Genomic DNA, 227,564 nt, shown 5'->3' with positions numbered 1-227,564 from the left:
TTGCAGCCGGAATGGCGGACATTTCACGCCAGGCGTAAGCGACCGCCTCCAATCCACGGTCTTGCGCATGTGGGCCACCGGCCTGAAACGACATCATGAAGGCCTGACCGGTGGTATGCATCACCGCATGAGCCATCTCGAAACTGTGCTTGTTAAGCCGTGCCAGAATCTCCAACGACACCCCCACCCAGGCTTCCGGCCCGGCCTGGCGCCAGTTCTCCAGCGCAGCGCTCGAAGCGGCAATCAGGGTATCAACCTCAAAACGCGGGTAGCGGATGTTGAGTGCGCCGCTGTAGGGCGAACGTTCGCTACCAACAAGCCCGCTGGCAGGCGGCTGGCCGGGAAAGTCGAATGTGCTGCCAAGCAGGGCCTCGAACCTTGTCCTGCCTTCATCGGCGGCGGCCTCCCCATAAATTTTCGGGCTCGGTGTCTCTGGATATGGTGTCCAGTACCCACGTTCACGAATGGCGTTCAGGGCTTGCTGCAAAGTAGCTTCATGTCGTTCAAATAGCGGATTTGCCATCGCTTCATTCCTTTCAATACAAAGGCCGAGTGGAGTCTTTCGAACCCGATCAGGGGCTGGTTTTCGCGGAACACGGTCGTGGAAACCCTGTGCTGAAAAATTTCCTTGACCTGGATCAGTCTAATATTGATTTACCGGTCGGTCAATGATATGTTGAGTCAGCATCAGGCACAGCTACTGCGCTGTGTTTGGTGTGAAAAATTATTAAAAACAAAGGCTTGTCTGCCAGGTGGCCACTTTGGGCTTAGCGGGCAGCTAACTGTATGGAGAACCGCATGCCCCGCCCCTATCAGCACATTCGCCTCGATATCGAGGCCGGCGTTGCCACCCTGACACTCTCTCGGCCCGATTGCTTGAATAGCTTTAATGTCGACATGCACGGTGAAGTGGCCGAGGCACTGGAGCAGCTCAGCCAGGACGAGGCGGTACGTGTGCTGGTGCTGACCGGTAGCGGACGAGGCTTTTGCGCCGGGCAGGATTTATCCGACCGGGCGGTAGCTCCTTCCGATACGCCGTGCGATCTGGGAGAGTCGATTGAACGCTATTACGCCCCGCTGGTGTGCCGCTTGCGTAGCATGCCCAAGCCGGTGATTGCCGCGGTCAATGGGGTGGCCGCCGGGGCAGGTGCCAACATCGCGTTGGCCTGCGACATTGTCATCGCTGCACGATCGGCCAGCTTTATCCAGGCATTCAGCAAGATCGGCCTGATGCCGGATGCTGGCGGCAGCTATTTCCTGCCCCGCTTGCTGGGTAATGCACGCGCCATGGGGCTGGCGCTGCTGGCGGACAAGTTGCCAGCCGAGCAGGCCGCGGCATGGGGGCTGATCTGGCGATGCGTAGACGATGCCGATTTTGCCGCCGAAGTGGCAAGCACCGCCCGCCAGTTGGCTGCGGGGCCGACGCTGGCGTATGCACGCATCAAGCAGGCCATGCATGCTGCCGAGCGCAATACGCTGGAGCAGCAGCTCGAACTGGAGCGCACTTTCCAGCAAGAACTTGGCTACAGCGCCGATTATGGCGAGGGTGTGGCGGCCTTCATGGCCAAGCGCACAGCGCAATTTGTGGGGAAATGAGATGGCACTGACAAGCAAGGATCGCATCGGCGTAGTGGGCGCCGGTGCCATGGGCCGGGGGATTGCCGCCGTCGCAGCCAGGGCAGGCCATCAGGTTTACCTGTTCGATATGGATGCTGCCTCCGCCTTGGCGGCACCAGCCTTGATCCGTGCCGAATGGCAGGTGCTGGTGGATCGTGGCAAATGGACCGCCGCGGAGCAGGATGTCGCCTGTGCGCGCCTGCATCCGGTATCCACGCTGGCAGAACTGGCTGATGCCGCACTGGTGATCGAGGCCATTGTCGAACTGGCTGAGCCGAAACAAGCCCTGTTCCGGGCGCTGGAAGCGGTGTTGTCCGAGTCGGCCATTCTTGCCTCCAACACCTCATCGATTTCAATTACCACGCTGGCGCGTGGCCTGGTTCATCCTGAGCGGCTCGTGGGCCTGCACTTTTTCAACCCCGCCACCAAGATGAAGCTGGTCGAGGTGATCAGCGGCTTGGGAACCGATCCGGCGGTGGTCGACCTCCTGTGCGACACAGTCCGCGCCTGGGGCAAGCTGGCGGTGCGGGCGCAGTCGACGCCGGGTTTCATTGTCAATCGCGTGGCTCGTCCTTACTACGCTGAGGCGCTGCGGACTCTGGCCGAAGCGGCGGCCCAGCCCGAGGTGATCGACACCTTGCTGCGCAGGGCAGGGGGATTTCCGATGGGGCCATTCGAATTGATGGACCTGATCGGCAACGACGTCAATTTCGCTGTCACCAGCTCGGTGTTTGCCGCCATGTACCACGACGGTCGCTTTCAACCTTCGCTGCAACAGCAGGAGCGCGTTGCCGCCGGGTGGATGGGACGTAAGACGGGGCGGGGTTTCTACGATTATCGCGACCAGGCAGCCCGGTCTGAGCCGCCAGCACTGGCGCGCCAAGCCGCGCCCGACAAAGTGCGGGTGGTCGGCGATCTTGGCATTGCCGAGCCGCTGCTGCATCGATTGCAGCAGGCCGGGCTAGTGGTTGAGCGGCAAGCGGCGCAAGGCATGGGCTACCTGGCCTTGGCCGGGGACCTGCGACTGGCATTGACTGATGGCCGGACTGCGACGGTGCGCGCCGCGGAAACCGGACATGCGAACTGGGTGCTGTTTGATCTGGCCCTGGACTACATAAGTACAAGCCACTTGGCCTTATGCGTTGCAGATCAGGCAGCCGCCGGTGCATTGGAGCACGCTGCCGGGCTGCTGCAGGTGGCAGGCATCACGATTTTGCCCATCGATGACATCGCCGGGATGGTGGTGATGCGCACGATGGCGATGCTGGCCAACGAGGCGGCGGATGCCGTGCTGTTTGGCATCGCCAGCGCGGCAGATGTCGACTTGGCGATGCGCTACGGCACCAATTATCCGGTGGGTCCTCTGGCGTGGGCCGATGGTTTTGGTGCTGCCCGCCTGGTCCAGGTGCTTGAAGCACTGCACCGCCATTATGGCGAGAGCCGCTACCGCATTTCCCCCTTGATTCGTCGTCGCGCGGCGGCGGGAAGAGGCTTCCATGGCGCATAGCCGTCAGCCCTGTTGCGCGCGAAACATGCCGCTGCCTGCATGCTGCCTTAGCGGTGGCCCGGCTGGTATGGCATTACTGTTCATTCCTGGCTTGGAGCATGCGTTGTGGTGATGTGTGGCCGCTCCTGCCGGATCGGCGCGATGGAAGCAAAAACTGAACGGGGAGACCCGATTCACACCAGAGGAGAAACAGCATGGTGAGCAAAGTAGCCCAGGCCCACGAACTGGAGCCGATAGAAACCGCCAGCCGCGATGAATTGAGTGCCTTGCAGCTGCAACGGCTCAGATGGTCGCTCAAGCACACTTACGACAATGTGGCACCATTTCGTGCCAAATGTGCAGCAATTGGCGTGCATCCGGAAGATGTAAAGTCGCTGGAGGATCTGAAACTGTTTCCGTTTACCACCAAGTCTGACTTGCGCGAACACTACCCGTTTGGTTTGTTTGCAACTCCGCGCAAGGATGTCGTGCGTATCCACGCGTCCAGCGGCACTACCGGACGCCCCACCGTGGTTGGCTATACCCAGAACGATATCAATACCTGGGCGACTGTCGTGGCGCGTTCGGTGTACGCCGCAGGGGGGCGCAAGGGTGACATCGTGCATATCGCCTACGGTTACGGGCTGTTTACCGGTGGCATGGGCGCACATTATGGTGCGGAGCGTCTGGGTTGTACCGTGGTGCCGATGTCCGGTGGCCAAACCGAAAAGCAGGTGCAACTGATCCGTGATTTTCAGCCCGACATCATCATGGTGACGCCATCCTATATGCTGAACATTCTCGACGAGATGGAGCGGCAGGGTCTTGATGCGGCCAAATCTTCGCTCAAGGTGGGGATTTTCGGTGCAGAACCCTGGACCAGGCAGATGCGCCTTGAAATCGAAAAGCGCGCCGGTATTGATGCGGTGGACATTTATGGCTTGTCCGAAGTGATGGGACCGGGAGTGGCCAGCGAGTGCATCGAAAGTAAGGATGGGCCGGTTATCTGGGAAGACCACTTCTATCCGGAAATCATTGATCCGGTTACGGGGGAGGTGTTGCCGGATGGCGAGGAGGGTGAGCTGGTGCTGACCTCCTTGAGCAAAGAAGCGTTTCCGGTGATTCGCTACCGCACGCGTGACCTGACCCGTCTGTTGCCACCCACGTCGCGTTCCATGCGGCGTATCGACAAGATTGTCGGTCGCTCTGACGACATGCTGATCATCCGCGGCGTGAACGTGTTTCCAACCCAGATCGAAGAATTGATCCTGCGGCTTGATTCGCTGACCCCGCATTTTTATTTGGAAGTGGATAAAGATGGCCATCTGGACGTGTTGACCGTTTTTGTTGAACGCGACCCGGCGAGCTATGCCTCTGATGCAGCCAAAATGCGCATGGCCAAGGAATTGCAGCAGATGATCAAGAGCAATGTCGGGGTCAGTACCCTGGTAGAGGTGGTTGAGCCGATGACGATCATGCGCTCGGTAGGCAAGGTGCGGCGTGTGATCGACAAGCGTCCGCACTAAGTGGGCTGGATGCAGGTTCATACCGTCCTTTTTTTTCTTGCTTTTTAATTTACCGACCGGTAAGTTAATTAAATTCGCCAGCAATCCACCGCACCTGGCCGCTGCGCCAGCAAAGCGCAGGCAGCTTGTGGCGAATGCTGAAACGACTACTTTCCTCACCAACTCATCGACAAGGAGTTGTGCAGATGTACACACAAGCTTTGGACTTGCCCGGCGCACAAGCGACCGGCAATGCAGTGACAGACGCGCCGTGTGCCGGCTTCGACGAGAAGCTGGCGGCCGATATCAAGATCGAGCCATCAGACCCGATGCCCGATGCCTATCGCAAGACGCTGATCCGGCAGATTTCCCAACATGCCCATTCGGAGATTGTCGGCATGCTGCCGGAAGGAAACTGGATCACCCGTGCGCCAACGTTAAAGCGCAAGGCCATTCTGTTGGCCAAGGTGCAGGACGAAGGGGGGCATGGCCTGTATCTGTATGCCGCAGCCGAAACGCTGGGCGTCAGCCGCGACACCATGGTGGCTGCCTTGCTGGACGGCAGTGCCAAGTATTCGAGCATCTTCAACTACCCGACGCTGTCCTGGGCTGATATCGGTGTCATCGGCTGGCTGGTGGATGGAGCCGCCATTACCAACCAGGTACCGCTGTGTCGCTGCTCTTACGGCCCTTATGCCCGTGCGATGGTCAGGGTGTGCAAAGAGGAAAGCTTCCACCAGCGCCAAGGCTATGACCTGTTGGTGGCCATGATGAAAGGCAGCCCGGCGCAGCGCGCGATGGTGCAGGAGGCGGTGGACCGCTGGTGGTGGCCGGTACTGATGATGTTTGGCCCGCACGACCAGGATTCGGTACACAACGGCACCAGCATGAAGTGGGGTATCAAGCGCTTCTCCAATGACGATCTGCGGCAGAAATTCGTCGATGCCACTGTTCCGCAGGCCGAGGTGCTCGGTGTAACGCTGCCCGACCCAGACCTGAAGTGGAACGCTGAGCGTGGCCATTACGATTTCGGTGCCATCGACTGGGAAGAATTCTGGCAGGTGGTCAAGGGCAATGGCCCTTGCAACCGCGAACGCATGGCGGCCCGCATCAAGGCGCACGAAGACGGTGCTTGGGTACGTGAAGCCGCCCGTGTGCATGCCGAGAAAAAAATCGCCAGGCCGACTCACTAATCCGGAGGACTCCACGATGACAGAATTGCACGAGCAATGGCCGCGGTACGAGGTTTTCATCAAAAGCCGTAACGGCCTTGAGCACAAGCATTCCAGCAGCCTGCACGCCACCGACGGCCAGCATGCGCTGCTGTTGGCGCGCGATGTCTACACCCGGCGTCAGGAAGGCAACAGCCTGTGGGTGGTGGCTGCCAGTGATGTCAGTCAGAACGGCGCGGCGCCTGTTGCTGGCACGAGCGAGACCCCGCGGCAGTTTGAAGTTTTCTTGCGGCTGAAACCAGGGCTGGATCACAAGCACATTGGCAGTGTCGACGCCTGTGATGCTGCGGCAGCGCTACGCAGTGCAGAAACAGCCTTTGGACAATATCCGGCAGGCAGTCTGTGGGTGCTGCCTTCCGCATCCGTGCTGACCAGCGAGGCCGAGTGGAGTGAGCCGTTTTTCGACGCAATGGCCGACAAAACCTACCGCTTGCCCACCTTCTACCAGCTTCCCGCCGCCGTCAACAATATGTAAGGAGCCCAGCCATGGCTGAAATTGATAACAAAGACCTGATCGAATATCTGCTGCGCCTGGGCGACTCCACACTGGTACTGGGCCAGCGGCTGTCCGAATGGTGCGGCCATGCACCAGCGATCGAAGAAGACATCGCACTGACCAATACCGCGCTCGACCTGATCGGCCAGGCGCGTCAGTTATTGAGCTATGCCGGAGAGCTGGAAGGCAGTGGCCGTGACGAGGATGCACTTGCCTTCCTGCGCGACGAGCTGGAATTCCACAATCTGACGCTGACCGAGCTGGATGGCGGCGATTTTGGCCGCACGGTGCTGCGCGTGCTGTTGTTTGCCGCCTATCAGGTGGTGTTGTGGCAGGCATTGCAGCGCTCCACCGATGCCCGCCTGGCCGCCATCGCCGAAAAGAGCCTCAAGGAAAGCCGCTATCACCTGCGTTATGGTGCCGATTGGGTAGTGCGACTGGGTGATGGAACCGAGGAGTCGCACCGCCGCATGCAGGCGGCACTGGAATACTTGTGGTCCTTCACCGCAGAGCTGTTTGACCGGGACGAGGTGGAAGCACGGCTGGCAGGCGTGGTCCCAGCGTCAGATAGCTTGCGCAGCGCCTGGGAAGGCATTGTGCTGCCGGTGCTGGCCGAAGCAACGCTGCCAGTGCCGATAGCGGCAGGCTGCCTGAGCCGTGGCAAGTATGGCATCCACAGCGAGGCGCTGGGCCCGCTATTGGCGCAGATGCAGTTTTTGCAGCGCGCCTATCCCGGCGGCAACTGGTAAAGGGGGGGCGTGATGCTAACCATCGCCCAAGCCTGGGCCGTGCTGCACCAGGTACCCGACCCGGAAATACCCGTGCTGTCCTTATGCGATTTAGGCATCGTGCGCGATATCCGCCGCCATGGGGCAGATCTGCAGGTGACGCTCACGCCCACTTACTCCGGCTGTCCTGCCACCGAAGTGATTGAGGCTTCGGTGCGCGATGCGCTGACGGCTGCCGGGGCCGGCCCCCTGCGGCTGAGTACGCAGCTCAGCCCGGCCTGGACCACCGACTGGATCAGTGAGGAGGGGCGGCGCAAATTGCGCGAGTACGGTATTGCGCCGCCGGAGCATCGGGCGGAAACGTCCGAGGACGGCTGGCAGATTCTGCACTTCACGCCATTGCACCCGGCCTGCCCGCGCTGCGGCAGCAAGCATAGCGAGCGCCTGAGCCAGTTTGGCGCGACCGCCTGCAAGGCGCTGTACCGCTGCCAGGACTGCCGCGAACCATTCGAGTACTTCAAACCCATTTAAGCCTAAGTCTTCCGCCAGGGAATCTACGGAGCAAGGACCCCACCATGAGTACGAATTTTCATTTGCTGCGCATCGCCGAAGTGCGCCAAGAGAGCGAAGAGGCGATATCGCTCCGCTTTGAAGTTCCCCCCGCGCTGGCCGACACCTACCGCTTTATCCAGGGCCAGCATCTCACCTTGCGCGCCAATATCGGCGGTGCTGACGTACGCCGCTCCTATTCGATCTGCAGCGGCATTGGCGATGGCGAACTGCGTATTGCCATCAAGCAAGTGGCAAACGGAATCTTCTCCACCTATGCCAACAAGGAACTGCGTGCGGGGCAGCGCATCGAGGTATTGCCACCGGATGGCCGTTTTTTTGTACCGCTGGCCGCAGGCAATAAAAAACATTACCTGGCGATCGTGGCCGGCAGTGGCATCACGCCGCTGTTGTCCATCATCAAGACCACGCTGGCAGTAGAACCGGACAGCCGCTTCACCTTGCTGTACGGCAACCAGCGGCGCGGCACCATTCTGTTTGCCGACACCCTGGCGGCATTGAAAGCCCGCTTCATGGACCGCTTCGCCGTCTATCACTTCCTCTCGCGTGAGGCGCAGGAACTGGAACTGTTTAATGGTCGGCTGGACGCTGCGCGCCTGCAGCGGATATTCGACACCCTGCTGCCGCTCTCCAACATCTCCGACGCCTTTGTGTGCGGCCCCAACGAGATGATCGATGACGCCATCGGCGCTCTGCAGCAGGCTGGCTTGCCGCACGCGCATATCCATACCGAGCGCTTTTGCGTACCGCAGGGGGCCGATACACCGCGCACGGCGCGGGACGATGAAGCGGCACAAGCCACCGTGACGGTAATCATGGACGGCCTGGCCCGCGAGGTGGGATTGTCGGCAGGACAAAGCATTCTGGATGCCGCCGTCAGCGCAGGGATCGATCTACCCTATTCGTGTAAAGGTGGGGTATGCTGCACCTGCCGTGCCAAGGTCCTCGCTGGCCAAGTGCGCATGGATAAGAATTTCGCCCTCGAACCGGCAGAAGTCGAGCAGGGCTTTGCACTCACCTGTCAGGCGCATCCGCTTACCGAAAACGTTGTGGTCAGTTTTGACGAACGTTGACGTGTCGTACTCCGAATGAAGGAGGCCGTTTTCGCATAAGCCGAGTCTGACGCACCACGAATCAAGCAGACCCCCGGATATGGCAAGAACAAAATCCCCCAATTTCGAAGTACAGCGCAGCACCATACTGGAGAACGCCGCGCAGTTGTTTGCGCAGAAAAGTTTCCCCAGTGCATCGATAGCCCAACTGGCTGAATTATGTGGCATGTCGAAGCCGCTGCTGTATCACTACTATCGGGATAAGTTGCATCTCTTGTTTGATATTGCCGACACCTACCTTGACCGCCTGGTGGCCATTGAGGATGAGGTTGCCGGACAAGGGCTGGATACCGAAGCGCACCTGACCGAGCTTATCGTCCGTTTCATGGAAGAATATGCCACGTCGCGCCACTACCATATCGTGTTGGTGCAGGACGTGAAATTCCTGGAGGACGAGGCATACCGCAAGGTGGCCGAGAAGCAACGCCAGGTGGTGGATGGGTTTGCCAGGCTGATTGCCAGCTTGCGGCCGGAGTTGACGGCGGTGCAGATCAAGCCGGTGGCCATGACGCTGTTCGGCATGATGAACTGGACCTTTACCTGGTTTCGTGCCGACGGACCGATAGATAGAGCAGCAATGGCGGAGATCGTCAGTCAGATGTTCCTGCATGGTGTGTATAGCCCCGGCTTGCCGCATATACCCCCCAGGCAGGAGGAGACTCCGCATGAGCAAGTACACCTACCTGAAAACGGCGCAGCATGAACGCGTTGCGCATATCGAAATCCACCGTCCCGCCCAGCGCAATGCGCTGAATGAAGAACTGGTGCAGGAGCTGGAGGCGGCCTTGATGGCCGCAGACCAGGACCCAGGCACCAGTGTGATTGTCCTGTCTGGCAACGAAAAGGCTTTTGCCGCCGGTGCCGACATCGGTCGCATGGCCGAATGGGACTTCCATGATGTGTTTCTCTCCGACTATGTCACCCGGCACTGGGAAAGTGCGCGCACCCTGCGCAAGCCGCTGATCGCCGCGATTTGCGGTTACGCGATTGGTGGCGGCTGCGAACTGGCGATGATGTGTGATGTCGTCGTGGCCGGTGTCTCGGCCAAGTTCGGCCAGCCCGAAGTCAAGATCGGGACTTTGCCCGGCATGGGCGGCACCCAGCGCCTGCCCCGCGCCATCGGCAAGGCCAAGGCGATGGAATGGTGTTTGAGTGGCAATTTCTATAGTGCCGCCGAAGCCGAAAAAGCCGGCCTGGTATCCCGTGTGGTGGCCGACGACGCCGTTCTCGACACCGCTTTCGAACTGGCACAGCAGATGGCCGGCTACTCGCTGCCGGTGCTGATGATGATCAAGGAGTCGCTGGGCCGGGCTTTCGAATCCAGCTTGTCCGAAGGGCTGCTGTTCGAGCGGCGGGTCTTTCACGCCAGTTTCGCGCTGCAAGACCAAAAAGAAGGCATGAACGCCTTTGTCGAAAGACGTCCGCCCGCTTTCCATCACCGCTAATCCCAGCCACGCCTTCGAGACAACATCATGACCCACGCTTATATTTGCGATGGCATTCGCACCCCTTTTGGCCGCTATGGCGGCGCACTGTCCTCCATTCGTACAGATGACCTGGCGGCCATCCCGCTTCGTGCGCTGTGTGAGCGCCACCCTGCGCTTGACTGGAGCCTGGTGGACGAGCTGATTTATGGCTGCGCCAATCAAGCCGGAGAAGACAACCGCAATATTGCGCGCATGGCAGGCCTGCTGGCCGGCCTGCCCGTCTCGGTGCCCGGCACGACCATCAACCGGCTGTGCGGTTCCGGCATGGACGCCATTGGCCTGGCCGCGCGCAGCATTGTGGCGGGCGAGGCCGACTTGATCATCGCGGGTGGCGTGGAGAGCATGTCGCGCGCGCCCTTCGTGTTGGGCAAGGCGGACAAGCCGTTTGCGCGCAGCGCCAAGGTGGAAGACACAACCATAGGCTGGCGCTTTATCAACCCGATAATGAAGCAACAGTACGGGGTCGATTCCATGCCCGAGACTGCCGAGAACGTCGCTACTGATTTCCGGGTGAATCGCTGCGATCAGGATGCCTTTGCGCTACGCAGCCAGCAGCGCTACGCCGCCGCCCTGGCCAAGGGTTTTTTCACGGACGAAATTGTGCCGGTAGCGGTGCCGCGCCCGAAGGGCGAAGCACTGTTCATCCAGCATGACGAACATCCGCGCCCGGATACCACCCTGGCCATGCTGGCCAGGTTGAACGGTGTGGTGCGCGCTGACGGCACGGTGACGGCGGGCAATGCCTCCGGTGTGAATGATGGTGCCGTGGCCTTGTTGATTGCCAGCCAGGCGGCGGTGGCACGTCATGCGCTTACCCCGCGCGCCAGAATACTGGGCATGGCGAGCGCGGGAGTGGAGCCGCGCATTATGGGCATCGGCCCGGCACCGGCCAGCCAGAAACTGCTCCAGCGCCTGGGCCTGCGCATTCAGGACATGGACGTGATTGAACTGAACGAGGCCTTTGCCGCGCAGGGTTTGGCGGTGCTCCGTACATTGGGCCTGGCGGACGATGCCGCGCAGGTGAACCCGAATGGCGGGGCCATTGCCTTGGGGCATCCGCTTGGCGCTTCCGGCGCAAGGCTGGTGCTGACCGCGCTACGGCAACTGGAAGCCACCGGCGGTCGGCTGGCGCTATGCACCATGTGTATCGGCGTCGGCCAGGGCATCGCCATGGTGATTGAGCGCATATAAAGGAGGCGACCATGACCGAACCATTACTGCTGGACTACCCGGAGCAGGGCATTGCCCGTTTGCGTCTGCACCGCCCCGAGGCACGTAATGCGCTGAATATGGCGCTACGCCAGGCACTGGCGGATGCGCTCAGACACTTGTCCGACAGCCCGGAGATACGCGTCATCGTGCTGACCGGCAACGAACAGGCTTTTGCTGCCGGGGCGGATCTCAAGGAACTGGCCGATATCGGCAGCATCGCGCTGATGCAGCGCCAGGTACACAAGCTATGGCAAGCGGTGGCCGATTGCCCGAAACCGATTATCGCTGCCGTGTCTGGCTATGCCCTGGGCGGCGGCTGCGAATTGGCGATGCATGCCGACATTATCGTGGCGGGGGAGTCGGCACAATTTGCGCAACCGGAAATCAAGGTAGGCATCATGCCTGGAGCCGGCGGGACGCAACGCCTGCTGCGTGCTGTTGGCAAGGCGCAGGCCATGCGGATGCTGCTGACCGGTTGCATGGTTGGCGCGCAACAAGCATTGACGATGGGCTTGATCAGCGAAGTGGTCGCCGATGAGGCGGTTGAGCACCGCGCCATCGAGCTGGCACGCAGCATTGCAGCCATGCCACCGCTGGCAGTGCAACAGATCAAGGAAGTGGTTTTGGCCGGAGCCGACGCGCCATTGGCAACGGCCTTGATGCTGGAGCGCAAAGCCTACCAGATGTTGTTTTCCTCGGAAGACCAGAAGGAAGGCATGCAGGCCTTCTTTGACAAGCGAAGGCCGCAATACCTGGGGCGCTAGCCTGTGGTGGTGGGCGCGCCCGGCTTGCGGAAACACCCGGCAGTCTGGCGCAGCGGCAGCCTTGCCATGTTGACATCGCATCTGTGACCGGCGGCGGAAGGCCGCGCGGCTGCTTTGCCCGCCTGGCGGCTGTCGAACGGGGGGACTGGCAAGCCTGAGATGGACAAACGCCGAAACGGTGTCGCAACACTGTTTCGGCGTTGACCGGACTTCAGTGGTTTTGATCCAGGTGCTAGCTCAGCTCCTTCAGCAGCTCCTTCACCCGCACCACGCGCAGGCCCACTTCTTCTATTTTTGACTCCACCCGCAGCTTGTCCTGCCCGGCCAGTTTGTAGTTCTTCTTGCTCTGGATCAGCTGGATGATTTTCATCGGGTCGATCGGCGGGTTCTTGATGAACTGCAACTGGATGGCCACTTCGCTGGCATCCAGCTTGGCCACGCCCAGCGGCTTGGCCAGCAGGCGCAGGCGGTGGCTTTCAATCAGCGTTTTCACCGTTTGCGGTGGCAGGCCGAAGCGGTCGATCAGCTCCTCATGAATGGCGTCGATGTCCTGCTCGGTGTCGCAGGTGGCCAGGCGCTTGTACAGCACCAGCCGTTCATGCACGTCCGGGCAGTAGGCATCCGGCAGCAGCGCCGGGCTGTGCAGATTGATTTCGGTGGTGACACCCAGCGGTGCGTCCAGGTCCGGCTCGCGGCCTTTTTTCAGGTCGCGCACCGCTTGTTTGAGCATCTCGGTAAACAGCGAAAAGCCCACTTCCTGCATTTCGCCCGACTGGCCTTCACCCAGTACCTCACCCGCGCCACGGATTTCCATATCGTGCATCGCCAGATAGAAACCGGCCCCCAGCTCGCCGGACAACTGGATGGCTTCCAGCCGCTTGCCGGCGTCCTTGGTCATGCCGTCCGGGGTCAGCAGATAGGCATAGGCCTGGTGATGGCTGCGGCCCACCCGGCCGCGCAACTGGTGCAGTTGGGCCAGGCCGAACTTGTCGGCGCGGTTGATCAGGATGGTGTTGGCATTGGGAATGTCGATGCCGGTTTCGATGATGGTGGAGCACAACAGCACATTGAAGCGCTGCTGCAGGAAGTCGCGCATTACTTGTTCCAGCTCACGTTCGCGCAACTGGCCGTGGGCTACGCCGATGCGGGCTTCCGGCACCAGTTCGGCCAGTTTCTCGCGCATGTTCTCGATGGTGTCCACCTCGTTGTGCAGGAAGAACACCTGACCGCCACGCTTGAGTTCGCGCAGGATGGCCTCGCGGATCACGCCATTGCTGGCCGGGCTGATGAAGGTTTTCACTGCCAGGCGGCGGTTGGGCGCAGTGGCGATGACGGAGAAGTCGCGCAGTCCTTCCAGCGCCATGGACAGCGTGCGCGGAATCGGCGTGGCGGTGAGGGTGAGCACGTCCACATTGGCGCGCAGGCGCTTGAGCTGTTCCTTCTGGCGCACGCCAAAGCGGTGCTCTTCATCGATGATCACCAGCCCCAGGTTCTTGAACTGCACGTCCGGCTGCACCAGCTTGTGGGTGCCGATGACGATGTCCACCGTGCCCTCGGCCAGGCCCGCCAGCGCGGCCTTGCTTTCCTTGGCGCTGCGAAAGCGCGACAGCTCGGCAATCTTCACCGGCCAGTCGTTGAAGCGGTCGGAGAAGTTCTGGAAATGCTGCTCGGCCAGCAGGGTGGTGGGCACCAGCAGCGCCACCTGCTTGCCGCCCATCACCGCGACAAAAGCGGCGCGCAGCGCCACTTCGGTCTTGCCGAAGCCCACGTCGCCACATACCAGACGGTCCATCGGCTTGCCGCTGCACATGTCGTGGATGACGGCTTCGATGGCATTGGCCTGGTCTATGGTTTCCTCAAAGCCGAAACCGGCGGCAAAGGCATCGTAATCGTGGTGCGACAGGGTGAAGCTGTGGCCTTCGCGCGCGGCGCGCTGGGCGTAGAGGTTAAGCAGCTCGGCGGCGGTGTCGCGTGCTTTTTCGGCAGCTTTCTTCTTGGCTTTTTCCCAGGCCGGGTTACCCAGCTTGTGCAGCGGGGCCTGCTCGGACGGGCCACCGGCATAGCGCGAAATCAGGTGCAACTGGCTGACCGGCACGTAGAGCGTGGCGTTGTCGGCGTACTCCAGCTGCATCAGCTCGGTTTCGCCTTCGCCCAGGTCCATCGACACCAGGCCGATATAGCGGCCGATGCCGTGCTGTTCGTGCACCACCGGGTCGCCGGATTTCACCTCGGCCAGATCGCGCAGCATGGAGTCCGAGCTCATCTTCACATGGCGGCGGCGGGTGTGGCTGCGCGCGATGTGCTGGTACAGCTCGCTCTCGGTGATGATGGACAGCGGTGGTTGTTGCTGGGCAAAGCCGGAATACAGCGGGGCCACCACTAGCGCCAGCGGCATATTGCCGGTGGCAAACTCCTGCCAGTTGTCGATCAGCTGCGGCTTGATGCCGTGTTCCTGCAGGAACTGCACCATGGTTTCGCGCCGGCCCAGGCTTTCTGCGGTCAGCAGCACGCGCTGGCCGCTGTGTTGCAGATAATGCGCCAGCTTGTGCAAGGGGTTGTCGGCGCGGCGCTCCACCGCCAGATCGGGCAGGGCCAGGCTGGTGGCATCCGCTTCGCCAGCAGCCGGGATTTCAATGCGCGAATAAGGCTTGATGCGGCCAAGGAATTCGTCCTGACGCAAGAACACATCGGCAGGCGGTAGTACCGGGCGTTCCGGGTCGCCCTGTGCCATGTGGTAGCGGTTCTGCACGTCTTTCCAGAAGGTGTCGGCGGCAGCGGCCACGTCGCGGTGCAGCACCACCAGCGCCGCTTCCCCCACGTAGTCGAACAGGGTGGCGGTTTCGTCGAAGAACAGCGGCAGGTAGTACTCGATGCCGGCGGGGAACAGATTGGCCGATACGTCCTTGTAAATGCGGCTCTTGGACGGATCGCCTTCCATGCGTTCGCGGTAGTGCTGGCGGAAGGCGGTGACACCGCTTTCATCCGCCGGATATTCGCGCGCCGGCAGCATGCGGATTTCCGGCACCGGGTACAGCGTGCGCTGGCTGTCCGGGTCGAAGGTGCGCAGGCTGTCGATTTCCTTGTCGAACAGGTCGATGCGGTAGGGCAGGGGGCTGCCCATGGGGAACAGGTCCACCAGACCGCCACGAATGGAAAACTCGCCCGGTGCCATCACCTGGGTGACGTGGCTGTAGCCTGCCATCACCATGTCGGCGCGCAGTTGTTCCACATCCAGTTGCTGTTTGCCTTGCAGCAGGAAGGTGCGGCCCAGCAGGTAGCTGACCGGCGCGAGCCGCGTCATGGCGGTGCTGACCGGGGCGATGACCACCTGGCATTCGCCGCGATGGATCTGCCAGAGCGTGGCCAGCCGCTCACTCACCAACTCGCCGTGCGGGGAGAAATGGTCGTAGGGCAGCGTCTCCCAGTCGGGCAGCAAGGCGGCCTTGATGTCGGGGGCAAACCATGGCAGTTCGGCCTTCAGCCGCTGTGCGGCCTGGGCATCGGCAGTCAGGACCAGCAAGGTGTGGCCTGCCTGGGCCAGGCCTGCCAGTACGGCAGCATCCAGGCCATCGGGCAGGGCGGGGCAGCGGGTCTTTTGACCGGCCGGCGCAATGCGGGGCAGTGTGTCCAACATTCTTCTTCACATTCGTGGATCTGCGGGTATTATACCAGCGGGCAATTCATGCCAAAGGTGTGTTTGCCATCCATTTACAAGAGGCCACAAGGCCCGAGACTCGCCATCGATCTGCACCCCATACCAATCAATACTGTCCGGCTGGCGCCGGGCATGGTCAGAACGTGGCTGCAAAGGACTGGGAGAGTGAAAACTAAGGGGCTGTTTGCCGGCGCAATGGCATTTTTGCTGTTTGCTGCCAGCTTGTTGTTGTGGCCCAGGCAGGCGCTGGGTGAAATCCCGCTGTACGGTTTCCTGCCGCATGGCTTGTTTGCCGCTTGGCTGCTGTGGCGTGGTATCGGCGCGGTGTGGTACTGGCCCTTGGCGGCCTTGCTGTTGGGCAGCCAGTGGTTGTCCTGGCCATGGGCCGCGGCGCTGAGCCTGTCCTTGCTCTTGCTGCTGCCGGGTGCCCGCCTGGTGCATGCGCAGCCGCCGCTGGCTGATGGCTCGGCCATTTCCCTGCTGTTGCTGAATCTGCTGGAAGTCTGCGGCTTTCTTGCCGTGCCTCCGGTGGCTCTGCTGGGTTTGTTCTGTTTCTGGCAGGGCAGTTTGACCACGGTATTGCCGTGGATGGCGCTGGCCGCGGCCTGCTGCATGTTGGCCATGACCTGCTGGCTGCCCTTATTGCGCATGCCGGTTCTGCCGGATCGCCGCCGTCTGCTGGAGCTGCTGGTGATCCTGCTGGTGATGCTGGCGGTGTGGTCATCGATGGTCAGCAATGCACACAGTCTGCCCTTTCCCCGTCCGGTACTGTTTTTCCCGCTGATGATCTGGGCGGCTTTCCGTGGCCGTTTGTTGGGTGCCTGCCTGTCCGGCTCGCTGCTGTGCCTGCTGCTTTCGCTGCCGGGCTTCTTGCCCGGACTCTATCGGTATGCCGGCAGCACCGAGCTGATGACGGAAACGGCCTTGTGCCTGACTTTCATTGTGGCCTCCCTGCTGGTGGCCACGCTCAGCGATATTCACCGCCGCAAGGAAGATGAGCTGAACGAGTTCCGTTCGCGGGTGGAGTCGCTGGTCAACAACAGCCCCAATATGATGTCGCTCAAGGGGCTGGATGGGCGTTTCCTGCTGGCCAACCGCGCTTACAGCCGCATGCTGGGGGTGACTGAATACGCCATGGTGGGGCGTACGCTGACTGATTATTTTGCCCCGGAGGACGCACGGCGCATCCAGCAGCAGGATGAGGTGGTGCTCAACTGTCTGGAGCCGCGCCAGTTTGAGGAAAGCTTCAGCGTTGGCGACGCCACCTTCACCATGCTGGTAAGCAAGTTTCCGCTGTTTGACAGCCAGGGTCGTCCGGCCGGGGTGGGCAGTGTGGACACCGACATCACCCGCACCCGTGAAGAGCAGAAGGCCAAGAAGGAAGCCGAAGAGAAATACTGGGCGCTGGTGGAGCAGACCCTGGTGGGCATTTACATTCTGCAGGACGAACGGCTGGTGTACGTCAATCCCAAGCTGGCCGACATCGTCGGCTACCAGCCGGAGGACATGCAGGACATGCCGCTGGAAAGCCTGCTGCCGCCCAGCGAGGCCAGCCGCATCCGGCTGCAGATCAAACGCCGCCTGCGCGACAACATCCAGGTGATGCATTACACCACCCGCGCCATCAGCCGCGATGGCCATCTGGTGAATCTGGAAGTCCACAGCCGGCTGGTGGAGTACGATGGCAAGCCGGCGCTGATTGGCGTGGTGGTGGATATTTCCGACCGTATTGCCGCCGATACCAATCTGAAGCTGGCGGGCAAGGTGTTCGAAAACTCGGCAGAGGGCATCCTGATTCTGGACGCCGACACCCGCATCATCGCCGTCAACCATGCCTTTACCCGCATCACCGGTTATGAAGAGGCCGAGGCGCTGGGCAAGCTGTCGCGCATCTTCAGTGAAAATGACGACGCCGTCAGCCAGCAAATGCTGGCAGCACTGGCGCAGCACGGCCATTGGCAGGGCGAAATGCGCGACCGGCGCAAGAATGGCGACTGGTATCCGGCCGAGCTGTCCATTTCACTGGTGCGCGATGACGGTGGCTTCCTCAGCAACTATGTGGCGGTTTTTTCCGACATCACCGTGCGCAAGCAGGCCGAAGAGCGCCTGCAGTTTCTGGCCAATCACGACCCGCTCACCCGCCTGCCCAACCGCAGCAGCCTGATCAGCCGGCTGGAACAGGCCATTGTCGACATGAGCGGCGAGCCGACCCCGCTGGCGGTGATGTTTATCGACCTGGACCGTTTCAAGCTGATCAACGACTCCTTCGGCCATCAGTCCGGTGATGAACTGCTGCGCGAAATTGCCATTCGCCTGTCCAACTCGGTGGGCGAGCGCGGCCTGCTGGCGCGGCAAGGTGGCGACGAATTCACCCTGCTGCTGACCGAATTTGCCGATCAGGCCGAACTGGCGGCGCTGGCCGAGGACATCCTCACCGTGCTGGGCCGTGGCCTGCGGCTGGAGGAACACGAAGTGTTTGTCACCGGCAGCATCGGCATCAGCGTGTTCCCCAATGACGGCACTGATGCACGCAGCCTGCTGAAAAACGCCGATGTCGCCATGTACCGCGCCAAGGACGCCGGCAAGAACACCTACCAGTTCTTTGACGCCGAGATGAACACCCAGACCTTCGAGCGCCTGCTGCTGGAAAACGGCATGCGCCAGGCGCTGGAGCGGGGCGAGTTTGAACTGCACTACCAGCCGCAACTCAATGCCGCCAGCCGCGACATGTCCGGGGTGGAAGTGCTGATTCGCTGGCGTCACCCGCAACTGGGGCTGATTCCGCCGCTGCGCTTTATTCCGCTGGCCGAAGAAACCGGCCTGATCAAGCCGATTGGCGACTGGGTGCTGCAGGAAGCCTGCCGCCAGATCAAGGCCTGGGACGATGCCGGGCTGCATGTGCCACGGGTTGCCGTCAACCTGTCGGCGCGCCAGTTCGAGCAGACCACGCTGGTGGAAAACGTGGCGCGCGCCTTGCAAACCACCGGGCTGGACGCCAGCCGGCTGGAGCTGGAAATCACCGAAAGCATGATCATGCAAAACCCGGTGGAAACCGTACATCAGCTAGGCGAACTCAAGGCGCTGGGGGTGTGGCTGTCGATTGACGACTTTGGCACCGGCTATTCCTCGTTGTCCCACCTCAAGCGTTTTCCGCTGGATACGCTGAAAATCGACCGCTCCTTTGTCGATGGTCTGCCAGATGACGAAGACAGCGTGGCGATTGCCGAGGCCATCCTGGCCATGGCCAGGAAGCTCAAGTTCAGCGTGGTGGCCGAAGGGGTGGAAAATGCCGCCCAAGCAGACTTCCTGGAGCTGAAAGGCTGTAGCCTGCTGCAGGGCTATCACTTTGGCAAACCGGTGCCGGCGACGGAGTTTCCGCAGTTGGCCGAGCAACTGGCCCGCTCGGCGCGGCTGGCGGTGCTGGCCGACGGGCAGGGCGGGCTGTAAACGGCCAGCGCTTGCGGTTTGGCAGCAAGACCATGGCTTTGCCGTTACAATAGCGCCCATTCCCGTTTACAAGGCTTCAAGCGCATGAGCAACAAGCGACTCATTCACGGCTTTCATGCCATCAACGCCCGCTTGTGGCAGAACCCGAAAAGCCTGATCGAAATCTGGCTGGCCGGCGGCCGCCATGATGAGCGTGCCAAGGCCGTGCTGGACAAGGCCGCTGAAGAAAGCATCAAGCTGCACATTGTCGACAAGGCCAGGCTGGACAGCATGAGCGGCAATGCCCGCCATCAGGGCGTGGTGGCGATGATTGACGCCAGCCGCAACCATGTCGATCTGGACGACGTGCTGGAAAACCTCAGCGAGCCACCGCTGCTGCTGATTCTGGACGGCGTGACCGACCCGCATAACCTGGGTGCCTGCCTGCGCGTGGCCGACGCCATGGGCGCGCATGCGGTGATTGCCCCCAAGGACCGCTCGGCCGGGCTGAACGCCACCGTATCCAAAGTGGCCTGCGGTGCCGCAGAAGTCATCCCCTACATCACCGTCACCAATCTGGCACGCACCCTGCGTGACCTGAAAGACGCCGGGGTGTGGATTGCCGGCACCACCATGGAAGCCGATACCGACCTGTTCCATGTGGATGCCGCTGGCCCGCTGGCCTGGGTGATGGGCTCGGAAGGTGAGGGCATGCGCCGCCTGACGCGCGAACACTGCGATGTGCTGGTGTCCATTCCGATGTGTGGCACGGTGGAAAGCCTCAATGTGTCGGTGTCCTCCGGCATGGTGTTGGCCGAAAGCCGCCGCCAGCGTGTGCTGGCCGCCGAAAAGGCCCGCTGAACCCACGACACCCCACCTCGAAACCCCATGCCATGGCATGGGGTTTCTGTTTATTGGCCCCCTCGCGCTTGCTGCAATGAAAGTGTGAGGGGGAGAGATGGCAAGGCTGCGGAATCAGGTAGTGAGTTGGAGGGCCGTGCTTTGCCGCGTCCGGTGCAATCGCACCAAATGGCTTTGTCAGCCGCCTGCCCATGCCACGGCATGTCGTTTTTTTGATGCAGGACAGTTTTTTGTCATCGCGTGGATCACTTGCGGAACCTGACTGGCTATACTCTGCTCTACTGGTTTTATACCCTTGGGGGGTATTTAAGGTGGGTGATGCGTTCGCCGGATCATGCCTGCCACGCTGAAGCCCCCACCGACGGAGTCAAGACATGGACAGAAGACATTTCCTGCAATGGAGCAGTGCGCTGGCGCTGATGCCGGTGCTGGCACGCAAGAGCCTGGCAGATGGCATGGCCGACATGCCGGGCATGGATCATGCCGCAATGGGACATGGCACCGCCAGCAATGTGGCCCTGCCGGCTGCCGACAGCCTCGGCCTGCCGCGCGGCTTGCCCCTGCCTGCGCTGTCCATGCTGGCCAATCAGGGGGGTAGCGGCCAGTTTGTCGGCCAGTTGCAGGCCGCGCCGGTCAGCCTGCCGCTGTTGCCGGGCAAGCCTGCCACCACCTTCTGGGCGTATAACGGCCAGATTCCCGGCCCGGCCATCGTGGCCTGGGAAGGGGACGAAGTGAACATTGCTTTTGCCAATAAGCTGCAGCAGCCCAGCACCATTCACTGGCATGGCATGCCGGTGCCAGCCGAGCAGGATGGTAATCCGCACAACCCGGTACTGCCGGGGCAGCAGCAGGCCTACCGCTTCCGTTTGCCGCCGGGCAGCGCAGCCAGCTACTGGTATCACCCGCATCCACATGGCCATACCGCGCAGCAGGCTTATATGGGGCTGGCCGGGGTATTCGTGGTGAAAAGCCGCCACGACCCGCTGGCCCATCTGCCGGAGCAGTGGCTGGTGCTGTCCGACCTGAAGCTGGATGCCCATGGCCAGATTGCGGATAGCAGCGCTGCCGACCGGCATGATGGCCGCGAAGGCCAGTTCGTGCTGGTGAATGGCGGCTGGCAGCCGGTCATTGCGCTGGCGGAGGGCGAACGGCAGCGCTGGCGCATCTGGAATGCCAGCAGCGCGCGCATCATGAAACTGGCCTTGCCCGCGCACGAGGTACAACTGGTGGGCACCGATGGCGGGCTGATTGGCGCGCCGCGTCACATTGATACCTTGTTGCTGTCGCCCGGCGAGCGGGCGGAAATTGTCGTGACCGGACGCTTTGCTACAGGCCAGCCCTCCGCCCTGCAGGCACTGCCCTACAACCGTGGCAAGGCGATGAGCCCGGAACAGGCCGCAACCCTCACCCTTGCCACCATCCGCCAGGCAGGCAGCAAGGCCACCGCCACGCTGCCGGACAAACTGCGCGATATCACTGCGCTGGGCGAGCCTGCGGTAAAGCGGGTGGTTAACTTCAGCGAGAACATGGCCAACCCGGCGGCGATGTTCCTGATCAACGGCAAGAAATTCGACATGAACCGGGTGGATTTCAGCGGCAAGGTCGGCCAGATCGAAGAATGGGATATCGTCAGTCAGGCGCACATGGACCACCCCTTCCACATCCACGGCACCCAGTTCCAGGTGATTGCCCGCACCGATGACGGTGTGTGGCAAACCGAGCCCTTCCTGGCCTGGCGTGATGTGGTGAATATTCCGGCGGGCGAGACTGTGCGGCTGCGCTTTGTGCAGAGCATGCCCGGCCTGCGCATGTTCCACTGCCATATCCTGGAGCACGAAGATGCCGGCATGATGGCCATGCTGGATGTCCGGCCATAAAGCAGCCAGGCACAACAGCGCAGGGCTGCCGGTGTTACACTGGCAGCCCTGTTTTCAATCCAGAACGCGGAGTCTGCATGAGCCTTGCCCCCAAAAACGACGACTGCTGCCATGGGCAGCCGGAATCCAGTGGCAAGAGCGTGACCCAGCCCAATAAGGCGGCCCTGCTCAAGCGGCTGGCCCGTATCGAGGGCCAGGTGCGCGGCATCAGCGGCATGGTGGAGTCCGACCGTTACTGCGTGGACGTGCTGACCCAGGTGGCGGCGGTCAAGTCGGCACTGGACGCCGTGGCCATGCAGTTGCTGGAAAACCACATGAAGGGTTGTGTCAGCCGCGCATTGCAACAAGGCGACGCTACCGGCATGGTGACTGAGTTGATCGATGTGGTGAGAAAGGTGCGTTAACGCATCTTGACCGGAAATTTCATGGCGGTCAGTCATGTCCGCATCTGGCTGTGGAATACTCTGTTTTCCCACCCGGTCAGGAGACGCCTTGTCATGAAAATCCTACTGCCTGCACTGGCAGGCCTGCTGCTTTCCTCGCTGCTGCAGGCCGATCCCTTGCCATTCGAACAGTTCATGCATCTGCACCGCGACATGTCCGCCAGCGAGCTGCAGCAGATTGCCGGCAAGCCTGATTATGTGCGCAAGGACCCCTCCGGCAATGGCGATACCGAGCTGTACTGGCTGGGCGACATCGATCTGCCCTATACCACGGTGATCACCCTGCACCAGGGGCAGATCAGCCAGATTCAGCGCAGCAAACGCCTGTAGCTGTTGTTTTTGGCCGCAGCCACGGCAAAAACAACCGCGGTTTTCCCCGATATCGTTTGCCCCGGCCTGATTAAGTGCGTAGAATGCTGCGGTTTCACTACCTTGCTTTTTGCAACCGCATGGCAAAAAGCTAAATAGCCATAAGGAGTTAACATGCGTCATTACGAAATCGTGTTCATCGTCCATCCGGACCAGAGCGAACAGGTTCCGGCCATGATCGAGCGCTACAAGGGCATGGTTCTGGCCGCTGAAGGCAAGATCCACCGTCTGGAAGACTGGGGCCGTCGTCAACTGGCTTACCCGATCCAGAAGCTGCACAAAGCCCACTACGTTCTGATGAACGTTGAGTGCCAGTCCGAAACCCTGGCCGAGATCGAGCACGCCTTCAAGTTCAACGACGCTGTTCTGCGTCACCTGACCATCAAACTGGACCGCGCCATTACCGAAGCGTCCCCGATGATGAAGGACGAAAAGGCTAAGAACCTGCTGGATTCCCAGCAGCCGGCAGCCGAGGCCGAAGCTGCTGCCTGATAGGCAGGAGTGAAGGACTTGCAGAACCGTCTGGTATTGACCGCGACGGTCGAACGCGAAGAAGACCTGCGTTACACCCCTGCCGGTATTCCGGTAGTGCAAATGTGGGTCCGGCATCAGTCAAGACAGACTGCCGGCGGGTTCGAACGGGATGTGGCCTGCGAAATCCAGGCCGTGCTGATTGGAGAAGACGCCCGGCGTTATGCCGGCAAACTGGCAGGAAACACGGTAACGCTTACCGGCTTTCTGTCCCAGCGCAGTCTGAAAAATCCGCGGTTGGTACTCAATATCGAATATGTTGAATTTGTAAAAGGTTAGTCAAAATGGCTCGTCAACTCTTCAAGCGCAAGAAGTTCTGCCGCTTCACGGCAGAAGGCATCAAGGAAATCGACTACAAATCCGTTGATCTCCTGAAAGACTTCATCGCCGAAAACGGCAAAATCATCCCGGCTCGCATTACCGGTACCAAGGCTCGCTACCAGCGTCAGCTGACCACTGCTATCAAGCGTGCTCGCTTCCTGGCTTTCCTGCCTTACACCGATCAACACTAAGCCGGGAAAGGACTTAAGATGCAAATCATTCTGCTCGAAAAAGTTGCCAACCTGGGTCAACTGGGTGACGTGGTCAAGGTTAAGAACGGCTACGCCCGTAACTTCCTGATCCCGCAAGGCAAAGCCAAGCGCGCTACCGAAGTCAACCTGAAAGAGTTCGAAGCTCGTCGCGCCGAACTGGAAGCCAAGCAAGCTGAAATCCTGGCCGATGCCAAGGTTCGTGCTGAAAAGCTGGTTGACGCTGTTATCACCATCGCGCAAAAAGCCGGTGTTGATGGCCGTCTGTTCGGTTCCGTGACCAATGTGGACGTGGCTGAAGCCGTGACCGCATTCGGCGTGGAAATCAAGCGTTTCGAAGTTCGCCTGCCGAACGGCCCGTTCAAGGCCATCGGTGAGTACGACATCGAAATCGCCCTGCACCACGACGTGGTTGCTCCGATCAAGGTTGTTGTGGTCGGTCAAGCCTGATTCCCTGATCCGGAATTGTGCTGCACGAAAAAAGCCCGCTGTTGCGGGCTTTTTTCATGTCTTGCGCTTGCGCGCCGGTTTCCCTGCATTCTCCTGCCTTATTCCTGGCGCAGACTTTACCGGCATGGCCTTACTCCTTTCATGCGGCTGTTTCAGTCCTTTCCCATCAATCTGTCTGGCTAATTCAAATAAGCTCCCTGCTGATCTTTCCAACAGCGCTGCCCGGTACTGCAGGCTGACCCTGTCATTCCTGCCTCTGTTGCAACGGCAGTCATCTGTCCAGATACAAGGAGTATTGCCGCATGCCCTTTGCCGCATCTCGTTGTCGTGCTTTCAGCCGCTGGCTGTCCGAAACACTGGCGGCGGAGGAGCCTGTTGCCCCCACGCCGCTACGGCAGGATATTCGTGCCGATGTCTGCATTGTCGGTGGTGGTTTCACCGGCCTGTGGAGTGCCATCCGCATCAAGGAGGCCAGCCCGGATAGCGAGGTGGTGATTGTCGAGGCACGCCTGTGCGGCAGTGGTGCCAGCGGTCGCAATGGCGGCTTTGTGCTCAGTCTGTGGGCCAAATATCAATCGCTGGCCAAGATGTGCGGTGAGGCCGAAGCCCTGCGGCTGTGCCAGCTATCATCGCAGGCCATCATCGAGTTGCAGTCCTTTTGCCAGCAACACGACATCGATGCCCAATTGCGGCTGGATGGCTGGCTGTGGTCTGCCACCACTACCGCCCAACTGGGCAGTTGGGACAGTACCGTCAAGCAGCTGGAACTGCTCGGCCAATCGCCCTTTGCGCGGTTGACGCCAGGGCTGGCGGCACAGTGCAGCGGTTCCCGCCTGCATCTGGATGGCGTGTTCGAGTCGGTTGCGGCCACGGTTCAGCCGGCCAGCCTGGCGCGTGGTTTGTTACGTCATGCCCGCAAGCTAGGGGTTAAGGTGTATGAGGCATCCCCGATGCAGACACTGGAAAATGGCCAGCCGGCCCGGGTACGTTGTGCGCAGGGCAGTGTCAGCGCAGGCAAAGTCATCCTTGCCATGAATGCCTGGGCGGCGCGCTTTGCCGACATCCGCAAGGCATTCGTGGTGGTGTCCAGCGATGTGGTGATGACGCGTCCCTTGCCTGGCTTGCTGGAGGAAATTGGCTGGCGCAATGGAATGAGCATTTCTGATAGCCGCATGCTGGTGCATTACTACCGCACCACGCCGGATGGTTGCATCGTATTTGGCAAAGGCGGTGGCAGCGAACAACTGGTGTACGGGGCTAAGCTGGCCGACAAGCTGGACGGGCCATCAAATATTGCCGCCACGGTGGCCGCCCATTTGCGCCGTGCCTATCCTGGCGTGCAGGCAGCGGACATCACCAGCAACTGGACCGGCCCCATCGACCGTACCCGTAACGGCCTGCCGCATTTTGGCAGCCTCCCTGGCCAGCCTCATATCCTGTATGCCATCGGCTATTCGGGAAACGGGGTTGGGCCTTCCATGCTCGGTGGCAGGATTCTGGCCGCCTTGGCATTGCAACTGGACAACGAATGGTCGCGCTGCGGCCTGGTACATGGCCTGCAGCGTGATTTTCCGCCCGAACCCTTGCGCTATCTCGGTGGCCGTCTGGTCCGTCATGCGGTGGGGCAGGTTGATCTGGCTGCCGATGAAAACCGTCAGCCACCCTGGCTGATGCAGCAGTTGAGCAAGCTGGCTCCTTCCGGTCTGTCGCCAACCAAGACCGGCACTGCCGATCCCCGCTAGTCCCATCTGGAGAACGGCATGTCCTGCTTGTCCGATCTGAAACAGCTCCGCCAGGTGCTGACTCCCGTTGACGACGTCCTGTATGACGGCCAGCTACAGACACGGGAGGAGGCTTTTTACCCCGATGCCACCGTGCAGGGGGATGTTGCCGCAGCCAAGCCACGGCGGGAGCCAGCGCAATACCACAGTTTGCCGCCAAGTCGCACCTCACCACCGGCACAAGTCAGCCCACATCGTTTGCCGCTTGGCCGACTCCTGCTGTGCGGCAATCCCGCCATTGGCGGGCGGGTTTTTACTGATGATTTTTCATTGTTCAAGCGCCAGGACTGTTGGCGCAGCGCGAGCAAGCGCGACTCGCATCCGCAGTGAAAGCGATGGCCATCCGTGCCGCTGCGCCGGTTGGCTGCTCCAGCCTTGTTGTCCAATTTCCGGAGTACTCCAATGCATTCAAGCGAACTTGCGCCTGCAGTACCGCCTCATGAAGATTCCGGCCTGTTGGCCCAGCCCATCAGCAGGCTGGAAACCATAGGCATCATTTTTGGCACCAATATCGGGGCTGGCGTGCTGGGCATGGCCTTTGCCGCACGCAAGACCGGCTATGTCCCGCTATTGCTGTGTCTGGCGCTAACCTGCGTGCTGTGTACCATCACCATGCTCTACCTGACCGAGGTGGCGCTGCGTACCCGTGGCAACCGCCAGCTCAGCGGCCTGGCCAGCCGTTATCTGGGCGGGGTGGGCGGCTGGCTGTTGTTTCTGGCGGTGGCCGCCAACAGCTTTGGGGCGCTGACCGCCTATATGGCAGGCAGCGGCAGCATCCTGCTGGATTTGCTGGGTGACTATGGCATGAGCAAGGAGCTGGGCAGCATTTTGTTCATCGTGCCGTCGGTGGCCGTGCTGTATCTGGGCTTGAAGGTGCTGGGCGCAGGCAACAAGCTGATCAGCATCAGCATGATTGTCATCATCCTGGCGCTGATTCTGGCGTCCATCGCCAGTCAGGATGCGCGGCTGAGCAATCTGTGGCTCAGTCACTGGCAGTATGTGGTGCCGGTATTCAATCTGGCGGTATTTGTGTTTGGTGCCCAGTTTCTGGTGCCGGAATTGGTACGCGGCAATCTGACAGCGCCGCGCAAGCTGCCCGGTCTCATCATGGCCGGCATGGCCTTGACCTTTGTCTTTGTCGCGCTGATTCCGGCTTCGGTGATCGCCCTGGTGGGCAGCGACAACCTGACCCAGGTGGCCACGCTAAGCTGGGGCAGGGCGCTGGGGCAATGGGCCTATTACACCGCCAACATCTTCGCCTTGCTGGCCATGCTGACTTCCTACTGGGGGCTGGGTGGTTGCCTGTTCACCAATATCTTCGATCACTTCCGCCTGGGGAGCGAAACCCAGAAGTCAAAACGGCTGCTGGTACTGGTGGTGGTGGCTCTGCCGCCCTTTTTGCTGGCGTATTCGGGTATTGCCAGCTTCGTCAATGCGCTGTACTTCGCCGGCACATTTGGTGGCGTGCTGATGGGCATTATTCCGGTTTTGCTGTTGAATGCGGCACGGCGTCGGGGCGATGTCAGCAGCCCGTTTGTCTGCGGCTGGTATGCCCACCGCAGTGTGCAGTGGCTGATTGTCGCCACTTTTTTCCTCAGCGGCGTGTATGCGGTGGTATCGCTGTTTGGCGTGCTGCCGGAGAGCTGGTAGCACGGTGTGAAGCCTGTGCTTGCCGGGGGAGGCAAACCTTGACCGACCTGGCGCAGGGCCGGTCGGTCAAGCGGGCAGGCTGGCGGCTTAGTCGCTTGCCAGCACAATGCGGGCGCGCAGGCCGGGGGCGCCGTCTTCGGCAATGGCCAGCAGGCGGTCGATATTCGGATGTTTGCCCGGATGCAGGCGCGCATCGGCAGTATGTTCCGCGTACAACTGCAAGCCTTCCAGCGCTGCTGCGCGGTTGATATGGCTGTGTTTCTTGATGAGGGCGTGGTAAACCCGTACCGAACCGGCGGTGCCTGGTTTGTTTTCCAGACGGGTGAGGGTTTCGCCGGCGGCATCCAGCAGCACGATGGCGGCAATGCCATCGGTGGCGGGCAAGGTTTCCAGAATATCCTTGAAAGTGGTTGTCATGCGGTGGGTTTCCTGCTTGGGACAAGGTGTTGTCGGGATCTGTTGCTGATGCTAGCACAAGAGCAGGCGGGACCGGAGCAGGGGCGTCGGCTTGCGCCATTCTGGTCGATTCATGCCCTGAATTGGTGCGTGCATATTGTCTGTCCGGTAGGCGGGCTTGCATTAGCCGGTAATAAAAATTGACATATTCAATATTATCAAAGGCTTGTCATTGCTGGCACACCATTTGCTATATGTGATGCAGTAGCTGGCGACGGGTGATTGCTCCCTCCTTCTTGCAATCACCGTCCTGCGCCAGTCTGCAAAGGAGAAAACAGAGCGGCATAGCCGCCACCGGAACAGAGTTGGCCAAAGCAAATGCTTTGGCCAACTTTTTCCATTCTGATCGTGATGTTCCCGCATGCTGATCAAGTGGATGATGCAAACCACGGCGCAATCCACCACGACAGGACACTCAGAATATGACGACTGTCTTGAGTGTCACCACCCAGGCATCTGGGGTTTCCTTAAGTCCCGCAGGTTTTCTCCAGTACTGGATACCCGGTTGCAGTTGCAGCCAGGGCCGCAGTTGGGCGCGATAGAAAAACTCACTGTTCATCGCATAGCCGGGTATCGGTGCATAAGCGGCATCGGCATAGTCGCTGATACCGCTCTGGGTATTCAGATACTGCTGCTGTCGCTGGTAGTTGCTGCTGTAGTGCATCCAGGCCGTGCCAATGCCCATCATGTCCTGCGGCCGGCTGTCCAGCAGTCCACGGTAGCGTAACGAGGCGGAGGTAATCAGCGGGATGGGATTACTTCTTTTGTCACCCAGGCCAAGGCTCCAGGAAAAACTCAGCCCGCGTTGTTTATCACCATGATGACGGGTCAGTTGCTGATTCAGCCCGGCATACCAATAGCCGGTGTGGCGATACTGCTCGGGCTGTGTCGCATGGCCTTGGAAGAGGGCGTTTTGCCTGGCATTGGTGTAGAGCCATCCCAGGTTGTAGATGCCGGGCAAGCCGTTTACCGAGTTGGTTTTCCATTCCAGTTCCAGCGGGAACAAAACGCCTTTGCTGCCTTGGGTGCTGACGCTCCAGGCATGACTGCGGGAAGGGGCCTCTGGGTTTTGCTCCAGTAGCCCGGTTTTCACTGTCCATTCCGGGGTGATCTTGTATTGGAAAGTACTGCCCCAGTAATGTGAATTCCAGTTATACCAAGTCCGGGCGGCGGCAGCTTTACCGCCACACAGGTTGAGCAATTGGAAATCACAGGGAATGGATTGATCAAAATCCTGCACCTTGTTCATCAGTCCCAGCCGCCATTGCAAACGCTGATCCAGAAAGCTGCGACTGAACGTCAGCCAGCCCAGACGTGTGATGGATTGTCCGCCCCAGCTCTCCTGTGCAAGGTCGCCGCCGGTGACACGATTATCCTGTAGACGCATTGCGGTCAGATTATTGTCATGATTGCGATTGACAATGTTTCCTTCTATTTTGGCGTCCGGTATACCGGTTGCGGCGGACAAGTCTTGGGTGAACATGAACCAGAACTGGTCTATGTAAGCGCTGTGGCGGTCGGAATTGAATCCCCCTTCTATATTGCGGGCGAGTTGGCTTAGCCAGGCGCTGTTAAAGGTGAAGCCATGCTGTGCCAGTGTTGAGCGCAAGCCGTGCATATCGCCCAGTACACCGTTGTCCGTGTTTTCCATGCCCAGCACATAGCCATCCCAGCTTTCTGCCGGTGCGGCATGTGACAAGGCAGGCAATCCCGCGCATGCCAGCAGGCTAAGCAGGATTGCTGGTGTCGGCCATGGGCTGGGTTGGCGTTCCTGCATCAATAGCGCAGTTGCTGTCGTCATTGGGTGGCCTCCTTTGACGTGGGCGGCGCAATGCTGTCTGCCGGCAACGATGTGTCGGCTGGAAGCTGTCCCGCCTTTAGATAGCGCAAATCATTGATGTCCAGCAATTGATATTGGCCGTTGTGCAAACGCAGGCGAGTGATGCTGGCATTTTCTAGCCTTGTCGTTGCCACGGTCTGGCCGGGCAGCAGCAGGTCGAGCAGGGCATTGATGCTAAGTCCGTGCGATACCAGCAGTACTTTGCCACCGCCCTGTTGGCGAGTGTGGCTGATCAGCTGTTCCATGCCGCTGTGCAGGCGTTGCTGGATGGCGGCATAGTTTTCTGCGGGCCAGGTATCGGCACGAGCTTGTTGCCGCGCTTGGTCCAGTATGGCAACGGTATCGGCAAAGTCCTTGGGGGTGACCTTGGTCAGCCATTGCGCCAGGCTCATCTTGTGTTGGTCGGCGATGTCCTGCCACAGTGTTTGGTTGGCTAGGGTTTCATAGCTGCCGAAATTGAACTCTCTGAAGCGCCAGTCGGTGCGTACCGGCAACTGGGCTTGGCCATTGTGTGCCAATAGCAGGCGGGCTGTTTGCAGGGCCCGGCCACTGTCGCTACTGTAAGCTGCATTGAAAAGAATGCCTTGCTTGGCCAGGCCACGCCCCAGGCTGATGGCCTGGCGTTGACCTTGCGGTGTCAGGACGGCATCGCTCCAGCCTTGTACCCGATCGCTGGCATTCAGCATGGTTCTTCCGTGGCGTGCAATATAGATTTCAATATCGGCGGTGGGGTCAGCAGACATGGCATCAGTGACAAAAAAAAGGGCAAGCAGGCTTAAGCGGGCAGGGAGGCGGCGCATGGTGGCTCCTGTTCTGAAGTGGGTTGCTGGATGGCACTCACAGTAGCGGCAGCAAGTAGTCGATCTGGAAACCGCTGCCGATTTTAGGTTTGTTGATCTGCTGGCCGCTGGCTACATCTGCCTGTCCATTGCGTGTGCGTTTCCAGCTCTGGCCGTAATCAACCATCAGGAGCAGTCTCAGGTTCTTCAGCTGCGGCGGTTTGTGCTCGATGAAACCGAGTACGTCCCAGTGCCGCAACGGCACCTGCTGATAACGCATGCCCGTGCCGTGATAGGCGGCCATGCCAATGTGGGTGCTGGTTTGTGGGCGATAGCCAAGGGCGGCGAACAGCATGGTTTCACGATCATGCATGTAATCGAAAATGCCGTTGTATGCCGGGCTGGCAAAGCGACCTACTGCGTTACGGGCCAGATTGAAATAAAAGAAGCCCAGATCGGATGGGTTTTGCGGTTTGGCCCAGGTATGGCTGCCGCCCCCGCTTAGGGTGAATGGCCCCAGTTCGCGGCTTGCTTTGAATCCAAAGTGATACGCGTCGCGGCTGAAGTCTTGTCTTTCCCACCAGCTCAGGCCGCGATTGTGATAAAAAAACGCTTCCAGACGCAGTCCGGATGGCTGGGCCTGCCAGGAGGTTTCCAGCCCCTGGCGGAACAGATAGCGGTCAGCTTCACCGGCAAAATACAATAGAGAGTTGTTTTTTGCGCTTTCCCATTTCACCTGGCCGCTGACAATATGGTTTAGTTGGTGACGACCATCGCGGCTGTAAAACCGCCGTTTCTCAGGCTCGTGCCGGTCTGAGGTGCGATCCACCACGGCCAGCAGCCCACTCCACTTTCCGGCTTCACCATCCAGGCGCAGGCCTTGGTAGCTCTTTTGTGCGGCACGGCTGTCGCGTGCATGAATCACGCCAACGTTATACATATGCTGCCAGCCAACTTGCGCACTGAGGCCGGGCTGTTGGTAGCGCAGATAGGCTTGGCCAAGTTTGCTGAAGCTGCCCAGGTCCCGCGGCAGCATATTGTCGGTGTAGCCATTTTCCGTACGGGTGCGCAGATTAATGACTGATTCATAGGACATGCCCAAGCCGAGTCGGTCCTGCCAGTAGCCACTCCGATAATCCAGGCTAAGCCCTTGCACCCAGGTGCTGTAATGATGTGGCAGGAGATCCGGGTCCCATTCACTGGCATTGCCGCTGCGGTAGAGATTGCGCAGCGACAGATCCAGCCGGCTTCCGCCCAGCAGTCCAGTGTTTTCTGTGATCAAGGCTTGGGTGGGCTCTGCCAATGCTGGTGGTCCGTTGCACAGTGTCAGCAGCATGGTCAGGGCGAGGGGGCCTGCCGGCTTATATTGCCATGGTGTTTTCATGGGCGGGACTCCCCGGCTTGCAGGCTGGCGCCCTGGCTGGCAATCACATCGCGATACCAGAAGAAGCTTTTCTTGCGCAGGCGCTTAAGGCTGCCCTGGCCATCATCATCCCGATCAACATAAATGAAGCCATAGCGCTTGGACATTTGCGCTTTTGAGGCGCTGACCAGGTCAATGGGTCCCCAACTGGTATAGCCCATCACCTCCACACCATCTTGCAGGGCTTGCGCCACCTGCAGCAGGTGATCATTCAGATAGCGGATCCGGTAATCATCCTGAATGGACCCATCCTCGGCCACCACATCACGTGCGCCAAGGCCGTTTTCCACAATGAATAGCGGTTTGCGGTAGCGGTCGTATAACAGGTTCAGCAGATAGCGCAGGCCTTGCGGATCAATCTGCCAGCCCCATTCCGAACTGGGCAAATGGGGGTTGGGTACGATGTCCAGAATATTGCTGCGCAAGCGCTGCTGTAGTGCCGGGTCCGCGGTGGCGCAGCCAGACATGTAGTAGCTGAAGCTGATGAAATCCACCGTATGTTGCAGATCCGCCAGATCTTGCTGGCTGATCTCCAGCTGAATCTGTTGCTCACGGAAAAACCGCTCCATATACGCCGGATAACTGCCATGTGCCTGGACATCGCCAAAAAACAGCCATTGCCGGTTTTGTCGCAGCGTTTCCAGCATATCGTCCGGATGGCAGCTAAGCGGATAAACAATGCCGCCCAGCAGCATATTGCCGATTTGCGCATCTGGCAGCATGGCATGGCAATCACGTACGGCGCGGGCGCTGGCAACCAGTTGATGATGAATGGCCTGATAAATGGCTTGCGCAGAGCTGTCTGCCGCCATGCCCACCCCGGTAAACGGCGCATGCAGCGACATATTGATTTCGTTGAAGGTCAGCCAGTATTTCACCCGATGGCCAAAGCGCTTGAACACGGTGTTGGCATAGCGGCCAAAAAAGGTAATCAGGCGGCGATCCTGCCAGCCACCATAACGCTGTACCAGCCCCAGCGGCATTTCATAGTGGGACAGCGTGATAACCGGCTCGATGCCGTGGCTGGCCATTGCATCAAACAGGGCGTCATAGAAAGCCAAGCCTGCTTCATTGGCTTCTGTTTCATCCCCTTTAGGAAAAATCCGGCTCCAGGCAATCGAGGTGCGCAAGCAGCGAAAGCCCATTTCGGCCATCAGGGCGAGGTCTTCCGGGTAGCGGTGGTAAAAGTCGATGGCAACATCCTTGATATTGAAGTCGCCGTCCTTGCGCGGGGTGATGGGGCCAAAAATGCCCTGGGGCTGCACATCCGAGGTGGACAAGCCCTTGCCACCCTCCCGGTAGGCACCTTCAACCTGATTGGCGGCAATAGCACCACCCCAAAGGAAATTGTCGGGAAAACGTTGCATGCTGTACTCCTTAAGCTTGGGTTGGGAGAGGCTCGGTGTGAAGCAGAAACAAGGGGTCGCCGGTTTGAACCTGGCCGGCTTGCAATAGCTGGATGCTGGCATTGTCTGCACCCTGGCACAGGGTAAGCAGCACGGTAGGGTCATACCCGGCCGCCTGAATGGCTTCTCGATCAATGTGCATCAGTAGCTGGCCAGCGGTGACGTGCTGCCCCGGCGCAATCTGTGGATGAAAATGCTGCCCTTTCAAGTGAACGGTATTGATGCCGACATGAATCAGTATTTCCACGCCGTGCTCCGTACGCAGGGTGAGCGCATGTCCGGTGGGCTGTACGCCGCTGACGACGCCTGCACACGGTGCATACAGACTGGCCGTGCTGGGATAAATGGCAATGCCAGCGCCCAGCGCACCGGATGCGAAGGCCGTATCGTGAATGCTGGAGAGCTGGCGGATATTGCCGCTAATGGGCGAGAGAATAGTGTGCTGTTCTGTTTGGACGGGATGGCGCGGACTGGTTTGTGCCGTGGCAGGCAGGCCAAAGAAAAAGGTGGCCAGCAAGGCAAACAGGCAAGCAATGCCCGTCCCGATGAAGGTACCCCACACGCTGGCATCCACCCCGCTTGGCGGAATGATCTGCGCAAAGGTAAACACGCTGACCAAGCCCATCGAGTACACCTTGCTTTGCACATAGCCAACCACCATGCCGCCCAGCGCCCCGCCGATACAGGCAAACTGGAAGGGGCGTTTGGCAGGCAGGTTGATGCCGTAGATGGCCGGTTCGGTAATGCCGAATAAACCAGCCGTCGCGGCAGAGGCGGCCAGCGAGCGTTGCTTGCTGTCGCGACTACGCAGCATGACACCCAGTACCGAGCCCACTTGGCCCATGACCGCCGGCAAGAGCAGCGGCAGCATGCTGTCGTAGCCCAACACGCTGAGGTTGTTGAGCATCAGCGGGATGAAGCCCCAGTGCAGGCCAAAAATGACGAATACCTGCCATAAGCTCCCCATGACGGCACCTGCCAGCACCGGGAACAAGGCATACAGCCATTGATAGCCAGCCGCCAGTCCATGGCTGGCCTGCGTGGCCAGCGGGCCGATCAGCAAAAAGGTCAAGGGAACCGTGATGGCGAGGCAGAGCAATGGCGTTGCCAGATTGCGGATGGCGGCAGGGATGCGTGCTTGTACCCGTTTCTCCAGCAGGCAACTAAACCAGGCCGCGAAAATGACCGGCATCACTGAAGAGCCATAATCCAGCAAGGTAAGTGGCAAACCAAAGAAATCCAGCGACGCGCCAATACTGCCGCTGGCAAACAGGCTGCGGATGGTCGGGTGCAGCAAGGCAGCCCCGATGGCCATGGTGGTGAAGGGCGAACCGCCGAATTTCTGCCCCGCGGTATAGGCCAGGACAATAGGCAGGAAAAAGAAGAGCGCGTCGCTGGCAGCATATAAAACGTAATAGCTGCCGCTGTCCGCCGCCAGCCAATGGCTGGCCAGTGCCAGCGCCAACAAGCCCTTCAGAATACCGGATGCTGCCATGACGCCAAGAAATGGGGTGAAAATGCCGGACACGACGTCAATAAAGCGGCTGAACAGTGTTTCGCTGATGCCGCTGGCGCTATCCACCGGCTGGCTTGTGGTTTGGCGCAGTTTTTCGATAGCAGAAAAAACTTTACTGACATCATTGCCAATCACTACCTGATATTGCCCACCGCTTTCCACTACCATCAGCACCCCAGGTGTTTGTTTCAACGTGGCAGTTTGTGCCAGGGCGCTGTTTTTTAATTTGAAGCGCAAGCGCGTGGCACAGTGAACCAGGCTTTCTATATTGTCCTTGCCACCTATTTTGTCCAAGATGGTATTGGCCAATTCCTCCATTTTTTATTCCTTGTGTGATTAAATTAAAAAAAACCTGAAGTCAGCTTTCCTGGCGGAGAGCGATTTCAGGTTTTGCTCGCAATTGCGATAACAATCCTATCAAGAGTAAGCGCTTGAATTATTCAACCATCTTGGTTTCATTTTGCTGCAGATTAATTTAATAAAGGTGGTGCGGTATTGTGGTGTTGAATATGGCTGTTATTTGGCTTGCCTGTCATGCAGCCGATTGATATGCAAGCCAAGGTACATGATTTCTGCATCGCTTAATTTGGGGTGTTTGTGGGCTTCGATATGCTTGCTAATTACCATGGCGCAGTTCCATGCCTGTGGGTAACAATTTTGCACCATTTCCTGTAATGCCATATCTCCCGTTGGCAGGCTTTGTTTGCTGAGCAGTCGTTGAGCGAGAAATTTAAGATGAGTGACAAAGCGATGGAAGGCCAGTGTGTTTTCATCCAGTCTGATATGCATTTTTAAGCGCACAATTTGCAGTATTTCCTGCATGAGCAGGCTGATCTGATTGGTGATTTGCATGTTTCCAGTCAGCTGCGCATTAGCCAGATGCAGTGCAATGAAACCAGCTTCATCAATGGGTAGTTGGCAATCCAGCTCCTGTGCGATCAGTTTCAATGACTCCAAGCCTATATCATATTCACAGGGATATAGTTGCTGAATATCCCACAGCATGAGATTGCTGATGGCTATCCCTTGGCGACGGCGTTCGATGGCAAAATGGAAATGATCAACTAGAGTCAGGTAGATACGGTCATGCAAGGACGGAAGTTTTAGTCGTGCCAGGCAAATCACATGATCACTGGCGGTGATGATCTCTGTTGGAATACGTTGTAATAGTTCGCTGAGTAGTGCTTGCAAGCCTGGCTCTTGCAATGAGAATATTTTTTCAACGCAAGCTTTGTCCAGAAAGTCTCCAGGACGCTTTTGAAAACCCAGTCCGCATCCCATGACAACTTGTTCTTGCTGTTGTGCATTACGGACAATGACTGCATTGTTATTCAGTATCTTGTAGATACGCATTGGTGCGGCTCCAAAAACAAAAACCTGATCCACAACTGAAATCGTGGATCAGGTTTTGCCTGCTATTGCAGTGACAAGCCTGGAAGGTGCTACCGGATGAATGGTTTTAAAACTGCAGATCCAGCAAAACCTGCGTTCTGGAAATTATCTGTGCAAGAGATAAGGACTGACAAGCTGCCCTTTGGGTCTGGCAATCTGCTTAATCCTGCTGCTTGTCCTGGTCATGAATGGTTTATGGCTGCACACCCGTCAGATATTTCTTGCTCATGGCCTTGAATAGTTCGCTGCCAGCCGCGCCCAGCATTTCAAACAGCACCATTTCCCGACTCACCAATACCGCGCCCGCTGCCTGCATGCGCTGCAAGCCCAATTGCTTGTCACTGTCGCGCCGGCTGGCCACCGCATCGGCCACCACGAATACCTGCTTGCCCTGTGCCAGCAGTTGCAGCACGGTTTGCAATACGCAGACATGGGTTTCCATGCCGCAGACAATCACCTGTTTGCGCGCCAGCAGGCTGTCGGGCAGGCAGTCGGCGGCCACGCAGGAAAAATGTAGCTTCTCCACCACGGTGGCTTGGGGGGCCTGTGCCAGCAAGCTGGCTTCGGTATGGCCCAGGCCGCGTGGATATTGTTCGGAAAACACGATGGGCAGGCCGGTGTCGTGTGCCACACCCACCAGCCACAGGCTGGCAGCCAGCATGGCGTCGGCATGATCCACCGCCGGTAACAGCTTGTCCTGGATATCCACCACCAGCAGGGTGGCCTGATCAATCTGCATCAGCATATTGCTGTCCCTTTCTGTGTTTTTCATCGGTAATCCTTCTGGCTGACAGGGTAATCCCTTGATGGGCAGAAAAGCCAGATGTGGCACTATGCCGCTTCAACATTCTTGGGACCGTCTGCCTGCCATTGCAGTTCTGCAAGCAGGCAACGTGCGCAACCTGGCGTGGCAAGCCGACACAGAGCAGCTGCCCGCGCCGCGGAGAGAGTTCATGCTGCAAGGTGCTTACCGGCTGTTTCATCAAGCCATTGTCGACGTCATTGACGCCAAACGTGTATTTACCGACCCGCTGTCCACCCTGGCCTACGGGACGGATGCGTCCTGTTACCGGTTGGTGCCGAAAATCGTCATCCAGACACATACCGAGGCCGAAGTGCAGGCGGTGCTGGCACAGGCTGCGGCATTGAAATTGCCGGTCACCTTCCGGGCTGCGGGGACCTCTCTATCCGGCCAGGCGGTGAGCGATTCCATTCTGGTGGTGGCCAATCATGGCTGGAAAGACTTGCAGGTGCTGGATGAAGGGCGTGCCATCCGCCTGCAACCGGGGGTGATCGGTGCGGCGGCCAATGCTGCACTGTTGCCGTTTGGCCGCAAGATTGGACCGGACCCGGCCACCATCAACTCGGCAATGATAGGTGGCATTGTCAGCAACAACTCCAGCGGCATGTGCTGTGGTACGGCGCAAAACACTTACCAGACCATCAAGAGCCTGCGGCTGGTGCTGGCTGACGGCACGGTGCTGGATACCGGCGATGCCGCCAGCGTGGCGGCTTTCCGCCAGTCCCATGCCGGCCTGCTGACCGGACTGGCGGCTCTGGCCGCACGTATCCGTGCCGATGGCGAGCTGGAAGCGCGTATCCGCCGCAAGTACAAGATGAAGAACACCACCGGCTACAGCCTGAATGCGCTGGTGGATTTTGCCGATCCGCTGGACATGCTGCTGCACCTGATCGTGGGCAGCGAAGGCACGCTGGCCTTTGTGTCGGAAGCCACCTACCACACGGTGGAAGAGCTGCCCAACAAGGCATCGGCGCTGGTGCTGTACCCCACCATCAAGGACGCCTGCGATGCCATCCAGTTGCTGGCCCAGCACAAGGACGTGGTGTCCTCGGCCGAGTTGCTGGACCGCGCCAGCCTGCGCTCGGTGGAAAACAAGGCCGGGGTGCCGGCCGAACTGAAGACGCTGGGCGACGAGGCTGCCGCCATCCTGATTGAAACCCGTGCCCGTGATGCCGTGGCACTGGCTGCGCAGATCGACGCCATCTGCGCTTATATCGCGGCCATTCCCAATCTGTCCGGCATCCGCTTTACCGATGTGGCCGAGGAATACACCCGCTTGTGGAATATCCGCAAGGGCATGTTCCCCAGTGTGGGCGCCATGCGGGCGGCGGAAACCACCGTCATCATCGAAGACGTGGTATTCCCCATCGAACATCTGGCCGAAGGCACGCTCAAGCTGCAGGCCTTGTTCCGCCAGTACCATTACGACGAAGCCATCATCTTCGGCCATGCGCTGGAGGGGAATTTGCACTTCGTGTTCACGCCCAATTTCTCCGGCGATGCCGAAATCAAGCGCTACGAAGCCTTTATCGAGGATGTGTGCAAACTGGTGGCGGTGGAATACGAAGGTGCGGTCAAGGCCGAGCATGGCACCGGCCGCAATATGGCACCGTTTGTCGAGATGGAGTGGGGCGCGGCTGCCTACCGCATCATGCAGGAGCTCAAAGCCCTGTTCGACCCGGATGGCATCCTGAACCCGGATGTGATCATCACCCACGACAAGCTGCTGCATATCCGCAACCTGAAGCCGATTCCCACCGCCAATACGCTGATCGACAAGTGCATCGAGTGCGGCTTCTGCGAGGTGATGTGCCCCAGCCGCGCCATCACCCTGACACCGCGCCAGCGCATTGTCGCCAACCGCGAAATGGCTGCGCTTGAGCAAAGCGGCAAGGACCCGTCGCGGCTGGATGCATTGCGTGAGAGTTACCAGTTTGCCGGGGATGAAACCTGTACCACCTGTGGCTTGTGCGAATCCGCCTGCCCGGTAGGCATCAACACCGGCGCGCTCACCAGCCAGTTGCGGCAGCAGAATCTGAGCGATACCGGCAGGGCGCTGGCCAATACCCTGGCCAGCCACTACGGCACCGCCACTGCGGGTGCGCGCCTTGGCTTGCGTGCGCTGCAAACCGTGCAAAGCGTGGCCGGCAATGCCGCTACCGGGGTGCTGATGCGCAGCCTGCGCCGGGTAGTGGGGCGACGTATTCCCTACTGGACGCCATACTTCCCGCGCGCTGCCAGCAAGCTGCGGCTGGATGGCGGCAAACCGGGCGAACGCAAGGTGGTGTACCTGCCATCCTGCCTGACACGCACTTTTGCCCCGGCCAAGGCGCAGCCGGATCAACGGCCGCTGAACGAGGTGGTGGCCTCGGTGCTGGGCAAGGCCGGTTATCAGATTCTTTACCCGCAGCAGATGGATGGCCTGTGCTGTGGTACGCCGTTCAAGTCCAAGGGGGCAGTGGATGCCGCCGCCAGCAAGCTGTCCGAACTGGAAGTGGCCTTGCTGCAGGCCAGCGACAATGGCCGCTGGCCGGTGATTGTGGACAATGGCGTGTGTACCGCCAGCATGCTGGAAGGGCTGCAGGACAAGCGTCTGCACGTGTATGACGTCACCCGCTTCGTACACGAGGTGGCTGCCGAATATCTGGCTTTCACCCCGCAGTCAGAAAGCGTGGCCTTGCACGTGGTGTGCTCCATGCGCAAGACCGGCCAGCCCGCCATGCTCAATGCCCTGGCCAAACGCTGCGCCAGTAAGGTGGTCGAGCCGCAAGGCATTACCTGCTGCGGCTTTGCCGGTGACAAGGGCTTCAGTCATCCGGAACTCAACAGCAGTGCGCTCACCGGCCTCAAGGCACAGGTGAAGGACTGCGGCAGCGGCTTCTCCAATAGCGTTACTTGTGAGATTGGCCTGTCGGCCAACTCCGGCATCCCTTATCAAAGCCTGATGTATCTGGTGGACAAGGCCTGCCGCAGTCGCTGAACCCTGTGCGCATGACGATCAATCGCCCCGTTTCCATCATGGAACGGGGCTTTTGTTTGATCAGCTGGCTTGTAACACCCTGCTGCTGTTTGTCATGATGGCAGATTGACTGTCTGTAACTGGCTGTAAGGGAGCAATCGCGCATGAGTTTTCATATCCGCCGCATCGAGCCGGAAGACGCCGCCGCCATGGCGCGGCTGCAATCCGCCCCCGGCGTGGTACGCCATACCTCGCAGCAGCCCTATCAGTCGGCCGCCGACTGGCAGCACAAGCTGCAACAGCTATCCCCATCCTGTCACTGGCTGGTGGCTTGTGATGCTGCCGACGAAGTGATTGCCAGCGCCGGGCTCACCATCCTGCCGCAGGCGCGTTGCCGCCATGTGGCCGACCTGTTCCTGCTGGTCCGTGACGAATGGCAAGGCAAGGGCGTGGGGCGCGCACTGATGCAAGCCTTGCTGGAGCTGTCCGACAACTGGCTGGGGCTGATCCGGCTGCAACTGATGGCCCAGCAGGACAACCAGCGCGCCATTGCGCTGTACGAGCGCTTTGGCTTTCAGCATGAAGGCGTGGTGCGGCAGGACATCCTGCAAGACGGGCGCTATGTGGACAGCGTGGTGATGGCACGGCTGCACTGGCCGGCAGGAGGGCAGGCATGAGCCAGTTTCGCATTCGCAAACCCGGTCCGGCAGATGCCGCGGCACTGCGCGCGCTGATGAGCGATCCGCTCTGTTACGGCAATACCCTGCAGCTTCCTTATCCATCCATGCAGCTATGGCAACAGCGGCTGGCAGGTAACGACCCGCTGCACCATGCGCTATTGCTGGAAACAGCCGAAGGGCAGGTGCTTGCCCATGGTTCACTGTGGCGGGAATGTGCGCCCAGACTGGCGCACGGTGCCAGCCTGGGCATGGCGGTGCAGCGCGAATGGCAGGGACAGGGCGTGGGTTCTGCCTTGCTGCAGGCCATGCTGGACCTGGCCGATAACTGGCTGGGCCTGCACCGGGTGGAACTGATGGTATTTAGCGATAATGCCGCTGCGCTGGGCTTGTATCGCAAATACGGTTTTGTCGAAGAAGCCTGTTTGCGCGCGTATGCCTTGCGCAATGGACGCTATGAAGATGTATTGAAAATGGCAAGACTGCGCCCCTTACCGATGCATGGCGCGGTCTAGACGCAGGACAAAAAAATAACGCCATCGCAAGATGGCGTTTTCAATTACACAACAAAGGAGTTTGCTGTCTGCCCCTGACGGCAGTGGCTTGCTGATGCACGGCAAGCCCTGAAGAAACTTCAACAGAGTGTCAACATTATCCAATCTGCCCGGCAAGCTGTCGTTCATGATCCGGACATCAAGCGGTAATATTGCGACCTGTCTGATTTATATAAAGAAAAAGCGCGGATAGCCCGCGCTTTTGTCTTTCTCAGGCAGTCGTGTCCGATCGCCTTGATCAAGTACTTAGATGTCCTGCCCTTCGACAATGCCGTCATGGCTGGCCGAGGATTTGGGCAGAATCAGGTTCAGCGCCATGGCCAGAATCGAGCACAGGCCCACGCCGGCCAGTTCCAGACCGCCCAGTTTCAGTGTCAGGCCACCGATACCGGCAGTCAGCACTACCGAGATGATCACCAGATTGCGCGGCTGCATCAGGTCTACCTTGGCTTCAATCAGCGTTTTCAGGCCGATGGAAGCGATGGTGCCGAACAGCAGCACCATGATGCCGCCCATTACCGGCATCGGGATGGATTGCAGCAGGGCATTGAACTTGCCGAAGAACGCCATGCAGATGGCAAACACGGCAGCCCAGGTCATGGTCACCGGGTTGAAGTTGCGGGTAATCATCACGGCGCCGGTCACTTCGGCGTAGGTAGTCACCGGCGGGCCGCCGATCAGGCCGGCCACGCACACGCCCAGGCCATCACCCATCAGGGTGCGATGCAGGCCCGGTGTCTTGGTGAAGTCCTTGCCGGTCACGCCGCCAATGGCCATCACGCCGCCGATGTGTTCGATGGACGGGGCAATGGCGACCGGCAGCATGAATAGCGCGGCAGACCAGTTGACCTCGGGGCTGTGGAAGACCGGCGCGGCAAACCACGGTGCATTGGCCAGCTTGGCAAAATCCACCACGCCCATGAAGGCGGCGGCGATATAGCCCACGGTGACGCCAGCCAGAATCGGCACCAGCTTGAACATGCCACGGGCGTAGATGGACACGATGACGGTAGTGGCCAGCGAAATGGCGGCCAGCAGCATGGAGGTTTCATACGGCATGATCTGCTTGCCGCCAGCCTGGCCCATGGCCATGCCGGATGCGGCGGTGGCTACCGACAGACCGATGATCATGATGACCGGGCCAATCACCACCGGCGGCAGCAGCTTGTTCACCAGCTCCATGCCGCGCCAGCGCACGATGGCGGCAAACACGAAGTACATGAAACCGGCGGCAAACAGGCCGAACATGGTGGCACCCTGACCCCAGGTATGCATGGAGTAGATGATGGGGCCGATAAAGGCAAAGGAACTGCCCAGGAAAATGGGCACCTGACGACCGGTACACAGTTGGAACAGCAAGGTGCCGATGCCGGCGCCAAGCAAGGCCATGGCCGGGTTGAGGCCGGTCAGCAGCGGAACCAGAACCAGTGCGCCAAAAGCGACGAACAGGATCTGGGCGCCGGAGATGGCCACCTTCACGTGTTGGAACATAGTCGAATTCCCTGTTTTGTTAAAAGCTGATTTTTAAAATTGTTATGGGCCTGACGCTGACTCAGACCGTGCAATACATGATGGCCTGGGCAATGATGTTGTTCTGCTCCCGTGCCAGCACGCTTTGTTGCCTGAAGTCCCGCACCATGGCCTGTACCCGTGAGTAGGTATCAAAGTTGGGCAAGGGACGATAAGCAATGTCCACGCCCAGCCGCGCCGCCACCTTCTTGATGGTGGTGGGCTTGATGCACACATGCACATCGGGCTGGCTGTAGGCCAGAAAGCAGGTCACCACCGGCCACTTGGCCGGATTGGCATTGCCATCGTTGCGGCACAACTGCAGTACCTCGACAAAGTCGGCAAAGCTGTCCGGGCCAAACTGGTGCAGCAGGCGATACAAGGCCTGGGCAAACGGCAGGTGTACATCGCGAAAGCCCAGGTAATTGCGAAAAGCCATCTTCTCGAAGGTGCTCACCGTGGTGCTGCGGCCAATGATCTGGCGGCAGGTTTCGCTGATGGCGGCAAGATTGCCGTTATCCAGCGCCTGCTGCATGGTCGCGGCGGCCAGTCCCTGGCGGCACAGCGTGATGACGCTGTCCACGCTGCGGTGCTTTCTGGCCAGTGCCTGCCATGCCGCGTCCTGCAAACCATCGGGAAAGCGCAGCAAAAAATCCTGATCAATCGCCTGATGCGGACTCAACACGGTAAGCCTTCCTTGTGCATGGTGCAGGGGCTGCATGGCCTGCAAAAAACGCCGCTACTTCGGCTGAAGTTGAGCGGCGTGTTGCTGGCATGGGCAGGAGTCAAATGTGCTTGGTGCCGAAAATCTTGTCACCGGCATCACCCAGACCCGGAATGATGTAGCCGTTTTCATTCAGATGGCTGTCCAGCGAGGCGGCATACAGCTGCACGTCCGGATGGGCATCGTTGACCACCTTTACGCCTTCCGGCGCGGCAACCATCACCACGGCCTTGATCTGCTTGCAGCCTTTGCGTTTGAGCAGTTCGATGGTGGCCACCATGGAGCCGCCGGTTGCCAGCATCGGGTCGATGATGATGGCAATGCGCTCGTCCAGGCTGTCGACGAATTTTTCGAAGTAGGACACCGGCTCCAGCGTTTCTTCGTTGCGGGCCAGGCCCACCACGCTGATCTTGGCCGAAGGAACCAGGTCAAGCACTCCGTCCAGCATGCCGATGCCGGCGCGCAGGATGGGGACGACAGTGACTTTCTTGCCCTTGATTTGTTGCACGTCGATCTTGCCGCACCAGCCATCGATGGTGGTGGCTTCCAGTTCGAAGTCGCGGGTGGCTTCATAAGCCAGCAGGCGTGCCAGTTCCTGGGTGAGCTGGCGGAATTTCATGGTGCTGATGTCGCCTTCGCGCAGCAGACCCAGTTTATGTTGCACCAGCGGATGGTTGACTACGTGGATATTCATTTTCTTGTTCCCAACCTTGCGAAAAAGCTGCCGATGCCGGTCTTGTGGACCGCAATGGCAGCTTGTTTCGGATATGCGAAACCGGCCTTGTTGCCGCGGCCGGTCTGTGAATGAGGTATGGGGCGGTATTCTACCGCTTTTCCCACTGGGAAATCCACGGAATTAACCCTGTGGCGGGCAATGGCGCCGAGCAGATATAGCCTTGTACCGCCTCGCAGCCCAGCTCGCTCAGTACCGACAGATCAGCGGCATCTTCCACCCCCATGCCAATGGTTTGCAGGCCCTCGGCTTTGCCCAGTGCCAGCGCCTCGTCAAGAATGGCACGCAGGTGTTGGTTGTCGCCGGCACCATGTACAAAGGCACGGTCGATTTTCAGGCCACTGAAATGGCTGGCCTTCAGCTTGTCGGTCAGCCCCACGCCAATGCCAAACTCATCCACCAGCACGCCAAAGCCAGCCTGGCGCAAGGTGGCCAGTTGCATATCCGCCACTGACCAGTGCTGACGCAGGGTATTTTCCGAAAACTCCAGCGCCAAACTAGCCGGATCAAGGCCAGCTATCCGCACTTTCTGGCTCAGGTGGCCAGCCAGTTGTGGGTCTGCCAGCAACTGGGCGGACAGGTTGATCGACACTTTCAGGTCAAAGCCCTGATCCAGCCAGTCGCGACAGGCGTACAGCGTCTTTTCCAGAATCAGTTCGGTCAGCTCGCGAATCATGCCGCGTTCTTCCATCACCGGCACAAAGGTAATCGGCGAGAGCACGCCCATTGCAGGATGACGCCAGCGTGCCAGCGCCTCGGCCCCGATCACGCGGCGGGTCTGGATATTGACGATAGGCTGGAAATACGGCACCAACTGGTCATTGACCAGGGCCTTCCAGATTTCATCAATCGGCATGGCGGTACCGTTGTCCGCAGTCAGCGGCACGGCGGGATGATCCGGGGGAGCGAAAAAGCCTTCGGTCTGGGAGGAGGTCATGTCGTCTTTGTAATCCGCAAAAGAAAGGGCTGCATGCCGCAGTCTGATCTGGTAACGGTCAATTGTAAGACAGCAGATTACAGGTGGATATGCTGATATCGCGCCTGGTCATAAAAAAACCCGGCCAGGCCGGGTTTTGCATGCGCAGTGCCAAGCGTTTGCTTACAGGCCTTCCAGTACCTGTTGCAGTTCGCCGGACTGGTACATCTCGTACATGATGTCCGAACCGCCAATGAACTCACCCTTCACGTACAGCTGCGGAATGGTGGGCCAGTTGGAGAATTCCTTGATGCCCTGGCGGATTTCCGGGTCTTGCAGCACGTCGACGGTCTTGATGGTTTCCACGCCACAGGCTTTCAGAATTTGCACTGCGCGCGAAGAAAAGCCGCACTGCGGAAACTGGGCCGAACCTTTCATGAACAGCACAACCGGATTTTCAGTAACGGTCTGCTTGATGATTTCCTGGGTATCCATGAGGAATTCCTTGCTGTGAACGGGCCAGCGGCGGGCTGGCCCTTAAATACTTGACTGAATCGATAGGTTATTGTACGTAAGCCGGTTGCGCCGGTCAATTTGCCTGATTGCGTGCGCGCAACTGGCGCAGGAATATTTCTGCCTGGCCATCATACAAGGCATGCCGGTTCATGAAGCGCGACACATTGGTGGCCACCAGGGCGGTGGCCATCAACGGGATGATCATGGTGGAGGAGGAGGAAGTCATTTCCATCACGATGACAAAACCGGTCATCGGTGCGCGCGTCATGCCGGAGAAAAACGCCACCATGCCCAGCAGCACCATGGCCGCCTGGGGCAAAAACGGCAGCAGCAGCGACATGTTCAGGCCAAAGCCCGCCCCCACGGCCAGCGAGGGGGCAAACATGCCGCCCGGCGCGCCGCTGATATAGGTGATGATCAGCGACAGCAGCTTCAGAATGCCGTATTCCTGCATGCTGCTACCGCCACCTTCAATGATTTCCTTGGCACGGAAATAGCCGGTGCCAAAGGTGATGCCGTCGCTGGCGATGCCGATGACGGCCAGCAGCAAGCCACAGGCAATGGCAAACAGGATGGGGTAATGGCTGCGCCAGTCATGCAGCGGGCCGGGCAGGCGGCTGGCCAGGGCCAGAATGGCGCGCGAAGTCAGCCCGCCGATGATGCCGCCGACGATGCCGCATACCGGAATGGCCATCCAGCCCGAGCGCAACTCCAGCGCGACCGACACCACGCCGAAGTAGTTGTAATCGCCCAGTACGGCAATGGCGGTGATACCGGCCAGGATGACCGACAGCAAGATGGTGGAGCTGGCGCGCTGGTCGAAGGTGCGGCCCATTTCCTCGATGGCAAACACAATGCCGGCCAGCGGGGTGTTGAATGCCGCCGCCACCCCGGCGGCGGCACCGGCCAGGATAAAGCTGCGCGCCACGCCTTCATGGCGCAAGGCGGCTTCGCGATTGAGCGAATACTTGATGGCGGCCCCCACCTGCACGATGGGGCCTTCATAGCCCATGGTGGAACCACAGCCCACGCCGATCAGCGTCAATACCATCTTGCCCACGGCAGCGCGCATGGTCAGGATGCGCGCACGCAGCGCATGCATGCCTGGCTGCATGGCAATGATGGTTTGCGGAATGCCGCCACCACCGGCACCTTCAAAGAAAGTACGCAGCAGCCAGACGGACAAACCCAGACCGGCCGGGGTGATCAGCAGCGCCCACAAGGGCGATTGGTCGTAGATCTGGTAGAACAGCTCGTGCGACAGATGGCTGCCATTGGCAAAAACGGCGGCCACCAGGCCGATGAGGATGGCGGCAATCCAGATGGGGGCCCGGCGTCGCCATAGCGCCACGGACAGATACAGATATCTCAGGCGGCGGCTGGCGCGCAGGCCGTGCTGGCCCAGGCGCCGGGCGACTCTGGAGTCGGACATGGGGGTGGGAACTCCATCGGTTTATCAAGAGAGTAGCAGCGCCGAAACGCAAATCATTCTGGATTGAACAGTATTTTCGATTCTGCTAATACTCTAATGATAAGGTCAATCCGCTTTTCTGACCAGAACCGCGGCAAAGAAACCGTCAGAATTATGCAAATGTGGTTTCAGTTCCAGATAATCGCCAATCTGCAGCGGGATTTTCTGCTCGGCCAGCGCGGCATCCATCGGCAGCAGGCTGAAGTCCGGATGCGCGGCCAGGAAGGCTTCCACGATGTCGCGGTTTTCCTGCGGCAACAGGCTGCAGGTGGCATACACCAGACGGCCGCCCACTTTGACCAGACGGGCTGCCGAGGCCAGGATGGCGGTTTGCTTGACGTTCAGCTCGGCCACGCTTTCCGGGCTCTGGCGGAATTTCAGGTCCGGGTTACGGCGCAGGGTACCAAGGCCGGAGCAGGGGGCATCCACCAGCACGCGATCCGCCTTGCCGGCCAGACGCTTCACCTTGCTGTCGTTCTCGTGTGCCAGCAGTTGCGGATGCACATTGGACAGACCGGAGCGGGCCAGGCGTGGCTTGAGGTTGGAGAGGCGCTTTTCCGACACGTCAAACGCGTACAGGCGGCCACTGGAGGCCATTTGCGCGCCCAGCAGCAGGGTCTTGCCACCGGCACCGGCACAGAAGTCCACCACCATTTCACCACGGCGTGCGCCGGTAATCAGGCCCAAGAGCTGGCTGCCTTCATCCTGCACTTCGATGGCACCGGACTTGAACAGCTCGTACTTGCTCAGCGAGGGCTTGCCTTGCAGGCGGATGCCGAGTGGGGAGTACGGAGTGGGTTCGCACGGCATGCCGTCGGCGCGCAGGCGGTCGATGACTTCGTCGCGCTTCATTTTCAGGGTGTTGACGCGCAGGTCGAGTGGGGCCGGTTCCATCAGTCCCAGGCCCAGTGCCAGCACGTCTTGCGGGTCTTTTTCTGCCAGACGTTCGATCACCCATTCCGGCAGTTCGGCCGCCACGGACAGGCTGTCTTCCAGCGTCTTGCCCTTGATGCCACCCAGCCATTCACGTTCGCCAGCGCTGGTGCAGTCGGCCATTTCCTTGATATTGAGCTTTTGCAGACGCATCAGCGCCACCATGGCCAGGCGGCGCGGTGTGGCTTTTTCCGGGGCGATGAGGGCGCGGAACTGGATCAGGCGGCGCAGGCAGCCAAAAGCGGTTTCGGCAATCAGGTGACGGTCGTTGGAACCCAGCTTCACGTTTTCGCGGAAGTAGGCGGACAGCACGGCATCGGCCGGGCGGTCGAAGCGGGTCATCTGGCTGATGACGGTTTCGATATGTTTCAGTTGGCTATGGCTGATATTCATTAACGGTTATTCCGGGTCATGGGGCGCGCGGGCAGGCGCCATTGCTCGGTGCCGTCGATATTGATCAGCACGGCGCGCAGTTCCACCCGCTTGCTTTTGTCGATGCGCGAGATGCGCACCGGCAGGTTGGAGAAATCCGGAGCCAGCCAGAATTCGGTGATGTCATCCTCGCCCTTGGCGCGGAACACAATCACCCGGATCTTGCCGGAGCCGGTGTCGTAATCGGTTTCGCCACTGGGGGTCATCGGATAGTCGTAGACCTTTTTCCCGGTGGTGATCTGTAGCGGGGCAGTGCCAAGCTGGCCGCCCTTCAGGCCCAACTGGAAAGCCAGGCTGAATACATCCTGCGCCCCGCTGCGCAAGGCGACTTCCTTGTCGCCCTGGTCGCCAAAATGCAGCATGCCGGCAGACCAGTCAAAGCGGGCGGACTCCTTGGCTTCCTGGCCTACCCAGGCTTGCAGGCTATCCGGTTGCAGGCCTTGTTTGCCCAGTTGACCTTGCGAGAGGTAGCGCCTGTTTCCGCCCACCAGCGGATTGAAGCGGATTTCCAGCGTGTAGCGGTGGCCATCCTGTTGCCAATCCAGACCGCCGCTGCCCACCATCGCACCATTATAGAAGGTCTGGTAGCCAAGTTTGGCCCGTGCCGGGAAGCGGTGCAGTGCACTGGCCGGGGTCAGATAACCGGCCGGCCTGTCGTTATTGCTGGCTGCTGCTGCGCTGGCTTCTGCTGCCTTGGCGTGCTTTTCCGGCTTTGATGCCGGCTGTTCTGCCTCCGGCATGCTGGCCTCGGCACGCTTGCTGTTTTCTGTGGCCGGCTGGCTGGCATCCGCCAGGTCGGCTGGATGCTCCGCCGCTTTGTCCGCTACGGTGTCTGCCTTGGCCTGCGCGCCTGAAGCATCGCGTTTGGGCTTATGCTTTCTGGCTGCCGGATGATGTGCGACCGCGCCACCAGCCGGGCCGACAGGCAGCAGCCGGGCGGTGGGTACCGCGGGTGGCGCCGGGGTATCCAGCGCCAGTGCCTGCATCTTGACGTCAATCTTGCGCAGCGCCTGATCCGGCGGCAGTTCGATGACGGCATCGGGCAGCAGGCCCGAACCCAGCATGGCCAGATGCACCAGTACCGAGAGCAGCAAGGCAAGGGCAAAGACCCGCAGCGACGTCTTCATGCTGATGGCGGTATTACGGCGCCGGGGCCATCAGGCTGCCGGCTGGCTGTGCCGGCGAGGCCACTTTGCCCGCGACAATATGTAGTTCATCGGCGACAAAGCGGCGCACGGCATCGGGATAGAGCTGGTGTTCCAGCTGCAATACCCGCGCAGCCACGCTGTCCGGGGTGTCATCCGGCAACAGGCTGACCACGCCCTGCGACACGATGGGGCCGTGATCCAGTTCGGCCGTGACAAAGTGTACGGTGCAGCCAGCCACCTTGCAGCCCATTTCCAGCGCCCGCGCATGGGTGTGCAGGCCGGGGAAGGCCGGCAGCAGCGAGGGATGGATGTTGAGCATGCGGCCTTCGTAGCGGCGGGTGAAGTCGGCAGTCAGGATGCGCATGAAACCGGCCAGCACCACCAACTGCGGCTGGAAGCCATCAATCAGTTGGGCCAGCGCGGCATCAAAGTCCTCGCGGCTGGCATAGGCCTTGTGGTCTAGCACGGCAGTGGCAATGCCACGCTCGGCAGCCCAGGCCAGGCCAGCGGCATCGGGGCGATTGGAGATCACCGCGGCAATACGCGCGCCGGGGATATTGGCGTCGACAATGGCCTGCATATTGGAGCCGCGGCCGGAAATCAGGATGACGATATTCTTCATGGGGCAACATGTCTGCGGCAGCCACAATGCCTGCCGGTAAAAAACAAGCGCCGCCAGCAGTGCTAGCGGCGCCGTTTGGTGTCACTGCCGGACTCAGGAAATCTGGGTCTGGTGTTCGTCACCATTGCGGGCGCGCACACTGCCCAGGCGGTGTACGGTTTCGCCTTCCTGCTGCAGCAGGGCGGTGGCGGCGGCCACGTGCTCTTCGGCCACAATCACTACCATGCCGATGCCACAGTTGAAAGTGCGGTACATTTCCTGGCTGTCCACATTGCCTTCCTTTTGCAGCCACTGGAACAGCTTGGGCAGCTCCCAGCTATTGGCATCCAGTTGGGCGACAACATTGTCCGGCAGTACGCGCGGGGTGTTTTCGGTGATGCCGCCACCGGTGATGTGGGCCATGCCTTTTACCGGCAGGGTCTGCATCAGCTTGAGCAGCGGTTTCACGTAGATGCGGGTCGGTGCAATCACGGCGTCGCGCAGGCTCTTGTCGCCATCAAAGGCGGCGTCCAGATCCGGCTGGGCGCGGTCGATGATCTTGCGAACCAGGCTGTAACCATTGGAATGCACACCATTGGAACCCAGGCCCAGGACAACATCGCCCGGCACGATGGTGCGGCCGGTAATCACCTGGCTTTTTTCCACCACGCCGACGGCAAAGCCGGCCAGATCGTATTCACCCACCGGGTACATGCCCGGCATTTCGGCGGTTTCGCCGCCGATCAATGCACAACCGGCCTGTTCGCAACCGGCGGCAATGCCTTTGATCACGTCGGTGGCTTGCGGTACATCCAGCTTGCCGCAGGCGAAATAATCCAGGAAGAACAGCGGCTCGGCGCCCTGTACCAGGATGTCGTTCACGCTCATGGCGACCAGATCGATGCCGACAGTGTCGTGGCGATTCCAGTCAAAGGCGAGTTTCAGCTTGGTGCCCACGCCATCGGTGCCGGAAACCAGGACGGGCTCTTTGTACTTTTTGGAAATTTCCACCAGTGCGCCGAAACCGCCGATACCGCCGAGAACTTCCGGGCGCATGGTGCGCTTGGCATAGGGCTTGATGTTTTCGACGAGCGCGTCGCCGGCGTCGATATCCACGCCTGCATCACGGTAACTGAGGGACTGGGTGCTCAAGGTAAACTCGCTTTCTGCTAACTTGAAGTATTTTCACGTCAAGCTTTCGCTGATGCGAAAGCACTGTATTTTAACTGAATTTCCTCGGGAAAGCTGCGCTTAGTTTGCAATGTGTTGTCCGGATGTGTGCCGGGCAGGGTGCTGGACAGGTGCTTGGCGGGGTACACCTGCACGGCAGGCCGGTGCAAGCTGGCGATTTTATACAACAACAAGCACTAAACTAATGCCATGCAGCGGTTTCGCCAAGCGGGCATCTCAGCGTAAAATTGCAGTCTGACTTCAATCGGCCCACACGACATTACTCTTGGACCAGCTAGTACTAGACCTGACCCCCACGCCGCTGCCGGCTTTCGACAATTTCCTGGCCCAGCGCAACCGCGAGGTGATTACCGCCCTCACGGCGGAGGATGGCGAGCGTTTCATCTATCTGTGGGGCGAGCCTGGCAGTGGCAAGACCCATCTGCTGCAAGCCTGGATTGCCCACGCCGAGCGGCTGGGGCGTGCTTCCATTTATCTGGATGGCCAGAAGGAGCATTTGCCGGATTTCGCCCGCGAAGCCAGCTTTATTGCGGTAGACCATGTCGACGACCTGGCACCGGACGACCAGATTACCCTGTTCTCCTTTTATAACTCCCTGAAGGAGAGCGGCGAGGGCCGCCTGCTGATGGCCGGGCGCAAGCCGCCGATGGCCGCCGCCGTGCGTGACGACCTGCGTACCCGCCTGGGCTGGGGACTGGTGCTGGAAGTCAAGGCCCTGTCCGACGACGACAAGCTGGCCGCGCTGCGTACCCACGCCGCCAACCGCCAACTGGCCATTGCCGACGATGTGTTCCGTTACCTGCTTACCCACTGGCGGCGCGACCTGTCCAGCCTGATCGGCATGCTGGACATGCTGGACCGCTATTCGCTGGCGCTGCGCCGCCCCATCACCGTGCCGCTGGTGAAAAACGTTTTGCAAACCGCGAGTTCTTCCGACACATGACCCAAGCACGCAATCTGGCCCTGTTTGACCTGGACAACACCCTGCTGATCGGTGACTCCGATTTCGAATGGCCGCGCTTTCTGATCAAGCGCGGCATTGTCGATCAGGCTTACTACGACCACCGCAACAATCATTTCTACGAACAGTACAAGGCCGGCACGCTGAATATCGGCGAATACCTGGAATTTGCGCTGGAGCCGCTCACCCGCTACGACAACGCCGAGCTGGCCGCCCTGCATGCCGCTTACATGGATGAGCACATCCTCCCCATCATTCCGCAAGCCGCGCGAGACCTGCTCAACCTGCACCGCCAGCAGGGCGATGAAATCCTCATCATCACCGCCACCAACCGCTTCATCACCGGTCCCATCGCGGCCGAACTGGGCGTGGATGACGAACACCTGATTGCCATCGACCTGGAACGCACTGCTGATGGCCGCTACACCGGCAAGCACACCGGCGTACCCAGCTTCCAGGCCGGCAAGATCACCCGGCTGGAAATGTGGCTGGCCGAACGTGGCCAGACCCTGGCCAGCTATGGCCGCAGCTTCTTCTACAGCGATTCGCACAACGACCTGCCGCTCTTGTCCATCGTCAGCAACCCGGTGGCGGTGGACCCGGACGACACCCTGCGCCAGCATGCCAAGGAGCAGGGCTGGCCCATCATCAGCCTGCGCGGCTAAGCCCGCCATCAGCCCGTCCGTACAGGTTGGCCGCCGTGCCAGCCTGTTTTTTTGCCCGGAGAACGACATGCAGCAACTTGAAGCCTTTCTGGCCCGCGCCGAAGCCATGCTGGCCCGTCTCGAACCCTTGCTGCCTCCGGCCCGGCCCGAGCCGGACTGGAGCGCACCGGCCTACCGCTGGCGGCGACAGGGCATGGCCGGCTGGCTGGAGGGCGTCAACGAGCCGCACACTCTGCCGCTGGCACGGCTGACCCATATCGACAACCAGCTCAAGCTCTTGGTGCGCAATACCCGCCAGTTCGTCAAGGGCCGCCCTGCCAACAATGTGCTGCTGACCGGCGCGCGCGGCACCGGCAAGTCCTCGCTGGTGAAGGCCTTGCTGCCGGAGTTTGCCGACAAGGGCCTGCGCATCATCGAGGTGGACAAGGATCATCTGTCCGACCTGGCCCAGATCATGGCGCTGGTAGCCGGACGCAAGGAGCGTTACATCCTGTTCTGTGACGACCTGTCGTTTGAAGACGGCGATGACGCCTACAAGGCACTGAAAACCGCGCTGGATGGCGGCCTGGCGCGCCGGGCGGAAAACATGCTGGTGTATGCCACCTCCAACCGTCGTCACCTGATGCCGGAAAAACACAGCGAAAACCGCGAAGGCTGGGTCAGTGATGGCGAAATCCATCCGGGTGAAGCCATTGAGGAGAAGGTGTCGCTGTCGGACCGCTTCGGCCTGTGGCTGTCGTTTTATCCGTTTGATCAGGACGCTTACCTCGCTGCGGTCAAAACCTGGCTGGAGCATTTCCAACTGCCGATGGACAGCGAAGCCGAACGCGCCGCCCTGCAATGGAGCCAACTGCGTGCCAGCCGTTCCGGCCGGGTTGCCTGGCAGTTTGCCAATGACTGGGCCGGGCGTAGCGCCAAGGAACGCAAGGCGGAGCTGGGCAAGTGAGCGTGACGGCCGCTGCCAGCATGCCGTCGCAGCACAAGGCGCGCGGCATCCTGCTGTACAGTCTGGCCATCTTTTTGCTGGCGGTGATGGATGCCAGCGCCAAATGGCTGACCCATGGCTATCCGGTGGGGGAGATCATCTTCTTCCGCTCGCTGTTTGCCCTGCCCATCCTGCTGGTATTGGGGCTGCGTCACAGCAGCGCACCGGCCCGGCTGCTGGCTACCGCCCATCCGTGGCGGCATCTGCTGCGTGGTATGGTGGTGCTGGTCACCATCGTCACTTTCTTCATTGCCCTGCGCCATCTGCCCCTGGCCACGGTAACGGTGATTACCCTGTCCAACCCGGTATTCATGCTCTTGCTCAGCCTGGTGTGGCTGGGCGAGCGCGTTGGGCGGCGGCAATGGCTGGCCGTGGTACTGGGCCTGCTCGGCGTAGTGGTGGTGTGTGGCTGGTCCGGCCTGCAGTTCAACATCTACAGCCTGCTGGCGGTGGGCTCGGCCTTGTCTTATGCCCTGGCCTCGCTGCTGACGCGCCAGCTATCGGCCACCGACAGCCCGGCCACCATTGCCATGCTGGGAACGCTGATCATGCTGGCTGTCAGTGCCTTGAGTGCCGGCAGCGACTGGCAATGGCCAGGCTGGGGCGACTGGCTGGTGCTGCTGTTGCTTGGCCTGAGCGGCGGACTGGCCAATTTCGTCAACGCCCTGTCGCTGCGCTATGTGCAACTGTCGGCAGTGGCGCCGCTGGAATACAGCATCCTGCTATGGGCAGCCGCACTGGGTTATCTGTTTTTTGGTGAAATGCCCGGCATCACCACCTGGCTGGGTGGTGCGCTCATCATTGCCAGCGGTGTGGTGGTGGCCAAAGAAAAAAACTGAGGCAAACAATAATCAATATGCATTCCGACAAGAAAATCATCGAAGTGGTGGCCGGCGCGCTGATGCGCCCGGATGGCAGCTTCATGCTGGGTAGCCGGCCAGAGGGCAAACCTTATGCCGGTTACTGGGAATTCCCTGGTGGCAAGGTGGAGCCGGGCGAAAGCGCCATGCAGGCGCTGGTGCGTGAACTGCAAGAAGAAATGGCCATCACGGTGACTCATGCCACCCCCTGGCTGACCCGCGTACATCATTACGAACACGCCTCGGTGCGCTTACACTTCTTCCGGGTATGGGACTGGCAGGGCCAGCCACAGCCACAAGAAGGGCAACAGTTTGCCTGGCAAGCGCCAGAGCAGACCAGTGTCCAGCCCATGCTGCCGGCCAATGGCCCGATTCTCAAATCCCTGCAACTGCCTGCGCTTTATGTCATCACCTGCGCTCATGAAATCGGGGTGGCCGCCCAGCTGCAAGCATTGGCCGATGGCCCGGCATACGGGCTGGTACAGGTGCGCGAACCGGACATGAACCGGCAGCAGTTACAGGCCTTTGTCTGTGACGTGGCTGCCATCGTGCATGCGCGTGGCGGCAAGCTGGTGGTGAATGCCGACCCGGACTGGCTGGCCGGCTGGCCGGTGGATGGCGTGCATCTGAATGGCACCCGTTTGCGGCATCTGGCACAGCGGCCGGATTTTGCCTGGGTGGGCGCCTCGGTACATTCGGCGGAGGAGTTGCAGCAAGCAGGGGCGCTTGGTCTGGATTACGCCCTGCTAGGCCATGTCCAGCCCACGGCCAGCCACCCCGGCGTCACGCCACTGGGCTGGCAAGGCTTTACCGCGGTATTGGCAGACGGCATCCCGCTGCCGGTGTATGCGCTGGGCGGCTTGCAGCAGCAGGATCTGCCGCGAGCCCGCCAGCATGGCGCGCACGGCGTGGCGCTGATGCGAGGGGCATGGCAATGACGATGAATCTCAAACAGAAAAAACTGCTGCTGATTGGGGTAGCGCTGATATTGCTGGCCGCGCTCAAAGGCGGCTTGATCTGGTGGTATTTCCAGCATAAGAACCAGCCGCAAGCCGCGCAGCCCCTGGCCTGCAATATCACACAGGGAGCCTGCAGCCTGCCGGATGGCGGCAGCTTGCGCTTTGTCACGCCCCCGCAAAATGGCAAGCCTTTTGTCATGCGGCTGGATGGGGTGACTGCCAGTGAACCCAGCGTGGAATTTTCCATGGCGGACATGGATATGGGCTTCAATCGCTACCGCTTTGTGGCGGATGGCGCCAACTGGCAAGCCCGCATCACCCTGCCGGTATGTGCTACGGGTAGCCGTCACTGGATTGCCACCCTGCATCTGGGTGACAAGGCTTACAGCCTGCCGTTCCAGGCGCAGTAGGGCAGGTATCGTTCAGCACGCAAAGGCTCCGGAAGGGGCCTTTTTTGTGGAAAGTGTGGGTTTGGGCTGAGGCTGTTCCGGTAGTGATACTGGGCTAGATGCCGCAGATGCTGACTAATTTCAACCGCACCGACGCGCCCAGGGGCCCCGTCAAGCATGCCGACGGGTGACCGGGGCGAGGTGTTAAGCGCCTGCTTTGTTTGAGCGATTTGACGTTAGCAAATCGCGAGTTCAGGCGCGCCTCACACCGGACGGGCCCTGTCGGGCAGCCGCAGGCCATGCTTGCTGGGTGGCCTTTAGGGATGAAAGGGATCTTTGGCCAAGCAAAGATCCCTTTCCCGTTTGCCGCGCGGAAGCGGCACTTAAACCATCATCCGCGTAGCGGATTTCTAACCCGTACCTTCCAACGGAAAACCAACAAAAAAGCCACTTCGCGGGTCTCGCCCCGCCGGCGAGGTACTTTACTTTTGCTTCGCCAAAAGAAAGTACCCAAAGAAAAGGCGACCCGCAGCGCGTCGAATTCCCGCCCCAGCCATGCCGCCCAGGGCGCGGCCGGAACTTGCGTCGCGCTAGCGTCGCGCCGCTGCGGACAGCCGACCGCTTAAGACCCTGAGCGGCACGCCTGTGTCGGCTCGCGCTGACGGGATTGGTCTGCTCCGACAGGTGTGTCAGAGCAGAAAATGACTGTGCTGCTTTCAAAATTTTTGGGCGATGGATGTCTTGCGGCGGAACGCCCCGGTAAAGCCGGGGCTTCCGCCCTACGCGTCTACCCCGTAGGGTGGATGCCCCAAAGGGGCGATCCACCGCGCAACGCTACCGAATAAACGCATTTCCCCAGCAGGAAAGCCACCGCACCAACGCGCCCACTGGGCCCCGTCAAGCATGCCGACGGGTGGCGCTGCGGCGGTTTTAAGCGGCTGGCTGTTTGAGCGATTTGACGTTAGCAAATCGCGAGTTCAGGCGCGCCTCGCACCGGGCGGGACCTGTCGGGCAGCCGCAGGTCATGCTTGCTGGGGTGGCCTTGGAGGTGAAGGAGGGCTTGGCCAGGCAAGCCCTCCTTCCCGTCCGTCGCGCGGAAGCGGCATGTAAATCATCATCCGCGCAGCGGACTCCCACTCAACCCGCCTGCATCACCCGCCGGGCCTGGCGCTGCAAACGGCCACGCAGTTGCTGATGACACGCTGACGCCAGCACCAGCAATTCACCATTATCTGCGGCAATCCCCTGCGCAGTGGCAATCTGCTGCGCCAGCGCCTGCAAGGGCGTGGCCGAACTGTTCAGCCCCAGCAAGCGGCCATGCGCATGGCGCAAGGGGTGGTCGGGCGTGTAATCGAGCGTCAGCAACCAGTGCGAATGCTGCCACCGCGTACCCTGCGTCAATACCGCCTGCAACACTGCATGGCTCACCTGGACCCCGGCCTCCGCCGCCAGTGCCAGAGCCTGCTCCCAACGTGGCGCAGCGGGTGGCAACTGCGCCAGCGCGGGCAGCAGCTCGCTGTTCAACCAGTTTCGCAGCTGCCGTGCCAGCGGCTTGCCGCTGCGACGCAAGACGCGCAGCAGGGCGGTGGCAAGCCAGCACTCCGGCTGTTCATCGCCAACCGGGGCGATGCCGGTGTTGGGATCGGCGCTCAGTAATTGCTGGATGCGGCGTCCCAGCCGACGGCCAATGACGGCCAGTACATCGCTGCTGTGCAGCCACCATTGGTCGTTGTGGTGCAGCACATGCAGCGGTTTACCGTGGTAGTAAAAGCAAAGGGGAGGGGGATGTTGGGGATGTGAAGGGGGTTGTTTGGTCATGGAAATGGCCTTCTGTTGAGTCGTTGAAAGTCACCCCTGTTGAGAGGGTGGTCAGGCACTTCAACACCGCCAACAGTAACGGCCCGCAGTTTTTCCCGGTTGCCCAGGTATTGCATGGCTGCGCGCTACCCGACCATAGGCTGTGCATTGTCCATAAAAACTGACAATGACAAAACCGATGGACGTAGAAATGCCGCAAGACTAACGGATGCGGCAGCCGCTGTTGAGGGTGTGTTGAGCACCAGCGGGACACTGTAGCGATGGGGGGAGGGGGTGGAAACTGCTCGAAGGGGAAGGTGAGCAGGACCTTGCTTATAGGGAAAGTACCGTATCGACGCGCCCCGTGGCCCCGTCAAGCATGCCGACGGGTGGCCGGGGCGAGGTGTTAAGCGCCTGCAATGTTTGAGCGATTTGACGTTAGCAAATCGCGAGTTCAGGCGCGCCTCGCTCCGGGCGGGGCCTGTCGGGCAGCCGCAGGCCATGCTTGCCGGGGTGGCCTTGGAGGTGAAGGAGGGCTTGGCCAGGCAAGCTCTCCTTCCCGTTCGCCGCGCGGAAGCGGCACTGAAAATCATCATCCGCGTGAGCGGATTCCCACACTGGGTTATCGCCGCCAAGATCAAAACAAAAAACAACTTCGCGGGTCTCGCCCCGCCGTCGAGGTACTTTACTTTTGCTTCGCCAAAAGAAAGTACCCAAAGAAAAGGCGACCCGCAGCGCGTCGAAACCCCGCCCCAGCCGCACCGCTTAGGGCGCGGCCGGAACTTGCGGCGCGCTAGCGTCGCGCCGCTGCGGACAGCCGACCGCTTAAAACCCTGAGCGGCACGCCTGTGTCGGCTCGCGCTGACGGGACTGGGGCGGCTCCGACAGGTGTTCTTGATCAGATAAGCACCGCACCGACGCAGCCCTGTCGGGCAGCCGCAGGCCATGCTTGCGGGGTGGCCTTGGAGGTGAAGGAGGGCTTGGCCAGGCAAGCCCTCCTTCCCGTTCGCCGCGCGGAAGCGGCATGCAAACCATCATCCGCGTAAGCGGATGCAAAACCTGTTTTAACTTTGACCGCCTACCATGCGGCTAACCCTTCACTTCAACAGATAGCTCAGCACGATACCTGCCATCAGCACCGCACCGACGCGGTTATTGTCCAGAAAAGCCTTGAAGCACAGCCCGCGGTCGCGGGTGCGGATTTCCAGATACTGCTTGGCAATCAAGCCCAGGCTGATAACCAGCGCGGCAAAGAAGGGCCAACCCAGGCTCAGGTGCAGGCCGATGCCGGTCATCATGATGATGAACACGGCGTGGCACAGCATGATGCCGGTGACGTCGTGATCACCGAAGGTAATGGCCGAAGTCTTGATGCCGATTTTCAGGTCATCCGGCTTGTCGGCCATGGCATAGGCGGTGTCGTAAGCCACGGTCCAGAAGGCATTGGCCACCAGCAGCAGCCAGGCCAGCGCGGGAACGTGATTGTTGAGCGCGGCAAAGGCCATCGGAATGCCAAAAGAGAAGGCAATGCCCAGATACGCCTGAGGCATGGGGAAGAAGCGCTTGGTAAAGGGGTAGCTGGCGGCTACGAAAACGGCTGGCACGCTCATCAGCCAGGTGAGCTGGTTGAGCGGCAAAATCAGCAGGAAGGAGAGAATGGCCAGCACCAGGGCCAGCAGCAGCGCTTCGCGCTCGGTCACCGCACCACGGGCAAACGGGCGCTGGCTGGTGCGCTCTACATGCATGTCGTAGTGGCGGTCGGCATAGTCGTTGATGACGCAGCCGGCCGAGCGCATCAGGAAGGTGCCGACCACGAAAATCAGCACCACCAGCGGGTCCGGCTTGCCGTTGCCGGCTATCCACAGCCCCCACAGGGTAGGCCACAGCAGCAGCAGGGTGCCGATGGGCTTGTCCATGCGCATCAGCTGCTTGTAAACGGTGTAGCGGTCTTTCAGGGCGTGCAGTGTCATCGGGCAAAGTCTTTCAGGGCGGGCAGGAACACCTCGCATACCACCATGGGGGCGTCATCCAGCACAAAACGGCAGCGCCGTGCGCTGAGGCTGTCGGCCTGGGCTGCGCTGGCCGGATACAGCGGATGGCTGCTGTCCAGTTGCCGGTAGTGCAGGGGGGCGCGTTGCAGTTGCGGCAGACCGCCAAACAGGGTGAAACCCAGCGAGCGGCTGCCACGGTCCAGAATCGGCTGCCATACCGGGCAGTCCAGCCGGGCAATGCTGCGGGCATAGACCACCGGGGTGTCATCCAGGGTGAGCAGTACCTGGCGCGCGTACAGTGTGCTGCCTGGCGGGATGCCAAGCAGTAGCGCTTCATCCGGGTGGACAGTGGCGGCACCTTGGTACAGCGGCTGTACGGCAAAGCGGTGGCCGGTGGCCAGCAGCCGTTCGGTGAGCGAGCCTTGCTCGGTGACAAAACCGAGCAAGGCCGGGGCCAGTGCGGGGGGCTGCGGCAGCCAGTGCGAATCCTCGATCATGGCGCGCATTATGCCAAAGCCCGGTGCTGCTTGTCCTGTTTGTCACCGGTAATACGACAATGCTCTTGTCTGTTTATTTCGCCGGCGGGCAGTGGCAGGTATGATGAAAGTCCCGTGTCCTTGCCCACTACCTGACTTGTGGCGGTCTGCTGTCGCAAGCGGAATGACGATCATGATAGAAACCCTGTTGTGGCTGGTAGGCTACCAGCTGGCTGGAGAACTGATCAGCCGCACTTTTTCCTTGCCCTTGCCTGGCCCGGTGCTGGGCATGCTGTTGCTGTTTGCCACGCTGGCCCTGCGCAAATCCGTACCGGAAAGCATGAAGCTGAATGTGCCGCGCTTTCTGTCGCATCTGTCTCTATTGTTCATTCCGGCCGGGGCTGCGGTGCTGGCCTACCGTGACTTGCTGGCCGGTTTTGGCTGGCAGCTGATTGTGGTGCTGGTGCTGTCCACCACGCTGACCCTGCTGTTGCCCGGCCTGTTGCTCAAGCTGCTGCTGGCGCGCCATCGACATCAGGAGGGCGCATGAATACCGATGCAGCCCTCAGCGTGATCCGCACCTCGCCCTTGACCGGGGTGTTTGTCACCTTGCTGGCCTACAAGCTGGCGGTGTTGTTCAACCGCCGCTGCAAGGGGCATCCCTTGTCCAATCCGGTACTGATTGGCGTGCTGCTGTTGCTGGTCTGGCTGCTGGCCACCGGCACCAGCTACCGTGATTACATGAAGGGCGGGATGATGGTGCAGATGCTGCTGGGGCCGGCCACGGTGGCCTTGGCGGTGCCGCTGTACGGCAATCTGTCGCGGCTGAAGCGTGCCGCCGGCCCCTTGGCCATCACCATCCTGTTTGGTGGCCTGGTGGGTATTGTCAGTGCGGTGGGGGTGGGCTGGCTGCTGCAATTGCCGCAGCAGGTGCTGCTGTCGCTGACTACCCGTGCCGTTACCACCCCCATTGCCATGAGTGTGTCGCAGGGCATCGGCGGCATTCCGGAGTTGTCGGCCATGTTTGTCATCCTGTCCGGCATTTTCGGGGCGGTCATCGTCAAGCCCTTGTTCAATCTGCTGGGCCTGCGCGATGACATGGTGCTGGGGACGGCAACCGGGATTTCCGCCCACGGCATCGGCACGGCCAGGGTGTTTCAGTTGTCGGAAACGGCGGGTGCTTTTGCCGGGCTGGCGATGGGGCTGAACGGCGTGGTGACGGCCATTCTGGTGCCGCTGCTGGCACCGCTGTTGCACTAGCGGCATAAGTGTTTGTGCGACATGCGGCTGACACACGTCTGGTGTAGGCTGCCGGTCTGCTGTCATGCTCTGGGATACAGGCATGTCGTGCGGCACTACAAGGCGGGTTTACCTTGTCGTAATGCCGCACCAACAACAATAACGGAGGTGAATGATGGATCTGATTCTATGGCGTCATGCCGAAGCGGAAGAGGGGTCGGATGATCTGGCGCGCGCGCTGACGCGCCGTGGTCAGCAACAGGCCAGCCAGATGGCCGCTTGGCTGCGTGACCGTCTGCCGCGTGATTTCATCTTGCTGGCATCGGAAGCCAAGCGCTCGCAGCAGACCGCTGCGCTGCTGAGCAAGCGTTATACCGTATTGCCGGAATTGAACCCGGATGCCTCGATCGAGGCAGTGATGCAGGCCGTTAACTGGCCTGAGGCAGGCAAGACCATCGTGCTGGTGGGGCATCAGCCTTATATCGGTCGCTTGTCCGCCCAATTGCTGGGTGAGCAGCCCTTGCTGTGGAGCGTCAAGAAAGGGGCGGTGTGGTGGCTGAGCCATCGCACGCGGCACGATCTGGAGCAGGTGCGGCTGAAGGTGATGATGACACCCAGCATGCTGACGCCCAATGAGTGATGCAGTCACCGTGTTGTGAAAAAAACCGCCCCTGTGGCGGTTTCAGGCTGCTGACAAAGTAATCTGGTTCGATTGCACAGGACCCGGCAAAGCCGGGCCTTTCAACTAACTCTTAGATTCCGCAGCCTTCCCGTCTAATCCCAATCCCCCCGCCCTTTCCCTGAAAGGGAGCCTCGCTTTCTTTTCAGAAAGCGAGAGGGGGTTTGTCAACAAGCTGAAACCGCCCCTGTGGCGGTTTTTTCATTCTGTTGCAGACTGTCGCAGATAAAAAGAGGGCTCCCGAAGGAGCCCTTGATCAGCGGGTACCAAGCGGGCCAGGGGTGGCCCTGAGAGAGAGTCTTGGTAAGCTTATGCTATAAATACTTTTTACAAATTGCAATAGATAGCGGTCAGCCCGCTGGCACGGTGAGTTGCTGGCGCAGGTTTTTTGCCACAGCCACCATGCGCTGCAGCGCTGCTTCCACTTCCGGCCAGCTACGGGTTTTCAGTCCGCAATCCGGATTCACCCACAAGCGATCAACTGGAATCACTTGCAAAGCCTTGTGCAGCAGGGCTTCCATCTCGGCCAGGCGCGGCGTGCGCGGGCTGTGGATGTCGTAGACGCCGGGGCCGATCTGGTTGGGATAATGGAAGCAGGCAAAATCCTGTAGCAGCGCCATGTCCGAGCGCGAGGTTTCAATGGTGATCACGTCGGCATCCAGGGCGGCAATCTGCGGCAGGATGTCGCCAAAGGCCGAGTAGCACATATGGGTGTGAATCTGCGTGCTGTCATCCAGCCGCCAACTGCACAGGCGGAAGGCTTCACCCGCCCAGCGCAGGTAGTCTGCCTGAGCGGCTTTTTTCAGCGGCAGGCCTTCCCGGATGGCCGGTTCGTCAATCTGGATGATGCGGATGCCGGCATTTTCCAGCTCCAGCACTTCTTCATTCAGGGCCAGGGCAATCTGCTTGCACACGGTGCTGCGCGGCACATCGTCCCGCACAAAGCTCCATTGCAGCAAGGTGACCGGCCCGGTGAGCATGCCTTTTACCGGGCGCTGCGTCAGGCTTTGGGCGTAGACCGCCCAACTGACGGTCATGGCCTGCGGTCGTGCCACATCGCCCACGATGATGGGCGGCTTGACGCAGCGGCTGCCGTAGCTTTGCACCCAGCCCAGCCGGGTAAACACAAAGCCATCCAGTTGTTCGCCAAAATATTCCACCATATCGTTGCGCTCGGCCTCGCCATGTACCAGCACATCCAGGCCCAGCGCTTCCTGACGGCGCATGGCCAGGCTGATTTCTTCTTGCATGGCGCGCTGGTAGTCGGCGGCGGATAGCTCGCCACGGCGGAATGCTGCGCGGGCGCTGCGGATGCTGGCGGTTTGCGGAAAGGAGCCGATGGTGGTGGTGGGCAGCAGGGGGAGCTGCAACCAGTCCTGCTGTTGCTTGGCCCGGCTGGCGAAGGGGCTGCGGCGTTGGTCGGCACCCGGCGGCAGGGAGGCTAGCTTGTCCTGCACCGCAGGCCGGTGGATCAGCGGGCTGCTGCGGCGTATGGCCTGCACATGATCGCTGGCCTGCAATTCATGCACGATGCTGTTGCGGCCTTGTTCCAGCCCGCGCTGCAGCAGTTTCAGTTCGTTCAGCTTTTGTACGGCAAAGGCCAGCCAGCTACGGAGGTCGGCATCCATTTCGGTTTCGGCTGCCGCATCCACCGGGCAGTGCAATAGCGAGCAACTGGGTGCCAGCCACAGCCGGTTGCCCAGTTGCCCGGCCAGTGGCTCCAGCAGTGCCAGTTGGGCGGTCAGATTGCTGCGCCAGATATTGCGGCCATCCACGATGCCCGCCGAGAGAATCTTGTCAGCCGGCCAATCGGCGGCAAAAGCCGCGAGCTGCTCCGGTGCGCGTACCAGGTCCAGATGCAGGCCGGCTACCGGCAGCGTGGTGAGCAGGGCGGCGTGCTCCGCCACACTGCCAAAATAAGTGGCCAGCAGGATGTTGAGCGGGCTGGCGGCCAGTTGCCGGTAGGCCGTGCTGATGGCCTGCAGCCAGTCGGCGGGCAAGTCCAGTGCCAGGATGGGCTCGTCCAGTTGTACCCAGGACACGCCGGCTGCGGCCAGTTGCTGCAGTATGTTTTCGTAGCATGCCAGCAGTGCCGGCAGCAGTTGCAGCCGGTCGAACTCTCCACCCTTGCACTTGCCCAGCCACAGCAGGGTAAGCGGGCCAACCAGCACCGGCTTGGTGCGGATGCCCAGCGCGCGCGCCTCGGCCAACTGGGCCAGCAAAGGGGCCGGATTGGCGGCAAAACGGGTGTCGGCATGCCATTCCGGCACCAGGTAGTGATAGTTGGTATCAAACCACTTGGTCATTTCCAGCGCGGGCTGCTGCTGATTGCCGCGTGCCAGTTGGAAGTATTGCGCGCTGCTGAGCGTGGCGGCATCAAAGCCGAAGCGCGGCGGGATGGCCCCCACCAGAATCTGCGCGTCCAGCACGTGGTCGTACAAGGAGAAGTCGCCCAGCGGGGACAGGGTGATGCCGGCACCCTTTTGCAGCAGCCAGTGGCGCTGGCGCAGTTCACGCGCGCCCTGCCGCAGTGCCTGTTCGTCAATTTTGCCTTGCCAGTAGTCTTCCAGCAGAAATTTCAGCTCGCGCTTGGCGCCGATGCGCGGAAATCCGCTCAGGTGCAGTGTGGTCATGGTGGCTCCTTGTGGTCAGTGGCTCCAGCATGGTGGTTTTTGCTGTATGATTCAAACGCATAATTTTTGTATTTTGCATTAATAATTTTCATGAATAGCCGCGGGAGTCCATCATGCTGGAACTGCGCCACTTGCGCACCCTGATTGCCTTGCAGGAAACCGGCAGCGTGTCGCTGGCGGCAGAACGGGTGTTTCTCACCCAGTCCGCCTTGTCGCATCAACTGAAGCAGCTGGAGGCCTACTATCAGCAGCCGCTGTTTGAACGCAAAAGCCAGCCGCTACGCTTTACCCTGGCGGGGGAACGCCTGCTGACGCTGGCGCATGAGCTGCTGGGCCGCGTGGCGGCCGCCGAGCGCGATGTGGCGCGTATCCGTGAGGGTGAGGCAGGGGAGTTGCGGGTGGCGGTGGAGTGCCATACCTGCTTTGACTGGCTGATGCCGGCCATGGACAGTTACCGTCAGCACTGGCCGGCGGTGGAGCTGGACATCGTGTCCGGCTTTCATGCCGACCCGGTCAGCCTGCTGCTGACCCAGCGCGCTGACCTGGCCATCGTGTCGGAAGTGGAGGCCCAAGCCGGCATCGTGCATCAGCCGCTGTTTGCCTACGAGATGGTGGGCATCGTGGCGCGGGATCATCCGCTGGCGGACAAAAAAGTGTGGCAGGCGGCGGATTTCGCCGGGGAAACGCTGATCCAGTACCCGGTGCCGGATGACATGCTGGATTTGTGGCGCAAGGTGTTGTTGCCCGCCGGGGTGAACCCGCCACGGCGCAGCAGCGAGCTGACGGTGGCCATCATCCAGTTGGTGGCCAGCCGGCGCGGGGTGGCGGCCTTGCCGTACTGGGCGGTGCGGCCTTATCTTGAAAAGGGCTATGTGGTGGCGCGTACCATTGGCGATGAGGGCCTGCGCAGCGAGTTGTATGCCGCGGTGCGTAGCGAGGATGCGCCGCTTGCCTTCATGCAGGATTTTCTGGCCACGGTACGGGAGCGCAGCTTCGCCACGCTCCCCGGCCTTACCGTACTGGCAGGCTAAGCAGTCAGGGCCTAGACATGGTCGGCATGTTCGTCATGCCCTTCCATGCCCAGTTCCTGAATCTTGCGGGTCAGGGTGTTGCGGCCCCAGCCCAGCAAATGGGCGGCTTCCACCTTGCGGCCACCGGTGTGGGCCAGCCCGGTGCGGATGCAGCTTTCTTCAAAGCGTCGGGTCAGGTCGTCGATGATGCCGACTTCACCGGCGCGCAGTCGGCGTGCCACTTCTTCGGCCAGGCCCAGCGTCCAGTCCACCACGTGCACGGCACTGCTGATCACCGGGCTGCCATCGCTCTCTGTGGCTGGTGCAGCGGCTTCCGGTTCGCGCAGTTCGGCGGGCAAGTCGCCCACTTCCACCTGCTGGCCCGGTGCCATCACGGTAATCCACTGACACAGGTTTTCCAGTTCGCGCACATTACCGGTAAAGCTGTGGAACTTGATCACTTCCATGGCCGCTTCGGTCAGGCGCTTGGGCTCAACGCCCAGACTGCTGGCGCTCTTGGCCAGGAAATGGCGGGTCAGCAGCGGGATGTCCTCGCGCCGTTCGCGCAAGGGCGGCAGACGCAGGCGGATCACGTTCAGGCGGTGGAACAGGTCCTCCCGGAACAGGCCGCGTTTGACCCGGTCTTCCAGATTCTGGTGGGTGGCGGCAATCACCCGCACATTGGCCTTGATCGGCACATGGCCGCCCACGCGGTAAAAGTGTCCGTCCGACAGCACGCGCAGCAAGCGGGTTTGCAGCTCGGTGGGCATGTCGCCGATTTCATCCAGAAACAGCGTGCCGCCTTCCGCCTCTTCAAAACGACCGCGCCGGGTGGCCAGCGCGCCGGTAAACGCGCCTTTTTCATGGCCAAACAGCTCGGACTCCAGCAAATCCTTGGGAATGGCTGCGGTATTCAGGGCAATGAAAGGCTTGCTGGAGCGCACCGAATGGCGATGCAGCGCTTCGGCCACCCGCTCCTTGCCGGTACCGGACTCGCCGGTAATCAGCACGGTGACGTGCGATTGTGACAAGCGGCCAATGGCGCGGAACACGTCCTGCATGGCGGGAGCCTGGCCTAGCAGCACTGGCATGGCTTCCACCCCGCCAGTGGCTTCGATCTGGCTATTGCTTTCCGCCAGTGCGCGCTCGATCAGTTGCACCGCCTGGTCGACATCAAAGGGCTTGGGCAGGTATTCGAAGGCACCACCTTGAAAGGCGGCAACGGCGGAGTCCAGGTCGGAATGCGCGGTCATGATGATGACCGGCAATTGCGGGTGATCCGCCTTTACCTTGGAAAGGAATTTCAGGCCGTCCGTCCCCGGCATGCGAATGTCGGAAATGATGACGCGCGGCGTATTGTCGTACAGGGCGTTGAGTGCGTCATCGGCACTGGAAAAGCTGTCAAAGCCGATGCCGCTGCGGCCAAGCGCCTTTTCCAGTACCCAGCGGATGGCCTTGTCGTCATCGATGATCCACACCGGGTTATTCATAGCAGCCCTCGTTTCTGTAATTGAGTTCAATCCGTGTTGCTGAAAGGCAGCATCACGGTAAAGCAGGTCTGGCCGGGGCGGGATTCAAATTCGATGCTACCGCCATGCTGATGCACATAGGCCTGGGCCAATGTCAGCCCCAAACCAGTGCCTTCGGCGCGTCCGGTGACCAGGGGATAGAAAATGTGATCCCTGATTTCTTCCGGAATGCCGGGGCCGTTGTCGACAATCTGCAATTTTAATGCCAGCCCATGACGCTTGCGTGCCAGGGTGACTTGCCGGGCAACGCGGGTACGCAAAATCACCTCGCCCTTGGCCTTCATCGCCTGAATGGCATTCTTGACGATGTTGAGCACCACTTGGATCAATTGCTCCTTGTCGGCCACCATCTGCGGCAGGCTGGTGTCGTAATCGCGGCGGATGGTGAGACCCTGCGGATACTCGGCCAGCGCAATGCTGCGCACCCGTTCCAGCACTTCGTGGATATTGATTTCGCTGCGCACATGGCGGCGATGCGGGGCCAGCAGACGGTCTACCAGCGATTGCAGGCGCAGCGCTTCTTCCTGGATGACTTCGGTGTATTCCTTCAGCTCCGGCCGGTCTGACAGCTCATGCTCCAGCAACTGGGCCGCACCGCGGATTCCCCCCAAGGGGTTCTTGATTTCATGCGCCAGGTTACGAATCAGCTCGCGATTAGCCTGTTGTTGCAGCAAAAGCCGCTCTTCATTGGCAATTTTCAGTTGCTGATCCAGCGGTCGCAGCTCGACCAGCGCCAGCCGGCCTTCCGCATCAATCGGCGTCACTGACAGGGCGATATGCAGCGGCTGCTCACCATGCGGCGTACGCAGCTCCAGGTCGTGCTCGATATAGCTGGAATTGTGTTGTAGCGCGGTCGTCAGCGCTTGCCGCAAGGCAGGGCTGTCCTGCAGCAACTCGAACAGGGTGTGGCGCAGCAGCTCGCGCCGGCCTATGGCGAGCAGGTTTTCACAAGCGGGATTGGCAAACTCGAGACTGCCGTCGGCATGGGCAATCAGTACCGGCGTATCGAGTAATTCCAGACCGGCAAAGCTGGGAGAGTTCATGGTGCTCCGAATCGGATGGGGCTGTGCCTGTAGCTGTTAGCAATAAGCACGCCAAGCCAGAGCACAGCGGATGCACGAAATCGGCCTTAATGATGCACCATTATTGTGCAGATGACGCGGACTGCCCCAATTCGCGGCGCAAGGCATCCACGTTCTTCTGTCGCTCGGTCACGGCGTCCTTTAGTTTCTGTACCCGATCCAGGTATTTCTGGTAATTACGGGTTTCGTCGCCGTTGCGAGTGGCGGCACCTTCGGTATAGGCTTTTTGTGCATCAGCCAGTGCCTTTTTCTCGTTGGACAGCTCGCCTTCCAGTATCTTGCGCCTGCCCTCATCACGCTTGGACTGGGTGCCGTTGTCCACGCTGGGGTAGCCATCCGGTGTCGAGGCCGATCGGCTATTGCCTGCTGCGCGCGGTTTACTGGAACCGCCGCCGCCATAGGTGGACAGCGGTGCCAGATGCATGGGCTTGGCACCCTTGATCGGCACATTGGTGAAGGTGACATTGCCGTTGGCATCGACGTATTTGTATACCTCGGCCTGGGCGAGGCTGCAGGTCAGCAGCAGGCAGAAGGCAAGCGTTTTCATGGTTTTGGGCATTAGCGGAGAAAACGGGTGGACGTGACGCTATGATAAGCAAAAGGCTGGCGCACGTCACATCTGCATTGCCGGAACAAGAGGAGGCAATTTGCCAGATGACCGGGAATGCGGCAGCATGCGCTTCATGCGCGCTACTTGCCAATATCATGGACAATCCGCAATCGGCCTGCAGTGCTGGACACAACATCCTTTGATAGCGCGGTATCCGTCAGGACCGGTGTTGACCCGTCACCTATAAGGAAGCTTTGTGCATGTTGATTCAGTTGCTTTATTCCAGCAAGGCTAGTGCTTCCCTGGCGCCTGCTGAACTAACAGCCATTCTCGACCAGTCAGTCATCAATAATCAGGCCAACCAGATTACCGGCCTGCTGTTATACCGGGATGGCTGTTTCCTGCAGTTGCTTGAAGGTGAGGAGGCCGTGGTTGAGGCTACCTTTCGGCGCATTGGCCAGGATAGGCGGCATCATCAGGTGGAGTCGCTGTTTCGGACTGAGTGCAAGCAACGTGAGTTCGGCCACTGGTATATGGGGTTTCACACCCCGCGCCCGGAAGAGTTGGCCCGCTTCCCCCAGTTTGCCCCGGTGTTTGACCCGGCATTTGATGTCAGCCAGTTGATCATCGCACCGCAGGATGGTCTGGCCATGCTCAAGGCTTTTGCCGGCTTGCCGGAATGAACCTCGCCCGAGCAAGCCGGGCTGGCAGCCATGAAAAAGCCCGCACAGGTAGTACTTGTGCGGGCTTTGTGCATCCGGCAAGGCGTCCGTGGACGCCGCTGCCTGATTACAGGGAGTAGTACATCGCAAATTCTACCGGGTGGGTAGTCATGCGGGTCAGGTTGACCTCCTGCATCTTCAGTTCGATGTAGGCGTCGATCCATTCGTTGGAGAACACACCGCCACGGGTCAGGAAGTCGCGGTCTGCGTCCAGGGCAGCCAGGGCTTCGTCCAGGCTGGCGCACACGGTCGGGATCAGCTTGTCTTCTTCCGGCGGCAGGTCGTACAGGTTCTTGTCAGCGGCATCGCCCGGGTGAATCTTGTTCTGGATACCGTCCAGACCAGCCATCAGCAGCGCGGAGAAGCACAGGTACGGGTTAGCCAGCGGATCCGGGAAGCGCGCTTCGATACGGCGTGCCTTCGGGTTGGCCACGTGCGGGATACGGATGGAAGCGGAACGGTTCTTGGCGGAGTAAGCCAGTTTCACCGGAGCTTCGTAGTGCGGAACCAGACGCTTGTAGGAGTTGGTACCCGGGTTGGTGATGGCGTTCAGCGCCTTGGCGTGCTTGATGATACCGCCGATGTAGTACAGGGCGGTGTCGGACAGGCCGGCGTAGCCGTCGCCAGCAAACAGGTTCTTGCCGTCTTTCCAGATGGACTGGTGAACGTGCATGCCGGAACCGTTGTCACCAACGATGGGCTTGGGCATGAAGGTAGCGGTCTTGCCGTAGCTGTGTGCCACGTTCTGAACCACGTATTTCAGGATCTGGGTCCAGTCGGCACGCTGGGTCAGGGTGCTGAACTTGGTACCGATTTCCATTTGGCCGGCAGTGGCCACTTCGTGGTGGTGTACTTCAACCGGAACGCCCAGCTCTTCCAGCAGCAGAACCATGGCGGAACGCAGGTCTTGTGCAGAGTCAACCGGCGGAACCGGGAAGTAGCCACCCTTCACGCCCGGACGGTGACCGGTGTTGCCACCTTCGAATTCTTCGGCGGAGGCCCAGGCAGCTTCTTCGGACTTGATCTTCACGAAGCAACCGGACATGTCGGTGCCCCAGGTGATGCTGTCGAATACGAAGAATTCCGGTTCCGGACCAAAGTAGGCGGTGTCGCCCAGGCCGGATGCCTTCAGGTAAGCTTCAGCGCGCTTGGCGATGGAGCGCGGGTCGCGGTCGTAACCCTTGCCGTCAGCCGGGTCGATCACGTCACAAGACATGAATACGGTGGGTTCGTCAAAGAAGGGGTCGATCTTGGCGGTGGCCGGATCAGCCATCAGCAGCATGTCGGAAGCCTGGATACCCTTCCAGCCGGCGATAGAAGAACCGTCGAACGCGTGGCCGCGCTCAAACCATTCATCAGCATCTTCCAGCAGCACGTGTGCCGGGATGGTAACGTGTTGTTCTTTACCACGGGTATCAGTAAAGCGCAGGTCTACGAACTTGACGTCGTTTTCTTGAATCAGCTTGACTACGTCTGCAACCGCCATGAATGTTCTCCTAAAGGCAACGTGCATCGAAAGCAATATTGCTTGATAAAGATGGTACGCTTCGACTCAAGCATGAAGCGTGCCAGGCTAAGAACGCTAATTTAATCATTGTGTCACAGGGTCTGCGACCCGGCTAGTCATTCAATACGCACCAAAATGGGATGCTGCATGGTTGAATTGCACCATCATGGTGCTTTGCTTGTGCCCGCTCCTGGGCAGGCTGGCAAGCCTGCCATACGGCAAAGAATGACACGGCCTCGTTACAAGGAAAGGAAGGTCAACGATGGAACAAACAACCCTCATTCTGCAAACTGCCGCCGAACGTGCGGCAAGCCAGCAGCTTGCTTATCAGGGCGCGCTGACGCCGCCTGAAGCCCATTATCTTACCCAGCATTTGGAAGGCGCCGTGCTGGTGGATGTACGCAGTGCGGCTGAATGGCAATTCGTTGGTGTAGTGCCCGGCGCGCTACGCATCGAGCTGCGCACTTTCCCCGGCATGCAGCCCAATCCGCAGTTCTCTGCCCAATTGCAGGGCGCAGTTGGCAAGGATGCGGTGCTGCTGCTGATGTGCCGCAGTGGCGTGCGTTCGCATGAGGCTGCGGTATTGGCCGCCGCCGCCGGTTACACTCGGGTTTACAACGTGCTGGAAGGCTTTGAAGGGGACAAGGATGGGCAGGAACACCGCGGCAATCTGACCGGCTGGAAGGCTCATGGCCTGCCCTGGGTGCAGGGCTGAGCTGCGCTGGATTGTTGGGACAGGGGTATTGACCGGTTGATGTTTATGACGTTACACGGCAAAGTGCTACCTCAGCAGATGAACCGCACAATGCGGTAGCACCACAGGAATCCAAGAAAGCTGATCATGACCAACCGTTACGCCGTCATCGGTAACCCCGTTTCCCATAGCCAGTCTCCGTTCATTCATAGCGAGTTTGCCCGCGCCACCGGCGAAGCCGTGCAATATGAAAAGCTGTTTGCCGAGCTGGACAAGTTCAACGAAGTGGTTGGCCAGTTTGTGCAAAACGGTGGCCTGGGCCTGAATGTCACCCTGCCGTTCAAGGGCGATGCCTTCCGCATGGCGCAGGAAGTGACCGAGCGCGCCCGTGCCGCCGAAGCCGTCAATACCCTGACTTTCCGTGATGGCAAAGTCTATGGCGACAATACTGACGGTGTCGGCCTGGTGCGCGATATCGTGGAAAACCTTGATTTCCCGATGGAAGGCAAAAGCATCCTCATCCTGGGTGCCGGTGGTGCTGTTCGCGGCGTGCTGGAACCGATTCTGGAGCAAAAGCCAGCCAAGGTGACCATTGCCAACCGTACCTTGATCAAGGCGGAATCCATTGCCCATCATTTCGCCCCCTGGGGTGAGGTTCAGGCCAGTGGTTACGAGGCGCTGGAAGGCAAAACCTTCGACATCATCATCAACGGGACTTCCACCAGCCTGCATAATGAAATCCCGCCGCTGCCGGCCAACATCTTTACGGCGCGCACTCTGGCTTACGACATGGTGTACAGCAAGGGTCTGACGCCTTTCCTGAAACGTGCGCAAAGCGAAAACGCCGGCATGCTGGCCGATGGCCTGGGCATGCTGGTGGAGCAGGCTGCCGAGTCCTTCCATATCTGGCGTGGGGTCAAGCCGGATACACGCAAGGTCACCAATATGCTGCGAGAAGTGCTGGCTTGATTTGATGCGGCTCATTTTCAAGATCATGGCGGTCCTGGTGGCCGCCATTGTGTTGTACAACCTGTGGATCTTCGGTCACATCGTTTACTGGCGCAGTCATAATCCTTCCGCCAGTGCCTTCATGAACGAGCAGTTGGCCAAACTGCAGGAAGACGACCCCGAGGCTGCCTTGCGGCAGAAATGGGTGCCGTACGCCCAGATTTCCCCCAATCTCAAACGCGCGCTGATTGCGGCGGAAGATGCCAAGTTTGCCGATCACGAAGGCTTTGACTGGGATGGCATCGAGGCGGCTTTCGAAAAGAACCTGAAGCAGGGGCGCATCGTGGCGGGTGGTTCCACCATCAGCCAGCAATTGGCAAAAAACCTGTTTCTGTCCAGCAAGAAAACACCATGGCGCAAGCTGGAAGAGGCCGCCATTACCGTGATGCTGGAGAAGGTGCTGGATAAACGCCGCATTTTCGAGATTTACCTCAATGTCATCGAGTGGGGTAACGGTGTATTTGGGGCCGAAGCCGCTGCCCGCTATTACTTCCATACCAGCGCTGCCCGGCTCTCCGCGGGGCAGGCGGCCAAACTGGCTGCCATGGTGCCTAATCCGCGTTACTACGATGAGCATCGCAATGCGCCGGGCTTGATGAAGAAAACCCGCATCATCCAGCGTCGCATGGCGTTTGCCGACCTTCCCTGAGATACCCCTTGCTGGAAGGCAAGGGGGCTTCATGTTACAATCCCGCTCCTGTTTATACGTTCTGCCGCGCCGAAAAGGCGTGGTATTGCACATGGACTTACCCAGTTACCCCATAGCCTCTGGCTCCCCCGTTTTTCCTTGTTGATTCCCGCCGTTACGACCGTGTAGCCCAGTCTCCGTCGCCATGGCGGAAGGAGTTGTGCTTGTCGGTTATCGAAAAAAAACAAACTGCTGAACGATTGAGCGAAAGCCTGGCTGAGGTGCAAAGGCTGATTGCGCTGCATCAGGAAAATGATGCTGTCGCCCCTGCCACTTCACCGGCACTCGATGATCTGCAGCAAAGGCTGCAAAACCTGCATCCGGCAGATATCGCCTACATTCTCGAAGCCCTGCCGCTGGAAGAGCGGCTGCTGGTCTGGAATCGCGTCAAGGCACAGCAGGATGGTGACATCCTGCTGGAAGTTTCCGATGCCGTCCGGGAAACCCTGATCGAGTCCATGGCCCCGGACGAACTGGTTGCCGCTGTGCGTCAGTTGGATACCGATGAGTTGGCAGACCTCGCCGGCGATCTGCCGCGGCAGGTGGTTTACGAAGTCATGGGGGAGCTGGATGAAGCCGAGCGTGAGCAACTGCAATCGGCACTGTCCTACCCGGAGGGCAGCATCGGTGCCCTGATGGATTTTGAGCTGGTGAAAATCCGTGCCGATGTCAGTTGTGAAGTCGTATTGCGCTATCTGCGCCGTTTTGACGAGCTGCCGCACCAGACCGACAAGATTTTTGTGCTGGACGCCAATGAAGTGCTCTGCGGGGTACTGCCCTTGCGCAGCCTGTTGGTGGCCGATCCGGAAGCCATGGTGGCCGACGTAATGGCGACCGAGGTCGTATCCTTCCAGCCAGAAGATGAAGCGCGAGACGCGGCCCTGGCATTCGAGCGTTACGATCTGGTATCCGCACCTGTTGTCGATGAGCGCGGTGCGCTGATTGGCCGCCTGACCGTGGACGAAATGGTCGATGTGATGCGCGAGGAGTCGGACAGCGAAGTGCTGAATCTGGCCGGTTTGAAAGAAGAAGAAGACCTGTTTGCACCGGTGATCGACTCTGTGAAGAACCGCTGGTCCTGGCTGGCCATCAATCTGTGTACCGCCTTTGTTGCTTCCCGCGTGATTGGTGTGTTTGAACAATCCATCAACCAACTGGTGGCATTGGCTGCGCTGATGCCTATCGTGGCCGGCATTGGCGGTAACTCTGGCAATCAGACCATCACCATGATTGTGCGCGCGCTGGCCATGGGCCAGATGCAGGTAAGCCAGGCTTGGCGCTTGTGGCGCAAGGAATTGGGGGTCAGCATCATCAATGGACTGATATGGGGCGGGGCCATCGGCCTGATTGCCTGGCTATTGTATGGACGCCTGTCATTGGGGCTGGTGATGCTGGCTGCCATGACGCTCAACCTGATGCTGGCCGCCACCATGGGGGTGCTGATTCCTTCCCTGATGCAAAAACTGGGGCGGGATCCCGCACTGGGCTCCAGCGTGTTGATCACCGCCTGCACCGATTCCGGTGGTTTTTTCATTTTCCTTGGCCTGGCCACCATTTTCCTGCTTTGAATGATGCTGACCCTTGCACAGGCACTGCGCTGCCATCCACTGCCCCGTCTGGAGGCACGCATGCTGTTGCAGCATGTCCGTCCGGGCCTGACCCATGCCCGCATGATTGCCGATCCTGATCTGCAGCTCACTGAAAGTGAAGCTGCCCAGTTTACGCAGCTGGCACAGCGCCGCCTGCAAGGCGAGCCGATGGCCTACTTGCTGGGCGAACGCGAATTCTATGGTCGCAACTTCCGGGTTACACCTGCGGTGTTGATCCCCCGCCCCGAGACCGAGCATCTGGTAGAAGCCGCCTTGCAGCGCGTGGCCGCTGTCGCACCAATGCGCGTGCTGGACCTGGGCTGTGGCAGTGGTGCCATTGCCGTTACCTTGGCACTGGAAGCCCCGGTATGGCAGGTGCAGGCGGTTGATTTGTCTGCGGCCGCACTTGAAGTTGCCCGTGGCAATGCCGAACAGTTGGGCGCGGTGGTCCACTTTCATCAGGGAAGCTGGTATCAGCCACTGGCCGGGCAGGGCGATTTCGACCTGATTGTTTCCAATCCGCCGTATATCGAACAGCACGATCATCATCTGGACGAGGGTGATGTCCGTTTTGAACCACGCATGGCCCTCACGGATGAAAGTGACGGTCTGGCCTGCCTGCGCGAAATCATTGCCGGCGCCCCCCTGCGATTGAAGCCGGGTGGTTGGGTCATGCTGGAGCATGGCTATGATCAAGGTGAGGCGGTGCGGCAGCTCTTGCGGCAAGCAGGCTTGCAGGCGGTGGAAACCCTGCTTGATCTGGCCGGGCTGGATCGGGTGTCGCTGGGCCGGAAAGCGGTCGCCTGAGCCGACAGGCTGGTGCGCCATCTGTGGCCTGCCTTGCTCCGCGGGCCAGCAAGCTGCCAGGCGTTTCGCTACTGCCATTGGCAGTCTTTTGCCTTGCATCAAGGGGAAAGGCCGATTCTGAAGGCATGCTGGCGCCAGCCTGAAAGCCGTCATCACGGCAAGCTCCATGGCTGAAGCCGGGGATGGCGGAGGCCAATTGAAAACTGGCGCAGCCTGTGAACCGGATTGCGGTCAGGACTGCGCCAGTCTTGAACCGGCACTACGGTGTAGTGCCAGGCTTAATGCTTAATGGTGGTGGCCATGTGCGCCGTGAACGTGGCCGTGGCTCAGTTCTTCGGCAGTAGCGGCACGCACTTCGGTAACCTTGGCAACAAAGCGGATAGTCTGACCTGCCAGCGGATGGTTGGCATCCACGATGGCTTTGCCGTCGGCGATGTCGGTGACGCGGAACAGCAGAACATCGCCGGTTTCCGGATCGTCGGCTTCAAACATCATGCCGACTTCAACATCAGCCGGGAAGACGTCCAAGTCTTCGACACGAACCAGCTCTTCTTCCGGATCGCCGAAGGCATCATCCGGGGTCAGCTTGACGTCGACGGAGTCGCCAACGCTCTTGCCGTGCAGGGCCTCTTCAACCAGCGGGAAGATGCCATCATAGCCACCGTGCAGGTAGGCAATGGGCTCTTCGGTTTTGTCGAGGAGGGTGTTCTCCGCGTCGAACATCTCGTAGTGGAGGGTAACGACGGTGTCTTTGGCGATTTGCATCAGAAATTGTCCGGAATGAAATGAAAAACCTTGTCAGGGCAAGGCGGGATACGCCTCTTGGCCTGCAAGTAATCGTGCGGGAAAGCCGCTTGAACGTATTGTAAACCATAGATGGGCTCGTAAGCCCGTGAAACTGCCATGAAAACGATGACATTGCTGGGGGGGCTGACCCCTGAAGAGTTTCTGAGCGAATACTGGCAAAAAAAGCCTTTGCTGATTCGTGGTGCGCTGACTGAGGTTGGGCCGCATGTTGATTTCAAATGCCTGTCCGAACTGGCGATGCAGGAAGATGTGGAGTCACGCCTGATCGAAAACCGCAACGGAAAATGGCACCTGGAGCGTGGCCCCTTCCGTCCCGCTCGATTCCGTAAGCTGGGTGAAACCGACTGGACCATCCTGGTGCAGAATGTGAACCACCACTTGCCGCATATCGACAAGATTCTGTGGCAATTCGATTTCATCCCTTTTGCCAGGCTGGATGATCTGATGATTAGCTATGCGCCACCTGGTGGCACGGTTGGTCCGCATTTTGATTCCTACGATGTTTTCCTGTTGCAAGTGGGGGGGCGCAAGCGCTGGCAGATTTCCTCGCAAGCGGATGACGATTTCATTCCGGATGCCCCCATCAGGGTTTTGCAGGACTTCCGTGTGGAAGAGGAGTTTGTGCTGGAACATGGCGACATGCTCTATCTGCCACCCAAATGTGCGCATTATGGGGTGGCGCTTGAGCCGGGCATGACTTACTCCATCGGTTTTCGCGCGGCACCGACGCAGGAGCTGGCAACGCAGTTTCTGGTGTACATGCAGGACCACATCTGCCTGGAGGGCCGTTATGCCGATCCTGAATTGCAACGTCAGCCAGACCCGGCGCGCATCAGCGATGAAATGGTAGATAAAGTCAGCCAGATGCTAAGTCAGATTACTTGGGACAAGCAGACGATCAGCGACTTCCTTGGACACTATCTGACCGAACCGAAGCCGCATGTGTTTTACGATTCACCAGCAGAAGAGCTGGATGAGGATGAGTTTGCCCAAGAAGTAGGGCTGCTCGGGATTGAACTGGATCGCAAAAGCCTGATTCTGTTCCATGATGAAATGTTCTATTGCAATGGTGAGGTTCTCGAAATCGAACCGAATGATGTTGCACTGTGGCAACAATTTGCCAATCAGCGGCATTTGTCCCCAGCCGACATCAGGCCGTCGTTATTGGATGCGCTGTACGAAGGATATCTATCTGGATATTGGCATTTGCCGCAGTCTGTAGCAAAATAACCACATCAGATGTTCAAATGTACACATGGCAAGGCATCTACCGGTCAAGCATCGGCGTTCAAACGCTCATTTTGCCGGGAATGCTGCGCTGCGGAAGGTTGCAGTGGGATTAGTGGCGTTTTTGCTGGTCTGCCCCCCTACACAGCAATTTTTTTCGTGATACAATTTGCGCACTGAAAGATTTTCAGTCGCCCAGTCATTTCCAAATACAGCTTGGGCGATTAAATTGACGTCTTGTTAACTTATCTTTAAAGGTCAAGAAAAAATGAAACAGTCGCTCCTCGTTGCTGCCCTGCTGGCCGTTGCTCTGTCCGCTTGCGGTAAGAAGGCTGATGCTCCGGCTGAAGCTTCCGCTCCTGCTGTTGAAGCTTCCGCTCCGGCTGCTGACGCTTCCGCTCCGGCTGCTGACGCTTCCGCTCCGGCTGCTGACGCTTCCGCTGCTGCTGCTTCCGCTCCGGCTGCTTCCGCTGCTCAGTAATTCAGCGCGAAAGCACCAAAAACCGGCTTCGGCCGGTTTTTTTACGTCCATGGCCTGCTGATTGTGGTTCCTCCGGTATTCAGGCATGAAAAAAGCCCGCTTGCGCGGGCTTCTTGCTTTCCTGCGGCGGGCTTACTGTAGTTCAGTCTGCAGCTTGGAGAGAACCGACTTGGCAAAACTGTCAGACAAGGGTTTGCCTTGCTTGTCCAGTACCACAAGGGTACTGCTGCCGCTGTCTGCTTCCTTGATCTGAATCCGGTATTCCGGGCTGGATGAATTGGCCTTCTCGGCAGCATCCTTGCTCTTCCAGAACGCCAGGCTGGACCAGAAACCACCGCTGCTGGAGGCTTCGTCCTTCTTGTCTAGTTCGCCCTTGGCGGGTTTGACGAAGTACAGACCTTGTGAGCGATCGCGGTCGTTCACCACCAGACCAATGCGGTCCAGTGCCAGGCCGACACGACGCCAAGCGCGGTCAAAGCTATCGTTGATATTCAGTGTGCCACCCACAATGCTGTCTTTCGGCTTGTCGGCAACGACCTGGGTTTTCTTGACGGCTTCCTTGGCCTGCTCTTCGCTGATGCCCATGCGGATCATGAAACGGCCCAGCAGTTCGGCTTCCAGATTCGGGTCTACCGGACGCGGCTGCCACATGGTGTCCGATTTGCCTTCGTTAATGAAGGTTTCGTACATGCCGCGATGCGAGAAGTAGATTTCAGTGCCGTTGGCGGTCTTCTCAAGCCGGATGCGGAACTTGTCGCGCTCCGGTGTCGACATGGCACCACCCAGGCCAACGGTTTCCATCAGCTTGCGAATGCCATCGGATGGCAGCTTGGCGCGGTTTTCCGCCCAGTCGGTTTCCATGATGCCAAGATCAGGCTCTTCGGTTTTTATGACAAAACCGTTTTCCTGCCAGAACGCCTTCAGCACTGGCCACAGTTCGGCAGGAGACTTGCCCTTGACCTCGAGCCAGCGCTGTGTGCCAGCGCGTTCCATGGTGATGTTGTTGATGCTGTTGACGGCAATGGTATTGCCGGTAACAGCAGCTTGTACGGCAGGTGCCTGCTGTGCAGCTGCGGCAGCATTGCTATTGGCCAGGGCCGAGGCACTACCGGTTGTCGGGATGACGTACTTGTTCTGAATCTGCGGCGCAGTCAGATCAGGCGGGACTTCCAGTGAGTTACCTGCCTTTGGCGGCTCGGCGGACTTATAGTCCAGTTTCTTTTCCAGCGGGTTGGAGGTGCTGCAACCAGCGAGAATGCCGGTTGCCAGCAGAATCGCGGCGGGCGCGCTTCGTTTCATGCGGACTCCCTTGTCGTCAGGGGGTTTAAATGAGTTCAGCCTGTTTCATGGCGGCGGTCAGCTGCGGGCGCAGGTTGTCCGACATCACATGAAGGGGGAGGCGGATGCCTGCAGGAATCATGCCCAGCTCTTGCAGTACCCACTTGGCCGGAATCGGATTGGGTTCGGCAAACAGCTGTTTGTGCAGACCTTGCAACTTGTCATTCAGCTCACGTGCCAGTGCTGCGTTGCCGGCAATCGCGGCGGCACACATCTGGCTCATCAGTTTAGGTGCAACATTGGACGTTACTGAAATCACGCCATTGCCACCGCACAGCATGAAAGCCATGCCGGTGGCGTCATCGCCGGAGTACAGCGCGAAGTTTTTCGGCACACGGCTGATCAGGTCGCAAGCGCGGCCGATATCACCCGTCGCATCTTTCAGTCCGATGATGCCGGGTACTTCGGCAAGACGCAGAACGGTGTCGTTGTTCATGTCGGCAACGGTACGGCCCGGTACGTTGTACAAGATGACCGGAATGTCGACACTTTCAGCAATTGCGCGGAAATGGCGGTACATGCCTTCCTGCGTCGGTTTGTTGTAGTAGGGCACCACGGAAAGCGTCATGTCGGCACCGGCCTGCTTGGCATGTGCCGCCAGTTCGATGGCTTCGGCGGTGGAGTTTGCCCCGGTGCCGGCGATAACCTTGACGCGGCCCTTGGCCTGTTTGATGACAGCTTCGACAACGGCGATGTGCTCATCAACGGCAAGGGTGGCGGATTCGCCGGTGGTACCGACGGCAACAATGCCGCTGGTGCCATTGTCGATGTGGAAATCGACCAGGCGGGAAAGGGATTCGAAGTCGACCCGACCATCAGTGGACATCGGGGTGACCAGGGCAACCAAGCTACCGGTAAGCATAGTTCTGCCTATATCTAGGGATGAGGATTCAAAGTCTTCGATTGTAGCGGAATTCCCCTACGGGTCAAAAGCATGTCATTGCATTTGGTGTGATGCGCCGGATTGTCGTGCCGATGTGATAGAATCCACGGTTTTTCCGATACTTACGGCTGGATTGGCTGAAGGATCCCAAGCGTGATTACCACAAGCAACATTACCATGCAGTTTGGCGTTAAGCCTTTGTTTGAAAAGGTTAGCGTCAAGTTTGGCGAAGGCAACCGTTACGGCCTGATTGGTGCCAACGGTTCCGGCAAATCGACTTTCATGAAGATTCTGGGCGGCGACCTGGAGCAGACCAGCGGCGAAGTGGCCATTGAAAACGGCCTGCGTCTGGGTAAGCTGCGTCAGGATCAGTTTGCCTATGAAGACCAGCGCGTCATCGATGTGGTGATGATGGGCCATACCGAGATGTGGGCGGCAATGAGCGAGCGTGACGCCATTTACGCCAATCTCGAAGCCACCGAAGAAGACTATATGCACGCGGCCGAGCTGGAGGCCAAGTTTGCCGAATATGACGGCTATACTGCCGAAGCGCGTGCCGGCGAACTGCTGATGGGGGTGGGCATTCCGGTGGAGCAGCACTTTGGGCCGATGAGCGAAGTGGCTCCGGGCTGGAAGCTGCGTGTGCTGCTGGCACAGGCCTTGTTCTCCAACCCGGACATCCTGTTGCTGGACGAACCGACCAACAACCTGGACATCAACACCATTCGCTGGCTGGAGAACGTGCTGAACGAGCGCAACTCCACCATGATCATCATTTCGCATGACCGCCACTTCCTGAATTCCGTGTGTACCCACATGGCGGATCTGGACTACAACACCATCCGTATCTATCCGGGCAATTATGATGACTACATGATTGCCTCGGCCCAGGCGCGCGAACGTCAGCTGTCTTCCAACAGCAAGGCCAAGGAGCGCATCCAGGAGCTGCAGGAATTCGTGGCCCGTTTCTCGGCCAACAAGTCCAAGGCGCGTCAGGCTACTTCCCGTCTGAAGCAGGTGGACAAGTTGAAGTCGGAAATGGTGGAGGTGAAGCCTTCCAGCCGCCAAAACCCGTTCATCCGTTTCGAGACCGACGACAAGTTCAAACTGCACCGTCAGGCCGTTGAAGTGGAAAACCTGAGCAAAGCCTACGACAGCAAGGTGCTGTTCAAGGACATGAGCTTTATTCTGGAAGCCGGTGCCCGCCTGGCCGTGATCGGCCCTAACGGCGCAGGTAAGACCTCGCTGATCAAGCTGCTGGCCGGTGCGTTTGAACCCAAATTTGCCGAGGGTCTGACTGCAGACTATGGCACGATCAAATGGGCGGAAAAAGCCCAGATCGGTTATTTCGCGCAGGACCACGAAGCCGATTTCGACACCGACATGAACCTGACCGAGTGGATGCGCGAGTGGGGTCAGGAAGGCGACGACGAGCAGGTGATCCGTGGCACGCTGGGCCGCCTGCTGTTTGGTGGTGACGAGGTAACCAAGCCGGTGCGTGTGCTGTCCGGTGGCGAGAAGGGCCGCATGCTGTATGGCAAGCTGATCCTGCAAAAGCCGAATGTGATGATCATGGACGAACCGACCAACCATATGGATATGGAGTCGATCGAATCCTTGAACATGGCGCTGGAAAAGTACAAGGGTACGCTGATTTTCGTATCGCACGACCGTCAGTTTGTCAGCTCGCTGGCAACCCATGTGCTGGAGCTGGATGGCAAGGGTGGTTATGACTACTACACCGGCAATTACGAGGATTATCTGGCTAGCAAGGGTTTGGAATAAGCCCTAAGTCGCTCTTTCTTCAATGCCTTTGTCTTGTTGGCAGCCAGGCTAGAGCGATTGCTTTACCGACGGGAGCAGGTGCGCTATATTGCAGTGCGACATCGTGTTGCGCTGCAAAATAACAGCGCATGATGCTCCCGTTTTTTGTAGCACCAACATAATAACGATAAGACCAAAACAGGAACCCGATCTTGAATGGGTCGATGGTGGAGCCCGAAAGTCGACCCGGAATCGGGTTGCCTGCAACCTCAAGTTAATGAAGGAAGAACCATGCGATTGAAAGGGAAAGTCTCCATCATCACCGGCGCTGCCAGCGGCATCGGCAAAGCCACTGCAGAGAAGTTCGTCAAGGAAGGTGCCATTGTTGCCGTCTGTGACCTGAACATCGATGCGGTGAATGCGGTAGTGGAAGAACTCAAGGCTCTGGGTGGCGAGGCTGTTGGCTATCTGGTCAATGTGACCGACAAGGCGCAGATTGCCGATATGGTTGGCGATCTGAAAAACCGTTTTGGCCGCATCGACGTGTTGGTCAACAATGCTGGCATCGTGATGGATGCCCAACTGATCAAGATGACCGACGACCAGTTCGACAAAGTGATTGATATCAACCTGAAGGGTGTTTACAACTGCGCCCGTGCCGTGGTGGATACCATGGTAGAGCAGGGCGGTGGTGTTATTCTGAATGCTTCTTCGGTGGTTGGTGTCTATGGCAACTTCGGCCAGACCAACTACGCTGCCACCAAGTTTGGTGTCATCGGCTTCGTCAAGACTTGGGCCAAGGAGCTGGGTAAGAAAGGCATTCGTGCCAACGCCGTATGCCCGGGCTTTGTGGCTACGCCCATCCTGAAATCCATGCCGGAAAAGGTTATCCAGGCCATGGAAGACAAGGTGCCGATGAAGCGCATGGCAGACCCGGCCGAAATCGCCAATGTCTATGCCTTCCTGGCCTCGGATGAAGCCAGCTACATCAATGGCGCAGCCATTGAAGTAACCGGTGGCCTGACGCTGTAATCAGCCAGTACATGTAGTGGAAACGCCCCGGCAAGCCGGGGCGTTTGCTTGTTGGTATGGCTGGCACGCCTGCCTAGTCGTCCAGCTCGTTGTCGTGGGCCAGCAGGGCGGCATCCACTTCGCGACGATGCAGGTGCGGTGCGAACAGCTCGACAAAGGTGTAGGCGAAACCACGCAGATACGCGTCTTTGCGAATGCCGATCTTGGTGGTGGAGGGTTCAAACAGATGGCCTGCGTCGATAATGCGCAGGCTGGCATCCCTGGCTGGTTCGAATGCCATGCTGGCGATGATGCCAATGCCCAGCCCCAGAGCCACATAGGTCTTGATCACATCCGTATCGATTGCGGTCAGCACCACATTGGGGCTGAGGCCCTGATCGGCAAACGCCTTGTTGATCTTGGAGCGGCCGGCAAAGGCAAAGTCGTAAGTGACAATCGGATAGCTGGCAATGTCGGCCAGGGTGAGTGGGCGATCCAGTTGCAACAAGGGGTGATCTTGCGGGACCACCACCGAGCGGTTCCACTCATAGCACGGCAGCATGGCCAGCTCTTTATAAAGAGCGATGCCCTCGGTGGCCACGGCCAGGTCAGCCTCGCCGGATACCACCATCTCGCAAATCTGGGTCGGACTGCCTTGCTTGATCGACAGCTTGACCTTGGGATAGCGTTGCAGGAAGGCCGCAATGGTGGACGGAAGCGCATAGCGCGCCTGCGTGTGGGTGGTGGCAATGGTGAGCGCGCCTTCCGATTCGCGGGAGAACTCATCCCCGACGCGCTTCAGGTTCTGTGCTTCGCGCAAGATACGCTCGGAAATGCGCAATACCTCTTTGCCCGGCTCGGAAACCGATACCACGCGCTTGCCGTTGCGGATGAACACCTGGATGCCCAGTTCATCCTCCAGCAAGCGGATTTGCTTGGAAATGCCCGGCTGCGAAGTATGCAGTTTCTCTGCAGCTTCGGAGACATTCAGACCCTGTTTGGCCACTTCGACCAGATAGCGCAGCTGTTGCAGTTTCATAAGACGGCCATATTCCATAAAACCTGTAGGCATTAAATACTAACACAATATTCTTTTAGGTTTATATAGGGCTTGGGTAGGATGATGCCCTAGCCAGACTTTACCTATCGTGGAGTGCTCAATGAGCCTGGATGTAAAACTTGCAGCAACCCAAGCCCTGCTGACCGAAATTGCCGCCAAACACCCGGACGCAGTGCTGGCCAACAGCTACGGTGCCGAAGACATGGTGCTGACCGACCTGATCGCCCGCCTGTCCCTGCCGCTGCAGGTGTTCAGCCTGGATACCGGCCGGCTGCCGGCTGAAACCTATACCCTGATGCAGCAGGTTGCCGAGCGCTATCCCGCCGTACCCGTCAAGGTCTACTTCCCGGAAACCGCTGCGACCGAAACCTATGTCAATACCCATGGCATCAACGGTTTCTATCAAAGTGTGGAACTACGCAAATCCTGTTGTCAGGTCCGCAAGATCGAGCCGCTGAAGCGGGCCCTGGCAGGCAAGACGGCGTGGATTACCGGCCTGCGGCGCGAACAGTCGCCAACCCGGCAAGACCTGGGAAATCAGGAGTTTGACGCAGACAACGGTTTGATGAAATTCAATCCGCTGATCGAGTGGACCGAGGCAGAAGTCTGGGAATACATCCGTAGCAACGATGTGCCTTACAACGCCCTGCACGATCAGCGTTACCCCTCCATTGGCTGTGCTCCTTGTACTCGTGCCATTACCGTTGGCGAAGACGTGCGTGCCGGTCGCTGGTGGTGGGAAAATCCGGAATCCAAAGAGTGTGGACTGCACATCAAATCCAGTCCTCTCAAGCGCCCAGCATAAGGCTGGCCGGCCATAGCAGGCCAACCTTACCCAAGGACATTCAACCATGTACCGTTATGATGAAGTCGACCATCGCATCGTGCGCGAACGTGTCGAACAGTTTCGCAATCAGACCCAGCGCTTTCTTTCCGGCGAACTGACAGAAGATGAGTTCCGCCCGTTGCGCCTGATGAATGGCCTGTACGTTCAACGCCATGCACCCATGCTGCGCGTTGCCATTCCGTACGGGCACCTGGCCAGCCGGCAGTTGCGCAAGCTTGCGCATATCGCCCGCACCTACGACAAGAACTACGCGCACTTCACCACGCGTCAGAACATCCAGTTCAACTGGCCGGAACTGGCGCGCGTGCCGGATATCCTGGCGGAGCTGGCCGAGGTGGAAATGCATGCCATCCAGACTTCGGGCAACTGCGTGCGCAATACCACCACCGATGCCTTCGCCGGCGTAGCCCAGGACGAATTGCTCGATCCGCGTGCCTACTGCGAAATCATCCGTCAGTGGAGCACCCTGCATCCCGAGTTCGCCTTCCTGCCGCGCAAGTTCAAGATTGCCGTATCCGGCAGCGTGGAAGACCGTGCCGCAACCCAAGTACACGATATCGGCCTGCATGTCGTGCGCAATGAGGCGGGCGAAGTCGGCTTCAAGGTGATTGTCGGTGGTGGTCTGGGACGTACCCCCATTGTTGGCGAGGTGGTAAAAGAGTTTCTGCCCACCCGGCATTTGCTGACCTACCTGGATGCGGTGCTGCGCGTCTATAACCGCTTTGGTCGTCGCGACAACAAGTACAAGGCACGCATCAAGATTCTGGTCAAAGCCATGACCGTGGCCGGTTTTGCCGCCAAGGTGGAAGACGAATGGCAGCATCTCAAAGACGGCCCGTCCACCCTGCGCGACGTGGATGTTGCTCATTACGCCAGTTACTTCACCGATCCGGCCTATGACGTGCTGCCATCCAATCCGCCCGAACTCCTCGAAAAGCAGGCTGCCGAGCCGGCATTCGCCCGCTGGCTGGAGCGCAATACCCGCCCGCACAAGCAGGCTGGCTACCGTTCGGTGGTGCTATCCTTGAAAAAGACCGGCGTACCGCCGGGCGATATCACGGCAGATCAAATGGATGCTGCGGCAGATTGGGCCGACCGCTTTGGCTATGGCGAACTGCGCGTGGCACATGAGCAGAACCTGATTCTGCCGGATGTACGCGAGCGGGACTTGTATGAAGTATGGCAGTTGGCCAAGAGCCAGGGCTTTGCCACGCCCAATATCGGCTTGCTCACCGACATCATCTGCTGCCCGGGTGGTGATTTCTGCAGTCTGGCCAATGCCCGCTCCATTCCGGTAGCAGAAGCCATCCAGACTCGCTTTGATGATCTGGATTACCTGTTTGACCTGGGCGAAATCGACTGCAATTTCTCCGGTTGCATGAATGCCTGCGGACATCACCATATTGGTAATATCGGCATCCTTGGTGTGGATAAGAATGGCGAGGAGTGGTACCAGATTACCCTTGGTGGCAGTCAAGGCAGCCATACCACCATTGGCAAAGTAATCGGACCTTCCTTTGCCCAGGCGGATGTCCCGCTGGCATTTGAAAAAATCATGACGGTCTATTTGGAGCAGCGCACAGAAGGGGAGCGCTTTATTGAAACCGTACGCCGTATTGGCCTCGACCCCTTCAAGGAGCGCGTATATGCGAAGCATCATTAAAGATGGACAAATTACGCAGGATAGCTGGCAGGTACTGCGTGCCGATGTGGAAGGGCAATACCCTACCGTGGCGGCTGACGTAGATGTCATCGTCCCGCTGGCACTGTGGCTGGCAGACAAGCCGACATGGCAGGCTCGCGCAGGGCAGACGGCAGTCTGGCTGGCTCCGGATGATGATCCGCAGCTATTGGCGACCGATCTGGACCGCCTTCCGCTAGTTGCAGTGGATTTCCCGGCATTTACTGATGGCCGTGGTTACAGTCTTGGTCGGCTGTTGCGAGAACGCTACAGCTATGCCGGTGAGTTAAGAGCGCTGGGCGACGTGTGGGTGGATTTGCTGCACTATCTCTGGCAGGTTGGCTTCAACGCCTTCGAAATCAAGGATGGCAAAGATCTTGATGGGGCGCTGTCCGGATATGACACGTTTACTGAACGCTATCAGTCTACGCATCGAGAGCCCGTTCCCCTGTTTCGTCGGCGTGTAACATCGTTGTGATAGTGTCGTGTGAATGACACAGTATTGCCGGATTTCTTGGGAATTGTGATGTTTTTCTGCAACATCTCAGCGGCATCAGCCGTCGTGCTGTGTTGACACCGGGTAGGCGCATTTCTATAGTGCCCGTTAACTGCATAAACACAGTTTGGCGCTTACCCTGTTGTTTGCAGTAGAATTGTCCGCGTGGTGTTTGCGTCAACCGCATCAATACCGATTCATAGATAAAAGAGGGAATAATATGACTAAACAGCTGAAACTGAGCGCCCTGGTTGCTGCTCTGCTGGTTTCCGCTAGCGCGTTCGCAGCTAAGCCGGGCTACACCGTAGATCAAACCACCGATGCCGTTTCCCGTAACAACTACGGCGAATGCTGGCACACCGCTTACTTCGACAAGGCCAAGGATGGTCTGGTTGAGTGTGGCGATCGCGAAGCTGCCAAGCCGGTTGCCCCGGTAGCGCAAGCTCCGAAGGCTGCTCCGGTTTCCGTGAAAGAGCATGTAACCCTGTCCGCCAAGGTTCTGTTCAACTTCAACAAGGCTACTCTGCGTGCTGATGCCAAGAACGAACTGGATCCGCTGGTTGCCAAGCTGAAGACTCACGCAGGTCAAGGTGTCCTGAATGGTGTTGAAATCGACGGCTATACCGACTTCATGGGTTCCGACAAGCTGAACAACGCTCTGTCCCAGAAGCGTGCTGATGCTGTTAAGGCCTACTTCGTAGACGCTGGTGTTCCGGCTGAGAAGGTTACTGCTGTTGGTAAGGGCAAGGCTGATGCCAAGATGACCGACGAGTGCAAGGCCAAGTTCCCGAAATACGCCAAGAACAAGAAGCAGAATGCTGAAATCAAGGCTTGCATCGAGCCGGATCGTCGTGTTGACGTTGTGATTGATGCAGTCAAGGTTACCACCCAGCAGTAATCTGCTTCGGTAAACCTTCAAAAGCCCCACGGATGTGGGGCTTTTTTGTTTTATCACTTCCGGTGGCATGGCTGGACGCTACCGCTTACCCACGGCTACAATCGTAAGTTTTCAGGATGCTAGGCGTCAGATGCAGGTATTTCTAGGAGATCCACGACGTTTCGGGCTTGCTGGCTGTGCATTGACCATTGGGAATTTCGATGGCGTGCATCTTGGTCATCAGCATATGCTGCGACGCCTCAAGGATGAGGCCAATGCCCGGTCCTTGCCCACTGCCTTGCTGACGTTTGAACCGCATCCCCGTGAGTTCTTCACCAGAAGCAATCCGCCTGCGCGTTTATCCACCTTGCGTGACAAATTGAATATATTGCAAGCATCGGGGCTGGTGGATTATGTATTCGTCTTTCGTTTTAATCAGCGCTTTGCCAGCATGAGTGCGCAGGATTTCATTCAGGATGTGCTTGTGCGCGATTTGAAAACCCGCTACTTGCTGATCGGTGACGATTTCCAGTTTGGAGCAGCGCGCAAGGGTAATTTTGAATTGTTGTCTGCCTGTCCTGATTTTGTTACCGAGGCCATGCCTTCGGTGCTGGTGCAAGGGGAGCGGGCATCCAGCACCCTGGTACGCGAGAGGCTTGCGGCGGGTGATCTGGCTGCTGCCAATGCATTACTGGGATGTAGCTACCAGATATCCGGCAAGGTGATGCATGGGCAGAAGCTTGGGCGCACCATCGGTTTTCCCACCGTGAATGTCCATTTGCCGCATTTGAAACCCGCATTGCAAGGCGTGTTTGTGGTAGAAGTAGATACGCCTTACGGACGCAAGGGCGGTGTCGCCAGCCTGGGTGTGAATCCCACGGTCAGCAGTAGCAGTGATTACAAACTGGAAGCACACCTGTTTGATTTTGCTGGTGATCTGTACGGCCAGCGTGTGACGGTACATTTCCTGAAAAAATTGCGCGATGAAGAGCGCTATGACAATTTGCCGGCATTGGTGGCGCAGATAGAACGTGATGCCGCCAGTGCCCATACTTATTTGACCAGTTTGCAGCGAGAGCAGGCATGAGCATCGATTACCGTAAAACCGTCAACCTGTTGGATACCCCGTTCGCCATGCGAGGGGATCTGGCCAAACGCGAACCTGCCTGGGTCAAACGCTGGCAGGAGCAGAAGCGCTACGACAAGGTACGCAAGCTGTCTGCAGGTCGCCCTAAATTCATCCTGCATGATGGCCCACCGTATGCCAACGGTGATATCCATATCGGACATGCCGTTAACAAGGTGTTGAAGGACATTATCGTCCGCTCCAAGACCCTGGCCGGCTTTGATGCTCCGTATGTACCGGGCTGGGACTGCCATGGCCTGCCGATCGAGCTGATGGTGGAAAAACTGCATGGCAAAGCCATTCCCGCCGCCAAATTCCGCGAATTGTGCCGTGAATATGCCAAGGAGCAGATTGCCCGTCAGAAGAAAGACTTCATCCGCTTGGGTGTACTGGGAGATTGGGACAATCCCTATCTCACCATGGATTTCAAGACCGAAGCGGACATCGTGCGCACCCTGGGCACCATTTACAGTAACGGCTACCTGTTCAAGGGTGAAAAGCCGGTGCACTGGTGCATCGAGTGTGGCTCCGCACTGGCAGAAGCCGAGGTCGAGTACGAAGACAAGAACTCTCCGGCAATCGATGTTGGTTTCCGAGTGCTGGAACAGGACAAGCTGGCGGCTGCATTCGGTCTGACTGCCGAGCAGGTAGCTGGTGCCATGGCCGTCATCTGGACTACCACTCCGTGGACACTGCCGGCCAACCAGGCGGTGGCAGTCAGTGCCACGCTGACTTACCAGTTGATTGATACCCCCAAGGGCAAGCTGATCCTGGTCAAGGAGCTGGCCGAGTCTGCGCTGCAGCGCTACGGCTTTGCCGATGCCAAGGTGCTGGCAGAAACCACTGGCGACAAGCTGGAGCTGTTGCAACTGCAACATCCGTTCTATAGCCGCAGCGTGCCAGTCATCTGCGGTGATCACGTTACTACCGACGCCGGTACCGGTCTGGTGCATACCGCGCCGGCACACGGTCTGGAAGACTTCCAGGTTGGCCAGCAATATGGCCTGCCGATTGACAACCCGGTGGCGGATGATGGTCGCTACAAGTCCACTACCGAACTGTTTGCCGGTCTGTCGGTATGGGAAGCCAATCCCAAAGTCATCGAAACGCTGGAACAGCATGGCACCCTGATTCATCAGGCCCGTTTGCTGCATAGCTACCCGCATTGCTGGCGTCACAAGACCCCCATCATCTTCCGTGCGACGGCCCAGTGGTTCATCGGCATGGACAAGCAGGGCAAGGATGGTGTGGCACTGCGCGAACGTGCCAAGAGCGCGGTGGATGCAACCGAATTCTTCCCGGCATGGGGGCGTGCCCGTCTGGAAGCCATGATTGGCAACCGTCCGGACTGGTGCGTGTCGCGCCAGCGTAACTGGGGCGTGCCGATGACCTTCTTCGTACACAAGGAAACGGGTGAATTGCATCCGCGTTCGCTGGCCTTGCTGGAAGAAGTGGCACTGCGCATCGAACAGCAGGGCATCGAGGCCTGGTTCAGCCTGGATGCGCAGGAACTGTTGGGTAGCGAAGCGGCCGAGTATCGCAAACTGACCGACACGCTGGATGTGTGGTTCGACTCCGGCTCCACCCACTTTGCCGTGCTCAAGCAGCGCCCCGAACTGGCCTGGCCAGCTGACTTGTACCTGGAGGGTAGCGACCAGCACCGCGGCTGGTTCCAGTCCTCCTTGCTGACCGGTTGTGCCACCATTGGCCGCGCTCCGTACAAGCAATTGCTGACCCACGGTTTCGTGGTGGATGGCAAGGGCCTGAAGATGTCCAAGTCCAAGGGCAATGTCGTTGCACCGCAAAAGGTGAATGACAGCCTGGGTGCTGACATCCTGCGTCTGTGGGTGGCTTCCACCGATTATTCCGGCGAACTGGCGATTTCCGATGAAATCCTCAAGCGGGTGACCGAAAGCTACCGCCGCCTGCGTAATACCCTGCGCTTCCTGCTGGCCAACCTGTCGGATTTCGATCCGCTGGAAAATGCCGTGCCGTTTGGTGAAATGCTGGAGCTGGATCAATACGCCCTGCTGATGGCGCGTCAGGTACAGGAAAAGGTGGCGGGTGAGCTGTATACCCGTTATGCCTTCCACCATGCCATGCAGGAAGTGGTGAATTATTGCTCGGAAGACCTGGGTGCTTTCTATCTGGATATCATCAAGGACCGTCTGTACACCACCAAGGCCGACAGCCGTGCGCGTCGCAGTGCCCAGACGGCGCTCTATCATCTGAGCCGCAGCTTGCTGTTGTTGATTGCACCGGTATTGTGCTTCACCGCAGATGAAGCCTGGGAAGTCCTCACCAAGAGCGAAGAAGAGTCCTCCCTGTATCACACTTGGCATGAGTTCCCGGCACTTACTGCCGCCAGTGAGCAAGCCTTGCAGCAAAAGTGGCAAGCCATTCGCAGCCTGCGTGCCCAGGTCAACAAGCAGATTGAAGAACTGCGTAGTGCCGATCAACTGGGTTCCTCCTTGCAAGCCGAGCTGGATATCGAGGCTGCCGGCGACTTGTACCAGCAACTGGCCAGCCTGGGCGACGATCTCAAGTTCGTGCTCATCGTGTCGGCTGCGCGCGTGCGTGAGGCCGCAGAGACCCGTATCACCGTGACACCATCGGCGCATCAGAAATGTGATCGCTGCTGGCACTATCGGGCCGATGTAGGGTCTCATGCCGGTCATGGCGCAGTATGTGGTCGCTGCGTCGATAATATCGATGGCAAAGGTGAAGTCCGGGCACATGCCTGATCGACCCTGAGCGTTCCCCCGGACCGATGCGCCGGGGGATCGACCGGCAAGGATGTAATCAAATGGAATCCGTCATGCAGGCGCCTCAAGCCAGAAGCTGGAGCAAATGGATGGGGCTGGCGTTGCTGGTCATCGTTCTGGACCAGCTCTCCAAGATTTATTTCAACAGTCAGTACCAGTTTGGTGAAGTGCGGGAGGTGATTCCCGGCTACTTCGGTTTTACGCTGATCTACAATCCCGGTGCCGCCTTCAGTTTTCTGCGTGATGCCGGTGGTTGGCAGAAGTATTTGTTTACCCTGCTGGCACTGGCGGTATCCGGCTACCTGGGATGGAATATCGTCAAAGGACGGTTCACCCCCCTGATGAATATGGCCGCCAGCTTCATCATCGGCGGGGCCATCGGTAATGTCATCGATCGCCTGGCTTATGGTCATGTGGTGGATTTCATCCTGGTCCATTATCAGCACAGCTGGTACTACCCGGCTTTCAATCTGGCTGATTCCTTTATCTGTGTCGGTGCCGTGCTGATGGTGCTCGACAGCATGAAGCAACCCAGAGCGCATTGAACCCGTTTTTGCCATCCATCGTGTGATGGCGTTTTGCAAGGATTACAGATGACGAAGACCATTATGCTGGCCAACCCGCGTGGGTTCTGTGCCGGGGTGGACCGGGCCATCGCCATCGTCGAGCGTGCCATCGAGAAGTTTGGTGCTCCCATTTATGTGCGGCATGAGGTAGTGCATAACCGCTTTGTCGTAGAGGACCTACGTGCCAAGGGCGCCATTTTCATCGAAGAACTGAAAGATGTTCCGGCTGGCAGCACCCTGGTGTATTCCGCCCACGGCGTGCCACTATCGGTGCGCGCCGAAGCCGAGGCCTTGGGCCTGCAGGTGTTTGATGCCACCTGTCCGCTAGTGACCAAGGTACATGTCGAAGTCAAGCGCATGCACAAGGCCGAGATGGAAATCATCATGATCGGCCATGCCGGACATCCGGAGGTGGAAGGTACCATGGGGCAGGTTGAGAGTGGCATGTACCTCGTTGAAAGCGTGGACGATGTCGCCACGCTGGAAGTACGCAATCCTGCCGCCCTGTCCTATGTCAGCCAGACCACGCTTTCTGTCGATGAAACCCGGGAGATCATCGAGGCACTCAAGCAGCGCTTTCCCGCCATCATTAGTCCGAAAAAGGACGATATCTGTTATGCCACGCAGAACCGCCAGGATGCAGTAAAAGCCTTGTCCGACCAGTGTGACATCATCGTGGTGGTCGGCTCGCCCAATAGCTCCAACTCCAACCGTCTGCGCGAAGTGGCGGCCTTGCGCGGAGTGGATGCCTATATGGTGGATAATGCGTCGCTGCTGCAGCCTGAGTGGTTCGAGGGCAAGACCCGTGTCGGTGTGACTGCAGGAGCCAGTGCGCCCGAAGTGCTGGTCCAGGCCGTTATCGAGCAGATTCGCCGTTACGGTGCGCAGAGCGTGGCCGAACTCAGTGGGGTGGAAGAGTCAACGGTGTTTGCCCTGCCGCCCGGTTTGCGTGATAAATAACCCTTCCGGCGGTTTTCCACCAAGGCCCTGCACACATTGCAGGGCCTTTTTTATCATTCAGCCAGCCGGGCTCAGCCATTTTTTCTGGGTCTGCCACCATAACGCTGAGTGATTTCGCTGGCGGCCTGCATCACCAGTGACCCCAGGTGGGTGATGCGTTCATCTGGGATACGCGATTTGGGACCAGATACCGAGATGGCTGCAAATGCCTGGCTGCTTTCGTCATAGATACAACTGGCCACACAGCGCAGACCAAGAGCGTGCTCACCATCATCAAAAGCGAAACCCTGTTGCTGAACCCGCTGTAGCTGTTCTTTCAGTTGGGCTGGCGTGGTGATGGTGTGTTCGGTGTAATGAGGCAAGCCGGTTTTTTGCAGGATACGGTTCAAGAGTTCGGTCTCCTGCGCCGCCAGAAAAGCCTTGCCTGCCGCCGAGGCGTGCAGTGGCAGCCTGCCACCAATCGGAGCCAGCATGCGCATCAGTTCGCGGCATTGCACTTGCCCCACAACCACGCTTTGCCAAGCATCGGTATCAAATACCACCAGATTGCTGGTTTCACCAGCGGCCTCCATGGTGCGGCGTAAAACCGGCATGGCAAGGGTGGAGAGATCGCGGCTTCCCAGAAAACCGCTGCCTACGGTAAAGGCACGCACACCTATGCTCCACAGCCCTAGATCGCCGGTCTGCTGCACAAAGCCCATTTGTTGCATGGTACTGAGCAAACGATGTGTCGTGGAATTGGGCAGGCCTACTTGCATGGAGAGGTCGGTCAGCATGATGCCAGCTGGTGCTGCAGCAATCCGCTCCAGCAGTATCAAGCCCCGGGTCAGTGACTGCACCTGGCCTGTGCTAGCGCTGCCGCCTTCTGCGCGTTTACGGGGGAAGTACGCGGGGTGCTGTCGGCTTTGGCCATATATCCTCTTGGCATGGTCGGATAGGAAGATTCGTTGCGATTTTACGCCTTAGGTACAGTTGGGTGTAGCTATTACTGACCTTGTGGTGTCTGTTTTGGCGATTTGATATTTATTCATCTTTTTATTTTTCTTTAATTTGTTGATTTTAATGGATAAATTTTATTTTTACAAATAATGGAAACGGTTTCCATTATTTGTTGACTGCGTTTGCATGCTGCGAGATAGTTGAAGCCATGACGGGCCGCGACCAAGGTGGTGAGGCCTGCCCAATTCAGGAGTAATCCATGGCCAAAATGAGAGCAATCGAAGCAGCCGTACATATCTTGATCAAAGAAGGGGTGGACACTGCCTTTGGCGTGCCGGGAGCCGCCATCAACCCGCTATATGCCGCCATGAAAAAAATCGGCGGAATCCGTCATCTGCTGGCCCGCCATGTGGAAGGTGCATCGCACATGGCCGAGGGATATACCCGTGCCGGTGCCGGTAATATCGGTGTCTGCATCGGCACATCCGGTCCGGCTGGTACCGATATGATTACCGGCCTGTATTCCGCGGCGGCGGATTCCATTCCCATTCTCTGCATCACCGGTCAGGCACCACGTTCCCGCTTGCACAAAGAAGATTTCCAGGCCGTCGATATCAAGGAGATCGCACGGCCAGTCAGTAAATGGGCGACCACGGTCATGGAGCCTGCCCAGGTACCTGGAGCCTTTCAGCAAGCATTCCATCTGATGCGCTCCGGGCGTCCCGGGCCGGTGCTGCTAGACCTGCCTTTTGATGTACAGATGGCCGAGATAGATTTCGACCTGGAAACCTATCAGCCACTGCGCGCGTTCAAGCCAGAGGCCAGCCGTGCCCAGCTAGAGAAAGCATTGTCCATGCTGCTGGAGTCTGAGCGCCCGCTCATTGTCGCTGGTGGTGGCATCATCAATGCCAATGCTTCAACACTGCTGACCACGTTTGCCGAAATTGTGCAGGTGCCAGTAATTCCCACGCTGATGGGCTGGGGCTGTATTCCCGACGATCATCCACTGATGGCAGGGATGGTCGGTTTGCAAACATCCCATCGCTACGGCAATGCCACCTTGTTGGCGGCGGATTTCGTATTGGGTATCGGCAATCGTTGGGCTAATCGCCATACCGGTTCGGTCGATGTCTATACCGCCGGGCGCAAATTCGTGCATATCGATATCGAACCTACCCAGATTGGCCGGGTGTTTGCGCCGGATTACGGCATTGTTTCCGATGCCGCCAGTGCGCTCGCTCTGCTGATCGAAATCGCCCGAGAATGGCAGGATCAAGGACGTCTGCCGACGCGCCCTGCGTGGCTGGAAGCCTGCCAGCATCGCAAGAGATGCATGCTGCGACGCAGTGATCATGCGGACAAACCGATCAAGCCAATGCGGGTTTATGAAGAAATGAACCGCTATTTTGGCAAGAACACCCGCTATGTCAGCACCATCGGTCTGTCGCAAATTGCTGCTGCGCAGTTCTTGCATGTCTATCAGCCGCGTAACTGGATCAATTGTGGCCAGGCCGGACCTTTGGGCTGGACCATTCCTGCGGCCCTTGGTGCCAAGGTGGCAGATCCATCCACCCAGGTAGTCGCTATTTCCGGTGACTACGATTTCCAGTTCATGCTGGAAGAGCTGGCCGTCGGTGCCCAGTTCCGTATCCCATACATTCATGTATTGGTGAATAACAGTTATCTCGGCTTGATCAGGCAGGCTCAGCGTCAGTTTGATATCGACTATTGCGTACAGCTCAGCTTTGAAAATATTAATGCCCCAGAGCTTGGCAGTTATGGCGTCGATCACGTGCGTGTGGTCGAAGGGCTGGGTTGTAAGGCTGTGCGTATTCGTGATCCTGAGCAATTAGCAGCAGGTCTGGCCGAGGCTCAGCAGTTGATGGAGCAATATGCAGTGCCCGTCGTGGTGGAGGTGATTCTGGAAAGAGTGACCAATATCGCCATGGGTGCAGAAATCAATGCCATCAACGAGTTCGAAGACATTATCGACCTGCCGGTCTGATGTACTTGCCAACTTTATCGGGAGATTCATATGCCAAGATTTGCTGCCAATCTGACCATGTTGTTTGGTGAAGTTGATTTTATGTCACGCTTTCAAGCCGCTGCGCGTGCCGGTTTTCGTGGGGTGGAGTATTTGTTTCCGTATGCCTACGACAAGCATCAACTGGCAGAACAGTTGGACAAGCATCAACTGGTGCAGGTGCTGCATAACCTTCCTGCAGGAAACTGGGACGCGGGAGAGCGCGGCATTGCCTGCCTGCCAGACCGGGTTGGGGAGTTCCAGGATGGTGTGGGCGAGGCCATTGCCTATGCCAAGGCTTTGGGATGCCGCCAGTTGAATGTGCTGGCCGGCATTCGTCCTGCACGGACCGATGCTGATTTGGTGGAGGAGACCCTTTACAACAACTTGCGATTCGCTGCCAATGCGCTGCGCAGCGAGGGGATCAAACTATTGGTTGAGGCCATCAATACCTTTGATATTCCAGGGTTTGCGCTATCCCGTACTCGGCAGGTTCTGGCACTGATCCGCGATATCGGTAGTGACAATATGTTTGTCCAGTACGACATCTACCATATGCAGCGAATGGAAGGCGAACTGGCACAAACCTTGCAGTTGCAATTGGCGCATATCGCTCATATCCAACTGGCTGACAATCCCGGTCGACATGAACCTGGCAGTGGTGAGATCAACTATCCCTATTTATTCGGTTTGCTGGATGAGATCGGTTATCAGGGCTGGATTGGCTGTGAGTATAAACCACGCAACGGAACCCTGGCCGGTCTGACGTGGGCCCAACAATATCTTTCCTGAACAAATAGAAGGAGATGGCAATGAAGATAGGATTCATTGGACTGGGCATCATGGGGGCTCCCATGGCCGGACATCTGGTAAACGCTGGCCATGCCTTGTTTGTCCATTCGCGTAGCGGGCTGCCAGCGTCGCTGGCATCCCAGCCCTTGACGGTGTGTGACAATGCTAGTCAGGTAGCCCAGCAGGCAGAAGTCATCATTACGATGTTGCCGGATACCGCGGATGTCGGCGAGGTATTGTTTGGCACCAATGGCGTTGCAGAAGCCGAGCTGGCAGGCAAGGTCATTATCGATATGTCGTCGATTTCTCCATTGGAAACCAAACAGTATGCCAGCCGTATCGAAAAGCTGGGCGGGTACTATTTAGATGCACCCGTGTCTGGTGGCGAAGTGGGGGCCAAAGCCGCTACCTTGTCTATCATGGTTGGTGGACCGCAGGCTGTATTCGAGCAGTTACTGCCCGTGCTGCAGTTAATGGGCAAAAACATCACCCGTGTTGGAGAGAATGGTGATGGTCAGACTGCCAAGGTGGCGAATCAAATGATTGTGGCACTCACGATAGAAGCGGTCAGCGAAGCCCTGCTATTTGCGGCGCGTGCCGGTGCCGATCCAGCCAAAGTACGGCAGGCTCTATTGGGTGGCTTTGCTTCATCCAAGATTCTCGAAGTACATGGTGAGCGTATGGTTAAACGGGCTTTTGATCCCGGTTTCCGGATTTCCTTGCATCAAAAAGACTTGAACCTGGCCCTGTCCAGTGCTCAGAAAATGGCACTGGCTTTGCCGGCAACAGCGCTGGCACAGCAACTATTTAATAGCTGCGTGGCTCAGGGGGGGGCGGGATGGGACCATAGTGCGATGGTAAGGGCGCTGGAACAGTTATCGGGTTTTGCCATCCCGGCTCAGTAGTCAGACGGGTATTGGCAAGTTATTGGGCGGAGTGGATGTAGAAAAGGGGCGGAGAAATCCGCCCCTTTATGTTGCTGAGCAAATGAAATGTGCAATAAACCTGGCTGGTTTGTTGCGCTTCGTGATGGCCTACGAACTCGTGTTGGCTGCCTACTTCCGCTTGCGGCGGCAGTCTCATCCTGTCCCGCGCAGACTGGATATCCTGGTGCGGCGGCGGGTTGAGTGCTGGCCTGCCATATATATGGAAGGCCAGTTGATGATGACTGCCCTGCCACAGCTAAGCCCGAGAGACGCGCTGATCCAGGTCTTGCTGTGGCCGGGAAACAGACATGCCAAACTGGCCCCGCAGATTGGCTGTGGCCTTTATGGTTGCCACTGGGCAATCAACTGACGCTCTTCCTCGCTCATCTTGGTTGTATTCGCTAGTGGCATATATTTGCTGGCGACAGCCTGTTTGATCTTGAGGTGATGCAAGAGGATATCCCTGTCATTGTCTAGTTTGATACCTGCGGGTGGCGCGGCAAAGCCTGGCTGGGTTGGCTTGGCGGCATGGCAGGCGATACAGCGCAGCTGTAGCACACTGACAACGTTTTGCAGTTCCTTGCTCTTGTCACTTGCTGCCGTGCCACCAGCCGTGACTGCATCGGTACTGGCTGTACTCGGGCTGGCACTGGGCGGGGTGCTTGGCGTGCTGGATGGTGCGGCAATCATGCCGATGACCAGCAGCATGATGGCGCTGGCGGCTGGCAGGGTCAGCACATTCTGACCACGGTGGCGCAGTACAAAATATTGTCTGATCAAGGCTCCAACCAAGATGAATAACACCATGATGAACCAGGCCGTGTCATTGCTATAGGCAAAGGCATAGTGGTTGCTGATCATCAGGAACACTACCGGCAATGTGAAGTAAGTGTTATGCACCGATCTTTGCTTGCCGCGCTTGCCATCCAGTGGATTAGGTGTCTCACCTGCCTGCAGCGCAGCCACCATCCGCCGCTGGCCGGGGATGATCCAGAACAGCACATTGGCTGACATACAGGTTGCCATGACCGCGCCGGTCAGCAGAAAGGCAGCACGCCCCTGGAATACATGGGAGCTGAAGTAGGCCACTCCAGCCATCATGAGCGCAACTGCCACGCTTAGCAGCCCATCACGCTGCATTTCCGGGCTGATGCGCCGGCATAGTTCGTCGTAAACCAGCCAGCCAACGATGAGCAGGGCAATGGCCGCGATATTAACCTCACTCGGCGTCAGTACGGCGGCCCAGGCCCAGGGACTAGATGGATTGGCCAGATAAACTGCCGGGTTACTCAGGTACAGCAGGCAAAATAAGGCAAATCCAGATAGCCAGGTGGTGTAGGACTTCCAGAATGACCAGTGCAGTTTATTGTCGAGCGGAAAAGGCGGGCGGCTCAGATATTTCTGGTTATGGTAAAAGCCGCCGCCGTGTACTGAGGACATCTCACCCAGCAGGTCATAACGCGGATCTTGTTCTCCCTTTGGTGCTGTGAGGCTGTTGTCCAGCATGACGAAGTAGATGGACTCGCCAATCCAGGCAATGGCGGCGATCACGTGCAACCAGCGTAGCAGCAGGTTGCCGAACTCGAGGAGGTAGCTTTCCATGAGCGAAGTTCCTGATCGAAAGAAGGGGTCAACTACCGCGGTAGGTCGAGTACGCCCAAGGCGTGACAACCAGCGGGACGTGATAGTTTTCAGCCGGATTGGCAATGCCAAAGCGCAGAACGACCTGATCGACAAAACAGGGCTGCGCCAGATTCACTCCCTGGCTTAGGAAGTAGTCGCCGGCATGAAAAACCAGCTCATACAGACCGGCCTGCATGGCGCTACCAGACAGTAGCGGCTCATTGCAGCGGCCATCCTCGTTAGTGTCGAACTGACGCAGCAGAGTGCGTCCATCTCCTTGTATCCGGTACAGCTCACCGCGCACCCCGGCCGCGGGGCGGCCATGCATGGTATCCAATACGTGTGTGGAAAGTTTTCCCATCTGTTTTTGTCTCCGATGTGTCAGCCCTACACAATCTTCGGTCGGTGGGCTGTTGTTGTTGTGCAAAGCATGAGGCGATTTGAGTTGACGATATTGTTTTATCCTATCGATAATTGTCAACAATATTTTGGAAGTCGTTACCGTATTGTGGAAATTGAAAAAATGAACAATCATCAATGGCCTGTGCAGGAGGACGAGGAAGTCATGGTGGCACCACCAGCCTCCAGCTTGTGTTACGAGGGCCAGCCGCCGGGCGAAGTGGAGCGGCTGTATCTGGAAATCTTCGATGCGGTAATCGATCAGCGTTTGCGCCCAGGAGTCAAGCTGACCGAGGCCGTGCTCTGTGACGTGTTTTCCTGTTCGCGCAGTACGGTACGTGCCGCATTGGCGCAGTTGCAACATGACAAAATTGTCGAACTGCAGCCCAATCGCGGGGCATTTGTGGCGCAGCCTGACATCAAGGAAACCCGCGATGTATTCGAGGCCAGACGCATGGTAGAAGCGGCCATTCTGGATAAATTGCTGAGCCTGCCCGATTTGCCAGATCGTCTGCAGCAGTTATGGCAAATGGTGCGGCAAGAGCGGGCGGCTTTCGAACGGCAGGACCGGGTCAGCTGGATTCGCCTGTCCAATGCCTTCCATGTGCAGTTAGTGCGTTTGGCCGAAAACGAGGTACTGGCCGAATTGATGAACAGCTTGTGTTCACGCACTTCGCTAATCATCGCCCTGTACGACAAGCCGGGATGCAGTGCCTGCTCTTTCGATGAGCATGAGCAGATCCTGCAGCAGTTGTCCAAGGGAGACCGGGAAGGGGCACAGCAAGCCATGCGACAGCATTTGCAGGATTGTGAGCAGCGCATGCATTTTGCCGACAGAAATATACCAGACCCATGGACGATGTTTCATCGTCAGCTTTAGGTGCCTAGACCAAGGAGTTCAACGCATGCAACAGGCGTATCCGCGCGACATGATCGGCTACGGCCGCCAGCGGCCCCCAGTGAACTGGCCAGGCCAGGCCAGGGTGGCCGTGCAGTTTGTCCTCAACTATGAGGAGGGGGGGGAGAGCAATGTGCTGCACGGCGATGCACTCTCCGAACAGTTCCTCTCCGAAATCGTCGGTGCAGCGGCCTATCCTGCGCGTCACATGTCGATGGAAAGCCTGTATGAGTACGGTTCGCGGGTGGGGGTATGGCGCATTCTGCGCGAATTCGAAAAGCGTGAGCTGCCGCTGACGGTGTTTGCCGTGGGCATGGCGCTGGAGCGCAATCCGGAAGCAGCGACCGCCTTTGTGGAGTTGGGGCATGAGCTGGCCTGCCACGGTTATCGCTGGCTGCATTACCAGAATGCGGATGTCGGTCTGGAGCGCGAACACATGCAGCGCTGTGTGGAAATCATCAGCCATTTGACCGGTTCGCATCCGGCTGGCTGGTACACCGGACGCGACAGCCCGAATACCCGCCGACTGGTGGTGGAGGAGGGAGGATTCCTCTACGACGCTGATTACTATGGCGACGAGCTGCCCTTCTGGACCGAAGTACGCCTGGGTAATGGCCAGTCCAAGCCCCACCTAGTTGTGCCTTATACCCTGGATGCCAACGATATGCGCTTTGCCTCACCGCAGGGTTTTAATACCGGTGAGCATTTTTTCCAGTACCTGAAGGATAGTTTCGACGTGCTGTATGCCGAAGGCGAAACCGCCCCTGCCATGCTGTCCATTGGCCTGCACTGCCGGCTGATTGGTCGCCCTGGACGTTTTGCTGCATTACAGCGTTTTCTCGATTATGTGCAGCAGCATGAATGGGTATGGGTATGCCGTCGCGTAGATATCGCCCATCACTGGCTGCGTCATTATCCCCACCCTGATCTGGAGTCCTGCCGATGAGCCAGCCTCTCACTCTGTCATTATTGAATCAGTTGCCATTTGATGCTTTTGTTGCTGCCCTGGGTGGTATCTATGAGCATTCGCCGTGGGTGGCGGAGCGCACTGCAGCCTTGCGTCCTTTCCATTCGGTGGCAGAGCTGGCTGCTGTCATGGCCGGCGAAGTGGAAAAAGCTGGCTATGCCGCACAGATGGCGCTGATCCGGGCTCACCCGGAACTGGCCGGTAAGGCGGCGATACGCGGTGAGCTGACTGCAGAGTCCAGCACCGAGCAGGCAGGAGCAGGCCTGGATCAATGCAGTCCGGAGGAGTTTGCCCGGCTGACCGAACTGAACAATGCCTATCGCAATAAATTCGGCTTTCCCTTCATCCTGGCGGTACGCGGCTATAACCGGGCTGAGATCATTCGCGAGTTCGAGCGCCGCTTGCAACTGGGAGTGGAGGAGGAGCGACGCGAGTGCCTGGAACAGATCTATCGCATCGGGCGTTTGCGTCTGGAAGCATTGCTGCCAGAAGGCGTTTGCGTATGAGTCCGGAAACGCTGGGTCTGTATCTATTGGCCATCACCGTGGTCATCGCCGTACCTGGGCCGCTATCGCTATTCATGGTGGGCAATGCCCTGCAGTTTGGTGTCTGGAAAAGCTGGCCCGGTTTTGTCGGCGGGGTATTGGCCTCAGTCAGCCTGCTTGTGCTATCGGCACTCGGTATCGGCTCCTTGCTGCTGGCATCACCCCGCAGTTTTCTGCTGCTGCAGGCTGTCGGCGCCTGCTATCTGTTTTATCTGGGCCTCCGCACTTGGCAGGGGCGTAAGGTGGCGGCGAGTGTAGCGGATAGTCGCCAGGGGCGGGCACACCTGTTTTCCAAAGCTTTTCTGCTGGGTATCAGCAATCCCAAGGACATCGCTTTTTTCCTGGCTTTGCTGCCGCAATTCATGACGCCGTCCAAGCCACTACTGCCACAGCTACTGTGGATGGTGCTGGGATGGATGGTGGTCGATCTGTTGTGCAAGCTCACTTATGGCCTGCTGGCCAGCCGATTGCTGGCCAGTATGGCTATCTTGCGTCAGTTGTTTTTGATGGCTTCGGCAATCTGTTTTGTTGCGATGGGCAGTGTGCTGTTGGGACAGACCTTGGCCATCGTTGTCCTGTGAAGAAGTGGTACCTAGAAAATCTTGTTGGTGGTAAAGCAAAAAAAGAGGAGAGATCACATGAGTATTGCATTGCATCCCGGATCGAATGTTTTACCGGCGGCACCGGTTGAATTGCCCGAGTTTGCCCGTCGCCATGTCAATCTGGCTGAGCCTGATTTCGGCGCTTGCGTACTGTCCTGTACGGATGAGTGGTTTGCGCCGGCAGAACGCATGCTGCAGTCATCATCACCTGTCTTTGTTGTGGGCAAGTTTGATGATCATGGCAAGTGGATGGATGGCTGGGAGACGCGTCGCCGCCGCAATGGAGGGCATGATCATGCCGTCATCCAATTGGGTCTGCCTGGCGTGATCAAGGGGCTGGATATCGATACCAGCCACTTTACCGGCAATTTCCCGCCAGCAGCTTCGGTAGAAGTTTGTCATGTTGTGGGTGTGCCCGACGAGCACACCGAGTGGACCGAAATCTTGCCAGCGGCAGCGTTGGGCAGCAGTGCGCATCACTTTTTCAGTGTCGATGACAGCCGGGTATGGACGCATCTGCGGCTGCATATCTATCCAGATGGCGGCGTGGCGCGCCTGCGGGTGTATGGGCAACCTAGCATTGACTGGCAGAGCAAGGACCGTTCTGCCCTGCACGAAGTATCTGCGTTGCAGCATGGTGGACGTATTGTTGCCTATAACGATGCCCATTTTGGCGTGCCATTTCGCCTGATCATGCCCGGTCGTGGCATCAATATGGGGGATGGCTGGGAAACCCGTCGCCGGCGTGAGCCCGGCAATGACTGGTGTATTGTCCAACTGGGACGTACTGCTGTTGTGGAGCGCATCGAGGTGGATACGGCTCATTTCAAGGGCAATTATCCAGATAGTGTTTCCATCCAGGCAGCCCTGGTGACGCAAGGGACTGATCAGTCCATCGTGACCCAGGCGATGTTCTGGGACACGTTGCTGCCCGAACAGAAAACCACGATGGACCGGCAGCATTTTTATGACCGTGAGCAAATCCGTCCGTTGGGACCGGTGAATTATGTGCGGCTGAATATCTTCCCGGATGGTGGCGTGAGCCGCTTACGCATCTGGGGGCGTTTGGTTGATTAGCACAGCCGCACAACAAACCGATTCTCAAGAGGAGAAACATCATGGCCCTGCTGGTTCTGGAAGCCCTGAGCAAGGAAGCGTTCGCCCCCTTTGGCGAGGTCATTGAAATCGAAGGCAGTGACTGGTTTCCCATCAATAATGGCAGCACTCAGCGTTATCACAAGCTGGGCATGGTCGAAGTGCTGGGCGAGGGCGGATATCCCGCCATCAGCATGGCACGTGGCGCGGCCTTTGATTTCCCACTGAGCATCAATATGCTCGAACGCCATCCGTTGGGCAGCCAATCCTTCATTCCCTGCAATGGTGTGCCTTTTATCGTCGTGGTGGCACCCAGCCTGCCGAATGGCATGCCTGATGAGCGCGGACTACGTGCTTTTCATGTCCGTGCCGATCAGGGGGTTAACTATCGCAGTGGATGCTGGCATCACCCCTTGATCAGTCTGGGAAAGGAAGGTGATTTCATCGTAGTAGACCGCGTAGGAAGTGGGCACAACTGTGATGAAGTGGTCTTGTCCACGGGCTATCGCATTGAGGCTGCCAACCCGCCTTAATTCCTGATTGTTCCCGTTCTAGTCCTTGTTGTCGCTGCAACAGGGTGGCCCCGTTACGCCTGTTTCCTGGCGGGCCACCTTCCCGTCCAGCGTCTTTTGCGCTGGCGGATGACTCATGCAAAGGAGAGACTTGATGAACTCGTCACAAAATGTTCATCCGGTGGATGAAAAGCTGCCATTGGTGCAGTTGTTCACACTGGGCTTGCAACACGTACTGGTGATGTATGCCGGCGCCGTGGCGGTGCCATTGATTGTCGGTGGCGCAGTGGGCTTGCCCAAGGAGCAGATCGCTTTTCTGGTCAGTGCCGACCTGTTCTGCTGTGGTTTGGTCACGTTGTTGCAATGCCTGGGTTGCAAGGGCTTTGGCATCCGCATGCCGGTTATCATGGCGGTGACTTTTGCCACCGTGGGGCCGATGATTGCCATTGGCCAGAATCCGGCCTTAGGGCTGCCCGGAATTTTTGGTGCCACCATCGCTGCAGGGCTGCTGTCTTTGCTGTTGGTGCCGCTGATTGGCCGCTTGATCCGCTTTTTTCCACCGCTGGTAACTGGTGTGGTGATTACTTCAATTGGCTTGTCCATCATCGGTGTCGGTATCAACTGGTCGGCTGGCGGACTGGGCTCACCGGATTACGGTAGTCCGCTGTATCTTGGCATCTCGCTTAGTGTGTTGATCTTTATCTTGCTGATCATCCGCTTTGCCCGTGGTTTCCTGGCCAATATCTCCATCCTGCTGGGACTGGTGCTGGGGTTTTGCATCGCACTGTTGTTGGGGAAAGTGGATTTCAACGGTTTACAGGATGCCAGCTGGTTTGCCCTGATTACTCCCTTCAAGTTTGGTACACCGCGTTTCGAGCTGTGGTCGATTGTCACTCTTACCGTGGTGATGCTGATTGTCTTCATCGAGTCGATGGGCATGTTCCTGGCACTGGGCGAAATTGTCGACCGCCCGGTCAAGCGTGATGATTTGGTACGGGGCTTGCGGGTGGATGCGCTGGGAACGATGGTAGGTGGCATATTCAATACTTTCCCGCATACATCGTTTTCGCAAAATATCGGTTTGGTCAGCATTACCGGTGTGAGCAGTCGCTGGGTTTGTGTGATGGCCGGTTTTATCTTGATTGCATTTGGCCTGGTGCCCAAGATGTCTATCGTGGTGGCGTCCATTCCGCCCTTTGTACTGGGTGGTGCCGGTATCGTGATGTTCGGCATGGTGCTGGCGACGGGTATCAAGGTGTTGTCGCGGGTGGATTTCCATAATCGCTACAACCTGTACATCGTGGCTATCAGTCTGGGTATGGGCATGATTCCGACTGTCGCCAAAGATTTCTTTGGCCAGATGCCAGCCGGCATGGCGCCGCTATTGCATAGTGGCATCCTGCTTGCCAGCCTGACTGCTGTGGTGTTGAACGCATTTTTCAATGGCCTGGGTACTGCCGACCTGTCTGAAACCAGCACAACCGAAGTGATGTCGGTGCCAGGGCATTGAAGTTCTAAGGCGGCAGTATCAGGAGTGGGGACGAATGTGCAGGGGGAAGCATGCGACAAGATGATTTGTCCTCATCGCTCATGCAGGTGGTGTTGTGTGGTGCATCTGATGTGGGGCGGGCGGTGTGTCGCTTATTGGCAGACCTACCTTGCAGGGTATTCTGGCTGGACAGCCGACCCGCCTTCTTCCCAGCCAGGCTTCCGCCAAATACCACTGCCATTGTTGGTTCAGTTGAGCAGATGGCCCACCTTCCGGCAGATGCATGTTGGTTGGTCATGACGCATAGCGATGAGCAGGATTATGACTGGATAGAGCACATCCTGTTGCGCAACGATGCCCGCTACATCGGTTTGTTGTGCTGTCACAGCAAGCTGGCAGATTTCAATCTGCGCCTGATCAATTGTGTTCCATTAGGCCGTATTGCCGCTATTCGCTGTCTTTTGGCCTCACCCGGCGTGCAGAATCGCCAGCCTGCTGCCATTGCCATTACCGTGGTGGCAGAGCTGTTGCAACTGCTCAAGCCGGAGCAATAGTGGGATCGTCATGAAACGATGTCACTCACCCCCTGTGTGAGAAAGGGTATTGAAATCGGCTGGCTTGTCCCTATCTGTCTGCTCACTGTTACCCAACTACTGATGAATAGAGACTATGAGCGCACAGAAAGAAACCTTGGGCTTTCAGACCGAAGTCAAGCAACTGCTTCACCTGATGATCCACTCCTTGTACTCCAACAAGGAGATCTTCCTGCGAGAACTCATCTCCAATGCATCGGATGCTGCCGACAAACTGCGTTTTGAAGGTCTGGCCAAGCCCGAGTTGTTTGAGAATGATGCCGAGCTGAAGATTACCGTCAGCTTTGACAAGGAAGCCCGCACCATCACCATTTCCGACAATGGTATCGGCATGAGTCGCGACGAGGTGATTGCCAATATCGGCACCATCGCCAAGTCTGGCACCAAGGCATTCTTCGAACAGTTGTCTGGCGACTCCAAGAAGGATGCCAATCTGATTGGCCAGTTTGGTGTCGGCTTTTACTCGGCCTTTATTGTGGCCGACAAGGTGAGCCTGACCACCCGCCGTGCCGGTGCAGCCGCCAGCGAAGGTGTTCGCTGGGAATCCCAGGGCGAGGGTGAGTACACGCTGGAACAGGTGGAAAAAGCCGGCCGCGGTACTGACATCGTACTGCACTTGAAGGAAGGCGAAGACGAGCTGTTGGCCGACTGGGCACTCAAGCGTATCGTGCGTACTTACTCCGATCACATCTCCATCCCGATTCTGATGAAGAAGGGCAATAGCTACGGCGAAAATGGCGAAGTGATTGAAAGCGATGAGCTTGAAGCCGTCAATGCCGCTTCGGCCTTGTGGACCCGCAGCAAGGGCGAAATCAGCGACGAGCAGTACATCGAGTTTTACAAGCACGTGGCGCATGATTTTGCCGACCCGCTGGCCTGGAGCCATGCCCGCGTCGAAGGTCGTCAGGAATACACCGAACTGCTATACATCCCGGCCCGCGCACCGTTCGACATGTGGGACCGCGAGCGCAAGCAGGGCATCAAGCTGTATGTGCGTCGCGTGTTCATCATGGAAGACAGCGACAAGCTGATGCCGCAATACCTGCGCTTTGTGCGCGGGGTGATCGACAGCAATGATCTGCCACTGAATGTTTCGCGCGAAATCTTGCAGGAAAGCAAGGATATCGATGCCATTCGCGCCGGTTGTGTTAAGAAAGTGCTGGGCTTGCTGGAAGATCTGGCCAGCAATCAGCCGGAAAAATACGCCGCATTCTGGAAAGAGTTCGGCCAGGTGCTGAAAGAAGGCGTGGGCGAAGACCATGCCAACAAGGAGCGTATCGCCAAGCTGTTGCGCTTTGCTTCCAGCACGGTGGAAAGCGATGAGCCGACTGTCAGCCTGAGCGACTATATCGGCCGCATGAAAGAAGGTCAGGACAAGATCTACTACATCACCGCCGATACGCTGGCTGCGGCGCGCAACAGCCCGCATCTGGAAGTGTTCAAGAAGAAGGGCGTGGAGGTGCTGTTGCTGACCGACCGTGTGGACGAATGGGTGGTCGGTTCCTTGTTTGAATTTGATGGCAAATCCTTGCAGTCGGTGGCCAAAGGCGAACTGGACCTGGGCGCACTGGAGGACGAAGCCGACAAGGAAGCCCAAAAGCAGGCTGAAGAAGCCGCCAAACCGGTGGTGGAAAAAGTGCAAACTGCCTTGGGCGACAAGGTGAAGGAAGTGCGCGCCACCGCGCGCCTGACCGATAGCCCGGCCTGCCTGGTTGCGGGTGAACACGATATGAGTGCCCACCTGGAACGCATGCTGAAGGCTGCCGGCCAGAAGGTGGAAGCCAGCAAACCTACGCTGGAGATCAACCCGGAGCATGTACTGGTGAAGCGTCTGGCCGAAGAGTCGGACGCTGGACGTGCGGCCGATCTGGCCCAGGTGCTGTACGACCAAGCCTTGCTGGCCGAGGGCGGCAAGCTGGAAGACCCGGCTACTTTTGTCAAACGTATCAACAAGCTGCTGCTGGAACTGTCCGCCTAAGCCCACGATCCGCTGTACACTGAAACCGCCCCAGATAACCGGCTTGCCGCGTATCTGGGGCGGTTTTCATTCATCAGCGTGGCAAAGGAGCGGTCATGAGTAAACCTTGGCGCAACCTGGGGCCGGCATCACGGCGGATGCTGAACGATGCCGGTATTGTCACGTTCGCACAGTTGGTCCATTACGGTGCAGTAGCCAGCTATCGTTTGGTGAAACAACACCATCCCCAGGCCAGCCTCAACTTGTTGTGGGCGCTGCAAGGTGCGCTGGATGATCAGCCGTGGCAGCAGGTGGCGCGTGAGCAGCGGCTGTCGCTGCTATTGCAACTGGAATCGCAGGAGCCGCCCGGGGAATAGCTTACTCAAAGGGTGTGGCCACAAAGGCTGGCAGGGCCTCGGCTTGTGTGCTCCATTGCTGCAGCAGCGGAAAATCGTCCCAGACCAATTGCTGTGGCAGTAGCTCACGGCTGAAGCGCCAGGCCACGGCGATACTGATCCCTGCCTGGTCTAGTGGTGTGGAAGACAGCGCTTCAATAGTCAGCTCCTTTTCCAGCAAGCCATAGGCGGCCAGCAACTGGGCGCTGATCCGTTCCTGCCAGGGTAGATGTCGTTTGTCCTCGGGCCGCAAGTTCTGCTCGTAGGCCAGTTGTACACTTTTTTCCATTGCCGCCAGGGTCAGTCCCAGCAAGCGCAGCGTGCGTTGCCGCTGTGGCAGGGTCTTGGGCATCAGGCTGCGCTCCGGATGCAAGCTGTCCAGATAATCCAGAATCAGGGTGGAGTCCATCAGCGTGCTGCCATCATCCAGAATCAGGGTGGGGGCCTTTACCACCGGATTGATGGCTTGAAATTCCGCCAGATGGCGGAATACCGATACCGCGCGATGGGTAAACGGAATCCCCATCAAGCGCATGCTGATGGCAACACGGCGCACATAGGGGGAGTCCAGCATGCCAATCAGTTGCATGATCTGCCTTCCTGTTCAAGCGGTTTGAAAATGGCTGGCAATGCTTAGCCAGCTGCATTGAGGGGTATTGGTGGCGGGGCGCATTTCCAGCTGGCCATGTCCTTCCAGCAGCAGCTTGCCGGCAGGGAGCTGTACTGAGTCTCCACCTTGCAGGCAGATGTCCTGGCCGTCAATCGTCAGCCAGTGCGCGCCGCTACGGGCAACGATCTGGCAGGGGCGGGATAGTTGCATCACCAGCAGTTCACCTTTTGCCAGTTCCAGCCTTAATGAGTGGGACATGGTCATCTCCTTTCGTGGGGGTGAGTTCACTATAAGTTGTGCGGTTGCTGCTGAAAATTGATATTTATTTGGAATTCATGTTAGTTTTTCTTACATGAGACCTTTACCACCCCTATCTGCGCTACGCAGTTTCGAAGCACTCGCCCGACTGGGTAGTGTTACGCAGGCAGCCAGCGAGCTGCATGTGACGCATTCGGCCATCAGCCAGCAAATACGCCAGCTTGAGGACATGCTGGGTGTGGTGTTGTTTGTCCGGGAAGGCCGAGGACTGCGCCTGACCGAGGATGGACGGCTGTATGCACTGCAAGTGCGTATCGGGCTGACCGAGTTAACCGAAGCTACACGTTTGATTCAGGCGCGCCCGCGGGATGGCGAGCTGGTGGTGGCGGTCATGCCTTCCTTTGGTGCGCACTGGCTGTTGCCGCGCTTACCCCGTTTTCAGGTGCGTTTCCCGCAATATCGCATCAGCCTGCGTGCCAGTCTGGATATTCAGGATTTGCGTCAGGGGCTGGTGGATATCGGTGTGCGCATGGGGCAGGGCGGTTGGGAGGGCTTGCAGCAGCAACATTTGTTTGATGATGAGTTGGTGGTGGTGGCTGCGCCTGGTTTCCGGCAGGGCAAACTGCCACGGACTCCCGCTGAGATTGTTGCCGGGCCGGTGGTTCGCACCGTGGAAAGCTGGATGGGCTGGTGTCAGGCAGCCGGAGTGGAAGAACCGTCACAAGCTGGGCTGTGGATTAATGATTCCAATCTGGTATTGCAGGCGGTGCAGCAGGGAATGGGCGTGGCGCTGGAGCGCCGCAGCCTGGTGGATGCCGGATTGAAGTCCGGCATGCTGGTACAGCTGAGTGATATTGTGGTGCCTTATCCCTATCCACACTGGCTGGTATGGCCGCAACGCGAAAGCTCTTTACTCAAGCAGCGTGATTTTGCTGGCTGGATGGCCGAGGAAGTGGCGCTGTATCAGCGTGGGCTGGCCTAGCTCTTGGCGGGCTTGTGCCATAGTACATGGCTGCAGATGTAAGGAAATGCCTGTGACTGGTTTGAAATTGTTATTGCTGTTTGCTCTGACCGCGCTGGCCGAGATTACCGGCTGCTATCTGCCCTGGCTGTGGCTGAAACAGCAGGGTTCAGTCTATTTATTAGTGCCAGCAGCGCTTTCACTGCTGCTGTTTGTCTGGCTGCTGACCTTGCATCCGGCAGCGGCCGGGCGGGTCTATGCCGCTTACGGCGGTGTCTATGTGGTGGTGGCCTTGTTATGGCTGTGGGTGGTTGATGGCGTGCGGCCCGGACTATGGGACGTGCTGGGTGCCACGCTGGCCTTGGCTGGCATGGCCATCATCATGCTGGCACCACGGCAGTGATGAGTGTGGTGGTGAGCGAAATAAAAAACCGGGATTACCCCGGTTTTGGTGTGCCTTGCTCAGACTGCCGGTGGCAGGGTATCGATGAAGGATTGGCGGGTGGACAACCGTTCCAGCAGATTGGCCAGATTGGGGTGGCGTTCGCGCCAGTCGATGGCCGGAAAGCGGAAGTCCAGGTAGCCCAGGCAGCAGCCGACGGCAATATCGGCAAGGCTATAGCTTTCCCCATTACACCATTGGCGTTCTGCCAGATCCGACGACATGGCGGCAAGGCCGCGGTCAATCTTGTCCTGCTGGCGCGCAATCCACTCCGGCATCTGCTTGTCTGCCGGCCGGCGTTGTTCCAGCACAATGGCGACTGCAGCATCGGTAATGCCATCGGCCAGTGCTTCCCAGCGCCGGGTATTGATCAGACGGCGGTTTTCCTGTGGCAGCAGACGGGCCACTGGCGAGATATTGTCCAGATATTCCACGATGACCCGCGAATCGAACAGGGTGCTGCCGTCATCCAGCTCCAGCACCGGGACTTTGCCCAGAGGGTTGTAATGCGGGACCTGGCTGTCCGGATTCCACGGCATGTCCTCTTCCAGCGGGCAATCAATCTTCTTGTCGGCCAGTACGATGCGTACCTTGCGGGCATACGGACTGGTGTAGGAGGCAATCAGTTTCATGGTGGTAGAGTGCTCGGCGGGTCGTAAAAGCGGGCTGATGTATTCAGCCCGTTGTGTTGCTTACTGTAGCGCAAGGTCGCGGTGGCATAAAGGGCTAGTTGAGCTCAATCTTGCCATTGATGGTGAGTTGCAACTGGCTTTGGCCGGGTTGCCAGTCTGGCTGTGCCACATCGGCTTCCTTGGCCATGGGCGCGACGGCAGCGCGCATCAGCATGGGCGGCCGGAATGCTGGCGCGGCATTGCCAAACTCCAGCTCCTTGATGGAGATACGGCTTTTGCCCAGGGTTTGCGCCGTGATATTGGCTTGTGCCTGCATTTCGGCCAATGCTGCCGGGATCATGGCTTTTTCCGCAGCGCGGCGGGCTGTATCGGAGACGGTGAACTGCACGCCTTCCAGCAGCATGGTTTTTTGTAGCTGTGCTACCAGCTCGGCAGCCTGGGTCATATCCCGGCTTTTCAGGCGGATTTCGGCCCGGCCTTGCCAGCCTTGGATCTTGCCGTTCTTGTCGTAGCTGGGCCAACTGTTATAGCTGCCACTGCTGACGTCCACCAGCGGATATTTCTTGCCAAGTGCCATGCCCTGGGCAATGCCCTTGTTCAGGCGATTGGCCAGCGTGGCGGGCTGCTCGCTTTTTTCCTGCAGGTAGAGCGTGGCTTGCAACTGGTCGTTGGCGACTTCTTGCTGGGCTGAGCCTGACAGGCGCAGTTCGATGCCATCGGCTGCCTTGGCCAGGGCCGGCGCGATGAGCAGGCTGGCTGCCATCAGGGAGGGAATAAGCGTGGTTTTCATGCGGACTCCTGCAAAGATAAGCAAACAGGCGTTTGAGCGGGGCTGATGCAGAAGGTTCGCATATCTGGCTAGGAATTGGCCACTGAGCGTGGCAGGCCCGTGCCGGCTGGTGTGCAGCAACCGGCACGGGGACAGGGCTTAGCCCAGCAACAGCGCGTCGTCGTCCAGCTTTTCGCCACGCGTCTGCTCGAACATGGCCAGCAGATCGGGCACATCCATGCGGCTGCGGCTGTCGCCGCTGACATCCAGTACCACGCGGCCTTGGTGCAGCATGACGGTGCGATGGCCGTGATCCAGCGCCTGGCGCATGGAGTGGGTCACCATCAGGGCGGTCAGCTTGTTCTCGGTCACGATGCGGTCGGTCAGCTCCAGCACGAAGGCTGCGGTTTTCGGGTCGAGCGCGGCGGTGTGCTCATCCAGCAGCAGCAGGCGGGAAGGCTGCAAGGAGGCCATCAGCAGGCTGACAGCCTGGCGCTGACCGCCGGAGAGCAGGCCCATGCGGTCGCCCAGGCGGTTTTCCAGGCCCAGCTTGAGGGTGGCCAGCTTGTCGCGGAAGGCTGCGCGATAACTGGCCTTGACCGCGCGCGACAGGCCGCGTCCCTGGCCGCGCTGCATGGCCAGTGCCAGGTTTTCTTCAATGGTGAGCCCTTCGCAGGTACCGGCCAGCGGGTCCTGAAACACGCGGGCTACCAGTGCCGCACGCTGCCAGGCTGACTGGCGGGTGACATCCTGCCCGTCAATGAACAGGCTGCCGCTGTCCGGGCTGATGTCACCGCTGATGGCATTCAGAAAAGTGGATTTACCAGCACCATTGCTGCCAATCACGGTGACGAACTGGCCGGACTCGATGGTGAGCGACAGGCCGCGCAGCACCGGGTTTTCCAGCGGTGTGCCGGGATTAAAGGTTTTGAACAGATTGTCGGCGCGCATCATGCGGATTTTCCTCCTTGCTTGTTGCGCAGCTTGCCTTTGATCTTGGGCAGTACCAGCGCCAGGCCCACCAGCACGGCGGTAATCAGGTTCAGGTCTTGCGCTTGCAGGCCGATGAAATCGGCATTCAGCGCCAGGGCGATCAGCAGGCGGTAGAGCAGTGCGCCCAGCACAGTGGCCAGTGTCACCAGCCATAGTGTGCGTGGCGGCAGCAGGGTTTCACCGATGATGACGGCGGCGAGGCCCACCACAATGGTGCCGATGCCCATGGAGATGTCGGCACCGCCCTGGGTTTGCACGTATAGCGCACCGGCCAGTGCAATCAGCGCATTGGACAGGGCCATGCCGGCCAGGGTCATGCGGTCGGTGGAGATGCCTTGGGCCCGTGCCATGCGCGGGTTGGCACCGGTGGCGCGCAGCGCGAGGCCGGTTTCCGAGGCGAAGAAGGCATCCAGCAACAGCTTGGCGATTACCACTATGACCGCCAGCACAGCAGGCTGAATCAGCCAGGCGTTGTCATTCACCGTGCTGATGAAGGGAGTGAATACGGTGGGCAGGCCGATCAGCGCGATATTGGGTGCGCCCATGATGCGCAGATTGATGGAATAGAGCGCAATCATCACCAGAATGCTGGCCAGCAATTGCAAGATGCCCAGACGCACATTGAGCCAGGCGGTGAGCCAGCCGGCGGCGGCACCGGCAATGGCGGCCAGGCCGCAAGCCAGCCACGGGTCATGGCCACCGGCAATCAGCACGGCAGCCACGGCACCGCCCAGCGGGAAACTGCCGTCGGCGGTAAGGTCGGGAAAATTGAGCAGGCGGAAGGAAATCAGCACGCCCAGTGCGACGAGGGCAAAGATCAGGCCGATTTCCAGCGCGCCCATCAGTGAAATCAGGGACATGAACACCTCTGCAACATGCCGGCCCGTCGGGGTGGGGGCCGGCAAGCCTGGCCTGGGTGAGGCCGGGCTGTGGATACGGAAAACGCCCAGATGGCAGGCATGGCATCTGGGCGGTCAGGCTGGGAGCAGCTTACTTGATCGTGTTCTGCGCTTCTTTCAGCAGGGCGGCGGACAGCGGGGCGCCTTGCTTCATGGCGGCAGACGGGTTCACGGTCAGGCTCAGCTTGCTGCCAACTTCCGGAGCGATGGCACCCGGCTTTTCACCCTTCAGGATGCGTACCACGATCTTGCCGGTCTGACGCCCCATATCGTAGTAGTTCATGCCCAAGGCGGCGATGGCACCGCGTTTCACCGAGTCGGTATCCGAGGCAATCAGCGGCAGCTTGGCCTGATTGGCCACGGCCACCAGCGATTCGTAGGTGGACACCACATTGTTGTCGGTGCTGGTGTAGATGGCGTCAACCTTGCCGATCAGGCTCTTGGCTGCCGGCGCCACGTCCACGGTGCGCGGTGCCGGGGCTTCCACCAGGCTCATGCCGCGCTTGGCCAGTTCGGCTTTTAATTCCTTCACCACAATGGTGGAGTTGACTTCACCCGGGCTGAACACCATGCCGATGCGCTTGGCACCCGGTTTCACCTTCAGGATCAGGTCCACCTGCGGGCCCAGCGGCAGCATGTCGGAAACGCCGGTTACATTGGTGCCGTTGGCTTTCCAGCTGCTCACCAGCTTGGCTGCCACCGGGTCAGTAACAGCGGTAAACACGATGGGCAGGGTTTTGCTGGCGGCAACCAGTGCCTGGGCCGACGGTGTGGCAATGGCCACGGCGACGTCAGGTTTGTCGCCGACGAACTTGCGGGCAATCTGGCCGGCAGTGGCCGGGTTGCCCTGCGCGCTTTGATACTGCACCTTGACCTTGTCCTCACCAAAACCCTCGGCTTTCAGTTGGTCAGTCACCCCTTTGCGGGCGGCATCCAGCGCCGGGTGATCGACAATGGCCGTAATGGCAACCGACTTGAGTTCGGCTGCGGAAGCAGACAGGGAGAGCACGGCTGCAGCGGCAGCCAGCAGTTGGCGATGGCGTAGGGACATGGCAATTCCTTGTGAGTCAGGATAGATTTTTTTGGAAAATGAATATTTCGCGCAATTTTATTCCAATACCAAAGATTTTTCTTGTTGCGTTGCGCAATAAAATGGCTGAGATTGGATGTTGGAGACAGGAAGTTGCCCGATCGCCCGGCAGGCGAAAAAAAAGCGGCCCGGATCACGGGCCGCATGAGTGTAAGCTGGCAAATTGCCAACCATTGGATCGATCGTTCAGAGCCTACAAAACCCTGCTGCTGCGTTGCGCCTCCTTGCCGTACTCAATGTACTGTCTACGTCGGCGCGCCTTGCCTCAGGGTCAATGCCCTATTTTGTACCTTGTCTTTAGTCGATGTAGTCGTAACCCGGCAGGGTGAGGAACTCGACAAAGTCATCCGAGGTGGTCAGATGGTCGAACATGCTGGCTGCGTCCTCGTACTGCTTGGTCCAGCGATTGCCGTATTCCGCCTTGAGCTTGGCCACTTCGGCGGCTTGCAGTTCGCGGAACAGTTCCACCGTCACCTTGCGGCCATCTTCCAGCACGCCCTTGGGGCTGCGGATCCATTGCCAGATCTGCGAGCGGGAGATTTCTGCGGTGGCGGCATCTTCCATCAGGTTGTGGATGGGCACGCAGCCGTTGCCGGAAATCCATGAGCCCAGATACTGGATGCCCACATTGATGTTCATGGCCAGGCCGGCTTCGGTGATCGGCGCTTCCGGCTGGAAATTCAGCAGGTCGGCGGCGGTGACATTCACATCCGGACGCTGCTTGGCAATCTGGTTGGGCGCATCACCCAGCACGCGGCTGAAGGCCTCGTTGGCAATCGGCACCAGGCCCGGATGGGCAACCCAGCCGCCGTCGTAGCCGTCGGTGGCATCGCGGTCCTTGTCGGCCTTCACCCCGCCCAGCGCCTTTTCATTGGCCACCGGATCGTTCTTGATCGGAATCAGTGCCGCCATGCCGCCAATGGCCGGCGCATTGCGCTGGTGGCAGGTTTTGAGCAGCAGCAGGGCATAGGCACGCATGAAGGGCACGGTCATGGTGATCTGTGCACGGTTGGCCAGGCAGAAGTCGCGATTCTGCTTGAACTTCTTGATGCAGCTGAAGATGTAGTCCCAGCGACCGGCATTCAGACCGGAGCTGTGTTCGCGCAGTTCGTAGAGGATTTCGTCCATCTCGAAGGCAGCGAGGATGGTTTCAATCAGCACGGTGGCCTTGATGGTGCCTTGCGGGATACCCAGTTCCTTCTGGGCAAACACGAACACATCGTTCCACAGGCGCGCTTCCAGATGGCCTTCCATCTTGGGCAGATAGTAATAGGTGGCGCTGCCCACGGTTTGCAGGTAGGCAATATTGTGGAAGAAGGACAAGGCGAAGTCGAACAGTGCGCCGGAGACAATCTCGCCATCCACGGTGACGTGCTTTTCCATCAGGTGCCAGCCGCGCGGACGCAGGATCAGGGTGGCAATGGTGTCGTTCAGCTTGTATTGCTTGCCGTCCGGGTTGGCAAAGGAAATGGTCTTGCGATACGCATCGCGGACGTTGATCTGGCCGCTGATCTGGTTTTCCCAGCTCGGACAGTTGGAGTCCTCGAAGTCGGCCATGAAGCTCTTGGCACCGGAGTTCAGTGCATTGATCATCATTTTGCGATCAACCGGGCCGGTGATTTCCACGCGGCGGTCCAGCAGGTCTTGCGGCAGCGGGGCAATTTTCCAGTCGCCAGCGCGGATGGCGGCGGTTTCCGGCAGGAAGTCAGGCAGTTTGCCGGCATCCAGTTCCGCCTGGCGTACCACGCGGGCGGCAATCAGCTCACGGCGGCGGCCTTCAAACTGGCGGTGCAGCTTGGCAACAAAGGCCAGGGCTTCGGTGGTGAGGATTTCTTCAAACGCCGGGGTCAGCGGGGCGAGGATTTCCACGCCTTGCGGAAGGGTGACGGCCATATGCTTGCTCCTGAAGTGAATTGCGTTGCGACGGCAGGCTGCCGCCTGGATTCATCAAAATGCTGCAATGCGATGACAGCAGTGTATCTAGCCAAACAGTAAAAAAAAATGCATAAATAGGCATAACATCTTTTACTTTTGAGTAGGTAATGAGTGAGCTGAAACAGTTGGAAACCTTTGTGGCGGTGGTCAATCATGGCAGCCTGTCCGCTGCCGCCCGCCAGCAGGGGGTAGTGGCTGCCATGATAGGTCGCCGTCTGGATGCGCTGGAGGAGCGGCTGGGGGTGAAGCTGCTGGTGCGCACTACGCGCCGCGTGACCCTGACGCAGGAAGGTTCGGCCTTTTTTGAAGATTGCCAGCGCATTCTGGCCGAGCTGTCCGAGGCCGAGGCGGCGGTTGCCTCCGGCAGTGGCAGGGCGCGCGGTCATCTGCGGATATCCGCTCCGGCCGGTTTTGGGCGGCGTCACGTGGCTCCCCATATTGCAACTTTCCAGCAGGCGCATCCGGATATTCGCGTGACGCTGGATTTGTCCGATCGGCTGATCGATTTGCAGCGCGAGCGTATCGACTGTGCCATCCGCATTTCTGATTTGGCCGACTCCTCGCTGGTGGCCATGCGTCTGGCGGAAAACCGCCGCGTGGTGGTGGCGTCGCCCGCCTATCTGGCGCGCTACGGCATTCCACATACGCTGGAAGAACTGGCCCAGCACAACTGCCTGTCACTGGGGGAAAGTCAGAGTCGGGGCTGGAGCTTCGAACGCGATGGCGTACTGATTAATCTGCGCGTATCAGGACGGCAGGAATGTAATGATGGAGCGGTACTACACGACTGGGCATTGCAGGGACTGGGACTGGCCTGGCGCTCCTTGTGGGAGGTGAAGGATGACCTGTCAGAAGGGCGGCTGGTTACCGTGCTGGATCAGTTTGCCTCGCCGGATTATCCGGTGTATGCCGTGGTGCCGCAGCGTCGCTTCCTGCCGGCTCGGGTCAGGCATTTCATCGAACATTTACGCCAGATTTATACTGCCCCTGCTTATTGGGACTGAAGACGGACCACGCACGATGGGGGCTTATTTGCTTTGTCATGTGGCGTGAGACGCCGATTGGCAGGGCTTGGCTTATTGCTGCTTAGCGACTGCTTGTTTCTGCGCAAGGATATGCCAAATAGGCATGGCATTGCGTTTTTGCAGCAATTTCTGCCGTAATAATGATGGTAACGTGCTATTAACTGCTGATTTTTCAGAAAGTATGACAATTTGGGGGCAAATCCTGCCGCCGAAATCAGTGGTGAATGGATAATGGATACACTTTGTCCAAGTTTCTGGCTTGAACTGTTCCCCCCTTCCTGTAAGATCGCGCGTTTTCCGCGGCAGTGTTCTGCGTTGAGTTGCCGGTCACGAACCGGCACGGACAGGGCAGCTGCGGATGGGCTGAGTATGATCATCTAAGGCCGGTTGTCCCCTTGCCCAAACATGGCGGCGGCACCGGTGTACACAGGATAGTCTGAACATGAGTTTGATGCGCAAGAAGAGCGTTCAGGGCATGCTGGAATTTGCCCAGACCGCCAAAGGGCTTCGCAAGGAGCTGACGGCTTTCGACCTGACCATGCTGGGGATCGGTGCCATCATCGGGACCGGCATTTTCGTACTGACCGGCACCGGTGCCACTGTGGCCGGTCCTGGCCTGGTGCTGTCGTTTGTCATCGGAGCACTGGCATGTGGCTTTGCCGCGCTGTGCTATGCCGAGTTTGCGGCCATGCTGCCGATTTCCGGTTCAACCTATACCTATGCCTACGCCACGCTGGGCGAGCTGGTGGCCTGGATCATCGGCTGGGACCTGATGCTGGAATACCTGCTGGCATCGTCGGCGGTTTCGGTGGGCTGGTCTGGCTATTTCCAGAGCCTGCTGGGTGGTTTTGGCATTCATCTGCCAGATGCGCTGACCGCGGCTGCCGGTGCTGCGCCGGGTAAAGATACCATCTTCAACCTGCCGGCCTTTGCCATCGCCATGCTGATCACCGCCTTGCTGGCCTTTGGCATCAAGGAATCCAAGCGCGTCAACAATATCGTGGTGCTGATCAAGGTGGCGGTGGTGCTGATGTTCATCGCCATTGGCGTATGGCATGTCAAACCGGTCAACTGGAGCCCGGCCCTGCCTTACGGCATGAATGGCGTATTCCACGGCGCGGCCATCGTGTTTTTCAGCTTCCTGGGTTTTGACGCGGTGACTTGTGCAGCCGAAGAAGTGAAAGACCCGGCGCGCGACATCCCCAAGGGGGTGATCTGGTCGCTGGCCATCTGTTCGCTGCTGTATGTGATTGTGTCGGCCATCATGACCGGCATCGTGCCTTATGCGCAGTTTGCCGGTATCGACCACCCGGTATCGCTGGCGTTGCAAGTGGCCAAGCTGGACTGGTTTGCCGGTTTCGTCGATCTGGGTGCCATTCTGGGCATGCTGACGGTGATTCTGGTGATGACCTACGGTCAGACCCGCATCCTGTTTGCCATGAGCCGCGACGGTCTGCTGCCGAAAATCTTCTCCGAAGTGAACCCGAAATACGGTACGCCGTACAAGGCGACCTGGCTGATCGGCACCATCATTGCGCTGATTGCCGGCTTTATCCCGCTGCATACCCTGGCCGAACTGGTGAACATCGGTACGCTGGCTGCCTTCTCGTTGATTGCCATTGCCATCATCAAGCTGCGCAAGACCGAGCCGAACCTGCCGCGCAAATTCCTCTGCCCGGGCGTGCCTTATGTACCGGCATTGGCCGTCATCTTCTGCGTGTTCCTGATGGCGCAGCTATCCATGCTCACCTGGCTGTGCTTCGTGGTGTGGCTGGTGATTGGCCTGGTGGTGTACTTCGGCTACTCGCGCAAGAATTCACATCTGCACAAGCAAGCCTGATTTGGTCTTTGCCAAAGAAAAAGCCACCTCGCGAGGTGGCTTTTTTGTATCTGCAATGCGGAAAAATCAGCCGCGCAGCTTGGCGGCGATGGCAGCCACGCGTGCGCCATATTGCTTGGCGGTGTCCAGATCACCCTGCGGGATTTCATCCGCACTGGCATCAGACGGTGATTGCACCAGCAGGCCCACCGAGCCACCCAGATTGTTAATGTCGGTACGCTGGGCGGCCTTGGTGTTGCTCGGCAGCAGGCCCAGGCTGACCCAGATGCCACCATGTTGCGAAGCCAGGGTTTGCAGGGTGATCAGGGCAACCTGCTTGTCGCCGTTCAGGCTGGCACTATTGGTAAAGCCACCGAATACCTTGTCTTGCCAAGCACGGGTGAACCAGGCCTTGGACGTGGCATCGGCAAATTTCTTGAATTGCCAGCTCGGGCTGCCCATATAGGTGGGCGCACCAAAGATAATGGCATCGGCCGCGGCCAGTTGATCCCAGGCGCTGTCCGGCACATTGCCTTCAGCATCGATGGCGATGAGTTCGGCATTGGCACCAGCGGCCACTTGCTGGGCAACGCGCTGGGTATGGCCGTAACCGGAATGATAGACAACGACAACCTTGCTCATGGTGTATGCCTTTTCTGCAGATGAGTCGGGAGTAAGTGAGGTGCCATGAACGGCACGCCAGAAAGAATAGCAGCGTTCAGTATAGTGATTGTTCGTGTCAGGACTAGTCGCTTTTGATGAATTGATTGTTTAGCCAGATTTAATAAATTGCAGCAGCAAAACAAAACGCCCGCGAGCGCGAGGCTGGCGGGCGTGGTAACAAGAGCTGGCATGCAGCTCTTGTCCTGGCTTAGTGGAACTGCTCTTCTTCGGTGGAGCCGGTCAGCGCGGTCACGCTGGATTGGCCGCCTTGAATCACGGTGGTGATATCGTCGAAGTAGCCGGTGCCCACTTCTTGCTGGTGCGATACGAAGGTGTAGCCACGTTCGCGGGCAGCGAATTCCGGCTCTTGTACCTTCTCAACATAAGCCGACATGCCGCGGGCAACGTAGTCTTGTGCCAGGTCGTACATGTTGTACCACATGTTGTGGATGCCAGCCAAAGTGATGAACTGGTATTTGTAGCCCATGGCACCCAGTTCGCGCTGGAACTTGGCGATGGTGGCATCGTCCAGGTTCTTCTTCCAGTTGAAGGACGGCGAGCAGTTGTAGGCCAGCAGTTTGCCCGGGTGTTTGGCGTGAACGGCTTCAGCGAACTTGCGGGCAAATTCCAGATCCGGGGTGCCGGTTTCGCACCATACCAGGTCGGCGTAGTCAGCGTAGGCCACGGCGCGGCTGATGGCTTGTTCCAGACCCTTCTTGGTCTTGTAGAAGCCTTCGGCAGTGCGCTCGCCAGTCAGGAAAGGCTTGTCGTTGGCGTCGTAGTCGCTGGTGATCAGGTCAGCAGCTTCAGCATCGGTACGGGCAATCACCAGGGTCGGCACGCCGTATACGTCAGCAGCCATACGGGCTGCGATCAGCTTCTGGATGGCTTCCTGGGTCGGAACCAGTACCTTGCCGCCCATGTGGCCACACTTCTTCACGGAAGCCAGCTGGTCTTCGAAGTGAACGCCACCGGCACCGGCGCGGATCATGGCCTTCATCAGTTCGTAAGCGTTCAGCACGCCGCCGAAACCGGCTTCGGCATCGGCCACGATGGGCGCGTAGTAGTCAACAAAGCCAGGCTGGCCTTTTTCAACACCCTTGGAGTGCTGGATTTCATCGGCGCGGGTGAAGGCGTTGTTGATGCGCTCTACCACCTTCGGCACGGAGTCCACCGGGTACAGGGACTGGTCCGGGTACATGGCGGAGTATTCGTTGTTGTCGGCGGCGACTTGCCAGCCGGACAGGTAGATGGCCTTGATGCCGGCCTTCACCTGCTGCATGGCCTGACCACCGGTCAGCGCGCCCAGACAGTTGATGTAGGGTTCGTTGTTGACCAGGTTCCACAGTTTCTCGGCGCCTTGGCGGGCCAGGGTGTGTTCCACTTGTACCGAACCACGCAGACGCTCTACGTCGGCAGCGGTGTAACCACGCTTGATACCTTTCCAGCGCGGGTTGGTGTCCCAGTCATGTTGAATGGCGGCGATACGTTGTTCGCGAGTAGTCATGTTCAAACCCTTCTCGAATAGTTTTCTCTGCAGAGCCGGTAAATTCCGGCAGTCCTCTGGCCAAATGACATTCCGGTTTTTCCGGACTGATTTTGTTGACAACGGTTTATGTCCATTGCCCCTTATGACCACCGGATGCCCGTGGCTGACGGCTCTCCGGGTGGGTCACTTAGCATGTGTGAGCCATTATATGCACAAAAAAAATGGCTTGTGTGCAGTGCAACACCGAAAAAAAACCGATGTTCAGAAGATAACAATCATGGCGAAAACCGAAGGTAATATTGCGCGCATTTTGTTGCAGTTGCGAAAACAAAAGTCCGAAAACGCGCAGCCTGGTGAGGCCCGGTAACAGGCGCTGTTACCGGGGGGCAAGACAAAGGACTTGAATTCCCTGCAAGAGACCTTATCTGAGGTCGGGACATTGTTAAAAGCCGACTTTTTTGAGGTCTTGCCATGCAGGAAAACCAGAACAACACGAACAACGAAGCCGTCGTTGAGGACGTGAACAACGCCGCTGCCAGCGAACAGCAAGTAGAGCAAACCGTGGAACAGCGCATTGCCGAACTGGAAGCCCAGGTGGCCGATCTGCAGGATCAACTGCTGCGCAGCCGTGCAGACCAGGAAAACCTGCGTCGCCGCAATGCCGAAGAACTGCTGAACACGCAGAAATACGCCATCAACAAGTTTGCCCAGGAACTGGTTCCGGTAAAGGACTACCTGGAAATGGCGCTGCTGGACCAAAGCGGTCAGATCGACACCCTGAAAATGGGCGTGGACATGACCCTCAAGCAGCTGGTGGCCGCCTTTGACAAGGCACAAATCAAGGAAATCAGCCCGGCAGTGGGCGACAAGCTGGATCCGCATCAACACCAGGCGATGAGCGCGGAAGAGTCCGACGCCGAAGCCAATACGGTGTTACGGGTGCTGCAAAAAGGTTATCAGCTGGCTGAGCGCACGCTGCGTCCGGCCATGGTGATCGTGGCCAAGGCCAAGGCCTGACACGAAACACATAAAAAGGTTCTTGGCCGGCTCTTGAAAAAGACCATATAGCCAATACCTATGAACGCAACAGGCCTCGGCTATCAGCTTGCTGGCCGTAGTCGCAACGAATTCAGATATAAAGGAATACAACATGGGCAAAATCATTGGTATTGACCTGGGTACGACCAACTCCTGCGTAGCCGTAGTTGAAGGTGGCAACCCGAAAGTGATTGAAAACGCCGAAGGTGCTCGCACCACGCCTTCCATCATTGCTTACATGGAAGATGGCGAAATCCTGGTAGGTGCACCGGCCAAGCGTCAGGCCGTCACCAACCCGAAGAACACCCTGTACGCAGCCAAGCGCCTGATCGGTCGCCGCTTCGAAGACAAGGAAGTGCAAAAAGACATCGACCTGATGCCCTTCCAGATCATGAAGGCTTCCAATGGCGACGCCTGGGTGAAGGTACGTGACCAGGAACTGGCTCCGCCGCAAATCTCCGCAGAAGTGCTGCGCAAGATGAAGAAGGCTGCCGAAGACTACCTGGGTGAAGAAGTGACCGAAGCGGTGATTACCGTACCGGCCTACTTCAACGACAGCCAGCGTCAGGCCACCAAGGATGCCGGCCGTATCGCCGGTCTGGAAGTAAAGCGCATCATCAACGAACCGACCGCTGCTGCGCTGGCCTTTGGCCTGGCCAAGCAGGAAGGTGACCGCAAGATCGCCGTATACGACCTGGGTGGTGGTACGTTCGACGTTTCCATCATCGAAATCGCCGACGTTGACGGCGAGCACCAGTTCGAAGTGCTGTCCACCAACGGTGACACCTTCCTGGGTGGTGAAGACTTCGACCAGCGCATCATCGATTACATCGTGACCGAGTTCCAGCGCGAACAGGGCGTGAACCTGAAGAACGACGTAATGGCCCTGCAACGTCTGAAGGAAGCTGCTGAAAAGGCCAAGATCGAGCTGTCCAGCGCCACCCAGACCGAAGTGAACCTGCCGTACATCACCATGGACGCCACTGGTCCGAAGCACTTGGCCATGAAGATTACCCGTGCCAAGTTCGAAAGCCTGGTTGACGACCTGATTACCCGCTCCATCGAGCCGTGCCGCGTTGCCCTGAAGGACGCTGGTGTATCCCTGTCCGACATCACCGACGTGATTCTGGTGGGTGGCCAGACCCGTATGCCGAAGGTACAGGATGCGGTGAAGGAATTCTTTGGCAAGGAACCGCGCAAGGATGTGAACCCGGACGAAGCCGTGGCCGTTGGTGCTGCCATTCAGGGTTCGGTACTGTCCGGCGATCGCAAGGACGTGCTGCTGCTGGACGTGACACCGCTGTCGCTGGGTATCGAAACCCTGGGTGGCGTGATGACCAAGCTGATCCAGAAGAACACCACCATCCCGACCAAGGCATCGCAAACCTTCTCCACGGCGGATGACAACCAGACTGCGGTTACCATCCACGTGCTGCAAGGCGAACGTGAAAAGGCAGCGGCCAACAAGAGCCTGGGTCAGTTCAATCTGGGTGACATTCCGCCGGCACCGCGTGGCATTCCGCAGATCGAAGTGGAATTCAACATCGACGCCAACGGTATCCTGCACGTATCGGCCAAGGACAAGGCCAGCGGCAAGCAGGCCAACATCACCATCCAGGCTTCCTCCGGCTTGTCCGAAGAGGAAATCCAGCGCATGGTGAAGGATGCCGAAGCCAATGCCGAGGAAGACAAGAAACTGCACGAACTGGTGACTGCACGTAACCAGGCAGAAGGCCTGATCCACAGCGTGAAGAAGTCCCTGTCCGAGCATGGCGACAAGATCGACGCGGCTGAAAAGGCCAAGATCGAAGACGCTGTCAAAGCCGCTGAAGAAGTGGTGAAGGGCGAAGACAAGGCTGTCATCGAAGCCAAGACCGAAGAACTGGCCAAGGCCAGCCAGAAGCTGGGCGAAATCATGTACGCCCAGGCTCAGCAGGCTGAAGCTGGCCAGGGTGCTGCCGATGCCGGCAAGGCCAAGGACGAAGGCGATGTGCTGGATGCCGAGTTCGAAGAAGTAAAAGACAAGAAGTAAGCCGGCGGCTTGCTGATTGAACGAGGCACAGGGAATGGCGGAGGGTGCTCCACCGGCCTCTGTGCCTTTGCCATGTTAAGAAGATCATTGCCTGCCGTACCGGTTGGTCACGGCCAGAGAGTGAAACACCATGTCCAAAAGAGATTTTTATGATGTGCTCGGCGTCAATCGCGATGCTTCCGAGGACGACATCAAAAAGGCTTACCGCAAGCTGGCGATGAAGTATCACCCGGACCGTAATCCGGACAGCAAGGAAGCCGAAGAAAAGTTCAAGGAAGTCAAAGAGGCGTATGAAATCCTCTCTGACAGCCAGAAGCGCAGCGCCTACGACCAGTTTGGCCACGCCGGGGTAGACCCGCAGGCCGGTGCTGGCGGTGGTGGTGCCGGCTTTGGCGGTTTTGGCGATTTTGCCGATATCTTCAGCGACATCTTCGGCGGTGGCCGTGGTGGCGCTGGTGGTGGTCGTTCCAATGTCTATCGTGGCGCAGACCTGCGCTACAACCTGGACATCACGCTGGAAGAAGCCGCCCGCGGCTGCGAAAAGCAGATCCGCATTCCTTCGCATGAAGATTGCGAAGTGTGCCACGGCACCGGTGCCAAACCGGGCACCCAGCCCAAGACCTGCTCCACCTGCGGTGGTCATGGTCAGGTGCGGATGAGCCAGGGCTTCTTCTCCATCCAGCAAACCTGCCCGACCTGCCATGGTACCGGCAAGCAGATTACCGACCCTTGCACCAGTTGCCATGGTGCCGGTCAGAAAAAGACCAACAAGACGCTGAACGTGAAGATTCCGGCTGGCGTGGACGAGGGCGACCGCATTCGTCTGTCCGGCGAAGGCGAACCGGGGCAGAATGGCGGGCCGTCGGGTGATTTGTATGTAGTGACCCACATCAAGCAGCACGCGGTGTTCCAGCGTGATGGCATGGATCTGCACTGCGAAATGCCCATCTCCTTCGCGACGGCTGCCCTGGGTGGCGAGATTGAGATCCCCACGCTGGACGGCATGGCCAAGGTGAAGATTGCCGCCGAAACGCAAAGTGGCCGCGTATACCGTTTGCGCGGCAAGGGCGTGAAGGCGGTACGTGGCACCGATTATGGCGATCTGCACTGCCATGTGGTGGTGGAAACCCCGGTCAAGCTGACCGAGCGCCAGAAAGAGCTGCTGCGCGAATTCGACGCCATCAGCCAGGGCGATGCGGCCACTCACAATCCGCGTTCCAAATCCTTCATGGACAAGCTGCGCGATTTCTTCGAATAAGTGCTGCCTGTGATGGAAAAACAAACGGAGCCTGCGGGCTCCGTTTTTTATTGGCAGCGCAATATTAGAACAAAATGAAAAAAGCCACCGCGGCAGTGCGGTGGCAAATGACTTTCTTCAAAGGAACCAGCCAGTGGGCCGTGCTTAGAAGTTGTGCTTCAGCATCACCCAGGTAATGGTGGCCTTGTCCTGAGCCCAACCCATTGCAGTTTGTGCGCCCTTGTCTTCTTTCACCTGACCGTAACCGGCTTCAAACATGGTGCGCTTGCTCAGGCTGTAATCCAGAGCGGCAGCCCACTGCGTGGCACCCCAGTCTTGCGACTGACCGTCTACCTTGACGCTGCTGCGCTTGGAGTAGACGAAGGACGGCTTGAAGGCGCCAATGGTGTAGGCAACATTGACGGCCCAGACATTGCTGGTCAGCTTGTTGGCACCGGTGTTGGCAACGGTGGTATTGGCGATGCCGGCAACAGCTTGGCTGCCATCGGTATTGGTTGCCCAGGCATTGCCCCACAGGCTGCTGCGTTGCAGGGTGGCAGCCAGGTACAGATTGTTGGCGTCATAGCCGAATTCAACGCGGTGAATGCCGCTGTTGTGGTCTGCCACGGTGTTGTACTTGGCCATGTAGGCGTAAGCACCGAAGAAACCGGAATTGGCGTAGGCCAGACGGGTACCCAGGGTGTTGCCGGTTTTCTTGCCGCCGGCAACCTGAGATTCACCAGAGCCGAGCTGGACGATGGCATTGAAGCCGTTCAGGTCCGGGCTGTCATAGCGCACACCGTTTTTCACGCGGCTATCGCCATAGGCACCGAATACATCCGTGCCTTCGTACAGAGGGAAGGCAATGCCGGTGCTCGCATCGCGACGCGGGCCGTACAGGTTGTCGGTGGATTCGGTTTCGCCCAGTACGTCGTCGATGTAGCCCAGACGAACTTTACCGAAGCCGCCTTCCACGCCGACAAAGCTGGTACGGTTGGCGAAGGTGCCGGCACCGGTGCCGCTGGTGGCAACGCCATCCACGTTCATGCCGGTTTCAACCTGCCAGATCGCTTTCAGGCCATTGCCCAGGTCTTCGTTACCCTTGAAGCCGATACGGCTGGCGAAGTCGTCCACACCAGTGCTCGACTTGAAGCTGGTGTCGGTGCTCTTCATGCTGTCCAGGCCAGCACGGATGGAGCCATAGATGGTGACATCGGCATGAGCCAATACCGGCATGGCTGCCGCAATAGCGGCAGCGAGTACGAGTTTTTTCATTCCTCTAAATCCTTTAATAGTAATTTCTGTGTCCGCCTGATCTGTTGGCAGGCTGGCTGTGGGGGGAATCAAGCCATGTGAAAACTTGATCTCACCGACGGGGCTGAGTGTGCGAAACGGCTGAGAGGGCGTCAACGAACATTTATTAACAAAGCAGCGGGATTCTTGCGCTCAATCGCTTGCCTTATTGTTTGGTTGTGAAGATTTTTTGGTGTAAAAATCTTTTATAATCATATTGTTAAAATTATTTAATGAAGTTCCGTCTGGGCGTGAATATTTGTTTCCAATCGTTGATTCAAGAATGAAACAGTTGTTCCAGCGTGGTTTTTCTCTGTTGCATTTTGGCAAATATGGCGGTTTTTCTACGAAAAATGCGGCTTTTGCACAACAAATATTGTGGCTTGCTATGAGTCTCCAGAATGATTGACATGATTTTTATGCATGGCTGTGCCGCAAGGTCCGCTCTGGCCGGCTGATATCGGTCTGCCGCGGCGGCGGCGGCAGGATGCATGCTTGCCCCGGCGGCAAAATGGCGAATGGCGCTGCCAGTCCGCAGCAACAGGCGTACAATTCCGTTCATTGCCATTGTCCCTTGTGATGGAAACACCATGATTTTTGCCAACCGCTATTTCCCGGCCACCCGCATGCGTCGCATGCGCAAGGATGATTTTTCCCGTCGCCTGATGCGTGAGAATGTGCTCACCACCAATGATCTGATCTACCCGGTGTTCGTACTGGAAGGTGAGAACCGTGAACAGGCCGTGGCTTCGATGCCGGGGGTGGTTCGGCAAAGTCTGGACAAGCTGTTGTATACCGCTGAACAGGCGGTGGCGCTGGGTATCCCGATGCTGTCGCTGTTTCCGGTGATTGAAACCGGCAAGGACAATGCGGCCCAGGAGGCTTACAACCCGGATGGCCTGGTGCCCACCGTGGTGCGCGCGCTCAAGCAGCGTTTTCCCGAGCTGGGCATCATGACCGATGGCGCGCTGGACCCGTATACCGTCCATGGCCAGGACGGCCTCACCGACGACAGCGGCTATGTGCTGAATGATGAAACCACCGAAGTGCTGATTCGTCAGGGCCTGTGCCATGCTGAAGCCGGGGTGGATGTGTTCGGCCCGTCCGACATGATGGATGGCCGCATCGGTGCGCTGCGCGATGCGTTTGAAGAGGCCGGTTTCATTCATACCAAGATCCTGGCTTACTCGGCCAAGTATGCTTCCGCCTTCTATGGCCCCTTCCGTGATGCGGTTGGCTCGGCGGGCAATCTGGGCAAGGCCGACAAGTACACCTATCAGATGGACCCGGCCAACCTGGATGAAGCGATCCAGGAAGTGGCGATGGATCTGGAAGAGGGGGCCGACATGGTGATGATCAAGCCGGGCCTGCCCTATCTGGACGTGATTCGCCGGGTGAAAGACACCTTCCGCGTGCCAACCTATGCTTATCAGGTGTCCGGTGAGTATGCGATGCTGAAGGCCGCCTTCCAGAACGGCTGGCTGGACGAGGACAAGTGCATGATGGAAAGCCTGATGGCCTTCAAGCGTGCCGGTGCCGATGGCATTCTGACTTACTTTGCGCTGGATGCGGCGCGCCTGTTGCGTCGCGCTTGACCGCCCGGCCGCCCCTGGCTTGCCGGTGGCTGGTCAGGGGCTGAACAATGAAGGGAGTAGGTCATGGATATTCTGCACTCCACCTGGTTCTGGCTGTTTGTCATCGTGGCGCTGGTGATGTCCACCATCGGCTCGCTGGCACGCCTGTCCAAGGCTCCGCCGCCGGTTGATCTGCCGGGGGTAAAGCCGCAGCCTTATGCCGAGGACGACGACGAAGATGGGCCGGACAGCCCGGCAGGCCACACCCCTGCCAGCCTGCGCAAGCCCAAGTAAATCTGCCCTGTGCCGCTTGGCTCAGGCCAGCGGACCTTGGCTGAAATAGTGCTGGATGAATTCGACACAAACACGTAATTTGGCCGAATTTGCCAGCTTGACCGGATAAACAGCCCAGACATCTGCCGGCAGGTGATAGTCCGGCAGTATCTGCACCAGATCACCGCGTTCAAGATCGCGGTGTACATCCCACAGTGAGCGCAGCATGATGCCGTGGCCCTGCAAGGCCCACTGGTGTACCACCTCACCATGGTTTGCCGCCAATGCGCCCTGCACCCGGATGCTGCATTCCCCCTGCGGACCATTCAGACGCCACACCCCGAAAGGGTGATCCCTTTCCTTGATCACCAGGCAATTATGCTTGCCCAGTGCGCTCAGTTGCGTTGGCGTGCCATGCCGCGCCAGATAAGCTGGCGCAGCGCACAGGATGCGCCGGTTGTCGGCCAGCTTGCGGGCAAGCAGTTGCGGGGCAATTTCGTTGCCCACCCGGATGTCCAGATCAATGCCTTCCTGTGCCAGGTCGATCAGACAGTCGGCCACTTCCAGGCGGATGCTCAGCTCCGGGTAGTGCCATGCCAATGCGCCCAGCGCAGGTGCCAGATGCACCCTGCCAAAGCCGAAGCTGCTGCTGATGCGCAGCATGCCGCGTGGCTGCTGTTTGCTGGCACCGATCTCCACATTCATCAATTCCACATCCCGCAGAATCTTCTGTGCCCATTCGTGGACACGTTCTCCCTGTTCGGTCAGGGCAATGCGCCGGGTGGTGCGGTCCAGCAGGCGGCAAGTCAGGCACTGTTCCAGCACGCGAATCCGTTTGCTGACATAGGCCGGTGAAACAGCCATGGCTTCGGCCGCGGCGGTAAAACCGCCCTTGCGGACGACCAGACAGAACACCCGCAAATCTTCAAGCTGCAGCAGATCCTTCATGCTTCGTGTCTTCTGTATGCACGGAATGACCGATTATCAGGGCTTTGTTTTCCGCCATGCTAGGCCTCGCAGTACAAGGTCATTACGGCGAAAGAACAGAGGAGAGCGGGATGCAGGCTTACAGGATTGCGGCCATTGCCGGTGATGGCATTGGCAAGGAAGTGCTGCCGGAAGGCTTGCGTGTGCTAAAGGCAGCGGTGCGGCGTTTTGACATTGATCTGTCCGTGACCCTGTTTGACTGGGCATCGTGTGACTATTACCTGCAACACGGCCAGATGATGCCGGACAACTGGTCGGCCATCCTGCAGGGTTTTGATGCCATTTATTTCGGCGCGGTCGGCATGCCGGAGCAAGTGCCGGATCACATATCGCTGTGGGGTTCTCTGTTGAAGTTCCGCCGCGTGTTCGACCAATACGTCAATCTGCGACCGGTGCGCCTATTGCCTGGAGTGCCTTGTCCGCTGGCCAATCGCCAGCCCGGCGATATCGACTTTCTGGTCGTCAGGGAGAACACCGAGGGGGAATACTCTGCCGTCGGTGGCCGCATGTTCGAGGGCACGGAGCGCGAACTGGTGCTGCAGCAATCGATATTTACCCGCCATGGGGTGGACCGCATCCTGCACCACGCTTTTACCCTGGCACAAAGCCGACCGCGCAAAAAGCTGACTGCCGCCACCAAATCCAACGGCATCGCCGTGAGCATGCCGTATTGGGATGAGCGGGTGGCCGCGGTGGCGCAGCACTACCCGGAGGTGCAATGGGAGCTGCAGCATGTGGATATTCTGGCGGCCCGTTTTGTATTGCAGCCCGAGCGTTTCGATGTGGTGGTGGCGTCAAATCTGTTTGGCGACATCCTGTCAGACCTGGGGCCGGCCTGTACCGGCACCATTGGTTTGGCTGCCTCGGCCAATCTTAATCCCGAGCGGCGTTTCCCCTCCCTGTTTGAACCGGTTCACGGCTCGGCACCGGATATTGCCGGTCAGAACATGGCCAACCCCATCGGCATGATCTGGTCCGCGGCCTTGATGCTGGATTTTCTTGGCCACGGCCAGGGGCCGTGCCGCGCGGCCCACGATGCCATCATGCAGGCCATCGCCTCTGTGCTGCTGAGCGGGCCGCTGACCGCCGATCTGGGTGGCAAGGCCAGTACCACCGAGCTGGGACAAGCCATCGTGGCTGCGCTTACGCATGCCCCGCAGGCGGTGCAAGCCTAATCCAGCGCGTGCTGGCGGACCGGTCCGCAGCCGGGCGATCGCGCCGGCAGGACCGCATCATTTCCTTATTTACGAATCCGGCCAGGTCTAGGCCTGGCAGCAGGGGGCAACATGCACAAGCTCACACACAGCCGGCGTGACGTGCCGCTGGCACTGGTCAGTTTGCTCATCGTGATGGTGATGGTCGTCGTGATGATCGCCATGCCGCAGGCTTCGATCGCGGCGGCGGATCGACTGATGTATTGGTGTACCCATGTATTTGCCTCGCCGATCTTGCTGTTTGCCTTTGGCTCGGTGCTGTTTGTTGCCTGGCTGGCAATGAGCAAGTACGGGCAGATCCGCCTGGGCGAGGGCGGGCCGGATTATTCCACCTTGTCGTGGATTTTCATGTTCATCATGTCCGGCATGGGCTCATCGGCCTTGTACTGGGGCTTTCTGGATTGGGCTTATTACTACCAGACCCCCGGTTTGAACCTGCCACCGGCGTCGCCGCAGGCGTTGAAATACAGCGTGGCTTATTCCCTGTTTCATTCCGGTCTGAGTGCCTGGGCCATGTATGCCGTCGGCTCGGTGGCCATGTGCTACTACTATCACGTGCGCAAGAACAAGGGTTTGAGCCTGGCGGCCATTATTGCCGCGATTACCGGCCGCCAGCCTGACGGCGTGCTGGGGCGGCTGGTGGATTTGCTGTTCATGCTGTGCATGTTCGGCGCATTGACCATCTCCCTGGTGCTGACCGCCACCACCTTTACCCGTTTGCTGTCCACCCTTACCGGCATCCCGGACAATTTTGTCACCCAGTTGGTGGTGATTCTCTCGGTTGCCGTGCTGTTCACCCTGTCATCCTGGGTGGGCATGGATGGTGGCATGAAGCGTTTGAGCCAGATGGTGTGCTGGGGCGTGCTGCTGCTGGCCGCTTATGTGTATCTGCTGGGGCCTACCCATTTCATTACCAGCAATGTGTTGTCCAGCCTGGGCTTGATGCTCAGCAGTTTTGTCGACATGAGCTTGTTTACCGACCCCTTGGGCGACGGCAAGTTTACCCGTGAATGGACGGTGTTTTACTGGCTGTGGTGGATTTCCTATGCCCCAGGCGTGGCCTTGTTTGTCACCCGCGTATCGCGTGGCCGCACCATCCGTGAGGTACTGCTGGCCATGATGTTTGGTGGCTGTTCCGGTATCTGGTTTGTTTATGGGGTGCTGGAAAGCTACAGCGTACACAGTTTCATCACTGGCCTGGTGGCCGTGCCACAGGTATTGCAGGCTCAGGGAGGGGAATCGGCCATTGCCCAGTTGCTGGCCCTGTTGCCGGCTGGTCGGGTGGTGATTGCGTTTTTCCTGGCCGTGATGGCGATCTTTCTGGCCGCACACATGGATGCGGTAGGTTACGCCGTCTCCGCCACCTGTACCCGCAATCTGGCGGAAGGCGAAGACCCGTCCCCGGTCGATCGCTTGTTCTGGTGCGTGATGCTGACGCTGGTGCCACTGGCAATGATTTTTGCCAAAGCACCACTCAATACCATGAAGACCACGGTGATTGTGACGGCCATTCCCTTTGCCATCATCACCCTGGTCAAGGTGTATGGCCTGCTCAAGTGGCTGCGTGAGGATTATGGCGATGTCCCGGCGCACCAGATAGGCGAACAGCCACCTCCGGTTGTGGTTGGCAAGCAGTCCAGCTGATGGAGGCGGTGATGGCGAGTGCTTATCAGCTTTCTGCGGAAATGCAGTCTTTTGTCAGGCAGTGCGCCCTGTTTGAGCCCACCGATGACAGCCTGGCGGAGATGCGTGCGGCCTACGATGCCCTGTGCCGCTATTTCACCCCGGCATTGCCGGATGGGCTGCTGTGCGAGGAGCATGTTCTGCCGGCGGCCGGCAGAGATATCCCGCTGCGTCTGTATCGCCCGGCCCGGACAATGCCCGCCGCCGCTTGGCCCGGAGTGCTGTATTTGCACGGTGGCGGCTGGATGCTGGGCGGCCTGGATTCACATGCCTTTATCGCCGCCTCGCTGGCGCGGGAGTGTGCTGCCGCCGTGCTGGTGGTGGATTACCGGCTGGCACCCGAGCATGTCTTTCCGGCCGCCTTCGACGACTGCCTGGCCGTGTGGGACATGCTGAGAGTGGATGGCTTGGCGCTAGGCATCGACCCCGCGCGCGTGGTGGTGGCCGGGGATAGCGCCGGTGGCAATCTGGCTGCAGCACTCTGCCTGGCGGCACGTGACCGGCAAGGGCCGCCGCTGTGTGGGCAGGCCCTGATCTATCCCGCATTGGCGGCGGTGCCGACAGAGCCGGCGGCAAGTGAACATGCCGCTGCGCCGCTGCTGAGCCGTGCGGACATGGCGTATTACCTGGCGCAATACGCGCCGGATCCGGCCATGCATGCCGATCCGCGCCTGGCACCACTGGCTGCGCCCCGGCTGCAAGGTGTGCCACCGGCCTTTGTCGCCGTGGCGGAGTACGACCCGCTGCGAGACGATGGCCTGCGCTATGTACAACGCCTGCAAGCCAGCGGCGTGGCGGCCGAATGCCATCTCGGCCACGGCTTGCTGCATGGCTGCCTGCGCTTCTGGCCACAAGGCATGCAGACGGCGCGTATGTACAACGCACTGGCCGCAGCCATTACGCGCATGCAGGCTGGCCAGACATGACATCGGTGGCGCAGCGGCATGTCATATAGGGCTGCGCCACCTTTCCCCGGCCTTGCCATGCTTATTTTTCGGGCATGACCGGACCAGCAAAGGGCAGACATGTGCAGCCCGGTGACCACCCCCAGCAGAGGAGAAGCTTCATGCATGACTACACCCGATTGAGCCCGGATTTCTGTGCCGATCCCGAGCGCGCCTGGACCCTGCCGGCCGCCTATTACAGCTCGGATAAGGTCTATCAGTTTGAGAAGGAGAAGATTTTCGCCCATAGCTGGCTTTGTGTGGCACATGGCAGTGAACTGGCCGAATCCAACGACTACATCACCCGTGAGGTGGCAGGTGAAAACATCATCGTGGTGCGTGGTCGGGATGGGGTATTGCGCAGTTTTTACAATGTCTGTCCGCACCGGGGACACCAGTTGCTGCAAGGCAGTGGCAGGGCCAAAAACGTGATTACCTGTCCCTATCACGCCTGGACTTTCAAGCTGGACGGTCAACTGGGCCATGCCCGCAATTGTGAAAACGTGGTCGATTTTGATCCGGACAAGGCTAGCTTGTCGGCGCTCAAGGTGGAGGAGTATGCCGGCTTTGTGTTCATCAACATGAATCTGGCGGCCGAGCCGGTGGAGCAGCAATTACCCGGTCTGGCCGACAGCTTGCGCAAGGCCTGTCCGGTGATCGACGAGCTGCAACTGGCGGCGCGCTTTGTTACCGCCACGCCGGCCAACTGGAAAATCATCGTCGACAACTACCTGGAGTGCTACCACTGTGCGCCGGCCCATCCGGGTTTTGCCGACTCGGTGCAGGTGGACAAATACACGCACACCCTGCATGGCAACTGGACGCTGCAGTTTGGGCTGGCCCGCTCCTCCGAGAAGTCTTTCAAGATCGACCCCTCGGTCAGCAACCCCAGCTTTAGCGGCTACTGGGCCTGGCCTTGCACCATGTTCAATGTCCCGCCCGGAGCCGACTTCATGACGGTGATTTATGAGTTCCCGATGGATGCCGAAACCACCTTGCAGCACTACGACATCTACTTCCGCAATAAGGAGCTGACGGCTGAGCAACAGGCACTGGTGGAGTGGTATCGCACCGTGTTCCGGCCAGAGGACCTGCGGCTGGTGGAAAGCGTGCAGCGCGGGCTGAAATCGCGCGGTTATCGCAGCCAGGGCCGCATCATGACCGACCGCCAGCGCAGCGGCATCAGTGAGCATGGCATTGCCCACTTCCATCACTTGGTGGCACGGCAGCATCAGGACTGATGCCACCTGCGGCGGCGCTGCCTGGCGGTGGCCGCCGCTGCCGTGATGTATCTGATGAGATTGCAAAATCCAATGCTGTGCCGACAGCCAGCGTATGTCTGAGGCCAATGCTGTCCGGCCTGCAGGGTGGGCATGCGCCTGCTCGGCTCAGTCAACTCCGAGCATGAATCGACATGAGCCTACAGTCCCCGAATATGAATGTCCGCGTAGTGCGGATCGAACAAGCCAGTCCGCTGATCAAACGCTTTACCTTGCAGGCCGCAGATGGCGGCCCGCTACCGGCCTTTGGCGGTGGCAGCCACATTATTGTGCAAATCCCGGCTGCCAACGGCCTGCTCCACAACGCTTATTCGCTGCTTAGCTCGCCTTTTCAGTTGGAGCAGTACCAGATTGCCGTGCGGCGCGAGGAAGCCTCCCGTGGTGGCTCGGCTTTCATGCACGCGCATGTGGCGGAGGGGGACATCTTGCAGATATCCCCGCCCAACAATTTATTCCCGCTGCATGCCACGCCGGGGCGCCACATTCTGCTTGCCGGCGGTATCGGCGTCACGCCCTTCATGGCGCAAATGGAGGAACTGCAGTCCAGCGGCGCAGCGTTTGAGCTGCACTATGCCTTTCGCAGTCGCGAGCAGGCGGCCTTTGTCGACGAGCTGGCGGCGCGTTACGGCGCGCACTGCCATTTTTATGACGCCGCCCGCGGCCAGTTGTGCAATGTTGCCGGCTTGCTGCAGCACATGGCCGAGCCGGACCATGTCTATGTCTGCGGGCCGCAGTCGCTGATTGAGGCGGTGCAGCAGGCTGGAGCAGGGCAGGGCATACCGCCAGCGCATCTGCATTGGGAGCAGTTTTCGGCCAGTACGCAAAGCGGGGAGGCATTTACCGTGGTGCTGGCCCGTTCCGGGCGGGAAATCCGGGTGGCGGCAGAACAAACCATTCTGCAAGCCATTGAGACCGATGGTGCGGTGGCGGTGGATTGCCTGTGCCGCGAAGGCGTGTGTGGCACCTGTGAAGTAGGCATTGTCGAGGGCGAGGCCGAGCACCGCGACCAATACTTCAGTGAAGAAGAAAAGCAGGCGCAAAACAGCCTGCTGATTTGCGTGTCACGCGCCAAAGGCCGCCGCATCGTGCTGGATCTGTAAAACCGCGCGCTGGGGCTGCCTGCAGGGCCGGGCAGCCGCCGTCGCTTGTGCTGTGCGTGGGCGGGCAGGGCAGCGGTTTGCCTGCCGCAGCGATGATCGTGCCGCCACCTTGTCTAAGCTGATGGTGACAGTCCCCCGCAACCGAATACTGCCATGGTGACAGCCGGCCCGTGATTTCCTTGACAACTGTCACTGATAAAGCCGGATACGCTGGGCTAGAATGGATGACAGTTTTCGGCGCGCGGTGATCCCGCTGCGACTGCAGTCCCGGCGCCTCACGATTGGCCTACAAGGACATCTCTGCCATGAACCATACCTATCTTGCCCACCTGGAAGCCACGCTGGCCCAAATCCGTGCTGATGGTTTTGAAAAGCCGGAACGGGTGATTGCCACCCCGCAGCGTGCCGATATCGCCCTGTCCGGTGGTGCGCATGTACTTAACTTCTGTGCCAACAACTATCTGGGGCTGGCCGATGATGCCCGCCTGATCGATGCCGCCAAGCGCGGGTTGGATGACTATGGCTATGGCTGCGCCTCGGTGCGCTTCATCTGCGGCACGCAGCAGATTCACAAAGACCTGGAGCAAGCCATTTCCGGCTTCCTCGGCACCGACGACACCATTCTGTATTCCAGCTGTTTCGACGCCAACGGCGGCGTGTTCGAAACCCTGCTGGGCGAAGAAGACGCGGTGATTTCCGACGAGCTGAACCACGCCTCCATCATCGATGGCGTGCGCCTGTGCAAGGCCAAGCGCTTCCGTTACAAGAACAACGACATGGCCGATCTGGAAGCCCAACTGCTTGCCGCCGAGGCGGCCGGTGCGCGCTTCAAGCTGATTGTCACCGATGGCGTGTTCTCCATGGACGGCATCATTGCCGACCTGAAAACCCTGTGCGAAGTGGCTGGCCGCCATGGTGCCATCGTGATGGTGGACGATTCCCATGCCGTTGGCTTCATCGGTGACAACGGTGCCGGTACGCCGGAACTGTGCGGCGTGGCCGACAAGGTGGACATCTACACCGGCACGCTGGGCAAGGCGCTGGGCGGGGCTTCCGGCGGCTATGTGTCCGGCCGCAAACCCATCATCGATCTGTTGCGTCAGCGTTCGCGCCCCTATCTGTTCTCCAACAGCCTGGCACCGGCCATTGCCGCGGCCAGCCTGGAAGTGCTCAAGCTGATCCAGTCCGAAGGCCAGTGCCTGCGCGCCCAGCTCAAGCGCAATGCCGAGCTGTTCCGCAATGAAATGTCCGCTGCCGGTTTCACCCTGGTGCCGGGCCAGCATCCCATCATTCCGGTGATGCTGGGCGATGCCCGCCTGGCCAGTGAAATGGCCGCCCGCCTGCTGCAGGAGGGCGTGTACGTGATCGGCTTCTCCTTCCCGGTGGTACCCAAGGGCAAGGCGCGCATTCGCACCCAGATGTCCGCCGGTCACACGGTGGAGCAGGTGCAGCGTGCGGTGGCCGCCTTCATCAAGGTGGGCCGTGAGCTGAAAGTGATCGATTGATCCTCCCTAACGCTGCCCGCTGGCCACAAGGCTGGCGGGCGTAGCACTGACAGGCAAATGCAATGAAAGCACTCTCCAAACTGAAATCCGCTCCCGGCCTGTGGATGAATGATGTGCCGCAACCGGAAATCGGCCATAACGACCTGCTGATCAAGATCAGCAAAACCGCCATCTGCGGCACCGACATCCATATCTGGAACTGGGACGAATGGGCGCAGAAGACCATTCCGGTGCCCATGCACGTCGGTCATGAATACGTGGGCGTAGTCGCCGCCATGGGCTCTGAAGTGCGCGGCTTTGAAATCGGCCAGCGCGTGTCCGGCGAAGGCCACATCACCTGCGGCCACTGCCGCAACTGTCGTGCCGGCCGTCGTCACCTGTGCCGCAACACCGTGGGCGTGGGCGTGAACCGCGAAGGCGCGTTTGCCGAATACCTGGTGATTCCGGCCTTCAATGCCTTCCCGATTCCGGACGACATCTCTGATGATCTGGCTGCCATCTTCGACCCCTTCGGCAATGCGGTGCATACCGCGCTGTCCTTCAATCTGGTGGGTGAGGATGTGCTGATCACCGGGGCCGGCCCCATCGGCATCATGGCGGTGGCCATTGCCAAGCATGTGGGCGCACGGCATATCGTGATTACCGACGTCAACGACTATCGCCTGGAGCTGGCGCGCCAGATGGGGGCCAGCCGTGCGGTAAATGTGGCGCGGGAAGACCTGAAACAGGTGATGAGCGAGCTGCACATGTGTGAAGGCTTTGATGTGGGCCTGGAAATGTCCGGCAACCCGCAGGCCTTCCGCCAGATGCTGGAAACCATGAACCATGGCGGCAAGGTGGCGCTGCTGGGCATTCCGCCGGCCAATACCGCCATCGACTGGAACCAGGTCATCTTCAAGGGCCTGGAAATCAAGGGCATCTATGGCCGGGAAATGTTTGAAACCTGGTACAAGATGGTGGCGCTGATCCAGTCCGGGCTGGATATCCGTCCCATCATCACCCATCACTTCAAGGTGGATGATTTTGAGCAGGGCTTCGCCGCCATGCTGTCCGGTCAGAGCGGCAAGGTGATTCTGGACTGGAACTGAGCACCGCAGCCAAAAAAACCTGTAGTGGCGCGTATTGCCGCAGCGACGGCTGCCATTTGGCAGCCGCTGACGGCATGGCATGATGTGCAGCAAAACCGGCGTCAGCCGGTTTTTTCTTGTCTGCGCTCACCGTTGGCGCATGGTTTGACCCGGCGCAAGCCCGCTTGGGGCCGGGCGTCGCACACTGCTGGCTGACTGGATTGAGCAGGATGTGCAGCAATGATCGCGGTAATCGGGGCCGGGGTATCCGGCCTGTCCTGTGCCTGGTGGCTGCGCCAGCAGGGCATGGCGGTGCAGGTGTTCGAAGCGGATGACAGGGTGGGCGGCAAGGTGCGCAGCGTGCAGGGTGAGCGGGTACTGGCCGAGGCCGGCCCGCACACGCTGTATGTCAATGCCGCCACTTGTAACTGGCTGCGGCAGTTGGGTTTGCAGCCATTTTCTCCTGCGCCGGCCAGTCACTTGCGCCATGTGCTGTGGCAGGGGAGATACCACGCGCTGCCCACCGGACTGTTCAGCCTGCTGGGCAGCCACTATCTGAGCCGTGCCGCCAAATGGCGTTTGCTTAGCGAGCCGTGGCGGCGCAGCCCGCCTGCAGCAGCAACGGAGTCGGTGGCTGATTTTGTGCGCCGCCGCCTGGGAGATGAGTGGCTGGACAAGCTGATTGCGCCCATGATGGGAGGCGTTTTTGCCGGCGATGCCGAAGCGCTGCTGATGCAGGAGGCGCTGCCATGGCTGGCGCAGTTGGAGTCACAGGCCGGCTCCATCGGCAAGGGCATGTTGTGGCAGCTATGCCGTGGCCGGCTGAAGCGCAAGCAGGCCGTGTCGCTGCAAGGCGGGTTGGCGCAGTTGCCGCTGCGGCTGGCCAGCGCGCTGGATGTCCATCTTTCCTGCCCGGTACTGCGGTTGGAACGGCGGCAGCGGCAGTGGCTGCTGCATACGCCACACGGAAGTTGCATGGCACAGCAGGTGGTGTTGGCCCTGCCTGCCGCGGCGGCTGCCCGCCTGTTGCTGGATGTGGATGCCACGGCTGCCCGCGCCTTGCAGCAAGTGGTGTATGCCCCGATGAGCGTGGTGAGTACGCTAGTGGACCGGGCGAAGCTGTGGCGGCCCCTGCCAGGCTTCGGTGCCTTGCATGCGCCTGGCGAACAGGCATTTGCCGCCGGCCACCTGATGAGCAGCAATATCTATCCGCAGCGCGTGGCCAGCTCCCTGTGCCATATCACCAGTTTTGTCGGTGGCCAGCTATACCGGCAACAAGCCATGCTGGCCGACGAGGCTTTGCTGGCCGGACTCAAGCAGGAGTTGGCCCACAAGCTTGGTCTGCAGGGCCAGCCGCTGGAGCAGCAGATTTTCCGCTGGCCACAGGCGCTGCCGCAGGCCACGGCAGCCATTGCCCCGGCCCGTACTGCGATGCAGGGGCTGGCCGGGCAGGGGGTGCATGTGTGCGCGGCCTGGCTGGATGGGGCCGCCTTGTCTGCCTGTCTGGACAAGGGCAGGCAACTGGCCTGTGCGCTTGCCGAGCATGCATCAGCGCAGCGCAGTTGCCCTGTCGATTAGCGCAATGCACAACGCGCTGCCGCTTTCGCCCACTGCCTTGCTTTGCGCCGGGGGCGCTAGGCGGTAGAATCGACCTTTGACTTTTTACTCGCTACCCCACGTCTATGCTTACCTTCCAGGAAATCATCCTTACCCTCCAGAATTATTGGAACGAGCAAGGGTGCGTCATCATGCAACCCTTCGACATGGAGGTGGGCGCCGGTACCTCGCATCCGGCCACCTGTCTGCGTGCCATCGGCCCTGAGCCGTGGAATGCCGCCTATGTACAACCGTCGCGTCGTCCCAAGGATGGCCGCTACGGCGAAAACCCCAACCGTCTGCAGCATTACTACCAGTTCCAGGTAGCGCTCAAGCCGTCGCCGGCCAATATCCAGGACCTCTACCTGGGCTCGCTCAAGGTGCTGGGCATCGACCCCACCGTACACGACATCCGCTTTGTGGAAGATGACTGGGAAAACCCGACACTGGGTGCCTGGGGTCTGGGCTGGGAAGTCTGGCTGAACGGCATGGAAGTCACCCAGTTCACCTACTTCCAGCAAGTGGGCGGCCTGGACTGCAAGCCGGTGCTGGGTGAAATCACCTACGGTATCGAGCGTCTGGCCATGTATCTGCAAGGCGTGGAAAACGTGTACGACCTGCTGTGGACGGTGTATCCCAACGGTCAGCGCGTGACCTACGGCGATGTGTACCACCAGAACGAAGTGGAGCAGTCCACTTACAACTTCGAACACGCCAATGTGCCCAAGCTGTTCGAACTGTTCAGCTACTACGAATCCGAAGCCAAGCGCCTGCTGGACATCCCGCTGGCGCTGCCGGCTTACGAAATGGTGCTCAAGGCCGGTCACTGCTTCAACCTGCTGGATGCGCGTGGTGCCATCTCGGTAACCGAACGTGCCACCTATATCGGCCGGGTACGCACCCTGTCGCGTGGTGTGGCCCAGGCTTACTACGCCGCGCGCGAGGCACTGGGTTTCCCCATGTGCCCCAAGGCCTGACCGGCCATGAAAACACGGATCAGTCTGCTTCTGGCCCTGCTGTCCCTGCCCGCCATGGCGGCAGAACCTGACTGGGGCGTTTACCAGCAAGGTTCCGCGCTGGAACTGGCCATGGACCGTAATTCCATCTGGGTGGAAAAGGACGGGCTGGTCCATTTTGTGAATCAGGAGCGCTTTAGCGAACGTCAGTACGACAAGGCTACCGACATCAAGTATTTCATCCGGCGTACCAGCGGTTATGCCAGCTGCAGCAAGCAGCAATATACCTTTGTCGGCTTCGAATATGCCGACAAGCGTGGCCGCCAGCTTTACTCCACCATGTTCCCGGTACAACGTTTTGCCTGGAAATGGCAGTCGGTGGAACAAGGCTCGGTTGCCGACACCATGCTGCAAGTCGTGTGCTATCTCGCCAAATCCGCTCCGCACAAGAAACCTGAATAAATCATGAACGCCACCCTGCTTATCGAGTTGCTCACCGAAGAGCTGCCGCCCAAGGCGCTGGAAAAGCTGTCGCACAGCTTTGGCCAGACCATTACCGAAGAACTGAAAAAACTGCAGTTTGTGGCTGCCGATGCCGCCGCCACCGTGTTTGCCTCGCCGCGCCGCCTAGCCGTGCAAGTCCCGGCCGTGCTGGCCGTGCAGCCGGACCAGAAAATCGTGCGCAAGGGCCCGGCTGTGGCCGCCGGCATGAAGGATGGCCAGCCCACCCCGGCACTGGCTGGTTTTGCCCGCTCCTGCGGCGTGGATGTTTCCGCGCTCACCACCATGAGCGATGGCAAGCAGGACGTGTTTGCCTATGAAAGCACCAAGACCGGTGAAGCACTGTCCGCAGTACTGACCGACATCGTTGCCCTGGCGCTGAAAAAGCTGCCGATTCCCAAGCTGATGCGCTGGGCCGACTACGACTACCAGTTTGTGCGTCCGGTGCATGGCCTGATCATGCTGTGGGGCGAAACCGTGATTGAGGGCAGCCTGCTGGGCCTGTCCAGCCGCAACGCCACTCGTGGCCACCGCTTCCTGTCCTCGGGCGATGTGTTTGTGGAAAAAGCCGACGACTACGCCCGCGTGCTGTTCGAGCAGGGCAAGGTACTGGCCAGCTTTGACGCCCGCCGCGAGCTGATCAGGAAACGCCTGGCCGACGCCGCTGCCGTGCATGGTGCCACCATTGCCGCCGACGACGCTTTGCTGGACGAAGTGACCGCGCTGGTGGAATGGCCGGTGGTACTGGAAGCCGGCTTTGAAGCCGAATTCCTCAAGGTGCCGCAGGAATGCCTGATCCTGACCATGCAGCAGAACCAGAAGTACTTCCCGCTGCTGGATGCCAAGGGCAAGCTGATGAACCGCTTCCTGCTGGTGTCCAATCTGGAAACCGCCGATCCCAGCCACATCATCCAGGGTAATGAGCGCGTACTGCGCGCCCGTCTGTCCGATGCCAAGTTCTTCTTCGAGCAGGACCAGAAAGCCCGTCTGGAAACCCGTCTGGCCAAGCTGGCCGAAGTGGTTTACCACAACAAGATCGGCAGCCAACTGGAGCGCGTGGAACGCCTGCAAGCCATTGCCGGCCAGATTGCCGCCCTGCTGGGCGCGGACCAGTCCGTGGCCGAGCGTGCCGCCTTGCTGGCCAAGGCCGACCTGGTGACCGACATGGTGGGTGAATTCCCCGAGCTGCAAGGTGTGATGGGCATGTACTACGCCCAGCACGACGGCGAAAGCGAGGTGGTTGCCGCCGCCATCGAAGGCCACTACCACCCGCGTTTTGCCGGTGACAGCCTGCCGCAGGGCGATATCGCCACTGCCGTGGCTTTGGCCGACAAGCTGGAAGCCATTGTCGGCATCTGGGGCATCGGCCTGATTCCGACCGGCGACAAGGACCCGTACGCGCTGCGTCGCGCCGCCCTGGGCGTGCTGCGCATGGCACTGGCCGCCAAGCTGGACCTCAAGGCCCTGCTGGCGCTGGTGGCTGCCGCCTTCCCGGCTGGCAAGCTGTCCGCCACCACGGCTGACGAAGTGTTCGCCTTCATGATGGACCGCCTGAAGAACTACCTGGCGGCTGACTATCAGGCCGACGAAGTGGAAGCCGTGCTGGCGCTCGCTCCGTCCACCCTGAACGAAGTACCGGCCGTACTGGCCGCCGTGGCTGCCTTCAAGGCACTGCCGGAAGCCGCTACCCTGGCCGCCGCCAACAAGCGGGTGAAGAACATCCTGAAGAAGGTGGAAGGCGAAGTGGGTTCGGTAAACCCGGCCTTGCTGAGCGAAGCCGCCGAGCAGGCGCTGTTTGCCGCGGTGAGCGAACTGGCACCGCAGGTGGACGCCAAGTTTGCCGCCCACGACTTTGCCGGTGCGCTGGCCCAGCTCTCCAGCCTGAAGGCACCGGTGGATGCCTTCTTTGATGGCGTGATGGTGATGGCGGACGATCTGGCCGTACGTGCCAACCGTATTGCCTTGCTGGCCAGTCTGGCAGCCCTGTTCAACCGCGTGGCGGACATCTCGCTGCTGGCGGATTAACCCGGGAGGGGAGTGGAGGGTCGGGAATAGGGAGTGGGCAACAAGCCAGGCTCCATAACTCTCTACTCGCCACTCCCCACTCCCTTCTGTGGAAGTGCTTTCTCAACATGAAACTCGTTATCCTGGATCGCGACGGTGTCATCAATGAAGACCGCGATGACTTCGTCAAGAACACCATGGAATGGGTACCGCTGCCGCACAGTCTGGAAGCGATAGCCAATCTGACCCAGGCGGGCTGGCGCGTGGTGGTGGCCACCAATCAGTCTGGCCTTGCCCGTGGCCTGTTCGATGTGCATGCGCTCAACGCCATGCATGAGAAGATGCACCGTCTGGTGGGGCAGGCGGGTGGCCGTATCGATGCCGTAGCCTATTGCCCGCACGGGCCGGATCACGGCTGTGAATGCCGCAAGCCGCTGCCGGGCATGGTGCTGGAGCTGGCCGAGCGTTTCAATGTCAAGCTGCAGGGCCTGCCGCTGATTGGCGACAGCCTGCGCGATCTGGAATCCGTTGCCGCCGTGGGTGGCCAGCCCATCCTGGTGCGCACCGGTAAAGGCATGCAAACCCTGGCAAAGGGCGGCTTGCCCGAAGGCACGCTGGTGTTCGACGATCTGTTTGACGCGGCCGAGCACCTGATCAATTCCTGAAGTGCTTTGTTGTGAGGCTGAATTAACCCATGATCTGGATTCGTAACCTGATTTACTGGCTGTTGCTGCTGATTGTCACGCCGCTGTGCTTTCTGGGCCTGTTCATTGCCGCGCCGCTGCCACGGCGTACCCGCCATGTATTTGGTGAAAGCTGGGCCAAGATCATGCTGTGGCTGCTGGTGCATGTGGTTGGCCTGAAATACCGGGTGATCGGTGCCGAGAACATCCCGTCGGTGCCCTCCATCATCTGTTCCAAGCACCAGTCCGGCTGGGAAACCCTGGCCTTGCAGAAAATCTTTCCTTCGCAGATTTACGTGGCCAAGCGCGAGCTGCTGTGGCTGCCCTTCTTCGGCTGGGGCCTGGCCTTGATGAACCCGATTGCCATCAACCGTTCCGACCGTGCCCGCGCCAACGACCGCATGCTCAAGCAGGGGCTGGAACGCAAGAAGCACGGCTTCTGGATTACCGTGTTTCCGGAAGGCACCCGCACCAAGCCGGGCGTGGCTGGCAAGTACAAGCATGGTGCGGCGCGCATGTCGCGCCAGTTGGACATGCCCTTGGTGCCGGTGGCGCACAATGCCGGCGAATTCTGGCCGCGCAATGCCTTTTTGAAGTATCCGGGTGAAATCACCGTGGTGATCGGCCCGGCCATCTACCCGCAAGACGGTGTCGGCCCCGAAGCCATGACCCAGCAGGCGCAGCAGTGGATTGAAGCGCGCCAGCAGGAAATCGGCGGCGTCGGCCCGTTTGCCCATCCCGATGACAAGCGCCGCCGCCTGGACCGTCCTGCCGCTGCCTGAGGGCGCGGTGGAGGTGCATCTGGTACGCCGGATGCGCAAAAGCATAGGCATCCGCATTGCCGATGGCCGGGTGGAGCTGATTGCCCATCCACGTGTTACCCAGGCGCGCCTGCATGAGGTGCTGCAGGCGCGGCGCGACTGGATTGCCCGCCATGTGGTAATGCAGCGGGAACAAAAGCAGCAACTGGCCGATCAGACTGGTTTAACCTATCTGGGACGCCCGCTATCCATTCAACTGCTGGGTGGAGTGCGTCGGACTGCCCGGCTGGACGGCGAGGTATTGCAAGTTGCCGGCATCCAGCCCGGCGATGAAGCCGGCCTGCAGGCCGTGGTGTCTGCCTGGCTCAAGCGTCAGGCACAGTTGTTGTTTGCCCAGCGCATGGCCTTGCTGCAGCCACAGTGTCCACGTCCTCCCGGCAAGCTGTCGCTGTCTGCGGCACGCACGCGCTGGGGCAGTTGTACTGCGCGGGGCGATATCCGGCTTAACTGGCGGCTGGTGCAGGCCCCGCTAGTGATCATCGATTACGTGCTGGCCCACGAGCTGGCTCATCTGCAGCACATGAACCATTCGGCGGCGTTCTGGATGGAAACCGCCCGCCTGTTTCCCGACTGGAAAAATGCGCGCCACTGGCTGAAGCAACAGGGCAGCAGTCTGTTCCGTTTCGGTTAGCCGGGGGCAAGGCGTCGCCCTCATCATTACAGGAGTCCACTATGCAATTTCTGCACACCATGCTGCGCGTCGGCAATCTGGAACGTTCGCTGGCTTTTTATCAAGACGTGCTGGGCATGCGCCTGCTGCGCCGCCAGGATTACCCGGAAGGCCGCTTCACCCTGGCCTTTGTCGGCTACGGTGACGAAGCCGACCACACCGTGCTGGAGCTGACCCACAACTGGGATACCGACAGCTATGAACTGGGCAACGCCTTCGGCCATATCGCCATCGGCGTGGATGATGCCTACCAGGCCTGTGACGCGGTGCGTGCCAAGGGGGGCAAGGTGGTGCGTGAGGCTGGTCCGATGAAACACGGCACCACCGTCATTGCTTTCGTGGAAGATCCGGATGGTTATAAGATCGAGTTTATCCAGAAGGGTAGTGATTAAGCCCGCAAGACAAATGCCTGTCGTGACGACAGGGGGACTCAAGAGGCTGGAGCGGTGTCTTCCAGCCTTTTTCATGTGCATGCTCCTGCCTTAGCGGCGGGCAGCTTAAACCGGAGCCTAGATGATCACCTTGCGCCACCTCGCCAGTCTGATTTTGCTTGCCCTGCTGCCGGCCATGGCACAGGCGGCCGATCTGGATGGCACCACCCTCAGCCTGGCCTGGGGGCTGCCTTTTGCCGGCATTCTGTTGTCCATTGCCCTGTTTCCCATTTTTGCCCCCGGCTTCTGGCACCACCATTTTGGCAAGATCACCGCCTGCTGGACGCTACTGTTTCTGCTGCCCTTTACCGCCAGCTTCGGGCTGGCCAGCGTGTTGAGCCTGATCGTGCATGCGCTGCTGGCCGAGTACATTCCCTTCATCATGCTGCTGCTGGCGCTGTATACGGTGTCGGGCGGCATTCTGGTGGCGGGCAGCCTGCATGGTTCGCCCAAGGTCAATACCGCCATCCTGGCCATCGGCACGGCACTGGCTTCCATCATGGGCACCACCGGGGCGGCCATGCTGCTGATTCGTCCCTTGCTGAAGGCCAATGACAACCGCAAACACCAGGTGCATGTGGTGGTGTTCTTTATTTTCCTGGTGGCCAATATCGGCGGCGGGCTTACCCCGCTGGGCGACCCGCCGCTGTTTCTGGGCTTTCTCAAGGGCGTAACCTTTGGCTGGACCTTCCAGCACATGCTGCTGCCGGTATTGCTGCTGTCCCTGACGCTCTTGCTGGTGTTCTTCCTGTTGGACAGCTATTTTTACCGGCGCGAGGACGAAGAGTTCAAGCCCCATCACGATCAGCCGTTACGGCTGTATGGCAAGGGCAACTTCCTGTTGCTGGCCGGCGTGGTGGGGGCGGTGCTGTTGTCCGGCTTCTGGCAGCCGGGCATTCATCTGGAAGTGGCCGGGGTGCATGCCGAGCTGCAAAACCTGGTGCGTGACGGGCTGCTGCTATTGCTGGCGCTGGCCTCTTTGTGGCTGACGCCCAAGCAAGTGCGGGCCGGCAATGAGTTTAACTGGGACCCGATCCTGGAGGTGGGCAAGTTGTTTGCCGGCATTTTCATCACCATCGCACCGGCCATTGCCATCTTGCGCGCCGGTACTGCCGGGCAGTTGGCGGCACTGGTGCATGCGGTATCCGGGGCGGATGGTCAGCCGCTGAATGCCATGTATTTCTGGATGACCGGTCTGCTGTCCAGCTTTCTGGACAATGCGCCCACCTATCTGGTGTTCTTCAATCTGGCAGACGGTAATGCCGTCACGCTGATGGGGCCGCTGGCGCAAACCTTGCTGGCCATTTCCATGGGCGCGGTGTTCATGGGCGCCAATACCTATATCGGCAATGCGCCCAACTTCATGGTCAAGGCCATTGCCGAGCAACGCGGCGTGGCCATGCCCAGCTTCTTTGCCTACATGCTGTGGTCCATCTGCGTACTGCTGCCGCTGTTTGCCCTGCTGACCTGGGTGTTCTTCTGATGTAAAACGGCGCGCCGCCGTTTCCGGGGCGCGCCGCGGCTGTCATCCTGCCGGATTGTTCTGCTTACCTGGCTTTGACGGCCAGTTGTTGCGGACTGGCGCTCATCGCCTCATCCCATACATGTTTGGGAATATGGGATTGCAGGTATTCCAGCGCTTTTTCCAGCAGGTCTTCATGCAACTGGTGGCCGACGAAAGGCTCGATTTCGGCTGTCACATCACCACCCAGGGCAAGCAGGTGTTCCGCCGCCTGCACGCTATGTAGATACGGAATCACCGGATCGGCCTTGCCATGGAACAGATGGATGGTGGTGTGCGGCAGGGCGCGCGCCGGCAGGCTGGCAAAGCGCCCGCTGAAGGCCAGCACCCGGCTGGCCAGCGCCGGGTAGGCCACCGCCGCTTCCAGCGCCATGATGGCCCCCTGGCTAAAGCCCAATAAGGCAGTGGCGGCATGGCCCAGACCGCTTTGTTGCTGCCAGTATTCCACCGCCGCCACAAAGGCGGGCAGCGCGTCGGCAATGCGTTGCGGGCGGTTTGCCTCGGTCACGCCCTGTACCGAAAACCATTGAAAACCCTGTCCCAGATCACTCTCATCCGCTCCCGCCACGCTGACAATCAGTGCCTGCGGAAAGCTGCGGGCCAGCATATTGCCAACTGGCTGCATGTGTGCGGGGCTGGCACCCACGCCGTGAAACAGCAGCATCAGTTGCTGCGGGGTGGCGGGCTGTTGAATGACGATATCGTGGCGCATGCCTGTTCTCCGGAAGGTCTGCCAGCATGCTGTGGTGCTGCCGGACGGAAATGATGGCGCACGGCTGCTGAGCCCATGCGCGCGAACGAGAGTGAAATATAAGGCCAATGCGGCGTTATAATAGCCCCCTCGCGGTTAACACAGCATTCACTCACATGCACATTCATATCCTGGGCATTTGCGGCACCTTCATGGGCGGCATTGCTGCCATCGCCAAACAGGCAGGCCATACCGTTACCGGCTGCGATGCCAATGTTTATCCTCCGATGAGTACCCAGTTGGAGGCCATGGGCATCACCCTCACCCAGGGATTCGGGGCCGAGCAACTGGAGCTGGGTGCCGACATGTATGTGGTGGGCAATGTGGTGACGCGCGGCAAGCCGCTGATGGAGGAAATCCTCAATCGCGGCCTGCCGTATATTTCCGGCCCGCAGTGGCTGGCGGAAAACGTGCTGCACGACAAATGGGTGCTGGCGGTAGCCGGTACCCACGGCAAGACCACCACCAGCTCCATGCTGGCGTGGATTCTGGAAGACGCCGGCCTGGCTCCGGGCTTCCTGATTGGCGGCATTCCGCAGAACTTTGGCGTTTCGGCCCGCCTGCCCGGTCGTCCGGCACAAGACCCGGCCAGCACCAGCCCCTTCTTTGTGATCGAGGCGGATGAATACGACACCGCTTTCTTCGACAAGCGTTCCAAGTTTGTCCACTACCGGCCACGCACTGCCATTCTGAATAATCTGGAATACGATCATGCCGACATCTTCGCTGATCTGGCGGCTATCGAGACGCAATTCCATCACCTGGTACGCACCATCCCGGCACAAGGCCTGATTGTCAATAATGGCCGCGAGGCCAGCCTGAGCCGGGTGCTGGAGCGTGGCTGCTGGACGCCGGTGGAAGCATTCGGCGTGGCTGATGGCTGGCAAGCGGGCGAGCCGGATGCCAATGGCCACTTCGATGTATTGCTGCATGGCCAGCTGCAAGGCCGGGTGGAGTGGGAACTGATGGGCGAGCACAACCGCCTGAATGCGGTGGCCGCCATTGCCGCCGCCCGCCACGCCGGAGTGGCCGTGCGCGATGCCATTGCTGCGCTGGGGCGCTTTGACAACGTCAAGCGGCGCATGGAAGTGCGCGGCAAGGTGGCGGGCGTTACCGTGTATGACGACTTTGCCCATCACCCCACCGCCATTGCCACCACGCTGGAAGGCTTGCGCCGTCATGTGGGGGATGCGCGCATTCTGGCAGTGCTGGAGCCGCGCTCCAACACCATGAAGCTGGGCACCATGAAGGACGCGCTGCCTGCTTCGCTGGCACTGGCCGACCGGGTGTTCTGCTCGGCCGCCGGCCTTAACTGGAGCCCGGCCGAGGCCTTGCAGCCGATGGGCGACAAGGCGGAGACCTTTGATCAACTGGATGCCTTGATTGCCGCGATTCTGGCCGAGGCGCGCAGCGGCGATCATCTCCTGGTGATGAGTAATGGCGGTTTTGGCGGCATTCACCAGAAGCTGCTGGACGGACTGTCCATGCGCCAGCCTGCCTGATGGGCTGGCCACTGGCCGCCAGCAGACAGGCTCAGGGCTGGCGGTGTATGCAGTTTCCGCCCGCCATGCGTGCCTGATCCAGCGCGCCCTGCAGCCGTCCCAGCATGGCATTGGGTGATTGTTCGTCGGCGCGCAGCGCACTGATGCCCATGCAGGCCCCTGCCGGTCGTGCCTGCGCTCCGCTCAGGATGGCCGACTGGCTTAATGCCCGCAGCAGCCGGCTGGCCAGTTGCCCGGCTCCGGATAGTGAAGTGCCTGGCAGTAGCAGCAGGAAAACATCTTCTTCCTGCCGTGCTACCAGATCGCTGTCGCGGCTGGCCTGGATGCACAGGCTGCCGGCCAGTCTCAGCAACTGGCGTCGCAGCTCTGCCTGCTCCACGCCAGCGCCGGCAGCAGGCAAGCCGAGCAGTTGCAAGGCAATGCCGGATAAGGCACCGCCGTAGCGGCGGATGCGGCCGGTTTCGCCATGGGCGGCAGCAAGAAGCTGCGGCATGCTGATGATGCCGATGAGCAGGTCGTCTGCCGTAGCGGCTGCCTGCTGCGGCTGCAGATGTCTGATCAGCTCCAGCGAACGGGCCAGCAATTGCTGCTCAAAGTCCAGCAGTTGCCGCAGCAGTTGCTGTTCGCTGCGATCGCTGAAACTGATTACCTGGATGATGCTGCCATCGATCAGCACTTCCCGCAGCGAGAGCTGCACCGCAATCAGCCGCCCACCGCCGGTTTTCAGCGCTACGCTATGGTTGTACACCATGTCGTGGCCTGCCAGCAGGGTGGGAATCCGTGTATCGCCGTCCGGCAGAAAACGTGCCAGGGCCTGGCCGATCAGCTCGGCATGGGGGGGGCCAGTACAATGGCAGCCAACTGGTTGGCACCCAGAATGTGGCCGTCCTCCGGCTGCACCAACAGCAATCCGCCCTGTACGGTGTCGATCAGCGACTGAAAGGCTGGGAAGCTGGCCATGGTGGCAGACCTGAGTGCTTGGCGTGATGCCGGAGATTTCAGTCTATCCCAGTCGCCTGCGGATTTCCCGGTAAAAGCGGGGGGCCGGATCAGCGCTCCAGAATGGCGCGCCGATGGCGGCGGAATACCCAGCGCTCCCATAGCGGACTGGTTTGCTCGTCCGCCGGCAGTTGCAGCCTGGCGGTGATGGCATAGGATTCGTCAGGGGTTGGGCTCTGGGCTTCGATGCGGGCCGCCAGAAACAGCATCAGCGCCGAATCAGGGTTGGGCGACAGGGCAATCTGCACCGTATCGCCCACCCGCCAGGGGTGATCGGACAGCCAGGCAATGCTGTCCAGTCCCAGTCGGCAGGGGGTGAGCGGCGGACGTTCCGGATGGTGGCCCAGCAGGGCGATTTCCAGCGCCAGGTCCAGCTTGGCTTCCAGGCGGACCAGCATCGGGTCTGGTTCTTCCGGCGTTTCGCTGGGGGCGGCCAGCACGCGCAGTGCCAGCCGGGTTTCGCGCTGCTGCGCCGGGCTGCATTCCTCGTTGCTCAGCAGTTGCACGCTGAGCGGCAGCCGGGCATCGAAACTGGCACTATCCAGTGCCGGCAAGGCATTCATGGCATTCTCCCGGCGTAGCACTGCATCAGGCAAACAGCCTGGCCACGCCATCCAGTCCTACGATATTGATGGCAACATCGGCCTTGGCCTGCACCACCGGTTTGGCGCGGTAGGCCACACCCACGCCGGCTTCACCCAGCATCAGCAGGTCGTTGGCACCGTCACCCATGGCAATCACCTGTTGCGGACGCAAGCCAAGTTCTGTGCGCTTTTCGATCAGCAGGCGCTGCTTGGCGGCGGCATCCACGATATCGCCCACCACGCGGCCGGTCAGCTTGCCGTCCACCACTTCCAGTTGGTTGGCGTAAGCATAGTCCAGCCCCAGTTGTTGTTTCAGCCGCTCGGTAAAGAAGGTGAAACCACCGGAAACCAGCATGAAGCGGATGCCGTTTTCCTTGCAGCGGGCCAGCAGTTGTTCCGCGCCAGGGCTCAGTTGCAGGCGTTCTTGATATACCTTTTCCAGCGCGCTTTCCGGCAGGCCGGCCAGCAAGGCAACCCGTTCGCGCAGCGAGGCCGAAAAATCCAGCTCGCCACGCATCGAGCGTTCGGTAATGGCGGCTACTTGCGGCTTGATGCCTTGCATGTCGGCAATTTCATCAATGCATTCGATGGTGATCAGCGTCGAGTCCATATCGGACACCAACAGGCCGAAGTCGGCCAGTTTCAGGCTGCTGTCGACAAAGGCAAAGTCATAGCCCAGGGTCTGGCAGCAGGCGCTGATGGCATCGCGGCTGGCCGGGTCGGCATCTGCCAGCCTGGCCACGTCCGGGCTGGGCTGCTGGATGCTGCTGGCGCCGGCAAGGTTGGCCAGCTCCTGCAGTTCGCGGCTGTCGAGACGGGGGGATTGAATGACGAGGGTAGTGGACATGGGCGGGCATGGAATCTGTTGAGCAAGCCGCCATTATGCCACTTGCAGGCTCGCAGCCGGAATGGGGATGTGTCCCCATCCGGCGCTGTGGCTTCAATGCCCTCTGCGACGCTGGCGCCAGCGTTGCCAGGCGGCATCCAGCGCCAGGGTGCCGGGGCCGAAGGCGAAGAGTGCCAGCAGCAGCATGGCCCAGTAGTAATGGAACTGGCGGGTGACGTCGGTGAGGCCGGGGTAGCTGATCACCGCCATCAGGTTGACCACGAACAGCCCGGCGGCGGCAAAGCGGCCAAACAGCCCGACGGCCAGCAGGCTGGAAAACACGGTTTCGCCAAAGGTGCCCATTACCGCGGCCAGGGCGGGCGGCAGCAAGGGTACGTGGTATTCCTCGGTAAACAAGAGCAGGGTGGTGTCCCAGTCAGCCAGCTTGGTGAGGCCGGATTTGAAAAATACATTTGCCACCCACAGCCGGAACAGCAGCAGCACCAGCGGACGGGCGCAGTGACTGGCCTGGTCGAACAGTTGCTGCAGTGGCAGCAGTTTTGGTCTGAGAACTTGCATGGTCGGTCTCCCGTGCAGTGGACAAGCCGCACCCCTCCGCCAGGCCGACGGATGGTGAACCAGCTTTGGTTTTACAGTTGGTAGTGGCTGAGCAGGCCGTCGGCAAACAGGCGCGCCAGCCCGGCTTGCAGGTCGAAATCGTGTTGTGCCGACAAGGCCAGTCCGGCTGCTTCTTCCAGCAGCAAGCCCTGTTGCAGTGCCAGCAACAGGGCAGCCATGCCGGCTGTTTCTGCCTGTACGCGGACTTTGCCGGCATGGCGGCTGACCAGTGCCTGTTCGCCGCCGGACTCAAGGTCTACATTCAGCGTCTGGCCTGGCTGATGGCCCTGCCAGATGGCAACCACCGGCCAGGGCGATGACAGGGCCAGGCTGCTGTCACTCAGGCGCAAGCGTAGCTGGCCGAATTGATCCGGGTGGATGCCGCTCAGTGCCGTGGCCGCCAGCGGGGTCTGGTCGATGGCGTAATAGCTGCGATGCACCGCCCATTCCAGCCGGGCCACATCGGGCAGATACGGTAGTGCCTGTGCCGGTGGAAAATCCTGCAGGAAGTCGCCAAAACTGCCGCCATAGCGATGCAGATTGCCCGAGTGCGAGGCATGGCGCTTGCTGTATTCGCGCGCCAGCCCGGTCATGAATTCCGTGCCGACAATTTGGCCGCACACCGGGTAAATCATGTTCAGGGTTTCGATCAGGCCGACGCGGTAGTTGTTGCGATAGACCGCCAGCCCGGCAGGATGGAGTCCCAGTGTGGTGTCAGCGGCCTGGTCGGGGTGGGCGATCAGCTCCAGCAGCTCGGCCTGCCAGCGTGCTTCAGGCGTCATGACGCGCTCCTTGCAGGATGGTGTCGGCCTTGGCCGCTTCGGCCTGCAGTGTGTCCAGCGGCGGAATGTCCAGATCCCACTCGATCAGCGTCGGGCGTGGGCCAATATCGGCGATGACCTGGGCGTATAGCTGCCAGACGCCGGGGTGTACCGGCTGGCTGTGGGTATCCACCAGCATGCCGTCGCGCTCGCTATAGCCTGCCAGATGGATTTCGCCAATGGCCTCCGCCGGCAGGGCGGCCAGCACGGCCTGTACATCGGTTCCCAGATTGATGCCATTGACGTAGAGATTGTTGACGTCCAGCAGCAGGCCGCAACCGGTGCGCTTTACCAGCTCTGCCAGAAACTCGCCTTCGTTCATCTCGTTGCCGGGGTATTCCACATAGCTGGACAGGTTTTCCAGCAAGATGCGCCGCCCCAGCGCGTCCTGGGTTTCCGCCACATGGCTGGCAATTACCTCCAGCGCTGCGCTGGTGTAAGGAATGGGCAGCAGGTCGTTTACATAACGCTGCGCACTGTGGTTGAAGGACAGGTGTTCTGATACTGCCGCTGGCTGGATGGCATCCACCAGCCGTTTGAGCGCCGCCAGATGTTCTCCATCCGGGCGCACCAGCGAACCCAGTCCCAGTCCCACGCCGTGCAGCGACAGCGGATAGTGTTGCGCCACCCGCTGCAACATGGCCAGCGGCATGCCGCCATCAAAGAAGTTTTCGCTGTGTACTTCCACCCAGCCCAGCGGTGGCAGGGTGTCCAGCACCTGACGATAGTGGGGCGCACGCAGGCCGATGCCGGCAACGGCGGGAAGGGAAGACGCAGTCATGACCAGGTTTACCAGGAGAGAGGGGAGGAGGCTGCCGGCCCTGGCCGGCAACCGTGGCGGAGCGGATTACTTGGCCAGCTTGCCGCCCATTTTTTCGCAGCTGCCCTTGGCGACGTATTTCCAGTCGCCGGGGTCCTTGTCCTTGGTGGCCTGACCGGCGCAGGAGTGGCTGCCGGTGGCCGAGGCGCAGTCGTTCTTGCCGGCCTGGGCAATGCCGAAACATTTTTCTTTTTCTGCAGCAACAGCCGGGGTGGCGCTGAGGGCGCCCATGGCGACAACGGCACCGAGAGCGGAGGCGAGCAGGGCTTTGGATGCATTCATGGTGTTTCTCCTGTGGAACAAGATCAAGCAAGAGGGGGTGTTCTGTGCGGCATGGTGGGTCTACTTGGACCATGCCGCATGGCTATCTGCAATAGACTGCTTATTGTTTCATTGGTGCCATGGTATTGCCACCCATTTGCTGGCAGCTACCCTTGGCAAGCAGTTTCCAGTCGCCCGGGTCTTTATCCACCGTGGCCTGGCCTTTGCAGCCGTGTGCGCCGGTGGCGGAGGCACAGTCGTTCATGCCGGCCATGGCCACGCCATAGCATTTTTCCTGTTCTGCGGCCTGGGCGGGGGCGGCAGCCAGCGCAGCCAGGGTAACAACAGCGCCCATGGCGGAAGCAAGCAGAGTCTTGGAAGCGTTCATGTCAATCTCCTGTCGGGGGTAAGCGGCAAGTGCCGGGTTTCAGGAGTCAGTCGCACGGGCGGGGGCTTTCTTACACACTGGCAGAAAATATTTTGAAATTATTTGCATTTCGCTGCCATTGGCTGCTGTTGCAATACGTTCAATGCTGTTTCCGCCGGTCTGCTGCGTGACTGTCTCTGCAGTATCTGTCGGCCTCACTTGTGCTTTCTTACACGATCAGGCAAAAAAAATCGGGCGACTGTGCGCCCGACGGTTTAACGGATGTTGACCACCTTGTGTGTCTGCACCGACAGCCGCCAGCGCGGGTGTGCCATGCAGTAGGCAATGGCGGCGCGGGTATTGGCGGCCAGCTCCGGGCCATCCATCGGCTGCAGGTAGAAGGTGTCGAACTGCAAATGGGCGACGGTTTCCGGCAGCTGGGTGGCTTGCGGGTAGACCAGCTTCAATTCGTTGCCACGGGTTTGCAGCAGGGGTGAGCCGGCCTTGGGGCTGACGCAGATCCAGTCGATACCGTCCGGTGCGGCGATGGTGCCATTGGTTTCCACCGCGATTTCAAAACCCTCGGCATGCAGGGCATCAATCAGCGCGCTGTCCAGTTGCAGCAGCGGCTCGCCACCGGTGCACACCACATAGGGTGTGCCGCCGCTGCCTGCCGGCCATTGGCTGGCAATGCGGGCGGCCAGTGCGGCGGCGGTGGCAAACTTGCCGCCATCCGGGCCGGTGCCGACAAAATCGGTGTCGCAGAACTGGCAGACAGATTTGCTGCGGTCTTCCTCGCGGCCAGACCACAGATTACAGCCGCTAAAGCGGCAAAACACTGCAGCGCGGCCTGCTTGTCGGCCTTCGCCCTGCAGGGTGTAGAAGATTTCCTTGACCGTGTACATCTTCATTCCCCCTGCAGCAGCGGCCAGCGCATATCGTCATGGAACAGCAGCGATACCCCCTGATGGGCGTTTTCCATCAGGTCGATGCGTGCCAGTTCCGGCACCAGCGGCGACAGATGGGCATGCACCCATTCGGCCACCGACTGGCTGTGGCCGTCACGCACGCCAGCCAGTTTGTCCAGCGGGTTGTGGTCCAGTTGGCGGTAGATGGGCTTGAAGCGGTCTTTGACATCGCCAAAGTCCAGCAGCCAGCCCATGGTGCGGTCCAGGCTGCCGGTGAGCATCAGCCGCACCAGATAGCTGTGGCCGGTGTAGTTGCCATGGCTGTCGAACGGTACCGCGCTTTCAAAACGCTGCTCTTTCCAGATGCGGAAGCGCTTGCCATCGAACTGGCTGCCCGCGGTATGGGTTTCACGCACTTCCACCCAGGCCAGGCCTTGCAGTCCTGCGTCTTGCAGCGCGTGGTACAGCCAGGCGGCAATCACTTCGCTGGTGGGGTTTTCCAGTCCGGCGATGTCATTGAGATAGCGGTGGTTCAGCCGCAGGAACAGCGGTGCCCAGGCGGCTTCCAGCTGGGCCTGGCTGTGCTGGCGGGCATTGGCCACGATGCGTACGCCAAAACCATGGCCATGCAGGCGGCCGCATTTGTGGCCGGCTGGTACGTGGGGCAGGTGGTGGGCGGCTTCGAAGCTGGCGGCAATCCAGTGCAGTGCCGTGCCGTTTTCCAGCATCACGCCGCGCTCCGGCGCGCTTTGCAGCAGCAGGGCGGAGGGGCAGTTCAGCGCATCCTTGATGTGCTGGGCCAGGCTCAGGTCGTCGCACTGTGGCAGTTGCTGGTTGAGGTCGGCATAGTCAAGCGGGGCCAGGACTTGTGCCAGCGCGGCTTGCAGTTCGGCCTGTTCGATATGGGTGACATCGGCACGCGCCAGCACGCGGAAGCTGTGGCCATGCAGGCCCTGCAGGCGGTGTTCGTCACCGGCAACACGGCGGGCGGCTTCAAAGCGGCCACCGGCCAGCAGGCAGGATGCATGCATGTCAGGCCTCCTTGCTGCAGCGTTCGATCAGCGGGTCGGCCACGCCAGCTTCGGCAAAGCCCTTGGCGCGCAGCGCGCAGGAGGCGCAATGACCGCAAGGCGGCACCGCGCCGTTATAGCAGGTGTGGCTCCAGGCCAGTGCTTCCATTGCGCCTACTTGCTGCGCCAGGGTGACGGTTTCGGCCTTGCTCAGATACATCAGCGGGGTATGCAGCTCGACACGGCTGTCCATGCCCAGGCGTACCGCCAGTTGCAGCGCCTGCAAGGTGTTCTCGCGGCAGTCCGGGTAGCCGGAGTAGTCGGTTTGCGCCACACCGGTGACGATGTGACGGGCACCGCGGGTGTAACCGAAGGCAGCGGCAAAAGTGAGGAAAATCAGGTTGCGGCCGGGCACAAAGGTATTGGGCAGGGCGTCGTCATCGCGGCTGCCTTCTTCCGGCGTAATGCTGTCATCGGTCAGCGCATTGCCACCGATGGCGGCAAAGGTGTCGATGGGCAGTACGGTCTGGCGCACGCCAGCCATGGCGGCAATCTTGCGCGCGCAGTCCAGCTCCACGCGGTGGCGCTGGCCGTAGTCGAAGGTGACGGCTTCCACGTTGGCCGCGCCGAATTTCTGCAGCGCCCAGTAGAGGCAGGTGGTGGAGTCCTGACCGCCGGACAGCACGACCAGTGCTTTTTCCGCAGTCTTAGTGGTATTCGGTGTCATGGCGTGATCCATCGATAAACAGTCGAGGCAGTGGTGCTGGGGCTGCTTGCTTGGCCTTGCTGTGCAAGGTGCCGTTGCGGTGGCTGTACGCACGCGGGATCGGTCTCACCCGGCAGGTACTGTCAACCAAATGCAGCGCAGCAAAACAGCGTAATTTATCAGAAAACAGCCTTGCCAGCCAGTTGCCTGCCGTGATTAGTGCATTGATTTTACTGCCAGTGCGGCGGGAAATCGTGGTGCCGGCAACGGGAATGCCGGTATCAAAAGCCGGTTTTCTGGCTGATAATCCAACGGTTAATGTCCGATAGCTTATTTATGGTTCAGACCCGGCTGGTTTTCATCCTGCATGGCCTGCGCTGTCCGCGCAGCCTGCCCGATCGCCTGTTGCAACGTTTTGCCGCGCATTATCAGGTGGATATCCACATCACCACCTCGGCGGTGAGTGCCGAAGACATGGCCTTGCAGGCGGTAGCGCAGGGCTGTGATTACCTGATTGCCGTGGGCGGGGACGGCACCATCCACGAGGTAATCAATGGTGTGATGCGGGCGGATGCTGCCGCGCGAGAACGCGTGGCGGTGGGGGCGCTGCCGTTTGGCACCGGTAATGATTTTGTCCGTTCGCTGGGGGTGAACGATTCGCTGGAGCAACTGGAACAGTTGATTGCCAGCCAGCGCGTACGCCGCATCGACCTGGGGCGGCTCAGCCTGCGGGGAGAGGCCGGTGAGCGGGTGATCTGGTTTGGCAATATCGCTTCGCTGGGCATCAGCTCGGCCATTGTCGAGCAGGTACGCCGTCTGCCTGGCTGGCTGCCGGCCAGCGTGGCGTTCTATCTGTCCATCCTGCTGACCTTGCTGCGTTACCGGCCACGCCGCATGCAGCTGACCCTGGAGGGTGGCGAAGTCATCAGTGGTGATTTTCTCAGCCTGTGCGTGGCCAATGGCCGTTATTTCGGCAGCGGCCTTGGCATTGCGCCCATGGCAAGGCTGGATGACGGCCTGCTGGAAGTAGTGATGATCAAGCGCGGTGGCGGGCTGGACTTTTTGCGGCATCTGCCCAGCTTGCGCAAGGCGCAGCCGGTGCTGGACGAGCGGGTGCGTTACCTGAGTGTGCGCAGTCTGCGCATAGAGGGTCAGGCCTGCCCGCTGGAGGTGGATGGTGAGCTGGCAGGCTATGCGCCAGTCCATATCGAAGTGCTGCCGCAGGCGCTGCGCTGCCTGTCCGCCCTGGGGCCACAGGGCGTGGCGCATTAAGACCCGGCCGCAATAAAAAGGCCCCGCATGCGGCGGGGCCTGGCCGGGTGCGGCGGCGGTTTGCTTACAGCCGGGCCAGCAGCTTTTCGGCCACCAGTTCGGACGATGCCGGGTTCTGGCCGGTAATCAGCAGGCCGTCTTCGCGCACGAATACGCCCCAGTCCGGGCCTTTTTCATAAATGCCCCCCTTGGCTTGCAGCGCATCTTCCACCAGCAGCGGCACGATGTCAGTCAGCTGCACCGCATCTTCTTCGGTATTGGAAAAACCGGTGACTTTGCGCCCGGCCACCAGCGGCTGGCCTGCGGTATCGCGCGCATTCACCAGCACGGCTGATGCATGGCAGACGGCAGCCACCGGCTTGTTGGCGGCGATAAAGTCTTCAATCAGCTTGATGGAGGCGGCGTTGTCGACCAGATCCCACAGCGGACCATGGCCGCCGGGGTAGAACACGGCGTCAAAATCAGCGGCTTTGACGCTGTCCAGAGGCACGGTGTTGGCCAGTACGGCTTGCAGCGCGGGGTCCTGGTTGAAACGTTCGGTGGCCGGGGTGCTGAAGCTTGGGTCGGCGCTCTTGGGGTCGATCGGCGGTTGACCACCCTTGGGCGAGGCCAGGGTGATGGCCACACCCTTGTCGGCCAGCGCGTAGTAGGGCGCGGCAAATTCTTCGATCCAGAAACCGGTTTTGTGGCCGGTATTGCCCAGCGTGTCATGGCTGGTGAGGACAAACAGGACTTGTTTCATGGTGTGCCTTCTCGTGTGGTATATGCCGGGCCGTGTTGCCGGCCCGGCCATGTGTTATTGCTGATTCAGCTTCAGTGGTTCAGTGCCGGGTAGTCGGTGTAGCCCCGTGCATCGCCACCGTAGAAGGTGGCGGCATCCGGCGTGTTCAGCGCGGCACCGGCTTGCAGGCGTTCCACCAGATCCGGGTTGGCGATATAGCTGCGACCAAAGGCCACTGCATCGATATAGCCTTCGCCAATCAGCTTTTCCGCTTTTTCCGCGTTATAGCCACCGGCGGCGATGATTACCCCCGGATAACGCTTGCGGATTTCCTGACGGAAGGCTTCGCTCAGCGCCGGGCCACCGGCCCAGTCCGGCTCGGAAATGTGCAGGAAGGCCAGCTTGCGCTTGGCCAGTTGTTCGATCACATACAGCGCGATGTCTTGCTGCTCGACATTGGACACGCCATTGAACACGCCCAGCGGCGAAATGCGGATGCCCACATGTTCGGCATCCCATTCGGCCACCACGGCATCCACCACTTCCAGCAGGAAGCGGGCGCGGTTTTCCACGCTGCCGCCATAGGCATCGGTACGTACATTGGCTTCCGGCGACAGGAACTGGTCCAGCAGATAGCCGTGCGCGCCGTGGATTTCCACCAGATCGAAACCGGCGCGGCGCGCGTTGTCGGTGGCGCGGCGGTAGTCTTCCAGAATGTCTTCCAGCTCGGATACTTCCAGTGCGCGCGGTTCATCGCAGGGTACGCGGGCCAGGCTGCCATCCGGCTGGCGCACATTGGTATTGCTTTCGGCGCGGATGGCCGACGGTGCTACCGGTGCTTCGCCATCCGGCTGCAAGGAGCGGTGCGAGATACGGCCGGTATGCCATAGTTGCAGCGCGGTCTTGCCGCCAGCGGCATGCACCGAGGCATTCACCTTGCCCCAGGCGGCCACCTGTTCTTCGCTGTAAATACCCGGCGCACCGGCATAGCCCTTGGCGGTGCGGGAGATGTGGGTGCCTTCGGCAATGATCAGCCCGGCGCTGGCGCGCTGGGTGTAGTACTGCACCGACAGATCGGTGGGGACGTCGCCCGGTTCGGTATTGCGCAGGCGGGTAAGCGGGGCCATGGCAATGCGGTTGTTCAGGGTGACGGCACCCACTTGCAGCGGGGTAAACAGTTTATCCAGACTCATTTGAGCTTCTTCCTCTAGGCAAAGACAAGTTGATCAACGGTCAAAACCAAAGCCCTGCTTGCGGGCAACCGGGGCGACTTCGGGGAAATACACCTTCTGGTAGTACTGGGCGGTATTGGCGCTCCACGGCAGGCCATCCGGGCGGCCAATCTGCTGCCAGTAGCTGGCCAGCGTCTGGTCGTACTGGCGGATTTGTTCCGGCAACTGTGCGGCCTGGTAGTGTTCGTGATGGATAAAGCTCTCACGCGGCAGGCGCGGTTTGATGCTGCTGTCCTGATCAACATAGCCCAGAGCCACGCCAACAATGGGGAAGGTCAGTTCCGGCAGTTGCAGCAGTTCGATCATGGCTTGCGGATTGCGGCGGATGCCGCCGATCGGCACCACACCTAGGCCGGCAGCGCGGGCGGCGGTCATCAGGTTGCCCAGTGCAATACCTGCATCCACGGCACCGACGGCAAAGCCTTCCACGCTGTCCTGAATCACCTGCTCGGCACCGGCTGCTTCCACGCCAAGACGGGTCTTGTAGAAATCCACCACCAGGGTGACAAATACCGGGGCCTGGGCAATCCACGGCTGGCCACCGGCCAGGGCGGCAATCTGCTGGCGGCGCGCGGCGTCCTGCACCACCACCAGCGACACCTGCTGGCCATTGATGGAGGTGGGGCCTTTCCAGGCAGCGTCCAGCACCGCGTCCAGTACCTCGGCGGGGACGGGTTTGTCCTGATAGCTGCGAATACTGCGATGTTGTTGCATCAGTTCCAGTGTGCTGTTCATGGCATTCTCCCGTGTGGGTGAAAATAAATAGACCGGTCGTCTAGTTGATGTGTCAAAAATACCCGCCGCAAGGGCGGGCAAGATAAATGGGTATTGCTGCGTCAGCCTGCCTGACAGTCGCCCGGCTTGAGCATGGCGTCGGTCAGCGCCTGTGCCTGCAGCATGGGCTGCTGGGTGTGTTGCACCTTGAACAGCAGGGCGGAACCTACCCACAGGCTGTACAGACTGCCCGCGGTGTCTTCGGCTGACAGCCGGGTACACAGGCTGCCTTCCTGCTGCCCGCGGCGGATACAGTCGGCCAGGCGGACAATCACCCGCCCCATGCCCTCGGCCAGCGCTTCGCGCATCGGCTCGGACAGGTCGGAGACCTCGGCGGCCAGCTTGATGGCCAGACAGCTCTGGCTGTTTTCCTCACAGCGGTGGTTATCCAGCCAGCCGGAGAAGTAGCGCAGCAAACAGCTACGCGCATCGCCTTGGCTAGGGTCCAGTGTTTCCAGCAGGCGCGCATCGTAATGTTCGAAGTAGCGCTGCAGCATCTCTACCCCAAAGCCTTCCTTGGAACGGAAGTAATGGTAGAAGGAGCCTTTGGGTACACCGGCACAGCCGAGGATTTCGGCCAGGCCAACAGCAGAAAACCCCTTGCCCAGGATGATGGATTCTCCTGTGGCAAGCAGGTGTTCGCGGGTATCGGAAAACTGGCTGGGTCGTGACATGGGCAGATAGTACTAGACCAGTCGTCTAGTTTGCAAGTGTTCTTTTGCGGCCCACCGCGGTGTGACTGCAGAACCCTGCCAGCCTCAGGGCTGAAAACGACGGGTTTGATGGTGGGCATTGCTGCGCCAACCGTGGTGGGGCGCTGGTCGGGGGCCGGCTTGGTGTCTGCCCGTCTGCGCCAGAGGTTTCGCGCTGCTCACACAAAACTGCTGCTGCGTTGCGCCTCCTTGCCGTACTGCTTGTACGGTCTGTATCAGTGTGCCTTACCTCAGGGAGGCTACGCGCTTGTTAGCCGCTCTTAGCGTCATCTACAGGATGGTTTTTAAATTTATTAGTTATTAATTTAAAAAAATAAAAAAACTTTAAACATTGCATTGATTGTTTGCTTAGGAATATCTGAAAGATTCCACGAAATAGATATCTGTTACGCGAGATATATCTTAATCATGCGTTTGATTTTTCTCATAACAACAATCGCAAAATCTTGTAAATGCAGTTTACCTATGTAGAATGCATTTTATTTCTACTACCGCTTGGAATTTGCATGTTGCAGTGCAATCCACATGCATAAAAATGTGACGTTATGCACCTGATGCCCAGTCCTACAACAAGCAGGCCACGCCCGGTGCATGGGGGCGCGGGTGGTTTCACCTTGGTTGAACTGCTGGTCACCATCAGCGTGGCGGCAATGGTGATGGCCATTGCCGCTCCGGCCATGCAAGCACTGGTTGCCACCAACAAGATTGCCACTGAGGCCAACCGCGTGGTGGCGGGCTTCAACTATGCCCGTACCGAGGCGGTACGGCGCAACCAGCCGGTGTATGTCTGCTCGGCCAATCTGAATGTCAATACCAAGGTCATCAGCGGCTGCCTGGATCAGCAGGTAAGCAATCTGTATGACTGGGGTTTTGGCCAGTTGATTTATGCCGACAACCTCACCACCGGCACCATGGGCAGCTATGACAGCGGCGAGGCCATCAAAACCTTCAGCTACTACGGCGAGATGAATAACGGCGCCAAGCTGAACCTGGTGATGTCGGCCAGCCCGGTGGCCACGGTGAAGCAGATTGCCTTTGGCAGTGATGGCCGCCTGCTGGACGGTAACAGCCGCAAGCTGGTGTTACAGGACAGCACCAACAATCTGTGCCGGGTCATCCTGATTGCCGGCTCAGGGCGCAGCAAGGCATGTGACACGGCCAATGACAATAGCTGCGGAGCCTGCTCATGAATAAAACATCCGGTTTCACCATGCTGGAAGTGCTGGTGTCCATTCTGATTGTGGGTGTCGGCATGCTGGCGATTGCCGGCATGCAGGGGCGTACCCTGAAAACCGTGCGCGAAGCGGAAACGCAGGCGGTGGCTGCCATGCTGGCTGGTGAGGTGGCCGATGCCATGCGTGCCAACGCCAGTGCCACCATCAATGCCAGCGGCAGTGTCACCGAAGACTGGTCCAATTATGTGGAAACCAGCTATAGCGATCACAGCTCGGCCCCGATCACCCTGTGCGCAGCGGCCAGTGCCACGGCCTGCACCAGCGCCCAAATGGCGGCGTACGACCTCTATCAGTTCAAGAGCAGCCTGGCCTCGGCCTTTGTCGACAGCAACCGCTCCAGCGTGCGGGCCATTGTCTGTCGCGACAGCACCGCCTCATCCACCATCAATTTTGATGACAGCAAACTCGGCGGCTGTACCGGTGGCAGCAAGCTGATGATACGAGTGGCCTGGAAAGCGGCGATGGAAAAAAACGCCAATGCCGCGCTGGGCAGTAACGCGGCCAATCGTGCAGCCTCAGCCACCAGCAGTACCCGTGTCTATGGCTATGTCTTGCAGTTTGAACCATGAGTAATGCAATGAAACGGATGCGTGGTTTTACCCTGATTGAGCTGATGGTGTCACTCACCATCGGCATGATGGTGCTGGGCGCGGTGGTGGCGGTGTATATCAACAGCAAGCGTACTTTTACGGTGGTGAATCAGCGGATTGCCATGCAGCAAGATGCGCGCATTGCCTTGATGCAGATAGCGCGCGACCTGCGCATGGCGGGCAGCTATGGCTGCGCCACGCTGGATGCCAACAATACCGCTGCATCGCAGGCAGTGACGGTGGATACCAGTGCGGTGAGTGCGCCTGAGGTTTACCAAACCTTCATCACCAGTGGCGGCAGCTACCTGCCATTCATGGCCTATGCCTCTGGTACTGCCGGCAGTTGGTTGAACGGACAGACCGCCTCATCCGCGGTTGATGTGCTGGCCGTGCAGTATGGACGCGGGACGGCCCAGGCCACGGCCATTGCCTCCGGCGGGCAGGCCACGTTTTCGGCCAACAGCAATAAGCAGCGTACCTACACGGTGGGGCAGAAGTTCTGGGTAGCCAGCACCTGCCAGAAAATCCTGCTGGAGAAAACCGATGCGGGTCTCGCTTCGGCCGGGGTGACGGTGAACGTGGGCAGCATGACCTCCGGTGCCGACATCATGGACCTGGTTTCGCGCGCCTATTTTGTCAACAGCAGCAGCGCACTGGTGATGACCGAGCTGGGGCAGGCCGGCACCTTGCAGGGGCCGAACGAGTTGATCGGCAATATCACCAAGCTGCAATACGAGTACGGTGAAGTCACCGACAGCGTCAACTGTCTGGTGACCTACAAGGACCGGTCCTCGGTGGGTAACTGGCGCAATGTTTCCTCGGTACGCATCAGCATGACGGTACGCAGTCAGAACCAGGTGCCGCTGGCCAGCGGCAATAGCTATGGCTACCTGACCCAGACCTACCAGACCACCGCCGCCATCAGGGGCAAGCAATGTTACAAGTCCAGTTGAAATCCATGCCTGCTGGCGCACAAGCTGGTGCCAGCCTGATTGTCTCCCTCATTTTGCTGGCGGTGATTGCCTTGCTGGTGGTGTACGGTGCCCAGCCCATGCTCACCGAGCAGAAAATCTCCAGCAACCAGAACGACCGCAATATGGCCTTCCAACTGGCGGAACTGGGCTTGAAGGCTGGTGAGAGCTATGTGGCCACCAACAAGCCGGCGCTCAGCTCGTTTGCTGCAGATTGTACCGGTGGCCTTTGTCTGCCCAGCCAGTCGGCGGGCGGTACCAATGCCTGGGAACGCAGCAATGTATTTACCGGCAGTTATAACAATTCACTGCAATGCACCAGTTGCACCTTCAGCGCTGGCTCAGACAGCCAGCAAAAGCCGCGTTACATCGTGGAGTTGCTGGACACTAACTATTCCGATGCGATAACCGGCACCACCGGCGTTACGCTGTATCGCATCACCTCCCGAGCCTGGGGCCGCAATGCCAATACCCAGGTCACCTTGCAAAGTTATTACGTGGTTTCCTGAGGCCGCTGTCCATGTCCCGTTCCCATTTCCGTATTACGGCTGCTGCGCTGGCGCTGTGTTCGACGACTGGCTTTGCGGCAAGTCTGTATCCTGCGGTTCCGCTATACCTCAATCAGAAAACCGTGCGGCCCAATATCGCCTTGATGGTGGATGATTCGGGCAGTATGAAGGATGCGCCAAATGGTCGGTCCATCACCACGACTAATCCTTCAAAAATTACGATTGCCAGAAAAGTTCTGACCAATTTGTTGAATAATAACTGGGATATGGCGTATTGGGGCTTGTTTCATTTTAATTATGGTCCATATTCTCGGTGGTATGGGGGTTATGTTCCGCTACGGTCCAGTCTGAAGCTGGATGGCTGGAGTGATCCAACATCATCGGATTCTAGTACACAGTTGACCAATTTTACCAATGATATTAATGGTACTGGTTTGACGGATTATCTTGGTACGCCAAGTGCCGGTGCATTTTATAATATCATGCGCTCGTTTTCCGGCCGACCTGGCTGGAATGGTTATCCCAGCTATCAGACGCCGCAGGATTATACCAATGATTCGCCAATCAAATATGTGTGTCAGAAAAATTTTGTTATCTTCATTTCGGATGGTTATCCAAATGATGAAGTAGTCAATGCAACCGAAAAAAACAAATCGGGTACATCTGTTGCATTGAATAGTTATACTCCGGTAGGCGTTGCAATGCCGAGTGTCGGTAGCAGTGTCGATCCAACTCTGATTCGCTATGCCGGCTTTTATTACCAGAACGGTATTGTTCCCAATGGTGTGACCACGGATCTGGAAGGCAATACATTCAGTGCTGCCACTGCACAGCCCATTGTCACTTACACCATTGGTTTTGGTTTGCCAGCAACGGATGATGGTCAAAAGGTATTGACTGCTACGGCGACTGCAGGCGGCGGTCAAAGCTTTAATGCCAGTGATGAAACCTCGCTGACCAACTCTCTGAAGGCGGTTCTGAACAGTATCAGTTCTACTACTGCGACCAATGTTCCCGTTGTTGCCAGCAAGCCCACCAATCCGACCGAAGCAATTCAGGCGACTTTTTATTCCGGTGACTGGTCTGGCCAGTTGCATGCTTACACGGTCAGCAGCACGACGGGCCTGGCTGATCTGAATTCGTCCATTCCGGTGCTGTTCAATTCATCCAGTACCACCCGGCTGGCCAATATTTTCACCAGCAACGGTGCCAGTGCCAATGGCGTACTGTATTCAAGCATCTCCAGTAACAGCAATCTGAACAGTTATCTTGCCGGTGGCTCACCATCCGGCTGGCGTAGCCGTAGCGGTGATAAATCCACCCCCTCCACCTTGGGTGACATTATCGACTCCACACCAACACCGTTTGGTACGACAGCCACCGCCGGTTTCGCTGTGGGGGCCAATGATGGCATGTTGCATGTATTTGGCCGCACCACCAGCAATTACACCGAAGCCTTTTCCTATATTCCGCGTGCCGTGACCGCAGCCAACCTAGCCTTACTGGGTTCTACGACTTATGGTACTGCCCAGCCGCACCTGTATTTTGTCAATGGCAGTCTCACCTTCAATAATGTCAGCGGTGGTGATAACCAGTTTTCCACCGCAAACAACGCGATATTGACCGGCGGCATGGCGCAGGGTGGACAGGGCCTGTTTGCGCTGGATATCAGCAATACCGTGGCCAATCCGGCCCAGTTGAGCGGTGGCAGTGCGTTCGGCAGCAAGAATGTGCTGTGGGATCATGTGCCGGCAGACCCCGGTTTTGGCAACCTGGGTTATACCTTTGCCAAGCCGGTGATTGCCCAGGTGTATGTAAACGGGGCAAAAAAGTGGGCGATGATTACCGGTAACGGCTATGACTCTGCCAACAAGGCCACCACCCTGATGGTGATTGACCTGAAAACCGGTGCCATGCTGTATGAGCTGGATACCGGCACCGCCAGCAATGGCCTGTCCTCACCGGCGGTGCTGGATATCAATAGTGACAAGGTGGCCGACTATGTCTATGCAGGCGATCAGGCAGGTAATGTCTGGCGCTTTACCCTGCAGACCAGCAAGTCCACCACCACTTCAGCCAGCAAGTTCTTTACCACCCAGGCCAACCAGCCGGTGGTGGCGGCACCGGCCATTTATGCCATCCCCGGGGGTGGGTACATGATTTATGTCGGCACCGGTCGCATGATGTACGAGAACACTACGGTGAATGACCGTACCACGGTGTATCCACAGTCCTTGTATGGGATTTACGACGACCAGACCAAGACCAACCTGACTTACAGCAGTTCCACCTTCATTACCGATACCGAAATGGCCAAGCTGAATGGCACGGCCTCCCTTGATGGTTCAGCCATTTCAACCGCCTCCAGCAAGCTCGGCAGCAGCGTGGTGTTCCGTAAAACCACCACCATTACCGATGCGGCCACCACCCCTGGCTTGTCGGTGGGGCCAACTGGTAATCGGGCTGGTTGGGTATTCAATATGGACAGCAGCAATGGTGAGCGCATGCTCTACCAGCCGGTGGTGGCGCTGGGCAAGCTGTATTTCACCACCCAGATACTCAAGGGCAGTGACAAGGTGTGCAGCAATGTTAACCAGCAAAGCGGCTGGGTGATGGCGCTGGACTTGATGACGGGTGGGAGGCCATCATCTCCGGCCTTTGACTTGAATGGCGATGGCAAGATCAATACCAGCACTGCATCACCGGATGGCGATATGGTGACGGATTCTGATGGTAAAACCAAAATTGTCCCTTCCGGCATCAACTACAACATTGGTATCCCGTCGGCCTTGTCGATTGCCTTTACCGTTACCACGGTGAATCTGGGCGATTACACCACCACCGATTCGGGACAGATGGGGACCTACCCCTATCCTTCCTCCACCAACACCAATGAAGTGCTGACTTTCTACGTGGGCGGCACCGGCGGCAGTAATGGCAATGTGGCTGCCGGCAAGCTGATACCGCGTGTCACATCGGTGGGCCGGCGCATTAGCTGGCGTGAAATTTTCTGAGGCAGAACATGAAGAAACAAAATGGTTTTACCCTGATCGAGCTGGTCATCGTGGTGGCGATTGTCGGCATCCTGGCTGCTGTTGCCTATCCTTCCTACACCCAGCACGTGATCAAGGGTAATCAGGCGGCTGCCAAGGCCAGCTTGGTGGAAAACGCCCACTATATGGCGCGGCTGTATGCGGAGAAGGGCAGTTATGCCTCGGCCACCCTGCCACAAACCACCTCGCCCAGCACCGGCACTGCGCTGTACAACATTGCCGCCAGCGGTGCCACGGCGGACACCTTCTCCCTGGTGGCCACGCCGGTGGACGGCATGTCGCAGGCCGGTACGGAAACCATTTCGGTCGATCAGGACGGCAACATCCTGTATTGCAGCCAAATCAACACCGGTAGCTGTCATCAGTAAACAGCCGGACATCGCCGTCGCCGCTGGCCATAGCAAAACCGCCAGCCCTTCCGGGCCGGCGGTTTTGCATTCCGCCCCTTTGGGCGGGTTTTTGCGGGGCAGATTTTTCCGTCCTGGGTTTACATCGCGCCTTCGAAAATACTTTCGATTTCAGCCTGGCTGGCCTGGCGCGGATTGGTCAGGCCGCAGGCATCCTTGAGCGCATTGCGCGCCAGCAGCGGAATGTCCTCCCGCTTCACGCCCAGCTCGGTGAGCGTGGCCGGGATGCCGATATCGGCTGCCAGTTTGCGGATGGCCACCAGGCAGGCTTTGGCTGCTGCCTCGGCAGTCAGGCCCTGGGTGTTCACCCCCATGGCGCTGGCAACATCGGCCAGGCGGGCGGCGGAGGTCTGCACATTGAAGGCTTCCACATGCGGCAGCAGCAGGGCATTGCATACGCCGTGCGGCAGGTCGTACACCCCGCCCAACTGGTGCGCCATCGCATGGACATAGCCTAGCGACGCATTGTTGAAGGCCATGCCGGCCAGAAACTCGGCGTAGGCCATCTGTTCGCGCGCTTCCAGGTTTTTGCCGTTTTCCACTGCGGTGCGCAGGTATTGGGAGATCAGCGACACCGCCTTGAGGGCGCAGGCATCGGTAATCGGCGTGGCCGCGGTGGAGACATAGGCTTCGATGGCGTGGGTGAGGGCGTCCATGCCGGTGGCTGCGGTCAGGCCCTTGGGTTTGGCAATCATCAGGTCCGGATCATTCACCGATAGCAAGGGGGTGACATTGCGATCGACAATCGCCATTTTCACATGCCTTGCTTCGTCGGTAATGATGCAAAAGCGTGTCATCTCACTGGCCGTGCCTGCGGTGGTGTTGATGGCAATCAGTGGCAACTGCGGTTTTTTCGAGCGATCCACGCCTTCGTAGTCGGCAATCTGTCCGCCATTGGTGGCCACCAGGGCAATGCCCTTGGCACAGTCGTGCGGCGAGCCGCCGCCCAGCGAAATGACAAAGTCGCATTGCTTTTCCTGCAGCACGGCAAGGCCGGCCTCGACATTGGCGATGGTCGGATTGGGCTTGGCACCGGCAAAGATGGTGGACTGGATGTCGCGTTCGTTCAGCAGGGCCTGGATCTGGCCTGCGACACCGATTTGGTCCAGCACCTTGTCGGTGACAATCAGCGCATGCCGGAAGCCGTAACCCTGGATGGCGGCCATGGCATCTTTAAGGCAGCCAGCACCCATGACATTGACAGCAGGAATAAAGAAGGTCGTGGTGGTCACTGTGTTATCTCCATTATTGACGGGCGGCCTGCGAGGGAAGCCCGGACTGCTTGCGGGAATCTGCATCGTGTTCATGACCTGAGTCATGCATGCAGCCTATAGCGCCAGCCCGGCGGTTGACATTCGACTTTAGTTGCATGCGCTGGATGGATGATGGCCGGTGCGCCGTGCATCATCGCGGCCTGCCATTGTTGGCCCGGACGGTTGCTTGTCGCTGTCATTTTTCTTCATGCCAAGACAGTGGTGGGAGTGGCGGGAGCAGGGCCACAATTTGTCTGATTTTTGATGTGTTTTTGCTGAAAATTTCCCGCTTTTTTCCTGTGTTCAACTTTTCCGATAAAGCTTTTTTTTTCAAAGGCTTGCCTTGTCATGCGGCGGGCATTCCAGCGGCCAATCGTGTTTAAAATAATATTCATTGTGGTATTTTGTTAAACGCGTGATTAGAATTGGTGCGCCGAGATGCAATGGAAAATCCAGTTGATACAAGGATTTGACAGCTTTGGATACTGTAGCCAGGTATCGACTGTTTAAAAAATTGCCACTCGATTTGTCAATGACAGGAGAAACAGCATGAGCAACAAGGACCTGATGCAGCGCAAGGCGGATGCAACCCCGCGTGGCGTGGGCGTCATGTGCACCTTCTTTGCCGACAAGGCCAAGAACGCCGAAGTATGGGATGTGGAAGGCAACCGTTACATCGACTTCGCCGGCGGTATCGGCGTACTCAATACCGGCCATCTGCATGCCAAGGTGCAGGCCGCCGTGGCCGAGCAACTCAATCGCTTCAGCCATACCTCGTATTCCATCATTCCCTACGAATCCTATGTCAGCGTGGCTGAAAAGCTGAACCAGCTGACACCGGGCAATTTTGCCAAGAAAACCGCCTTCTTCAGCACCGGCGCCGAAGCAGTGGAAAACGCCATCAAGGTGGCCCGCGCTGCGACTGGCCGTCCGGGTGTGATCGCCTTTGGCGGTGCCTTCCACGGCCGCACCATGCTGGGCATGGCGCTGACTGGCAAGGTGGCCCCGTACAAGATCGGTTTTGGTCCGTTTGTGGGTGAGATCTACCACGCCGCTTACCCGAACGCCCTGCATGGCGTATCGGTTGAGGATTCGCTGGCCAGCATTGAAAAACTGTTCAAGTTCGATATCGAAGCCAAGCGCGTAGCCGCCATCATCTTCGAGCCGGTTCAGGGCGAGGGTGGTTTCAATATCGCACCGACAGAGTGGGTTGTTGCGCTGCGCCAACTGTGTGATGCCCACGGCATCGTGCTGATTGCCGACGAAGTGCAGGCCGGCTTTGCCCGTACCGGCAAGCTGTTTGCCATGGAGCACTACCCGGTTGCCCCGGACCTCACCACCATGGCCAAGTCGCTGGCCGGTGGCTTCCCGCTGTCCGCGCTGGTGGGCAAGGCCGAGCTGATGGATGTATCGGCTCCCGGCGCGCTGGGCGGCACCTATGCCGGCAGCCCGCTGGGCCTGGCCGCAGCCGGTGCGGTGATTGACGTGATCCGCGAAGAAAACCTGCTGGAGCGTTCCAACAAGCTGGGCGACTTGCTGAAGGAAAAGCTGCACAGCCTGAAACGCGATATTCCGCAGATTGCCGACGTGCGTGGTCTGGGTGCCATGGTGGCCGTGGAGTTCAACCAGCCGGGCACGCACCAGCCGGATGCCGAATTTACCAAGAAGGTACAGAGCAAGGCGCTGGAATCCGGCCTGATCCTGCTGACCTGCGGGGTGTACGGCAATGTGCTGCGTTTCCTGTTCCCCCTCACCATCGAAGACGAAATCTTCGCCGAAGCGCTGGCCAAGCTGGAAGCTGCGCTGAAGGCCTGATGCCGTCAGGCAGGACCGGCTGACCCGTCCCGGTAAGCCTGTCCGCCCTGGCTAGCGGTAAGCACGGGCGTGCGCCGCCACTGCCTGCGGGCAGTGGCACGGTGTCGCCTGTGTCCAAGAAGTAATGTGGGTCATTTCAAAAAACATAAAACAATAAAACGTCATGACTGGCGGACCTTGCCCACGCAGGCTGCCGGTTTTGGGAGAATCTTTCATGAGTGCTTCATCACAAGGCTTGAGCCACGGGCTCAAGCAACGTCACGTCACCATGCTGTCCATTGCCGGTGTGATTGGCGCCGGCCTGTTTGTGGGTTCCGGCCACGCCATCGCCGAAGCCGGCCCGGCCGTGTTGCTGGCTTATGGCATGGCGGGTCTGCTGGTGGTTCTGGTCATGCGCATGCTGGGTGAAATGGCGGTTGCCTCGCCGGATACCGGCTCGTTTTCCACCTATGCCGACCGTGCCATCGGGCACTGGGCCGGTTACATCATCGGCTGGCTGTACTGGTGGTTCTGGGTGCTGGTGATTCCGCTGGAAGCCAATGCCGCCGCCACCATTTTGCATGCCTGGTTTGCCAGCGTGCCGATGTGGGCCTTTGCGCTGGGCATCACCATCTTGCTGACCATCACTAACCTGTTCAGCGTGAAGAACTACGGCGAGTTCGAGTTCTGGTTCGCGCTGGTGAAGGTGGTGGCCATCGTGGCCTTCCTGGCCGTGGCCGGTGCCGCCATGTTCGGCCTGATTCCGGGCAGCCAGGTAAGCGGTACGGCCCGCCTGTTCGACCAGGGTGGCTTCATGCCCAAGGGCTTTGGCGCGGTGCTGGGGGCCATGCTCACCACCATGTTTACCTTCCTGGGTACCGAGATTGTCACCATTGCCGCGGCTGAATCGGACAATCCGCAACAGCAAATCACCAAGGCCACTAACTCGGTGGTATGGCGCATCAGCCTGTTCTACCTGGGTTCCATCTTTGTGGTGACTGCACTGGTGGCCTGGAACGACCCGCAACTGGCCGCCCTGGGTTCTTACCAGCGCACCTTGCAGCTGATCGGCATCCCTAATGCCAAGGCCATTGTTGACGTGGTGGTACTGGTGTCGGTGGCCAGTTGCCTGAACTCCGCGCTGTATACCGCCTCGCGCATGCTGTACTCGCTGTCCAGCCGTGGCGATGCCATCAAGATGTTTGGCGACATCGCCCCCAACGGCACCCCGCAAAAGGCGGTGCTGGGTTCCATGGTGGTGGGCTTCATGACCGTGATTGCCAACTACCTGATGCCCAAGGAAGTGTTCGACATCCTGCTGGCCACCTCCGGCACCATCGCACTGCTGGTGTACCTGGTGATTGCCATTTCCCAGTTGCGCATGCGTCAGCGCATGGAAGCCAATGGCGAAACCCCGGCCTTCCGCATGTGGATGTTCCCGACCCTGACCTGGATCGTGATTGTCTTTATCTGTGCCGTGGTGGTGCTGATGGCCATCCGTCCGGAACACCAGGTTGAAGTCATCAGTACCGGCCTGTTGTCGCTGGCCCTGCTGGTGGTGGGTTGGGTGCGCTCGCGCATGTATGGCACACCGTGGATGGGTTCGCGTGAAGCCAAGGTGGCCACACAGTCCTGATCAGACAGGTTATCCGATCAAATCCCTTCCTTTGCCCTGTTCGACCCAGAGCATTACTTCCACCCCCGTCAGGGGGTTTTTTTTTATCTCTGCAACGCTGTTGTGTGCGGTGGGCAGGGTTTGCATGAAGATAACTTAACGTGTCCTGTAGCGGTTTTTCTGGCTCAATTGATACTTATTCTCAATACCGCATGGCCAGCGCCTTGCGGCCAGACTACAGGAGTACAACATGTCCAACCTTACTGCCGCCCCGGCGCTGTCCCAGCGCCTGAAAACCGAAACCAGCAGCCTGCACGAGCATATGCATGCGTTGATGGAGCAGGCGCAGCCCTTTGCCAGCCGGGAAAACTACGCCCGCTTTGTGGCGGCCCAGTATGTGTTTCAGCGCGATATCGATCATCTGTTTGCCGATACGCAATTGCAGCAGGCGGTAAGCGATCTGGACAGCCGTGGCCGCATGCAAGCCTCGCGTGATGACCTGGCTGATCTGGGCAGTCCGCTTCCGGCCTGCGGCGAGGTGGCCACCGCCCAGGTACAGATGCCTGCAGCCTTGGGCTGGCTGTATGTGTCGGAAGGCTCCACCCTGGGGGCGGCTTTTCTGTTCAAGCAGGCCCAGGAAGCGCTGGGGCTGACTGCCGACTTTGGCGCCCGCAATCTGGCGGCTTATCCGGCAGGACGTGCGGCGGCCTGGCGGCAGTTTGTCGCCTCGCTGGATAGTGAGGGCATTGCGCCGGAACAGCATCAGGCCGTGCTGGATGGCGCGCGCGCGGCCTATCGCCGCTTTGGCCAGTTGTTGCAGCAGTATTTTCAACTGGCCTGAAACCGGGGCTCAGGCTGACCCTGCTGCTTGTGGCAGTACGATGCAGGCCAGCAGGCCGCACGGCTTGCGGTCGCGCAATTGCAGCGCGCCGCCATGCAGCCGGGCAATGGCGCTGACCAGCGCCAGTCCCAGGCCATGCCCCGGTGCATCCTCGCGGCTGCCAAGGCGACGGAAGCGGCGAGTGGCATCGCTGCGCAGATGTGGCGGGATGCCGCTGCCTTCGTCGGCAACACCCAGTTGCGCTTCCTGCTGCGTAATATGGGCAAATAGCTGGATCTGGCCGGCAGGCTTGCCGTACTTGAAGGCGTTTTCCAGCAGATTGGCCATGGCCTGGAACAGCAGGGCCTGATCGCCATAAAGCTGCTGGGCGGGCTGCACGCTGATCTCCAGTGTCACCTGGCTGCATTCGGCCAGCGGCTGGTAGTAATCGGCCAGTTCCTGCAGCAGCTTGTCGGCGCTAAACCAGGCAAAGGCATGGGCGCAGCGCGCACTTTCCACTTCACCAATGCGCAGGATGGCCTTGAACATGCGCTGGATGCGCTCGGCTTCTTCCAGCGCGCGATGAATGGCATCGGCGGTGGGGCCGAAACGGGCGTGCTCGGCCACGTTTTCCAGTTGCTGGTGCAGGCGGGTGAGCGGGGTGCGCAATTCGTGCGCCATGTGGCTGCTGACATCTTTCAACTCGTCCATCAGGTGGTTGAGCTGGTCCAGCATGCGGTTGATGTCGGCCGCCAGCAGGTCGAATTCATCGCCATGAGCGGCCTCTGGCAGTCGCAGCCTGCGATTGCCGGCAATATAACCACGCAGCGTCTGGCGGATGTCATCCACCCGTCGCATGCTCAACATGCTGGCGTACAGCCCCAGGCCCAGGCTGGTGATCAGCAGCAGGAACAGGCCGCCGCCGATCACCAACGGCAGTACCTTGACCCGCGTTTGCATGGGCAGGATGTCATACACCACCAGATAGTAGGACTGGTCGGGCAGCGATAGCTGCATGCCCTGGAAATGGTGTGCCTCACCGGCACTGTCCACCAGCGCTGCATCCACCTCGCTTGGCGGACAGCGTTGCCAGCAGCTTTGCAGTTGCTTGAGGTAGGCGGCACCAAACAGGACTTCTCCATCGGGTGCCAGCAGCAGGCTGTGGATGCCGTCACGTTCCTGGCGGGTATTGGCCAGCAGGCTGGTGAGCAGCGGGAGGTGACTATGCTGTCCCAGCAGGGCGGACTGGTTGTGCAGATTCATGCTGACAATGTCGCGCACATGCTCGCGGATCAGCTTGTCGATCAGATAGCTGCTCAGCAGCATGGCACCCAGTGCAATCAGCAGGATGGCCCAGGCCACAATGGCGGCGTGGCGGAAATTGCTGGTGTCAGCCAGCCGGCGCAGGCGCTTAGCCCAGCGCATAGCCAACGGCGCGGATGGTGCGGATCAGCGGCGTATCGAACTGCCGATCCAGCTTGCTGCGCAGCTTGGAGACATGTACGTCGATCAGATTGGTTTGCGGGTCGAACTGATAACCCCATACCTTTTCCAGCAGCACGCTGCGGCTGACGGTTTTGCCCGGAGTTTCCGCCAGCACGCACAGCAAATCGAATTCCTTTTCGGTCAGCTCGATGGCCAGGCCCGCGCGCGACACCTTGCGCGCCCGGTAGTTGATCAGCAGATCGCCAATCTGCTGGCGCTGGCTGTAATCCGGCAGGCAGCGCCGCACCAGGATTTCCAGCCGCACCAGCAGTTCGGTGAAGTTGAACGGCTTGCCCAGATAGTCATCGGCACCGGCACGCAGGCCGGCAACGCGGTCGCTGGCGGCATCCACCGCCGACAGCACCATCACCGGCGGATGTTGTTGGCCATGCAGGGCCTGCAGTACATCCAGCCCATCGATATCGGGCAGCATGCGGTCCAGCACGATGGCGTCAAAACTGCCGCCAGCCACCAGGCTGAGGGCGGTGTTGCCGCTATCGACCAATGTGCTGTGGTGACCGGCGTGTTCCAGCTTCTGGTGCAGCCAGCCGCCCAACTGCGGGTCATCTTCGACGATCAGGACATTCATTTGTCACATCCATCCGAGTGTGGTGATAATGATAATCATTATCATACATGAAGCAGCGCTTGAACGGGCAAGACCGTGGCCAGCAATAGCCGCCCGCATGCGCTGCCAGCGTGCCGCAAGGCGATGAAATCACAGGCTACGCCAGGCAAAGCCGGGTCTGTATTAAGAATTCTTCACTGAAATTGTTTTGATAATGGTTATCATTCTCATTTTGTTCCTGAGACGAAACCCGCCTGGCGGTGGCGTCCGGATGTCTGGAGAGTGAATACATGCAGAAACAACAGTTTGTCCTGGCGAGTATCGCGCTGAGCGTGGCATCAGCACTGGCCCACGCCGATGCCACCACCACCGGCGGCAGCGACAGCGACACGGTGTCCACCCTGAGCAAGGTCACCGTGACAGCCAACAAGAAGGAAGAAGACCTGGACAAGGTGGCACCCAATATCAATGTGGTGACTCGCACCCAGTTGGATGAAAACGCCGCCAGCGATCTATCCGGCATTGTCAAGGATGTGCCGGGCGTGTCGGTGGAAGGGCAGAACTCCAAGTTTGGTGCCGCCGAAGTCACCATTCGCGGCCTGTCCGGCGCGCGCAGCCGGGTGCTGACCCTGGTGGATGACGAACGCCTGCCGGATACCTACAGCGGTGCCAGTGATCAGGCGCTGACCAACTGGCGCGGCGGCAAGGACTTTGTCGAGCCGGATACCCTCAAACAGGTAGAGGTGATCAAGGGGCCGTCCTCCGGTCTGTACGGTGGCGGATCGCTGGGCGGGGTGGTCAGCTACCGCACCTTCCAGGCCAGTGATTTTGTCGATGATGACAAAACCTTCTACGGCGGTTTCAAGCAGTCCTACGATGGCTCCAACAAGGGAAGCGGCAGCACGGTGACGCTGGCCACCAAGCAGGGCGAACTGTCCGGCCTGCTGATGGTGACCAGCCGCCGTGCCGAGGAAACCGACAATAGGGGAGACAAGGGCGGCAGCGGCACCAGCCGCACCCAGGCAGACCCGCAACTGGTGAAAACCCAGAACGTGCTGGCCAAGGTGGGCATCGATCACGGCGACCATGCGCTCACCCTGTCGCTGGAGGATTTCCGCCGCTCCACCTACACCAACTATCTGGAAGGCGTTACCGGCAGCACCAAGGCCGACAATCTGGATGTGGGCGTCAAGCGCAGCAAGATGGCGCTGGATTACCGCTATCGCGGCGATGGCAACTTCGATGGCGTCAAGCTCAAGCTGTATCACCAGCAACTGCGCGACCGGCAGAATGAAACCAAGCTCACCACCACCAGCGCCACCGATCTCTACACCTGGGATCAGGACCTGTGGGGCCTGAACGGGCAAACCGGCTGGCAACTGGGCGGGCATCACCTCACCACCGGCACCGAGCTGGTGGCCAAGAATTCCGAACGCGACATGCCCAAGAGCACGGGTAGCAATGCCAAATACTACCCGGCCACCAAGGGCTACCAGTTCGGTGTGTTCGTGCAGGATGAATTCGAACTGGGCCGCTTCAGCCTGACCCCCAGCCTGCGTTACGACCTGTCGCGCATCCGGCCGGAAAACGACGCGGTGTATCTGGCCAACAGCGGCACTGTCACCAGCAAGGACAAGTTCTCCGCCAGTGCATGGTCGCCCAAGCTGTCGATCAAGACCGCGCTGAGCGAACGGCTGACCGGCTTTGTCAACCTGGTGACCGGTTTTCGTGCGCCCACCTTCGAGGAGCTGTACCTGGGTCACGACTACAGCATGTACCGCATGATGCTGATTCCCAATGTGAATCTGAAAGCGGAAACCTCCAAGGGCATCGAGCTGGGCAGCAAATACGCCAGCGCTAGCTGGAACTGGGACAACACCGCCTTCTACAACAAGTACGACAACTTCATCGAGCAGAAGAGCTTTGTCGCCGGTTCCACCACCTACTACCAGTACCAGAACATTGACCGGGCGCACATCTACGGCTTTGAAACCAGCTCGAAATGGGCCTTTGCCCAGGACTGGCTGCTGTCTTCCTCGCTGGCCTGGGCCAAGGGCTACAACGATACCGACCACAGCGCGCTGGACTCGGTGGACCCGCTGCGCGTGATCAACAGCCTGGCTTATCAGCAGGACCGCTGGGGCAGCTCGCTCAAGTGGACGGTATCGGCCAAGAAAGCAGCAGGCGATGTCAGCAACAGCGCCTACTTCCGCACCCCGGGCTATGGCGTGCTGGACCTGTCCGGCTGGTACAAGCTTAACAAGCAGACCACGCTGCGCCTGGCCGTCAACAACCTCACCAACAAGAAGTACTGGAACTGGAGCGATGTGAAAACCCTGCAGTCCTCGGCCTATCCGATGGACCGCTTCACCCAGTCCGGTCGTTATGTGACCGCCAGCTTCGAAACCAGCTTCTGAAACGAGACATCATGAGCACACCCACCCTGTTGCAGCGTTACCAGCAGCTCAGACAAGAACAAAGCCAGTTGCGCCAGCGCGATGCAGCCCGCGCACTGGGCGTCAGCGAGGCCGCACTGGTGGCCTGCCTGCCGCAAACCATTGCCTTGCACTGCCAGCCAGCCCAGCTACTGCCGGCACTGGCGGCCTTGGGCCAGCTCAAGTCCATCACCCGCAATCAGGTAGTGGTACATGAAACCCAGGGCGCGTACCGCAACCTGACCCTGTCGGAAAAAACCGGCCTGGTGCTGAACCCGGATGGCCTGGATTTGCGGCTGTTCCTGACCCACTGGCAGCACGCCTATGCGCTACGCCAGCCCGGCCCGCAAGGTCTGCTGCACTCGCTGCAGTTTTTTGATGCCCAGGGCGAAGCCATCAACAAGCTGTACCTGCTGGAGGAGGACAAGCTGCCCGCCTGGGAAAAACTGGTGCAGACCCACCGCATGCAGGCCGACGCACCGGCACCGGCTGGCATCAGCATCGCCGCCCAGCCGCATGTGGCCGCCAGCAGCGATACCAGCGGCTTTGCCGATGCCTGGCTGGCCTTGCAGGATGTGCATCACTTTCATGCCCTGCTCAAGCGCTATGGCCTCAAGCGCCAGCAAGCCTTCCGCCTGGCACCGCCCGGTTTTGCCCATCGCCTGCACGGCAGTGCGCTGACCGCCTTGCTGGAAGGCGCTGCCGCCAGCGCACTGCCCATCATGGCCTTTGTCGGTAATCGCGGCATGGTGCAAATCCACACCGGCCCGATCAAGTCGGTGCGTCGCGTCGGCCCCTGGCTGAACGTGCTGGACCCGGCTTTCAACCTGCACATCCTGGAGGATGAAATCACCGAGCTATGGCTGGTGCGCCGCCCCACCCGTGACGGCGTCATCACCTCGGTAGAGGCTTTTGACGCCGCCGGGGAGAGCGTGCTCAGCTTCTTTGGCCAGCGCCGCGAAGGCGAAGCGGAACTTCCGGCATGGCGCGCACTGGCTGCCGCCCTGCCGGCACAGGAGGCGCAACATGCTGCCTAAGCGATGGATGGCATTGCTCTGCCTGCTGTGTGCCTTGCCTGTGCAGGCCGGGCAGCGGGTGGTGGCGCTCAGTGCCGATGTGGCCGAGCTGGTGGTGGCCCTGCAGGCCCAGCAGCTACTGGTGGGGCGCGACAAGCTGGCGCGCCAGCCGCAATTGGCACAGGTGCCGGTGATTGGCAGCTCGCGCGCGCTGACGGCACCGCCGGTGCTGGCGGTCAAGCCGGATCTGGTCATCGGCAGTGATCAGGCCCAGCCGCCCGGCATCTACCAGCAATTGACGGCGCTGGGGCTCAAGGTGCTCAAGGTAAACCACAGTGATGATCCGCAAGCCTTTGCCGATGGCATGCGCCAGGTCGGTCTGGCACTGGGCCGCCCGGCCCAGGCCGAGGCGCTGGCCAGCCAGTGGCTGCTGGCGCTCAAGCCGCAGCCGGGCAGTGGCAAGCGCATTCTGCTGAGCTACGACGGACGGCTGGTGGCCGGGCGGGGGACGGCGGGGGATGCGCTGATCCGCGCTGCCGGCGGGGTGAATGCCGCGGCGGATATCCAGGGCTTTTTGCCGATGAATCCGGAAGCCTGGCTCAAGGCCGCGCCCGACATCGTGATTGTCGCCGCGCACAATGCGCCGGTATATGGCGGCTTGAAAGCCCTGCAGGCACGGCCTGAGCTGGCCTCTTCCAATGCCGTGCGCAGCGGCAAGGTGCTGGCCTGGCCGGCGGCAGATTTCCTGCGTCTGGGCGTAGGCAGCCCGGCGGTGGTGACGCGTTTGCGGCAGTTGGCCTCATGAGAGCGGCCATTGTGCTGCCCCGGCGCAGTGGCGGGCTGCCGCCGCAGTTCTGGCGCTGGCTGTGCCTGCCGCCGCTGGCGGCCTTGCTCATCTGGCTGATCCTGGGGCTGGGTGGCGGCCAGTGGGCGGTGCCGGATTGGCAAGACCCGCTGGTCAGCCGCCTGCGCTGGCCACGCATCCTGAATGCCTTGCTGGTGGGCAGTGCGCTGTCGCTGGCGGGGGCAGGCCTGCAGGCGCTGTTTCGCAACCCGCTGGCAGACCCCGGCCTGCTGGGTACTTCCGCCGGCTCGGCACTGGGCGTGGTACTGGTGATCGCGCTGGGCGGCCTGGGGGTGTCGGTGCCGCTGGCGGCCTTTGTCGGCGGGCTGGCCGTCACCATGCTCATCCTGCTGCTCAACCAGTTGCTGCGCGGCGGTCAGGCAGGGCTGCTGATGATAGGCGTGGTGATTGGTGCCAGTTGTGCTGCCATGGTCAGCCTGCTGCTGTTTTTGTCCGATGACCTGACCCTGCGCGGTGCCAGCAACTGGCTGGCTGGCAGCCTGGCTGAATCACGCTTTGCCGATCACCAATATGTGTGGCCGGTAATGCTGGTGGGCGCAGTGCTGATGCTGGCGCTGGGGCGGGATCTGGACTGCCTGCTGCTGGGCGATGAGGTGGCCCGCTCCATGGGCGTGCGCGTGGGCCGCACTCGGGGGCTGGCTGCCATGGCCGCCGCCATGCTGACCGGCGGTGCGGTGACGCTGTCCGGGCTGATCGGCTTCATCGGCATGATGGTGCCCAATGCGGTGGCGCTGTGTCATCAGGGCAGCCGCCGCCAACTGATGCTGCATGCCAGTTGGGTGGGGGCGCTCACCTTGTTGCTGATCGACACCCTGGGGCGTGAAGCGGTATATCCGGTAGACCTGCCCGCCGGGGTGGTGGCGGCCTTTGCCGGTCCGCCGTGCTTCTTGTGGCTGTTCTGGCGTTTGCAGAAAGGGGGCCTGCGTGGCTGATGCCTGGGAAATCGAGCAACTTACAGTAAGCGCGCAAGGCCGCACCCTGGTCTCGCTGGGGGGGCTGACGGTGCCGCGCGGCCAACTGCTGGTGCTGATTGGCCCCAATGGTGCCGGCAAGAGCAGTCTGCTGCGCGCCATGGCCGGTTTTGCCGGCCAATGCCGTGGCCGTTTGCTGGGCCGGCCCATTGGCGGCAGGGGCTACCCGTATGGTTTGCTGTCCTGGGTGGCGCAGCACGAAACCGGTGATAGTCCCTTGTCGGTGGCCGATTACCTGATGCTGGGCCGGCGTCCGGCGCTGGGCCTGTTGCGCCAGCCCGATGCTGCCGACCACCGCCGCGTGGCCGAGGCCTTGCAGGTGATGGAACTGACGGCACTGGCTACTCAACGGGTCTCCCGCCTGTCCGGTGGTGAGCGCCAGCGTGCCGCCATTGCCCGCGCCCTGGTACAGGATGCCCCCTGCCTGCTGCTGGACGAGCCGAGCAATCATCTGGATATCCGCCACCAGCATCTGTTGATGCAGCATCTCAAACAGTTGACCGGGCAGGGCAGGACGGTGGTGTGCGTGCTGCACGACCTGCAACTGGCCGCCAATCACGCGGACCAGCTCTGGCTGCTGGCCGATGGTGTGCTGCGTTGCCGTGGTACGCCGGCACAGGTACTGACGCACCCGGTGCTGGCAGAAGCCTACCGTTGGCCATTACAGGCAGTCAGCAGGGCCGGGCAAGGCTGGAGCATTGTCAGCAATCCGCAGGGCAGTATCGGCCTGGCGGCGCACGACTGAGGCCATGTCCGCACAGACGTGTACTTTTGCTTACACAAGGTACACGTTTGCTTACACGTCTGGTTTGTCAGCGGTTCTATAATATGAATTAAATCAAACCGGCGTGTCGCAGCCTGTCTCCGACCGTCAGTGAACTTGTCCGTGCCCGCGCTGCCTCAGGCTGGTGCCTGGAACATGCCGGAATGGCCCCTTGCCACGCACATCCAGCCAGAGGTGGCAGGCGGCACATAACCGCCCGCGGCCCGGACCCAACCCTGCCGGTGGCGTGCATGGCACGCACCGCAACGAGGAGATCACGATGAAAAACCTGATGACTACCCTGGTGGCTGTTGCCATCGCCTCTGCCAGCCTCAGCGGTTGCGCCAATATGAGCGAAACCCAGCAAACCACCGGAACCGGTGCGGCAGTGGGCGCAGGTGTCGGTGCCTTGCTGGGCGCGTTGACCGCAGGTGGCCACACCGGTCGCAGCGCGGTAACTGGCGCTGCCGTGGGCGCGGCATTGGGAGCAGGTGGTGGTTATCTGTGGTCGCAGCACATGCAAAAGCAGAAAGAGGCGATGGAAAAGGCCTCGCAGGGGACTGGCGTCAGCGTCAGCCAAACCGCCGACAACCAGCTCAAGCTGAATATTCCGAGCGATGTCTCGTTTGACTCTGGCCGCTACGACATCAAGCCCAATCTGCGCCCGGTGCTGGACCGCTTTGCCACTACCCTGCAGCAAAACCCGGTGACCACCGTGCGCATTGTCGGCCACACTGACAACACCGGCAGCGATGCCATCAACAATCCGCTGTCGGTCAACCGCGCCAGCGCCACCCGTGATTATCTGGTCAAGCGTGGTGTGGCTGCCAGCCGCATCAGCATCGACGGCATGGGCTCGCGTCAGCCGATTGCTGACAACAGCAGTGTGGCTGGCCGTGCCGCCAACCGCCGCGTGGAAATCTTTGTCGGCGAAGCTGGCAAGTAAGCCGTCAGCGAAGCATCGCGCAGTCAGCAAAAAGCCCCCGCAAGGGGGCTTTTGCATGTCGGACAGGCCTGGCTGGTGTCAGCCGTTGCGGCTTTGTTCCAGCGACTGCAGGAAATATTCCAGCACCAGATTGGGCCGACGCCCCTTGCGCAGGGCCACGTTCAGCGGAATGTCGTAGCAGAATTGTTGTGGATGCAAGGGCCGCATCACGCCTTGTGCCACCCAGCCGGCGGCAAAGTGGTCCGGCAAAAAGCCGATATAGCCGCCGGTGAGAATCAGAAAGGCAATGCCTTCCCGGTCGGACGCGGTGGCGGTGCAGTTAAGCGCGTGGTGTTGCGCCATGGCCTCCACCGTCAGTCGGTAGTTGGGGGCGATGGCTTCGGCGCTGTGCAGCTCGTCCTGGCTGATGTCGCTATCGGCGCGGGCAAAGAAGGGGTGTTCGCGGCTGCAATACAGCAGCGAATGTTCTTCGTACAGTGGCAGGTAGTCCAGCCCGGACAGCGGGTTGATCAGCGGCACCACGCCCACGTGCAGGTGGCCGTCCTGCACGCCCAGTTCGATTTCGCTGGGAGTGGTCATGGAGATATTGATGCGCACCCCCGGCCCGCGCGCACTCAAGGACTTGAGCGCATGGGTCAGGTGCATGTGCGACTGGGTGACCAGATTGTTGATGATGCCGATGTTCAGCTCGCCGCGCAGTTGGTGGTGCAGTTGGTTCACCTCGGTGCGGAATTCCTCGATGGCCGACAGCATGGTCTGGCTGGCGTGCAATACCGCCCGGCCTTCGTCGGTGAGGGCAAAGCCGGCCCGACCGCGCTGGCACAGGCAGATGCCCAGCCGCTTTTCCAGATCGCCCATGTGCAGGCTGATGGCAGAACGGCTGATGCCCAGCACGCTTTCCGCTGCGGAAAAGCTGCCGCATTCGACCACGGTCTTGAACAGGCGCAGCAGGCGGATATCAAAATCGCTGACCTGGGCGAGGGATTTTTTTTTGCTCATCAGTTGAGTATTTCTGAAACTGAAGATAAGAAATTCGGGATTTATCTCAACATATCACCTGGTTCAAGCTATGCCAAGCAACACGCTGCCAGGCAGGATGCCCCTGCCGGACAGCGCTTGCATGGTGTGGGGCTGCGCAGTGTTACCGGGCTATCCGCCATGATGTTGGCCGCTATCCGGCAGGCAGTGCGTGGCGCTTTCATGGCGCGCGTCTTGCTTGCAGAGTGCCGACATCGCATGATCGACACCGCGTCTGCCTTTTGGTGTTGCAGCGCGGTGCATCTCCCTGTGAACTGTCCCATGCCCGAGGAATGACTGTTTTATGCCGCAAATCGTGTTTGAACGTGAGGCACCGCCACAAGAGCTGATCGACGCCGCGCTGGCCGGCAGCGTCAACCGCCCGTTCTGGGGAGATGATGTGGCGCACCTGCGTCGCAGTTTCCCCCCGCTGCAAGGCAAGGCCAGTGCTGATCTGGCCATTGTCGGCGGTGGTTTTCTCGGCCTGTGGAGCGCCATTCTGGCCAAGGAGCGCAACCCGTCACGCTCGGTCACCCTGCTGGAAGGCCGTCAGGTGGGCTGGGCCGCATCCGGCCGCAACGGCGGCTTTTGTGAGGCCAGCATCACCCATGGCGAGGAAAACGGCCAGCAGCGCTGGCCGGAGGAAATGGCCGAGCTGGACGCGCAGGGTCTGCAGAATCTGGACGAAATCGAAGCCACCATCCGGCGTTACGGTATCGACTGCGACTTCGAACGCACCGGCGTGCTGGTGGTGGCCGTGGAGCCCTACCAGGACGAGCAACTGCGTGGTGAAGGTTATATGGATGCCGCGCAGATCCGCGCCGAGCTCAATTCGCCCACCTTCCTGTCCGGCATCTGGGAAAAAGACAGCACGGCGATGATCCACCCCGGCAAGCTGGTGCTGGAACTGGCGCGGGTGGCGGTTGAGCTGGGTGTGCAGATTCACGAACAATCCGCCGTCACCGCGCTGCACAGCCGCGGCAGCCGGGTGCGGCTGGCGACGGAGCTGGGCGAGCTGGATGCCGCCCGCGTGGTGCTGGCTACCAATGCCTTTCCCTCGCTGCTCAAGCGTTACCGCTGGCACACCATCCCGGTGTACGACTATGTGCTGATGACCGAGCCGCTCACCGCGCAACAGTTGGCGTCCATCGGCTGGCACAACCGCCAGGGCATTGCCGACATGGCCAACCAGTTTCATTACTACCGCATCACCCGCGACAACCGCATCCTGTTTGGCGGCTACGATGCCGTCTACAACTTTGGCGGCAAGGTGGATGATGTCTATGACGAGCGCCCGGCTTCGTTTACCCGGCTGGCCAGTCACTTCTTTACTACCTTTCCGCAATTGGCCGGGCTGCGTTTCAGCCATCGCTGGGGCGGGGCCATTGATACCTCTACCCGCTTTTGTGCCTTTTTTGCCCTGGCGCGTGGCGGCAAGGTGGCCTATGCCGCCGGTTTTACCGGCCTGGGTGTAGGAGCCACCCGCTTTGCCGCCAATGTGCTGCTGGACAAGATAGAAGGGCTGGACACACCGCGTACCCGCTTGCGCATGGTGCGCGAGATACCGCCACCGTTTCCGCCGGAGCCGCTGACCTATGTTGCCGTGCAGGCCACGCGCTGGTCGCTGAACCAGGCCGACCACAACCACGGCAAGCGCAATCTGATGCTGCGCACCATGGATGCGCTGGGTCTGGGTTTCGATTCCTGAATCCGTTCGTCCTTTTCTGACCATCCAAGGAAGCAAGCATGTCCAATCCCTTTGCCCTGCTGGCCAATCTCAGCGTGGACGCCACGCGCATTGCGCTGGAATATCGCGAAGTCCCGGCCGATCAGCTCATTAGCGGCCCCGCCCAGGTGGGCACAGCCGAGCTGGGTAGCCTGCACGGCTGCAGCATCGGCGTGTGGGAAATGTCGCCCAGCGTCACCACCGATGTGGAAGTGGACGAATTTTTCATTGTGCTGTCGGGTCAGGCCAGCGTGCAGTTTGCCGATGGCCGCCCACCGCTGGAATTGCAGCCCGGCACCGTGGGCCATCTGGCGGCCGGCACCGCCACCACCTGGGTGGTGACACAAACACTGCGCAAGATCTACATCGCCTGAGCGGCACAGACCGCCCGGCACAACAATAGCAAGGCAGGAGGAAGAAACATGGAAGTGCGCAACAACTACATCAATGGCCGTTGGCAAGCCTCGGTCAGCGGCGCTACCCGCGAAGTCATCAACCCGTCCAATGGCGAAGTGATTGCCCTGGTCACCGACAGCGTGGCCGAGGACAGCAAGCAGGCGATTGCCGCCGCGCGCCATGCTTTTGACCGCGACGGCAGTTGGCGGCGCATGGCCGGGCCCAAGCGTGCCGACATGCTGCTGCGTATTGCCGATGCCATTGCCGCCCGCGCCGACGAACTGGCGGTGATGGACACGCTGGACAATGGCAAGCCGCTGCGCGAGGCGCGCTGCGATGTGGACGATGCGGTGGCCTGTTTCCGCTATTACGCCGGGCTGATCACCAAGCCGCAGGGCGGGGTGTATGAAGTCAGCGACGGCTTTGGCCCGATGCATGCCTATTCCATGCACGAACCGGTGGGCGTGTGCGCGCTGATCACCCCGTGGAACTACCCCTTGCTGATGGCCACCTGGAAACTGGCCCCTGCACTGGCGGCGGGCAACTGCGTGGTGTTCAAGCCCAGCGAAGTCACCCCGCTGTCGGCGGTGGCCCTGTTTGAAATCTTCGATGCCGTCGGCCTGCCTCCGGGCACCGCCAACCTGGTGCTGGGCAGCGGCCCGGCCGCCGGGCAGGAGCTGGCCGCCAGCCATGATGTGGACATGATCACCTTCACCGGCAGCACCCGCACCGGGCAAACCATTGCCGCCGCGGCAGTGGGGAACCTGAAAAAAGTGGGGCTGGAGCTGGGTGGCAAGTCGCCCAACATCATCTTTGCCGATGCCGATCTGGAAGGCGCGGTGGAGTGGGCGATGATAGGCGTGTTCTTCAACCAGGGCGAAGTATGCTCGGCCGGTTCGCGCATCCTGATTGAAGAAAGCATCAAGGACCGCTTTGTCGCCCGACTGGCCGAACGCGCCAATGCCATGACCATTGCTCCGGGCATGAAGGATGCCGACATGGGCGCGATTGTGTCTGCCGCGCAGCTGGAAAAGGTGCTGGGCCATATCGAACGCGCCAAACAGCAAGGCGCAACACTGGTGTGTGGCGGCGAGCGTTATGTCGAGGGCGACTGTGCCAATGGTTACTTCGTGAGGCCCACCATCTTCGACAATTGCACCCGCGACATGGACATCGTGCGTGAGGAAGTATTCGGCCCGGTGGTGGCCATCCAGACCTTCACCACGGAGGCCGAAGCCATTGCCATGGCCAATGACACGCCGTACGGCCTGGCTGGCGGGGTGTTCACCAGCGATGGCGCACGCGCATTGCGGGTGGTGAAGGAAGTGCGCGCCGGCGTCACCTGGATCAACTGCTACAACCCCACCTTCAACGAAGCGCCGTGGGGCGGTTACAAGATGAGCGGCTATGGCCGCGATCTGGGTGTCAACGGCTTGCTGGAATACCAGCAGGTGAAGCAGGTGAGCATCAATCTGCAACCGGGCCTGGTGGGCTGGTATCCGCAACGCTAGAACGCCACGTCACGCTAGAAGACCAGATCGGGGCAGGAGCAACAGGGGGTTGGCAGGGCATGCCAGCCCCCTGTTTGCCTGTATGGCGCGAGTGCAAGTACCGCAGGCCGCACTGCCGCAGCGCCTGCCAGCGCCTGCCAGCGCGGGCCTTGCGGCACCGGCGACGGTAGGCAGATAAAGCACGCAGGCAAGGCCATATGGCAGCGCTCTGCCCTGGCCGGCAAGGCCATGCGCATCACGGGTGGCCGTGCCGGGGGGGGGGCTTGCTGCGGCGTATGGCTGCTGGGGGAGTGCCGACCTCTGTTATGCTGCGCATCTGATTTGTGGAGACCCGCATGCAAAGACTGACCATTTCGCTCAGCGACGAGCTGGCACAGGCATTTGATGAATTGATGGCCCGGCGCGGCTACAGCAGCCGTTCCGAAGCGGTGCGCGACATGTTGCGCCGCGAACTGGGGGAGGATGATCTGGCCGGCGAAGCGGGCGGCCCCTGTGTGGCGGTGCTCAGCTATGTGTTCGACCACCACGAGCGCCAGTTGTCATCCCGGCTGACCGGGCTGCAGCACGACCACCACGATCTGGCGGTGGCCACCATGCACGCCCATATCAGCCACGCGGACTGTATCGAGACGGTGATCCTGCGCGGTGATAGTGCCGAGGTGGAGCGTTTTGCCCGTTCGGTGATTGCCGAAACCGGTGTGCGTCACGGCCAGGTGCAGCTGATTCCGGTGAGCCCGGCCACGCAGCGCGGCCCCTTGTACCGCCGCAAGAAATCATCCTGAGCCGCGCTCAGCCCTGCCGCCGGCCCAACTGACGGTAGCCACTGCGTGGCCCGGCATGGCTGTGTTGATGGCCATGGGCATGCGGGTGGCTGTGGACCTGGCCATCGGCATGCCGGTGCGGGTGGGCGTGCAGCAACTGGCTGCGCGCCAGCAGGGCGTGGTCGGCCAGGATAGCCTGTGGGCTGCCCTGGGCCAGCAAGCGGCCTTCGGCCATCACGATGACGTGGTCGGCAATGTCCGCCACGCTGTCCAGATCGTGGGTGGCGGTAATGATGGTGCGGCCATTGCCACGGCTTTCCAGCAAAAAGCGCAGCACCTCGCTCTGGCTGGCCGGGTCCAGTGCGGCAGTCGGCTCGTCCAGCAGCAGCACTTCGGGCTGCATGATCAGCACCGAGGCCAGTGCCACCCGCTTGCGCTCGCCACCGGACAGCCGGTGCGGTGCGCGGTGCTGCAGATGGCTGATGCCGAATTGCTGCAAGGTGGCGGCAATGGCGGTGCGGATGTCTTGCTCCGGCCAGCCCAGTTGCAGCGGGCCAAAGGCCAGTTCGTCAAATACCGTGGGATTGAACAGTTGCACGTCCGGGTTCTGGAACACCAGGCCCACGCGGCGGCGGAAGGCGTAATGGCGCGCATCATCCGCCAGTGCCGCTTCGCTCAGCACTTCGCCAAAGGCGTACACCTCGCCTTGCTGGGCAAAATACAGGCCGTCCAGCAGGCGCAGCAGGGTGGATTTGCCCGAGCCGTTGGCACCGAGCAGGGCGATACGGCTGCCGGCGGCAATCTCCAGCGTCAGTTCATGCAGGGCAGTGTGTTGCTGATAACGAAAGCTGACCTGTTGCAGGCGGTATACCGGGTGGCTCATGCGTGGGTCCAGACAATGAGAAAGGGCAGGGCGACGGCCAGCAGCAGGGCGCACCAGTCGCGTTTGCGGGTGTGAAAGCTGTGCAACAGGTAGATATCACCGCGATAACCGCGCGACACCATGGCCAGATGCACATCGCTGCTCAACTGAAAGGCCTTGCCCAGCAGTACGCCGCTGCTGCTGGCGATCAACTGGCGTGCCATGCGGCCAGAGGCTGGGGCCAGCATGCGGCTGCGTCTGGCCTCAAACATCTGGCTGGCGGTTTGCAGCAGCACAAACACATAGCGATGGGTCATGCCCAGCAGGGCCACCAACAGTACCGGCACCCCCAGGCTGCGCATGGCCTTGAGCACATGCGTCCACGGTGTGCTCAGCATCAGCAGCAGGGCAAAGCTGGCGGCAACCTCCGCCCTGCCCAACAGCAAGGCGGCGCTGTACAAGCCCTGCCGGCTGACGGGCCAGCCCAGCAGTGGCAGGGAGAACAGTGTTTCTCCCGGTACCAGAAACAGCGCCGGCACCGCCAGCACGCCGCTGAACAGCAGCACGCTCAGCCAGGCCTGGCGGTAGAGCTGGCGCAGGCTGATCTGCGAGCATTGTCCCAGCAGCACGGCCAGCCCCAGCAATAACAGCAGGCTGCCGGGCTGGCGGGCCAGCAAGGCGGCGCTCAGCACGGCCAGTAGCGACAGCAGCTTGATGCGCGGGTCCAGTTGCTGCAGCAGGCCCTGGCGTGCGCTCTGTGCCTCGGCATCCAACGCATGTTCCATCACCTGCTGCAAGCCATGCACCATGCGCTCGGCGATATTGCCGCGATGGCGGTGTCCGCCGGCAATAAAGGATTGTTCGCTCACTGTGGCAGGCCGCGCTTGCCAGCCAGTTGCGACAGCAGTAACAGGCTGAGCAGGATCAGCCCGGCACCAAACACCGCCGACAGCACATAGCCAAAACCCGCGCTGTGAATGAAGGCCGGCGCATAGTCGGGGAAAGGCGCAGACCACAGCCCGGCCAGTCTGGCCAGACCTTCCGGTGCCGCTTGCGGCAGCACATGCTGGCCGGAGGCCTGAATGATTTCCAGCCGGCTGGCCGGGTTGGCAAAGTCTTCCGCCGCCCACTCGCCCCAGGCGGTACCGGCAGCCAGCAGGCCCAGCGGGGACAGGATCATCAGCCCGGCCAGGCCGTACCACAGTTGGCGTGCGCTGCGGCGGCTGCCTGCCGCCGCGGACATGGTGGCCTCACCGGCCAGCAGCGAGGGGTGGGAGCGCTGCAGATAGGCAACCAGGCCCGCGCTGAGCAGCATTTCCGCCAGGCCGGCAAAGCTCAGATGGCCGATCATCATCGCCGGAATGGCGACTGACAGCGGGTAGGGCGCATACAGCGGCGTGCCGCTGGCATCATGAAACAGCATGGGCTGCACGCCAAACTCGATGGCGGTCAGCAAGGCGGCGGCATTGATGGCCAGATAACCGGCCAGCCCGGCGGCCACCACCCGGCGGCGTGCGCTGATGTCGGCTCCGGCCGCCAGCAGGCGGTAGCTGGACCATGCCACCAGCGAACCGACCACCGCCATGTTCAGGCTATTGGCACCAAAGCTGCTGATGCCGCCATCGCCAAAAAACAGCGCCTGGATGAGCAGGGCAAGTGATACCGCGATGATGGAGGCCCATGGTCCCAGCACGATGCTGACAATGGTCATGCCCACCGCGTGGCCGCTGGTGCCGCCGGGCAGGGGCAGGTTGAACATCATGATGACGAAGCAGAAGGCGGAAAACACCGCAAACAGCGGCACCAGCCTGGTGTGCAGCAGCGCTTTGGCGCGCCGGTAGGCCAGCAGCCAGAAGGGGAGTGCCACCGCATAGGCCAGGGCGCAGGTGGATGGGCTGAGATAACCGTCAGGAATGTGCATGGCGCTGCCTTTCAGACATGGTGCGAGTGCGGTATTGCGTATGATTATTTTAAAAAATGTATGAAATCATAGCAAGATACATGCCATCTGTCATGTCTGGCCACCGGAGGCTGCCGCGCCGGAGCGGCAGGCAGCCCAGCCCGCTGGCCAGGGCCTGCCGGGTGGAAAGTCGTTGTGCGTTTATCGATCAAATCGCTCAGTGGCTGATCAGGCCGCACCACTGTGGGCCACCAGGCCGCAGGCTGTCCTGCGGCATGCTTGCTCATGCACCAGTTTGGCCATTGCTGCTGAAACCGTGGGCTTCGATTTGCACCAGCGGCTTGGCACGGCAACGGTCCGCCTGCACATGGAGCGCACGGCTGTCATCGCCCACGCATGGCAAGAAGGCGGCAGGCATCGCCGGCTAGTTTGCGCCGTGGCGGATATAGACCCGGTAATCCAGGCCCTGCAGCGTGCAGGACGTGGCCGGAGCATGCTGACGCTTGGCCTTGTCCAGCAGGATGGCGATATTGGCAAAGCTTTCCCGCGTCTGCGCCGTCACATTCCCGGATGCAAGCTGGCATCCCCGACAATGCTGGCCCTGCCGGCAATGGCCAGAATGTCCTGGTCTGGCCGGCCAGTGCGGCCCGGCTGAAGGTGGGACTGCGCCGGCCATATTGGCGCGCACTGGCAAAAGCGCTCTGGGCAGCGTTCATGGTGCTGTTGCGCTGGCGGCATACCGGCAGCCAGGCCGGGGCCAGCCGCGCGGTCTGCATACTCTGCTGCGCTGGCTCCGCCCCGGTGGTCTGCATTTGCCGGATGGACTGGTACTTACAGCCGGGTGATGACGCTGTCGGCCGGCAGGCGCGACTTGGGCAGCTTGGCGTTGAAATCGCTGTCGCTGCGATAGCCCAGTGCCACGATGACGGCGCTGGTGAAACCCTTGGCGCGCAGGCCCAGTTCTTCATCCAGTATCTTCTGGTCGAAGCCTTCGATCGGGCAGGCATCAATCTGCATGGCTGCCGCGCCCAGCAGCAGGGTGCCGACCGACAGGTAGACCTGCTTTTCCATCCAGTGGTGGGCATCGCGCAATTCAAAGCGGTGCATGTTGACGAAATGGGAACGGCCACGGTGCTGGCCGGCACGGGCTTCCTCGTTGGCAAAGCGTCCGTCGGCCGCTTCCTGTTGCAGCAGCGTTTCCAGATGCTGGTCGTCGATGCTGGCACGGCTGCAGAACACCACCACATGCGAGGCATTCAGCACCTTGGCTTCATTGAAGGCATAGCCGCCACTGGTGGCTTTGGCGATACGGGCCTTCCCCTCGGCGCTGCCCGCCACGAAAAAGTGCCAGGGCTGGGAGTTGGTGGAGGAGGGGCTAAAGCGCAGCAGGGTTTCGATCTGGCTTACCTGCTCGGCACTCAGTTGGCGGGTGGGGTCGAAGGCCTTGGTGGTGTAGCGGGTCTGCACGAGGTCTGCGATGTTCATGATGGTTTCCTTGATCGGTGGTTCTGCAATGGCGCTGATTATTACGCAATGCCCGCCGCCGCATAAGGCTGGCGCGGGGAAAGCAGTTTCTTTTTTATTTTGAAAATACAGTCAAAAACTTAGCTATTTCCTGCTGTAAAAGCGGAATCAGCGTGGCAGCAGGCCGCCGCTCAGCTTTCCAGCAGCATCTGCTCCACCAGCCAGTCGGTCAGGCGCTGGCTGGCTTCGGCATGATCCTGCTGCTGGTGACAGGCGGCATGCCACGCCAGCGCCTTGGCATGGAGGGTGGGCTGGCGCAGCAGGAAGTGCTGCAGCGGGCAGTGTTCCAGTGGCTGCCTGTCGTGGGCGAACGACGGCTGGGTGGACAGCCAGTGTTGTGCCAGCGCGCCCAGATAGCTGGTGATTTCCCCGGCAGCCGGTGGCAACCGGAAATGCCGCTGCCAGTGGATGAAGTCTTGTTGCGCCATGGGCCTGGCCAGGCTGTAGCCTTGTCCCAGCGTGGCACCCAGGATGCAGGCGGCTTCCTGCATGCCGCGGTCTTCCAGCCCTTCCACCACTACCTGGCGTTCCAGATCCTGCCCCAGTTGCAGGATGGCGCGGATCAGCGCCAGGCTGGTCAGCGGTGTACGGCGCAGGTTCAGCGTCAGGCTCTGGTCGATCTTGATGGTGTCAAACGGCAAGGTGCTCAGCCGCTGCAGACTGCTGTAGCCCGAACCCAGATCATCCATCGCCAGCTTGATGCCGGTGCGGCGCAGCCGTTCTATGGCGCGGTCCTGTGCCCGTGGCGCGATATCCTCGGTTTCCAGCAGTTCCAGGCTGAGGCGGTGCGGGGCGATGCCGTGGCGGGCCAAGGCTGCGGCCACCCACTGCGGGCAGTCTTCATCTTGCAGCGTGCTGGGGGCGATATTGAGCGAGATGTCGATCTGCAAGCCATGCCGGTCCAGTTCCGCCACCTGGCTGAGTGCCTTGTCCAGCCCCAGCCGGAACAGGTGGTCCAGGTCGGCATCGCCCAGCAGCGGCAGGAAGACGCCCGGACTGACGATGGTGCCATCGGCCTGGATCAGCCGGGCCAGCGCCTCTACTTTCACCACCTTGCCGCTTTTAAGGTCGACCAGTGGTTGCAGGAACATGGTGAGGCCGCCGGCAAACAGCCGTTCGCGCAGGGCGATGGCCAGGTTTTGCCGGATGGCGGCTGCCGGCTTGGTGCTGGCGGCCAGGATCAGTTCCCAGCGGTGCTGCTGGCCTTGGGCAAACTGTTGCATGCTGGCCGATTCAAACTGATTGGGGTAGGCACCAAACAGGCTGATGACCGCCACGGTCAGCCCCTCCGGATTGCGTACCGGGATGCTCATGGCAGAGCGGATGTTGACGGCGCCTGCCTGTTGATGCCAGGTGGCATAGCGCTGGTCCTGGCTGTAGGAGGCGGTGCTGCAGATGCGTCCGCTGCGCCATGCCACGGCAGTCAGACCTTGTCCACGGCTGGATGAGGCATCCACCACCGCCTCGGAACCGGGCATCTGCAGGCGGTTGGCTACCAGTTTGCCCAGCGGCCCGCGGCTGTTTTCCGGCACGAACACGCCATTGGACATCAGCCGCATCAGCAGCACGGCCTGCATGCCCGGCAATTTGCCCAACTGTTCCAGCTCGCTGCTGACGGCATCTGCCCACAGGGTGCCATGATGCGGCATCGGCAGGGAGACGCTTTCCAGATACTGGCTTTGCACTTGGGCACCGGCTTCCAGTTGGGCATGCAATTGCTCTTGCAGCCGACTGTCGACGATTTCCAGCAGCCGGTAGCGCTGGCGGATGGGGAGCAGGGCCAGGTTCAGTTGTTCGCTGAAGGTACGGCGGAACAGTTCCACACTCTGCACCAGCATTACCGGGGTGACGCCGACCAGGCTGTGGATGTAGCCCAGTTGGCGGCTGTCGCGGCTGATCTGTGCGGACTGGCTGTCCGGGGCGAGGATCTGCAACAGGAATTGACGCTGGCGCTGTTCCAGCCCCTGCTGCCGCGCCGGATCCAGGCTGGCCAGCACGGCCAGTTTGGTGCCTTCCGGATTGTCCTGGGCATAGAAATGCTGAATATAGATGTCGGTGGTCGCGTGGATCAGGCGGGTGGATTTGCGCAGCAGGCGGGCGGCCTCGGCACCGTATATTTCGAAATGACTGTTTTCTTCCTGCGGGTAGCCGGCTTCTTCCGATACCATGCGCCACCAGCGTCGGCGTCTGGATTTATGCTGCTTGGCCTGATACATCGCCGCATCGGCCTGCCGCATCAGCGCATCCGGCTCTACGCCGTCATGCGGAAACAGTGACAGCCCCACCGTCATGCCGACTTCTGCCTCCATCTCACCGCCCAGCCGGAAAGGGCTTTCCACCGCCTGATGCAGGCGCTGGAGCGCGGTTTCCAGTTGTGGCAGGGCGTCCTCTGGCGGCAGGTCTTCCATCACCACCACGAATTCATCCCCCCCAGGCGGGCGACGAAGTCGGTTTTGCGCAGCAGCCGCTGCAGCCGCTGTGCCAGTTCCTTGAGCAACTGGTCACCCGCCTCATGCCCCCAGGTGTCGTTGACCGGCTTGAAGTCATCCAGATCGATCATGCAGACCGCTACCAGCCGTTCCTGACGCTGGGCGCGGTGCAGCGCCTCCGCCAGATGGCTGGTCAGCGAAAAACGGTTGGGCAGGCCGGTAAGCCAGTCGTGATGGGCGGCGTTGACAATCAGTGCTTCGCTGTTCTTGCGCGCGGTAATGTCCTGGTTGGTGCCGATGGCACGCAGGGCCATGCCCTGTGGATTACGTGCCACCACCTTGCCGGTACAGCGTATCCAGGTCCAGCCGCCGCCGGCGTTGCGGTAGCGGAACTCTTCCTGAAAGTGCGGCTGCTTGCCGCTGAGTACCGCCATGCTGGACTGGAACACGCGCTGATGATCGTCCGGATGGACGGCGGCCAGCATGCTGGTGGCACGGCATTGCTGCGCGATGGCCGGATAGCCCAGCATGTCAGCCCAGCGCGCATCCAGGCTGGCACTATCCTGCAGGATGTCCATATCCCATAGCGATAGCTGTGAGGCATCCAGTGCCAGCGACAACTGCGCATTGGCCTGTTGCAAGGCCAGTTCCGTCGCCTTGCGGTCGGCAATATCGGTGTAGGACAGCACATAGCCTTCGGTGTCTCCGGCGGCATTGCACAGCGCGCTGCAGTGCAGCATGGTGGTAATGCTGCGTCCGTCACGCGCCAGGCGGCGCACTTCGCCCTGGAAGGGACGCATCGGGGTGACATCCTTGGCGATGCCCTTCTGACATGTGCAGTCGCAGGCCCCCAGCGGGATGATCATGCTGATGGACTGTCCCTCCAGCTCCTGCAAGCTGTAGCAAAACAAGCTGCAGAAAGCAGGATTGGCATAGCTGATGCGCCCTTGGGCATCGAGAATGGCGAAGGCCTGTGAAGTCTGCTGCAAAGCCTGCTGGAAGTTGGGCACGTTCATGATGATTGTTGCCTGCGCGCACATGGCCGGTGGCTGAGGGGAAAGTCTGGTGGCGGCCACTGGCCAGGTTTTATTGGGTGCTCTGTGCCGATTTTACCCCAAACCCGCTGTACGTCCGTGCGCAATCCTGCAGATTTTGCCGCCAGATGCGGCCGGTCTGCCTCACTGGCGGCCCTGGTGCCGGTAAATGGACGCAAACCGGGCTTCTGTCCATGCCCGGCAATGGTTATCATGCTGCTTTTGCTCGATGTGAAGCCACAGGCGTTTTTGCTTGGCTTCCCGGGCTTCTGCCAGGAAATACCATGAGTCATGCCCATGCGGCGCTGATCAGCGCCTTGCCCAAAGCCGAGCTGCACCTGCATATCGAAGGAAGCCTGGAGCCGGAAATGATGTTCCGCCTGGCCGAGCGCAACGGCATCAGCCTGCCCTATCCCACGGTGGAGGCGGTGCGCGCGGCTTATGATTTCGATAATCTGCAATCCTTCCTCGACCTCTACTACGCCGGTGCCGGCGTACTGCAGACCGAGCAGGATTTCTACGACCTGACCTGGGCCTACCTGCTGCGCTGCCGTGATGACAAGGTTGTGCATACCGAGATTTTCTTTGATCCGCAAACCCATACCGAGCGGGGCATTGCCTTTGGTACGGTTTACCAGGGCATTCGCCGTGCGCTGGATGATGCCCGAGCCCAGTTGAACATCAGTTCGCGGCTGATCATGTCTTTTTTGCGGCATTTGAGCGAAGAAGACGGCTTTGTCGTACTGGAGCAGGCAAGGCCTTACCTGGCCGGAATCGACGGTTTCGGCCTGGATTCCAGTGAAGTGGGCCATCCGCCGGCCAAGTTCGCCCGCCTGTTTGCCGCCTGTCATCAACTGGGCCTGCCCTGCGTCGCACATGCCGGCGAAGAAGGTCCGCCGGCCTATGTGTGGGAAGCGCTGGATCTGCTCAAGGTATGCCGTATCGACCACGGTGTACGTGCGCTGGAAGATGCCAGCCTGGTGGCGCGACTGGTGGCCAGCCGCATGCCGCTGACGGTATGCCCTTACTCCAATATCAAGCTGCGGGTGTTTGACCAGCTCAAGGACCACAATCTGCGCCAGTTGCTGCAAGCCGGTCTGTGTGCCACGGTCAATTCCGATGATCCGGCCTATTTCGGCGGCTATGTGCAGGAAAACTACCTGGGTTGCGCGCGGGAACTGGGCCTGAGCAAGGCGGAAATCCTCCAACTGTGCCAGAACGGTTTTGAAGCAAGCTGGCTGTCACCGGAGGAAAAGGCGCACTGGCAGGCCGAGTGCAGTCGCATTGCGGCCGGGTTTGCCGATTGAGATGGCCTTGTTGTTACCCGCTGACCGCACAGCAAGCCCCGCATCGCGGGGCTTTTTTCATTGCCGTGGCGGCGGTGGCTGCTCTGGCCGGGCCGCCAACCGACCCTGAATATCGACGCAGCGCGCTTTGATGGCCTGCCCTGGCAGCCTGAGCAGCACCTGGTCGCCCGGATGTTGACCGGCGCAGGCGGCAAAGGCTTCCGGCGGTGGCGCATGGCCCGCTGGCTGCGGGTCATCAGAAGGTGGCATATCGCCAGCGGCGGGCGCAGGCGGCGGAGCAGCGGCATGGGCGATAGCCGCCAGCAGCAGCCCGCATATCAGCAGGGCAGGGCGTTGGATAAATGGCATCTGTCGGGCCTCCGGTAGCCAGTGACAGTGCCAGACTAGCAAGCCCCGGCCTGCCCGTTGCCGGGCTTTACCCGGTTTTGCAATGCTTACGTCTGGCCGGCCAACTGGCGGGTGAGCACGGCGGCAGAAACCGCGCGGCAGCCGCTGGCATTTTGCCCGCACCACAGCGGGCTGAAATCATCCCGGCCCTGTGCTTCGGCCGCGGCGCGCAAGGGGGCGAGTGCTGCCGCTGCCAGCGGGAAGGCGGGAGCCGCCGGGTGGCGTGGCCCCAGCTCGCGCATCAGCCGGTTGACGATGCCGCGCGCCGGTCTGCCGCTGTACAGCGTGGTCAGTGCGGTATGCGCGGCTTGTGGTCTGCCCAGTGCGGCACGATGCAGCGCACTGGTGTCGGCTTCATCGCACAGCAGATAGGCGGTTCCTAGCTGCACGCCGGCAGCGCCCAGCCGCATGGCGGCGGCAATCCCGGCCGCATCGGCAATGCCACCGGCCGCAATCACCGGCAGCTTTACCGCGGCCACCACCTGCGGCAACAGGGCAAAACTGCCCAACTGCGTGTCCAGGTCCATATCAAGAAACATGCCACGATGCCCGCCCGCCTCCAGCCCCTGGGCGATGATGGCGTCCGCGCCGTTGGCTTCCAGCCAGCGCGCCTCGGCCACGGTGGTGGCCGAGGACAGCACCTTGCAGCCCGCCGCTTTCACCTGTTGCAGCAGCGCCGGCGCGGGCAGGCCGAAATGAAAGCTGACCACGGCCGGGCGGTAATGGCTGACCATATCCGCCATCTCCTGATTGAAGGGCAGACGCTGTGCCGCGCTGCTGGGGGCGGCGCTCAGGCCCTCCTGTTGGTAGTAGGGCTGCAGCACTGTCTGCCAGCCGGCCAAGCGGGCCGGATCGTCCGCCGGCATCTGATGACAGAAAAAGTTGAGGTTGTACGGCTTTCCGCCCAGCACTTGCAGCGCCTGCAGTTCGGCATGCAACTGCGTGGCGGACAGCATGGCGGCTGGCAGCGAGCCCAGCCCGCCGGCGGTGCTGACAGCAATGGCCAGCCGGCTGCCCTGCACCCCAGCCATTGGTGCCTGAATGATGGAGAAGGGGATATCAAGCCATTGCGCCAATGTCATGTGTTGTCCTGAAGGAGTCGGGGTGAAACGGCAGCATAGGGCAGTTTCCGTCGGCTGAACATGCTGTTGCCGGCTGCTGACAGCAGGCGGTGCTGCGCGCGTGCAGCCGCGAACTGAGCGTATAGTAAGGCTGCTATTGTCTGATTCAACCTGTGAAACTACTGTTTTTGCGCCATAATCAGGCAAATACGCCCACCCCTCTCGCCATCAGGGCCATACGATAACAAAGGGCTGCCAAGGCCATGCTGACCGTCAAGAGCAAACTGCTGCTGCTCTCCCGCTACTACTGGTTGATCCTGCTGGTATTTGTTGCCGTTGTTGTCAGCTTTGTGCTGTATGTGCGGGCCGAGCAGGCCATTGATCAGGCCAACGAGGCGCGGCATGCATCGATTTTGCTGGCCGGGGAGTTGCGCCAGACCAGCGAAGACCTGACCCGCATGGTGCGCACCTATGTGGTAACCGGCAATCCGCACTATCAGCAGCACTACCGTGAAATCCTGGCCATCCGCGATGGCAAGGCACCGCGGCCTGTCGATTACCAGAGCAGCTACTGGGACCAGGTGCTGGAAGACCCGCAGCACCCGCCGCCTACCGCGCCTGCCGCGTCCTTGTTGCAGCGCATGCGCGCCGCCGGTTTCACCCCGGCAGAAATGGCCATGCTCAGCACTGCCAAGGCCAATTCCGATGCCCTGACCCGTACCGAGTTGGCCGCCATGCGTCTGGTGGCCGGCAATCCGCCACTGGACTCGCCGCAGCGGCAGCAGGCCATCCAGATGTTGCACGATGCGGCTTATCAGCGCGCCAAGGCCGGCATCATGCAGCCGATTGCCGCCTTTAACCGCCAGTCGGAACAGCGCACGGCACAGGCGGTACACGATGCCGAACGCTATGCCTGGCAACTGCGCAGCCTGTTCATTACCTTGTTCCTGCTGCTGATTCCGCTGCTCTGGAGCTTGCGGCGCAATCTGCACGGCATTCTTGGTGCCTCGGTAGCCGACTTGCACGCCAGCCTGGCACGGCTGGGCAGTGGCGATTTTTCCACTCCGCTTGCCCTGCCGCCCCCTGCCGGCAACACGGTAATGGGCTGGCTGGCCGAAACCTGGTCCAAGCTGCAGCGACTGGACGAAGCGCGCCGGCTGGCCGATGCGCGCAACCAGCGTCTGACCGGGCTGTACAACGCCCTGAGCCAGTGCAACCAGGCAATTGTACGCAGCCGTGACCCGCACGAGCTGTTTGAGCAGATCTGTCAGGCGGCGGTGGTGCATGGTGGCATGAAGATGGTGTGGGTAGGGCTGTTAGACGAGGAAGCGCGGCAGATCCGGCCACTGTGTGCGTTTGGCAGTGGCACCGACTATCTGAGCGACTTGCCGCTGGCCACCGATGCTGCCGATCCGCTCAGCCATGGCCCTACCGGACGGGCCGTGCTGACCGGCCTGGCACAGTGGTGCCAGGACTTCCGCAACGATCCCGCAACCGCGCCCTGGCATGCCAGGGCAGAGCAGTACGGCTGGGGGGCGTCGGCCTCACTGCCCTTGCAGCGCGAGGGGCGCATCATCGGTGCTCTCACCCTGTACAGTGCGGAGGCGCATGCTTTTGATCTGGCCGCGCGCAAGCTGATCGAGGAAATGGTGATGGACCTGGATTACGCGCTGGACAGCTTCCAGCGCGAACAGGCGCGCCAGCAAGCCAGCGCCGCCCTGCAGCAAAGCGAGCAGCGCCTGCGCACCATCATCGAAACCGAGCCGGAATGCATCAAGGTGGTGGCGCGGGATGGCCAGTTGCTGGAAATGAACCGCGCCGGCATGGGCATGCTGGAAGTCGACAGCCTGCCGCAGGTGCAGCAACTGGGTTTGCTGCATTTCATCCGCCCGGAATATCACGCGGACTTCCGCCAACTGCACCAGGCGGTGATGAATGGCGAGAGCCGGACGCTGGAGTTCGAGATTACCGGCCTGCGTGGCAGCCGACGCTGGCTGGAAACCCATGCTGCGCCGATGCGCGATGAAGACGGCAACATCAGCATGCTGCTGGCCATTACCCGCGACATCACCTCGCGCAAGCAGAACGAACAGCACATCCGCTACCTGGCACATTACGATGTACTCACCGGCCTGCCCAACCGGGTGATGCTGGAAGAACAGTGTGAGCAGGCGCTGCAGCAAGCTGCGCGCGAACAGACGGCCCTGGCGCTGATGTTTCTCGACCTGGATCATTTCAAGGACATCAACGATTCGCTGGGCCACAGCGTGGGCGATGCCCTGCTGGTCAGGCTGGCGGCCCGGCTGCGCGTGGTGTTGCCAGAAGGTGCTGTCGTGTCGCGGCTGGGCGGCGACGAGTTCATCCTGTTGCTGCCGCATGCCGATGCCGCCCGTGCCGAGCAACTGGCCCACACGCTGCTGGAGAACATTGCCCGCCCGTGTCGGGTAGACCCTTACGATCTGAACGTGTCGGCCTCCATCGGCATTGCGGTGTGCCCACAGGATGGCCAGGACCTGGAAACCCTGTCGCGCTGTGCCGATGCCGCCATGTATCTGGCCAAGAAAGCCGGACGCAGCTGCTACCGCTTCTACACCGCCGCCATCCAGCAAAAGGCCACACGCCACCTGCAACTGGTGAATGCACTGCGCACGGCGCTGGACCAGCAGCAACTGAGCATTCACTACCAGCCGCAACTGGCCATGACGGATGGCCGTCTGGTGGGGGCCGAAGCGCTGCTGCGCTGGAACCACCCCGAGCTGGGCAGCATTTCGCCCGGCGAATTCATCCCGGTGGCGGAGGACTGCGGACTGATTCTGCAGCTGGGGGAGTGGGTATTGCGTCAGGCAGTACGCCAGGCCAGGCAGTGGCGGGATCAGGGGCTGGCGCTGGTGATGGCGGTCAATCTGTCGGCGGTGCAATTCCGCCAGGCCGATCTGCCGGCACTGGTGGCGCGCATCCTGCAGGAAGAAGGCCTGCCCGCCAGTTGTCTGGAGCTGGAGCTGACCGAAGGCGTGGCCATGTACGATCCGCAGCAGGCGATTGCCGTGATGAATGCCCTGCACGAGCAGGGAGTACGCATGTCGATCGACGATTTTGGCACCGGCTATTCCTCGCTCAACCTGCTCAAGCAGTTCCGCGTCTACAAGCTGAAGATAGACCAGACCTTCGTGCGCGACATCGAGACCGATCCGGAAGACAGCGCCCTGGTTGCCGCCATCATCCACATGGCGGACAGTCTGGGCCTGTTGACCATTGCCGAAGGCGTGGAAACGGCAGCGCAGCTGGAAATACTGCGCAGCCATGGCTGCAAGGAACTGCAGGGCTATTGGTTTAGCCGGCCACTGCCGGCCGCAGAATTCACTGCCTATGCGCGGCAGCACCAGGCCACAGCCAGCGCCAGCGGCTGAGGCTGCATCCGGCTTCAGCCTGCCGCTGCATTTTCCGCCATACCATGCGGCTGGGCCTGGCTTAGCCAGCCAGGCAGTTGACTGGCTGGCATGGCCTTGCTGAACAGGAAGCCCTGCACCGCCAGACAGCCTTGCGCCACCATGAAATCGTACTGGCCGCTGGTTTCCACCCCTTCGGCAATGACGGCCAGCCCCAGGCTTTGTCCCAGTGCGATCACTGCCTTGCAGATGGCTGCGTCGTTGCTGTTCTCCAGGACATCGCGCACAAAGCTGCGGTCTATTTTTACCTGGTCCAGCGGCAACTGCTTGAGGTAGGACAGCGATGAGTAGCCGGTACCAAAGTCGTCCAGCGCAAAAGTGATGCCCATGGCGCGCAGGCTGTTCATCTTGCAGGCGGCATCGCGCAGTTTCATCAGCAGCAGGCTTTCGGTGATTTCCAGCTTCAAGAGCGTGGGGTTGGCACCGCTCTCGCGCAGCAGTGCGCTGACACGGCTGACAAAGTCTGCCTGGTGGAACTGGCGGGCGCTGACATTGACGGCAATGCTCAGTCCTGCGGTGGCAGGGTTCTTGGCCCATTCGGCCAACTGGATGCAGGCTTGCTGCAGTACCCAGTGGTCGATGGCGAGAATCAGGTTGCTTTGTTCTGCCAGCGCAATAAAGGCCGCCGGCAGCATCAGCCCATGTTGCGGGCTATGCCAGCGCAGCAGGGCTTCCACGCTGCGGCAGGGCTGGCCGTGATGGATCTGTGGCTGGTAGTAGAGGCTGAACTCGCCCTGTTCCAGTGCCTGGTGCAGCTCTGCTTCCAGTCGGGTACGGGCATTGATTTCCGCCTGCATCAGCGGGTCGAAGAAGCGCAGGGTATTGCGCCCGGCGGATTTGGCCTGGTACATCGCCAGGTCTGCCTGCTTGAGAATGTCCTCGCTGCTGCTGTTTTCGTCGGCAAACAGGGCAATGCCCAGGCTGGAACTGCCACGGTAGTCCTGGCCGCGCAGTTGGTAGGGCTGATGCAGGGTGGCCAGAATCTTGCGGCCTACGGTTTCGGCCTCGCGCATGGCCTGATCGCGCTGTGCGCCCAGGTTTTCCAGCATCACGATGAATTCGTCTCCCCCCAGCCGCGCCACCGTGTCGCCGGTGCGCAGGCAGCGCAGCAGGCGGCCGGCCACTTCCTGCAGCAGGATGTCGCCGATATCGTGGCCCATGGTGTCGTTCAGCGACTTGAAATTATCCAGGTCCAGAAACAGCAGCGCACCATATGCCTTCTGGCGGCGGGCGGCATCCAGCGCATGTTGCAGCCTGTCCTGCAGCAGCCGTCGGTTGGGCAGGTGGGTGAGGGCATCGTAAAAGGCCAGGGTCTGGATTTCATCGGCAGCGGCCTTGCGCTCGGTAATGTCCTGGAAGATGGCCACGTAATGGCTGGTGTGGCCGGCACTGTCCTTTACCGCCGTGATGGTCAGCCATTCCGGGAACACTTCGCCGTTCTTGCGGGTATTCCATATTTCTCCCTGCCAGGCGCCGTGCTCCAGCAGGGATTGCCACAATTGCTGGTAAAAGGCCGCCGGATGGCGGTGCGAACTGAGCACGGCGGGGGTTTTGCCCACCACGTCGGCGCTGTCATAGCCGGTAATCTGGCAGAAGGATGGATTCACCCGCAGGATGCAGCCCTCCGGGTCGGTGACCATGATGCCTTCCTGGGTGAGAAAGGTGGTGGCGGCAATGCGTAGCTCCGCCTCCATGCTCTTGTGGCGGCTGATGTCGGCAATGAAGCCGTACCACAGCACTTCGTCGCCATCTTGCTCTGGCATGGCATCCACCAGCAGCCACTTGATCTGGCCGTCCGGCAGGCAGATGCGGTATTCGGTACGCCATTGCGTCAGCGTCTGTGCCGAGTGGTGCAGGGCTTCAAAGAAGCTGTCGCGATCCAGCGGGTGAACCATATTGCGAATCGGGTCGGCACACTGGTTGACCGTTTCCGGCCGGATGCCGTAGATGTCGTAAAAGGCTTCACTGGCAAACGGAAAACAGCCATGGCCATCGCTGAACATGCGGTACTGGAACACCACGCCGGGAATCTGCGACACGATCTTGCGCAGCAAGCGGTTGGCGGCGTGTTCGGCCGCTTTTTCTTCTTCGCGCTGGATGCGTTCCAGCAGTGTGTTGAAGGAGGTGGCCAACAGGCCCACTTCGTCTGCCCGGCTCACTGGCAAGGGCTGTTTGGGCAGTTCGCCATCGCCCATGCGGGTGAGCAACTGGGTGGCTTCGCTTAGCGGCAGCAACTGGCGGCGCAGCCACCACCAGCACAGGCCGCCGGCCAGCAAGGTCAGCAACAGCGCCAGGGCGAACAACTGGTGCTGCAGGGTGTGGATGGGGGCAAACGCTTCTTCCGCCGGCAGCACCGACTGCATCAGCCAGCCGGTGGACTTGATGTGTACGCTGGAAGACAGCTCCAGCACCCCGCGTGAACTCATGGCCACCCCGGATCCTTCATAGCCATTGATATAGCGGTCATACAAGGCGTTGATGCCGGGCGGCGGGCCGGCCTTGAGCAGGCGCTGCTTGTCCGAGGACATGATGTAGCGGCGGCTTTGCGGTGCGGTAATGAAGAAGCTGCCGGTGGCACCATAGCGCGCCGAACTGATGTCATCCAGAAAATTGGCTTGCGCCAGATTGGTGACCCCCATGATCAGTCCCACCAGCTTGCCATGGGCATCCAGCAGCGGTTCGAGCATGGAAATCACCGGCTGGCCGCTGTAATGGCCTTGCATCGGCTCCGTGATATAGCGTCCGCCGTGCTGCATGGCCAGCCGGAAAAACGCGCTGTCGGCATAGGAGCGGCCATTGCGCCCCAGGCTTTCCGGTATGCTGGCTTTTACCTCGCCGTTTTTATCCAGCACCACGATGCCCCAGTTGAACATCATCAGCAGAATCGGCCGCCGCAGCAGTTCCGGCTGAATGGCTGCGGTGCTGACCGGCTTGCCCTTGAATTGGGTGGTGAGGGACTGCAGTGCCTGCACCCGCTCCCGTACCGAGCGGTCCACTTCGCGTGCCGCCAGCGATACGGTGGAAAACTGCTGGGCGGAAATGGTGTCTTCCATCTGCTGGCGCAGACTATGGCTGATCAGCAAGGTGGCCAGCCACAGGGTAAGCACCAATGCCAGCAACATGCCAAGGGTGATGCGAGTGCGCAGGGAGCGCCTGCCGTGCGGGGAAAATTGCGTGCTCATGATTCCGGTAGCTGCCTGCGGGTAACACTTGTCGTCAGCATAGCGGAGGCCTTGCGCGCTGTGTGTCCTCTTGTCGGACAAAACCGCCAATGTCTGAGGCGGATCAAGATTATGACAAGGTAGTCGGGCCCGCGCACCAGGCCCGACCATCAATCAATCACCAGTTGGTTTCGCGATCCGGTGTGGCGCTGATCTGGTGGATGGTCAGATCCGCCCCGTTGAACTCCTCTTCTTCATCCAGGCGGATGCCCACGGTTTTACGCAGCAGCGCATACACCACATAACCGCCGACAAAGCCAACGGCAACGCCGGCCACGGTGCCCAGCACTTGCGACAGCAGGCTGACGCCGCCCAGACCGCCCAGCGCGCTCTGGCCGAAAATACCGGCGGCAATGCCACCCCAGGCACCGCAAATGCCGTGCAGCGGCCATACCCCCAGCACGTCGTCAATCTTCCAGCGGTTCTGGGTTTGGGTGAACAGCCAGACAAACATGCCACCGGCCACCAGGCCCACCACCAGCGCGCCCAGCGGGTGCATGATGTCCGAGCCGGCACACACTGCCACCAGGCCGGCCAGCGGGCCGTTGTGAATGAAGCCAGGGTCGTTCTTGCCAGCCCACATGGCGCTGAGCGTGCCGCCCACCATGGCCATCAGCGAGTTGATCGCCACCAGGCCGGAAATACCATCCAGACGCTGCGCGCTCATCACGTTAAAGCCGAACCAGCCGACAATCAAAATCCACGCCCCCAGTGCCAGAAACGGAATGGAAGAGGGCGGATGGGCGGAGATGCGGCCTTCCTTGCTGTAGCGGCCACGGCGCGCACCCAGATTCAGCACGGCAGCCAGGCCAATCCAGCCCCCCACCGCATGCACCACCACCGAACCGGCAAAGTCATGGAAGGGCTGGCCAAAGCTGTGGCTCAGCCAGTCCTGCACGCCGTAGTGGTTGTTCCAGGCAATGCCCTCGAAGAAGGGATACACCAGGCCTACCAGCAAAAAGGTGGCGGCAGATTGCGGGTGGAACTTGGCACGCTCGGCAATACCGCCGGACACGATGGCCGGAATGGCGGCGGCAAAGGTCAGCAGGAAGAAGAACTTCACCAGCTCATAACCATGGTGATCGGCGATATGGCGGGCATCACCCAGGAAGTTGACCCCGTAGGCCACGGTGTAACCGACAAAAAAGTAGGCAATGGCGGAGACGGCAAAGTCGGTGAGAATCTTCACCAGCGCGTTGACCTGGTTTTTCTTGCGCACGGTGCCCAGTTCCAGAAAGGCAAAACCGGCGTGCATGGCCAGGATCATGATGGCTCCTAGCAGCAGAAACAGTACGTCTGATGGTGCGTTGGCAGTTGGCATGGCGAGTCCCGTTGTTGTCGGCTTTTGTGTCCTCCTTAAAGCAAGGGCAGTGCCAGCTGGTGCAAAAGCGCACCAGCCTGGTTCCGCAATGCCCGGAAATGGCCGTTTCCAGCCCGCTTTTGGGGAAGGGCGGGGCGGTATTGCATGCTGCAAAACAGTGCAGATGCACCAAAAAGGTGTGTGCCGCTTATTTCGTGCCGCTGTTTGGTGCATTGGCGTGCGGTGGCGCTGGCGCAATGGCGCAGCGCTGCTGCATTTGCCGGTGCGGCATGCTGCTTGCCAACGATGGTTTGTCACAGCAGGGGTGGATAATCGGCACGTGCCGATGGGCGCGCCGCATGCACGGTTTGCCATGCTGCGGGAAGCTGCCGCCGCTATGGCAGTGGCACCGGGGGCAGGCTTCCTGCTTTTGCCGGCGGCGGATGCCGTGCCAGCGGCCTGTGTCCTGCGACAAAGCCGGCCGGTCGGCTTGGCTTCTGCCCTTGTTGCGGCAGGCTTTGGCCGGCGCATTGTTGCAGCGGGCTGCAAGTTGGCGCGAACGCCTGGCTGGCTAAGAAATTTCTGTAAAAAAATCCGGTGATAAGTTTGATAAGCAGCTACATTCAAAAATCAAACGGCAGATTGAAAAAAGAAAACCAAACGTGGCAACAAGAATACACAGCCTGCTTGCGGGGATAATCGGCTGCCTGTTGTGCTGCCAGCTTGCGCTGGCCAGGGACGTGCTGCGCGTACTGGCCTGGCCGGGTTATGCGGATCGGGATGTGGTGCAGGCATTTGAGCAGCGCTACCAGGCCAGCGTGGAAGTGACCTTTGTCGATTCCGACGAGGCACTGTGGGCGCACATGCATGCGCCCAATGGCCCGCGTTTTGACGTGGTGGCAGCCAACACCGCCGAAATGCAGCGTTATTATGCCGCCGGACTGCTCAAGCCGCTTGATCCAGCCTTGCTGCCCAATACCCGCCGCCAGTTGCCGCGCTTCCGGCAGTTGGCCGCCATTCCCGGCCTGCAGCAGCGGGGCCGGCTGTATGCCGTGCCGTATACCTATTCCACCATGGGCATCATCTACGACAAGCGCCAGTTTTCCCGGCCTCCCGATTCGATGAATGTGCTGTGGGACCGGCGCTATCGCCACAAGGTGCTGGATTTCAACAGCGGGCAGCACAATTTTTCCTTTGCCGCGCTGGCCAGCGGCATCAGCCAGCCATTCCAACTGTCGGCAGCCCAGCAAGCCATGCTGGTGCAGCGGCTGATTGCCCTGCGGCGCAATGTGCTGACCTATTACACCCTGCCGGAAGAAGCCAGCGAGCTGTTCATCCGCCATCGGATTGCCGTGATGTTTGGTAATTACGGCACCCAGCAGCTCAACTCCCTGCGCCAGGCCGGGGCCGATGTCGGCTATGCCATTCCGCGCGAAGGCGTGCTGGCCTGGCTGGACTGCTGGGCGATGACGGTTGCCGCGCGTAAGCCATTGCTGGCACAGCAATGGATCAATTACATGCTGGAGCCCTCTGTCAGCGCCCTGCTGCCCACGCGCCAGGGCCTGGCCAACACCCTGTCACCCAGCAATGAGCTGACTGCCGGCGCGCGCGTACTGTGGCTGCAGCCGGTGGAGGATGCTGCCCGGCGTGAAGCGCTGTGGCAGAAAATCTATTCTGGCGACCGGCCGGGGAGCTTCTGAGCCATGCGTCCCGGTCTTCTGGTCAAACTGGCGCTCTTGCTGGCCATCTTCGGCATTCTCGCCTCCGGCATCACCGGCTACTACGCCTATACCGTCAATCGCGCCATGCTGGTGTCGGCGGCACAGAGTGACCTGATTACTGCGGCTCGCGGGGTTAACCGCCGCTTGTCGCAGTCGGTGGAAGAAGCTGCCGATGATGCGTTGCTGTTGTCGCGCCTGGTGGATGTGGAGCGGGTTATCAACGGCCAGCAAGCGCAGCGATTGCGCATTGCCAAGCAGGAACTGGCCCAAGCCTTTGCCTCCATGTTGGCCTTGCATCCGGAATACCTGCAGGTAAGGTTGATCGGTGCCGCCAACAACGGACTGGAACTGGTGCGGGTGGATAGCCAGGGCGGGCTGACCTTGCGGGTGGACGACAAGGATTTGCAGGAGAAGGGACATTTTCCCTACGTGTTCGAAACCCTGCTGGTTCCTGCCGGGCAGATTTATCAGTCATCCATTGCCGTCAACCATGAGCGGGCCGCCCATGATGCGGAAGGGCGGCCAGGCCTGATGGTGGCGACTCCGCTTTCCCGTCGCGATGGCCGGCCCGGCGGTCTGCTGGTCATCAATCTGGACCTGACTCGGCTGCTCAGCCAGTTGCAACTGGATTTGCCCAAGGATTACCAGCTATACATGGCCAATCGCTGGGGTGATTTCCTGGTTCACCCCGATCCGACGCAGACTTTTGGCTTTGACAAGGGGCGACGCATCCTGATGCAGGACAGTTTTGCACCCACCCATCTGTTGTTCGAGCGCAAGGCGGGGAGCCTGGCGCTGAGCGGCCTGGCGCAGCCGGAACAATCCGCCGGCAAGGTGATGGCCTTTGTCCGCCTGCCCATCGGCCGCGGCAGCCGGGATGATTTCGTGGTGACCGGCCTGGTACAGCCGCTAGATAGCGTACTGGCACTGGCTGCGCCACTGGGGCAGCGCATTATCCACATGGTACTGGCGTTCAGTGTCATCGCCATTTTGCTGGCGGTGGTGTTTGCCCGCGCCATGCTGCGTCCCATCAATACCCTGGCCCAGGCGGCCTGCAGTTTTCCCGATACCCGCCAGCAGGTAGCGCTGCCGGTGGAGCGCAATGACGAAATTGGGGTGCTGGCACGCAATTTCGACCGCATGCAGCGGCAGATCAACAGCCATATGGCCAGCCTGTACGACAGTCAGCGCGAGCTGAGCTACCTGGCGCACCACGACAGCCTGACCGGCCTGGCCAACCGTGCCTTGTTTTTCCAGCAGTTGGAAAAAATGCTGGCCCTGTCGCAGCGAAGTGGCGCACAGTTTGCCGTGCTGTTTGTCGATCTGGACCACTTCAAGCAGATCAATGACCAGCATGGCCATGCGGTTGGCGATCAAGTGCTGCAAGTGGTTGCCCGCCGCTTGCAGCATGCGGTGCGTGGCAGCGACATGGTGGCGCGCATGGGCGGGGATGAGTACCTGATCCTGCTGCAAGGCAGTTTTTCCACCGATGCCCTGTCCGAGCTATTGGACAAGCTGGCCCTGATCATCAGCGAGCCGATGATTGTGGAAGACAAGAGGCTGGAAGTGGGGGCCAGCATCGGCTACAGTCTTTATCCGCGCGACGGTACGTCCGCCGAACAACTGGTCAACCAGGCTGATCATGCCATGTATCATGTCAAGGCCATCCAGCGTGACGGCCATACCAGGCAACTGCCTTATTCCTGATTCCCGCCAGTGTTGTCAGACCGGCGCCACCCCCTTTGCCACCGATGCCGCTATCGATGCCTGAATCCCGCCCGCCCCTGATCCCGCCCTTGCTGTCTGCCCGCCAACTGGTACGGCCCGCCGATGATGTTGCCCTGGCCAGCCTGCTGCGGCAGTTGCATCTGCGCTTTCAGCCGCAGGCCCAGCACCTGCAGGTGGATTTCAGCTTGGAACTGGACAGCGCACTGGCCGCGGTGCTGCAACTGGACCTTCCCGTACTGCAGCAACTGCTGATGCAACTGCTGTCGCTGGTCTTGCCTGCCCAGGCCGGGGGGAGGCTGGTGCTCAAGGCGCAGGTGTGGGCACAGCAGCACATGCGCCAGATTCTTACCCTGGAGCTGATCGCCAGTCGCGCAGGCGACGCCAGCATGTCGGCGGGCAAGCACTGCGGACCGGCGCGCGCGCGCAAGGGTCGGCACGCCCAGGCCGACTGGCTGCACTGCCGACAACTGGCGCGCAGCCTGGGGGCGGAGCTGAGCCTGGAGTCCGGTGCGCGCGGCATGCATATCAGTCTGCAGCTCAAGCCGAGCATGCCCGAGGCACAGACTTCGCCTTGTGCCGCCGTGGCTGGGCGCTGGCCGGTTTTGTTGCTGTGTGCCGATGCCGAGCAAAGCGGGCAGCTACAGCGGCAATTGCAGGGTGCGGGCTATCCGCTGAACACCGTCAACACGGTGGCGGCGGCCTTGCAATGCTGGCAGCAGCAGGCGGTGGCGGCGCTGCTGTTGGCTGAGCCGCAGCCCGGTTGCAGTCTGCCGGCCTTGTTGCCGCCGATGCGCCGCCTGGAAAGCATCCAGCCTTGGCGCGGCCACACGCCGCTGCTGGTGGTGCTGCCACAGCCGCATGCCCTGCCGCAAGCGCTTGAGCCCATGCCGGATGGCTGGCTGCCCCGTTCTTTTGATTGCACCGCCTTGTCCCCCTGGTTGCCTGAATGCGCGCTCAGCAATACGGCGTCCTTGCCGGTGCTGGACCGAGCGGTGCTGTTTGATCTGAGTCAGGGCGACTGGGCGCTGGAGCTGCCCTTGCTGCAGCACTATCTGCAAGACAAGCAGGCCGATCTGGGCCTGTTGCTGCACGCCTGGCAGCAGGGCGATCTGCCGACCTGCGTGGCGCTGGCGCATCGCATCAAAGGGGCCAGCCGCACCGTGGGGGCGGCCAGCCTTGCCGAGATTGCCGCCAGGCTGGAGCAGGCGGCCAGGGCAGGCCGGGTGGATGGCCTGCCCGGCCTGCTGCTGGAACTGGAACAGGCGGTGGATGATTTCTCGCTGCACCTGCAGTCGATGGCGGGCCGCTGAGCATGCCAAGCCGGCACGGGCATGGCGCAATAAGGCGCAAGCGCCTAAAATGTCCCGACAATTCCTAAAGCCCCTACGCTGGAGAGACCGCTCATGGCTGTTATCCGTCAGGATGATTTCATTCAAAGCATCGCCGATGCTTTTCAGTACATCAGTTGCTACCACCCCAAGGACTACATCGACGCCCTGTATCAGGCCTATCTGCATGAAGAAAGCCCGGCGGCCAAGGACGCCATGGCGCAGATCCTGATCAACAGCCGCATGTGCGCCGAAGGCCGTCGCCCCATCTGCCAGGATACCGGCATTGCCGTGGTATTCCTGAAAGTGGGCATGAATGTGCAGTGGGACGCCACCCTGTCGGTACAGGAAATGGTCAACGAAGGCGTACGCCGCGCCTACAACAACCCGGACAACAAGCTGCGCGCTTCCGTGCTGCTGGATCCGGCTGGCAAGCGTCAGAACAGCAAGGACAACACCCCGGCCGTGGTCCACTTCGAAATCGTCGAAGGCGATGGCGTGGAAGTGACCTGTGCGGCCAAGGGCGGTGGCTCGGAGAACAAGTCCAAGTTCTACGCGCTCAATCCGTCCGACAGCATTGTCGACTGGGTGATCAAGACCGTGCCCACCATGGGTGCCGGCTGGTGTCCGCCGGGCATTCTGGGTATCGGCATTGGCGGTACCCCGGAAAAAGCCATGCTGCTGGCCAAGGAAAGCCTGATGTCGCACGTGGACATCCACGAGCTGAAAGCCAAGGCTGACAGCGGTGCCGAACTGTCCCGCGTAGAACAACTGCGCCTGGAAATCTTCGAAAAAGTGAACGCGCTGGGTATTGGCGCGCAGGGCCTGGGTGGCCTCACCACCGTGCTGGACGTGAAGATTCTGGACTACCCGACCCACGCCGCCAGCCTGCCGGTGGCCATGATCCCCAACTGCGCCGCCACCCGTCACATCCATTTCCATCTGGATGGCAGCGGCCCGGCCCACCTGGCCCCGCCCAGCCTGGAAGACTGGCCGGAAATCACCTACGACACCAGCAATGGCAAGCGTGTGGATCTGGACAAGATCACCAAGGAAGAAGTGGCCAGTTGGCAGCCGGGTGATGTACTGCTGCTCAACGGCAAGATCCTCACCGGCCGCGATGCCGCGCACAAGCGCATGGTGGACATGCTGAACAAGGGCGAGGCGCTGCCGGTGGACTTCACCAACCGCTTCATCTACTACGTGGGCCCGGTTGATCCGGTGCGTGACGAAGTGGTTGGCCCGGCCGGCCCCACCACTGCCACCCGCATGGACAAGTTCACCCGCCAGATGCTGGAACAGACCGGCTTGCTCGGCATGATCGGCAAGGCCGAGCGTGGCCCGGCTGCCATCGAAGCCATCAAGGACAACAAGGCGGTATACCTGATGGCGGTGGGCGGTTCGGCCTATCTGGTGTCCAAGGCCATCAAGGCCTCCAAAGTGGTGGGCTTTGCCGACCTGGGCATGGAAGCCATCTACGAGTTTGAAGTAAAAGACATGCCGGTAACGGTAGCGGTCGATTCCAACGGTATCTCGGTACACAATACCGGCCCGGCGGAATGGCGCGTCAAGATCGGCAAGATTCCGGTCAACGCGGCCTGATAGCTGAACCAATCTTGCTGCAAGCAGAAACCCGCCATCCGGCGGGTTTTTGGCTGCTGACAAAGTTATTTGCTGCGATTGTACTGGACCCGGCCAAGCCGGGCCTTTCGACTGAATAATCGATTTCGCAGGCTTGCCATCTATTCCCTATCCCCTCACCCTTTCCCTGAAAGGGAGCCTCGCTTTCCTTTCCGGAAGCGAGCGGGAGAATAGAAAAACCGCCCGGAACCGGGCGGTTTTTCTATTTGGCCAGAGGAATGCGGGGCTTCAGGCCAGGGCTTCTGCCGCGCTTGGCAGTGGCACCCGGATGGACAGCGCATTGAGCGCAATCGCATGCATCATCTGGTCCACCGTGCTGCAGCAGTCGGCCAGTACCTTGACCTCGTACGGTGCGGCGGCGGGTGACAGGGCGGTATGGGTGACGCAGTTGTGCGTCATCATGCCGCACAGCAGCAGTTGGCGGCTGCCCAGCTTATCCAGTGTGGCCTGCAATGTGGTTTGGTAAAAGCTGTCGGCTGCCTGTTTGATTACTACCGTGGCTTGCGGCGCGGCGGCCAGAATGCGCGGATGAATGGCCACGCCTTCGCTGCCGGCATTGAAGAAGGGGGACAAGCCTTCACTGCTGTCGGCCACATGCTGTACCAGAATCACCGGGATACCCAGTGTGTTGGCCTGTTCGATGGCCGCCACGCAGTTATCCAGCACGGTGGCGGTATTCCACAGTGGATATTTGCCGCCGGGAAAATAGTCGTTTTGCAGATCGATCACGATCAGTGCGCTGTCTTGTGCTGCCATGTGTATGCTCCGCTTGCTGGTGGTCAGGTGCTTATTATCAGCAGGCAGGGCAGCCTGCCATAGTGGCCCGATTGCCAGAATGCGTTAATATCGGGCCAATCCTGTCTTGTCCGGAGTACTGTCATGTCTGCGCCCATCATTGCCGTGATCGCTTTTGCCCATATCAGTCCGTTTCATCTGTCGGTGCCCTGTGTGGTGTTTGGCGATGAGCATCCCGGTCTGCCGCGTTTCATCCTGCGGGTGTGCGCGGTGGAGTCTGGCAGCTTGCCAAGCTCGGCTGGCTTCAGCATTAGCTGCCAGTATGGGCTGGAAGCGCTGGACGGCGCAGACATCATCATCCTGCCTAGCTGGGAGGCCGGTCGCCCGGTGCCGCCGCGCTTGTTGCTGGCGCTGCAGCAGGCGGCGGCGCGTGGTGTGCAGATTGTCGGCCTGTGCCTGGGGGCTTATGTGCTGGCCGAGGCCGGCTTGCTGGATGGCCGTGCCGCCACCACGCACTGGGCTTATGCCGAGGACTTTGCCCTTCGCTATCCGCAGGTAAGGCTGGACCCGACGGTGTTGTATGTGGAAGATGGCCAGATGCTGACCTCGGCTGGCACCGCGGCCGGGCTGGATTGCTGCCTGCATCTGCTGCGCCAGCGTTATGGGGCGGAGCTGGCCAATGGCGTGGCGCGGCGGCTGGTGGTGCCGCCACACCGTCAGGGTGGGCAGGCGCAGTTTATCGAGCAGCCGTTGCCAGCCAGTGCCGGTGATTCACGGCTGGCCGTGCTGCTGGACTGGATCAGGGCTAATCTGGCCGAGCCGCATAGCCTGGACAGCCTGGCGGACAAGGCGGCGATGAGCCGGCGCAGCTTTACCCGGCATTTCCGTCAACTCACCGGGCGAACGGTGAGCCAGTGGTTGCTGGACGAGCGGCTGGCCTTATCCCAGCGCCTGTTGGAAAGCGCCGATCACAATATCGAGCAGATTGCCCGGCTGACGGGTTTTGGCTCGCCCGAATCCTTGCGTCATCACTTCCGCCAGCGCTATGCAGTGTCGCCCAGCCAGTGGCGGCAGAGTTTTCAATAAACACTGCTGGCCGCGGCGGGCTGCTCCCAGGGGGGCGTGGGGGCAAAGTGCTGCTGCAGGAAATCCAGCAAGGTGCGCATGGCCAGCGGCAACTGGCGGCGCGAAGGGTAGAGCGCATAAATGCCCAGGCTGGTGGGTTGCCAGTCCGGCAGCAGTGCCACCAGCTCGCCGCTTTGTAGCAGCGGCTTGACCAGGTAATAGGGCTGCATGGCCAGTCCGGCTCCGTGGCGGCAGGCTTGTAGCAGCGCCATCGCCTCATTGGCGCTCAGCCTGCCATCTACCTTGACCAGCACTTCTTCCTGGCCGCGGCGCAAGCACCATTCGCTGCGGCCAAAGCCGCTATAGCTCAGGCAGTGGTGCTCTTTGAGGTCGGCCGGCTGCTGTGGCTGGCCGTGGCGTGCCAGATAGTCCGGTGCGGCCACGATGACCGACGCACACTCTGCCAGCCGGCGGGCGATCAGGCCCGGCTCCGGGGCATTGGTGATGCGCACGGCCAGATCAATGCCTTCCTCGATCAGATTCACCGCTTGATCTCCCAGTTGCAGGTCGATACGGATCTGCTGGTGTTCGGCCAGAAAGTCGCTGATGGCCGGTGCCAGTTGCGCCATGCCGAAGGACATGCTGGTGGTGATGCGTAGCTGGCCGCGCAACTGGCCATCACGCAGCCCCACTTCCTCGCGGGTTTGCGCCGCCAGCTCCAGCATCTGCTGGCAGCGTGCCAGGCAACTGGCTCCGGCATCGGTCAGCGTGACGCTGCGGGTGGAGCGCTGCAGCAGGCGCGCGCCCAGCCAGTCTTCCAGCTCGGCAATGTAGCGGCTTACCATGGCGCGGGACAGATCCAGCTCCTGGCTGGCTGCGGTAAAGCTGCCGCGTCGCGCCACTTCGACAAATACCTGCATGGCAATCAGCCGGTCCATGGTTGTCCTTGTTTGGTCTGATGCATGCCCGGCATGATAACCCAGCCCGTCTGTGCTGCGTGCGTCGCGCTCCGGCTGCTTGCCCTGTGCTGCCCCCTGGCGTGCTGATGCGGTATAAACATGCGGATTGGCTGGCACTTTTTGCGATTAATGCCATGCCAGGGCTGCTTTTGCTCATTTGTCATCGAATGTGTGACGGACGGTGTCTACGCCGATTTACCCACAGCCATTTCCGTTATACTGCTGCGTGAATTACAAATCAGGGCTTTTCTCCTGCCCGTTTTAAAGCAGCATGCCTCACCAGAAGCCTGCTGGCGCAGTTGGCTTTGCGCTCTGGCACCATGGCTGCATGATAGCGAAAACAGCATCATGACTGAGAAGACTTCGCCGCAGCTTGAGCAGGAACTGGCTGCCGCCGACAGGCAACCCTGGTATCAGCTGGCCTTTCCGCCCTTGCTGGAACAAGGCTATCAGCTTGCGACCGGTGAACAGCGCCTGCGGCGCTACCGGCTGTTTGGTGCCGTTGGCATCGTCGTGTTCATGCTGTACGGGCTGGTGGACAAGTTTTATCTGGCAGACGCCTATGACCGTATCTGGATCTGGCGCTGGCTGATTTTGCCCGGCATGGGCGCAGCCGCCATCATCGGCAGCTACTGGGCACCCTTGCGCCGCTGCTACGAGCTGTTGGTCGTGAGCGTCAGTACCTGCTGCGTGCTGGCCCTGACCTGGTTTTTTTCCCTCAGCCATATGCCGACCGCCCAACACTATTATGGCGGGGTGATGCTGTGCCTGGTGTTCATCATGTTCGGCCTGCGCATTCCCTTCCGGCTTGCCTGCTATAGCTGCTTCATCAGCATGTCCTACCTGGGCTGGGTGCTGCTTGGCTGGCATTTCCTGGATGAAGCCATCCGCTCGCTGATCTTCATCCTGGTGATTTCCAGCGTGTTGCTAGGGCTGCTGGGCTTGTTCCAGTTGGAGAAGGAAGCGCGGCGCAGCTATCTGCTGGCTCAGGCCCTGCAGCGCGATCATCGCCAGTTGCAGCAGGGTTTCAAGCAGTTGCAGCAGATATCCAGCATCGATGGCCTTACCGGCCTGTTCAACCGGCGCTATTTCGACCAGCAGTTGCACAAGGTGTGGGATGCCCGTCTGCACAACAAGGCCGGTATTGCCCTGCTGTTTGTCGATGTCGATTACTTCAAGAAATACAACGATAGCCAGGGCCACCAGATGGGTGATGATGCGCTGATCCGGGTGGCTCAGGTGATAGGCCGCCATGCGCAACCGGCCCATGGCTGTGCAGCCCGTTATGGTGGCGAGGAATTCGTGCTGCTGTTGGCTAACTGCAGCGTGGGGCAGGCAACCCGGTTGGCCGAGCAATTGCGCCAGGATGTGGAGGCCCTGGGCCTGCCACACCCATCTTCATTGTGCAGCCAGGTAGTCACCATCAGCATTGGCATTGCCGTGGCGCATGCCAGCATCAACCAGAAGCCGGACTGGCTGGTGAGCACGGCGGATGCCGCGGTTTATCAGGCCAAGAAGCACGGGCGCAACCGCATCGTCACCATGCACTCCTGCCAGCCGCTGCCCAATTGATCTCTGCAGTTGTGGCTATAGCAGTTATTTGCTCGAAAAATGAAACAATATTGTGCATTTTAACGGGTATATCTGCGCTTTCTTTGACGCTAAAGTACGCTCCATCATTCATCAGGCGCTGCGATTGTCCAGCGTCATTCGGAGCAGATCATGTCGCGTATTTCTGGTGTTGTCCTGTCCCTTTCCCTGGCATTCAGCCTGTTTGGCAGCGCTGCAGAGGCTGCGGAGGCACTGAAGCTGTCGGTCTACCATGCCGATGAAAACAGCTTTAATGTTACCTCGGTGCTGGTCAGTGGCGAAAAGGATGCCGTGCTGATCGATAGCGGTTTCACCCGTGCCGATGCCTACCGCATTGCCGCCCAGATACTGGATAGCGGCAAGAACCTGAAAGCCATCTACATCAGCCAGGCAGACCCGGACTATTACTTCGGTGCCACCGTGCTCAAACAGGTTTTCCCGCAGGCCGAACTGCTGGCCGCCGCGCCCACCCTGGCCCGGATCAAGGCCAATGTTGCCGGCAAGGTGGCATTCTGGGGGCCGAAAATGGGTAGCAATGCGCCGCAGTCAGCAGTCACCATGCCGCATGAACTCAAGGGCAGCCAACTGCTGCTGGAAGGCCAGGCCATCGAGGTGCGCGGCACCAGCGGCGTGCTGGCCCATCGCGGCTATGTGTGGATTCCCTCCATCCGGGCGATTGTCGGTAATGTTGGCGTAGTCTCCGGTCTGCACGTGTGGACTGCCGATACCCCGAGCAAGCAGGAACGCCAGGCCTGGGTAAAACAGCTTAATGAAATGGAGGCGCTGCAGCCGGCGCAGGTGATTCCGGGTCATATGGCAAGCAATGCACCTACTGGAGTGGCCAGCATCCGTTTTACCCGTGATTATCTGCAGCAGTTCGAACAGAATCTGGCACAGGCAGCGAATGCACAAGAGTTGATCCAGCGCATGCAGCGCGCCTTCCCGCAAGCAGGCGAGGCCATGTCACTGGAAATCGGTGCCAAGGTCAACAAGGGAGAAATGAAATGGTAAACAGCACCCTGCATTATTTTTACGACCCCTTGTGCGGCTGGTGCTATGCCGCCTCTCCACTGCTACAGGCCGCTGCGGCGCTGCCCGGCCTGAGCCTGGTCTTGCACGCTGGCGGCATGATGAGTGACAGCCGTCGCCAGCCGGTCACGCCGGCCCTGCGTGCTTACGTGATGCCGCATGACCAACGCATCGCCGCCCTCACCGGGCTGCCGTTTGGCGCGGATTATTTTGAAGGTCTGCTGCGTGATGCCAGCGCGGTATTCGACTCCACCCCGCCCATTGCTGCCGTGCTGGCGGCAGAACAACTGGGGCAGTCAGGCCTGGCCATGCTGTCTGCCTTGCAGCGGGCGCATTACCAGCATGGCTGGCAGATTGCCGACAGCACAGTCCTGCAGCAGATTGCCCAGCAGCAAGGACTGGATCCGGCCGCGTTTGCAGACGAACTGCAGCGGCAGCTTGCGCTGGCCGACCAGCATATCCAGCACAGCCGAGATTTGATGCAACAGTATCGGCTGCAGGGTTTCCCCAGCCTGTTATTGGAGCAGAATGGCCAACTGCAGCAGGTGGAAGTATCGCCCTGGCTGGGCCAGCCACAGGCATTTGCCAGCGCCCTGCAGGGGGAAATGAAGAGTGGGCAGCACGCTGCGCCATTGTGCTCGCCGGATGGCTGCAGCCTGCCTGACTAGCACCAGCAAGGCCGGCCAGCCTGCCTGCGCCGTTTCAGGGGCAGCGTACGACGACCAGGGATATATCGTCGTGGTTCTCGCTGCCACCCAGGTGCTGGTTCACCGCCTGGGTAATCGCCCCCTGAATGTCCAGCGATCCGGCCTGGCGGATGGCCGCCAGCATGCCGTCCAGCCCAAAGGGCTGGCGGTCGGCATTGTAGGCCTCGGTCACACCGTCCGAACAGACCACCAGTGCGCCGCTTTCCTGCCAGTTGAAATAATCCAGCGTGGACTCGAACTCGCTGTCAGGCAAAATGCCCAGCGGCGGGGCCTTGGAGCGGAAGGTGCGCAGCACTTCGCCATTCTTGCCGATGTACATGGCACAGGGGATGCCGCCATTCCACACCGCAATGCGGCGTAGCTGGTAATCCACCTCAATCAGCGCCGCAGCCACAAAGCGCCCAATAGGCAAGATGGTATGCAGCTTGCGGTTGATGGTGCGCGCGATCTCCTGCACCGGCAGATTCCGGTCACACATGGCAAAGAAGGTATCCACCGCGGGCAAGCCGCAAATGGCCGCGGCCAGTCCATGGCCAGTACTGTCCGCCAGCATGATGCGATCCAGCCCTGGGCGACTGCGGCGGATGCAGATGGTATCGCCACTGAAGTTCATTGCCGGGCGCTGCCACTGCTGGATATTCGGCGGTGTCTGCTCGGCGCGGCGGGTGAACCGGTCCAGCACCATCTGGGCAAACATCTGCTCCTGTTCATTGATGCGGTAATACGCTTCCAGCCGCTCACTGTCCTGGGCGATGCGCTGCTGCATCTCCGAAATGCGGATCAGCACATGCAGCTTGGCCGTCAGGATGTCCAGATCAATCGGCTTGGTCAGATAATCATCCGCACCCATTGCCAGGCCGCGCAGCAATTGGCTGCGGTCGGTCAGCGAGGTGAGGAAAATGATGGGAATCCAGTGTTCGCCCAGCAACTGGCGGATGGTGGCGGTAGCGGCAAAACCATCCATCACCGGCATGGTGACATCCATGAAAATCACATCAGGCCGCTGCTGCAGGCAGAAGTCCACAGCCTCCTGGCCATTGCATACGGCTACGGCTTCATGACCGAGCAAACGGATGTAGTCGATCAGGATCTGACGCGAGGTCGGGCTGTCTTCAGCTACCAGAATGGTCAGCGCGCGGGTCATTCAACAAACCTTGTGGGGGATGGAGCAGGGGAGCAGCCTGCCGGTGGCGTAAACATGTGCATGTGCAGCTACTATAGAGCGCCAGAACAGTTTATGCCATTAGCTTGGCAATGAATCTGCTGACTTTAACAGATTGGCATGGGCAGACCGGCATGACTGTTGTAGGCTTGCCGCACCTTTATTGCAGCCAAAGTACCTGACATGACCATCTGGGTTGATGCCGACGCCTGTCCTGCCGTCATCCGCGACATCATTTGCCGTGCCGCCCAGCGTACCTGTACGCCGGCGGTGTTTGTGGCAAACCGCCTGACCTCCCTGCCAGCCAGCCCCTATCTGCGCGCCATCGTGGTGGCCAAGGGTTTTGATGTGGCCGATGCCGAAATTGCCCGCCAGTGCCAGGCCGATGATTTGCTGGTGACCGGAGATATCCCGCTGGCCGCCGAAGTGCTGGCCCAGGGGGCGTCCGCGTTCAACTTCCGTGGCGAAGCCTATTCCCCGGATACCATTGCAGGCTTGCTCACCATGCGTGATTTCATGGAAACCATGCGCGCCAGCGGCATCCAGAGTGGCGGTCCTCCGCCGTTCAGCCAGGCCGACCGCCAGCAGTTTGCCGCCAGGCTAGACCAGTGGCTGGCGGCCAGCCTCCGTCGTATCCGCCAGTAAGTCTTGGGCAGCGCATCGTTCTTTTGCCCTGCTCAGCCGTCAACAGCCGGTTGGCCGGACGCAAGAATTTCCTGCGGGTGCCGATAAGAAACCAAGAATCAAACCAGGCATATCACCAGGCATATCACCAGGCAGAAATGGCCGGTCTGCTTACGTTTTGTGATTATTATCTTGATCTGTTTAAATTTTTTCTTTTAAAAGAAATACATTCAAATTAAATGAAACGGATCATGCTAATATCATTTTTACCTTGCATCCAAGGGGTGACGCGGAATGATCCGGCGCACCGTTTACCCGAGAGAGCGTTCATTTGAGCCCAATCATGGATACGCGAGCCATCGCCACATTCGACCTGCAATCAGACCAATATGCGCGCTACCGTCCGCAATACCCGGACATGCTGTTCCGCTGGCTGCAGGCTGCGGTTCCTGGTCATCAGCGCGCCTGGGACTGCGCCACCGGCACCGGTCAGGCTGCTGTGCAGCTATCCCGCTTGTTTGCCAGGGTTGATGCCTGTGATATCAACCACAGCCAGCTCAATGCCGCTGAGCAGGCGGCCAATATCATCTACCTGGAGTGTGCGGTGGAACATCCGCCGTATGGTGATGGGGTATTCGATCTGATCACGGTGGCTCAGTCACTGCACTGGTTTGATTTCCCGCGTTTCTGGCCGCATGTGGAAAGAACACTCAAGCCCGGAGGCGTGTTTGCCGCCTGGGGTTACGACTGGTTTGAGGTTTCGCCGCAAGTGGATGACGCCATGCGCTTTTTCCGTGCGGTGATTGAGCCGTTCTGGTCCAGTTGCAGCCAACTGCTGTGGGATGGCTACCGCTATGTCGACATGCCACTGCCTGCCATCGACACCCCGGTTTATCAGATCGACATGCACTGGAATCTGGAGCAGTTGCTTGGCTATCTGCATACCTGGTCCGCCACCAAGCTATGTGTGCAGAGCCTGGGCAATCATGTCCTTAACGATGCCCATCTGCGGCTCAGACGTGGCTGGGGAGACCCTGCCGAGATTCGCCGGGTGAGCATGCCCTTGCATTTCATCGCCGGGCGCAAGCCGGGCTGAGTCAAAAAAAAACCGGCGGTGCCGGTTTTTTCATGCCTGCCGCAGCTCGCCCTCACTCCTGCTGACGATGCGACTCTGCTTCCAGATCGGACAGCAGGATATTCAGCGCATCCGATGAGCGCACCAGCTCCCATAGCGAGGTTGCCAGAGAGGCAATCATCAGCAGCAGACTGATGCCAAACGATAGTTCCCCCAGTTGCTGCCAGCCGGTATAGATCTGGAACATGGCCATGGTGCAGAGAAACAGGCTGCCTATGCCGAGAAACTGCATCCATTTGATCAACTGGATGCGCGTGCGCAGATTGCCGATCTGCAACAGGATTTTCGGGTTCTGCTCGGTCTTGTAATCGGTGTAGAGATTACGGATGATGCTGGCCAGACCAAGAAAGCGGTTGGTATAGGCGAGCAAAAGCAGCGAAATGGCGGGAAACAGCAAGGCTGGTGTGGTGAGGTTAAGTGCTGCGTGCATGGTAGTCAGGCGTTCTCGTCTATCAAAACATCGATGCCATTAGGCGTCTGGTCAAACAACTGGATGATGTCCGGATTCTTCATCCGCACACAACCCAGCGAGGTCGGGGTGCCAAAGGCAACATGCTCACCCGCGCCATGCAGATAAATGGCGCGCTCATAACTGTCGACATTGCCACCCTGATTCCGGCCTGCCTCATCACCGCATAGCCACAGGATGCGGGTGAGAATCCAGTCCTTGTCCGGATATTGCTGGTGCAGTTCGGCCGTGTACTTCCATGGTGTTACCCGGCGGCGGAAGATGATGGTGTTGGCCTCGGCCCCTGCGCCCAGTTTTTCACATACATGGTGCCAGCCGCGTGGGGTCTGGTAGCTGTTTACCTGCTCTCCGGCCCCGCGGCGTGCTGTCGAAACGATATAGTGCTGTTGTTGACGGCCCCATTCGTCAAACAGTGTCAGCGACTGGCTGCGGATGCCAACCAGAATCCAGGGCTGGCCGTAATGCCGCGCATTGGCACGGGTAGCTTGCACAGGTGCAGCCTGTTGTGTCTGCAAGATCAAGGCCGCCGTGTCTGCGCTGTTTGCCGTGGCGGCCAGCAGCGGCTGCGACAACAGGCCAATAAGCGCTGCAAGCCATCGCATTGCGGGCAAACATGCTGCCATTTCAGGTCTCCTGCTGGCGGCGTTGGCGGAAAAAATCGCTCAACTGCTGGCTGCACGCCTCGGCCTGCTGCCCCCCCCAGATAGCGGTATGGTGATTGATCTGAGGCATGGCAAACAGATTCAGCACACTGCCGGCAGCGCCGGTTCGTGGTTCGCTGGCACCATACAGCACCCGGGCGATGCGGGCATGCAGGATGGCACCACTGCACATGGCACAAGGCTCGAGTGTGACATACAGATCGCATCCGTCCAGTCGGTAATTACCCTGATGCCGGGCGGCATCACGCAAGGCTTGCATCTCGGCATGCGCCGAGGGATCACACAAGCCCACCGGCTGATTGAAGCCACGGCCGATGATCTGCCCGTGCCGGACCACCACCGCCCCCACCGGCACCTCCCCGTTTTTTGCCGCCAGGCTGGCCTGCAACATGGCTTCATGCATGAAGCCGGTGATTTCCTCAGCCGTGGGCGGCAGGGCAACCGGCGGATGGCTTGCCAGTTGCTGATCCAGCCTCACCCGGTCGGTATCTGCCAGCGCAGACCAATGTACGCCGCGGGCAGCCGCTTCCAGCGCATACAGCAAGCGCCGGGTCACCGTGTGGCCGGCAGCTTTCAACTGCAAAAAAGTGGTGACGCTGCCGTTTTGTAGCAGCTGTTCACGCGTGCAGATACCGAGCTGCAGCAACCATTGAATGGCGGCCGGTGGCAGTGGTGGCGTGGCAAGCGGGGTTTGGGGGGCGCAAGGCATCATGATGTGCGGCGGTG

General features: G+C 59.9%; 210 protein-coding genes and 4 pseudogenes (1 of these 214 only partly in view). 126 read left to right on the top strand and 88 right to left on the bottom strand.

Annotated elements, in window-relative coordinates; translation table 11 throughout:
- A protein-coding gene (gene paaN / locus DLM_RS15815; RefSeq protein WP_089085540.1) for a phenylacetic acid degradation protein PaaN crosses the window boundary here: on the bottom strand, window positions 1-523 show its 5' end (the start). It extends 1,145 nt beyond the left edge of the window; only the first 523 of its 1,668 coding nucleotides appear in the window; the start codon lies at window positions 521-523; the stop codon falls past the left edge of the window.
- 275 nt (window positions 524-798) lie between these two features.
- Here paaN and paaG point away from each other — a divergent pair, with 275 nt between their 5' ends.
- From paaG to DLM_RS15755, 12 genes are all read left to right on the top strand, one after another.
- The gene (gene paaG / locus DLM_RS15810; protein WP_089085541.1) at window positions 799-1,596 is read left to right on the top strand and encodes a 2-(1,2-epoxy-1,2-dihydrophenyl)acetyl-CoA isomerase PaaG; all 798 of its coding nucleotides are present in this window, start codon (window positions 799-801) and stop codon (window positions 1,594-1,596) included.
- Window position 1,597: 1 nt separating this feature from the next.
- Window positions 1,598-3,124 carry a 3-hydroxyacyl-CoA dehydrogenase PaaH gene (gene paaH, locus DLM_RS15805; RefSeq protein WP_089085542.1) on the top strand — a complete coding sequence of 509 codons (1,527 nt, stop codon included), beginning with the start codon at window positions 1,598-1,600 and terminating at the stop codon, window positions 3,122-3,124.
- Window positions 3,125-3,318: 194 nt separating this feature from the next.
- Window positions 3,319-4,629, top strand: coding sequence for a phenylacetate--CoA ligase PaaK (gene paaK / locus DLM_RS15800; protein ID WP_089085543.1), 1,311 nt, complete (start codon window positions 3,319-3,321; stop codon window positions 4,627-4,629).
- A 185-nt stretch (window positions 4,630-4,814) separates the two neighbouring features.
- Window positions 4,815-5,801 carry a 1,2-phenylacetyl-CoA epoxidase subunit PaaA gene (paaA, locus tag DLM_RS15795; protein ID WP_089085544.1) on the top strand — a complete coding sequence of 329 codons (987 nt, stop codon included), beginning with the start codon at window positions 4,815-4,817 and terminating at the stop codon, window positions 5,799-5,801.
- 16 nt (window positions 5,802-5,817) lie between these two features.
- Entirely contained in the window at window positions 5,818-6,315 is a 498-nt protein-coding gene (locus DLM_RS15790) for a 1,2-phenylacetyl-CoA epoxidase subunit B (protein ID WP_197715427.1), read from the top strand.
- Window positions 6,316-6,326: 11 nt separating this feature from the next.
- Window positions 6,327-7,085 carry a 1,2-phenylacetyl-CoA epoxidase subunit PaaC gene (gene paaC, locus DLM_RS15785; protein ID WP_089085545.1) on the top strand — a complete coding sequence of 253 codons (759 nt, stop codon included), beginning with the start codon at window positions 6,327-6,329 and terminating at the stop codon, window positions 7,083-7,085.
- Window positions 7,086-7,097: 12 nt separating this feature from the next.
- The gene (paaD, locus tag DLM_RS15780) at window positions 7,098-7,595 is read left to right on the top strand and encodes a 1,2-phenylacetyl-CoA epoxidase subunit PaaD (protein WP_089085546.1); all 498 of its coding nucleotides are present in this window, start codon (window positions 7,098-7,100) and stop codon (window positions 7,593-7,595) included.
- Window positions 7,596-7,639: 44 nt separating this feature from the next.
- Window positions 7,640-8,707 carry a 1,2-phenylacetyl-CoA epoxidase subunit PaaE gene (gene paaE / locus DLM_RS15775; RefSeq protein WP_089085547.1) on the top strand — a complete coding sequence of 356 codons (1,068 nt, stop codon included), beginning with the start codon at window positions 7,640-7,642 and terminating at the stop codon, window positions 8,705-8,707.
- 79 nt (window positions 8,708-8,786) lie between these two features.
- A complete protein-coding gene (locus DLM_RS15770; RefSeq protein ID WP_089085548.1) occupies window positions 8,787-9,449 on the top strand; it encodes a TetR/AcrR family transcriptional regulator in 663 nt (220 codons plus the stop codon).
- The gene (locus tag DLM_RS15765) at window positions 9,412-10,191 is read left to right on the top strand and encodes an enoyl-CoA hydratase-related protein (protein ID WP_089085549.1); all 780 of its coding nucleotides are present in this window, start codon (window positions 9,412-9,414) and stop codon (window positions 10,189-10,191) included. The genes DLM_RS15770 and DLM_RS15765 overlap by 38 nt, the downstream gene beginning before the upstream one ends.
- Before the next feature lie 27 nt (window positions 10,192-10,218).
- The gene (gene pcaF / locus DLM_RS15760) at window positions 10,219-11,424 is read left to right on the top strand and encodes a 3-oxoadipyl-CoA thiolase (protein WP_089085550.1); all 1,206 of its coding nucleotides are present in this window, start codon (window positions 10,219-10,221) and stop codon (window positions 11,422-11,424) included.
- A gap of 11 nt (window positions 11,425-11,435) precedes the next feature.
- The gene (locus DLM_RS15755) at window positions 11,436-12,209 is read left to right on the top strand and encodes an enoyl-CoA hydratase (RefSeq protein WP_089085551.1); all 774 of its coding nucleotides are present in this window, start codon (window positions 11,436-11,438) and stop codon (window positions 12,207-12,209) included.
- 232 nt (window positions 12,210-12,441) lie between these two features.
- Here DLM_RS15755 and mfd read toward each other — a convergent pair whose 3' ends face one another.
- Window positions 12,442-15,843 (bottom strand): transcription-repair coupling factor, encoded by a 3,402-nt coding sequence (gene mfd, locus DLM_RS15750; protein ID WP_089085552.1) that lies wholly within the window; start codon window positions 15,841-15,843, stop codon window positions 12,442-12,444.
- Window positions 15,844-16,029: 186 nt separating this feature from the next.
- On the opposite strand from mfd, the gene DLM_RS15745 reads away from it, so the two are divergent.
- The 12 genes from DLM_RS15745 to DLM_RS15690 all read left to right on the top strand — a co-directional run bounded on the left by DLM_RS15745 (window position 16,030) and on the right by DLM_RS15690 (window position 27,782).
- Window positions 16,030-19,311 (top strand): EAL and GGDEF domain-containing protein, encoded by a 3,282-nt coding sequence (locus DLM_RS15745; protein ID WP_231959873.1) that lies wholly within the window; start codon window positions 16,030-16,032, stop codon window positions 19,309-19,311.
- 84 nt (window positions 19,312-19,395) lie between these two features.
- Window positions 19,396-20,151, top strand: coding sequence for a 23S rRNA (guanosine(2251)-2'-O)-methyltransferase RlmB (gene rlmB / locus DLM_RS15740; RefSeq protein ID WP_089085553.1), 756 nt, complete (start codon window positions 19,396-19,398; stop codon window positions 20,149-20,151).
- A 374-nt stretch (window positions 20,152-20,525) separates the two neighbouring features.
- On the top strand, window positions 20,526-22,028 hold the full coding sequence (locus tag DLM_RS15735) for a multicopper oxidase family protein (RefSeq protein WP_089085554.1): 1,503 nt from the start codon (window positions 20,526-20,528) through the stop codon (window positions 22,026-22,028).
- 77 nt (window positions 22,029-22,105) lie between these two features.
- Window positions 22,106-22,432, top strand: a complete 327-nt coding sequence (locus DLM_RS15730; RefSeq protein ID WP_089085555.1) for a metal-sensitive transcriptional regulator — start codon at window positions 22,106-22,108, stop codon at window positions 22,430-22,432.
- A gap of 93 nt (window positions 22,433-22,525) precedes the next feature.
- Window positions 22,526-22,801, top strand: coding sequence for a hypothetical protein (locus tag DLM_RS15725; RefSeq protein WP_089085556.1), 276 nt, complete (start codon window positions 22,526-22,528; stop codon window positions 22,799-22,801).
- Between the two features lie 153 nt (window positions 22,802-22,954).
- Window positions 22,955-23,332 (top strand): 30S ribosomal protein S6, encoded by a 378-nt coding sequence (gene rpsF, locus DLM_RS15720; RefSeq protein ID WP_089085557.1) that lies wholly within the window; start codon window positions 22,955-22,957, stop codon window positions 23,330-23,332.
- A gap of 18 nt (window positions 23,333-23,350) precedes the next feature.
- Window positions 23,351-23,650, top strand: a complete 300-nt coding sequence (gene priB, locus DLM_RS15715; protein ID WP_089085757.1) for a primosomal replication protein N — start codon at window positions 23,351-23,353, stop codon at window positions 23,648-23,650.
- A gap of 5 nt (window positions 23,651-23,655) precedes the next feature.
- Window positions 23,656-23,883: a 30S ribosomal protein S18 gene (gene rpsR / locus DLM_RS15710; protein WP_011137185.1), complete on the top strand. Its 228-nt coding sequence runs from the start codon at window positions 23,656-23,658 to the stop codon at window positions 23,881-23,883.
- 18 nt (window positions 23,884-23,901) lie between these two features.
- Window positions 23,902-24,351: a 50S ribosomal protein L9 gene (gene rplI / locus DLM_RS15705; RefSeq protein WP_089085558.1), complete on the top strand. Its 450-nt coding sequence runs from the start codon at window positions 23,902-23,904 to the stop codon at window positions 24,349-24,351.
- 302 nt (window positions 24,352-24,653) lie between these two features.
- Window positions 24,654-26,093, top strand: coding sequence for an FAD-dependent oxidoreductase (locus tag DLM_RS15700; protein WP_089085559.1), 1,440 nt, complete (start codon window positions 24,654-24,656; stop codon window positions 26,091-26,093).
- An 18-nt stretch (window positions 26,094-26,111) separates the two neighbouring features.
- Window positions 26,112-26,462: a hypothetical protein gene (locus DLM_RS15695; protein ID WP_089085560.1), complete on the top strand. Its 351-nt coding sequence runs from the start codon at window positions 26,112-26,114 to the stop codon at window positions 26,460-26,462.
- 72 nt (window positions 26,463-26,534) lie between these two features.
- The gene (locus DLM_RS15690) at window positions 26,535-27,782 is read left to right on the top strand and encodes an aromatic amino acid transport family protein (RefSeq protein WP_089085561.1); all 1,248 of its coding nucleotides are present in this window, start codon (window positions 26,535-26,537) and stop codon (window positions 27,780-27,782) included.
- A gap of 87 nt (window positions 27,783-27,869) precedes the next feature.
- Here DLM_RS15690 and DLM_RS15685 read toward each other — a convergent pair whose 3' ends face one another.
- From DLM_RS15685 to DLM_RS15650, 8 genes are all read right to left on the bottom strand, one after another.
- The gene (locus DLM_RS15685; RefSeq protein WP_089085562.1) at window positions 27,870-28,199 is read right to left on the bottom strand and encodes a DUF2322 family protein; all 330 of its coding nucleotides are present in this window, start codon (window positions 28,197-28,199) and stop codon (window positions 27,870-27,872) included.
- A gap of 454 nt (window positions 28,200-28,653) precedes the next feature.
- On the bottom strand, window positions 28,654-30,039 hold the full coding sequence (locus tag DLM_RS15680) for a carbohydrate porin (RefSeq protein WP_197715426.1): 1,386 nt from the start codon (window positions 30,037-30,039) through the stop codon (window positions 28,654-28,656).
- Window positions 30,036-30,764, bottom strand: coding sequence for a histidine phosphatase family protein (locus tag DLM_RS15675; protein ID WP_167467139.1), 729 nt, complete (start codon window positions 30,762-30,764; stop codon window positions 30,036-30,038). Before DLM_RS15675 ends, DLM_RS15680 begins: the two co-directional genes overlap by 4 nt.
- Before the next feature lie 151 nt (window positions 30,765-30,915).
- Window positions 30,916-32,241 carry an OprD family outer membrane porin gene (locus tag DLM_RS15670; RefSeq protein WP_089085565.1) on the bottom strand — a complete coding sequence of 442 codons (1,326 nt, stop codon included), beginning with the start codon at window positions 32,239-32,241 and terminating at the stop codon, window positions 30,916-30,918.
- Complete coding sequence (locus DLM_RS15665) at window positions 32,238-33,647, bottom strand: glycoside hydrolase family 1 protein (protein WP_089085566.1); 1,410 nt, start codon at window positions 33,645-33,647, stop codon at window positions 32,238-32,240. Before DLM_RS15665 ends, DLM_RS15670 begins: the two co-directional genes overlap by 4 nt.
- Window positions 33,648-33,657: 10 nt before the next feature.
- Window positions 33,658-35,520, bottom strand: coding sequence for a beta-glucoside-specific PTS transporter subunit IIABC (locus DLM_RS15660; RefSeq protein ID WP_089085567.1), 1,863 nt, complete (start codon window positions 35,518-35,520; stop codon window positions 33,658-33,660).
- A 198-nt stretch (window positions 35,521-35,718) separates the two neighbouring features.
- Window positions 35,719-36,555, bottom strand: a complete 837-nt coding sequence (gene licT, locus DLM_RS15655) for a BglG family transcription antiterminator LicT (protein ID WP_089085568.1) — start codon at window positions 36,553-36,555, stop codon at window positions 35,719-35,721.
- A gap of 232 nt (window positions 36,556-36,787) precedes the next feature.
- On the bottom strand, window positions 36,788-37,366 hold the full coding sequence (locus tag DLM_RS15650) for a hydrolase (RefSeq protein WP_231959872.1): 579 nt from the start codon (window positions 37,364-37,366) through the stop codon (window positions 36,788-36,790).
- A 181-nt stretch (window positions 37,367-37,547) separates the two neighbouring features.
- On the opposite strand from DLM_RS15650, the gene DLM_RS15645 reads away from it, so the two are divergent.
- From DLM_RS15645 to DLM_RS15635, 3 genes are all read left to right on the top strand, one after another.
- Window positions 37,548-40,376, top strand: coding sequence for an FAD-binding and (Fe-S)-binding domain-containing protein (locus DLM_RS15645; RefSeq protein WP_089085759.1), 2,829 nt, complete (start codon window positions 37,548-37,550; stop codon window positions 40,374-40,376).
- Window positions 40,377-40,519: 143 nt separating this feature from the next.
- Window positions 40,520-41,032 (top strand): GNAT family N-acetyltransferase, encoded by a 513-nt coding sequence (locus DLM_RS15640; protein WP_089085569.1) that lies wholly within the window; start codon window positions 40,520-40,522, stop codon window positions 41,030-41,032.
- Window positions 41,029-41,547: a GNAT family N-acetyltransferase gene (locus DLM_RS15635; RefSeq protein ID WP_089085570.1), complete on the top strand. Its 519-nt coding sequence runs from the start codon at window positions 41,029-41,031 to the stop codon at window positions 41,545-41,547. Before DLM_RS15640 ends, DLM_RS15635 begins: the two co-directional genes overlap by 4 nt.
- Before the next feature lie 285 nt (window positions 41,548-41,832).
- On the opposite strand, the gene DLM_RS15630 is transcribed toward DLM_RS15635, so the two are convergent.
- From DLM_RS15630 to purM, 10 genes are all read right to left on the bottom strand, one after another.
- Window positions 41,833-43,077, bottom strand: coding sequence for a uracil-xanthine permease family protein (locus DLM_RS15630; protein WP_089085571.1), 1,245 nt, complete (start codon window positions 43,075-43,077; stop codon window positions 41,833-41,835).
- A gap of 61 nt (window positions 43,078-43,138) precedes the next feature.
- Entirely contained in the window at window positions 43,139-43,780 is a 642-nt protein-coding gene (locus DLM_RS15625; protein ID WP_231959871.1) for a hypothetical protein, read from the bottom strand.
- Between the two features lie 100 nt (window positions 43,781-43,880).
- Entirely contained in the window at window positions 43,881-44,513 is a 633-nt protein-coding gene (gene upp, locus DLM_RS15620; RefSeq protein ID WP_045847282.1) for a uracil phosphoribosyltransferase, read from the bottom strand.
- A gap of 130 nt (window positions 44,514-44,643) precedes the next feature.
- Window positions 44,644-45,489, bottom strand: a complete 846-nt coding sequence (locus DLM_RS15615; RefSeq protein ID WP_089085572.1) for an EAL domain-containing protein — start codon at window positions 45,487-45,489, stop codon at window positions 44,644-44,646.
- Window positions 45,490-45,651: 162 nt separating this feature from the next.
- Complete coding sequence (gene grxD, locus DLM_RS15610) at window positions 45,652-45,963, bottom strand: Grx4 family monothiol glutaredoxin (RefSeq protein WP_045847283.1); 312 nt, start codon at window positions 45,961-45,963, stop codon at window positions 45,652-45,654.
- Window positions 45,964-46,057: 94 nt separating this feature from the next.
- Complete coding sequence (locus tag DLM_RS15605; RefSeq protein ID WP_089085573.1) at window positions 46,058-47,416, bottom strand: chloride channel protein; 1,359 nt, start codon at window positions 47,414-47,416, stop codon at window positions 46,058-46,060.
- A 105-nt stretch (window positions 47,417-47,521) separates the two neighbouring features.
- A complete protein-coding gene (locus tag DLM_RS15600; RefSeq protein WP_197715598.1) occupies window positions 47,522-48,775 on the bottom strand; it encodes an RsmB/NOP family class I SAM-dependent RNA methyltransferase in 1,254 nt (417 codons plus the stop codon).
- A 5-nt stretch (window positions 48,776-48,780) separates the two neighbouring features.
- Window positions 48,781-49,947, bottom strand: coding sequence for a DUF3108 domain-containing protein (locus tag DLM_RS15595; RefSeq protein WP_089085575.1), 1,167 nt, complete (start codon window positions 49,945-49,947; stop codon window positions 48,781-48,783).
- 13 nt (window positions 49,948-49,960) lie between these two features.
- Entirely contained in the window at window positions 49,961-50,590 is a 630-nt protein-coding gene (purN, locus tag DLM_RS15590; RefSeq protein WP_089085576.1) for a phosphoribosylglycinamide formyltransferase, read from the bottom strand.
- Between the two features lie 93 nt (window positions 50,591-50,683).
- Window positions 50,684-51,721 (bottom strand): phosphoribosylformylglycinamidine cyclo-ligase, encoded by a 1,038-nt coding sequence (gene purM / locus DLM_RS15585; protein ID WP_059285545.1) that lies wholly within the window; start codon window positions 51,719-51,721, stop codon window positions 50,684-50,686.
- Window positions 51,722-52,025: 304 nt separating this feature from the next.
- Between purM and hda the strand changes: the two genes are divergently transcribed.
- The 6 genes from hda to DLM_RS15555 all read left to right on the top strand — a co-directional run bounded on the left by hda (window position 52,026) and on the right by DLM_RS15555 (window position 56,600).
- Window positions 52,026-52,703 (top strand): DnaA regulatory inactivator Hda, encoded by a 678-nt coding sequence (hda, locus tag DLM_RS15580; protein ID WP_045847287.1) that lies wholly within the window; start codon window positions 52,026-52,028, stop codon window positions 52,701-52,703.
- Window positions 52,700-53,386 (top strand): HAD family hydrolase, encoded by a 687-nt coding sequence (locus tag DLM_RS15575; RefSeq protein ID WP_089085577.1) that lies wholly within the window; start codon window positions 52,700-52,702, stop codon window positions 53,384-53,386. The genes hda and DLM_RS15575 overlap by 4 nt, the downstream gene beginning before the upstream one ends.
- Before the next feature lie 67 nt (window positions 53,387-53,453).
- Window positions 53,454-54,332, top strand: a complete 879-nt coding sequence (locus tag DLM_RS15570; protein WP_089085578.1) for an ATP-binding protein — start codon at window positions 53,454-53,456, stop codon at window positions 54,330-54,332.
- Complete coding sequence (locus DLM_RS15565) at window positions 54,329-55,210, top strand: DMT family transporter (RefSeq protein ID WP_089085579.1); 882 nt, start codon at window positions 54,329-54,331, stop codon at window positions 55,208-55,210. Before DLM_RS15570 ends, DLM_RS15565 begins: the two co-directional genes overlap by 4 nt.
- 17 nt (window positions 55,211-55,227) lie before the next feature.
- Entirely contained in the window at window positions 55,228-56,169 is a 942-nt protein-coding gene (locus tag DLM_RS15560; RefSeq protein WP_089085580.1) for a Nudix family hydrolase, read from the top strand.
- Window positions 56,166-56,600: a hypothetical protein gene (locus DLM_RS15555; RefSeq protein WP_231959870.1), complete on the top strand. Its 435-nt coding sequence runs from the start codon at window positions 56,166-56,168 to the stop codon at window positions 56,598-56,600. Before DLM_RS15560 ends, DLM_RS15555 begins: the two co-directional genes overlap by 4 nt.
- A gap of 1,116 nt (window positions 56,601-57,716) precedes the next feature.
- On the opposite strand, the gene DLM_RS15550 is transcribed toward DLM_RS15555, so the two are convergent.
- The 3 genes from DLM_RS15550 to DLM_RS15535 form a co-directional block, all read right to left on the bottom strand.
- Window positions 57,717-58,397, bottom strand: coding sequence for a hypothetical protein (locus DLM_RS15550; protein WP_145985870.1), 681 nt, complete (start codon window positions 58,395-58,397; stop codon window positions 57,717-57,719).
- 1,076 nt (window positions 58,398-59,473) lie between these two features.
- A complete protein-coding gene (gene ubiA / locus DLM_RS15540) occupies window positions 59,474-60,346 on the bottom strand; it encodes a 4-hydroxybenzoate octaprenyltransferase (RefSeq protein WP_089085584.1) in 873 nt (290 codons plus the stop codon).
- A complete protein-coding gene (locus DLM_RS15535; RefSeq protein WP_089085585.1) occupies window positions 60,343-60,873 on the bottom strand; it encodes a chorismate--pyruvate lyase family protein in 531 nt (176 codons plus the stop codon). Before DLM_RS15535 ends, ubiA begins: the two co-directional genes overlap by 4 nt.
- A gap of 163 nt (window positions 60,874-61,036) precedes the next feature.
- Here DLM_RS15535 and DLM_RS15530 point away from each other — a divergent pair, with 163 nt between their 5' ends.
- From DLM_RS15530 to DLM_RS15520, 3 genes are all read left to right on the top strand, one after another.
- Complete coding sequence (locus DLM_RS15530) at window positions 61,037-61,393, top strand: CidA/LrgA family protein (protein WP_045847635.1); 357 nt, start codon at window positions 61,037-61,039, stop codon at window positions 61,391-61,393.
- On the top strand, window positions 61,390-62,103 hold the full coding sequence (locus tag DLM_RS15525; RefSeq protein ID WP_089085586.1) for an LrgB family protein: 714 nt from the start codon (window positions 61,390-61,392) through the stop codon (window positions 62,101-62,103). The genes DLM_RS15530 and DLM_RS15525 overlap by 4 nt, the downstream gene beginning before the upstream one ends.
- Window positions 62,104-62,254: 151 nt before the next feature.
- Complete coding sequence (locus tag DLM_RS15520) at window positions 62,255-62,722, top strand: SixA phosphatase family protein (RefSeq protein ID WP_231959869.1); 468 nt, start codon at window positions 62,255-62,257, stop codon at window positions 62,720-62,722.
- A 389-nt stretch (window positions 62,723-63,111) separates the two neighbouring features.
- On the opposite strand, the gene metE is transcribed toward DLM_RS15520, so the two are convergent.
- Window positions 63,112-65,394, bottom strand: coding sequence for a 5-methyltetrahydropteroyltriglutamate--homocysteine S-methyltransferase (metE, locus tag DLM_RS15515; RefSeq protein ID WP_089085588.1), 2,283 nt, complete (start codon window positions 65,392-65,394; stop codon window positions 63,112-63,114).
- Window positions 65,395-65,507: 113 nt separating this feature from the next.
- Between metE and DLM_RS15510 the strand changes: the two genes are divergently transcribed.
- Window positions 65,508-66,425, top strand: coding sequence for a LysR family transcriptional regulator (locus DLM_RS15510; protein ID WP_089085589.1), 918 nt, complete (start codon window positions 65,508-65,510; stop codon window positions 66,423-66,425).
- An 11-nt stretch (window positions 66,426-66,436) separates the two neighbouring features.
- On the opposite strand, the gene ntrC is transcribed toward DLM_RS15510, so the two are convergent.
- The 3 genes from ntrC to DLM_RS15495 all read right to left on the bottom strand — a co-directional run bounded on the left by ntrC (window position 66,437) and on the right by DLM_RS15495 (window position 69,562).
- Window positions 66,437-67,894, bottom strand: coding sequence for a nitrogen regulation protein NR(I) (ntrC, locus tag DLM_RS15505; RefSeq protein WP_089085590.1), 1,458 nt, complete (start codon window positions 67,892-67,894; stop codon window positions 66,437-66,439).
- A gap of 26 nt (window positions 67,895-67,920) precedes the next feature.
- On the bottom strand, window positions 67,921-68,976 hold the full coding sequence (gene glnL, locus DLM_RS15500; protein ID WP_089085591.1) for a nitrogen regulation protein NR(II): 1,056 nt from the start codon (window positions 68,974-68,976) through the stop codon (window positions 67,921-67,923).
- Between the two features lie 100 nt (window positions 68,977-69,076).
- On the bottom strand, window positions 69,077-69,562 hold the full coding sequence (locus tag DLM_RS15495; RefSeq protein ID WP_089085761.1) for a DUF4124 domain-containing protein: 486 nt from the start codon (window positions 69,560-69,562) through the stop codon (window positions 69,077-69,079).
- Window positions 69,563-69,825: 263 nt separating this feature from the next.
- Between DLM_RS15495 and DLM_RS15490 the strand changes: the two genes are divergently transcribed.
- Window positions 69,826-70,248 (top strand): BLUF domain-containing protein, encoded by a 423-nt coding sequence (locus DLM_RS15490; RefSeq protein WP_089085592.1) that lies wholly within the window; start codon window positions 69,826-69,828, stop codon window positions 70,246-70,248.
- A 106-nt stretch (window positions 70,249-70,354) separates the two neighbouring features.
- On the opposite strand, the gene glnA is transcribed toward DLM_RS15490, so the two are convergent.
- On the bottom strand, window positions 70,355-71,773 hold the full coding sequence (glnA, locus tag DLM_RS15485; protein ID WP_045847615.1) for a type I glutamate--ammonia ligase: 1,419 nt from the start codon (window positions 71,771-71,773) through the stop codon (window positions 70,355-70,357).
- A gap of 283 nt (window positions 71,774-72,056) precedes the next feature.
- On the opposite strand from glnA, the gene DLM_RS15480 reads away from it, so the two are divergent.
- The 5 genes from DLM_RS15480 to prmC all read left to right on the top strand — a co-directional run bounded on the left by DLM_RS15480 (window position 72,057) and on the right by prmC (window position 76,580).
- Entirely contained in the window at window positions 72,057-72,509 is a 453-nt protein-coding gene (locus DLM_RS15480) for a rhodanese-like domain-containing protein (RefSeq protein ID WP_089085593.1), read from the top strand.
- A 126-nt stretch (window positions 72,510-72,635) separates the two neighbouring features.
- Complete coding sequence (gene aroE / locus DLM_RS15475) at window positions 72,636-73,457, top strand: shikimate dehydrogenase (protein ID WP_089085594.1); 822 nt, start codon at window positions 72,636-72,638, stop codon at window positions 73,455-73,457.
- Window position 73,458: 1 nt separating this feature from the next.
- Window positions 73,459-74,145 (top strand): monofunctional biosynthetic peptidoglycan transglycosylase, encoded by a 687-nt coding sequence (gene mtgA, locus DLM_RS15470; protein WP_197715425.1) that lies wholly within the window; start codon window positions 73,459-73,461, stop codon window positions 74,143-74,145.
- Window positions 74,146-74,348: 203 nt separating this feature from the next.
- Window positions 74,349-75,752 carry a magnesium transporter gene (mgtE, locus tag DLM_RS15465; RefSeq protein ID WP_089085596.1) on the top strand — a complete coding sequence of 468 codons (1,404 nt, stop codon included), beginning with the start codon at window positions 74,349-74,351 and terminating at the stop codon, window positions 75,750-75,752.
- A 3-nt stretch (window positions 75,753-75,755) separates the two neighbouring features.
- Window positions 75,756-76,580 (top strand): peptide chain release factor N(5)-glutamine methyltransferase, encoded by an 825-nt coding sequence (gene prmC, locus DLM_RS15460; protein ID WP_197715597.1) that lies wholly within the window; start codon window positions 75,756-75,758, stop codon window positions 76,578-76,580.
- A gap of 285 nt (window positions 76,581-76,865) precedes the next feature.
- Here prmC and DLM_RS15455 read toward each other — a convergent pair whose 3' ends face one another.
- Window positions 76,866-77,345, bottom strand: coding sequence for an FKBP-type peptidyl-prolyl cis-trans isomerase (locus DLM_RS15455; RefSeq protein WP_089085597.1), 480 nt, complete (start codon window positions 77,343-77,345; stop codon window positions 76,866-76,868).
- Between the two features lie 279 nt (window positions 77,346-77,624).
- Between DLM_RS15455 and DLM_RS15450 the strand changes: the two genes are divergently transcribed.
- Complete coding sequence (locus tag DLM_RS15450; RefSeq protein ID WP_331852731.1) at window positions 77,625-78,617, top strand: cupin domain-containing protein; 993 nt, start codon at window positions 77,625-77,627, stop codon at window positions 78,615-78,617.
- 332 nt (window positions 78,618-78,949) lie between these two features.
- On the top strand, window positions 78,950-79,156 hold the full coding sequence (locus DLM_RS15445; RefSeq protein ID WP_197715424.1) for a hypothetical protein: 207 nt from the start codon (window positions 78,950-78,952) through the stop codon (window positions 79,154-79,156).
- Window positions 79,157-79,227: 71 nt separating this feature from the next.
- Here the strand turns inward: DLM_RS15445 and bamC are convergent, their stop codons facing one another.
- Both bamC and dapA read right to left on the bottom strand, forming a co-directional pair.
- A complete protein-coding gene (gene bamC / locus DLM_RS15440; RefSeq protein ID WP_089085599.1) occupies window positions 79,228-80,394 on the bottom strand; it encodes an outer membrane protein assembly factor BamC in 1,167 nt (388 codons plus the stop codon).
- A 25-nt stretch (window positions 80,395-80,419) separates the two neighbouring features.
- Window positions 80,420-81,295, bottom strand: a complete 876-nt coding sequence (dapA, locus tag DLM_RS15435) for a 4-hydroxy-tetrahydrodipicolinate synthase (RefSeq protein WP_089085600.1) — start codon at window positions 81,293-81,295, stop codon at window positions 80,420-80,422.
- A gap of 174 nt (window positions 81,296-81,469) precedes the next feature.
- Here dapA and DLM_RS15430 point away from each other — a divergent pair, with 174 nt between their 5' ends.
- Together DLM_RS15430 and fabG are read left to right on the top strand one after the other, a co-directional pair.
- Window positions 81,470-83,101 carry an ABC-F family ATPase gene (locus tag DLM_RS15430; RefSeq protein ID WP_089085601.1) on the top strand — a complete coding sequence of 544 codons (1,632 nt, stop codon included), beginning with the start codon at window positions 81,470-81,472 and terminating at the stop codon, window positions 83,099-83,101.
- Window positions 83,102-83,371: 270 nt separating this feature from the next.
- Complete coding sequence (gene fabG / locus DLM_RS15425) at window positions 83,372-84,112, top strand: 3-oxoacyl-ACP reductase FabG (protein WP_089085602.1); 741 nt, start codon at window positions 83,372-83,374, stop codon at window positions 84,110-84,112.
- A gap of 73 nt (window positions 84,113-84,185) precedes the next feature.
- Here fabG and cysB read toward each other — a convergent pair whose 3' ends face one another.
- Window positions 84,186-85,130 carry an HTH-type transcriptional regulator CysB gene (gene cysB, locus DLM_RS15420; protein ID WP_089085603.1) on the bottom strand — a complete coding sequence of 315 codons (945 nt, stop codon included), beginning with the start codon at window positions 85,128-85,130 and terminating at the stop codon, window positions 84,186-84,188.
- 121 nt (window positions 85,131-85,251) lie between these two features.
- Here cysB and DLM_RS15415 point away from each other — a divergent pair, with 121 nt between their 5' ends.
- From DLM_RS15415 to ispH, 8 genes are all read left to right on the top strand, one after another.
- Window positions 85,252-85,956, top strand: a complete 705-nt coding sequence (locus DLM_RS15415; protein WP_089085604.1) for a phosphoadenylyl-sulfate reductase — start codon at window positions 85,252-85,254, stop codon at window positions 85,954-85,956.
- Window positions 85,957-86,002: 46 nt separating this feature from the next.
- Complete coding sequence (locus DLM_RS15410; RefSeq protein ID WP_089085605.1) at window positions 86,003-87,661, top strand: nitrite/sulfite reductase; 1,659 nt, start codon at window positions 86,003-86,005, stop codon at window positions 87,659-87,661.
- Window positions 87,645-88,157 carry a DUF934 domain-containing protein gene (locus DLM_RS15405; protein ID WP_089085606.1) on the top strand — a complete coding sequence of 171 codons (513 nt, stop codon included), beginning with the start codon at window positions 87,645-87,647 and terminating at the stop codon, window positions 88,155-88,157. Before DLM_RS15410 ends, DLM_RS15405 begins: the two co-directional genes overlap by 17 nt.
- Before the next feature lie 238 nt (window positions 88,158-88,395).
- Complete coding sequence (locus DLM_RS15400) at window positions 88,396-89,073, top strand: OmpA family protein (RefSeq protein ID WP_089085607.1); 678 nt, start codon at window positions 88,396-88,398, stop codon at window positions 89,071-89,073.
- 130 nt (window positions 89,074-89,203) lie between these two features.
- Entirely contained in the window at window positions 89,204-90,139 is a 936-nt protein-coding gene (locus tag DLM_RS15395) for a bifunctional riboflavin kinase/FAD synthetase (RefSeq protein ID WP_089085608.1), read from the top strand.
- Window positions 90,136-92,922: an isoleucine--tRNA ligase gene (gene ileS / locus DLM_RS15390; RefSeq protein WP_089085609.1), complete on the top strand. Its 2,787-nt coding sequence runs from the start codon at window positions 90,136-90,138 to the stop codon at window positions 92,920-92,922. The genes DLM_RS15395 and ileS overlap by 4 nt, the downstream gene beginning before the upstream one ends.
- A 74-nt stretch (window positions 92,923-92,996) precedes the next feature.
- Complete coding sequence (gene lspA, locus DLM_RS15385) at window positions 92,997-93,488, top strand: signal peptidase II (protein WP_231959868.1); 492 nt, start codon at window positions 92,997-92,999, stop codon at window positions 93,486-93,488.
- A gap of 48 nt (window positions 93,489-93,536) precedes the next feature.
- Window positions 93,537-94,469, top strand: a complete 933-nt coding sequence (gene ispH / locus DLM_RS15380) for a 4-hydroxy-3-methylbut-2-enyl diphosphate reductase (RefSeq protein WP_089085611.1) — start codon at window positions 93,537-93,539, stop codon at window positions 94,467-94,469.
- Window positions 94,470-94,540: 71 nt separating this feature from the next.
- Here the strand turns inward: ispH and DLM_RS15375 are convergent, their stop codons facing one another.
- Window positions 94,541-95,308: an IclR family transcriptional regulator domain-containing protein gene (locus DLM_RS15375; protein ID WP_231959867.1), complete on the bottom strand. Its 768-nt coding sequence runs from the start codon at window positions 95,306-95,308 to the stop codon at window positions 94,541-94,543.
- A 359-nt stretch (window positions 95,309-95,667) separates the two neighbouring features.
- On the opposite strand from DLM_RS15375, the gene gcl reads away from it, so the two are divergent.
- From gcl to DLM_RS15360, 3 genes are read left to right on the top strand one after another with little or no spacing between them, the layout of a single operon-like run.
- Entirely contained in the window at window positions 95,668-97,413 is a 1,746-nt protein-coding gene (gene gcl / locus DLM_RS15370; RefSeq protein WP_089085613.1) for a glyoxylate carboligase, read from the top strand.
- 30 nt (window positions 97,414-97,443) lie between these two features.
- Window positions 97,444-98,223, top strand: a complete 780-nt coding sequence (gene otnI, locus DLM_RS15365) for a 2-oxo-tetronate isomerase (RefSeq protein ID WP_089085614.1) — start codon at window positions 97,444-97,446, stop codon at window positions 98,221-98,223.
- A 20-nt stretch (window positions 98,224-98,243) separates the two neighbouring features.
- Window positions 98,244-99,128, top strand: coding sequence for a 2-hydroxy-3-oxopropionate reductase (locus DLM_RS15360; protein WP_089085615.1), 885 nt, complete (start codon window positions 98,244-98,246; stop codon window positions 99,126-99,128).
- Window positions 99,129-99,491: 363 nt separating this feature from the next.
- Here DLM_RS15360 and DLM_RS15355 read toward each other — a convergent pair whose 3' ends face one another.
- Both DLM_RS15355 and uraH read right to left on the bottom strand, forming a co-directional pair.
- Window positions 99,492-100,751: a urate hydroxylase PuuD gene (locus DLM_RS15355; RefSeq protein ID WP_089085617.1), complete on the bottom strand. Its 1,260-nt coding sequence runs from the start codon at window positions 100,749-100,751 to the stop codon at window positions 99,492-99,494.
- Between the two features lie 28 nt (window positions 100,752-100,779).
- Window positions 100,780-101,307 (bottom strand): hydroxyisourate hydrolase, encoded by a 528-nt coding sequence (gene uraH, locus DLM_RS15350; RefSeq protein WP_231959866.1) that lies wholly within the window; start codon window positions 101,305-101,307, stop codon window positions 100,780-100,782.
- On the opposite strand from uraH, the gene DLM_RS15345 reads away from it, so the two are divergent.
- The 10 genes from DLM_RS15345 (at window position 101,296) to DLM_RS15300 (ending at window position 110,206) form a co-directional block, all read left to right on the top strand.
- The gene (locus DLM_RS15345; protein ID WP_089085619.1) at window positions 101,296-102,051 is read left to right on the top strand and encodes a GntR family transcriptional regulator; all 756 of its coding nucleotides are present in this window, start codon (window positions 101,296-101,298) and stop codon (window positions 102,049-102,051) included. The two genes, uraH and DLM_RS15345, sit on opposite strands and share 12 nt — an antisense overlap.
- Window positions 102,052-102,076: 25 nt before the next feature.
- Window positions 102,077-103,015 carry an allantoinase PuuE gene (puuE, locus tag DLM_RS15340; RefSeq protein WP_089085620.1) on the top strand — a complete coding sequence of 313 codons (939 nt, stop codon included), beginning with the start codon at window positions 102,077-102,079 and terminating at the stop codon, window positions 103,013-103,015.
- Window positions 103,012-103,542, top strand: coding sequence for a 2-oxo-4-hydroxy-4-carboxy-5-ureidoimidazoline decarboxylase (uraD, locus tag DLM_RS15335; RefSeq protein WP_089085621.1), 531 nt, complete (start codon window positions 103,012-103,014; stop codon window positions 103,540-103,542). The genes puuE and uraD overlap by 4 nt, the downstream gene beginning before the upstream one ends.
- On the top strand, window positions 103,539-104,162 hold the full coding sequence (locus DLM_RS15330; protein WP_089085622.1) for a LysE family translocator: 624 nt from the start codon (window positions 103,539-103,541) through the stop codon (window positions 104,160-104,162). Before uraD ends, DLM_RS15330 begins: the two co-directional genes overlap by 4 nt.
- Window positions 104,163-104,219: 57 nt before the next feature.
- Window positions 104,220-105,260: an allantoicase gene (gene alc / locus DLM_RS15325; RefSeq protein WP_089085623.1), complete on the top strand. Its 1,041-nt coding sequence runs from the start codon at window positions 104,220-104,222 to the stop codon at window positions 105,258-105,260.
- A gap of 41 nt (window positions 105,261-105,301) precedes the next feature.
- Window positions 105,302-105,811 carry an ureidoglycolate lyase gene (locus DLM_RS15320; protein ID WP_089085624.1) on the top strand — a complete coding sequence of 170 codons (510 nt, stop codon included), beginning with the start codon at window positions 105,302-105,304 and terminating at the stop codon, window positions 105,809-105,811.
- A gap of 133 nt (window positions 105,812-105,944) precedes the next feature.
- Window positions 105,945-107,300 (top strand): nucleobase:cation symporter-2 family protein, encoded by a 1,356-nt coding sequence (locus tag DLM_RS15315; protein ID WP_167467138.1) that lies wholly within the window; start codon window positions 105,945-105,947, stop codon window positions 107,298-107,300.
- 50 nt (window positions 107,301-107,350) lie between these two features.
- Window positions 107,351-107,833 (top strand): XdhC family protein, encoded by a 483-nt coding sequence (locus DLM_RS15310; protein WP_089085626.1) that lies wholly within the window; start codon window positions 107,351-107,353, stop codon window positions 107,831-107,833.
- A gap of 115 nt (window positions 107,834-107,948) precedes the next feature.
- Window positions 107,949-109,850: a molecular chaperone HtpG gene (gene htpG, locus DLM_RS15305; protein WP_089085627.1), complete on the top strand. Its 1,902-nt coding sequence runs from the start codon at window positions 107,949-107,951 to the stop codon at window positions 109,848-109,850.
- Window positions 109,851-109,945: 95 nt separating this feature from the next.
- Window positions 109,946-110,206, top strand: coding sequence for a TfoX/Sxy family protein (locus DLM_RS15300; RefSeq protein ID WP_089085628.1), 261 nt, complete (start codon window positions 109,946-109,948; stop codon window positions 110,204-110,206).
- Between the two features lies 1 nt (window position 110,207).
- Here the strand turns inward: DLM_RS15300 and DLM_RS15295 are convergent, their stop codons facing one another.
- Complete coding sequence (locus tag DLM_RS15295) at window positions 110,208-110,813, bottom strand: glutathione S-transferase family protein (RefSeq protein ID WP_089085629.1); 606 nt, start codon at window positions 110,811-110,813, stop codon at window positions 110,208-110,210.
- Window positions 110,814-110,828: 15 nt separating this feature from the next.
- Window positions 110,829-111,092: a DUF2917 domain-containing protein gene (locus DLM_RS15290; RefSeq protein WP_167467136.1), complete on the bottom strand. Its 264-nt coding sequence runs from the start codon at window positions 111,090-111,092 to the stop codon at window positions 110,829-110,831.
- A gap of 94 nt (window positions 111,093-111,186) precedes the next feature.
- Here DLM_RS15290 and DLM_RS15285 point away from each other — a divergent pair, with 94 nt between their 5' ends.
- Window positions 111,187-112,074 (top strand): LysR substrate-binding domain-containing protein, encoded by an 888-nt coding sequence (locus DLM_RS15285; protein ID WP_089085631.1) that lies wholly within the window; start codon window positions 111,187-111,189, stop codon window positions 112,072-112,074.
- Window positions 112,075-112,126: 52 nt separating this feature from the next.
- Window positions 112,127-112,456, top strand: a complete 330-nt coding sequence (locus tag DLM_RS15280) for a YnfA family protein (RefSeq protein ID WP_231959865.1) — start codon at window positions 112,127-112,129, stop codon at window positions 112,454-112,456.
- A gap of 59 nt (window positions 112,457-112,515) precedes the next feature.
- Here the strand turns inward: DLM_RS15280 and DLM_RS15275 are convergent, their stop codons facing one another.
- The 6 genes from DLM_RS15275 to aceB all read right to left on the bottom strand — a co-directional run bounded on the left by DLM_RS15275 (window position 112,516) and on the right by aceB (window position 118,771).
- A complete protein-coding gene (locus tag DLM_RS15275) occupies window positions 112,516-113,127 on the bottom strand; it encodes a glutathione S-transferase (RefSeq protein ID WP_089085632.1) in 612 nt (203 codons plus the stop codon).
- A gap of 94 nt (window positions 113,128-113,221) precedes the next feature.
- Complete coding sequence (locus DLM_RS15270) at window positions 113,222-113,917, bottom strand: SIMPL domain-containing protein (RefSeq protein WP_089085633.1); 696 nt, start codon at window positions 113,915-113,917, stop codon at window positions 113,222-113,224.
- A 138-nt stretch (window positions 113,918-114,055) separates the two neighbouring features.
- Entirely contained in the window at window positions 114,056-114,850 is a 795-nt protein-coding gene (locus DLM_RS15265) for an ABC transporter ATP-binding protein (RefSeq protein ID WP_089085634.1), read from the bottom strand.
- Window positions 114,847-115,749 carry an ABC transporter permease gene (locus DLM_RS15260; RefSeq protein ID WP_045847576.1) on the bottom strand — a complete coding sequence of 301 codons (903 nt, stop codon included), beginning with the start codon at window positions 115,747-115,749 and terminating at the stop codon, window positions 114,847-114,849. The genes DLM_RS15265 and DLM_RS15260 overlap by 4 nt, the downstream gene beginning before the upstream one ends.
- A 130-nt stretch (window positions 115,750-115,879) precedes the next feature.
- Window positions 115,880-116,839, bottom strand: coding sequence for an ABC transporter substrate-binding protein (locus DLM_RS15255; protein ID WP_089085635.1), 960 nt, complete (start codon window positions 116,837-116,839; stop codon window positions 115,880-115,882).
- Window positions 116,840-117,175: 336 nt separating this feature from the next.
- A complete protein-coding gene (aceB, locus tag DLM_RS15250) occupies window positions 117,176-118,771 on the bottom strand; it encodes a malate synthase A (protein WP_089085636.1) in 1,596 nt (531 codons plus the stop codon).
- 149 nt (window positions 118,772-118,920) lie between these two features.
- On the opposite strand from aceB, the gene DLM_RS15245 reads away from it, so the two are divergent.
- Both DLM_RS15245 and DLM_RS15240 read left to right on the top strand, forming a co-directional pair.
- Entirely contained in the window at window positions 118,921-119,817 is an 897-nt protein-coding gene (locus DLM_RS15245) for a LysR family transcriptional regulator (protein ID WP_089085637.1), read from the top strand.
- 463 nt (window positions 119,818-120,280) lie between these two features.
- The gene (locus DLM_RS15240; RefSeq protein WP_089085638.1) at window positions 120,281-121,678 is read left to right on the top strand and encodes an amino acid permease; all 1,398 of its coding nucleotides are present in this window, start codon (window positions 120,281-120,283) and stop codon (window positions 121,676-121,678) included.
- 66 nt (window positions 121,679-121,744) lie between these two features.
- Here the strand turns inward: DLM_RS15240 and DLM_RS15235 are convergent, their stop codons facing one another.
- Both DLM_RS15235 and aceA read right to left on the bottom strand, forming a co-directional pair.
- Window positions 121,745-122,299 (bottom strand): flavodoxin family protein, encoded by a 555-nt coding sequence (locus DLM_RS15235; RefSeq protein WP_089085639.1) that lies wholly within the window; start codon window positions 122,297-122,299, stop codon window positions 121,745-121,747.
- A gap of 229 nt (window positions 122,300-122,528) precedes the next feature.
- The gene (gene aceA / locus DLM_RS15230; protein WP_045847570.1) at window positions 122,529-123,827 is read right to left on the bottom strand and encodes an isocitrate lyase; all 1,299 of its coding nucleotides are present in this window, start codon (window positions 123,825-123,827) and stop codon (window positions 122,529-122,531) included.
- 453 nt (window positions 123,828-124,280) lie between these two features.
- Between aceA and grpE the strand changes: the two genes are divergently transcribed.
- The 3 genes from grpE (at window position 124,281) to dnaJ (ending at window position 128,137) form a co-directional block, all read left to right on the top strand.
- Window positions 124,281-124,826 (top strand): nucleotide exchange factor GrpE, encoded by a 546-nt coding sequence (gene grpE, locus DLM_RS15220; protein WP_089085641.1) that lies wholly within the window; start codon window positions 124,281-124,283, stop codon window positions 124,824-124,826.
- A gap of 133 nt (window positions 124,827-124,959) precedes the next feature.
- Window positions 124,960-126,879 (top strand): molecular chaperone DnaK, encoded by a 1,920-nt coding sequence (gene dnaK, locus DLM_RS15215; protein WP_089085642.1) that lies wholly within the window; start codon window positions 124,960-124,962, stop codon window positions 126,877-126,879.
- Window positions 126,880-127,009: 130 nt separating this feature from the next.
- A complete protein-coding gene (gene dnaJ / locus DLM_RS15210) occupies window positions 127,010-128,137 on the top strand; it encodes a molecular chaperone DnaJ (RefSeq protein WP_089085643.1) in 1,128 nt (375 codons plus the stop codon).
- Between the two features lie 144 nt (window positions 128,138-128,281).
- Here the strand turns inward: dnaJ and DLM_RS15205 are convergent, their stop codons facing one another.
- Both DLM_RS15205 and DLM_RS15200 read right to left on the bottom strand, forming a co-directional pair.
- A complete protein-coding gene (locus DLM_RS15205; protein ID WP_089085644.1) occupies window positions 128,282-129,391 on the bottom strand; it encodes a porin in 1,110 nt (369 codons plus the stop codon).
- A gap of 295 nt (window positions 129,392-129,686) precedes the next feature.
- Window positions 129,687-129,971, bottom strand: a complete 285-nt coding sequence (locus tag DLM_RS15200) for a hypothetical protein (RefSeq protein WP_145985869.1) — start codon at window positions 129,969-129,971, stop codon at window positions 129,687-129,689.
- 28 nt (window positions 129,972-129,999) lie between these two features.
- Between DLM_RS15200 and hemB the strand changes: the two genes are divergently transcribed.
- Window positions 130,000-131,004: a porphobilinogen synthase gene (gene hemB, locus DLM_RS15195; RefSeq protein WP_089085646.1), complete on the top strand. Its 1,005-nt coding sequence runs from the start codon at window positions 130,000-130,002 to the stop codon at window positions 131,002-131,004.
- A gap of 63 nt (window positions 131,005-131,067) precedes the next feature.
- Window positions 131,068-131,277: a hypothetical protein gene (locus DLM_RS15190; RefSeq protein WP_089085647.1), complete on the top strand. Its 210-nt coding sequence runs from the start codon at window positions 131,068-131,070 to the stop codon at window positions 131,275-131,277.
- Window positions 131,278-131,298: 21 nt separating this feature from the next.
- On the opposite strand, the gene DLM_RS15185 is transcribed toward DLM_RS15190, so the two are convergent.
- Window positions 131,299-132,204 carry a LysR substrate-binding domain-containing protein gene (locus DLM_RS15185; protein WP_089085648.1) on the bottom strand — a complete coding sequence of 302 codons (906 nt, stop codon included), beginning with the start codon at window positions 132,202-132,204 and terminating at the stop codon, window positions 131,299-131,301.
- Between the two features lie 110 nt (window positions 132,205-132,314).
- Between DLM_RS15185 and DLM_RS15180 the strand changes: the two genes are divergently transcribed.
- From DLM_RS15180 to DLM_RS15105, 16 genes are all read left to right on the top strand, one after another.
- Window positions 132,315-133,418, top strand: a complete 1,104-nt coding sequence (locus DLM_RS15180) for a tartrate dehydrogenase (protein WP_089085649.1) — start codon at window positions 132,315-132,317, stop codon at window positions 133,416-133,418.
- Window positions 133,419-133,529: 111 nt separating this feature from the next.
- Window positions 133,530-135,101 carry a BCCT family transporter gene (locus DLM_RS15175; protein ID WP_089085650.1) on the top strand — a complete coding sequence of 524 codons (1,572 nt, stop codon included), beginning with the start codon at window positions 133,530-133,532 and terminating at the stop codon, window positions 135,099-135,101.
- A gap of 11 nt (window positions 135,102-135,112) precedes the next feature.
- Window positions 135,113-136,066 carry an alpha/beta hydrolase gene (locus tag DLM_RS15170; RefSeq protein ID WP_167467135.1) on the top strand — a complete coding sequence of 318 codons (954 nt, stop codon included), beginning with the start codon at window positions 135,113-135,115 and terminating at the stop codon, window positions 136,064-136,066.
- 140 nt (window positions 136,067-136,206) lie between these two features.
- On the top strand, window positions 136,207-137,325 hold the full coding sequence (locus DLM_RS15165) for an aromatic ring-hydroxylating oxygenase subunit alpha (RefSeq protein WP_089085652.1): 1,119 nt from the start codon (window positions 136,207-136,209) through the stop codon (window positions 137,323-137,325).
- Window positions 137,326-137,498: 173 nt separating this feature from the next.
- Window positions 137,499-138,464, top strand: coding sequence for a PDR/VanB family oxidoreductase (locus DLM_RS15160; protein ID WP_089085653.1), 966 nt, complete (start codon window positions 137,499-137,501; stop codon window positions 138,462-138,464).
- A gap of 305 nt (window positions 138,465-138,769) precedes the next feature.
- Complete coding sequence (locus DLM_RS15155) at window positions 138,770-139,969, top strand: glycine C-acetyltransferase (protein WP_089085764.1); 1,200 nt, start codon at window positions 138,770-138,772, stop codon at window positions 139,967-139,969.
- Between the two features lie 62 nt (window positions 139,970-140,031).
- Window positions 140,032-141,057, top strand: coding sequence for an L-threonine 3-dehydrogenase (gene tdh, locus DLM_RS15150; RefSeq protein WP_089085654.1), 1,026 nt, complete (start codon window positions 140,032-140,034; stop codon window positions 141,055-141,057).
- 219 nt (window positions 141,058-141,276) lie between these two features.
- Window positions 141,277-142,614 carry a protoporphyrinogen oxidase gene (hemG, locus tag DLM_RS15145; protein WP_089085655.1) on the top strand — a complete coding sequence of 446 codons (1,338 nt, stop codon included), beginning with the start codon at window positions 141,277-141,279 and terminating at the stop codon, window positions 142,612-142,614.
- Between the two features lie 104 nt (window positions 142,615-142,718).
- Window positions 142,719-143,609, top strand: a complete 891-nt coding sequence (gene glyQ / locus DLM_RS15140; RefSeq protein WP_089085656.1) for a glycine--tRNA ligase subunit alpha — start codon at window positions 142,719-142,721, stop codon at window positions 143,607-143,609.
- A gap of 6 nt (window positions 143,610-143,615) precedes the next feature.
- Window positions 143,616-144,050 carry a surface-adhesin E family protein gene (locus tag DLM_RS15135; protein WP_089085657.1) on the top strand — a complete coding sequence of 145 codons (435 nt, stop codon included), beginning with the start codon at window positions 143,616-143,618 and terminating at the stop codon, window positions 144,048-144,050.
- 3 nt (window positions 144,051-144,053) lie between these two features.
- Entirely contained in the window at window positions 144,054-146,114 is a 2,061-nt protein-coding gene (glyS, locus tag DLM_RS15130) for a glycine--tRNA ligase subunit beta (RefSeq protein ID WP_089085658.1), read from the top strand.
- Window positions 146,115-146,221: 107 nt separating this feature from the next.
- Window positions 146,222-146,758, top strand: a complete 537-nt coding sequence (gene gmhB / locus DLM_RS15125) for a D-glycero-beta-D-manno-heptose 1,7-bisphosphate 7-phosphatase (RefSeq protein ID WP_089085659.1) — start codon at window positions 146,222-146,224, stop codon at window positions 146,756-146,758.
- 29 nt (window positions 146,759-146,787) lie between these two features.
- Window positions 146,788-147,558 carry a lysophospholipid acyltransferase family protein gene (locus DLM_RS15120; RefSeq protein ID WP_089085660.1) on the top strand — a complete coding sequence of 257 codons (771 nt, stop codon included), beginning with the start codon at window positions 146,788-146,790 and terminating at the stop codon, window positions 147,556-147,558.
- Window positions 147,518-148,228 (top strand): M48 family metallopeptidase, encoded by a 711-nt coding sequence (locus DLM_RS15115; protein WP_089085661.1) that lies wholly within the window; start codon window positions 147,518-147,520, stop codon window positions 148,226-148,228. Before DLM_RS15120 ends, DLM_RS15115 begins: the two co-directional genes overlap by 41 nt.
- A 41-nt stretch (window positions 148,229-148,269) precedes the next feature.
- Complete coding sequence (gene gloA / locus DLM_RS15110; protein WP_089085662.1) at window positions 148,270-148,659, top strand: lactoylglutathione lyase; 390 nt, start codon at window positions 148,270-148,272, stop codon at window positions 148,657-148,659.
- A 121-nt stretch (window positions 148,660-148,780) separates the two neighbouring features.
- Window positions 148,781-150,181 (top strand): sodium:proton antiporter, encoded by a 1,401-nt coding sequence (locus DLM_RS15105; RefSeq protein ID WP_089085663.1) that lies wholly within the window; start codon window positions 148,781-148,783, stop codon window positions 150,179-150,181.
- A gap of 64 nt (window positions 150,182-150,245) precedes the next feature.
- On the opposite strand, the gene ypfH is transcribed toward DLM_RS15105, so the two are convergent.
- Window positions 150,246-150,932 (bottom strand): esterase, encoded by a 687-nt coding sequence (gene ypfH, locus DLM_RS15100; protein WP_089085664.1) that lies wholly within the window; start codon window positions 150,930-150,932, stop codon window positions 150,246-150,248.
- 155 nt (window positions 150,933-151,087) lie between these two features.
- On the opposite strand from ypfH, the gene mpl reads away from it, so the two are divergent.
- Entirely contained in the window at window positions 151,088-152,473 is a 1,386-nt protein-coding gene (gene mpl / locus DLM_RS15095; RefSeq protein WP_089085665.1) for a UDP-N-acetylmuramate:L-alanyl-gamma-D-glutamyl-meso-diaminopimelate ligase, read from the top strand.
- Between the two features lie 31 nt (window positions 152,474-152,504).
- Here mpl and DLM_RS15090 read toward each other — a convergent pair whose 3' ends face one another.
- From DLM_RS15090 to queC, 14 genes and pseudogenes are all read right to left on the bottom strand, one after another.
- Window positions 152,505-153,224, bottom strand: coding sequence for a diguanylate cyclase domain-containing protein (locus DLM_RS15090; RefSeq protein WP_119313258.1), 720 nt, complete (start codon window positions 153,222-153,224; stop codon window positions 152,505-152,507).
- A 71-nt stretch (window positions 153,225-153,295) separates the two neighbouring features.
- Window positions 153,296-153,433, bottom strand: coding sequence for a hypothetical protein (locus DLM_RS23420; RefSeq protein ID WP_167467134.1), 138 nt, complete (start codon window positions 153,431-153,433; stop codon window positions 153,296-153,298).
- Between the two features lie 89 nt (window positions 153,434-153,522).
- Entirely contained in the window at window positions 153,523-154,035 is a 513-nt protein-coding gene (locus DLM_RS15085; RefSeq protein WP_089085667.1) for a hypothetical protein, read from the bottom strand.
- 25 nt (window positions 154,036-154,060) lie between these two features.
- On the bottom strand, window positions 154,061-154,903 hold the full coding sequence (gene serB / locus DLM_RS15080; RefSeq protein WP_089085668.1) for a phosphoserine phosphatase SerB: 843 nt from the start codon (window positions 154,901-154,903) through the stop codon (window positions 154,061-154,063).
- 93 nt (window positions 154,904-154,996) lie between these two features.
- Complete coding sequence (locus DLM_RS15075) at window positions 154,997-155,461, bottom strand: DoxX family protein (protein WP_089085669.1); 465 nt, start codon at window positions 155,459-155,461, stop codon at window positions 154,997-154,999.
- 71 nt (window positions 155,462-155,532) lie between these two features.
- Window positions 155,533-156,282, bottom strand: coding sequence for a DNA-binding domain-containing protein (locus tag DLM_RS15070; protein WP_089085670.1), 750 nt, complete (start codon window positions 156,280-156,282; stop codon window positions 155,533-155,535).
- Window positions 156,272-157,102 (bottom strand): DUF692 domain-containing protein, encoded by an 831-nt coding sequence (locus tag DLM_RS15065; protein WP_089085671.1) that lies wholly within the window; start codon window positions 157,100-157,102, stop codon window positions 156,272-156,274. Before DLM_RS15065 ends, DLM_RS15070 begins: the two co-directional genes overlap by 11 nt.
- Before the next feature lie 66 nt (window positions 157,103-157,168).
- Entirely contained in the window at window positions 157,169-157,423 is a 255-nt protein-coding gene (locus DLM_RS15060; protein WP_089085672.1) for a DUF2282 domain-containing protein, read from the bottom strand.
- Window positions 157,424-157,523: 100 nt separating this feature from the next.
- A complete protein-coding gene (locus DLM_RS15055; protein ID WP_089085673.1) occupies window positions 157,524-157,790 on the bottom strand; it encodes a DUF2282 domain-containing protein in 267 nt (88 codons plus the stop codon).
- A 254-nt stretch (window positions 157,791-158,044) separates the two neighbouring features.
- Complete coding sequence (queE, locus tag DLM_RS15050; protein WP_089085765.1) at window positions 158,045-158,674, bottom strand: 7-carboxy-7-deazaguanine synthase; 630 nt, start codon at window positions 158,672-158,674, stop codon at window positions 158,045-158,047.
- Between the two features lie 2 nt (window positions 158,675-158,676).
- Window positions 158,677-158,973, bottom strand: a pseudogene (locus tag DLM_RS24070) (6-pyruvoyl trahydropterin synthase family protein); the annotation flags it as partial.
- Window positions 158,974-159,051: 78 nt separating this feature from the next.
- Window positions 159,052-159,405, bottom strand: a pseudogene (locus tag DLM_RS24065) (6-pyruvoyl trahydropterin synthase family protein); the annotation flags it as partial.
- Window positions 159,406-159,543: 138 nt separating this feature from the next.
- Window positions 159,544-159,708 (bottom strand): annotated as a pseudogene (locus DLM_RS24060) (hypothetical protein); the annotation flags it as partial.
- A 1-nt stretch (window position 159,709) separates the two neighbouring features.
- Complete coding sequence (queC, locus tag DLM_RS15040) at window positions 159,710-160,414, bottom strand: 7-cyano-7-deazaguanine synthase QueC (RefSeq protein ID WP_089085766.1); 705 nt, start codon at window positions 160,412-160,414, stop codon at window positions 159,710-159,712.
- A gap of 315 nt (window positions 160,415-160,729) precedes the next feature.
- Between queC and DLM_RS15035 the strand changes: the two genes are divergently transcribed.
- The gene (locus DLM_RS15035) at window positions 160,730-161,665 is read left to right on the top strand and encodes a diacylglycerol/lipid kinase family protein (protein ID WP_167467132.1); all 936 of its coding nucleotides are present in this window, start codon (window positions 160,730-160,732) and stop codon (window positions 161,663-161,665) included.
- A 64-nt stretch (window positions 161,666-161,729) separates the two neighbouring features.
- Here the strand turns inward: DLM_RS15035 and DLM_RS15030 are convergent, their stop codons facing one another.
- The 4 genes from DLM_RS15030 to DLM_RS15015 form a co-directional block, all read right to left on the bottom strand.
- Complete coding sequence (locus tag DLM_RS15030; RefSeq protein ID WP_089085676.1) at window positions 161,730-162,407, bottom strand: type 1 glutamine amidotransferase domain-containing protein; 678 nt, start codon at window positions 162,405-162,407, stop codon at window positions 161,730-161,732.
- Between the two features lie 71 nt (window positions 162,408-162,478).
- Window positions 162,479-163,579, bottom strand: a complete 1,101-nt coding sequence (nemA, locus tag DLM_RS15025; RefSeq protein WP_089085677.1) for an N-ethylmaleimide reductase — start codon at window positions 163,577-163,579, stop codon at window positions 162,479-162,481.
- 33 nt (window positions 163,580-163,612) lie between these two features.
- Complete coding sequence (locus tag DLM_RS15020) at window positions 163,613-164,353, bottom strand: NADPH-dependent oxidoreductase (protein WP_089085678.1); 741 nt, start codon at window positions 164,351-164,353, stop codon at window positions 163,613-163,615.
- Between the two features lie 101 nt (window positions 164,354-164,454).
- Entirely contained in the window at window positions 164,455-165,066 is a 612-nt protein-coding gene (locus DLM_RS15015) for a TetR/AcrR family transcriptional regulator (RefSeq protein ID WP_089085679.1), read from the bottom strand.
- A 653-nt stretch (window positions 165,067-165,719) separates the two neighbouring features.
- Between DLM_RS15015 and DLM_RS15010 the strand changes: the two genes are divergently transcribed.
- From DLM_RS15010 to DLM_RS23735, 6 genes are all read left to right on the top strand, one after another.
- Complete coding sequence (locus DLM_RS15010; RefSeq protein WP_167467131.1) at window positions 165,720-166,295, top strand: GspH/FimT family pseudopilin; 576 nt, start codon at window positions 165,720-165,722, stop codon at window positions 166,293-166,295.
- On the top strand, window positions 166,292-166,909 hold the full coding sequence (gene pilV, locus DLM_RS15005; protein WP_089085681.1) for a type IV pilus modification protein PilV: 618 nt from the start codon (window positions 166,292-166,294) through the stop codon (window positions 166,907-166,909). The genes DLM_RS15010 and pilV overlap by 4 nt, the downstream gene beginning before the upstream one ends.
- A gap of 8 nt (window positions 166,910-166,917) precedes the next feature.
- Window positions 166,918-167,883, top strand: a complete 966-nt coding sequence (locus DLM_RS15000; RefSeq protein WP_167467130.1) for a PilW family protein — start codon at window positions 166,918-166,920, stop codon at window positions 167,881-167,883.
- A complete protein-coding gene (locus DLM_RS14995; protein WP_089085682.1) occupies window positions 167,865-168,410 on the top strand; it encodes a pilus assembly PilX family protein in 546 nt (181 codons plus the stop codon). Before DLM_RS15000 ends, DLM_RS14995 begins: the two co-directional genes overlap by 19 nt.
- 701 nt (window positions 168,411-169,111) lie before the next feature.
- Window positions 169,112-171,424, top strand: coding sequence for a pilus assembly protein (locus DLM_RS14990; RefSeq protein WP_167467129.1), 2,313 nt, complete (start codon window positions 169,112-169,114; stop codon window positions 171,422-171,424).
- A gap of 8 nt (window positions 171,425-171,432) precedes the next feature.
- Window positions 171,433-171,831, top strand: a complete 399-nt coding sequence (locus DLM_RS23735; protein WP_089085684.1) for a type IV pilin protein — start codon at window positions 171,433-171,435, stop codon at window positions 171,829-171,831.
- 119 nt (window positions 171,832-171,950) lie between these two features.
- Here DLM_RS23735 and yiaY read toward each other — a convergent pair whose 3' ends face one another.
- On the bottom strand, window positions 171,951-173,063 hold the full coding sequence (gene yiaY / locus DLM_RS14980; protein WP_420000720.1) for an L-threonine dehydrogenase: 1,113 nt from the start codon (window positions 173,061-173,063) through the stop codon (window positions 171,951-171,953).
- 266 nt (window positions 173,064-173,329) lie between these two features.
- A complete protein-coding gene (locus tag DLM_RS23125) occupies window positions 173,330-173,518 on the bottom strand; it encodes a hypothetical protein (protein ID WP_145985868.1) in 189 nt (62 codons plus the stop codon).
- A 154-nt stretch (window positions 173,519-173,672) separates the two neighbouring features.
- Here DLM_RS23125 and gabT point away from each other — a divergent pair, with 154 nt between their 5' ends.
- The 3 genes from gabT (at window position 173,673) to DLM_RS14965 (ending at window position 177,373) form a co-directional block, all read left to right on the top strand.
- Window positions 173,673-174,938, top strand: coding sequence for a 4-aminobutyrate--2-oxoglutarate transaminase (gabT, locus tag DLM_RS14975; RefSeq protein ID WP_089085686.1), 1,266 nt, complete (start codon window positions 173,673-173,675; stop codon window positions 174,936-174,938).
- Window positions 174,939-175,152: 214 nt separating this feature from the next.
- Window positions 175,153-176,553, top strand: coding sequence for a GABA permease (gabP, locus tag DLM_RS14970; protein ID WP_045847475.1), 1,401 nt, complete (start codon window positions 175,153-175,155; stop codon window positions 176,551-176,553).
- 229 nt (window positions 176,554-176,782) lie between these two features.
- Window positions 176,783-177,373, top strand: a complete 591-nt coding sequence (locus DLM_RS14965) for a biliverdin-producing heme oxygenase (RefSeq protein WP_089085687.1) — start codon at window positions 176,783-176,785, stop codon at window positions 177,371-177,373.
- A 9-nt stretch (window positions 177,374-177,382) separates the two neighbouring features.
- Here DLM_RS14965 and DLM_RS14960 read toward each other — a convergent pair whose 3' ends face one another.
- Window positions 177,383-178,777, bottom strand: a complete 1,395-nt coding sequence (locus DLM_RS14960; protein ID WP_089085688.1) for a sensor histidine kinase — start codon at window positions 178,775-178,777, stop codon at window positions 177,383-177,385.
- The gene (locus DLM_RS14955) at window positions 178,764-179,426 is read right to left on the bottom strand and encodes a response regulator transcription factor (RefSeq protein WP_089085689.1); all 663 of its coding nucleotides are present in this window, start codon (window positions 179,424-179,426) and stop codon (window positions 178,764-178,766) included. Before DLM_RS14955 ends, DLM_RS14960 begins: the two co-directional genes overlap by 14 nt.
- Before the next feature lie 269 nt (window positions 179,427-179,695).
- Between DLM_RS14955 and DLM_RS14950 the strand changes: the two genes are divergently transcribed.
- From DLM_RS14950 to DLM_RS14925, 6 genes are all read left to right on the top strand, one after another.
- Window positions 179,696-181,822, top strand: a complete 2,127-nt coding sequence (locus tag DLM_RS14950; RefSeq protein ID WP_089085690.1) for a TonB-dependent hemoglobin/transferrin/lactoferrin family receptor — start codon at window positions 179,696-179,698, stop codon at window positions 181,820-181,822.
- An 11-nt stretch (window positions 181,823-181,833) separates the two neighbouring features.
- On the top strand, window positions 181,834-182,877 hold the full coding sequence (locus DLM_RS14945) for a hemin-degrading factor (RefSeq protein ID WP_089085691.1): 1,044 nt from the start codon (window positions 181,834-181,836) through the stop codon (window positions 182,875-182,877).
- Complete coding sequence (locus DLM_RS14940) at window positions 182,867-183,661, top strand: heme/hemin ABC transporter substrate-binding protein (protein ID WP_089085692.1); 795 nt, start codon at window positions 182,867-182,869, stop codon at window positions 183,659-183,661. The genes DLM_RS14945 and DLM_RS14940 overlap by 11 nt, the downstream gene beginning before the upstream one ends.
- The gene (locus tag DLM_RS14935; RefSeq protein WP_089085693.1) at window positions 183,658-184,653 is read left to right on the top strand and encodes a FecCD family ABC transporter permease; all 996 of its coding nucleotides are present in this window, start codon (window positions 183,658-183,660) and stop codon (window positions 184,651-184,653) included. Before DLM_RS14940 ends, DLM_RS14935 begins: the two co-directional genes overlap by 4 nt.
- Complete coding sequence (locus tag DLM_RS14930; protein ID WP_167467128.1) at window positions 184,646-185,437, top strand: ABC transporter ATP-binding protein; 792 nt, start codon at window positions 184,646-184,648, stop codon at window positions 185,435-185,437. The genes DLM_RS14935 and DLM_RS14930 overlap by 8 nt, the downstream gene beginning before the upstream one ends.
- Before the next feature lie 298 nt (window positions 185,438-185,735).
- Window positions 185,736-186,401 (top strand): OmpA family protein, encoded by a 666-nt coding sequence (locus DLM_RS14925; protein ID WP_089085695.1) that lies wholly within the window; start codon window positions 185,736-185,738, stop codon window positions 186,399-186,401.
- A 78-nt stretch (window positions 186,402-186,479) separates the two neighbouring features.
- Here the strand turns inward: DLM_RS14925 and DLM_RS14920 are convergent, their stop codons facing one another.
- Window positions 186,480-187,400 (bottom strand): LysR family transcriptional regulator, encoded by a 921-nt coding sequence (locus tag DLM_RS14920; protein WP_089085696.1) that lies wholly within the window; start codon window positions 187,398-187,400, stop codon window positions 186,480-186,482.
- A gap of 322 nt (window positions 187,401-187,722) precedes the next feature.
- On the opposite strand from DLM_RS14920, the gene DLM_RS14915 reads away from it, so the two are divergent.
- The 4 genes from DLM_RS14915 (at window position 187,723) to nikR (ending at window position 191,833) form a co-directional block, all read left to right on the top strand.
- Complete coding sequence (locus tag DLM_RS14915; RefSeq protein WP_089085697.1) at window positions 187,723-189,126, top strand: NAD(P)/FAD-dependent oxidoreductase; 1,404 nt, start codon at window positions 187,723-187,725, stop codon at window positions 189,124-189,126.
- 38 nt (window positions 189,127-189,164) lie between these two features.
- Window positions 189,165-189,518: a cupin domain-containing protein gene (locus DLM_RS14910; RefSeq protein WP_089085698.1), complete on the top strand. Its 354-nt coding sequence runs from the start codon at window positions 189,165-189,167 to the stop codon at window positions 189,516-189,518.
- A 48-nt stretch (window positions 189,519-189,566) separates the two neighbouring features.
- Complete coding sequence (locus DLM_RS14905) at window positions 189,567-191,051, top strand: aldehyde dehydrogenase family protein (protein ID WP_089085699.1); 1,485 nt, start codon at window positions 189,567-189,569, stop codon at window positions 191,049-191,051.
- A gap of 335 nt (window positions 191,052-191,386) precedes the next feature.
- Window positions 191,387-191,833: a nickel-responsive transcriptional regulator NikR gene (gene nikR / locus DLM_RS14900; RefSeq protein ID WP_089085700.1), complete on the top strand. Its 447-nt coding sequence runs from the start codon at window positions 191,387-191,389 to the stop codon at window positions 191,831-191,833.
- Window positions 191,834-191,840: 7 nt separating this feature from the next.
- Here nikR and DLM_RS14895 read toward each other — a convergent pair whose 3' ends face one another.
- The 6 genes and pseudogenes from DLM_RS14895 to DLM_RS23895 form a co-directional block, all read right to left on the bottom strand.
- Entirely contained in the window at window positions 191,841-192,695 is an 855-nt protein-coding gene (locus tag DLM_RS14895) for an energy-coupling factor ABC transporter ATP-binding protein (RefSeq protein WP_089085701.1), read from the bottom strand.
- Window positions 192,692-193,543, bottom strand: a complete 852-nt coding sequence (gene cbiQ, locus DLM_RS14890) for a cobalt ECF transporter T component CbiQ (protein ID WP_089085702.1) — start codon at window positions 193,541-193,543, stop codon at window positions 192,692-192,694. Before cbiQ ends, DLM_RS14895 begins: the two co-directional genes overlap by 4 nt.
- The gene (cbiM, locus tag DLM_RS14885; protein ID WP_089085703.1) at window positions 193,540-194,595 is read right to left on the bottom strand and encodes a cobalt transporter CbiM; all 1,056 of its coding nucleotides are present in this window, start codon (window positions 194,593-194,595) and stop codon (window positions 193,540-193,542) included. The genes cbiQ and cbiM overlap by 4 nt, the downstream gene beginning before the upstream one ends.
- A gap of 403 nt (window positions 194,596-194,998) precedes the next feature.
- On the bottom strand, window positions 194,999-195,136 hold the full coding sequence (locus tag DLM_RS23410) for a hypothetical protein (protein WP_167467127.1): 138 nt from the start codon (window positions 195,134-195,136) through the stop codon (window positions 194,999-195,001).
- Window positions 195,137-195,405: 269 nt separating this feature from the next.
- The gene (gene nfsB, locus DLM_RS14875) at window positions 195,406-196,059 is read right to left on the bottom strand and encodes an oxygen-insensitive NAD(P)H nitroreductase (protein ID WP_089085705.1); all 654 of its coding nucleotides are present in this window, start codon (window positions 196,057-196,059) and stop codon (window positions 195,406-195,408) included.
- Window positions 196,060-196,232: 173 nt separating this feature from the next.
- A pseudogene (locus DLM_RS23895) lies at window positions 196,233-199,565 on the bottom strand (diguanylate cyclase domain-containing protein); the annotation flags it as partial.
- Between the two features lie 280 nt (window positions 199,566-199,845).
- Between DLM_RS23895 and DLM_RS14860 the strand changes: the two are divergent.
- Window positions 199,846-200,868 (top strand): adenosine deaminase, encoded by a 1,023-nt coding sequence (locus DLM_RS14860; RefSeq protein ID WP_089085707.1) that lies wholly within the window; start codon window positions 199,846-199,848, stop codon window positions 200,866-200,868.
- Between the two features lie 57 nt (window positions 200,869-200,925).
- Here DLM_RS14860 and DLM_RS14855 read toward each other — a convergent pair whose 3' ends face one another.
- Window positions 200,926-201,216 carry a hypothetical protein gene (locus DLM_RS14855; protein ID WP_089085708.1) on the bottom strand — a complete coding sequence of 97 codons (291 nt, stop codon included), beginning with the start codon at window positions 201,214-201,216 and terminating at the stop codon, window positions 200,926-200,928.
- Window positions 201,217-201,302: 86 nt separating this feature from the next.
- On the bottom strand, window positions 201,303-202,337 hold the full coding sequence (locus tag DLM_RS14850; RefSeq protein ID WP_089085709.1) for an NAD(P)H-dependent flavin oxidoreductase: 1,035 nt from the start codon (window positions 202,335-202,337) through the stop codon (window positions 201,303-201,305).
- A 242-nt stretch (window positions 202,338-202,579) separates the two neighbouring features.
- Here DLM_RS14850 and DLM_RS14845 point away from each other — a divergent pair, with 242 nt between their 5' ends.
- Window positions 202,580-205,723: a putative bifunctional diguanylate cyclase/phosphodiesterase gene (locus tag DLM_RS14845; protein WP_089085710.1), complete on the top strand. Its 3,144-nt coding sequence runs from the start codon at window positions 202,580-202,582 to the stop codon at window positions 205,721-205,723.
- A 14-nt stretch (window positions 205,724-205,737) separates the two neighbouring features.
- Here the strand turns inward: DLM_RS14845 and DLM_RS14840 are convergent, their stop codons facing one another.
- A complete protein-coding gene (locus DLM_RS14840; protein WP_167467125.1) occupies window positions 205,738-208,944 on the bottom strand; it encodes an EAL domain-containing protein in 3,207 nt (1,068 codons plus the stop codon).
- Between the two features lie 157 nt (window positions 208,945-209,101).
- Window positions 209,102-210,304, bottom strand: coding sequence for an ammonium transporter (locus tag DLM_RS14835; RefSeq protein WP_089085712.1), 1,203 nt, complete (start codon window positions 210,302-210,304; stop codon window positions 209,102-209,104).
- Between the two features lie 641 nt (window positions 210,305-210,945).
- Here DLM_RS14835 and DLM_RS14825 point away from each other — a divergent pair.
- The 4 genes from DLM_RS14825 to DLM_RS14810 all read left to right on the top strand — a co-directional run bounded on the left by DLM_RS14825 (window position 210,946) and on the right by DLM_RS14810 (window position 216,662).
- Window positions 210,946-211,983, top strand: coding sequence for an extracellular solute-binding protein (locus DLM_RS14825; RefSeq protein WP_231959864.1), 1,038 nt, complete (start codon window positions 210,946-210,948; stop codon window positions 211,981-211,983).
- Window positions 211,984-211,986: 3 nt separating this feature from the next.
- Complete coding sequence (locus DLM_RS14820) at window positions 211,987-213,711, top strand: diguanylate cyclase domain-containing protein (RefSeq protein WP_089085715.1); 1,725 nt, start codon at window positions 211,987-211,989, stop codon at window positions 213,709-213,711.
- A gap of 56 nt (window positions 213,712-213,767) precedes the next feature.
- On the top strand, window positions 213,768-215,042 hold the full coding sequence (locus tag DLM_RS14815; protein WP_197715421.1) for an Hpt domain-containing protein: 1,275 nt from the start codon (window positions 213,768-213,770) through the stop codon (window positions 215,040-215,042).
- Between the two features lie 93 nt (window positions 215,043-215,135).
- Window positions 215,136-216,662, top strand: coding sequence for a fumarate hydratase (locus tag DLM_RS14810; protein WP_089085717.1), 1,527 nt, complete (start codon window positions 215,136-215,138; stop codon window positions 216,660-216,662).
- Window positions 216,663-216,929: 267 nt separating this feature from the next.
- Here DLM_RS14810 and DLM_RS14805 read toward each other — a convergent pair whose 3' ends face one another.
- Window positions 216,930-217,457, bottom strand: coding sequence for a cysteine hydrolase family protein (locus DLM_RS14805; RefSeq protein WP_089085718.1), 528 nt, complete (start codon window positions 217,455-217,457; stop codon window positions 216,930-216,932).
- Window positions 217,458-217,580: 123 nt separating this feature from the next.
- Here DLM_RS14805 and DLM_RS14800 point away from each other — a divergent pair, with 123 nt between their 5' ends.
- Window positions 217,581-218,522 (top strand): GlxA family transcriptional regulator, encoded by a 942-nt coding sequence (locus DLM_RS14800; RefSeq protein ID WP_089085719.1) that lies wholly within the window; start codon window positions 217,581-217,583, stop codon window positions 218,520-218,522.
- Here the strand turns inward: DLM_RS14800 and DLM_RS14795 are convergent.
- Window positions 218,516-219,439 (bottom strand): LysR family transcriptional regulator, encoded by a 924-nt coding sequence (locus DLM_RS14795; protein ID WP_089085720.1) that lies wholly within the window; start codon window positions 219,437-219,439, stop codon window positions 218,516-218,518. The genes DLM_RS14800 and DLM_RS14795 overlap by 7 nt on opposite strands.
- A gap of 369 nt (window positions 219,440-219,808) precedes the next feature.
- On the opposite strand from DLM_RS14795, the gene DLM_RS14790 reads away from it, so the two are divergent.
- From DLM_RS14790 to DLM_RS14780, 3 genes are all read left to right on the top strand, one after another.
- A complete protein-coding gene (locus DLM_RS14790) occupies window positions 219,809-221,032 on the top strand; it encodes a GGDEF domain-containing protein (RefSeq protein WP_167467124.1) in 1,224 nt (407 codons plus the stop codon).
- Window positions 221,033-221,182: 150 nt separating this feature from the next.
- On the top strand, window positions 221,183-222,061 hold the full coding sequence (locus tag DLM_RS14785; RefSeq protein ID WP_089085722.1) for an MBL fold metallo-hydrolase: 879 nt from the start codon (window positions 221,183-221,185) through the stop codon (window positions 222,059-222,061).
- Entirely contained in the window at window positions 222,055-222,747 is a 693-nt protein-coding gene (locus DLM_RS14780; RefSeq protein ID WP_089085723.1) for a DsbA family protein, read from the top strand. The genes DLM_RS14785 and DLM_RS14780 overlap by 7 nt, the downstream gene beginning before the upstream one ends.
- A gap of 34 nt (window positions 222,748-222,781) precedes the next feature.
- Here the strand turns inward: DLM_RS14780 and DLM_RS14775 are convergent, their stop codons facing one another.
- A complete protein-coding gene (locus tag DLM_RS14775) occupies window positions 222,782-223,930 on the bottom strand; it encodes a PP2C family protein-serine/threonine phosphatase (RefSeq protein WP_089085724.1) in 1,149 nt (382 codons plus the stop codon).
- 201 nt (window positions 223,931-224,131) lie between these two features.
- On the opposite strand from DLM_RS14775, the gene DLM_RS14770 reads away from it, so the two are divergent.
- Both DLM_RS14770 and DLM_RS14765 read left to right on the top strand, forming a co-directional pair.
- Window positions 224,132-224,593, top strand: coding sequence for a YaiI/YqxD family protein (locus DLM_RS14770; protein WP_089085725.1), 462 nt, complete (start codon window positions 224,132-224,134; stop codon window positions 224,591-224,593).
- A gap of 322 nt (window positions 224,594-224,915) precedes the next feature.
- On the top strand, window positions 224,916-225,668 hold the full coding sequence (locus DLM_RS14765; RefSeq protein WP_089085726.1) for a class I SAM-dependent methyltransferase: 753 nt from the start codon (window positions 224,916-224,918) through the stop codon (window positions 225,666-225,668).
- Window positions 225,669-225,720: 52 nt separating this feature from the next.
- On the opposite strand, the gene DLM_RS14760 is transcribed toward DLM_RS14765, so the two are convergent.
- From DLM_RS14760 to tadA, 3 genes are read right to left on the bottom strand one after another with little or no spacing between them, the layout of a single operon-like run.
- On the bottom strand, window positions 225,721-226,137 hold the full coding sequence (locus DLM_RS14760; protein ID WP_089085727.1) for a DUF2721 domain-containing protein: 417 nt from the start codon (window positions 226,135-226,137) through the stop codon (window positions 225,721-225,723).
- 5 nt (window positions 226,138-226,142) lie between these two features.
- On the bottom strand, window positions 226,143-226,778 hold the full coding sequence (locus DLM_RS14755) for a L,D-transpeptidase (protein WP_089085728.1): 636 nt from the start codon (window positions 226,776-226,778) through the stop codon (window positions 226,143-226,145).
- 22 nt (window positions 226,779-226,800) lie between these two features.
- Window positions 226,801-227,547 (bottom strand): tRNA adenosine(34) deaminase TadA, encoded by a 747-nt coding sequence (tadA, locus tag DLM_RS14750; protein WP_089085768.1) that lies wholly within the window; start codon window positions 227,545-227,547, stop codon window positions 226,801-226,803.
- Window positions 227,548-227,564: the final 17 nt, after the last annotated feature.

Source organism: Aquitalea magnusonii (assembly GCF_002217795.2).
Lineage (GTDB): Bacteria > Pseudomonadota > Gammaproteobacteria > Burkholderiales > Chromobacteriaceae > Aquitalea > Aquitalea magnusonii_B.
The sequence above is the reverse complement of the archived record's forward strand: the minus strand, read 5'-3'. Positions and strand labels throughout refer to the sequence as shown.

What these genes read in the sequence shown, in the direction of transcription:
- uraD (WP_089085621.1), top strand. Translation starts at nt 103,012, where the DNA reads ATGAGCCAGCCTCTCACTCTGTCATTATTGAATCAGTTGCCATTTGAT.
- DLM_RS15735 (WP_089085554.1), top strand. Translation starts at nt 20,526, where the DNA reads ATGGACAGAAGACATTTCCTGCAATGGAGCAGTGCGCTGGCGCTGATG.
- DLM_RS15030 (WP_089085676.1), bottom strand. Translation starts at nt 162,407, where the DNA reads ATGAAACAAGTCCTGTTTGTCCTCACCAGCCATGACACGCTGGGCAAT.
- DLM_RS14935 (WP_089085693.1), top strand. Translation starts at nt 183,658, where the DNA reads ATGAGAGCGGCCATTGTGCTGCCCCGGCGCAGTGGCGGGCTGCCGCCG.
- glyQ (WP_089085656.1), top strand. Translation starts at nt 142,719, where the DNA reads ATGCTTACCTTCCAGGAAATCATCCTTACCCTCCAGAATTATTGGAAC.
- paaC (WP_089085545.1), top strand. Translation starts at nt 6,327, where the DNA reads ATGGCTGAAATTGATAACAAAGACCTGATCGAATATCTGCTGCGCCTG.
- DLM_RS14920 (WP_089085696.1), bottom strand. Translation starts at nt 187,400, where the DNA reads ATGAGCAAAAAAAAATCCCTCGCCCAGGTCAGCGATTTTGATATCCGC.
- DLM_RS15105 (WP_089085663.1), top strand. Translation starts at nt 148,781, where the DNA reads ATGATCACCTTGCGCCACCTCGCCAGTCTGATTTTGCTTGCCCTGCTG.
- DLM_RS14800 (WP_089085719.1), top strand. Translation starts at nt 217,581, where the DNA reads ATGTCTGCGCCCATCATTGCCGTGATCGCTTTTGCCCATATCAGTCCG.
- DLM_RS14780 (WP_089085723.1), top strand. Translation starts at nt 222,055, where the DNA reads ATGGTAAACAGCACCCTGCATTATTTTTACGACCCCTTGTGCGGCTGG.
- DLM_RS15075 (WP_089085669.1), bottom strand. Translation starts at nt 155,461, where the DNA reads ATGCAAGTTCTCAGACCAAAACTGCTGCCACTGCAGCAACTGTTCGAC.
- DLM_RS15560 (WP_089085580.1), top strand. Translation starts at nt 55,228, where the DNA reads ATGCATTCCGACAAGAAAATCATCGAAGTGGTGGCCGGCGCGCTGATG.
- DLM_RS15405 (WP_089085606.1), top strand. Translation starts at nt 87,645, where the DNA reads ATGCGAAGCATCATTAAAGATGGACAAATTACGCAGGATAGCTGGCAG.
- DLM_RS14795 (WP_089085720.1), bottom strand. Translation starts at nt 219,439, where the DNA reads ATGGACCGGCTGATTGCCATGCAGGTATTTGTCGAAGTGGCGCGACGC.
- ispH (WP_089085611.1), top strand. Translation starts at nt 93,537, where the DNA reads ATGACGAAGACCATTATGCTGGCCAACCCGCGTGGGTTCTGTGCCGGG.
- DLM_RS15255 (WP_089085635.1), bottom strand. Translation starts at nt 116,839, where the DNA reads ATGTCCCTACGCCATCGCCAACTGCTGGCTGCCGCTGCAGCCGTGCTC.
- cbiM (WP_089085703.1), bottom strand. Translation starts at nt 194,595, where the DNA reads ATGCACATTCCTGACGGTTATCTCAGCCCATCCACCTGCGCCCTGGCC.
- rplI (WP_089085558.1), top strand. Translation starts at nt 23,902, where the DNA reads ATGCAAATCATTCTGCTCGAAAAAGTTGCCAACCTGGGTCAACTGGGT.
- DLM_RS15495 (WP_089085761.1), bottom strand. Translation starts at nt 69,562, where the DNA reads ATGAAAACGCTTGCCTTCTGCCTGCTGCTGACCTGCAGCCTCGCCCAG.
- DLM_RS15615 (WP_089085572.1), bottom strand. Translation starts at nt 45,489, where the DNA reads ATGACCTCCTCCCAGACCGAAGGCTTTTTCGCTCCCCCGGATCATCCC.
- DLM_RS15000 (WP_167467130.1), top strand. Translation starts at nt 166,918, where the DNA reads ATGAAACGGATGCGTGGTTTTACCCTGATTGAGCTGATGGTGTCACTC.
- DLM_RS14915 (WP_089085697.1), top strand. Translation starts at nt 187,723, where the DNA reads ATGCCGCAAATCGTGTTTGAACGTGAGGCACCGCCACAAGAGCTGATC.
- rpsR (WP_011137185.1), top strand. Translation starts at nt 23,656, where the DNA reads ATGGCTCGTCAACTCTTCAAGCGCAAGAAGTTCTGCCGCTTCACGGCA.
- paaE (WP_089085547.1), top strand. Translation starts at nt 7,640, where the DNA reads ATGAGTACGAATTTTCATTTGCTGCGCATCGCCGAAGTGCGCCAAGAG.
- tadA (WP_089085768.1), bottom strand. Translation starts at nt 227,547, where the DNA reads ATGCCTTGCGCCCCCCAAACCCCGCTTGCCACGCCACCACTGCCACCG.
- DLM_RS15670 (WP_089085565.1), bottom strand. Translation starts at nt 32,241, where the DNA reads ATGAAAACACCATGGCAATATAAGCCGGCAGGCCCCCTCGCCCTGACC.
- DLM_RS15400 (WP_089085607.1), top strand. Translation starts at nt 88,396, where the DNA reads ATGACTAAACAGCTGAAACTGAGCGCCCTGGTTGCTGCTCTGCTGGTT.
- aceB (WP_089085636.1), bottom strand. Translation starts at nt 118,771, where the DNA reads ATGGCCGTCACCCTTCCGCAAGGCGTGGAAATCCTCGCCCCGCTGACC.
- DLM_RS15605 (WP_089085573.1), bottom strand. Translation starts at nt 47,416, where the DNA reads ATGTCCGACTCCAGAGTCGCCCGGCGCCTGGGCCAGCACGGCCTGCGC.
- DLM_RS15160 (WP_089085653.1), top strand. Translation starts at nt 137,499, where the DNA reads ATGAGCCTACAGTCCCCGAATATGAATGTCCGCGTAGTGCGGATCGAA.
- alc (WP_089085623.1), top strand. Translation starts at nt 104,220, where the DNA reads ATGAGTATTGCATTGCATCCCGGATCGAATGTTTTACCGGCGGCACCG.
- DLM_RS15595 (WP_089085575.1), bottom strand. Translation starts at nt 49,947, where the DNA reads ATGAAGACGTCGCTGCGGGTCTTTGCCCTTGCCTTGCTGCTCTCGGTA.
- DLM_RS15570 (WP_089085578.1), top strand. Translation starts at nt 53,454, where the DNA reads ATGCAGCAACTTGAAGCCTTTCTGGCCCGCGCCGAAGCCATGCTGGCC.
- paaD (WP_089085546.1), top strand. Translation starts at nt 7,098, where the DNA reads ATGCTAACCATCGCCCAAGCCTGGGCCGTGCTGCACCAGGTACCCGAC.
- DLM_RS15070 (WP_089085670.1), bottom strand. Translation starts at nt 156,282, where the DNA reads ATGACGCCTGAAGCACGCTGGCAGGCCGAGCTGCTGGAGCTGATCGCC.
- DLM_RS15165 (WP_089085652.1), top strand. Translation starts at nt 136,207, where the DNA reads ATGCATGACTACACCCGATTGAGCCCGGATTTCTGTGCCGATCCCGAG.
- nikR (WP_089085700.1), top strand. Translation starts at nt 191,387, where the DNA reads ATGCAAAGACTGACCATTTCGCTCAGCGACGAGCTGGCACAGGCATTT.
- pilV (WP_089085681.1), top strand. Translation starts at nt 166,292, where the DNA reads ATGAATAAAACATCCGGTTTCACCATGCTGGAAGTGCTGGTGTCCATT.
- DLM_RS14765 (WP_089085726.1), top strand. Translation starts at nt 224,916, where the DNA reads ATGGATACGCGAGCCATCGCCACATTCGACCTGCAATCAGACCAATAT.
- DLM_RS15525 (WP_089085586.1), top strand. Translation starts at nt 61,390, where the DNA reads ATGAATACCGATGCAGCCCTCAGCGTGATCCGCACCTCGCCCTTGACC.
- DLM_RS15120 (WP_089085660.1), top strand. Translation starts at nt 146,788, where the DNA reads ATGATCTGGATTCGTAACCTGATTTACTGGCTGTTGCTGCTGATTGTC.
- mfd (WP_089085552.1), bottom strand. Translation starts at nt 15,843, where the DNA reads ATGTTGGACACACTGCCCCGCATTGCGCCGGCCGGTCAAAAGACCCGC.
- paaA (WP_089085544.1), top strand. Translation starts at nt 4,815, where the DNA reads ATGTACACACAAGCTTTGGACTTGCCCGGCGCACAAGCGACCGGCAAT.
- puuE (WP_089085620.1), top strand. Translation starts at nt 102,077, where the DNA reads ATGCAACAGGCGTATCCGCGCGACATGATCGGCTACGGCCGCCAGCGG.
- DLM_RS15550 (WP_145985870.1), bottom strand. Translation starts at nt 58,397, where the DNA reads ATGACCAAACAACCCCCTTCACATCCCCAACATCCCCCTCCCCTTTGC.
- pcaF (WP_089085550.1), top strand. Translation starts at nt 10,219, where the DNA reads ATGACCCACGCTTATATTTGCGATGGCATTCGCACCCCTTTTGGCCGC.
- otnI (WP_089085614.1), top strand. Translation starts at nt 97,444, where the DNA reads ATGCCAAGATTTGCTGCCAATCTGACCATGTTGTTTGGTGAAGTTGAT.
- ntrC (WP_089085590.1), bottom strand. Translation starts at nt 67,894, where the DNA reads ATGAATAACCCGGTGTGGATCATCGATGACGACAAGGCCATCCGCTGG.
- grpE (WP_089085641.1), top strand. Translation starts at nt 124,281, where the DNA reads ATGCAGGAAAACCAGAACAACACGAACAACGAAGCCGTCGTTGAGGAC.
- DLM_RS14820 (WP_089085715.1), top strand. Translation starts at nt 211,987, where the DNA reads ATGCGTCCCGGTCTTCTGGTCAAACTGGCGCTCTTGCTGGCCATCTTC.
- DLM_RS15415 (WP_089085604.1), top strand. Translation starts at nt 85,252, where the DNA reads ATGAGCCTGGATGTAAAACTTGCAGCAACCCAAGCCCTGCTGACCGAA.
- DLM_RS15555 (WP_231959870.1), top strand. Translation starts at nt 56,166, where the DNA reads ATGACGATGAATCTCAAACAGAAAAAACTGCTGCTGATTGGGGTAGCG.
- DLM_RS14995 (WP_089085682.1), top strand. Translation starts at nt 167,865, where the DNA reads ATGTTACAAGTCCAGTTGAAATCCATGCCTGCTGGCGCACAAGCTGGT.
- DLM_RS14905 (WP_089085699.1), top strand. Translation starts at nt 189,567, where the DNA reads ATGGAAGTGCGCAACAACTACATCAATGGCCGTTGGCAAGCCTCGGTC.
- DLM_RS15765 (WP_089085549.1), top strand. Translation starts at nt 9,412, where the DNA reads ATGAGCAAGTACACCTACCTGAAAACGGCGCAGCATGAACGCGTTGCG.
- aceA (WP_045847570.1), bottom strand. Translation starts at nt 123,827, where the DNA reads ATGACTACTCGCGAACAACGTATCGCCGCCATTCAACATGACTGGGAC.
- metE (WP_089085588.1), bottom strand. Translation starts at nt 65,394, where the DNA reads ATGACCACACTGCACCTGAGCGGATTTCCGCGCATCGGCGCCAAGCGC.
- DLM_RS14945 (WP_089085691.1), top strand. Translation starts at nt 181,834, where the DNA reads ATGAGCACACCCACCCTGTTGCAGCGTTACCAGCAGCTCAGACAAGAA.
- rpsF (WP_089085557.1), top strand. Translation starts at nt 22,955, where the DNA reads ATGCGTCATTACGAAATCGTGTTCATCGTCCATCCGGACCAGAGCGAA.
- DLM_RS15665 (WP_089085566.1), bottom strand. Translation starts at nt 33,647, where the DNA reads ATGCAACGTTTTCCCGACAATTTCCTTTGGGGTGGTGCTATTGCCGCC.
- uraH (WP_231959866.1), bottom strand. Translation starts at nt 101,307, where the DNA reads ATGATTGTTCATTTTTTCAATTTCCACAATACGGTAACGACTTCCAAA.
- DLM_RS15455 (WP_089085597.1), bottom strand. Translation starts at nt 77,345, where the DNA reads ATGCAAATCGCCAAAGACACCGTCGTTACCCTCCACTACGAGATGTTC.
- DLM_RS15535 (WP_089085585.1), bottom strand. Translation starts at nt 60,873, where the DNA reads ATGCGCGCCATGATCGAGGATTCGCACTGGCTGCCGCAGCCCCCCGCA.
- fabG (WP_089085602.1), top strand. Translation starts at nt 83,372, where the DNA reads ATGCGATTGAAAGGGAAAGTCTCCATCATCACCGGCGCTGCCAGCGGC.
- ubiA (WP_089085584.1), bottom strand. Translation starts at nt 60,346, where the DNA reads ATGACACTGCACGCCCTGAAAGACCGCTACACCGTTTACAAGCAGCTG.
- DLM_RS15090 (WP_119313258.1), bottom strand. Translation starts at nt 153,224, where the DNA reads ATGGTGTACAACCATAGCGTAGCGCTGAAAACCGGCGGTGGGCGGCTG.
- DLM_RS15185 (WP_089085648.1), bottom strand. Translation starts at nt 132,204, where the DNA reads ATGAAGGATCTGCTGCAGCTTGAAGATTTGCGGGTGTTCTGTCTGGTC.
- DLM_RS15680 (WP_197715426.1), bottom strand. Translation starts at nt 30,039, where the DNA reads ATGACGACAGCAACTGCGCTATTGATGCAGGAACGCCAACCCAGCCCA.
- DLM_RS15285 (WP_089085631.1), top strand. Translation starts at nt 111,187, where the DNA reads ATGAGACCTTTACCACCCCTATCTGCGCTACGCAGTTTCGAAGCACTC.
- DLM_RS14950 (WP_089085690.1), top strand. Translation starts at nt 179,696, where the DNA reads ATGCAGAAACAACAGTTTGTCCTGGCGAGTATCGCGCTGAGCGTGGCA.
- DLM_RS14965 (WP_089085687.1), top strand. Translation starts at nt 176,783, where the DNA reads ATGTCCAACCTTACTGCCGCCCCGGCGCTGTCCCAGCGCCTGAAAACC.
- nemA (WP_089085677.1), bottom strand. Translation starts at nt 163,579, where the DNA reads ATGAGTCTGGATAAACTGTTTACCCCGCTGCAAGTGGGTGCCGTCACC.
- serB (WP_089085668.1), bottom strand. Translation starts at nt 154,903, where the DNA reads ATGTCCACTACCCTCGTCATTCAATCCCCCCGTCTCGACAGCCGCGAA.
- DLM_RS15660 (WP_089085567.1), bottom strand. Translation starts at nt 35,520, where the DNA reads ATGGAGGAATTGGCCAATACCATCTTGGACAAAATAGGTGGCAAGGAC.
- DLM_RS15055 (WP_089085673.1), bottom strand. Translation starts at nt 157,790, where the DNA reads ATGAACGCTTCCAAGACTCTGCTTGCTTCCGCCATGGGCGCTGTTGTT.
- aroE (WP_089085594.1), top strand. Translation starts at nt 72,636, where the DNA reads ATGACCAACCGTTACGCCGTCATCGGTAACCCCGTTTCCCATAGCCAG.
- DLM_RS15270 (WP_089085633.1), bottom strand. Translation starts at nt 113,917, where the DNA reads ATGAAAACCACGCTTATTCCCTCCCTGATGGCAGCCAGCCTGCTCATC.
- DLM_RS15115 (WP_089085661.1), top strand. Translation starts at nt 147,518, where the DNA reads ATGACAAGCGCCGCCGCCTGGACCGTCCTGCCGCTGCCTGAGGGCGCG.
- DLM_RS15725 (WP_089085556.1), top strand. Translation starts at nt 22,526, where the DNA reads ATGAAAATCCTACTGCCTGCACTGGCAGGCCTGCTGCTTTCCTCGCTG.
- gmhB (WP_089085659.1), top strand. Translation starts at nt 146,222, where the DNA reads ATGAAACTCGTTATCCTGGATCGCGACGGTGTCATCAATGAAGACCGC.
- glnA (WP_045847615.1), bottom strand. Translation starts at nt 71,773, where the DNA reads ATGGCGGTTGCAGACGTAGTCAAGCTGATTCAAGAAAACGACGTCAAG.
- DLM_RS14955 (WP_089085689.1), bottom strand. Translation starts at nt 179,426, where the DNA reads ATGAATGTCCTGATCGTCGAAGATGACCCGCAGTTGGGCGGCTGGCTG.
- DLM_RS15240 (WP_089085638.1), top strand. Translation starts at nt 120,281, where the DNA reads ATGAGTTTGATGCGCAAGAAGAGCGTTCAGGGCATGCTGGAATTTGCC.
- DLM_RS15015 (WP_089085679.1), bottom strand. Translation starts at nt 165,066, where the DNA reads ATGTCACGACCCAGCCAGTTTTCCGATACCCGCGAACACCTGCTTGCC.
- DLM_RS15345 (WP_089085619.1), top strand. Translation starts at nt 101,296, where the DNA reads ATGAACAATCATCAATGGCCTGTGCAGGAGGACGAGGAAGTCATGGTG.
- paaK (WP_089085543.1), top strand. Translation starts at nt 3,319, where the DNA reads ATGGTGAGCAAAGTAGCCCAGGCCCACGAACTGGAGCCGATAGAAACC.
- DLM_RS15645 (WP_089085759.1), top strand. Translation starts at nt 37,548, where the DNA reads ATGCTGCAAGGTGCTTACCGGCTGTTTCATCAAGCCATTGTCGACGTC.
- DLM_RS15730 (WP_089085555.1), top strand. Translation starts at nt 22,106, where the DNA reads ATGAGCCTTGCCCCCAAAAACGACGACTGCTGCCATGGGCAGCCGGAA.
- DLM_RS23125 (WP_145985868.1), bottom strand. Translation starts at nt 173,518, where the DNA reads ATGAATATTATTTTAAACACGATTGGCCGCTGGAATGCCCGCCGCATG.
- DLM_RS15300 (WP_089085628.1), top strand. Translation starts at nt 109,946, where the DNA reads ATGAGTAAACCTTGGCGCAACCTGGGGCCGGCATCACGGCGGATGCTG.
- yiaY (WP_420000720.1), bottom strand. Translation starts at nt 173,063, where the DNA reads ATGGGTGCTGGCTGCCTTAAAGATGCCATGGCCGCCATCCAGGGTTAC.
- DLM_RS15490 (WP_089085592.1), top strand. Translation starts at nt 69,826, where the DNA reads ATGTTGATTCAGTTGCTTTATTCCAGCAAGGCTAGTGCTTCCCTGGCG.
- DLM_RS15205 (WP_089085644.1), bottom strand. Translation starts at nt 129,391, where the DNA reads ATGAAAAAACTCGTACTCGCTGCCGCTATTGCGGCAGCCATGCCGGTA.
- dnaJ (WP_089085643.1), top strand. Translation starts at nt 127,010, where the DNA reads ATGTCCAAAAGAGATTTTTATGATGTGCTCGGCGTCAATCGCGATGCT.
- grxD (WP_045847283.1), bottom strand. Translation starts at nt 45,963, where the DNA reads ATGGATACCCAGGAAATCATCAAGCAGACCGTTACTGAAAATCCGGTT.
- queC (WP_089085766.1), bottom strand. Translation starts at nt 160,414, where the DNA reads ATGACACCGAATACCACTAAGACTGCGGAAAAAGCACTGGTCGTGCTG.
- nfsB (WP_089085705.1), bottom strand. Translation starts at nt 196,059, where the DNA reads ATGAACATCGCAGACCTCGTGCAGACCCGCTACACCACCAAGGCCTTC.
- cysB (WP_089085603.1), bottom strand. Translation starts at nt 85,130, where the DNA reads ATGAAACTGCAACAGCTGCGCTATCTGGTCGAAGTGGCCAAACAGGGT.
- DLM_RS15035 (WP_167467132.1), top strand. Translation starts at nt 160,730, where the DNA reads ATGGTTCAGACCCGGCTGGTTTTCATCCTGCATGGCCTGCGCTGTCCG.
- DLM_RS15360 (WP_089085615.1), top strand. Translation starts at nt 98,244, where the DNA reads ATGAAGATAGGATTCATTGGACTGGGCATCATGGGGGCTCCCATGGCC.
- DLM_RS15355 (WP_089085617.1), bottom strand. Translation starts at nt 100,751, where the DNA reads ATGGAAAGCTACCTCCTCGAGTTCGGCAACCTGCTGCTACGCTGGTTG.
- DLM_RS15675 (WP_167467139.1), bottom strand. Translation starts at nt 30,764, where the DNA reads ATGCTGAATGCCAGCGATCGGGTACAAGGCTGGAGCGATGCCGTCCTG.
- DLM_RS14960 (WP_089085688.1), bottom strand. Translation starts at nt 178,777, where the DNA reads ATGCGCTGGGCTAAGCGCCTGCGCCGGCTGGCTGACACCAGCAATTTC.
- DLM_RS14990 (WP_167467129.1), top strand. Translation starts at nt 169,112, where the DNA reads ATGCCGAGTGTCGGTAGCAGTGTCGATCCAACTCTGATTCGCTATGCC.
- DLM_RS14785 (WP_089085722.1), top strand. Translation starts at nt 221,183, where the DNA reads ATGTCGCGTATTTCTGGTGTTGTCCTGTCCCTTTCCCTGGCATTCAGC.
- gabT (WP_089085686.1), top strand. Translation starts at nt 173,673, where the DNA reads ATGAGCAACAAGGACCTGATGCAGCGCAAGGCGGATGCAACCCCGCGT.
- DLM_RS15175 (WP_089085650.1), top strand. Translation starts at nt 133,530, where the DNA reads ATGCACAAGCTCACACACAGCCGGCGTGACGTGCCGCTGGCACTGGTC.
- tdh (WP_089085654.1), top strand. Translation starts at nt 140,032, where the DNA reads ATGAAAGCACTCTCCAAACTGAAATCCGCTCCCGGCCTGTGGATGAAT.
- DLM_RS15630 (WP_089085571.1), bottom strand. Translation starts at nt 43,077, where the DNA reads ATGTTCCAACACGTGAAGGTGGCCATCTCCGGCGCCCAGATCCTGTTC.
- DLM_RS15790 (WP_197715427.1), top strand. Translation starts at nt 5,818, where the DNA reads ATGACAGAATTGCACGAGCAATGGCCGCGGTACGAGGTTTTCATCAAA.
- DLM_RS15635 (WP_089085570.1), top strand. Translation starts at nt 41,029, where the DNA reads ATGAGCCAGTTTCGCATTCGCAAACCCGGTCCGGCAGATGCCGCGGCA.
- hemG (WP_089085655.1), top strand. Translation starts at nt 141,277, where the DNA reads ATGATCGCGGTAATCGGGGCCGGGGTATCCGGCCTGTCCTGTGCCTGG.
- DLM_RS14940 (WP_089085692.1), top strand. Translation starts at nt 182,867, where the DNA reads ATGCTGCCTAAGCGATGGATGGCATTGCTCTGCCTGCTGTGTGCCTTG.
- DLM_RS23735 (WP_089085684.1), top strand. Translation starts at nt 171,433, where the DNA reads ATGAAGAAACAAAATGGTTTTACCCTGATCGAGCTGGTCATCGTGGTG.
- DLM_RS14840 (WP_167467125.1), bottom strand. Translation starts at nt 208,944, where the DNA reads ATGAGCACGCAATTTTCCCCGCACGGCAGGCGCTCCCTGCGCACTCGC.
- DLM_RS15180 (WP_089085649.1), top strand. Translation starts at nt 132,315, where the DNA reads ATGCAGGCTTACAGGATTGCGGCCATTGCCGGTGATGGCATTGGCAAG.
- DLM_RS15770 (WP_089085548.1), top strand. Translation starts at nt 8,787, where the DNA reads ATGGCAAGAACAAAATCCCCCAATTTCGAAGTACAGCGCAGCACCATA.
- bamC (WP_089085599.1), bottom strand. Translation starts at nt 80,394, where the DNA reads ATGAAACGAAGCGCGCCCGCCGCGATTCTGCTGGCAACCGGCATTCTC.
- DLM_RS14855 (WP_089085708.1), bottom strand. Translation starts at nt 201,216, where the DNA reads ATGCCATTTATCCAACGCCCTGCCCTGCTGATATGCGGGCTGCTGCTG.
- DLM_RS15135 (WP_089085657.1), top strand. Translation starts at nt 143,616, where the DNA reads ATGAAAACACGGATCAGTCTGCTTCTGGCCCTGCTGTCCCTGCCCGCC.
- DLM_RS14925 (WP_089085695.1), top strand. Translation starts at nt 185,736, where the DNA reads ATGAAAAACCTGATGACTACCCTGGTGGCTGTTGCCATCGCCTCTGCC.
- DLM_RS23420 (WP_167467134.1), bottom strand. Translation starts at nt 153,433, where the DNA reads ATGGCCAGCTTCCCAGCCTTTCAGTCGCTGATCGACACCGTACAGGGC.
- DLM_RS15190 (WP_089085647.1), top strand. Translation starts at nt 131,068, where the DNA reads ATGGATATTCTGCACTCCACCTGGTTCTGGCTGTTTGTCATCGTGGCG.
- DLM_RS15155 (WP_089085764.1), top strand. Translation starts at nt 138,770, where the DNA reads ATGAACCATACCTATCTTGCCCACCTGGAAGCCACGCTGGCCCAAATC.
- DLM_RS15520 (WP_231959869.1), top strand. Translation starts at nt 62,255, where the DNA reads ATGATGGATCTGATTCTATGGCGTCATGCCGAAGCGGAAGAGGGGTCG.
- DLM_RS15450 (WP_331852731.1), top strand. Translation starts at nt 77,625, where the DNA reads ATGCAGGAAGATGTGGAGTCACGCCTGATCGAAAACCGCAACGGAAAA.
- DLM_RS14835 (WP_089085712.1), bottom strand. Translation starts at nt 210,304, where the DNA reads ATGCCAACTGCCAACGCACCATCAGACGTACTGTTTCTGCTGCTAGGA.
- DLM_RS15065 (WP_089085671.1), bottom strand. Translation starts at nt 157,102, where the DNA reads ATGACTGCGTCTTCCCTTCCCGCCGTTGCCGGCATCGGCCTGCGTGCG.
- DLM_RS15275 (WP_089085632.1), bottom strand. Translation starts at nt 113,127, where the DNA reads ATGAAACTGATTGCCTCCTACACCAGTCCGTATGCCCGCAAGGTACGC.
- ileS (WP_089085609.1), top strand. Translation starts at nt 90,136, where the DNA reads ATGAGCATCGATTACCGTAAAACCGTCAACCTGTTGGATACCCCGTTC.
- glnL (WP_089085591.1), bottom strand. Translation starts at nt 68,976, where the DNA reads ATGAACTCTCCCAGCTTTGCCGGTCTGGAATTACTCGATACGCCGGTA.
- DLM_RS15510 (WP_089085589.1), top strand. Translation starts at nt 65,508, where the DNA reads ATGCTGGAACTGCGCCACTTGCGCACCCTGATTGCCTTGCAGGAAACC.
- DLM_RS15695 (WP_089085560.1), top strand. Translation starts at nt 26,112, where the DNA reads ATGTCCTGCTTGTCCGATCTGAAACAGCTCCGCCAGGTGCTGACTCCC.
- DLM_RS15320 (WP_089085624.1), top strand. Translation starts at nt 105,302, where the DNA reads ATGGCCCTGCTGGTTCTGGAAGCCCTGAGCAAGGAAGCGTTCGCCCCC.
- DLM_RS14790 (WP_167467124.1), top strand. Translation starts at nt 219,809, where the DNA reads ATGACTGAGAAGACTTCGCCGCAGCTTGAGCAGGAACTGGCTGCCGCC.
- DLM_RS15290 (WP_167467136.1), bottom strand. Translation starts at nt 111,092, where the DNA reads ATGTCCCACTCATTAAGGCTGGAACTGGCAAAAGGTGAACTGCTGGTG.
- gcl (WP_089085613.1), top strand. Translation starts at nt 95,668, where the DNA reads ATGGCCAAAATGAGAGCAATCGAAGCAGCCGTACATATCTTGATCAAA.
- dapA (WP_089085600.1), bottom strand. Translation starts at nt 81,295, where the DNA reads ATGCTTACCGGTAGCTTGGTTGCCCTGGTCACCCCGATGTCCACTGAT.
- DLM_RS14850 (WP_089085709.1), bottom strand. Translation starts at nt 202,337, where the DNA reads ATGACATTGGCGCAATGGCTTGATATCCCCTTCTCCATCATTCAGGCA.
- DLM_RS15530 (WP_045847635.1), top strand. Translation starts at nt 61,037, where the DNA reads ATGATAGAAACCCTGTTGTGGCTGGTAGGCTACCAGCTGGCTGGAGAA.
- DLM_RS15685 (WP_089085562.1), bottom strand. Translation starts at nt 28,199, where the DNA reads ATGACAACCACTTTCAAGGATATTCTGGAAACCTTGCCCGCCACCGAT.
- DLM_RS14770 (WP_089085725.1), top strand. Translation starts at nt 224,132, where the DNA reads ATGACCATCTGGGTTGATGCCGACGCCTGTCCTGCCGTCATCCGCGAC.
- DLM_RS15310 (WP_089085626.1), top strand. Translation starts at nt 107,351, where the DNA reads ATGCGACAAGATGATTTGTCCTCATCGCTCATGCAGGTGGTGTTGTGT.
- upp (WP_045847282.1), bottom strand. Translation starts at nt 44,513, where the DNA reads ATGAATATCCACGTAGTCAACCATCCGCTGGTGCAACATAAACTGGGT.
- DLM_RS15235 (WP_089085639.1), bottom strand. Translation starts at nt 122,299, where the DNA reads ATGAGCAAGGTTGTCGTTGTCTATCATTCCGGTTACGGCCATACCCAG.
- DLM_RS14810 (WP_089085717.1), top strand. Translation starts at nt 215,136, where the DNA reads ATGGCTGTTATCCGTCAGGATGATTTCATTCAAAGCATCGCCGATGCT.
- DLM_RS14775 (WP_089085724.1), bottom strand. Translation starts at nt 223,930, where the DNA reads ATGACCCGCGCGCTGACCATTCTGGTAGCTGAAGACAGCCCGACCTCG.
- DLM_RS15575 (WP_089085577.1), top strand. Translation starts at nt 52,700, where the DNA reads ATGACCCAAGCACGCAATCTGGCCCTGTTTGACCTGGACAACACCCTG.
- DLM_RS15755 (WP_089085551.1), top strand. Translation starts at nt 11,436, where the DNA reads ATGACCGAACCATTACTGCTGGACTACCCGGAGCAGGGCATTGCCCGT.
- DLM_RS15640 (WP_089085569.1), top strand. Translation starts at nt 40,520, where the DNA reads ATGAGTTTTCATATCCGCCGCATCGAGCCGGAAGACGCCGCCGCCATG.
- DLM_RS15295 (WP_089085629.1), bottom strand. Translation starts at nt 110,813, where the DNA reads ATGCAACTGATTGGCATGCTGGACTCCCCCTATGTGCGCCGTGTTGCC.
- dnaK (WP_089085642.1), top strand. Translation starts at nt 124,960, where the DNA reads ATGGGCAAAATCATTGGTATTGACCTGGGTACGACCAACTCCTGCGTA.
- DLM_RS15060 (WP_089085672.1), bottom strand. Translation starts at nt 157,423, where the DNA reads ATGAATGCATCCAAAGCCCTGCTCGCCTCCGCTCTCGGTGCCGTTGTC.
- DLM_RS15410 (WP_089085605.1), top strand. Translation starts at nt 86,003, where the DNA reads ATGTACCGTTATGATGAAGTCGACCATCGCATCGTGCGCGAACGTGTC.
- DLM_RS14845 (WP_089085710.1), top strand. Translation starts at nt 202,580, where the DNA reads ATGCTGACCGTCAAGAGCAAACTGCTGCTGCTCTCCCGCTACTACTGG.
- DLM_RS14815 (WP_197715421.1), top strand. Translation starts at nt 213,768, where the DNA reads ATGCCTGAATCCCGCCCGCCCCTGATCCCGCCCTTGCTGTCTGCCCGC.
- lspA (WP_231959868.1), top strand. Translation starts at nt 92,997, where the DNA reads ATGCAGGCGCCTCAAGCCAGAAGCTGGAGCAAATGGATGGGGCTGGCG.
- DLM_RS15020 (WP_089085678.1), bottom strand. Translation starts at nt 164,353, where the DNA reads ATGAACAGCACACTGGAACTGATGCAACAACATCGCAGTATTCGCAGC.
- DLM_RS15170 (WP_167467135.1), top strand. Translation starts at nt 135,113, where the DNA reads ATGGCGAGTGCTTATCAGCTTTCTGCGGAAATGCAGTCTTTTGTCAGG.
- DLM_RS14910 (WP_089085698.1), top strand. Translation starts at nt 189,165, where the DNA reads ATGTCCAATCCCTTTGCCCTGCTGGCCAATCTCAGCGTGGACGCCACG.
- rlmB (WP_089085553.1), top strand. Translation starts at nt 19,396, where the DNA reads ATGAGCAACAAGCGACTCATTCACGGCTTTCATGCCATCAACGCCCGC.
- paaG (WP_089085541.1), top strand. Translation starts at nt 799, where the DNA reads ATGCCCCGCCCCTATCAGCACATTCGCCTCGATATCGAGGCCGGCGTT.
- DLM_RS15480 (WP_089085593.1), top strand. Translation starts at nt 72,057, where the DNA reads ATGGAACAAACAACCCTCATTCTGCAAACTGCCGCCGAACGTGCGGCA.
- gabP (WP_045847475.1), top strand. Translation starts at nt 175,153, where the DNA reads ATGAGTGCTTCATCACAAGGCTTGAGCCACGGGCTCAAGCAACGTCAC.
- queE (WP_089085765.1), bottom strand. Translation starts at nt 158,674, where the DNA reads ATGTACACGGTCAAGGAAATCTTCTACACCCTGCAGGGCGAAGGCCGA.
- mpl (WP_089085665.1), top strand. Translation starts at nt 151,088, where the DNA reads ATGCACATTCATATCCTGGGCATTTGCGGCACCTTCATGGGCGGCATT.
- DLM_RS15330 (WP_089085622.1), top strand. Translation starts at nt 103,539, where the DNA reads ATGAGTCCGGAAACGCTGGGTCTGTATCTATTGGCCATCACCGTGGTC.
- prmC (WP_197715597.1), top strand. Translation starts at nt 75,756, where the DNA reads ATGCTGACCCTTGCACAGGCACTGCGCTGCCATCCACTGCCCCGTCTG.
- DLM_RS15200 (WP_145985869.1), bottom strand. Translation starts at nt 129,971, where the DNA reads ATGAACGGAATTGTACGCCTGTTGCTGCGGACTGGCAGCGCCATTCGC.
- licT (WP_089085568.1), bottom strand. Translation starts at nt 36,555, where the DNA reads ATGCGTATCTACAAGATACTGAATAACAATGCAGTCATTGTCCGTAAT.
- DLM_RS15260 (WP_045847576.1), bottom strand. Translation starts at nt 115,749, where the DNA reads ATGTCCCTGATTTCACTGATGGGCGCGCTGGAAATCGGCCTGATCTTT.
- purN (WP_089085576.1), bottom strand. Translation starts at nt 50,590, where the DNA reads ATGAAGAATATCGTCATCCTGATTTCCGGCCGCGGCTCCAATATGCAG.
- DLM_RS15265 (WP_089085634.1), bottom strand. Translation starts at nt 114,850, where the DNA reads ATGATGCGCGCCGACAATCTGTTCAAAACCTTTAATCCCGGCACACCG.
- DLM_RS14895 (WP_089085701.1), bottom strand. Translation starts at nt 192,695, where the DNA reads ATGAGCCACCCGGTATACCGCCTGCAACAGGTCAGCTTTCGTTATCAG.
- DLM_RS14755 (WP_089085728.1), bottom strand. Translation starts at nt 226,778, where the DNA reads ATGCGATGGCTTGCAGCGCTTATTGGCCTGTTGTCGCAGCCGCTGCTG.
- DLM_RS15245 (WP_089085637.1), top strand. Translation starts at nt 118,921, where the DNA reads ATGAGTGAGCTGAAACAGTTGGAAACCTTTGTGGCGGTGGTCAATCAT.
- paaH (WP_089085542.1), top strand. Translation starts at nt 1,598, where the DNA reads ATGGCACTGACAAGCAAGGATCGCATCGGCGTAGTGGGCGCCGGTGCC.
- DLM_RS15700 (WP_089085559.1), top strand. Translation starts at nt 24,654, where the DNA reads ATGCCCTTTGCCGCATCTCGTTGTCGTGCTTTCAGCCGCTGGCTGTCC.
- hemB (WP_089085646.1), top strand. Translation starts at nt 130,000, where the DNA reads ATGATTTTTGCCAACCGCTATTTCCCGGCCACCCGCATGCGTCGCATG.
- DLM_RS15650 (WP_231959872.1), bottom strand. Translation starts at nt 37,366, where the DNA reads ATGAAAAACACAGAAAGGGACAGCAATATGCTGATGCAGATTGATCAG.
- DLM_RS15395 (WP_089085608.1), top strand. Translation starts at nt 89,204, where the DNA reads ATGCAGGTATTTCTAGGAGATCCACGACGTTTCGGGCTTGCTGGCTGT.
- DLM_RS15085 (WP_089085667.1), bottom strand. Translation starts at nt 154,035, where the DNA reads ATGAATGCCTTGCCGGCACTGGATAGTGCCAGTTTCGATGCCCGGCTG.
- DLM_RS14805 (WP_089085718.1), bottom strand. Translation starts at nt 217,457, where the DNA reads ATGGCAGCACAAGACAGCGCACTGATCGTGATCGATCTGCAAAACGAC.
- DLM_RS14760 (WP_089085727.1), bottom strand. Translation starts at nt 226,137, where the DNA reads ATGCACGCAGCACTTAACCTCACCACACCAGCCTTGCTGTTTCCCGCC.
- ypfH (WP_089085664.1), bottom strand. Translation starts at nt 150,932, where the DNA reads ATGCGCCACGATATCGTCATTCAACAGCCCGCCACCCCGCAGCAACTG.
- htpG (WP_089085627.1), top strand. Translation starts at nt 107,949, where the DNA reads ATGAGCGCACAGAAAGAAACCTTGGGCTTTCAGACCGAAGTCAAGCAA.
- DLM_RS15315 (WP_167467138.1), top strand. Translation starts at nt 105,945, where the DNA reads ATGAACTCGTCACAAAATGTTCATCCGGTGGATGAAAAGCTGCCATTG.
- gloA (WP_089085662.1), top strand. Translation starts at nt 148,270, where the DNA reads ATGCAATTTCTGCACACCATGCTGCGCGTCGGCAATCTGGAACGTTCG.
- DLM_RS14860 (WP_089085707.1), top strand. Translation starts at nt 199,846, where the DNA reads ATGAGTCATGCCCATGCGGCGCTGATCAGCGCCTTGCCCAAAGCCGAG.
- DLM_RS15445 (WP_197715424.1), top strand. Translation starts at nt 78,950, where the DNA reads ATGCTCCGGCTGAAGCTTCCGCTCCTGCTGTTGAAGCTTCCGCTCCGG.
- DLM_RS15690 (WP_089085561.1), top strand. Translation starts at nt 26,535, where the DNA reads ATGCATTCAAGCGAACTTGCGCCTGCAGTACCGCCTCATGAAGATTCC.
- glyS (WP_089085658.1), top strand. Translation starts at nt 144,054, where the DNA reads ATGAACGCCACCCTGCTTATCGAGTTGCTCACCGAAGAGCTGCCGCCC.